This is a genomic window from Chitinivibrionales bacterium (assembly GCA_035516255.1).
Classification (GTDB): domain Bacteria; phylum Fibrobacterota; class Chitinivibrionia; order Chitinivibrionales; family FEN-1185; genus FEN-1185.
This window is the reverse complement of record DATJAL010000031.1, coordinates 1-230,686: the sequence shown is the minus strand read 5'-3', so window position 1 is coordinate 230,686 and position 230,686 is coordinate 1. Positions and strand designations below refer to the sequence as shown.

Here is a 230,686-nt window from a genome sequence, read left to right as displayed (position 1 = left end):
GCGTAAAGCCCCTGTCCTTTGATCTCATGCGGCATCGGCGTCACGGCGGCCTCTGCCACCTTGGCGTGGCTCACCAGCGCGCTCTCGACCTCGGCCGTGCCGATGCGGTGGCCCGACACGTTCACCACGTCATCGATCCTTCCCATGAGCCAGTAATCGCCGTCCTCGTCGATGCGGCAGCCGTCACCGGTGAAATAAAGGTTGTTGTACATGGAGAAATAGGTGTCGATGAAACGGTTGTGGTCGCCCCAGGTGGTGCGCATCATGCCGGGCCACGGCCTCTTCATGCACAATTTGCCGCCTTCATTCACCGAGCATTCGGTGCCGTCGTCGCGGAGCACCACCGGCTCAACGCCGAAGAACGGTCGTGAGGCGCTTCCGGGCTTGAGCGTGTGCGCGCCGGGCAGCGGCGTTATGAGGATGCCGCCGGTCTCGGTCTGCCACCAGGTGTCAACGATCGGGCATTTCTTGTGGCCGATCTGCTCATAATACCATATCCACGCCTCGGGGTTGATGGGCTCACCCACGCTGCCGAGCACTCGCAGCGTGTCCATCTTATATTTGTTGGGCCAGGCGTCGCCTTCGCGCATGAGCGCGCGGATCGCGGTGGGCGCGGTGTAGAACACGGTCACTTTGAATTTGTCAATCACGTGCCAGAACCTTCCCGCGTCGGGATAGGTGGGCACGCCCTCGAACATGAGCGAGGTGGCGCCGTTGGCGAGCGGCCCGTACACAATGTACGAATGGCCGGTGACCCAGCCGATGTCCGCCGTGCACCAGTAGACGTCATCGTCGTGCACGTCGAAAATGAACTTGTGCGAAAGCGCAGTGTGGAGCAGATAGCCGGCCGTGGTGTGCACCACGCCCTTGGGTTTCCCGGTCGATCCCGATGTGTAAAGAATAAACAGCGTGTCTTCGGCGTTCATGGTCTCGGGCTTGCAGTCGCCCGACGCCTTGGCGATCTCTTCGTGGTACCAGGTGTCGCGTCCCGCAACCATGTTGCAGGGCTCGTCCGTCACCTTCACCACTATAACCTTCTCGATGCTCGGCGTGCCCTTGAGCGCCTCGTCGGCGATATCCTTGAGCTTGATGTGCTTTCCGGAACGCAGCGACACGTTCGAAGTCACCAGCAGTTTGCACTGCGAGTCGGCGATCCTGCCCTTGAGCGAATCGGCCGAGAACCCGCCGAACACGATGGAATGGATCGCGCCGATGCGGGCGCACGCGAGCATGGCCACCGGCAGTTCAGGCACCATGGGCATATAAATGGCAACGCGGTCGCCCTTTTTGATTCCCTTTGATTTGAGTACGTTTGCAAACTTGCATACTAATTCATGCAATTCTTTATATGTAATCTTGCGGACATTGTTCTCTTCCTCACCCTGGAAAAGGAGGGCGACTTTGTTCGCGACAGGCGTATTGAGATGCCGGTCGAGGCAGTTGGCTGAAATATTGAGCTGGCCATCGGCAAACCAGGTGTGCTGTATCTTGCGGCCCTTCGTGTCCCAGGTGTATTCCAGCGCCTTGGTCGGCGGCTTGATCCACGTAAGCGATTTGGCCTGCTCGAGCCAGAATGCTTTGGGATCCTTGAGGGATTGATCCCACATTTTCTTGTACTGTTCAAAGCTTTTTATATGCGCCCTCTTTTGAACTTCCTTTGGCGGGGGGAATTTTCTCTTCTCGACCATCAGAGACGACATCGCTTTTGGTTGATCAGCCATTGGCCACTCCCTTCAGTGCATTGGTTTTGATTAAAGTTATATGTAAAGTTCTGTCTACAAGTCTTTGTTTTAAAATGATATTATAACGATTAATCAATTTTAGATTTAGCTTCGAAAAAGTCAAATAATATAAATGAAATTTAGGGGGTAATCAAGGAAAGAATCGAGGGGAATGAGATGATGAATGAGTTCATGATTAATTGAATTTGTAAAGGTATTGAAAGCGAGATGCACATTGAGCTTTTGGAAAAACACGGCCGGACGGCCGTGGCACACGGAGGGAATTTCTTTAATTGTTTGGAAGACACACATGCCACCTGTCGGATCATTATTGAAATTCATAACGGATGATTCTAGAACAGCAGCTGGATTTATTGTGCTCTTTGCCAGTGCTTATATAATAAATACTAACTTGTGTGAAAAGTCAATTCCAGATTGCAAGACGAGAAAAAACAGAAACGGCAAAATTTCTTTTATCCGGCGTTAGGCAGGACCGGAAGGAGCGCTGAAGCACGTTGCCGGCCGACCCTTCGCCGAAAACGACTAGGGCGGTCCGGCAACGAGGCCGAGGGCCGAGCCTGGAAGGAGGGCCGCCGCCGCGCGAGCGGCGGAACGCCCATCATTATTTTATTTATATCTATTAGTCAAGATAAAACTGGTTTACATTATCCACGATCTTCGCCTTGCTCATGTAATACAGGTACCAATCGTAGTAATTTTTTTCCATGTTGTCCTGTATCATTTTTCTATTGATGTTGAGCACGTCAGTCGAGCCCCATGGAACATTATTTCCCGGTTTTTTCTGCCACAGGGGTTTCACCACGAAATAAGACCCTCCGCCCTCGATGACGGAGGAGACCTTGCCGATCGGCAGCGCAAAAGCGGCGGCGACCAATTGGTTGTTGAATCCCACCTGCGGGATGTACTGCGCGCGGCCTACAGTGTCGGTGACGCCCGAAATGATGAGCGAATCGCTCTTGGAATATTGCGCGACCGCGTTTTTATCAGGGACCTTTTTCAAGAATTCCACAAAATAGCCGTGGGCCTTTGCGAGCCGGATGGAATCGGACAACGTTGCGACGATCCGCTCTTTGGCCACCTCGAGCGGGAGGATGCCTTTCTTTACCTTTGTCTTGACCTGGAAGAAGAAATAGCCGTCCTCGTTTTCCAGGAGGTCGGAGAGCTCGTTTTCCACATGGGCAAAGGCAAAGCCGGCGGCGCCCGAAACATACCCCACCTTCGGCATCTGGTCGCCGCGTTTGAAAAGTCCGGTGGAATCCACCCTGACCGAAGGCACTTTCTTGGCGACGTTCAATATGCCGTCCGACACGATGATGCCGCGCACGCTGTCGGCCAGCGCGTTGAGTTTGTCAAGGGTCTCGCCCGAGGGCACGATTTTCCTGAGGATGTGCCTCACCGTTGCCCGTTCTTTTCCGTTGCTGGTCTCGCGTTTCTCAACAAGAACAAGATGGTAACCGAATTGCGTCCTCACGGGCATGGATATTTCGTTGACCTTCAAGGCAAACACCGCGGAATCGAACTGGGGCGCCGTGCTTCCCTTGGTCACCCATCCCAGGTACCCGCCGCGGGACGCCGTGGCCTCGTCGTCGGATTCCAGCTTCGCCTCTTCGGCGAAAGAGGAATCCCCGACCTTCAGCTTTGCGCGAAGGTTAAGCATCTCGTCGTACGTTGCTTTTTCGTCGGCCGGCGTCGCGATCTTGGGGATCTTCACATAGTACAGATCGACCTGCTCCGGCGTGGCGAAAGAATCCTGATGGGCCTGGTAATACGCGGCCACTTCGGCGTCGGTCGGCCGGGGTGGAGCAAACGCGGCCACATTGACTTTTGCGTATTCGAAAACGGCCTTTTCGGTTTCCTCGTTGTACTGGTAGGCGATTTCGGACTTGAAGGGAAATTCCTGCATCGAAAGCAGGAGACGGAGCGTCTGCATGGGAACAAGAAATTCCCGCGTGTGCTTTTCGAGCGCCTGCATCCCCTCGTTTTCATACACCGCCGGGTTGTTGAGGAACGAGACAAACTTGCTCGTGTCAAACACGCTGTCGGTCTGAAACTGCTTCACCGAATACACCTCGGGCGGCGGGTTCTTTTTGATGTACTCGTACACCTCGTCGGTCGAGGCGCCGATGTCCATGTCCGCGAACGCCTGGTCCATCAGGATCCTGCTCACCTCCATCTGCCACACCTGGCGCGGCAGCATTCTGCTCTGCTCCGGGGAGGCCTCAACGCCGTTGTTCCTCTCGCGTTCCTTCTCGCGTTCGGCGGCCACCATACGCTCGAACGTCCGGTAGGTGATCTCCTTGCCGTTCACCTTTCCCACCGTGTCACGCACCCGGTTGCGGCTGGAAAGGTCCATTCCCCAGGCAAAAACGATGGTGGCGATGAACGCGACGATCACGATCCACATGATGATGGCTGCATTGTTCCGTAACGACTGAATCATTGTACAATTCTCCTGCCCGGCTTGTATTGGATGATGTTTTATCCAGAAGTTATTGATGAAAAAAAAAGTTTATTAAACCGTCGTTCGCCCTGAGCGAAGGGCGTCCGCTCATGCTTCAATTTTTCCATTGCACGCCAAATTACATTTAAAAGGCGTCATTGTTGGCAAAGATCATTTTCCCTTTGGCTTGAGCAACCGGGAATAAACATCCCTGTTCGCAATGATCGATAACGCACCCTTGAACTGGTCGTCTTCCATGAGCTTTTGGCGATAGATGACTTCGTTGTCCTGACCCAAGGCGCGCTCCATCAGCGCCTCCCTAATAAACGTACGGACATCGCCCTCGCTTTTGGTGAATTCGCGCTTGTTCTCTTCGGTAAGCACCTTCCCCATCTGCTGCGAGATCTTTCGAAGCAGTTCGATTTCATCTTTTGTCCATTCCGGCTTTTTCTGGAACAAGGGCGCGGCGGAATCGGCCGAGGACTTGCGCGTGGTGTCCTTCGCCGAATCGCTGATGCCGGTGCGGGACTTAAAATCGTCGAATGCCATCTGGGCATAGCTCTGATATTTGAAATTGACCGAGTCGAGGTAATGGTAAAAGTCCTTGAGCAGCGCCTCGTTCACGGTGAATTTCTCGTCAATCTTGACGTGCCTGGCCTGAAGCTTGGGATACTCGGTGTTGGCAAATGAGAAGAACGCGTCCTTGATGAGGAGCGAGCGGATCACATACGCTGGAAATTTGAATTGGATGACGGTGTCGGGAATGATGCCGCCGCCGCCGTACACGATGCGCTGGTTTTTCGTCCGGTAGGTCGCGGTGTCCCTGACCGCTTTCTTGGCATTGCTTTCGGCGGCCGTGTCTTTTTCGCCCTCCTCGCCCTCGTCCTCAAGGGCCTTTTTTCCGCCCCGCAATCCGTTTTCCGGCCTGTTGATGCAGCGTCCCGATGGGGTGTAATAGTATGCGGTGGTGAGCTTAAGGTGGTTAACGTCGTCAATCGGCAAAACGGTCTGCACCGAGCCCTTGCCGAAGGTGGTGTCTCCCACGATGAGCCCCCGGTCCCAGTCCTGGATAGCGCCCGCGACGATTTCGGACGCGCTCGCACTCGCGCCGTTGACCAGCACCACGAGCGGGATATCGGCCGGCACCACCGGGCCGGACTGAGCCGGATATTCGGCGTTCTGCGAGGCCATGCGGCCCCTTGTATAGACCACGAGCGAATTGCGGGCGAGGAATTTCTCCGCCACCTCAACCGCCTGCTGGAGCAGCCCGCCGGGGTTATACCGTAGGTCGAACACGATTCCCTTGATGTTGTGTTTGAGCAGCTCTCTGAGCGCCTTCTCCACCTCAGGGCCTGCGTCCTGCGAAAACGTCTTGAGAACCAGGTAACCGATGCCATCGCCGAATACGCCGTAAAAAGGCACGGGCTTTATCTGTATGATGGCGCGGGTGATTTTATACTCGAGATCCTTGGCCTCGCCTCTCCTGCGGATCGTGATCATGACGTCAGTATCGGGGGCGCCGCGCAGCTTGCTCACCGCCTCGTCGATCGTGATGCCTTCGGTTGATTTCCCGTTTATCTTGAGGATCTGGTCACCCGTCTGGATGCCGGCGCGCTCGGCGGGCGTCCCGGGAATGGGCGTCATCACGGTGAGCACCTTGTCGCGGATTGAGATCTGGATGCCCAGGCCGCCGAATTTTCCCTCGGTCGCGATCATCAGCTCGTCGTACTGCTTCTTCTCGAAATAATTGCTGTGCGGATCGAGGATCCTGAGCATGCCGTCAATGGCGCTGTCGATGAGTTTTTTCGAGTCGATGGCCTCGACATATTTCTGGTGAATGGTGAGGAACACCTGGTCAAACCGCTGGGTGTCCTTGTAAAAATTGTCATTATCGGCCCTGGTCACATCAAAGGCAAGGCCCGCGATAACGACGATGAGTACGATCACGCCGAACACGGGGATCCTGCCCGCAAGCGTTTTCCTGTCTTTTTCGGAATTATTCTTCATCACGGCTCCTTAAACTTCATCGTAAGCGCCTACACGCTTTTTTCCACGATTCAATTACGGCGCAAGGTGGATAAAATACATCATTATCCTTGATTTCCCCACTAATTATTTCCCGAAACGGGTCATTGCTTTCCGGGCAGCCGCTGCATGATGTTCGCGAGCACGCGGGCCGAGAGTTCCTCTGCGGGCGCGGCGCCGTCGAGCACCACGATTCTCCGGGAAAAACGGGAGGCAAGCGCCCGATAGCCCCTGCGGACTTTTTCGTAGAATTCCCTTCCGCTCTGTTCGAGCCGGTCCGGCGTTTTTTTCGCTTTTGCGAGCCGGCCGAAGGCGGTTTCGACATCGACATCGAACACGAAGGTCAGGGCGGGCGCAATGCCGCCGGTGGCAAAATCGTTCATGGTGAAAAGCAGGTCGAGGGGAATTCCGCGGCCGAAGCTCTGGTACGCGAACGTGGCGTCCATGAACCGGTCGCACAGCACCACTGCACCCTTGTCAAGCGCAGGCGCGATCTTCTCATGCACGTGTTGGGCGCGTGCGGCAAGGTACAAAAGCACTTCGCAGGCATTGCACATTTCATGGTGGCCGGGTGAAAGAAGAATCTCGCGCACCTGTTCGCTTATCGCAGCGCCACCCGGCTCGCGCGTCACGGTACACGCGATTCCTTTCTGTTCAAGGCCGCGTCGCGCCGCGTCAACCTGGGTGCTCTTGCCGCACCCGTCAATGCCCTCAAAGGTTACAAACAGGCCCTTCATACCGTTGCTCTCATCAAAGAAAAATCACCGCAAAGGCGCAAAGGACGCAAAGTAGACAGGTGATAATAAAACGTGAGGTTCATGCGAAAGGTTAGCGTGTTCTTGACTAACATTTCAATTTTCTTTGCGCTCTTTGCGCCTTTGCGGTGAATATTAGTTTTATGCCGCGGCACCATGGCATTTCTTGTATTTCTTCCCGCTGCCGCAAGGGCACGGGTCGTTGCGGCCCACCACGGGGCCGGAATGTACCACGGGCGCACGTCGTGCAGGACCTTCGGCCGGGCCGCGGTTGGTGACCATCTGCGGCTGCGGCTGCCATGGTTGCGGCTGTCGCGGCGCTTCCTCGGCGGGCGGCACCTCGCTCGACGAGGAAAAAATATCGAATGCACCGTGGGAAGTCTGGCTGCGGTTGAGGCCCATGCGGTCTTCCTCGGCACTCACCGCCTCAAGGCGGAAAATGAACGAGGTGACGTCGCGCGCGATGCTGGCGCGCAGTTCCTCGAACATCTTCATTCCTTCCTTCTGGTATTCGTAAAGCGGGTTTTTCTGACCGTAGGCGCGGTACTGCACCCCGCCCTTGAGGTGGTCCATTTCGTAAAGGTGATCTTTCCACAGGTTGTCGATCACCATGAGGCACACGCCGCGCTCGAACTGGCGCATGATCTGCGGGGTGAGGCGCTGCTCCTTGTCCTCGTAGCGCGCCTTGACCAGTTTCCAGATCTCGTCGAACAGGGTGTCCTGGCTCGACGGCGGCGGCGCACTTTCGGCTGGCAGAAACGTGACACCCATGGAGGTTTGCAGTTCCTTATCGAGGTCGTGCAGGTTCCAGGACTCGGGGTGCTTGCCGTCGCCCGTGTGCTTGTAGATGATGTCCTCAAGCGTTCCGGCGAGCTGGTCAAGGATTTCCTCCTTAATGTCCTCGCCTTTGAGGATCCGCTGGCGCAGGCCGTAAATCTCCTTGCGCTGGAGGTTCATGACGTCGTCGTATTCCTTGAGGTGCTTGCGGATCTCGAAGTTGCGCGCCTCCACGCGCTTCTGCGCGTTGCCGATGGCACGCGTCACAAACGGATGCGAGATCACTTCGCCTTCCTGTGCGCCGAGCCGGTCCATGATCCTCGCGATGCGCTCAGAGCCGAAAATGCGCATCAGGTCGTCATCGAGGGAAAGATAGAATTTCGATGAGCCCGGGTCGCCCTGCCTGCCCGAGCGGCCGCGCAGCTGGTTGTCGATGCGCCGCGCCTCGTGTCGTTCGGTTCCCACGATATGGAGCCCTCCGGCCTCCACCACTTTGCTGTGCTCCTCCTCGAGTTCCTTGTGGAGCTTGGCAAAACGCCGGCGCTTTTCCTCGAGCGTCAGGTCGTCGATCGCGATGCCTTCCTTGAACAGTTCGTTGTTCGCGAGGGCCTCGAAGTTGCCGCCGAGCACGATGTCGGTGCCGCGGCCCGCCATGTTCGTGGCGATGGTGACCGCCCCTTTTCTTCCGGCCTGGGCCACGATCTGCGCCTCCTTGGCGTGCTGTTTGGCGTTGAGCACCTCATGTTGGATGCCGGCGCGCAGCAGGAGCTTGCTTAACAATTCAGACTTTTCTATCGAGGTCGTCCCCACCAGCACCGGCCGCCCTTTTTCGTGCAACTCGGTGATGTCCTTGACCACCGCCGCGTATTTCTCGCGGTGCGTGCGGTAGATCTCATCCTCGAAATCGTCACGTCGCATGGGACGGTACGTGGGCACCGTGACCACGTCGAGCTTGTAAATCTCGTTGAACTCGCCCGCTTCGGTGATGGCCGTGCCGGTCATGCCGGAGATTTTCGTGTACATTTTGAAAAAATTCTGGAAGGTGATGGTGGCGAGCGTCTGGTTCTCGCCCGCCACCTTCACGCCTTCCTTTGCCTCCACGGCCTGGTGGAGCCCTTCGCTCCAACGCCTGCCGTGCAGGATGCGGCCCGTGAACTCGTCGACGATGAGGATCTGGTCGTCCTGCACCACGTAGTCGACGTCGAGCTCGAACAGCGAGTACGCGCGCAGGAGCTGGCTCACGCAATGGATGCGCTCCGAGCGCTCCGCGTGCATCCGGTGCACCTCGTCGCGCTTTTCCGATTTTTCAAGCGGCGTGAGCGCGGCGTCGGTATCGATCTTGTGAATGAGATCAGAGAGATCAGGAACTATAAAGAAATCAGGGTTGGATTGCGACACGAGCGCCCGTCCCTTTTCGGTCATCTCGGCGCTGTGGCCTGACTCATCGATGGTGTAGAACAGCTCCTCGTCTATTTCGTAAAGTTTCTTTTCACGCAGATAGTCGGTCTCGACCTGCTTCATGTACGCAGAGACGCCCTCCTCTTTGAGCAGCTTGATCAGCTTCTTGTTTTTCGGCGCACCCCGTTTCACCACGAACAGCTTGTACCCGAGCTCGTATTCCTTGCCCTCCTTGCCCACCAGCTGCTCTATTTCGTTGATGGTCTTCTGGATGAGCTGGGCCTGGGCGTTCACGAGCCGCTCCACGCGCGGCTTGAGCTCCTCGTATTCGCGGTTGGATTTCGTCACGGGCCCCGAGATGATAAGCGGTGTGCGCGCCTCGTCGATGAGGATGTTGTCCACCTCGTCGATGATGGCGAAGTTGAGCTCGCGCTGCACGAGCTGCGAGGGGGAGCTTGCCATGTTGTCACGCAGGTAATCGAAGCCGTACTCGTTGTTGGTGCCGTAGGTGATGTCGCATTCGTAGGCCAGCCGCCGCTCAGGCGTTCCCGGCTCGGTCTTGTCAAGGCAACCCACGGTAAGGCCGAGAAACGTGTGGATTTTTCCCATCCATTCGCTGTCGCGCTTTGCAAGGTAGTCGTTGACCGTGACGACATGGACGCCCTTTCCGGACAGTGCATTGAGATACGCAGCCATGGCGGCCACCTGCGTTTTTCCCTCTCCCGTTTTCATTTCCGAGATCTTTCCCTGATGCAGCACGATGGCGCCCATCACCTGCACGTCGAAATGCGCCATGAAAGGGATTTCTTTTTTGAAAACCGGATCGAACACGGTGCGCCCCTCACCGAGCACCCGGTGGGTGGCCTCACGGCACACGGCATAGGCCTCGGGCAGGATGTCGTCGAGCGTTTCTCCTTTGGAAAGCCGTTCTTTGAATTCAACGGTCTTTGCCTTGAGCTGGTCATCGGTCAAGGAAACCATGGCTTCCCGGAAGCTATTGACCTTGGCGACCACGGGCCGCAGCTTTTTCATGTCGCGGTTTTGTTTTGAGCCAAAAACAGTCTCAAGAACTCTTAATATCAGCATTTTTTTACCTATCTATACGCAACTTTATGATATATAATAAGTTAATTTAGTCACTTCAAGAATCTTATCAAGAGCCGCCAGGACAGTTTTACGATCATGTCGGCAAGTTATTTACCGAAAGTTTTTGCAGACGGGAGCTTTTATTAAGAGGTTTTTCTATGACAGCTCCGAACTCATACGGTTTTTCCTTGGCGATGTCACCCTTCAATGGTACAGGAAAGCGGAACTCCGCGGGAAAATTTATCCACCAAATCGTTAAGGGTTTCCTGCTGCTGCGGGGTCACTTCAATGAATTGCATGCCGACCCTAAAGCCGTCGAGACGGTCCTGGCTGTAAATGACCCTCGCCTTGATTGAAAGTTTGTTGATGGTGAGGGAAGCGACGGCCCCCTTGTCCAGTTTCTTCGCGCTGAAGCAACATACACCGGTCTTGCTGAGGTCAAAAAGCGCCGGCACCTGTGACCCGTTCACATTGACAAATTCGATACGTTCACTGGCCCTGTCCTTCATAACTCTCTCCTATTTTGGAAAAATAAAACTTGCCTCAGCGATTTTATTTCAGGTCTGCGCCTCCAAGGCAAACGGAACCACGACTTCCACCGGACCGCCGCCTTGGACCGGCAGGAACGCCCAGCGCTTAATATACCGCACGATCGCGTCGTCAAATTCGGAGTTCTTGGTAGTAGAAGCGATAACGCTTACGTTCGACACGCTGCCGTCGGGCATGATGGTGAACTTAACCTTGAGCGAGCCCGAAAGCGTCGGATCCCTCTTGAGCCAGTTTTCATAGACGCGCTTGATACGCTGCTGTTCAAGGGTGATGACCTTCTGGATTGATGCCTGACTTCTCGCCTCCGCACCGCCCGTTTCTCCCGTGATCTCGGGCGGCGTCGATGTGATGTTGACGCTCCCCGCTGAGGAGAGACGCTGCGCGTTGGCCCGGCCCACGCTTTCGCGCGCGATGTCAACGCCCGACGTCACGGTGCCGCGGCGCGCCTTGAGTTCGGCCACATCAATGTTACCCCGCGTGGCGAACGTCCCTTTTGAGACCTTTATGCTCCCCAGGTCGCCGATGCCGTCGCCCGCCGCGCCGAGCAGGTCGGTGACGCTCCCACCGGATGAATGGCCGCCTTTTCCGCCTCCCGCCGAAGCGGTGATGGCGGCAAAAATTCCCGCGGTCTGGACCGCGGCCGCCACTTTCTCGCGCACGGCCTGGCGCTGCGCCGCGGTCGCCACCTGCCGCTCCTTGCGAGCCACGAAGGTCTCCTTTTCACGGTCGACCTTCGCCTCCTCTTTCGCCGCCTCCGCCGCGGATTTTCCTTTTTCGGCCGTTTTTGCTTTTGTCGCCGCCTTTGTTTCGGGCGGCTTGGCCTTGGGCTGGTTCAGCACGAGTTGCGCATACCGTTCCTGTATTTTTACAATCTCCTTTTCGCTCACCGTTTCGGATACCTTGACAAAAGAGAGAATCAACACCGTGCTGAAGGCAAAAAACAGAAGCGAGCTGAAGATGATCATGAATCGGGGCTCGATCCGGGACAACAGGCCCCTGCGGAGATCCTTCGGAAACCCCGCGAGAGAGATCTCGCCCGAATTTTGTATGTAAAAAAGGCCCGACTTGCCGATGTTCGCCATTATGCCTTCCTGTAAACCACAAGGTTCATGACCGGATAGCCCGCCTGCCCGCAGGTGTACATGATCCTGGTCAGCATGTTATACGGAATCGCGACGTCCCCCTGGATGGATATCTTGCCCGAAAATTCCGTTTTGAACATCTCCGACGACTTTTTCGCCTCGTCGCAGTACTTTTTCAGCACATTGTACAGGGGTTCAATGAGGAAATCCTTTTGCGCCAGCACAGCCTGGTACCCTTTTTCGTCGATGACGATGGTGTTCTCGACCATGATGTTGGTCTGGGACACCTTGACCGAAAGCGCCTCGGCCGCGTTTTTTTCGATGGACGACGAGGGGAGCATGAGATTGTTCGCCGGCGTAACGAGCTGTCCCTGCGCCGAATAATTCTTGAGCAGGAACACCACCATGAGGGTGAACATGTCGATCATCGAGGTGATGTTGAGCTTCACCGTGCCCTCGCTGCGTTTTCTGTGTTTTCTCCGTACGGATTGCTGTGACATTATTGTATGATTCCTCCCGCGATTGACACATTCGGAAACATGGTGACGTTGCCTTCGGGCGTGTGCGTACCCCGCGCGGCATCCATCACCGCCACCACGGTCTTATACTGCACCTTGTCCTCGCCCACAAGCTTGATGTCCTCGTTGTCGGCGAACACCGTGGTTCCCGAAAGGTTTTTCGACACGAATGCCTCGTACAGCTTAAAGAGCGATGCGTCGGGCGGCAGGGTAGGATCATACTGCCGCACGATTTCGTACAGCACTTTGCGCTTCACCTCCGCCAGCTTGTTGTTGAGCTCCGTATAGTTGTATTCACCGTTGACAAGCGGGATATCGGCCGCCTTCTCGCCGAGGGTCTGGTTTGCCGCGGACGCCTTCTCGGCCTGGTTGTAATAGTGGAACAGGTTAAACCCTTTCGCGGTTATCACCACGCCGAGCTCGAGCTTGACGTTCTGCAGGTTTTCTTCGCCCCCGCCGCCGCCCGCTCCGCCCTGTGAAGACTCGGGCAGCTTGAGCTCTATGGTCCCCATCTTGACAAATTCGGAGGAGGTGAGCAGGAACGGAATGAGCATCACCATGAGGTTGAGCATGGGCGTCACGTCGGTGTCGGCCACTTCCTCGTCGCCGGAACGCCGGATGAGCGAATTGAGTTTCTTCTGTGAGTCCGTGGGCGGGTTGAGCTGGTTGAGGATGGCGACCGCGTAACGGTCTATTTCCACGAGCGCGATGTCAACGCGGGCGCGCAGAAACGCAAAAGCAAGAATACAGGGCACGCTGATCGAAAGTCCCACCAGCGTCGAGTTCATGGCGGCCGAAATTCCCGCCGCGAGCAGCGATGATTTCTCAACGGCGGCCACGCCTGGTTTTCCCACGGCGGCAAACGACATGATGAGGCCGAACACGGTGCCCAATAGCCCGAGCAGCGTCGACACGTTGCTGAACATGACGAGCAGCGGGAGGCGTTTTTCCATGGCGGCCGCCATATGGGTTGACTCCTCGCCCATGGCGCCCTCCACAAGATGCGGCTCCACCTCGACCTTCTTGATGCCCGCGCCGAGGATGCGCGGCAGCGCTCGGTGCCCGCCCGAGGTGCAAATGCGGTATGCCTCGGTGAGGTTTTTTTCCTCAATGAGCCTCTTGATTCGCCCGAACAGCGAGGCGGCATCGTAATCGGTGCGGCGGTTGATGTCGAGCCACCGCTCAATGGTGATGACGACGGCCGTCACTCCCAGCGCTAAAAGCATCCACATGAAGAAAAAAGCTTCATGTGCAGGGAGAAAGCATTTCAACAGTTCGGAAAAAATTCCCATGGCATTTCAAAAGAGGAATATGTTGACTGACGGCAAAATGCCCGTGACAATCAGATATTTATTTCCTTTATCAGCTTATTGTCCGTGAAAATCTTGATGTTGTTGTGCGTCACGTGAAGCCCCACCCCTTCCTTGAGCTGTGTCGCGCTGATATGATATTTGTGCGTCTTGAACGATTTCTCGATGAGCGAATTGAGCACGCGCACCGAATATTCGTCAAGCTCGTCGATGATCTTCTGCGTCTTGGACTTGAGGAACGCGTATACCATGATGGAGGCGATGGCGACCGACAGTCCGGTAAAGGTCGAGTTCATGGCGGTGGCGATGCCGGACGCAAGCAGTTCGGACTTCTGGGCGGCGTCGATGCCGGGACGTCCCACCGCGGCAAACGACATGATGAGGCCATACACCGTTCCGAGGAGCCCCATGAGGGTGGCAACGTTGCCGATCACGGCAAGGTATCCGGTCCGTTTTTCCAGCAGCGGAATGATCTTAAGCATTGCCTCGTCAATGGCGTTGCGTATACGCTCCGCCCCGGTGTTGGCCTCCTCTAATCCGGCCTTGATGACTCCGGAAAGCGCCATGCTCTTGTTTTTGTCGCAGGCCTTGAGCGCCGTGGGAATGTCGTCTTTCTGGATGTTGCTCAGGATGTCCTTAATGAACATCACGGGCCGGAATGAAGATTTGGACTGCAAATAGATGAAACGTTCAATGATGACGGAAATGCTGAACACGCCCGTCACTAAAATTGCCCACATGAAGAGGAATGCGTCCGACCGCGGGTTGAAAGCGTTCAACAGTTTCACAATGAATTCCATGTATGATCCTCCGTTCCTTCGTAGTGGCGATGCATAAAGAACTGAATACCTTTATTATCCTATTGGTAACAATGAGAATCCAATAGATTTTTATTTCCCCTAAAAATTAGGATTAAAAATATAATATTGGCTGATTTCAGATACGAATTTAATCCTTTCCACTATAATAACGATCAGACCGATCATCTCGTTTCATTTTTTATCTTCGATCATTATTTATGTCTTTTCCCTTAGCACACGGCAATATTCCTCAAACGGCACCCCGGTGATCTTTTTAAATTCGGCGTCAAACGCATCCGTATCGATGAACCCGGTCTGCTGCGCAGCCGATTCCCGCAGACAAGAAGGGTTGTTTTGGGCCAGCCCCTTTGCCCTGTTGATCCGGACATGGGTGATGAAATCACCAATGCTTATACCGAGGTCGCGCTGCATGAGCGCTTCGAGAAAGGCCTCCCCCGTTACCAGTGCGGCGCAGATGCTCTGCACAGTGAGTTCAGGGTTTGAATAATTTTTTTCTATGTAGCGGCATGCTTTCTGTACTTCCTTGTCCATCACCGACAGGCGCGTGGTGGTGAGGAATCTCCGCTTCTGGCGTTTCTGCGCGACAATATTTGCAATGCCGATGACAATTGCGGCAAAGACAACCACTGCAAGGAAGATGATGAGCGCCGCGGGTTTCGTGATAGAGGTCCATTTTTTATCGGGAATGGACGCGGGTATTTTTTTTTCTCCGGTTTTAATTCCAGACGCCGTAATTTTTGCAGTGGAATCCTGCAAAGTCTCGGCCTGCGCCTTGACAATTGGCACCGTGTCCTTTTTGGCAGACGCCGCCAGTTTTGCCGTGTCGGATATGGACGCTGCGCGCGGCCGCATCACGGTGTCCGCGGCACCCGTTGCGATTTTCGCCGACACCGTGTCAGGTTTTTTTTTTACAGCGGCCTTTGCCGGAATCGTGTCTGGTGCGGTTTTTGCAGCCTTGACCTTGGCACCGGCCGCCTGTCGTGCGGCGGTGTCGCGGCTTGGCGCCGCGAAACACAGGAAACTAAAAAGGAAAAGGATCGCCGCGATTTTGACGGCGGTGATAAAACGGTCAGGCCAGGATTTATTCTTCCGCGGCATACCGGCCCATTTGTTCTTCGAGCATCGCCGCGTATTTCGGCTTGAGGGCCGTCATTTTCACCGCGAACTTTGAGCAATACCGCGTTGCCTCGGCAAAATTGCCAGCCTTGACATTATGCCAAAGATCCTTGAGCGCCTGCTCGTTGAGAATCTCGGCCGTGGAAACCTCGAAATGCATGGTGGTGCTGCCCGATATCCGTTTTACCGCATCGCGGATCATGTGGAGGATGTCGTTTGCGATGGTTTGGTCCGACCTCACGGAAAGCACGCCGAGCGCCGAGTACAGGCGGTCGAGGAAAAACCTGCTGTTCAAAACATAATGCCGCTTATCTTTCGGTAATTGTGGGGTGTAATAGTATTCCCCTATGACGCTGCCGTTCGCGGTCTTTACCAGCGATTTAGGGAACCGCGGCTCGCCGGTCTCTTTCGAAACCTTTGGCTCGCCAGCGCCGCTTCTTGCCTTGGCAAACGTTTCAAGTGAAAATGACGTTGTCTTGTCCTTGTCAACCTCGAATATTTCCTCGTTGACGGGTATGTCGGCAGCCCCCTTTGCCGCGGCACCGGCCGAACGGACCGTTTTATCGTCCTGCTTTTGGGACGGCCCTGCCGAGGGCATTTTCTGAGGGGCTTTTCCCAGTTCATCTGCAGAAACTCCCTCAGGGTTCTTTTCCTTGGCCGCGGTATGGCTCTTGAGTTTTTCCGTGAAATCCTGCACGGGATTGCGCCCTTCCCGCTGCGACATGATGATTTCATACAGGCCGTTGATGATTTCATTTTCATTCACCAGCAGTTCCTTCCGCACCTCCGTGTCGATGGTGGCAAGCTCCTGCTCCTTTTTTTTATATTTTTCAACCTTTTCCTCCAGCTCCTTGATCTCCTTTGAGGAATTGGTTATCTCCTGCCGTACCGTGGCGAGCTCCACGTCCCGCTTCCCCTTTTCTTCAAGGAGATTGCGCGAATCCCTGCTCACCTGCCTGATGTGCTCCTCCTTGTTGCGCACCACGTCCATTTTTTTCTGATAATAGTGGATGAGCTGCTCGATGGTGGCCGCCTCGTCTTTACTTATCATAATTTTCTTGAGCGACCACAGGTGCTCGAGCGCGGCCCTGGCGTTGTCGGTCTCCCCGCGCAGCAGGCGTTCCGCGATGTCGCAGGCGTTTTCGGAGACCGTCGACGCCGTCGCATCAAGCACGATGGAATAGAATTTGTTCGAGTCCTTGGTGCTCTTTGAAAGATCGACGATTTTCTGCGAAAGCTTCTCCATACTGTCCATGACTTTCCCCTTTCAGAGAACTGCATTCGGTCTATTGTTCCGTTTCGATTATAACCAGAACGTATAATATAAGTCAAGATGGAAAAGCCGCAACCGGGATAATTCCCAACGAGTTATCTAAATACGGTATCGGATTTGTCAACTAGCCCCACCTATTGGGGCCTGCCATGGTTCGGGGATTCGCCGGTTTTCCGTTGTCCGGGTCGATTCGGGCATGAAAAAACTCCGGCTCTGATGGACGCAATCATAAAAGAAGCTGACAATCGCAACGTCGAAATGGTATATTGTAAAGAAGAAAAATTTCCGGGGAATCATGAAGGGCATCACCATGGACAAAAAGCAACTCAAACAGCAGGTCGAAACCATCCGGCAGGCGTTCAGCTACATCAAGCGGTTCCGGGGCGAGACGTTCGTCATCAAAATCGAGGGCTCACTCCTGTCGCACCCGTTTTTCCCGGGCCTGATCAAGGACATCGCGCTGCTCCACCACATGGGCATACGGGTGGCGCTCGTTCCCGGTGCAAAGGAACGGATCGATGAGATCCTTAACAAATACAACATCGGGTTCGAAACGGTCAAGGGTATCCGGATCTCCACGCCCGAATCGATACCGTTCATCAAGATGGCGGCGTTCGACGTCTCCAACAAGGTCATGACCATGCTCGCCGAGAACAACACCAACGCGGTGATCGGCAACTGGGTAAAGGCGCGGAGCATCGGCGTGCGGGGCGGTGTTGACTTTCAGAGCACCGGCATCGTTGAGACGCTGCAGACCGGCATCATACAGAACGTGCTTACCGACGGCCTGGTGCCCATATTCCCCAACATCGGATGGAACGCGCAGGGAAAACCATACAACATTTCATCAAACGAGCTCGCCTTCACCATCAGCACCGAGCTTAAGGCTGCCAAGCTCTTTTTTGTCACCGAAACAGGCGGCATTCATACAAAGGGGTTCACGGTCCCCAAGAGTGTGTATGTGTCAAGCGACGGCGTGATTTCACAATTCACGCTTGCCGAGGCGGAGCAGTTCGTTTCCACAAACGAACCGTCGGCAAAACCCGAATACGAACTCGTGTCCCTCGCCTGCCGGGCCTGCAAGAGCGGCGTGGCGCGGGTGCACATCATCGACGGGCACCTCGAGGGCATGCTGCTCAAGGAAATTTTCAGCAACCGGGGCCTCGGCACCATGATCTACGCCAACCAGCACGAAAACATCAGGGCCATGAACCACGCCGACGTGCCCGAAGTGCTCCAGCTCATGGCGCCGTACATTGCCAAGGGAACGCTCATCCAGCGGACCGCGTCCGACCTCGAGGAACGGCTCGCCGACTATGCGGTATACGAAGTGGATGGCACCGTGCACGCGTGCGGCGCGCTGCATGTATATCCCGGCCACCAGGCCGAGATCGCCGGCATCGCCGTTGACGAACTGTACGAAAGCCTCGGCATCGGCATGAAAATGGTCTCCTACCTCGTTGAAAAAGCGCATGGCCTGAAACTGAAGCAGGTCTTCGTGCTCACCACGCAGACGTCGGACTGGTTCTCCCTGCACGGTTTCAAAAAGGCGGATGTCAAGGCGCTGCCGCCCGAGCGGCAGGCCACCTACGACAAGAAGCGGAATTCGCTTGTGTTGATTTACAGGATTTCGCAGGCGAGGAAGGGGCATTTTGTGGAATGAGCGGGTTCTTGTTTGTTTCCCGCCTTCCAAATTGTCATTTTCCTTATTTCTCAAAAATCAAATACAAAAATATTCTAACTTTGGTGCCTGCCGGTCACGGCACCGTGCCTCCTTCCGGGCTCGGCTATTCGCCTCGTTGCCGGACCGCCCGAAATCGCCTTCGGCGATGGGTCGGCCGGCAATTCGCCCTTGCTCACCCTCCAGCCCGCACTGGCGCGAAACATCATCCTGTTTCTTAATCGCCCCGCGTCATTTCGGTTTTCGTGAAGCTGAGCGGTGGAAGCCGCATTCCCGGAATTGCGCGGATGCCCTGTGCGATTAAAAATCCAATCAGCTCTGTTCAACTAATGACTTCTGGTTGCTGTTCGCTTTCTACCGGCCGCCTACCCCGTCTTTGATTTGCTCTTTGTCAAATTAATCAACCCTCCCGCCAGCACAATCTCCTTCTGCCGTGCCGACAATTCGACCTTGAGCTGGATATTTTCGCCGTTGGTCTTATTGACAAGAGCTAGATCCCCTGTTTCAATCCCGGAATACACGTCCGTTATCTCCAGCAAATCGCCTTGCTTGATCTTGTTAAAATCCTGCGGATTGACAAATTGCGCGGGCACGATCCCGAAATTCACCAGGTTCGCCTTGTGGATGCGCTCGATGGACTTTGCGACCACCATCTTGACGCCCAGGAACATGGGGCATATCGCCGCGTGTTCGCGCGAGCTGCCCTGGCCGTAGCTCTCGCCCGCCACGATCACGTTGTGCAGGCCCTTCCTCTTGTTCTCCATGGCGCGCGAGGGAAAGGTCGCGTCCTGGCGCTCGAAAACGAACTCGGCGTACTTGGGAATGTTGGAGCGGTATTTCATGCGGCTGCCGGCCGGCATGATGTCGTCGGTGGTGACCTTGTCTTTCAGGAGAATCGCCACGACACCGTTCAGCACCATGGGCAGCTCGGCGTTTGCGGGCGGCGCGCCGATGTTGGGCCCGCGCACGATCTCAACCTTTGCGTTTTTCTCCTGCGGCGGCATGATCATGCTGTCGTCGATGATGAATTTGTCCGGCATCGCGATGTCGGGATATTTCTGGCCGCTAAAAAATTTAACCGGATCCGTAAGCTCGCCCGCGAGCGCGGCCGCGACGGCCGCCTCCGGCGAAACGAGAAACACCTGCGCGCTCTCGGTGCCGCTGCGGCCGAAAAAATTCCTGTTGGAGGTACGCACGCTCACGGCGCCGGACGCGGGCGCCAGCGAATTGCCGATGCAGAACCCGCAGGCGTTCTCCATGACGCGGCCGCCCGCCGAAATGATGTCGGCGAGCGCGCCGTTGCGGCTTATCATTTCAAGCACTTGGCGCGACCCGCACGCGAGCGCGAGCGAAACATGCGAAGCGATCTTCTTTCCCCTGAGCGCGGAGGCCACCAGCATGAGGTCCTGATACGAGGAGTTCGTGCACGAGCCGATGCACACCTGGTTCACCTTGAGCCCGGCGATCTCGGCGAGCCGCTTGATGTTTCCCGGCGAATGCGGGGTCGCGGCGAGCGGTTCCAGTTTCGCAAGATCGAGGTGGATGACGCGGTCGTAGCTCGCGTCGTCGTCGGCGGCAATGGGCTTGAAGCAGTCCTCGCGGCCCTGCGACCGTAAAAACGCCCTTGTCGCAGCGTCGGACGGGAAAACCGAGAACGTCACGCCGAGCTCCGCGCCCATGTTGGTGATGGTCGCGCGCTCCGGCACCGAAAGGGTTTCCACGCCCTTGCCGCCGTATTCCAGTACCGAGCCGACATTCCCTTTTGTCGAGAGCGTTTCGAGCACTTTTAAAATCGCATCCTTCGCCGACACCCACGAACCGAGCTTTCCCTGCAAATCGATCTTGATGACCTTCGGGTACGTGAGGTAAAAAAGCCCGCCGCCCATTGCCACGGCCACATCGAGCCCGCCGGCGCCGATGGCGATCATTCCCATGCCGCCGCCGGTCGGCGTGTGTGAATCGCTGCCGAGCAGGGTCTTTCCGGGGCACCCGAACCGCTCGAGGTGCACCTGGTGGCAGATGCCGTTGCCGGGCCGGGAAAAATAAATGCCGTATTTCTGCGCAACGGTCTCGAGGTACTTGTGGTCGTCCGCGTTTTCGAAACCGTCCTGGATGGTGTTGTGGTCAACGTACGAAACCGAAAGTTCGGTCTTCACGCGCTCGAACCCGAGCGCCTCGAATTGGAGATAGGCCATGGTGCCGGTGGCGTCCTGCGTGAGCGTCTGGTCTATCCTGATGCCGATCTCGGCGCCGAGGACCGGGTTTCCCGCGACGATGTGCTCGTCGAGGATTTTTTGAACTAGGTTTTTGGGCATTTTGGAAATTCCTTTGTATCAATCTGCAAAAATAGTTACTTCTCCTCCAACCCCTTCAGCACCTTCACCACCGCCCGTTTGCTCAGAATGTCCCTCATGATGATCGGATGATACGGATCGTCGCCGGGAAACACGGCGAAAAACGGCACGCTGCGCGAGCCGAGATGGTGCAGCAGCGACTCGGCCTGCACGTTGGTCCAGGTCAGGTCGGCCTTGAGCGCCAGGACGTTTTTCCTCTTTATCAATTCTGCCACTTCCTTCGACGACAGCACGGTCAGCATGTTGTACTGGCAGTTGAGGCACCAGTTGGCGGTGAAGTCCACGATCACGTGCCGGCCGTTGGCGTGCGCATCAAGGAGCAGCTTGGGCGTGAATTCCTCCCATTGCACCTCGTTGCGCTCGGCGGCAAGCGCCGCCTGGGTGGAGGTGTTGCGGTAGATCACGACAAAGGTGAGATAGTACCCGAAGGCCGCGATGGCGAGCGCCAGAATGCCCGCAACGATATTCCTTTTCAAAGAAGAACCCCACGGCGCGTAGCGGAAAAAGAACACCACGGCAAAGGCGATCGCCACGCTGAACCCCACCGCGCTTACCACCATGTCCTTAGGGAGGCCGAGCAGGAAGTAGACCGCGGCGCCGAGCAGGAGAATGCCCATGAGGTGCTTGAAGTCCTCCATCCATTTGCCCGGTTTCGGGATGAGCCTGACCAGCGTCTTGCTCAAGGAGAAAAGTATGTAGGGAAACGCCATGCCCGCGCCGATGGAGAAAAACACCAGGAAGATGATGACGGTGGACTGGGTGAGCGTCCAGGCGAGCGTCGCGCCGAGAAAAGGGCCGCTGCACGGCGTCGCGAGCAGCGTGGCGAACATGCCCCGGAGATATTCGCCCAGGAAACCCTTTCCGCTTTTCCGCTCAAGGTTGGAAATATTGGAAGGCACCACGAGAACGTACACGTCGAAAAGCCCGAGCGCGAACACCACGGTGAGAACGATGAGCGAGACAAGGAACCAGGGACTCTGGAACTGCTGTCCCCACGAAAGCTGCGCAAACGAGGCAAGCGCCGCCAGGGCCATGAAGACGGTGAGGATGCCGCCGGTAAAAACAAGGCTGTGCGCCAGCACGGTTTTGCGCGAGGCGCCGCCCGCCTTAGCGAGCGACAGTATTTTTATCCCGAGCACCGGCAGCACGCACGGCATCACGTTGAGGATGATCCCCGCGATGAATCCGAAGAGCACCGCGAGGAGAAAATTCATGGATATTTTTTTCTCGACGGGTTCGTATTCCCAGCGGTGCGGCGTTTCGGCGGCGAGCGCGGTCTGGCCCGGCATCGTAATCTGGCCCAGGGCTCCGGGTTCGGTTTTCTGTTTTGCCTCAACCGGCCCGACTTCAAAATCCAGGGGCTCGGCGCTGTTCAGAAGGTACCGTAAAGACGGGCGGTCGTCAAACGAGCCGCCGGCCGACGAGTCTGTAATCCGAATCTCAAAATCGTTTCCCGTGGTGACCGGCACGCAGGAGGTGTAGCAAACAAGCCCGCTTGCATAGGCCGTCGCGCCGGTCACCGAAGCGGCCGAATCGGTGATCACACCCTTGATGAAAAAGGTGGCCTCTTTTTCATATGCCCACACCCACCCCCCGAACTCGGGGTAGAATCGTTTTGGGGGTGACTTGTACGCCGCGATCCAACGGACGCCCGGTCCGCTGAACGCGCGCAGCCGCAACGGCTTTCCTATGCCCGGACCGAGCGGATTACTGTACAAATGGAAATGATCGGGGATCGCCACGTGCATGGCGGCGACAAGCGTGTCGCCGCGGGCGTATGCCGGCTTATTCAAAAAGACTTCGGAAAAAAGATCCTGGGAATGCGCGCGAGCTGAACAAAGAAGAACAAAAAAAACGGCAATCAAGAACCGGATCGTTTGCCGGGACACTTCCCGCGGGTTTATTTTTAAAAAAGGCATCCGGTTCCCGTACCAGGTTAAAATGTTTTGCGGTGCGAATTAAAAAACTTCACGCATCATGCCTTACAAAATATAATTGATAGGGAGCAATTAAAGGGCCGTCCTCATATAGTCCCGCGCCCCGTTTCTTGAAATCCCGTTATTTTTTAATAAAAATCAGATCAGTATTTATATTTAATACGTAATCCTATCAAATTTTCATGACGATGATTTCACCTTACTGCTGTAAAGCAACAGGAATCATTCTTGATCAAGCCTCAACGTCTTTTCATTGTTTTTCTTCTTCTGATTGCAGCTTCATCGCTATCGGCAAAAACAGCAGGCGTGCGCGCAACCGCTTCACGCGTCTTCGAGGGGAAAACCACGATTGCGGCCGTGAAGCAATCCGTTTCCGCATTTGAATCGGCACTGACGCCCTATTTCCAGGCGAGAGCGGTGCACGCAAAGCCCGGAAAAGGTGTTGCGGCGCCAACGGATGCCGACTTCATTGCCCTTGCAAAATGCTGGGAATTACTGTCGCCCTCTTTCAAAGCTCTGTATCTAAAAGCCACACAGATCCCGTCGGACATGACGAAATACGTTTCTCCCAGCGGCCATTTCGAAATTTACTATTACACCTCAGGCATTGAAGCCGTCGATCTTACCGACACCATCGGCTTTTCCAGTACCGACTGGAGGACGCAGACGCACGAACCGAACGGCGTGCCGGATTACGTTGATCAGGTGGCGTACGCGGCCGACAGCGCATGGTCGATGGAAATCGACAGGTTCGGCTTTGTCAAGCCATGGCCCTATATGGACCAAACCCACAACTCTTCTCTCTACAAAATCGCCCTGCGTCTGATGACCGGCGACGATGCAACCACCTATGCCTATACGTTCCCGGAGGACAACGCGCCGGCGGGCAATATAGGGTTTACAAGCTACATAGAAACCCGCAGTGAATGGAATGGGCCCGTCTGGTCAGACTATGGGTATAACATGCATCCCGAAAACGCGGTGCGCGTCACCTGCTGTCATGAGTTCTTTCACGGCGTGCAGTATGCCATGGCGCGATCATATACCGACATCTTTTATGTCGACGATTTTCCGGTCACCTTTCTCGAAGGCAGCGCGGTATTAATGGAAGACCTCGGCTTCGATTATGTCAATGATTATTTCCAATACGTCGGAGATTTTTTCGGCGACCCTTATGGTGCCATCTTCAAATACATTTACGAGGACGGCGACCCCGTTTACAAGAACGCTCTCCCGACGATGTATCTTTACCAATTAGCATACCCGTCCCCGCGCATCGATTTCATCAAAAACCTTCTTTTCAACAATTACCATCAGTTTACCAGGTTCTACAACAACCTTGTCATGGCCTCTGGCCAGGCCGGCCGCACCTGGCCGGATATTCTGGGCGGATTTTTCACGGGAAGCTATTACACCGGGCCGCGCGCCGCGCCGGGCCGGTTCATCGCGGACGCGCCGCTGCTCAAGGACGAGTGGGTCTATCCGCAGGACCAGCCCGACCAGTCTTTTTCAGTTAGCAAGACCGTGCAGCCGTTCGGCATGAACACATTCTCCTTTACCATGCACAACGGCGGCGCGCCGCTCAACATCGTGTTTTCCGGCGATGGGCCGCTCGCGGGCGACGCCGATACGAACGCGGTCTGGAACCTTCGCTGCATCCTTAAAAAAGACGCGTCGCCTGCGCACGATTCAATCATCGTTATACCGAACACGTCGGCGACAAAGGCGGGCGCGGCCATAGCAAACTGGCAGGATTTTATCGAGGCGCTCGTGATCGCCACCAACGCCAGGTACGACAGCACACGCAACGGCAAAGTGACCTTCATGCCGTGCGGGATCACCTACCGCAGCGGCGACAGCGCAACCGTCACTTCAATTCCGTCGGGCGCTCCTTTGACCGCGCCGTATGCGGCCGTATCGGTAAAGGCCCTCACCGATTTGTCCTGCTCGCTTTCCGTCAAGGAAACGAACCTTGCCGGGTCTTCCCTTCTCGACAGCGCGCGGAACGACAGCCTCGCCGCGCTGGGAACGTTTTACGACATTTCCTTTCCGCTCACCTGGCTGCATAACGCTGGGTTGGTACTTTCGATCGTTGAATTAAAACAACAGGTGGACGCCATTGCATCGGCGCATGCCATTCCCGACACGCTTTTCGATATCTGCCGCTGGGACGATTCGTCAAGCTCCTGGAAGCCAATCATGAGCCAGCTGCTGCCCCGGAAAGCGCCGGATTCCCTGACCTACATTCGGCGCTGTCTCGATTCCGTTCCCGGCATCTACGGCCTGTTTGGGCTCCTTCCCAATCCCAATCGAGACCATATCGACAGCGTGTTTACGGCGCTTCCGAACCCGGCACGTCTCAAAAGGGACGGCAGCATCAGGTTCAAGGGAAGAAATATCCTCGAAATTTGGATCTACTCAATCGACGGCCGCCTTGTTTCGCATGCCGTAAAGGGCCAGAACAGCCAGCCGCGCTCGCTGCCTGAGTACGCCTACGGGTTCGAATGGAAATTATGCAACAATTCAGGAACATCGGTTCCGCCGGGGGTGTACTTTGCGCAGGTTGGCTATAAAAATGAAGCCACAAGAGGGATGAATAAAAAATTACAGAAGATATTTGTCCTGCCCTAGCATCTAAAAAAAATAAATCCTAATAATCATGGCGTTCCGCAGCTTCGCCGCGGCGGCCCTCCTTCCGGTCCACCCCTTCGGGTGCTTCTCCCTCGTCAGGGATTTCCAAGGGTCACAAGGGTCGTCGGCCTTCGGCTCGGGCTGCCACGGCCCGATGGCGGAAGACCGCCGGGCCCGGGCAGCACCGCGCTCCAGCGCGGCCTCCAGTCCGGCCTGACGCTTTGCATAAGTCAACTACATTCCTGTTTTTTTCCCGCGGCCGCAAAGCGGCGATTACCTTACCCTGGAAACTTTTAGCAGAAAAAAGTCCTACAAATCTAATGCCGTCTCTCCGCCGTCACCACGGCAAACGCCTGCATACCTTTTCCCCTGCCAAATGCGGTAAGCCCCTCTCCGGTCGTTGCGGTGATGCCGATATCGCGTTCTGTCAACGAACATATCCGCGCAATGGATTTTTTCATGGCGGGAATATGTTTTGCGAGCACCGGGCGTTTTCCCTCAATGCACACCGACACGTGGACAAGGCGCCAGGGGCCGAGCGTCGCGAGCGCCTTTTTGAGGTAGGCGGCGCTGTCGGTTATTCCTTTGTCAAGACACATTCTGTCGGCGACGCGGCCGAGAATGTTCTTTCCCGAAATGCCGGACACGGCGTTGGTGACGGCGTGCAGCACGACATCGGCGTCGCTGTTGCCCGCAAGCCCGGGGCATCCGGGGACGGCGATGCCGCCGAGCATGAGCGGCTTTAACGAGCGCGCGCCCTCGAACCGGTGCGAGTCCTGCCCCAGCGCCGCCTTGAATCCGGGCGCGGCGCCAGTCATCTTGATTCCCCGATACCGGCGCGCGGCCATCGCATTATTCCTCTTTGTTAATTTTTGCCTTGACGCTTCCCGCCGAGAGAATCAGCTCGCGCACGCTCTGGTCGATTTTGTCGAGATGGATGGTCAGGCGGCTGTGCATACGCTTGAGGTAATCGAGCAGGCTCTCGGTCTGGGCCGTGTTGAGATTGAGGTTTTTGAACTTCTTTTTTTCTTCGGCAAGCAGCGCGATGGTCTTGCCGAACGACTGCAGCGCGTCGCTGCCGGCCAGAGTGCCGGACAACTGCTCCACTTTGTCAAGAAGCGACTGGTATTCCTTCTGCAGGTCCGTCCTGACGTCGGCGCGCGCCCTCACCGCGAGGGATTCCTTGAGTTCGGCGATTTTGTCTTGAACGGCGTTTTTGTATTTCTGTTCGATGTTGTTCCGGATCACCTGCGCCGTCTCGGAATATATCTCCGCCTTCACGGTCTCCTTGATGGTCTTCATTTCCTCCTCGCGTATCTGCGCGCGGAGCTGCTCCCGGAGCGCGGGCGACTCGTGGGAGATGATGCGGTTCTTCTCCGCCTCGATGATGTTCTTCCGCTCCTCAGACTCGACGCGCGCGCGCTCCTCACGGGTGACGCGGTCGACCAGCGCGGCGCGGATTTTCTCGGTTTCCGCGGCCGCGATTTCGGCATAGAGTTCTTTCTCCAGTTTTCCGCGCTGCTCTTCACGTATCGCCTCCTGCTCTTTGTCAATGAGGCCGGCGCGGATTTCGTCCTTCACTTCGGCAAGGATGCGCTCCCTGAGCACCGCGCCCTCGTTCTTTTCCACCTTGCCGCGTATCTCCGCCTCAAGCGATTCGAGCGCTTTTGCCGTGAGCCTGGATGTTTCCTCTTCCGCAAGCTTTCGGCGGAGGGATTGCCGGAGCGCCAGCGTCTCCTCTTCCCTGACGCGGTCGCCGTCTTCCTTTTTCACGGCCTCGGCGATTTCATTTTTAAGGGCGGCGCGCGCCTGCTCCCGGAATTCATCGGTGTGCGACGCGGCGACTTCCTCCTTTATTTCGTTCGCCATGAGACGGCGGCGCTCCTCGACAAGGCCGGGCATCTCTTTTTCGACGAGCTGCTGGCGCACGGCGGCGGTAAGGCTTTCGAGTTCTTTTTCGTAAATTTTGCCCTTTTCCTTCTCCTCAAGCTGTTTCCGGACCTCGGCGGCGAGCTCGTTTCGCGCCTGCGCCAGCAGCGCCTCGCGGGATTCCCTTTCGACCGAGGCGTGCAGCTCCCGTTCGACCTCCTGCCTTGCTTTTCGAGAAATCGACTCCTTTTCGCTGTCCAGAACGGTCCGTTTGAACTCGTTCTTGAGCTCCTCCTCGGCCGTTACCCGGAGGCGGCCGGCCTGTTCGTCCCGCACTTTTTTCGTGATGGTTGCCGTAAGCTCCTTCAGCGCTTCCTCGCTGATTTTTGCCGCGAACCGTTCCTCAGCCTTTTTTTTCTCCTCCTCTTTAATCCGCGCTTTGTCCTTTGCGGTCAATACGGCTTTTGCTTCCGTGTTGACATCGGTAACGGCTTCCGCCCGTACCGTGATGACATGGGCGCCCGCTTCTCCAATTTCCTCAATCAACTCTTTTTTATTTTCTGATGCAGGCTTCCTGTCTTCATCAGGCTTTTCATGCATGTCTTCGCTGATGTGAACCAGATTCTCCGATTCCGCTTCCTGCGCGGAAACAGCGGGCGGCTCCTCATGCTTCTCGGGCTGATGGGTGTCTTCAAGCATGATATCATCGGAGGCTTTGCGGCGCCGCAGTCGACCGACGGTCAACACGCCAAAAAGGGCGCCGGCAAGCAGCACGGCGAGCGCGAGGAGCTTTATCCAAAGGTCGCTATGCGAAAGCTTTTTGTTCGGGCTCCCGGTTTCGCCGGACGCGGCGGTATCTTCCGGCGGCACGGCTTCTTCCTTATGTGCGGCCTTATGTTCACCCACATTGCTCGTTTTACCGGCAGACGCCGCAACCGCGCTCTTTGCCTCTTCCTGTTTGGAAAGTGCGACGGCCGCCGGCGCGGATCTGCTCTTTTCATCGGCGTTTTTCGGCCTGCGGACCGTGAATTTAATGTTGCCCGGCATCGAGACCGTACGGTCGGCAAACGGTATGCTGTCGTTCCATGAAAGGTAATAAAAAGTTTGACCGTTAAACAAGATCTCAAACGGCCCTTTTTCCAGCGCGGCGAATTCCTTGAAGCAGGTGGTGACGTCGACTTTCATCGCAACGACGCCGCCGAACCGATCGCCGCCCACCGCGGCACGGCCGGAAAACGGCCTGCTCCACAGCACCACCGAGCGCCTGGTTTCCTTGGTCAATGGTCCGTGCCATGCCGCCATGCCGGATTTCGGCGAGGAAAACCACGCGCTGTCCGATACGTCGACGCCGAATCCCTTGTCGTCTCCTTCCCGGTCAACGTAATTGACCACCACGCCTTTTGCGCCGGTCCGCGCCAGAAGAACGATTTCGGGATATTGCCTGAGCAATTTTCCGAACAGGCCGTTGACGGGGGCGGCGTCTTTCATTCGGATCTCGGGAACCTGCGGCAAGGAGGAAAAGACTGAGTCGAGCGAGTTAAATTTAGCTTGAAGATAGTCCGTACTCGATTGGTTTTGTGCAAAAATGGTGCATGCCGGTACCGCCAATAATACAATACAAATGAAGATTTTTCTTATCTGGGTTTCCATGATAGGAAAATAAATTCGGGAAAATCCCTTTATACATCCGATTAGTAATAAATCCAGAAAAGCAATTATAATTGCCCGTCCTATTCATAGGCCTTTTCAACTACCTTTCGCGGGTGAGCCCTGCGGACATATGAATCGTGCAACAGTCGGTACCCGGCTGCACCCAGGAAGGGGAAACTTCCCTCACCACTTTTTTACCAATGTAGTAAGAAAGATTTCTTTAGCACAAATAAAAAATGCCGCGCCTTTCTTTTCAGCGCGGCATTCAGGGATCTTACTTCTATGAATCAAAAAAAAGAATTCACACGGTTATGCAATAGGCTTCACGTCCTTCGCATTGGGTCCCTTCTGATTCACGACAATTTCGAACTCCACTTTCTCGCCTTCCTTGAGATCCTTTACGCCCTCGCCGACGATCGCGGAAAAATGGACAAACACGTCTTTTGAACCGTCATCGGGCTTGATGAAACCGTAACCCTTTGACCTGTTGAACCACTTGACTACTCCTGTTGCCATAAACAACAACCTTTCTAAAAAATTAATTGATGATGAATAACTCCAGACGCCAACGCGGCGTCCGTTGGCAGTAAATATTATTTCCTCCTAACCTTTGTGTCAAGTTAAAAACGGTTTTGGCTGAAAATGCGGGTCTTTTACCTGTCCCGCAGAAACTTTTATTGGCCGACGCGCGGCAAAGGAATTATCTTTTTTGTGAACCGGCGGCCCACACCATCCGAAAAGGAATCACGTCCGATGTCTTCAAAACTCCGGCGGTATCTCGCCGACTTGTACCTGGGTGAAAAGGATGTCATCACCGGCAACGTCAACAAGGACTACGCCTTCCAGATCGACGACCAGGACGACAACGACGACCTCATGCAGTTCTGCAACATGTTCGTCACCGTTGGAAAGGGCGGAAGTTTCGTGTTTGAACTCCTGGGCCGCATTCCATTGACGCAGGACATCGTTGACCTCGTCGAAATTTACGGCGGCACGGTGGAACGGGAGCCGGGCCGCATCATGATGCGCCTCAACCTCGGCCAGATCGAGGTGCTCATGGATCTTTCCAAAAAGATCCGCAAGACCTCCCGCCTCGGAAGCGCCATCAACAATCCCAACTGGCACCGCATCTCCGCCCGGACGATAAGTTCCATTTACCGGTTCGTGAGGATTATAAGGGAGTATACGAAGGTGAGGGGGCAGATTGCGTAAGCGGAACTTTTCAGCCTTAAATTCGTAAATAAATTGGGCGTTCCCCGGCCTGCGGCCGGGTCGGTTCTCCTTCCGGTCTCGCCTTCGGCTCGGGCCGCCCCTGAGGCAGGAGGACACGTCGCTCGTGCTGTTCGAGCCCGCTAATCTTTATCCCTTCCTGCCGGGTGAGTTCACGAGCGACCCGAGTGCCGAGGGATGAGGCGGCGCTGCAGGCACGGCGCGGGTTCCAAGGGTGCTCGCTGATGAGCACCCCTGGCCGGGGCGTGGGGGTGGAGCCCCCATATAAAACATTTTTCTAATTAGTATTTTTCTTTTCCTCACTTGTCAACAAATCAGTCGGGCAATCAAAATCAGAAAAAACCATGTCCCCGAACGGATGGTCGGCGCCGGACACCTGCAGCTTGTACTCCAGATACACCACGTACATGTTCTGCACGTTCACCTGCCACCGGGCGTTCACCGTGCTCGGGTTCACCTTGCTCACACGGCCCGCCTGCACCAGCTTGAGAAATCCCCAGGGGCCGGGAAAGGAAATGTCCTGCGTGAAATCGGAGCTCACGGATATCTTGAGCGACGCGCCCAGGGGCGCGGTTTCTGAAGGCCAGTTGAAAAGAACGGATTTCCCGCCTGGCGAAAGGTCGGACGCCTGACCGTTCACCTCGAGCTTCGCGCTGTTTTTGTTCGACGCGGCCGGCGTCAGGGTGATGGTCATGGGCCGCACCGTGCCGTCGGGCTTGAAGAACATGTCGCGCACGCGCTCGGCGCTGCTCAATGACTTGGCCAGCTGCGGATTGAACGTGAGCTTGAGGCTTCCCACCGGCCTTACCATCCATCCCGACGTTGTCTTCACGATGTAAGGCGACAGGACCCTGTCGTAAAATCCCCAGAACGTTCCGGTCTGCGGCCTGAAAAAGTCCATGACATCGGCGAACGACGCGTCCTCCCCGCGCGGCGAGAACGGGTACTTGCCCGAGAACCTGCTGGTATAGGGCTTGACAATTTCGGAATGCCATTTCGCGGTGAGCGTCTGGGTGAGCAGGCTCGTGGCGGCGCTTCCGGTGTATTCGACGGGAAGCATGAGAACGCCCTTCATGGCGGCAGCAAGGTTTTCGGGCATGTTGGCGAGTGCGGCCTGCGTGTATTTCCATGCGGCAAGCAGCGCGTCGTCGTCCTTGCCGCTGAACACGGCGAGCGCGAAATCCGGTCCCTGGGTCTCAAGCGCGGCCAGTTTTCCCGCAAGGGTCGTGATCTTGTCGCGGTATCCCTCGTACCCGCTCAAGGCGCCGCCGGTCGACCGCGCGAACACGCGGAGCGGGTCGAACGTGGCGTTCAGGTCGTCGAAGGGCGATTTCTTCTGGCCGAGCGAAAATCCCATCGCCTCCCCCGCCTGGCCAGCCGCGGCCTCGGCCTTATCGACTTTTTTGGCAAGGTCCTTGGTGGCCTTGAATTTTGCCGCGGCGTCAAGCGCTCCGCCCGCCTTGTCGGCCATGCCCTCCTTGCTGATCTCGGAATACTTCGCGACGGTCTCCAGGAGCACCGCAAGCTCCGATTTGTCGGCCACGAGCTTGAGCAAAACGCGCTGGCAGCGCGACAAATCGCCGAACTGCTCCATCTTCACCGAGGCGAGGAAGCCGAGCCATTGCGACGAGAAATCGGCCAGGTAGGCGGCGAGCATGTCGTTGTACAGTTGCTTCTTGTCAAGTGCTTCGGTGGGCACGTCGTCGGGCGACAGCCCGATCACCCAGTCGAGCTTGAACGGGTCCTTGCTCGCCTGGGCGATCGCCTCGGCCACGAACTTGTCCCATCCTTCCTGTGTGTAAAGAACGCTGATCGGCCGGTCGGACTTGAGGATCCCCTCTTGTTGGCGGTTGAGCATCTGGTCAAGCGTGATGGAGGGCGCGTCCTGGCTCAGCCGGTTGATCGCGGACTCGTACAGCGACTGCGCGGAAGGCAGCCGGCGCAGCTTGGTGCGCGCGAGCGTGATGAGCCGCTGGTTGCCCTGGATGGGAGGAATGGCCTGGCGCTTGAGATACAGCAGGTACACCCCCGTGTTTTCAGACAGAATGGCCTCGATCTGCTGCGGCAGCCGGCCCTGCCCGCCCTGGGCCGACACGAGCGACTGCTTGATCGCGTCGAGCAACAGGCCGCGTAAAAACGTTGTGTCGATGTCCTTGGGGCGGCCGCTCATCGCCTCGGACATCGAAAGGTAGGCCTTGAGATTGCCGTACAGGTTGTCGTAGTCCTGTCCCGCAAGTTCGCCGTACCCCTGTACCTTCTCCCACAACTGGTATTCGAGATACTTGACGGCAGGGACAACAAGGAGCCGGTTGATTTTGCTGAAGTAAACATTTTTGAGCTGTTCGAGCGCCGCGCGGCCGCGGTAAAACCCGAACAGGCCGGTGAACAGGGGCGCGCCGCGGTCTTCATAGCCCTGGAGCCGCGCGATGCTCTTGCCCACTGCGTCGAGGCTGGCGTACTGGTTGAGCAGGGTCCCGTTGTCGGCCGGCATCATTGACATATCAGAGCGAAGCGTTTCGAACAGCGCAAGCGACGTCTGCATGCCCGCCAGCATGAGCCCCAGCACGCCGAATGCCGCCAGCGCGATGGCGGCCGTGACCAGGTAATGGCGAACGTACTGCCGCCGCGTGCGCTTCTGCGTGGTCTTGACAAACTCCTTGCCGCGCACCATGAGCTCCCTGAACAGCGGCAGCACGAACAGCGACGTGACGACCGGTATTTTCTCGCCCTTCTGCGCCTGCGGCGCGAGCATCCTGCGCGGGTTGAGCGGATGGCTGGCGACGGTCATCCCGGCCTCCGGCCGGCGCTGCTCCCCTTCCTCGTTCCCGGGAGCGGCCTCGCTGCAGCTCGTAAAGTAAAATCCCCTGAACAACGGCCTGCCCTCGTAGCTGCTCGGTTTGAAAAGCTCGGTCACAAAAGCGCCGAGCTTTTCCTGCATGCCCTCGAAGTGGATCACAAAGCGGCAGATCATCCTCTTGCGCGCCGCGTCTTTTTCCTTGTACAGCTTGTCAAGACGGAGATCGGTGAGCGACCTGCTCAGGAGCCCGAACTCCTGGGCAAAGGCCATGCGCGGCAGCATTTTTTCGTCGTCGACCGAAAGCGTCGCGCCGAAGATCTGGTCCTGCGCTTTCATCAACTGGTCACCGAAATATTCCTGGAACCCCGGGATTTCATCCGAATGGTTGAAGATGAGATACACCGGGAATTCTATTCCCCAGGCCGCGATGAGCTCGTCCACCCTGCGCCGGAGCCGGCCGGCCATGTCCTTGACCGTTGCGTCATCGGCGTCGAGCACCTCCCGGGCGCTCACCACGAGCGCCATGCCGTCAACCGGCTTTTCGGGCCTCACCTCCATGAGCGACGCGATAAACGCCTGCCAGGTGTCTTTTTTCGCCTCGTCCATGACGGCGCCCGGCGTGTCGATCCACACCGCCTCGTTGGCGAAATACCAGGTGATCTGGTCGCTTCCGTCAAGAACCATGCCGTCCTTTTCCGACGGATAGCGCATCGGGAAATTGAGGCCGGCGCCCCGCAGCAGCGACGTTTTCCCGGATTTTTCCGCGCCGCACAGCAAAAACCACGGCCGCTCGTACAGCGCGCTTTTCTGCAAAAGGCCCTTACGCATCACGGCGCCGAGGTACCGCTGCACCGCCTCGTTCGTCTCGCGGAGCACCCGCTGGAACACCGCCTGGTTTCCCCCGATAAAACCGCTTGCCTTTTTCTTTCTTGGTTTACCGAGAAGAAAATGAAGCGAGACCCACACGGCAGCGCCGGCAAACAGCGGTCCCGCGATCAGCCACTCAACAAGCGCGGACAGCTTTACCAGCCCGCCGATGACAAACGAGAGTGTGCCGAGAACGACCAGAACGCACCAGACAACGACGATCCACGCAGGGAGTTTTTTCATAGCCGGTTATTTCGCGATGAAAGATTGGATGGAGGCAAGCAGATTGCCGCATGCCGAATTGTTTATGATGAACATTGCCGTCCAGCCCGCCATAACCATTCCCGCGGCGATCGCGCCGGACAGCCAGAGCGGGAAGAAAAATGTTTTCGGCTTTGCGGCCGAAGAAGGCGCTGCACGCTTTCCATGGGGAGAAAGCTCTGCCGAGACGCGGATCCTGGTACGGCGTATCATCCTGCCCAGGTCTTCCATGATGGTGATGCGCTCCTCAGGGTTGAAGAGCTTGTACTTGCCCTCGAACCCGAGCGACAAGCACAGGAAATAGACCTCAAGCACGTCCTTCTTGTTTTCAGGCTGCAGGAGCATCTTCTGCAGTTTCTCGTAAAATTCCTGTCCCGCAAGGTTGTCGCCGAAATAATCGAGCTGCATGGGCCTGGTGAGCCAGAAGTCCCTGCACGCGCCGGGCACGCTCAGCACGGTCTCGTCCATGAGCGCCACCATGGCGTATTTGGCCTCGAGGATCGACTCTGGAGCCATGCCGATGGCCTTGCAGTTCTTTTCGAAAAGCCCGATGTAATACGTGATGAGCTTGCGCAGCGCAGCCGGGTCGCCGAGGTCCTCCGCCTCGCGCATCCTGATGATGATGAGAAACAGGTCGGTGCACAGCGTGCTCACGTCCCGCGACCCGCCCAAAGTTTTGGATAGGTCAAGGTTCATGGTTTGGGAAGTGACGGTGTTGACAAATGACGACGGCATAATTTCAGCTTCCTAAATAAAATATTCTGGTGGGGGCACCGCTTCGCGTTTCCCCCTGGCCCCACATGCAGGGACGCTGCACGCAACGTCCCTGCATTGCGGGGCACACCCCCTCCTGCAAAGGTGCGCGCGATGTCGCTCGCTTGAGGCTCGCGATGCGTCGCACCTTCGCAACGCAACCGCTGCAGAACATCCCCTTCCGCCTTCGGCGCCTCCCCCTTGATAAGGGGGAGAAGCAAGTGCGGCAATTTTTTTTCTGCCCGCGCGCCAGGCAGGACTGGAGGTCGCTCCGGAGAGCGATGCCGCCCGGACCCTGACGGTCCTCCGCCATCGGGCCGTGGCGGCCCGAGCCGAAGGCGAGACCGGAAGGAGGGCCGCCGCCGCTCCGGCGGGGCGTCCGGATTTAAGACTTTATTATTCTTTCAGCGCCAACATCTCCATCTTCAACTCGGCATAATTATTCGGAAAATAAAACGCGATATTCCCTGCCGCCTTGATCTGGTTCCAGAAATCTCCCGATTGCTCCAAGCTGAAATACACGAAACCCGGCTTGGTGGAAAGCCCCTGAGGCGGCCGCATGACATGCTTGAGCGGCAGGCCGGGCATCGCAGACGAGATGAGCAGGTCGAGCTTGTTGCGCGAGCACATCTTGATGCGCTGCAGTACACCCACCACGAGCTCCTTTTCCGGCGCTTTTGCCGACACGCCGAAATAGAACTTCGCCACCGAGAGCAGCTTTTCGTCCGGCACCTTGCACAGGAACGTGGCCTGGTTTATCTGCTCGATCGGCACGGGCACGCACCCGGCCTGGATATCGGCCTCCAGAATGCTCCTGATGAGCTTGCAGAGTACGCCGAACGTGGCGGACAGGTTCGCGTGGTCGTACCGCGGCAGGTTCTTGATTGACACTTCGGAAGAGAACGTGCACAAGCTGCCCGCGAACTGCGTGAGCAGGCAGAACACCTCGTAGGGATGCACGCTCGGGAACGAGTGGTAGTGCGCGAGCAGCGGCGTGTAGGTGTTGAGCGTCTGGAGAAGGCGGAACGGCGTCTCCTCTGCGCCGGAAAACTCGGCAAACCCGCCCTCCACGTGTTTTCTCCCCTGCGAAAGCGAGTTGATCTTTGCAAACAGGAACTCGAGCAGCGACTTCAACAGGTTGAGCACGTGCGGCGATGCCGCGATGAAGAGCAGGGGCGGCACATACAACGGTGAAAGCTCCACGGTTCCGCTTGCGTTCCTCGCGAGCTTCGCTATCTGGAACGCCGCATGGTTGTCAAGCGATTCGTCCCCGAATAAAATGACAAAATTGAGCGCGCCCACCTCGATCTCCTTGCGCTCTGAGCCCAATACTTCGTCGGCAACAGGCAAAGGCCGCGAACGGTACCGGGCCGCGGCCTGTCCCTCCATTGCGGCCGACACCACGTTTGACTTTCCCTCGACGGCAAGCGGCAAGGCCACATACACGTCGAGCGACTGCTGCTCGTGCGTCAGGTGCTCGCCGAACGCGCGGGCGGGCGGGGCCGGATCTTCCTTGGGAACGGAAAACGAAACGCCGTCGGGCAGCATGCCGCCGCACCGCGTCACCGAAACCAGGCCGTTGGCGATCGCGTCGTTGTCGATCTCGAGTTCGGTGACGCCGTACCAGTGCGGCGAATGCGCCGCAAGCGCGGCATGAAACGCGTTGAAGATATGCCGTTCCTCCTGCTGAAAATGCTGGGGCTGGAGAAACATGCCTTCTTTCCAGACGACCTTGCTGTTTGTTAACACGGGTTTCCTGCCTTTTTTCTAAGGTTGGAAAAAGCAAATTCACCGCGGAGACACGGAGGACTCGGAGAAAAACGAATCAAAGTTGGAAGTTGGAGGTTGAAAGTTGAAAGTAGAAGAACAAATAATTAACCTCAAACTTCCAACTTTAAACCATTTATGGTCTCTGTGCTCTCTATGTCTCTGCGGCTACCTTTTTTTTACCTTTCCTGTTATAGACCAATGCTCTGGCGTTGCCGGAAAACGGATTGTATTTTTAGTAATTACATAAAATAAACCTGTTTTTCCGTTGTGAAAAGCTTTTCCTGAAAAAAACCATGCGGGTCCGCTGGGCCCGATGCGCAAAGGAGTTGCGATGAGGCTGGGAAAATGGTCATATCTTGCGGCCGCCGTTATGTTAATCACCATGCGCGCCTCGGTGTTCGCGGAAAGCGAAGGCACGCTTACCGTCAAGACCGACCCGGACGGCATCGAGGTCTGGCTCGACGACAAGTACATCGGCGATTCCCCCGTCATGGCCAAAAAGCTCAAGGCGGGCAGGTATTCGCTCAAGCTTGTTGATCCTGTGCAAAAAACCAGCACGGTCGAAGATGTACTAATCCAGGCCAACGAGGAGACCTTGATTGAAAAAACGGTCAAGTCGCGCTACGGATCGCTCAAGCTGAACTCAGACCCGGAGGGCGCGGACGTTTACATTCTCACCTCGCTGGGAAAAACGCCGGTTTCCAACGACTTCATCATTCCGGGAAAGTACCGGCTCGAGGTACGGCATCAGAATAAATCGTATGATAAAGTCGTTGAAGATGTTACCGTGGCCAAGGGCGAAACCGTCACGCTCAACAAAACGCTTCCCAAAATAAACGCCCTTGACGGCAAGGCACTGCTGCGGCTCGCGCTGGGCGCGGGCGCGATCGGGGCGCTGGTATTTACCGCCGTGGAAGGCTTCGACAAGAATTCCAAATCTCAAGGCAACGGTTCGCAAAACGGCCAGATCATCGGCATCGTGGCGGGATCGCTTTGCGTGATTGGGTTTGAAATAGTTGCATTTTTCTAGTCGGAAATCGGAAAATTATTAAATGATTTATTTTTTCTTCGGCTAAAGATCATCAAAAAATATTTATGAACACCTCCACCAACGCCGGCAGCCCGCAGGATCCCAATAAAAAACCGGATTTCGACAAGACGTTCGTTGAGGGCCCGGAAACCAAAACCGGCTACCATTCGTTTGACACCAAGTCCCGCGTCGACGCAACGCAGATCGGCGCCACAAACCCGTACGGCCAGAAAACAACGGTGTATGCGCCGGACGACCTCCCGTCGGGCAACGAGCCGCTTCCGCTCGGCTCCGGCACCATCGTTGGGCTGCTGGGCGCGGGCGGCATGGCGCGCGTGTACAAGATCTGGAACGAAAAGCTCGAGGTATTCCGGGCCGTCAAGATCCTCACGCCCACGCAGCAGAGCGACCTCAAGAACCGGTTCGAGACCGAAGCGAAGATAACGGCAAAGCTGCGCCATCCCAACATCGTCGAGATTTACAGTGTGGGAGACTGGAAGGGCCTACCCTTTCTCGAAATGGAGCTCATCGACGGCGCGTCGCTCGATACGATCATCGCAAAGCAGGGCAAGCTGCCGCCGTCCGTGTGCTCGGCCGTCGCCGTTTTCGTGGCGCGCGCGCTCGCCTACGCGCACAACCAGGACTTTTTACTTTACGGAAAAACCTACCACGGCATCATCCACCGCGACCTAAAGCCGGCCAACATCATGATCACAAAGTACGGCGAGCTGCGGCTCATGGACTTCGGCATTGCCCGGCCCACCGAGGCGAGCCTTCACACGGTGGAGGGCAACATCGTGGGCACCATGCAGTACCTGTCGCCCGAGCAGATCGACGGCGTCGACATCGACGGCCGCGCCGACGTGTACGCGTTCGGCGCCATTCTGTACGAAATGCTTACCGGCACCAAGACTTTTCCGCAGGAAACCATCACGAACCTGATGAAGAAAAAGATCACGAACGATTACCGGAAATTCGAGGAGTTCGACTTCTCGGTCCCAAAGGTGCTCGCGGAAATTTCCCAGAAATGCCTGCAACTTGACAAGGAAGACCGGCACGCCGGCGCCACGGAGCTCCTGGCCGCGGTCGAGGAAGCGCACCGTGCGCTCAGCTCCGGCTCCCCCGAAGCGGTGCTCAAGGCATACATTGCAAATCCATCGAGCATTTCGAGCGCGGCAGTAAAACGCGTTCCCCTTTGGCTGAACCTGAAAATAATCATCCCTGCCGCGGCAGTACTGGTGATAGGACTGCTCATTGCCGTCTTTATCATCACCGGGCCCAAACCTGCCGAACCTGTGGCGACGGCAAAACCCGTTACTCCGCCTCCTGTCGCACAGCCATCCGCCCCGGTGCAGGCGCCGGCAACGCCGCAGGCCGCGGGACAGGAGCCGCTGCAACCGCTTTCCCCGCAACAGCCGTCACAGGAACCGTCGCAGCCGTCAACGCACGCCGCCGCGGCTGAAAAAAAACCTCCGCATGGTGCCGCGCATTCCATCGAGGCGGCGCAAAAAAACAGGCAGCCCCAGCACGAGGCCGCCGCCGAAGGCGGCCCGTCGCTTGACAAGCTCAAAAAGAAATACGGCGCATCCGATCCCCTTGAAATCGGACAAAAGGCGATGAGCAAAAACGCGTTCGGGGACGCGGTCGACGCGCTGGAAAAAGTGCCGGCATCCTCCCCGCAGCACGAAAAGGCATTCCTCATGCTCGTTGACGCCTACATCCAGTCCGACAACCTCCGCGTCGCTAAGGAGAAACTCCTCAACCAGCAGATCAACGACGCGGAATATTCCCTGCTCACCGGCGAGATGTACCAGCGCATGGGCCGCGACAAGGACGCCATAGACAATTTCCAGGCCGCGCTTACCAAACCCAGCAATTACCGCAACATCCGCGACGTGCGCAACGACGCGCTCTACTTCACCGCCGTCGCCTACAGCGAGATGTATAAGGACGATCCCTCCGCCGACAATCGCGGCATGGTCATGCAGTCGTGGCGCGTTGTCAAGAACATGTACAACAACGCGCCCAACAGTCCGCGGTTCAAAAAGGCCGTGGACGAGTTGTCGAATATCAAGTAATACAATTCTAAATTGATCTGGTGGGGGCACCGCTTCGCGTTTCCCCCTGGGGTGCGGCTTCCGGCACCGCGCTGTTACAACCACACGCCTATGGCGGTGCCGGCGATCCGCACCCACACCCCCTTCTGCGAAGGTACGCGCCTAAGGCGCTCGACTTCGCTCGCGCGGCGTCGTACCTTCGCAACGCAACCGCTACGGAATCACCTCACCCCGTCCCCTCTCCTCGCAGGAGAGGGGTGACGTTTTTTTGGGATAAATCATCCCGGGGCGCTGCCCCGGGCTACAACCATTTCGCCCCTATGGGGCATAAAAAAAATTACCTACAACAATTCCAGCATGTCAATTAAAATGTTCACCGGATCAATTATATTGAATCAGCTGCCGCAACAAGGGCGCGCCCGGCGGAAGGACCGGGCTTGCATCCGCCGGTACCCGGCCGCACCCGGGGAGGGGGTAGCGGAGGACCGGTCGCGCTTGATTTCGGGTACGAGATACTAAGAAATATTTTGGAGCGCGACCGGGCCGCAGCGAGGGGGAAGCCTCCCCCACACCAAAATATTTTTAATATTGAAATAATCACCTCCGCCAGGCCTTGAAAAATTATCAGTAATCATGTATTTTGTATCTCTTTTTCGCCACATCAAATTCCTTCGAAAGACCACAAAAATACAAACCATATAAAACAGGAGTTACCCATGGCAAACCGGAAAATGGTACCGCATGAAGGCAACACCGCTAGCGCCCATGTCGCGCACGCGGTGAACGAAGTGATCGCCATCTACCCCATCACCCCGTCGTCGGGCTTGGGAGAAATCGCCGACGAAAAATCCGCTAAAGGCGAAAAGAACATCTGGGGAACGGTTCCCACGGTTGCACAGCTTCAGTCCGAAGCGGGCGCGGCGGGCGCAGTGCACGGGTCGCTCTGCACCGGCACGCTCACCACCACCTTCACCGCGTCACAGGGACTGCTCCTGATGATCCCCACCATGTATAAAATCGCGGGCGAGCTCATGCCCACCGCGTTCCACGTGACCGCGCGCGCCCTTGCGTGCCAGGCGCTCAATATTTTCGGCGACCACAGCGACGTGATGGCCACCCGCCAGACCGGGTTCGCGCTCATCTGCTCCAATTCGGTGCAGGAGGCCATGGACTTCGCGCTCATCGCGCAGGCCGCCACGCTCAAGTCGCGCGTGCCGTTCCTTCACTTTTACGACGGGTTCCGCACCTCGCACGAAGTGCAGAAGATCGAGGAGCTCACCCAGGACGACATGCGCGCCATGATTGACGAAGAAGACATACGCGCGTTCAGGGCGCGCGGCATGTCACCCGACCATCCCACGCTCCGCGGCACGTCGCAGAACCCGGACGTTTATTTCACGGGACGCGAAACGGTCAACAAGTTCTACACCGCATGCCCCGGCATCGTGCAGCAGGCCATGGACAAATTCGCCAAGCTCACCGGACGCCAGTACAAACTGTTCGACTACATGGGCGCCAAGGACGCCGACCGCGTGATCATCATCATGGGATCGGGCGGCGAAACCGTGCAGGACACGGTGGAATACCTCAACGCCAAGGGCGCGAAGCTCGGCGTGCTCAAGGTGCACCTGTTCAGGCCGTTTGACGGCAAGGCATTTGTCAATGCACTCCCCGGCACGGTGAAAAAAATCGCGGTGCTCGACCGGACCAAGGAACCCGGCTCGCTCGGCGAACCGTTGTACGAAGACGTGCGCACCGCGATCGGCGAGGCCATGAGCGACGGCACCGCGGCGATCAAGCAGTATCCCGCGATCATCGGCGGGCGCTACGGCCTCGGCAGCGCCGAATTCACGCCCGCAATGGTCAAGGGCATCTTCGACGAACTCGCAAAAGACAAGTCCATGAACCATTTCATGGTGGGCCCGGAGGACGACGTCACCGGCGCGTCCATCGCCTATGACCCCAACTTCAGCGTGGAGGACAAGGAGACCCACCGCGCCCTGTTCTACGGCCTCGGCTCCGACGGCACCGTGGGCGCGAACAAGAACTCCATCAAGATCATCGGCGAGAAGACGCCGAACTTCGCGCAGGGATATTTCGTGTACGATTCCAAGAAGGCCGGCGCGGTCACCGTGTCGCATTTGCGGTTCGGGCCCAAGCCCATCCGGCGGCCCTACCTCATTACAAAAGCGAATTTCATCGCGTGCCACAACTATTCGTTCCTGGAGAAATACGACATGCTGAGCTCGCTCGAGGAGGGCGGCGTGTTTTTGCTCACGAGCGAATACGACGCGAAGACCATCTGGTCGAAGCTGCCGGGCCGCGTGCAGAAGCAGATCATCGACAAGAAGGCGCAGTTCTTCGTGATTGACGCGGTGGGAATCGCGCAGGGCCTCGGGCTCGGCGGCCGCATCAACGTGATCATGCAGACCGCGTTCTTCCGCATTTCAAAAGTAATGGACGACATCAAGGCAATTGAATCAATCAAGTACGCCATCCAGAAGTCGTACGGCAAGAAGGGTGAAAAGGTCTTGCAGATGAACAACGCCGCGGTTGACAAGGCGCAAAGCGAGATCAACAAGGTGGAATACCCCGGCAAGGTGACCAACCCGGTCGAGGAAATCAAGCCCGTGCCCGACAATGCCCCGCCGTTCGTGAAAGAGGTGATCGGCACCCTGCTCAAGCAGATGGGACACACGGTCAAAGTATCGCAGATGCCCGCAGACGGCGTCTGGCCCACCGGCACCACGCAGTACGAAAAGCGCAACATCGCGGTGAACGTGCCGGTGTGGAACCCGGCCGTGTGCATCCAGTGCCACCGGTGCTCGCTGCTGTGTCCACACGGCACGATCCGGCCCAAGGCGTACGACCCGAAACATCTGGCCGGCGCGCCCGCCACGTTCAAGTCGGTTGACGCAAAGGGAAAAGAATACGCGGGCCTCAAGTACACGCTCCAGGTGGCGGTGGAAGACTGCACCGGCTGCGGCGTGTGCGTCGAGAACTGCCCCATGACCGGCAAAGGCGATGCCATCGTGATGCAGCCGCAAACGCCGCTGCGCGAAGCCGAGGCGAAGAACTGGGAGTTCTTCCTTAAACTCCCGGAAACAGACCCGAAACTTTACAAAACAGATACCATGAAGGGCAGCCAGTTCGTCAAGCCGCTGTTCGAGTTCTCGTCCGCGTGCGCGGGCTGCGGCGAAACGCCGTACATCAAGCTCGTGTCGCAGCTGTTCGGCGACCGGGCCATCATCGCCAACGCCACGGGCTGTTCGTCCATCTACGGCGGCAACCTGCCCACCACGCCCTACTGCAAGCGCGCCGACGGCCGCGGCCCGGCCTGGAACAACTCGCTGTTCGAGGACCCGGCCGAGGTCGCGTTCGGCATGCGGCTTGCCGTTGACAAATTCAACGACATCGCCGCGACCGCGGCGAAGAAGATGATGGAGACCGGATCCTGCGGCGCCGAGACCAAGGCGCTCCTCGGCGAGATCCTCGCCGCAGACCAGGCCGACGCCGAGAAAATAGAGACGCAGCGCAACCGCATCGACCGCACAAAGGCCGCGCTCGCAAAAGACAAGTCGGGCGAGGCAAAGTCACTGCTCTCGGTCATCGATTTTCTGGCGAAGAAATCGGTGTGGGCGTTCGGCGGCGACGGCTGGGCCTACGACATCGGCTACGGCGGACTCGACCACGTGCTCGCGGCCAACCGCAACGTGAACCTGCTGGTGCTCGACACCGAGGTGTATTCCAACACCGGCGGCCAATCGTCAAAGGCCACGCCCATGGGCGCGGTGGCGAAATTCGCGGCCGGCGGCAAGCCCACGTTCAAAAAAGACCTGGGCCTCATCTCGATGAGCTACGGCTACATCTTTGTCGCCAAGATCGCGCTGGGCGCCAATCCGCAGCAGGCGGTGAAGGCGATCATGGAAGCGGAGGCCTACAACGGCCCGTCGCTCGTCCTGTGCTATGCCCAGTGCATCAACCAGGGCATCGACATGCTCGAGGGATACACCGAGCAGAAAAACGCGGTGGCCTCGGGCCACTGGCCGCTGTACCGGTACAACCCGGCGCTTTCCGCGCAGGGCAAGAACCCGCTGCAGCTTGACAGCAAAGACCCGACCATGCCGCTCGTCGACTACACCATGCGCGAGAACAGGTACAAGATCCTGCAGCGCACTAACCCGGACGCGAGCGCGAAGTTCATGGACATGGCGCAGAAGCAGATCAACGCGAAGTACCAGATGCTGAAGCGGATGGCGGAGACGCAGATGTAAATTGGTAATTTGTTTTGTTTGATTTGATTTTAAAGTCCCCGGGAAATTTTTGAGTTTGATTTTCCGGGGATTTTTATTTGTTCTATTATTAATTGGATTTTAAAAAGATTCTGGTGGGGCAACCACTTCGTGTCGCTTTGCGCCCTTCCAATTGGGCGCGCGAAATCCCTGGGGTGCGGCTTCCGGCACCGCGTATGCTCCTTGCCTTTTAAAAGCGCGGCGCCGGCGATCCGCACCCGCACCCCTTCCTGCTAAGGTGCGCGCTTCGCGCTGTAAAAATAAAAAGAAGAACCACCACAATTGGACACCACCTATCACCGGGTATAAGCAGTATACCCGATTTTGTTTTTATTCGCGAGCGGCGCAGATGCGGAAAACTTGCTTTTGGGGAAGGCGGGAATGTTGATTTAAACAGAAACCCGTACCCACGTCAGCTAACCGGCAACATGCAGGATACGAAGCCCAATAGCCCATTTAAACCTTAAAAAAGATAAAAACGTATGACATACTTTAGGCGGCTAAAAAGTATGACATGTATGCCGTTTTGGTGCGCATGATATACGTGGTGGTGAATTTTGCTGGTTTTGGGGAAGTAGAGCATGCGACTAGTTGGGACGCAATAAATTTACACGAATGAATCAAGAGCGGCGGCGGTAATTCTAAGACAATTACAAAACGACAACAAGAAAACCAATATGGACGAAACAATTCAAGAGATCAATAGAATTGAAAGTTGGGTTGATGCCTGTTTTAAAAGGTCAGATCTTTGTGATTTTAATACCTTGATGAAATTAGGAATTGAGTCAGGTAATTATATAAGAAATTTGGCAATTCTATGTACTGGCTCGCTTACAAAAGACGAATTTATTACAAACAAGGATTCCTTCGAATTACACGATGCAGTGATAGTGGGACACATGGTTCGTCTTTTCAAATTGTACGACCACCTCCTTTATTCAGTTTCTAGCGACAAAGGTGAAATCGCATCAATTTTTTCTAGATTACTTTTTGAGACTTACACAATAATGAAATATTTGATAATCAACGGGAAATCTTCAATAGACAGTTTTATAAAGTCATCGTTTAAATCAACTATGGAGGACTACAAATATATCAAGGAACGGGAAAAAGAACGTCCTCTTCTCAATATTGAAAAAAGGATGGTTAGGAAAATTGAAAACAGGATTAACAAGGTTAACCTTTCAATTGACGATCTGATGACTAACAAACATTGGAAACTTGATAATAGGTCATTCCGACAGATCCTTGACTTCCTTAACGACCGCGATAAATCTTTTGAGTGGGGCAAAGCATACTCCTTCCTCTTCGGAAGCCAAAGTGCTTATATTCATGGAACATGGTACGACATTCAAATCAACCATCTAGAGGAATCAGGCACCGGCTTTTTACCGAAATACTCTCATGACCGAGTTGATCCCCGCTACATATTGCCTCAAAGCTTAATACCAATAAAAGCATCCATTGATTTCCTAAACTGGAGAAAATCTGACCCTGACCGCTTTACAATTAACGTTCTTGAGAAAATGGCAAAGCTTCTTCTATATTTAAACGAAATGGACGAAATACGAATTGACAAAAAGGCGGCAAAATCCAATGAATTACAAAAGGACGTGGTTAAGTAAACTGAAGAAGAAGCATAAAGATCTTCGGTTAAAGGTTTTTAATCTCTACAAAGACGCTGTAGGTGAAAGAGCCGATTCAATAAAGAATGCTCAAATCCCAGAAAAATTACGAAAAACTATAACTAATGTTCTTCGCACAGAACTTGATAAGAAAATTGCCGACCGTATCTCATTTCATTTGCTTGACTGGACAGACGACGCAGCATTCATTATGGCTCTGATTTTATGGCCAGACAAATTCACTAAGCAAGAAATATCGGATGGGATTTATTGCTTTATGCCCCACGTTCCAGACCATTTAGCAGCTGCAGCGAAGCTTTTTGGAACCCCGGTAACCGACGTTTTTGAGGTAGGTGCTCTCGATGGAGAATGAACCAGGAGGGAAAGAAAGGCGCCGCCGCAGAAAATACGAAACACAGTAACGTACAAATTTAAAGCGCCCAACAGCGCCAGCATGAAAATGCCGATTCAGTAAACCTGACATCACGGATTGATAGGGCGAAGCATTTTCGTTCTATAATTTTCGGGGCGTCACTTCATGCGGATAGCGCGCACGTTGCCAAAGAAACCAAACCCTACACATTGGCGAAAGAGAAACTGGAACGCATCAAAAGATATCGGCACCGGGAATTTTAAATTTCTGTTGATGCGGTGAATAATCAATTTATAACAAGAGCACGATCTTGCCAGGTCGTGCTCTTTCTGTTTTTATTACCGTTATAAATAACAGGCCGGAAAATCTCCGGCATCACATCAGCACTATCATCCTCTTGACATTCACATATTTCCCATCCACCTTGCTCCTGACAAAATACACTCCGTTTCCGCTTTTCTTTCCCGACATCGAACCATTGACAAGCGGTACGGAATGGTACCCTTTGTCCTGCCTGGCTCCGGCGATTTGTCCAATAACGCGCCCGCCCGCATCAATCATTTCGAAGCCGACCACCGAGGGGGTTTCGAGGTAGTAGCGCACAACATTACCCCTTATTTCAAGAAAGCGCATGGCGCTTCCCGAAATTCCACCGGCGGTTCCTGGACTATAAATCGTTGAAACAGTACCCACCGGATATACGGTGTAGGTGGCCGTCCCCTGGCCCAGCCCCGGTGAAGTGGCGGTGACGGTCACTGCCCCGGCTGTGAACGTCGATCGAACGGCGATTTTGCACATGCCGCCCTCGGCGCTCAGTTCATGATCGAGCGGTGCATGATACCCGACCGGTTGTCCGGCTGTGACGAAGGCGTCGGTGCCGCCGCGGTATTCGCACGGCCCGGTAACGGCAAACGTAATCGGATTAACGGCGGTCGGACACCAGTTGTTGCTTTTGTCAACAACGGTGGCGAGGAGAGTCGCGCAATCCGTTCCGTTCGCGGTGATCTGGAAGGTGGTCCCGTCGGGCTTTTGCAGGTTCGGATCCACGGTCAATTTGACATGGTCGGGGTCGCCGGCCGTCACTTTTTGATCGGAGCAGACGACGTTGCCGGTGGAATCGAGCCCGTCAGCCTTGAGCGTACCTGCCGCCCAGGCGACGTCCCAATAGCATTGATAGGAAATAAGCGTCGTAGCCTGGTCTCTCCAGCTCGCAGTGCCCCCGCCTTCGGCCGGGTTGGGCACCTTCTCGCCGAGGCTGGTCCCATTGAGCGATAACCGGACTTTAGGACAGTTGCTGAACACGTTGACACGCACCGTTCCCGTTCTATTCCAATGGTGCGCGATGCAAACGCCGGGTTTAATGCTGTACGGAATCCAGGAGACGCGGTAGATATTGTAAAGCAGTTTGGGAAGACGGTTGGCATCCATGACCGACGAACCGAACGATCGCGCCGTACGGGCGTCGCCCAGAAACGTTCCCACCTCTCCTGGCGGCTCTGCAAGATACCAATGCGCAAGGCCGAACGCATCCGCTTTCCAGGAGGCTGTCCAGTTCTGCATGTAAGGACCTGAGAAGTCAAGCTCATAATCATAGGCAAAGCGTGACATCCGCGCCGGGCCCGCATCCCACGCTTCCGCGCCGTACGCCGGAAATTTTCCGCAGGTTCCCACCCCCCCATTTTTTTGTCCCGCTTCGCATCCCGACGAAGAACACTCGATGACGTCGGAGATACCGGCCTTGCAGCCGTCGCCATACGACCGGTCCGACTGGGCCCGCTTTTCGATAGGGTCCCATTGCAGTGCGAGCGCCTTGAGCGACCGGGCGAGACTGTCGATGATGCCGGCGTTGGTGACTTCCCACATGAGAATACTGGGATGGTTGCGGTCATGGACTATCATGTCGCGATGCAACTGGGTCTTGAAGGCGATCGTTATCGTCCTGAGGTTGCTGGCCTGAAACGCGCCCTCGCCGTCGCCGCTCGGCTGATCGAGCATGACGCCGTACGCGTCGCACGCCTCAACGAACTCGTGCGCGCAGGCGGAGTGGCCGGGCCGCCAGCTCGTGCCGCCGCAATCGGCGGTGAGCTTGGCGTCTTTCCACAACAGCTCGTCGGGCACTGCGGAGCCGAGCGCCGGATAATTATAACGGCCCGCCATGCCCCACATATAATGCATATGCCCGTTGATATAAGGATAGTCGGTGTCCCACGTGATTTTCCGGATCCCGAGCGGGCTGGTGAACACATCGACCGTGGTCCCGCCGACCTTGACAATATGATAAACCTTGTGCATGTTCGGTTTTCCCCAGATGCTATTGGCCGGGTACCACAGCTTCGGATTGGCGATGTCGCCGCTCTGGTCGAACACGTACGCCGTGTTCGCGGCAATGGACTGCGGCGCGCTCGTCAGGGACAAAACGACGTTGTCCTGCGCGTCAACCACCTTGGTGGTCACCGTGACGCTCTGCGCCGCGCCGCTCTCGTTCATGACATTGGTCATCATGCGCACGGTCGCCGACGCATCGCTCGCGCTCACCGTTCCGACGCAGGTCCCCCAGTTGTTCACCACGGAATAGATGTTTGCCGGCACATATGTTTTGTTGGTGATGCGCATCCACACCGGGCGGAACAGGCCGCCGTCGTGTTGTCCGAACCGCGGTTCGCCCCCGAACCCCGGATCGGTATAGATGACGCCTTGATTGCTGACGCGGACGGCGAGCACGTTGTCGGTCCCGTCGAAATGCACATAGGGCGTGGCATCGACGATGAACGGCTCGAAACCGTACGCGTAGGTGGAGAGAGGATCAAGCGTGCTGTTGCTGTTAATGAAAGTCCCGTTGATATATACCGCGGCGGCGACGTTGGCCCCGCCGAATTCAATGAAAACCTTCCGGCTGGCATAGGTCGCGGGAAGCGTGAAATGCTTCCGGTACACGGCCATGCCGCCATAGGTCGCGCCGTCGCCGCTGATGTTGTTGATGTAGGTGTCGTCGTCGTTGAACGTATGCGGCACGCCGACCGTTTTCCACGCTCCGTCGTCAAACGCCACCGCGGTCGCCCCCGAAACATCTCCTTTTGAAAACTTCCACGGCGTGACGCCCATGTTGATATCGACCCTGTCGCTCGGCTCAGGGCTGTAGGTTTCCGCCAGGCAGAGTGCAGCTCCTGCGACCGCAATGAACGCCGCCGCCAGCATCATGTTCCGTTGCATATCCCCCCCTTTATTATGTTGACTGAACGGTTTGAATGAAAAATATAGCTCTTCCAGCAACAAATTGCCAAAATAAACCACTTCGCGTTTTTATTAAGAAGTTACGATTTATCATAGCGCCTGCCGGTCACGGCACCGGTTCTCACTTCGGTCTCGCCTTCGGCTCCGGCTGCCACGGCGCTATGCCGCTGCGCGGCGGCGTCCGGGCAGCACCGCGCTTTGCGACGGCCTCCGGTCGCCCCTGGCGCGGAACATCATCCTGTTTTTCATCGTCTTCACCGCAACGGTTTCCCGCTGGATTGACAACGCAACCGTCATGGAATGCCGCAAGGCGGCGATAAAAAATCATAGGATATTTTTATTTAGGCCGATATGAGGTAAGCGACGTAATAAAATGCGCGAAGCGCAACATCCTTGAATTCGGGAATAAAATTCAATGTACTTCAGCGAACGCTCCCGTCCGGCATATAAAAAGGTGTAATCCCTGCCCAACCTCCACCCGCGCCCCCATGTAAAGTTATACATTAATATATCACCAACCTGAACCGACACATCATTCCTCTTTCTCACCTCCTGCCTCGATTTTGTAGATTATCCTCCATAGATGCTTGCCGGCAAGCAAAGACGAGCTAGAAAGAATTTCATCACCTTTCTTTACGCCTTGTCGGTGAAAGTAAAAAGGAGTTTATTCATGTTTAGAATGAATCGCAAATCAAAAAAACTCCTTCAATGGTTGTTGATCGTTGCCTGCAGTATCCTGTTAGCGCCCGCGTGGATGCCGGTTTATGCCGCCACCCAGGCGTCTTATTATGTGTCGCCGAACGGCAGCGACACCAACCCCGGCACGCTCGCCCGGCCCTTCGCGACAATCACCAAGGCGCGCGACGCGGTCCGCACCGTGAACCGCCCCCTGACCGGCGACATTTACGTCTACCTGCGCTGCGGCACGTACTACACCGGCTCGCCAATCGCGTTTGGCCCGGCCGACGGGGGAACAGACGGCTTTTCGGTGATTTACAAAGCATACAACAGCAACGGCGTTGACGAGAAGCCGGTCATCAGCGGGGGCGTGCCGGTGACGGGCTGGACGCTCGTGAGCGGCAGCATCTACAAGGCGACGCTCAACCGGGACACGAAGCTGCGCTGCCTCTATGTCAATGGAGTGCGGGCAAAAATGACGGAAGTGAAAAACAAACAGGCATCCGGCACCTCGGGGACGTTTACCGTTGCCGGCACCGAGCCCTGGGCGCAGACGAGCGGGTCGGCGTTCGACGCCTTGACGTTCAGTTCATCGGTGCTCCCTGCTTTTGCCAATCCCGGCGACGTCGAGATCGAGTGGAACTGGCAATGGTGCGACAACATAGCGTGCGTCAGGGACATGACGACCTCCGGCACAACGACCACCGTCAGTCTGCAGCAGCCGACGGGCGCCATCGCGGCAAAATTGAGATGGGGAGCGCTCGGCGTCATGGACGGGTCTGGTGCAAAGTACAATTTCACGTTCAGAAACGCCTATGAACTGCTCGCAAGCCCCGGTCAGTTTTATTTCGATAGAGCGGCCCATACCCTCTATTATTACAGCAGGGGCGAGAACATGAACACCGCCATGGTCATCGCGCCCGTCAGCGAAGGACTGCTCCAAATCTACGGAGCGTCAACGACGAACCGAATTCTGAACCTGCAGTTTTACGGCATTACGTTCATGCATGACCATTGCTCGCTTTTCGATGTCGCGGGTTCAAAAGGGTTCGTCGGCTCGCAGAGCTCGGCGGTCTTCTACAAGTTCCGCTCCGACGGCGACCATAACGCGGCCTATTTCACCAACGAGGATCTGCCGCAGTCGACCATTGACGTCAGGAACTGCGACTCACTGCGCATCGAGCGGTGCAAATTCCTGCAATGCAGCAACGCGATCGCAATCAATCTGGAAAACGACGTGATCAACAGCACGATCATCGGAAACGTCTTCAAGGACCTGGCGGGCAATACGGTCAACATCTCAACTCCGCAGGACTATATAATCGGCAACGGACCGTTATTCCCGCCCGGAATCGCAGGCGCACCTCAAGGCAACGTTGTGAAGGACAACTTTGCAAGGAACACCTCCATGGATTTCATCCGGGTCGAGGGCATTTCGGGCTACTTTATCGAAGGGCTGGAAATTTCGCATAATGACATGAGCTACATGCCATACGGCGTGATCGCGCTGGGCTGGTACTGGGGTGCATCGGGATCCATTCCGCCGTCAACGGTGATGAACAACATTACCATCAGCTATAACAAAGTCGGCAACGATCACCTGGTATTGCATGACGGCGGGACGATTTACGTGATGAATTCCTCGCCTAATTCGCAAATAGCAAGAAACTATACGATCAATGGAGCAACGGCGATAATGCCGGACGAAGGATCGGGCCTCTGGGCAATCAACAACAATGTCGTGGATAAGGCAGCGAGCTTCTGGCTGTACCTCTGGAGCAACACCATCCACAATATCGTCACGGACAACAACTATACCAACCAGCCCAGCTTGCAGAACAATGGCACCAATTGCCCTGTCACCAATACGCATAACGAAAGCGGAAACCCCTGGTCGGCCGCGGCCCAGGCCATCATCAACGGCGCCGGCATCGAAGCCGCGTACCAAGACATCATGGCTGATACGCTTGCGCCGCAGGCTTGCGCGACGACCGGCGTGACAAACATGAAGAATAGCAGTGTGATCGGTAATTTTTCAGTCCGGCTCGCGGGACACCAGATCGTATTCCCGCAGGAATTTGCGGGAAAAACCTTTTCCGTAATCATACTGGACCTTCAGGGCCGGCTCATCCAGAAAATGACCTTTGACAAAAATCATCCGGCAGGGCCGGCGCAGCGAATTGATTTAAGCAAAGGGTCCTATGTGGTGGAATGCAGCATGGACGGAAAGGTTGTGACGATGAAAATGGTTAATGTCAGGTAATCTCCCCGTACAGAGAACTTCAAATAAACAGATTTCCCTTCGCGCTTCCTGCACTGGTGCCCCGTTTGGCATTTAAATAAGGGCTTTTGCGCCAATAATTTGGCCTTTCCCTATCCTCAAATATATCTTTAATTCCTTCATCTTTACTAAAGCACATCACCATGCCAGAAAAGAAAATCCTTCCCTCCTATTCCGGCCAATCCGTTGACGATCTTCTCGCAATGGAAGCCGGCTATCGCATCGACTCGCTCGTCTTCGCCTTTGAATCCGCCTTGGATGAAAAAGCGGCACAGATCGGTTACGAAAAGCTTTCCGAACCGGAAAAAGCGGTTTTAGTCATTCAGGCATTGCAGCGCGACGTAAGGGAAAACGGTTATCGGCAATTTTTCATGAACACGCCGGTGTATGCGGCCGAGGTGGTTGGCATGCTGAAATCAACTGGATGCCCAAAGGCGGCGGAGGTATCGGAGGGCGCAATCGGCGCGCTGGGTATCAAAGGCAGGATCACGGGCGAGGCGATTTATGATATTCTGCAGGAGCTGAGCGAGGGGACACTGGAAACATTGAAGGAGTTCGACCGAAAGTTTACCGAATGTGAAGAGGATGTGACGGGTATTTTATTTGAATATATTAAAAAAAATAAAAACAAAATCAAATTTATCAAGTCAAATAATATCGCCGATGAGTAAATAAAGGAGTTCTGAATGACAGAAGCCGGCTCGCCATCACACGGAAACGAGACCTTTAAATCCATTTTCAACCGCCACAGCATCCGTTCGTTCACGGACAAGTCCGTTTCCCAGTCAGACATTACCTCGATATTGGACGCTGCCAACCAGGCGCCTTCAGCGCACAATCAGCAGTCTTGGAGATTCGTGATAATCAGGGGAACCAAGAAAACGGAACTGGTCAATCTTGTTACAGAAAATTCCGCCCGCTTTCCACGGCCGACTTCTGCGCTGCTGCGCATGGCCGCGAGAAGCATTGCGAGCGCGCCGGTTGTCATTGCCGTCATGAACACCGGGGAATTGATCCGGCGCGGGCCGGAACTATTCGAAGTTGACAGCGACCCGGTGCGGGATTTCTTCAGGATCATGGAAATCCAGAGTTCCGCCGCTGCGGTGGAGAACATGCTCATTGCCGCCACTTCGCTCGGGCTCGCGTCGGTCTGGTTGGGAATTCTGATAATGATTCAAAAGGAAGTATTGAGCTTCCTTGAGTTTCCCGCCGGCGAGTTCATGGCGGTGGTGCCGGTGGGATATGCGCAGAAGTCAAGCGCAGGGCCGAAGAAGAAGTCGCTGGACGCTGCGGTAAAGTATTTGCAATAGTCAATCAACCGCTCAGGAACGATCACATGATCGTAATCGCGCTTCTCCGCGGCATCAATGTCGGCGGCAGCAGGGCCTTGAAGATGCAGGATCTTATCGATGGTTTCGAATCGCTCGGCTATAAAAACGCGGCAACCTATCTCCAAAGCGGCAACGTCATTTTTGATTCGCCCGGTTCCGCAGCGGCCTCCCTGGAGAAAATGATCGGGTCGATGATCCTTAAGCGCCGGAAGCTCGAGGTGAACGTTGTTGTCCGGACCGTCAAGCAATGGGACGACATCATCCGCGGCAATCCTTTTCTCGGCAATAAAAACCATGATCCGGCCTTTCTCCACGTCACGTTTCTCAACAAGTCAACCAGGGGAACGAAAATTGAATTAAGCAAGGAAGGCCAAGAGGACTATCGCGTTTCGGACCGGGAAATTTATTTGTATTGCCCCAACGGCTACGGCAGGACTAAAATGAACAATCAACAAATCGAAAAGAAGACAGGGCTCATCGCCACGACGCGGAACTGGAACACCGTCCTGGCAATTAGAGAGTTGGCACAGAGAAAAGATCGATAATCCGGCGATTCACGATCACATTAATTTTATCCTATGCGTCCTCCTGACCTGCTGACCCTTGTTGTCATCCTCTCTTTCACGGCCGCCCATGGCCAATGCCCCCACACCGCCAACCCCATTACCTCCGGCTACGGTTCAGACGGCGCGGTTGCAATCACCGTCGACAGCGTGGCGGGCGGCCTTTTCACCCACGACAAATTCTACCTGTTCCGGCCGCGGCATGTTCCCCGGCCCCTTCCGCTTGTTTATTTCATCCCCGGCATGGGAAAAGGCGGCAACGACCGCGCCACCTACGAACGGCTGCTGCGCCACATGTCAAGCAAAGGGTATTGCGTTGTGCTGCTTACCTACCGCATGGTTTCGTTCCCCTACCAGGGCATGACCTACCGCCGCATGTTCAGGGGCATCGTCGAGGCCCGCAGGCGCTTTGCGGCCTACCTTGACACGACGCGCATCGGAATGATGGGCCATTCGTTCGGCGCGAGCGCGATTCCCTCCCACATGTACCGGGCGCTCACGAAACAGCATTGGGGCGCAAACGGCGCGTTCATGTACATCATGGCGCCGCATTACGTTTTCGAGATAACCCAGAAACAACTGCAGAACTTTCCCCCGCATGTAAAGCTCATGGTCGAGGTGTTCCAGGACGACGACTGCAACGACCACCGCATGGCAAAAGACGTCTTCCAAACAATAAGCATTCCGTATCCGGAGAAAAAATTCATCGTGCTCCTCAGCGATTCTTCGCAGGGAGATTCGTGCAGGCTCATCGCCGACCATTCAACGCCCAACACCTTCAGCAAGGGAAGGAACGTCACGAACATGCTCGATTATTACGGCATTTTTCGTTTCTTCGACGCGCTTGCAGACTACGCGTTCACCGGCAGTGCGGCGGCAAAGGAGGTCGCGCTCAGCAACGGCAGCGCCGTCCAGCGGTTTATGGGTGTCTGGCCTAGCGGCAAACCGGTCAGAGAAGCGATTGTTTCGGACAGCGCGCCGCTTGTAAGACCAGAAAAATTCTATTATTTTCATTGGACTCATCCGTGGAACGTGAGGAGAAAACAATACCACTTGTGGATGCCGGACAGCGCGACATTAAGGCCCTAGGAGTTATCCGGCATGCTGAGCTATTCATAAAACACTTTAAAGGCTGGTCCCTGGCATGAAAAACAAAATTAAAAAAATATTGCCCCCTTTTGCCATCACTTTAATAAGGGCCTTGCGCCAGCGGGCGACGTTGGCGGTCCTCATCTTCCTTCTGTTTGTTGGCATGAACGCGCTTAAAATCTCGCTTTTCTACTGCTTCCTGGTTGATGTGCCGGTCATGTCGTCGTTCGACCTCTTCTTCCAGGTTCTATTTAAAAACATAGTTATTTCCATGTTTATTTTCATTTTCCTTACCTGGCCGCGGCAGTGGTACTGGCTTGCGGGGTTTTATTGCCTTCGCGCATTCTACATGTTCGTCAATCTTTCGTACCATTTCAGCGTCGGCGGCATTCTCCGATTCAGCCAGTACCTGGGCTTGTATACCGAAGCCACGGAGCTGGTGAAAAACACGCCGATTCCCCTGGACCTCAGAATGTGGATCGTGGTCGCCGACTTGCCGTTCTTGCTCCTCCTGCTCATCGTCTATTCGAGATTTTCAAGGGTGAACCGCTCGTTACTGTTCAGGCCGATATTGGTGTGCACCGTCATCACCGTGCTTACCGCAATCATCTTATGGAACCCGCTCAAACCCCTTTCGGAGCAAATGGTGGCTGACCCGGCCGCCAGCGATGTCGCCATGATCAAATCGCAAGGCCTTGTATCATTTACCGTGATGGACATTCTGAGCCATAGAAAAACGCCCGACTTCGCATTGAGCCAGCGGTATGGACGCATGATAACATCGAAAGGGACCGGAAGACCGCATCCCAACATCGTGTGCATCCAGGTGGAGTCGATGGACGCAAACATCGTTGACCGGCAGTTTCACGGCGTCTTTGTTACGCCGTTTCTCCACAAGCTCTCCCAGGAATGCATTTATTTCCCGTACGCCCTCAGCTACCACGAGGCGGGCCTTACCACCGATTGCGAGGTCTCCGTGATCAACAGCCTTGAACCGCTCGCGGATTTCCCCTCGATAAAACTGCATAATTACCGGTACATCAATTCCATGCTCAAGCGGTTCAACATCACCAAATATCAAACCATTGCCTTCCACGGCAACAAGGGCATTTTCGACAACAGGACCGAAGCCTACGATAAAATGGGATTCCAGAAGTTTTACGACATGACGGCCATGGGCCTGCGCGAGATATCCTGGGGCGCGCCGGACGGCGCGGTATTCGATTTTGTCAAGAACAAGCTCCGCGCGCAGCAGGAGCCCTTTCTGTATTACATCATCACCATGAGTAGCCATGAGCCCTTTAACCTAGTCAATCCGTATTATCGGAGCCCCCAGTTCAAAACGGGAACCGACCAGCATACCCTCAACTACTTCAATTCGCTTTCGTATGTTGACAAGGAATTGCGCGGTCTCATCGCGAGCATCAGGAAATTGCGCCCGAACTCCTATATCTTCATGTACGGCGACCATACACCCATCACCGACGTGGGCTCCTACAAAAAGGCATCGTTTCTTTATGACGACCGGCTTTTTGAATTCGTCCCGCTTTTTATCATAACCCCGGATTCCCTCGTGTACCATGAAAACGAATGCGTCCCGTCATTCGTCGATGTCGCCCCGACCGCCCTTTACGCAAGCGGAATACCCTTCCGCATGCGCGCGCGCGGCGTGAACCTTCTTGACCTTCCGCTGCAAGACGGCGTCCTTTCGATGCGCGGCAGCACCTATTCACGCGCTGAGTTGTTTCAGGAGGTCATGAATGAGAAGAAAAATTGGCATTGACCTCCCCGGTATTATTGGGTATACTAAGAAAAGGCGCATATGGAACTACCCCCTTTCCTCATGCCAAAACTCCGCCTCATCGCAGCATTCGCCGCTTCCCTTGCTTTGCTGTTAGGCCAGCACTGCAGCTCACCCGACAGCGCGGACAAACATTCGACCGAGCGTTTCAGGTTCATCTTTTGCAACGACCTGCATATCGGCGAAGGCGGGCGCGTTGCCGACAGCGTTGCGATGGCGCACGTCATCGGCGAATGGAGGACAAAGGTGCCTTCATGGGACTTCGTGGTGCTCGCCGGCGACCTCACCGAGAACGGCGACCTCGCGCACATGCAATGGCTTAAAACCGCGCTTGACAGCCTGCACAAGCCCTATTACACGGTGATCGGCAACCACGACATCACGAACGACACCGACGAGAACGGAAAAAAAAATTACCTTTCGGTGTTCGGAGACAACCGCCTCAACTACCTGATCATGCATAAAAACGTGGGACTGGTGTTTCTCGATCTGTCGAACGGCGCCAAGACCACGGTCACGGTGAAGGTGTCGACCAAGCTCTGGCTCAAGAAAATTCTCGCTAATTTCCCCAGCAAAATGCCGATCATCGTTTTTTCGCACTTTCCCCTTAATCCCGAAACGCCGCGCTTCTCCGTGATGAATTCCGAGGAATTGTTCAGGTATCTTGACAAACGCAATGTCATCGCCTATCTCTCCGGCCATTACCACGGCGTCTGGTTCGGCTTCAGGAATAAAATTCCGTTTTACACCAATGTACGCCTTTTGCCGTTTGCGGACACGAGCCATGTTTATTCCGAATCGGGCTATTACCTGGTCGACGTGTTCGGCTCGTCGGTGGGCGTTACTCCGAAGAGGACCCGCTAGCATTCACACTTTTCTCACGGCCATTGCCTTCTGAAGGCATGGTAATTCGGATTTGCGCCATCCGTTTTTCCCCCAGCCTTTTCCTCGCATGGGCTTTGGATTATCCGTTTTGAGAGCGCTGCATTAAGGGGAAATTTGATGAGGAAAAAAAATCCCCGGCTCGCATTACCATTTAACGCATGCGGGCCGGGGATAAAATTACCGGTTCGAATACTCTTTACGGATGCCACGCCGATCCCTGAACAATCACGGTGTCCGGCGTGTCGTCAACATACGTTACATACACAGAATCTCCGGCGGACAGCACCCCAATCACGCCAGTCGTCGCATTGGACGCCGTCGTGGAAAAGCCGACGTCCGACGAAAACACCCTGCCCGAGCCCGTGCCCGAATATTTGAGCGTGTCGATGAACCCGGTCGGGTCCTTCTTGCTTTTCACCGTGACGACCGCGGTGTTGGCGGCAATGTCATCGTCGTACAGCGTCACGTTCATTTTGCTCGTCGTGCCGTGATAATCGGTTGAATCGAGCAAAATAGATCCGATAACCGGCCGCCATGTGCAGATGCTTCCCAGCCTCGTCTCCATCGGTGTCTTATCCTGATAGATGATTATAATGGCCTCGCCATGAAGGACATCTTTTCCGGTAACCTTGATGGTCCTGTTCGCCGCCGACGAAGGTCCGGTCGTCACCCCGAGCAGACCGGAGAATGTTCCCCACGATCCCGGCACCATCGGCAGTGTCAGGGGAATGCCCACCACCGAGTCCGCGGGCTGGCTCTTTATGGTGACGGTCACGAATGTATCGGCAACATCCGGGTCAGACACGTTGATTGCCATCTTGACGGTCAGACCGCCGTACATTGACGCGCCCGGGTTGACTTCCGCGGCGTTGCCCGACCATTGAACCGTGGCGGTATCTTGCATTGCCGGCGCAGCTTCGTTGTAGAAGGCATAGATGGTGTCGCCCATCGCATCCTTTGCCTGCTGGACCATGATCATGTGTTTGGCCGAATCGGAGCTGTTGATGTTAAACCAGATCGAGTCGAGATACTGCCCGGCCGTGGTCGGGTCCTTCTTGAGAATCAGCGTAAAACCGACGGTGTCCGCTCTGCTTTTGATCCTGACGGGAACGGTTGCGCCGGTGAGATCGGAATCGTTCACGATGACGGCGGCGGGATACTCGGCGCCCGAATACGAGCCCATGTCGAACATGATGGAGCCAACATGGCCGTACCACGGCATCACGAAATTGTTGGTGCCGGTATAGGAGGTGATCCCCTTGCGAATCGTTTTGTAACCGCTGGCGACGATGATAAGGGTATCGTTATCCGCCGCGACCTTAGCGCTTCCACTGCCGCTGATCTTCCTGATGAGCTGTCCGGCGGCCTGGGCTTTTTCGCCCATGAAAGGCATCTTGAGCATAGTGGACTTGCCGCCGATATTCACTTTGACAAAGTATAACTGTCCGGCGAACGCGGGCTCGAACATGTTCACCTGGTAATTGCCGCGGTCGAGCTTGGCATCCACATACGACCTGACGTCCCTTCCCAGCAGGTCAAACACGTCGATCCTCACCTGTTCGCCGTTGTTCGCAACGCCAAGGTAAAGGCTGCTTTGCCTGAAATGCGGCGTGCCGACGAGCTGCGTCGAATATGATCCGTTAAAACGGATCGCGGAGATGTTGCCCGTTAAGGTATATGCACCGTTCGCATCGGTCGTATCGAACAATTTCGCCACCTTCAGTTTGACGATTGCGCCTTTTATTCCGGCCTGCGTAGCGGAATCCGTGACGGTTCCGGTGAGGTTAATGTCCTGCGCAAAAACCGAAAGCGCAAAACACCCCGCAAGCAGAACCGCGACTGCTGCTCTTGAACACGTGGTCATAAAAACTCCCTTTCGTTAAAATGAATAATGATGAGTTCTGAAATTAATCAATGGTAAGAATTCCGGTCTTGTCACAAGAATCAGATTGATTGTTAAAATACCTCATAAAATATAAGTATAAGAAAAATAAAAGGAATTCGAAGGAAATTGTTAATGAATTATTAATATCCTGTTCACATCAGTGAACATGATTCCTTTTCTGAATGTTATCATGGTGAGGCAATCGGCAGGACGCACGTGATGCCCACCCCCACATCCATAAATATATGAAAGAAATCATGAAAAATCTTGTAAATTTTTTATCTACGTGCAATTCGCGATTTCATATTTGTAATCCGGGAATAAAATAGCCGACCTCATGGATTGAAAAGAATATTATTTTGCCAATGGTTTGAAACCCAAAGCTGATCATCAAACGGCTGCAAACGATATGAAACCCCTCAAGAATTCCGGAAACGCGCTCATCACCCTGTTTTTCATTTCGGGCGTGTGCAACCTCGTATACGAAATAGTTTGGGCCCGCATGTTCAATCTTGTTTTCGGGGTCACGGTTTTTGCCGTGAGCGCGGTGCTGGCCGCCTTCATGCTCGGCCTTGCCATTGGGGGAATTTTCTTTGGAAGAATTTCTGAAAAAACAAAAAACACCGGCGCGTTGTTTTCGCTCATTCATGCGGGAATTTTCATGTCCGTCATCGTGATGCTTCTGGCGTTTCCCCTTTTTCAAGCTATTTATCTTGGCGTGTTTAAGCTATTCAACCCCAATTTTATTGTCTTCAGGATCGTGCTTTTCGCCCTGTCGATGCTGTTCATGGTTATCCCCACCACCCTTATGGGCGCCACGTTTCCCGTTGCATGCAAGCTCTACGTGAGGCACGCCGACCGACTGGGAGCAGACATGGGATTGCTATATTCCGTAAACACGCTCGGCAGCGTTCTGGGATGTTTGGCGACGATCTTTCTTCTGCTGGGGGCTTTGGGAATGAAAGGATGCATCGTGCTCGCCGCGCTCACCGACCTTGCCGTGGCGCTTGCAGTTCCTGTGGTGATCAAGCCCGTCCCGGCCGAGGTGAAAAGCACATGAAAAGAAAAGTTGTTGCCGTGCAGGCCGGGTCGCCACACGCCGTGTTTATCCTACTCATCGCCGCGCTTGCAGGGTTCTGCACCATGGCGTATGAAGTGGTATGGTTTAGAATCCTCAAATTTTTCGTGGACAACAGCATCCATTCTTTCGGAATAATGCTTTCGACCTTTCTTTTCGGCATCACTGTTGGCGGCTACTTGTTTCCCCGGTTTGTCGACAGAAAGAAAGACCCTCTCCTTTTTCTGGGCATCATGGAGTTCGGCATAGGCCTTCTCTGCATTCTTTCCATTCCCATCATTTCTCAGCTTAACAATTTGATGCCTGCGCTCGGCAAAATTTTCGGGGAAAACTGGAACGCTGAAATCATCATCAGGTTTGTTTCGTTTGCCTGCGCCATGCTCCTGCCCACAATGCTTATGGGCGGCGCATTTCCCGTCATCGGCAAAATCTATTCGGGCGGGCGGCCACTGGTGGGAAAATCCATCGGCGAAGCGTACGGCGTCAACACCGTCGGCGGCGTGCTCGGGTCTTTTGCCGGCGGATTTGTTCTGATTCCGCTTTTCGGCGTTCAGAACAGCGTCACGGTACTGAGTTTTTTGAATATTTTGACAGGTGCCGCGTGCCTCTTGCGGGGAGCCAGCCTACTGAAGCCGCTGCGGCTTGCCGTCAGTGGAAGCTGCATTGTCCTTGCGTGCCTCCTCACCATCGCCATCCCCCAGAATGCCTTTTTACCCGTGTACGGCGCCAAATATCCGCCCCCGGCGAACACCCTGCTTTACCTTAAGGAAAACGTCAACGGCACCACTGCCGTTTTCCAGGACACGCGGCGGCCGGCGCAAAAATACCTGCTCATCGACAACACCGGCGAGGTGAGCACCGATTATTTCAGCATGCGGGCCTTCCGCTTTCTTGCGCTGCTGCCGGCGTTGTATTGCCCCCAGGCGCAAGATGCCCTTATCGTGACCTTCGGCAGCGGCATCGTCGCCGGTGCCATCGCGGGGCTGCCCGGCATTTCCCACGTGGATTGCGTGGAGATCTGCAAGGAAGCCTTCAACGCGGCGAAAAATTTCTCCGCCGAGAACCACGACGTGCTCAACAGTCCGAAAATAAATTTCATCGTGAATGACGGCCGCAATTACGTGCTCACTACCGGCAGGCGCTACGACATCATCAGCGCGGACGCCACGCACCCCACGAGCAGCGACAGCTGGATCCTTTACACAAAGGAATTCTACGCGCTGTGCAAAAACCGGCTCAACGACCGGGGGATCATGTGCCAGTGGATCCCCCTGCACGGCATTCTGGAGAAGGACTACAAGATCATCCTCAATACGTTCCATACCGTTTTTCCCTATGTCGCTGTGTATTACTCAGGAGGATACAAGACCTTCGGCCACACCGTGCTGCTCGGCTCAAGAAGCCCCATGACCATTGACTTTTTCAAAGCACAGGAACTGTTTCAGAACACGCAGATAAAAGACGACCTGGTCCGGCTGAACATCAATACCATATACGATTTTTTCAACGGATTTCTCATGGATCAGGACGCCATCGCCCAACTTGCCGGCAGCGCGCCGGTGAACACCGACGATAAGCCGCGAATAATCTTCTCTAAATTCGAACTTGAGAAAAAGCCGTTCATGGAGCTTGCATCAATCATTAAAAACAGAAAAAGCGTGTATCCGCAACTCAGCAATCTGAACCCGGACAGCGCGCTTGCGGTCAAGCAAAGGATGGAAAGAAACTTCGAGGCCATGGGGCATGTTTTTGACGGGCTTATGCTTGAATATAAAGAAGCGACTTTACGGATAAAACAGGACTTCGGAAAATCAAAAGCTCAGATCATACGGAACCTTATGGAAAGCAAGGCGATTTTCGAGCAGATGATCTCCAACTACCAAACGGCGTTGCAGCTTGATCCGGAAGATTACAACGCGAAATTTTTATTGATGAGGGTTTCATCGGAACTTGATTACCTCAACTCGTTTTTGGATGCGATGCAAGCGAATGGCGGAAATGTAACTGACGGCCAAAACCAATAGCAAGCCACCGATGTGGGGTATTTTCACTGAAATATTTTATTTCAAGCATTCATCATTTAAAACAATTTTGTACCACCTGTCAGCCAGATGTTACAATTTCGTGCTAGGATACTTTCCTGAATCCGCCATAATCCTCTATAATTTTTCAAATTTCCGTTTTATTTCAACAATATAGGAATGGCATACAAGTTGCAATTTTCAACCCCCTTCGTGCACTGCCGTGTACGTTGTTTCCATACATCCAACCACTTATTCAGAAGGAGTCCGCTTTATGGGCAGTCCAAAAACAGCCAAGGACGTCTTGGCCATGCTCAAGGCCGAGAAGATTGAGGTTGTCGATTTCAGGTTCATTGATTTCCTGGGCACCTGGCAGCATTTCTCCTACCCCACGGTTGAAGTTGATGAAAGCGCATTCGAAAAGGGTCTCGGTTTCGACGCATCAAGCATCCGCGGATGGCAGGCCATCAATGAATCCGACATGCTGATTAAACCCGTGCCCGAGACCGCGTTTATCGACCCGTTCTTCAAGGATAAAACGCTCACGCTCATATGCGACATTTGCGATCCCATCACGGGCCAGGATTATTCGCGTGACCCGCGCAACATTGCGCGCAAGGCGGAAAAGTACCTCAAGGCCTCCGGCGTCGGCGACACCGCCTATTTCGGGCCCGAAGCAGAATTTTTCATCTTCGACGACATCCGCTATGGCCAGGCTTGCAACTACGGTTATTATTACATCGATTCCGAAGAAGGAATCTGGAACAGCGGCCGCGCGGAGAATATTGACGGATGCGGAAATTCGCACAATACCGGGTACAAGATCCGGCACAAGGAAGGGTACTTTCCGGTCCCGCCCGCCGATTCCCTGCAGGACATCCGCAGCGACATGATGCTCACGCTCCTTAAAATGGGCGTTGAGAGCGAGAAACAGCACCACGAAGTGGCCACGGCCGGACAGGCGGAACTCGGTATCAAGTTCGCCCCGCTTGTTCAAATGGCCGACGCGGTAATCAAATACAAGTACGGCATCAAGAATGTCGCCAAGAAATACGGAAAGACCGTCACGTTCATGCCCAAGCCGCTCTTCCAGGACAATGGCAGCGGCATGCACACGCATATTTCCATTTGGAAAGGCGGCAAGAACATGTTTGCGGGCGGCGAATACGCCGGGCTCTCCAAGACCGCGCTCTATGCCATCGGCGGCATCATCAAGCACGCGCCGTCGCTGCTTGCGTTCTGCACGCCGACCACGAACAGCTTCCGGCGCCTGGTGCCGGGTTTCGAGGCGCCGGTGAACCTCGCTTACTCGAGCAGGAACCGCAGCGCCGCCATCCGTATCCCGATGTACTCGGAATCGGCAAAGGCCAAGCGGCTCGAGTTCCGCTGCCCCGACCCGACGTGCAACCCGTATCTGGCCTTCCCGGCGATGCTCATGGCCTGTCTCGACGGCATCCAGAACAAGATCGACCCGGGCAAGCCGCTCGACAAGGACATCTACGAACTGCCGCCCGAGGAACTCGCCAAGGTCCCGCACACGCCCGGCTCGCTCCGCGACGTGCTTTCGGCCCTGGAAAAGGACCACGAGTACCTGCTCAAGGGCGACGTGTTCACGCAGGACGTGATCGACACGTGGATCGAATACAAGACCAAGAACGAGGTCGATCCCATGTCGCTCCGTCCGCACCCGTGGGAATATCACCTCTATTTCGACGCATGATCTTTTGTCAACGTCGAACGAGGACGACCCGATTGCAGCACCCGTGCCGAACGGCGCGGGTGCCGTAAGCAACAGACCTGCTCAGTTATTCTGAGTAGTGGTGTTGTATGGGAAGGGACTTCCGGCCGAAAGGCCGGAGGTCCTTTTTTTTTCATCCGCAGGGTTTTTCTAAAGAACCCCCGCCTCTTATTCCCAGAAGAGTGCGGCGGTAACCGCGATCGCGGACCAGATACCTGCACCGCTCATCGCTGCAGTCACCTGTCGTCCAGTTCATAACGCCGGAATAAAATTTTCCCCTGGCAACTGACTTTTGGACCTATGATCTTCACGGAAGATGCATCCGGCAGAAGCAGCGCCACATGAGCAACTGTTGTTGCGAAACACTTCAACAAAAAGTCAACCACGGAAAGTATTGTCAAGAAATGACGACCAGCAATGGGAAGGACAACGCAAAAAAGCTCCGCTCACGAGCGCCGCAGATGCCTCACCCGGCGTTTAAAAATTTATCAGGCGGAATCAAAAGTGTTCTGCCCATCCGGCGCTGTGATTAAATCCGGAACCTGCTATTTTTTTGAATACACGTAGGTCACGCCCGCCGCGAACGTCTCCTTCAGCCGCGCATCCTTGCTGATGTCCTTGTCGTAATACACATAGGCTGACATGTTGAGCATGAGATATTTAGCAAATGTCAATGTCAGGGTATTTTCCCATTTAACATGCGGATATCGCCAGTCGTTTTCGGCGGGCGTGCCCTTTGCCGCGTTTGCCTTCGAGCTCAGGAGCGCTTCGTACACCCTCAGCGAGCCGAGATACTCCACCCACTTTTCCCTGTTGTTGGCCCTGAGGTCCATGTCGAATTCCGCGCCGCCGTCGTTGGTCACGTCGGTCGCGCGTGTGCCGGTCGCGGTGTCGAGGTGCTGGCGGTCCACCAGCTGGTGCACGGCAGCGCCGAGGCGCGTGGTCCATTCCACATTGTCGTTCTTCTGCAAGGTGCGGCTCGCGCCGACAGCCTCGGTGACGTCCCAGGGGTTGACATAACGCGTAAGAAGCGTGTCGCTGCCGTCAAGAAACTCGCTGATGCCACGCACACTGATGAACGGGTCGACCCATGCGTGAAGGGTGAAGCGGAACAGCTCCTCGAAATCGATGAGGTCGGTCGATTTCTGCGGCGCGCCCCATTGCTTGGTATCCTTGTTCTGCACCGCGGTCTGGCCGAATTGCAGTTTAAGCGTGGACCGGGTGTTGGTGATTGCGGTGATCTGCTTCTCCGCGATCCCGAGGAACTGTGAGCCCCAGTTGAACGATCCCGCCTCGCCGCCCACCCAATTGTCGCTGTAGGAATTCACCCCGGTCGTGAGGTTGAGGTCCAGGTCGATCTTCCACGGGTCGCCCTGTGCAGCCGCTGCCGCCAGCACGACGGCACCGGCAGCGATTGATAGTATTTTGATGGATTTCATATTCCCTCCCCGATTGGTTTTTTGTCGCATCATCAGTTTTTATTCCGCAACAAGTCGCGTATTTCCGACAGCAGCTCCTGGTCTTTTGTCAACGGCGGGGGCGCGAGCGCCTCCTTCTGCTTTGATTTGGTAAGAACCCCCAGGAATTTCACGATGAAGATGAAAAGCACCCCGGCGATGATGAGGAAGTTCACAACCTCGCCGACGAACAGTCCGTACGGCACCACCTTTGCCCCGATGACGAGCTTCCAGTTGAGGTAGTCCTGCTGCGCCGGAAGAAGCAGGCTGATGAGCGGCATGATGATGTGCTTGACAAACGAATCTATGATCTTCCCGAACGCCGCCCCGACGATGATGCCGACGGCCATGTCGATGACGTTGCCCTTGAAGGCAAACGCCTTGAATTCGTCAACCAGCGAAAACGCCCTTTTTGCCGGATCGAGGCCGGCGATATTTTTTATGGGATTCATGAAACTTCCCCTTTCTGTTTAAAGAAGATGCGAAGAATTTATCAAGGCGGTGGCGGTTATCAAGATAAATAATGGATGCGGAGATTTTTATAGTTTTATCGCTCCCTGCCCCGGCAGCGGGCCGTTTCAACGGCATACGTAATGGCATAGTTGCGGACCGGCTTATCGTAATATCTGAAAAAACTTTGTACTATCGCCGCCCATCATGTAAAATTATAGCTGATCCCTGTTTAGAATTTTCTTTTAACAAAAAAAATCGCCCGTGGAATGGACAGGACTGATTGAATACCCGGAAAGGGTGATTATCTTCCTTAAAGGGGAAAACGATCATGGCAAAGCCTGAAAAAAAACCACGTCTGCCCTCCTTGTCAATCAATAAAGCCCTGCTTTCAAGCCAGAAGAAATACGAGCTTTTTTTCAACAATCTGCGGGACGCCTCATCCCTGTTCGAGATGCGTGACGACGGCCTTCCCGGCCGTTATCTTGAGGTGAACGACACGTTGTGCAAATGGCTCGGGTACACCCGCGAGGAACTGCTCGACCTTTCTCCTTTGGACATAAGCGAAAAGAAGGAAGAGGCGATCAACCGCGAGGTCTCCGCGGTCTTTGCCGGAAAAGGAAGCCATTTGATCGAGCGTACCCTGGTTGCCAAAGACGGCAGGAAGATCCCCGTGGAGGTCAATTTCCACTATATCAACTATGATGGAAAAAAGGCCGTCTTGTCGATATCGAGGGACATCTCGGAGCGGAAGAAAGCCGTGGCGTCGCTCTGCGAAAGCGAGGAAAAGTTTGCGCGGGTCTTTCATTCAAGCCCGGTCGCCATGTCCATCACCCGGCAATCGGACGGGATGTTCCTTCATGTCAACAGCAAGCTGTTACAGCTCACCGGTTTCGATCAAAATGAACTGATCGGCAAAACCACCGCCGAACTCGGCCTTTGGGACGACGAACCGCGCAAGGCAATGCTCAAGGACCTCGCGGCCTCCAAGTCTCTGCACACCATCGAGGTTGAAATCGGCAGAAAAAACGGGGGAACCGTACCCGTCTTGTGGTCAGCTGAACTCGTGCAGATCGCCGGCAGCCCCTGCGTCCTCGCCTCCGCCCTTGACATCACCGAATACAAGAAAGCAATGGAAGCCTTGCGTGAAAGCGAGGAGAAGTTCCGTTCCCTCATCGAGCAGAACCTCGAGGGCTTCGCCCTTATTGACGAGAAGGGAATGGTGATCGAATGGAACGCGGCGCTTGAGGACATCACCGGCCTTGCGCGCCATGATGTCCTGGGAAGGCCTCTCTGGGAGGTGCAGTCGCTGATGCGGCCGGATGAAAATACGGCGTCCGACCATTTCAACCGCAGGGAAAAAATGCTCTCCGTTCTCAAAAGCGGCAGGACGCCGGGCGGGAGAAAACCCTACGAGACCAAGATCGTCAAACCAAACGGAACCCGTGCTTTCATACAACAGACCATTTTTCCCATCAAAACGTACAGCGGATTCCGGCTCGGCGCCATCACCCGCGACATAACCCAGCAGCGGCATGCCGAGGAGGCCCTGCGCGAAAGCGAGGAAAAGTTCCGCTCCATGATAGAGCAGAACCTCGAAGGGTTTTCACTCATTGACGAGACCGGAACCGTGACCGAATGGAACACGGCGCTTGAAGAAATGACCGGCCTCAAACGCGGCGACGTTATCGGCAAGGCGATGTGGGACGTGCAGGCCATGATGCGGCCGGCTGAGGTGAAATCCCGCGGTTTCTACGAACGCATCCGGGAGATGATGCGTGCAATGATCAAAAGCGGTGACAATCCCATGCTGGGGAAACCCTTCGAAACGCCGATACAGAAGCCGGACGGGTCGTCGGCCATCATACAGCAGGTCGTGTTCCCGATAAAAACGAAAAACGGTTTCAGGTTCGGTTCCATCAAGCGCGACGTCACCAGCCAGAAACACGCCGAGGACGCGCTGCGGGACAGTGAACAGCGGTTTAAAACGCTCATCGAAAACGCCTTTGAAGGCATCGCCGTTGTTGACAGAAACGGAACAGTGAAATATTCGAGCCCCGGACTTACCCGAATCCTTGGATTCACCCCGGAGGACCGATACGGCGCAAACGTGTTTAAAAACATTCACCCCGACGACTCGGTGCGGGCCCAGGAGGCCTTCGGCAGGGCCTTGGCGCATCCTTTGGAGAGCTTCCCAATATTCCTCCGCTACAGACGCAGCGACGGTTCTTGGCGCTGGCTCGAATGCGTGGGGAAAAACCTCCTTGATGCCAGCGCGATCAACGGTATCGTCATTAACTACCGCGACGTCAGCGAGCGCAAACGGGCCGAGGAGGACCAGCAAAGGTTCGAGCAGCAGATGCAGAAGGTGGAAAAGCTTGAATCGCTCGGCATCCTCGCCGGCGGCATCGCGCACGACTTCAACAACCTGCTTACCGGCATCTTCGGCTACATCGATGTCGCGCGCATGTTCAATTCGTCGGGTGCGGCAGACAAGGTGGCCATGAACCTGTCCAAAGCGCTCGACGTCTTCAACAGGGCGCGCGCGCTCACGCAACAATTGCTTACGTTTTCGAAAGGCGGTGCACCGGTCAAAAAGACGCTCTCGCTCCCCCCCCTTCTCACCAGCACGACAAATTTCGTTCTGAGCGGCTCCAGCGTGAGCGCGCGCTTCGGTTTTCCCGACGGCCTCTGGCCGTGCGAGGTTGACGAAAACCAATTTGGGCAAGTCATCGATAATATTCTCATCAATGCCCGGCAGGCAATGCCCACGGGCGGATCGGTGGTCGTGACCGCGGAAAATTTCCCGAAAGGCCAGCCGGTTCCGGCGCCTCTTGCGCAAGGCGATTATGTGCGCATTTCCATCCGCGATTTCGGCATTGGAATCTCAAAGGACCACCTGCCGCATATTTTTGACCCGTTCTTCACCACCAAGCAGGAAGGAAGCGGGCTCGGGCTTGCAACCGCTTATTCGATCATCAGGAAGCACGAAGGCATCATCGAGGCGGAATCGGAACTCGGCATCGGCTCAACATTTTATATCTATCTGCCGGCGCACCCGTCCGCCGCGGCGGAGCCCCTTTCCACAAGGATAAAAAAGCACCGCGGCCAGGGTGTCGTGCTCGTCATGGACGATGAGGATTTCGTTCGCGACGTGGCGGCCGAGATGCTGAAGACCATGGGCTATACCGCGGATCCCGCAAAAAACGGCGCCGAAGCGGTTGAAAAGTATCAAAAGGCGTTTTCCTCGCCGGTGCCGTACGCCCTTGTCATCCTCGACCTTACCGTGCCGGCCGGCATGGGAGGCAAGGACACCCTGAAGGATTTGCTGAAAATCAACCCCGCGGTCATCGCAATCGCGGCGAGCGGCTTTTCGGAAGACCCGGTGATGACCGACCCGCCGGCGTTTGGTTTCAAGGGTAAGCTGAGGAAGCCATTTACAAAAGAAGAACTTGGCGATGTGCTTGAGCGGGTGGTGGGGCCATTGAAATAGATTAACAAAATAAACATGTGCGTTCCCCTCGCCTTCGTAAAGACTCGGGCTCGGGTCGTCCCTCCTTCCGGGCTCGGCCATTCGGCCTCGTTGCCGGACAGCCAGATGCCTAGCGGCGGGGTCGGCCGTCAATGCGCCCTTGCGCACCACTCCAGTCCGGACTAACGCGGCGGCGGAGGAAGCCGGGAACCAGGGCGAGCCTTCCTTCATCAAATATCCCTTTATTATTGGCATCTGCTATTTTCATCCCTCATTTTACTTCCATCTTCGGGGCATCATTTTGAAAATCGGACTCATCGGCCTGCCCAAATCGGGCAAGACCACCATCTTCAACGCGCTGTCGAAGTCGCGGGCCGAGGTGTCGGCCTATGCCGCGGCGAAAACCGAGCCGAACATCGCGACCGTGAGCGTTGGCGACGAGCGCGTCACCAGCCTGTCGCGGCTGTACCATCCGAAAAAGACCACCTACGCCAGAATGGAGCTCGTCGATTTTGTTGGCGTGGAAAAGGACGAAACGAAAAAAGAGGAGCTGTTCAGCCCCGACCTTATGCGGCTTGTCAAGACCACGGACAGCCTGGCCGTGGTGCTGCGTAACTTTCCCTCAGGCGAGGGAAAGGTGCCTTCGCCGGCTGAGGACCTTGCTGCCATCGAGGAGGAACTTCTGCTTTCGGACCAGATCATCGCGGAGAACCGCCTGGCGCGCATCGCGCAGTCTGCAAAGGGCGGGAAAACCCCAGCGCTTGCGGCTGAAGAAAAGCTGCTGCAGAAAATCCTTGAATGCCTCAACAAGATGCAGTCAATACGGTCGCTTGAATTTACGGCGGATGAAAAGAAAATGCTTCGCGGATTTCAATTTCTCACCCAGAAGCCGCTCTTTCTCATCCTTAATTCCAATGAGGACACTTTTAAAAAGAATCCCGGCATCGTCAATGACCTGTCAAAAAAATACAAAGCCATTGAATGCTCGGGCAATTTTGAAATGGAACTTTCGCGGCTTGCTGACGAATCGGAAATCAAAGCATTCATGGACGACGCCGGAATAAACGAGTCGGCCGCCGACCGCCTCACGCTTGTCGCATACGAAACGCTCGGGTTCATCAGCTTCTTTACCGTTGGGGAAGACGAGGTACGTGCGTGGGAGCTGCTCAAAGGCTCAAACGCGGTTGAGGCGGCAGGCACCATCCACTCGGATCTCGCCCGCGGCTTCATCCGCGCAGAATGCTTTTCCTATGATGATTTGATGGCGACCGGATCTGAAACCGGAGTCAAGGATGCGGGAAAGTTTAGGATGGAGGGAAAAGAATATATTGTCAAGGACGGGGATATTTTGTCGATACGATTTAATGTGTAGATATATATCTGGCGGGTTACTGCATCGCGGTAGCGAAGGACCGGGCGCGCCAATTTTCGGATACGATATCGCAGGAAACAATTTCGCGCGCGGCCGGGCCGCGGCGAGGGGGAGGCCTCCCCCGCAAGAAAATGCAATTGATTAATCAAAACGGACTAACAATGCCCTTTCTCCCCAAACGGCTCAATCGGATAATCGCCGGAAAAACAGGCCACGCAGAAATTTTCTCGGGGCGCTGAAACCACCGACAGCAATCCGTCAATGGAAAGATAGCCGAGCGAATCCACGTCAAGGTACCTTCGGATCTCCTCCACCTTCTTTTCCGACGCAATGAGCTCCTTTTTGGTGGGCATGTCGATGCCGTAAAAACACGGGCAGATGATGGGCGGCGACGAGATGCGCAAATGAATCTCGGCAGGCTCGGCCGTGCGAAGCAGTTTCACAATTTTCCTCATGGTGGTGCCCCGCACGATGGAGTCATCCACAACGGCTATCTTCTTTCCCTTGAGCACTCCCTTGACGGGATTAAACTTGATGCGCACGCCGAGGTCGCGGCCCGACTGAACCGGTTGGATGAACGTGCGGCCCACGTAATGGTTGCGGATGAGGCCGATGTCGAACCGCACGCCCGAACCCTCGGCAAACCCGAGAGCTGCCGTGGTGGCAGAGTCGGGAACGCCCATCACGAGGTCCGCGCCGGCCACCGGGTGCTCCTTGGCGAGCTGCCGGCCGAGACGCCGCCGTATCTTGTCGACGTTTTCGCCGAACACGAACGAATCGGGACGGGAAAAATAGATGTATTCGAAAATACAGTAGGACGGCCGCTTGACGCGTTCGAACAGCGGGATCGAATAGGTCTGGATTCCGTTCTTATCAATCCGCACCATCTCGCCCGGCTTCACCTCCCGCTCGATTGCCGCCCCCACCAGGTCAAAGGCGCAGGTCTCCGACGAAAGGAACGTAACATCCCCCGACTTGCCCAGAAGCAGCGGCCTGAACCCCCGCGGGTCGCGCGCGCCGTAGAGGGCGTCCTTGGTGAGAAACAGGATCGAATACGATCCTTTGACGCGCGAGAGAGCATCGAGGATCATCGCCTCCACGGTTTCCTGTTTGGAACGCGCGATGAGATGCACGACGACCTCGGTGTCGGTGGTGGAGGAGAATATGGAGCCGTCATTTTCCATTTCGCCGCGGAGCTTTACCGTGTTGGTGAGGTTGCCGTTGTGCGCGGCCGCGATCTGTCCGATCCGGCAGTTGATGAGGATGGGCTGGGCATTGCAGAGATCGGAGGAACCGGTGGTGGAATACCGGTTGTGGCCTATCGCGCTCGAACCTTTGAGCCCGTCGAGCGTTTCCTGATGCTTGAACACCTGGTTCACCAGGCCCATCGCCTTGTGCATGGTGACCGCTGTCTGGTTCGACACCGCGATGCCGGAGCTTTCCTGGCCCCGGTGCTGGAGCGCGTAGAGGCCGAGATACGTCAGTTCCGCCGCTTCGTGGCTGTTGAACACACCGAACACGCCGCATTGTTCGTGAAGGTTATCTGACATGCTGTTCCTTCTATAAAATCAACATTCACTACGGAGATTTGGAGCACGGAGAAAATTATAATTCCCTGTGTCTCTGTGGCTATTTTTATTTTTTCCCCTTATTTTTCAAACTCGCGCCCACGAAGTCCCTGAACAGCGGATGCGGTTCAATGGGGCGCGATTTGAACTCCGGATGGAACTGCACGCCCACGAACCACGGATGGTTGTGGAGCTCCACCATCTCGACGAGAATGCCGTCAGGCGATTCGCCGCAGGCGATGAGCCCGGCCTTTTCGAACCGTTCCTTGTAGTCGTTGTTGTATTCGTAGCGGTGACGGTGGCGCTCCGAGATCTGGTCTTTGCCGTAGCACTTCCGGACCAAGGTCCCCTTTTTAAGAACGCAGGGGTAAGCGCCGAGCCGCATGGTGCCGCCCAGGTTGAGAACGCGTTTTTGTTCTTCCATGAGGTGGATGACCGGGTTCTTGGTTTCAGGGCTGTTTTCGGTCGTGTCTGCGTCGGGCAGGTTGAGAACGTGGCGCGCGAACTCAATGACCGCCATGTGCATGCCGTAACAGATGCCGAAATACGGCACGTTTTTCTCCCGTGCGTACTGGACGGCCATGATCTTTCCCTCCACGCCGCGGCCGCCGAAGCCGCCGGGCACCAAAACGCCGTGCGCTTCTTTTAGGATCTTCTCGGCTCCGCTTTTTTCGATGTCCTCCGACGACACGCTCAGGATCTTGACCTTTGCGTTGTGGAACGCGCCCGCGTGGTTGAGCGACTCATGGATCGACTTGTACGCGTCAAGAAGTTCCGAATACTTTCCCACGATCGCGATGTTGACCGTCTTTTCGGCGGAAATAACCTTGTCCACGTATTCGCGCCAGGGCTTGAGGTTCCGGCGGCCGGCGCGCAGGCCGAGCGTGTCGATGATGACCGTGTCAATGTCCTGGGCCGCGAACTCGAGCGGCACTTCGTAAATGGAATGTTCCGCGTCCATGGCCTCGACCACCGCCTCCTCGTCCACGTTGCAGAACAGGGATATCTTGCGGCGCACGTCCTTGTCGAGGTGCATTTCGGTGCGGCACACGAGCATGTCGGGGATGATGCCGATCTCGCGCAGCTTTCCCACTGAATGTTGGGTCGGCTTGGTCTTCACCTCGCACGCCTTGTGAAGGTACGGAACGAGCGTTACATGGATGAAGAAACAGTTGTTCCTCCCTTCCTGGATGCGGAAGATGCGGAGCGCCTCAAGAAACGGCAGACTCTCGATGTCGCCCACGGTGCCGCCGATCTCGCAGATCACGACGTCGACGTCGGGTTTCGCCACCGAGCGCACCGACTCGCAGATTTCGGCTGTCACATGGGGCACCACCTGGACCGTGCCGCCGAGGAAATCGCCCCGGCGTTCCTTTTTAATCAGGGAATCGTAGATGCGGCCCGAGGTGTAGTTGCAGTTCTTGTTGGTTGTCGCGCCCGTGAAGCGTTCGTAATGGCCGAGGTCGAGGTCGGTTTCCGCGCCGTCGTCGGTTACATAGACCTCGCCGTGCTGGTAGGGGTTCATCGTGCCCGGGTCGACGTTGAGATAGGGATCGAATTTCTGGTTGATGACCGACAGCCCGCGGCTCTTGAGTAAAAGACCTATCGACGCCGCCGTGATGCCCTTGCCCAGCGACGACACCACGCCTCCGGTCACAAAGATGAACTTGGACATAATGAACCCCCGCCATTGATAGGATGATAGTTGAATTCAGCGTTGACGTTTTTCAATCCGCATTCCGCAATCCGGAATCCGCAATTCTTCACTCCGTCCACAGCGACTTCTTGAAATCGATGGTATCCTCGGCATCGCGCGCCTTGCCTTTTACCAGCGCGGCGGCGTAATCCTGGATTGACTTTACGGAAAAACCGGTTTTTTCGAGCGAATCCATGGCGCTGATCGCCGCCTGCGCCGCCTCGAGCGTGGTGATATAGGGAATCCCTTGCACTACGGCCGCGCTGCGGATCGGTTTCGAATCCATCTGCGACTTTCTGCCCGCCACCACGTTGACGATCAGGTTGATGTCGCCCGCCTTGATGAGGTCCACGATGTCGGGCTTCCCCTCGCCGATCTTCGGCACTTCCTTGGCGTTCACGCCGTTGCTCCGCAGCACCTTGCAGGTGCCCTCCGACGCGCAGAGCTTGAACCCCATGTCGGCGATTTTCTTCGCCATGAAGATGATGTTGCGCCGCATGCTGTTCTTGACACTCAGGAATACCGTCCCGGACCGCGGCAGCACGTTGCCCGCCGCCTCCTGCGACTTCGCGAACGCCAGGCCGAAGTCCTTGTCGATGCCCATGACCTCGCCGGTCGATTTCATCTCGGGGCCGAGCACGGTGTCGGCGCCCGGGAACTTGTTGAACGGCAGCACCGATTCCTTGACCGCGAAATAGCCGAGCGGCCGCTCCGCGGCTTCCGGGATCTTGGCGAGCTTGACGCCCGCCATCACCTTTGCCGCGATCTTGGCCCAGGGTATGCCGCTTGCCTTGCTCACGAACGGAACGGTGCGCGACGCGCGCGGGTTGACTTCCAGCACGTACACGACCTCGTCCTTGATCGCGTACTGGATGTTGAGCAGGCCCACCACTTTGAGCTCGGCCGCGATGGCGAAGGTCTGGCGCCGTATTTCGTCGATGATGTCGTCGGAAAGGGTGTGCGGCGGCAGCACGCACGCGCTGTCGCCCGAATGGATGCCCGCCTCCTCGATGTGCTCCATGATGCCGCAGATCATGGTTTTCTCGCCGTCGCTCACCGCGTCGACGTCGACTTCGATCGCGTCGGATATGAATTTGTCAATGAGCAGGGGCCGGTTCTCGGCAACCGCCTGCGCCTCGTCGATGCACGAAAGGAGTTCGGCCTCGTCGTATACGATGCTCATGGCGCGTCCGCCCAAGACGAACGAGGGCCGCATGAGCACGGGATACCCGATTTTCGCAGCAACATCGCAGGCTTCCTGCTTCGAGGTCACCATGGCGTTCTGCGCCTGGTGCAGTCCGAGCTTCTTCACCATCGTGAAGAATGCGCCGCGCTCGCCCGCCTGCTCCAGCGAATCGACGGTAGTGCCGATGATGGGCGCGCCCGCGTCGTGCAGCTTGCGCGCGAGGTTGAGCGGCGTCTGTCCGCCGAACTGCACGATCACGCCCGCCGGCTTTTCCTTCTCGACAATGTTCATCACGTCCTCGAACGTGAGCGGCTCGAAATACAGCTTGTCGGACGTATCGTAGTCGGTGGATACGGTCTCGGGGTTTGAGTTTACCATGATGGACTCGATGCCCAGCTCGCGCAGCGCAAAGCTTGCCTGGCAGCAGCAGTAGTCGAACTCGATGCCCTGTCCGATTCTATTAGGACCGCCGCCGAGAATGATGATCTTCTTTTTATTTGACGGAACCCCCTCATCCTCGTCTTCATAGGTCGAGTAATAATACGGCGTGTACGCCTCGAACTCCGCGGCGCAGGTGTCAACGAGCTTGTAGGTGACCGCAATGCCAAGTTCCTTGCGCTTTTTTCTTATTGCCAGGTCGTCAGTTGATAAAAGCTTGCCCAGCTGCATGTCTGAAAAACCGTACTTTTTCGCCTTGACAAGGGCGGTCTTGAGATCGGCCGCAGGCCGGATCAGCAGTTTCGGCGTCAAGGCCGTTTCATACTCCACGATCTCGCGCATATTGTCGAGGAACCATGGATCGATGCCGGTCGCCCTTGCGATGTCCGCAACGGACACGCCTTTGTCAATTGCATGACGGATAAGAAAGATCCGGTCGGCGCGCGGCAAGGCCAGGTTTTTGACAATCTCCTCCTTGGTTTTCTCGGGCCGCGGAACGCTCTGAAACCCCTGCTTCCCGATTTCGAGGCCACGCAGCCCCTTGCCGAGCGCCTCTTTGAACGTGCGGCCGATGGCCATGGTCTCGCCCACCGATTTCATCTGGATGCCCAAAGACGGATCGGCGTCCTGGAACTTCTCGAACGCAAACCGCGGTATCTTGACAACGCAATAATCGATGGCCGGTTCGAAGCTCGCCGGTGTCTCGCGCGTGATGTCGTTGCGTATCTCGTCGAGCGTGTAGCCGCAGGCCAGTTTCGCCGCGAACTTTGCAATGGGGAAACCGGTGGCCTTGCTCGCCAGGGCCGAGCTTCTGCTCACGCGCGGGTTCATCTCGATCACCACCATGCGGCCGCTTGCCGGGTTCACCGCGAACTGGATGTTCGACCCGCCGGTCTCCACGCCGATTTCGCGGATGATCGCGATGGATGCGTCGCGCATGTGCTGGTACTGCTTGTCGGTGAGGGTCTGCGCCGGCGCCACGGTGATGCTGTCGCCCGTGTGGATGCCCATGGGGTCAACGTTTTCTATGGAGCAGATGATCACCACATTGTCGGCCTTGTCGCGCATGATCTCGAGCTCGAATTCCTTCCAGCCGATCACCGATTCCTCGATGAGGATCTCGTTGATTCGCGAGCAGCGCAGGCCGTGGTCGGCCACGCGCTCAAACTCCTCCTCGTTGTTCGCGATGCCGCCGCCCGTGCCGCCAAGCGTAAAGCTCGGCCTGATGATGAGCGGAAACCCGATGTCCCTGGCGATGTTCCAGGCCTCTTCCATATTATAAGCCAGCGCGCTCCTCGGCACCTCGAGCCCGATGCGCTGTATCGCCTTTTTGAACTCGCTCCGGTTTTCTGCCTTCTTGATTGCATTATAATCCGCGCCGATGAGCTGCACGTTGTACCGCGACAGAACGCCGTTTTCCGCGAGCTCCATGGCGGTGTTGAGACCGGTCTGGCCGCCCATGGTGGGCAGCAGCGCGTCGGGGCGTTCCCGGGCGATGATCTTCTCAACGATCTCCGGCGTGATGGGCTCGATATACGTTTTGTCCGCCGTGTTTGGGTCGGTCATGATGGTTGCAGGGTTCGAGTTGACAAGCACGACTTCGAATCCCTCCTCACGCAGCGCCTTGCACGCCTGAGTACCGGAATAATCGAATTCGCACGCCTGGCCGATCACGATGGGGCCGGAGCCGATGATTAAGATTTTATGGATGTCGGAACGCTTTGGCATTTTAATTATTCTCCATCATAGTGATGAACTGCTTGAATAAGTAACCTGAATCATGAGGACCGGGGGAGGCTTCTGGATGATATTGAACGCAGAAGAGCTTGCTTTTCATATCAGACAATCCTTCACAGGTATTATCATTCAGGTTAAGGTGAGTCATCTTGACGCCGCCTGTCTTAAGGCTTTCCATATCCACGCAGAACCCATGATTCTGGGAAGTGATCGCTATTGTCCCGTTTTCCAGGTTCTTGACAGGATGGTTGGACCCGCGGTGCCCGAATTTGAGCTTGTAGGTCTTGGCGCCGAGCGCGAGCGCCGAAAGCTGGTGGCCGAGGCATATCCCGAAAATCGGGAGCCTGCCCTTGAGCTCGCGTATGGTTTCTATGGCATACGTCACCGCAGCCGGATCGCCAGGACCGTTGCTCAGGAAAATGCCGTCGGGCTTGTGTGCAAGCGCCTCTTTTGCCGTGGTTGACGCAGGCACCACCGTGAGCCTGCAGCCCATGGCCTTGAGAATCCTGAGAATGTTGAATTTTATTCCGAAGTCAAACGCCACCACATTGTATTTGCCGCCGTTTTTCGCCCCTTCCCATTCGTAAGGCTTTTTGCAGGTTACGTTCTTGACAATGTCAACGCCCACAAGCCCCTTCCACGCCTTTGCCTTTTCCACCAGCATGGAAGCCGCCGGCGCCTTGTCGCCTGTCCAGATCACGGCCTTCATGGCACCTGCGATGCGGAGCCTGCGGGTGAGTTTGCGAGTATCAATGCCAGACACACCAGGCACACCGGCTTCCTTCAGGTAATCGTGGAGCGTTTTCTGGGAGCGGAAGTTTGACGGGTACGGGCAATATTCCCTCACCACAAATCCCGACACCTGTACCCTGCCCGACTCCACGTCGGCATCGTTGACGCCGTAGTTGCCGATGAGCGGATAGGTCATGGTCACGATCTGGGAACAGTACGATGGGTCGGTAAGCACTTCCTGGTACCCGGAATGACTGGTGTTGAACACAGCCTCGCCGCAAGCCTCTCCGGCAGCACCAAATCCGTCACCCTCGAATATGGTTCCGTCTTCTAATGCCAATATGCCTTTCAAACGCTACCTCTCTCGTTTATGATTCCTTTTCTTTATAACCTTCTTCCGCGCTTAAAATCATGGTAATCAAACGAATCACATAAATCATAGTAAAACAAAAGACACCTACCCTTGTCTGGATAGATGTCTTTTGCTTGGAGCCAGTGATTCTGCCTCAGTAACTCCGGGCGGCCAAATGCCTCCCCGGAGAAAAGAAGGCGGGAATACCTGGCATTTCATGAAAATCCCTCCCAAAATATGCCAGGAATTTTTGAACATTTTCTAAATCCGCGTCCCTTTCCTGGTGCCTGCCGCTATCCCACATTTGGGATAGGTACCGCACCAGACACACCATATTTTGTATTTCTTATGCATTTTTAACAGTTTCAAAATAATGCTTATAACCAATGCAAGTCAACTTAAAAAAGCATCAATCGATTTTGCCGCTTCCCGGCCGTTATACAGGGCCCTTACCACGAGCGAAGCGCCGAGGCTTGAATCGCCGGCGGAAAAAACGCCGCTTACGTTTGTCGCATGGTTGCTGCCCGCCATGATGTTTCCGCGGTTGTCAAAGCCGATGCCGAGTCCCGCAAGCAGCCTGCTGTGCTTGACATGGAGGAACCCCATGGACAGCAGCACGAGGTCGGCGTCGATCGTGAAGTCGGAGCCCGGGATCTCGCTCATTTTCATCTGTCCCGAGGCCGGGTCCGGCTTCCATTCCACACGGGCGCAGGAGGCCTGATGCACGCGGCCATCTTTGCCGGTAAACTGTTTGGTGGTCACCGACCATTGCCGCTCGCAGCCCTCCTCGTGCGACGTTGACGTGCGCAATATTTGCGGCCATGCCGGCCACGAGGGGTTGAAGGTGTTGTCCCATTGCTCGGGCTTGGGCAGTATCTCGAACTGATACACCTTTTTCGCCTTCTGACGTATTGCGGTCCCCACGCAGTCGCTGCCCGTGTCGCCGCCGCCGATGACCAGCACGGTTTTATTCCTGGCGGAAATGAGTTGCTGCTCCGGAATTTCACCCGCCCGAAACGAATTGGAAAGCGTAAGGTATTCCATTGCGTGGTGAATGCCTTCGAGCCCACGGCCCGGCACCTGCAGGTCGCGCGGTTCGCCCGCGCCAAGGGCAAGCAGGATCGCGTCGTAGGTGCGCCGCAGGTACCGCACCGACAGGTCCTCGCCGATCACCACGCCGGTTTCGAACTCGACTCCTTCGGCGCGCAGCTGCTCAAGCCTTCTGTCAAGCACCTGTTTCTCGAGCTTGAAATCCGGGATGCCGTAGCGCATGATGCCGCCGATGTGTTCGGTCTTTTCAAACACCGTGACGCGGTGGCCCAGGCGGCGAAGCTGCTGGGCCGCGGCAAGCCCGGCCGGCCCGGAGCCGATCACGGCCACCTTTTTTCCCGTTTCAAAATCGGGCGGCCGGGGCACCACCCATCCCTCGCTGTAGGCGCGCTCGATGATCGCCAGCTCGATCTGCTTGATGGTCACGGGGGCGTCGTTGATGGAGAGCGTGCACGAGGTCTCGCACGGCGCCGGGCATATCCGCCCGGTGACCTCAGGGAAATTGTTGGTGAGCGACAGCCGCTCGTACGCCTCGCGCCACTTGTTTTTGTAAACGAGGTCGTTCCATTCGGGGATCAGGTTGAACAGCGGGCACCCCATGGCATGACAAAAGGGAATGCCGCAGTCCATGCAGCGCGCGCCCTGGCGCGAAAGTTCTTCCGCCGTAAGGGGCACGACCTGCTCGCGGTAATCGTTCACGCGCTCCGCCACCGGCCGGTAGCCGTAATTCTTCCGTTGATATTCAAGAAATCCCGTGAGCTTTCCCATCAGCGAAAAACCTCCTCGGTCACCGAGACCGTTTCGGTCTCCTTCGATTCTTCACGCCGCAGGCGCTCGAGCGCGCGCCGGTAATCAACAGGCATTACTTTCACGAACTGCGGCAGCATCTCGGTCCAGTCTCGCAGGATGCGCGCCGCGTATTCGCTGCCGGTGTAAGCGACATGCTTTTCAATGAGGGAATGCAGCAATTCACGATCGGCCGGATCCGCGACGGGCTCGATGTCCACGGTTTCTAGATTGCACCGCGTGTCGAACAACTGCGTGTCGTCGAGTACGAAGGCAACCCCCCCGCTCATGCCCGCGGCGAAATTGATGCCGGTTCGCCCGATGATGACCACCACGCCGCCGGTCATGTATTCGCAGCCGTGGTCGCCCACGCCTTCCACCACCGCGGTGGCGCCGCTGTTGCGCACGGCGAAACGTTCGCCCGCCATGCCGTTAATGAAGGCATCGCCGCCGGTCGCTCCGAACAGGTTCACGTTTCCGGTAATGATGTTGTTGTGCGACCTGAACGTCGAACCCTTGGGCGGATACACGATGAGTTTCCCGCCCGAAAGGCCCTTGCCGAAATAATCGTTGGCGTCGCCTTCAAGCTCGAAGGTGATGCCCGGCGCGCAGAACGCGCCGAAGCTCTGGCCCGCGGAGCCCGTGAATTTGCACCGGATGGTGTCGGCGGGGAGGCCGCGCGAGCCGTACCGCTTCGACACTTCGCCGCTGAGCATGGCGCCCACGGCGCGGTTGTAGTTGCGTATGGAGGCGTAAAGGTTGAGTTGTTGCCTTTCGTCAAGCGCTTTCTTCGACTGTTCGATGAGTTCGAGGTCGAGGCAATGGGAGAAATCGTGCCGCTGCGGACCGGTGCAACGCAGCGCGGTTCCCGCCGGGAGCACCGGCACCGCAAACACGGCGGAAAAATCGAGACCTTTGGTTTTGTAATGCCCTATTGCGGCGTCGCTATCGAGCACGTCGGCGCGGCCCACCATTTCGTCAATGGTGCGGAACCCGAGCCGCGCCATGAGCTCCCGCGTGTCGCGCGCCACGAACCGCATGAAGTTCATGACATGCTCGGGCTTTCCCGTAAAACGTTTTCTCAGCTCAGGGTCCTGCGTGGCAACACCCACCGGGCAGGTGTTCTGGTGGCATTTGCGCATCATGACGCACCCAAGCGTCACCAGTGCCACGGTGGCGAAACCGAATTCTTCCGCGCCGAGCAGCGCGCCGATCACCACGTCCCTCCCGGTGCGCAGCTGCCCGTCGACCTGGACGCGTATGCGATCGCGGAGCCGGTTGAGCAGCAGGGTCTGCTGGGTCTCGGCAAGCCCGATTTCCCAGGGGGCCCCCGTGTATTTGATTGACGAAAGCGGAGATGCGCCGGTGCCGCCGTCATGCCCGCTGATGAGCACCATGTCGGCCTTGCCTTTTGCGACTCCCGCCGCGATAGTGCCCACGCCGGCCTCGGCGACGAGCTTCACCGAAATGCGCGCCTGCGGGTTGGCGTTTTTAAGGTCGAAAATAAGCTGGCTCAGGTCCTCTATCGAATAGATGTCATGATGCGGCGGCGGCGAAATCAGCGCGACCCCCGGCGTTGCGTAGCGTACTTTGGCGATCTCGGCGTTCACCTTGTGTCCCGGCAACTGGCCGCCTTCGCCCGGTTTTGCGCCTTGGGCGATCTTGATCTGCAATTCGCGGGAATTCACCAGATAGCTGCTTGTCACCCCGAACCGCGCCGAGGCGACCTGTTTGACCGCGCTGTTGAGCGAATCGCCGTTGTCAAGGGGACGGAAGCGGTCTTCGTCTTCCCCGCCCTCGCCTGAATTGCTCGCTGCTCCCAGGCGGTTCATGGCAACGGCCATGGCCTCATGCGCCTCCTTGCTTATGGAGCCGAACGACATCGCCGAGGTCACGAACCGTTTGATGATTTTTTCCTCCGCCTCCACTTCATCAAGCGGTACCGGCGTCCGTTCTTTAAAGGTAAACAGTCCCCGCAAGGTGCAAAGGTTCGTTGCCGTGTTGTTGATCGCGGCCGCGTAGTGGCGGTACAGCCCGTAGTCATTTTTACGCACCGCCTGCTGTAGAAGCGCGATAGCCTCGGGCGTGAAAAGATGTTTTTCCCCGTCTTTTCTGTAGTGGATATCACCGCCGGACGCGAGCGATTCGCCGCTTTTTGCATTGAAAGCGGCGGCGTGCCGGCTCATGGCCTCGGCCGCGACCACGTCGAGCCCGACACCGCCGATACGCGAGGGCGTATTGGGAAAATAGCGGTCGATGAATTCCCGGTTGAGCCCGACGGCCTCGAACAGCTGCGCGCCCTTGTAGCTGCGGATGGTGGATACGCCCATCTTCGACATGATCTTGAGCAGGCCTTTTTTCACCGCGGTGATGTAATTGTCAATCGCCGTTTCCGGCTTCAATTCCCGCGACAACATGCCGGTCCTTGACAGATCGGCAACGGTCTCGAACGCCAGATACGGGTTAACGGCCGACGCGCCGAACCCGATGAGGGTCGCGAAATGCATGACGTCGCGGGCCTCGCCGGTCTCCACGATCACGCCGGTGAGCTGGCGCTTGCCAGCGGCCACGAGATGGTGGTGCACCGCCGACACCGCAAGCAGGGCCGGCACCGGCACGCGCGAGTCGGTGACGCCGCGGTCGCTCAAGATGAGCAGCGCATTTCCCTTGTCAACAAGCCGCACCGCCTCCCCGCCCATGGCATCAAGGGCTGCGGCGCACTCCCGGGCGCCGGCTCCCCGGGAAAAGAACATCGGGATCGTGGCGGCGGTAAACCCGTCCTGGTCCACGCTGCGCAGCCGGTCCATGTCCTCGTTTGTCAATATCGGGTGCGGCAGTTTGAGCTGGCGGCAGTGGAGGGGCGTCTCGTCGAGAAGGTTTCCTTCCCTTCCCATGAATCCCATGAGCGACATCACCTGGTTTTCCCGGTAGGGATCGATGGCTGGATTGGTCACCTGCGCAAAAAGCTGTTTGAAATAATTGTATAAAAGCTGCGGCCGCTGCGAAAGCACGGCAAGCGCGGCGTCGTTTCCCATGGAAAGCACCGGCTCCTGGCCGTTTTCCGCCATGGGAGCGATGATCATGGCGAGGTCCTCGAGCGTGTACCCCCACACTTTTTGTCTGGTGAGGAGCGACTGCTGTTCGACGGTAACCGGGCCGGGCGCCTGGAACAGGCCCCGCAACTCGATTCGGTTTGCGTCGAGCCAGCGGCGGTAGGGTTTCCGCCGCGATACCGACGCCTTGATTTCATTGTCAAAAACAATGCGGTGCAGCCTCGTGTCAACGACGAACATTTTTCCGGGCCCGAGCCTTCCCTTTTGCTGCACGTCGTCGGGTTCTATGTCGAGCACGCCGACCTCCGATGCCACCACCACTTTTCCGCTCTTGGTGATCACGAAGCGCACGGGGCGCAGACCGTTCCGGTCGAGCGACATGCCCGCCTTTTCGCCGTCGGTAAATGCGATGGCGGCCGGGCCGTCCCACGGTTCCATGATCGCCGCGTGGTATTCGTAGAACGCGCGTTTGTCCTCGCTGATGTGGTAGCGCGGGCCAAACGCCTCGGGCATCATCATCATCATTGCGTGCTCCATGGAGCGGCCGCCGCGCGTGAGAAGCTCGAACACGTTGTCGAAAATCGCCGAGTCGGAGAGCCGCGCATCGATGACGGGCAGCAGTTTCTTTATGTCAAGGTCTCCGACGACCGGCGAGAGCGTGGCCTCGCGCGCCCTCATCTTGTTGATGTTGCCGCGCAGGGTGTTGATTTCGCCGTTGTGCGCGATTGCGCGGAACGGCTGAGCCAGCGGCCACGACGGGAACGTGTTGGTGGAATAGCGCTGGTGGATGAGCGCGATTGCGCTCGCGCATTCCATCCTGCCGAGGTCCGAATAAAAATCCTCGAATTGCGGCCCGACCAGCATCCCCTTGTAGGTCACGGTCCTGCCGGAGAACGACACCACATAAAAGTCCTCGTTTGAGAAATTCTTTTCCCTTGCGGCTTTTTCCATCGAGCGGCGCACGGCATACAGTTTTCTTTCAAGTTCATCTCCGCCGATCCCGCCGAATTCTGCGAATACCTGCCTGATACGCGGCATCGACGACCTGGCGATCTCTCCGAGACTTTCCGGGCGCACCGGAACGTCGCGCCAGCCGATCAACCTCCCGCCTTCAGCCGTGATCGTCAGTTCAACAAGATCTCTTACTGCCCTCAGCGCCTCCGCATCATGCGGCAGAAAGAGCATTCCTATGCCATAGCTTCCTTCTGCCGGGAGTTGTCCGAGGCCCTCTTTTTCCAATTCGGCCTTAAAAAGCTCATGCGGCACTTGAATCAAGAGCCCGGCGCCATCGCCGGTCTTGCCGTCGCCGCCAAGCGCCCCACGGTGAACGAGATTTTTTAACACCGTAATTCCATCGGCCACGATCTGGTGCGAGCGCTTGCCGTCCACATTGGCAACAAATCCGACGCCGCAGCTGCCATGTTCGTTTTGGGGATTATAGAGGCCGAAGTGCCGCATGATAGTCTCTTTTTGCATTTTTATAATTTGATTTCGATTGGATTTCTTTTAATATTTTGTCATTGATACATATTTGTTCTGCAATATGTGTGCCACTATTTCAAGTTCATTTTCGTTAATATATCAAGCATTACATCTTATTTAATGATACAAAAATGAATATTAAATTGATCAATAAAACATTTTTGTTTATTTTAATCAAAAATAACTGATGCCCTTGGTTAAAATATAACCCACTTTGTTTAATAAAGCCGTTTTTTTACGTTTTTAAATCTATGATACATTTATGGCATATTTTTTGATCATTTATTAAAGATCTTCTTACATGATGACAAAAATATTTGGTTCACCATTTCAATATAAAAGGCGGTAAAATGAGCAATAGATATTCCGTTACCCATGAGATCGGCTGCGCGCATGCTGCAAAAAAAACAGAGTTCAACAAGGTGTCTGAATATTTCGGCATCAATACCTTTGGCGAACTTGTCATGAAAAAAATGGTTTCTGAAAAAACCTATAAGGCCTATAAAAAATGGCAGGATGAAGGCGCGGTTATAAGTTCGGAGCAGGCCGACGAAATTGCGAATGCCATGAAGGAATGGGCCATATCGAAGGGCGCAACGGCTTATACGCACTGGTTCCAACCCATGACAGGCCTTACCGCCGAGAAACACGACAGTTTCATTACCATTAACGGCGTGGGCCAGGTGATCGAGAAGTTCAGCGGCTCCAAACTTATCCAGGGCGAACCGGACGCATCATCCTTCCCCTCCGGTGGAATAAGGGCCACCTTTGAGGCGCGAGGATATACGGCGTGGGACCCTTCCTCTCCCGCGTTCATCGCGGAGGTTGACCGAGGAAGGACGCTCTGCATTCCTTCAATTTTCATTTCCTACAACGGCGAGGCGCTCGATAAAAAACTGCCCCTGCTGAAAAGCGATCTTGCCCTGAACAATGCGGCCCTGGCGACCTTGAAACTCTTCGGACACGCCGATGTGAAAAACGTCTATTCAACCTGCGGGCCGGAACAGGAATATTTCCTGATTGACGATGGATACTATAAACTGCGTCCGGATCTCCAGCTCACCGGCCGGACCCTCGTCGGCGCTGCCTCGCCGAAGGGACAGCAGCTTGAGGACCAGTACCTGGGCTCGATAAAAGAGCGCATGCTCAATTATATGAACGACCTTACCGAGGAAGCCTACAAACTGGGCATCCCGGTGTGCACCCGGCACAATGAGGTGGCGCCGCATCAATACGAGCTGGCACCGATTTTTGAAAAATCGAACATCGCCGTGGACCACAATATCCTGCTCATGCATCTCATGAATAAAGTAGCCCGGCGCTACGGACTGGTGTGCCTGCTCCACGAAAAACCGTTCGCGGGCATCAACGGAAGCGGGAAGCACCTCAATTGGTCGCTTGCCGACGACCGCGGTACCAACCTGCTCAACCCGGGCGACACGCCGGAAGAAAATCTCCTCTTTCTCACCGTGCTGGTCTCCGTCATAAGCGCGGTGTACAAACATGCCGACCTGCTGCGGGCGGCGGTCGCGACGGCCGGAAACGAGCACCGTCTGGGCGCCAACGAGGCGCCGCCGGCGATCGTTTCGATTTACTTGGGAAAACAGCTCGCAAAAATCATGGAACAAATCGAAAGCGGCAAATTAAAAAAGGTTACCAAACAGGACATCGTGGACATGGGCGTGCACCTGTTGCCCAAATTCATGAGAGACACCAGCGACCGCAACCGGACCTCCACGTTCGCCTTCACCGGTTCGAAGTTCGAATTTCGCGCCGTGGGAAGCTCCATGAACATCGCGACCTCCGTCACGGTGATCAACACGATCGTGGCCGAATCGCTCACTCAGGTTACGGCGAAAATCAGGTCGGCGGCAAAGGGCAACGATTTCGACAGCGCGGTGATGGCAGTTCTTTCAGAAACAATACGGGAAAGCAGGCCGATCCTGTTTGAGGGCAACAATTACAGCGACGAATGGGTGAAAGAGGCCGCAAAACGGAAACTCCCGAACGTGGCGTCATCGCCGGAGGCGCTTAAAGCGTTCATCAGGCCGGATACGCTCAAGCTGTTTGAAAAGCACGCGGTATTCACTCCCGTCGAGCTTAACGCCCGCTACAACATTTGGCTGGACATATACGAGAAGGTCCTCATCATCGAAGCGAAAGCGCTCGCTGAAATGGTGAACAGCATGATCATCCCCAAGGCGCTGGAATTCGAGCACAAGGTCGGCGAAAGCCTCAAGACGCTTGAAAGTTTCGCCGATTTCAGGAGCGATGAAAAAACCATTTCATTGCCCAGCGGCGTGGTGGACGACCGGAAAGACATGCTGGCGCAGTTGAGCGCGGACATCTTTTTCATCCGGAAAAACATCAAGGAGATGCACGGCATTTTGAAACACGGGCACGACCTTGATCCTGAAAAGAAAACCGAACTGTTTTTCAAGGAGCTCAAGCCGCAGATGGAGCATATCAGAAAGCATGTTGACGAACTGGAAACCATGATGCCCGACGACATGTGGCTGCTGCCGAAATACCGGGAGATGCTGTTCATATCGTAGAGGCAGGGCGCGGGGGATGCCGCCGGCGCCGTCATGCATAATGATCAGAAAGGATCAAATACCGTGCAAATAGGGAAATATTCATGATCATTTCCGAATTAAAAACAAACATCAGCTTCAACGGCCTTTCGGTGCTCTACAACATCGCCAGGGCAATGGCGGCCGGCAGCGACCTGGAGAAAATCCTCTCTGAAATCCTCGAGATACTGGAGATCCACGCCGGCATGAACCGCGGCATGATTTCCATCCTCAACGCCGACGGTTCGGAGCTCAACGTCGACATCGCGCGGGGAATCCCGGAAAACACGAAAAAAGCACGTTACCGGCTCGGCGAGGGCATCACCGGAAAGGTCGTGGCAACCGGAAAGTCGATTCTTGTCCCGAAGCTCCAGGACGAGCCGGAATTCCTCAATAAAACCGGCGCGCGTTCCCATCTGGCGCATTCCAATATCGCGTTCCTCTGCGTGCCGATCAAATCCGGTGATGCCGTGATCGGGGCGCTCTCGGTTGACCGTGTGACCAACGGCGCCGCGCAGAACCTGGAGGAGGACCTGCGGTTCCTTGAGGCGATCGCCGACCTCATTTCGCAGGTTGTCAAGGAGCGGCGTTCGCAGCAGGCGCGCATCACGGCGCTGGAAAAGGAGAACCTCGACCTCCGCAAGACCCTCGAGGAAATGGGAAAGCCCGACGAGATGGTCGGCAACTCGAGCCTGATGCGCGAGGTGTTCCGGCAGATCGGCCAGGTGGCCTCCTCACCCACCACCGTGCTCATCCGCGGGGAGACCGGCACGGGCAAGGAACTCGTGGCGAGGGCCATCCACCAGAAAAGCATGTTCAAGGACGGGCCGTTTGTCGCGGTCAACTGCGCCGCGCTTCCGGAGTCGCTTCTGGAAAGCGAGCTGTACGGCCATGAAAAAGGGTCGTTTACCGGCGCGACCGACCGCCGCATCGGCAAATTTGAATCCGCAAACAACGGCACGTTGTTTCTTGACGAAATAGGAGAAATGTCGCCGTCGGCCCAGGGGCGCCTGCTGCGCGTGATCCAGGAAAAGGAATTCCAGCGCGTGGGCGGCACCGCGCTCATACGGGTGAACGTCAGGCTCATATGCGCCACCAACCGCGATTTGGAAAAGAACGTCGCGGAAGGCAGGTTCCGTGAGGATCTGTATTATCGCATCAACGTCTTCACCGTTGCGCTGCCATCGCTCCATCATCGGGGCGCCGACATCCTCCTGCTCGCCGATTATTTCGTTAAAAAATACGCCAAGCAGCACAACAAGGCCATCGTACGCATTTCCACGCCCGCCATCGACATGCTGTCGGCCTACCACTGGCCGGGCAACGTGCGCGAACTCGAGAACGTGATGGAGCGCGCCGTGCTGGTCGCCACCGGCGACACAATAAACGGCCATGACCTGCCGCCCACCCTGCAGCTCAAGGACCTGTCCGCCGCAAACCGTTCAAACTCCTTTGAAGATCTTGTCTCGGCGTACGAGCGTGAGCTCATCACCGACGCACTCAAGGACTCGCGCGGCAACCAGACGGAAGCCGCAAAGACACTGGGCACCACGAAACGAATCATCCAGTATAAAATCTGCAAATACAAGATTGATTACGGGAGATTTAAGCGATAGAGGCCGCCGCCGCTTGTTTTCCTTCCGTAAAAATTTTCACCATCGCATCGGTACAATTTCGAATTATTACTTTTTGGTTCCTACAAATTTGTGCTGCAGAATCAATCCATCTTCGTTGCAATTCGATTAGTTCCGGCACAATTCCGGCCTGATTGATAGATGGCATGCATGTTGCGTCATTGTAGCGCACAACGGTAACAATTATTTCCAATTCTAACCAATGGAGCTACCATAATGAATACAGCCGTTAATTCAGGCGACACCGCGTTTGTGCTGATAAGCGCGGCGCTTGTCATGCTCATGACGCCCGGCCTTGCCTTTTTCTACGGGGGGCTCGTGCGGAAAAAGAACATCCTCGGCATCCTGATGCAGTGTTTCATCGTTCTCTGCGTTATTTCTTTACAATGGGTATTATTCGGGTACAGCTTCTCGTTCGCGCCCGGCAACGGGTTCTGGGGCGGTTTTGCCTGGGCGGGACTGCACGGCGTGGGGAGCGCTCCGATGCCCGACTATGCCGCGACGATCCCCCATTCGGCGTTCATGATTTTCCAGGCGATGTTCGCGGTGATCACGCCGGCGCTCATCATCGGAGCGTTCGCCGAGCGCATGAAATTCTCCGCGTTCCTGATTTTCGTGCTTCTCTGGGCCACGCTGGTGTACGATCCCATCTGCCACTGGGTCTGGGGAACCGGCGGGTGGCTCAAGAAAATGGGCGTCCTTGATTTCGCCGGCGGCACCGTGGTGCACATCAATGCGGGCATTGCAGCGCTTGTCACCGCGCTCATCATAGGAAAACGGAAAGGATTTGACCACCGGCCGGTGCAGCCGCACAACCTGCCGTTCGCGGTGCTCGGCGCCGGGCTCCTGTGGTTCGGATGGTTCGGGTTCAATGCCGGCAGCGCACTCGCCGCCAACGGTCTCGCGGTAAGCGCGTTCGTCGCGACGCATTGTGCCGCCGCGGCCGGCGGCATCATGTGGGCGCTGCTGGAATGGATTCGCAACGGTAAACCAACGCTTTTCGGCGCCATCACGGGCTCGGTGGCCGGCCTGGCAACGGTCACCCCCGCTTCGGGATTCGTTACGCCGGCTTCGGCCATCATCATCGGCATTGTTGCAGGGGTGCTGTGCTTTATTTTTGTGAGCGAATTCAAGCCGAAACTCCATCTCGACGATTCGCTTGACGCGTTCGGCGTCCACGGCGTGGGAGGAATTATCGGCGTTCTGGCCACAGGGCTTTTTGCAAGCGCCGCGGTCAATCCGGCGGGAGCAAACGGCCTTTTTTACGGGAACCCGAAGCTGTTCCTTGTCCAGAGCCTTGCCGTGGGGGTCACGGCGGGATATTCGATTGTCGGCACCCTTGTCATATATAAAATCATCGATCTGGTGATGAAAGTGCGCGTCACCCAAAAAGACGAGGAGATCGGGCTTGATCTCTCCCAGCACCATGAGGCCGCTTACACGGTGCTCCAGTAACAAACAGGAGAAAAACCATGAAAATGATCGTTGCGATAATCCAGCCGCACCGGCTGGAGCCGGTTCTCGATGAACTTTACAAGAGAGAAGTAAACCTGGTGACGGTGAGCGAATGCATGGGCCACGGCCGCCAGAAGGGCATCACCGAGGTGTACCGCGGCGTGAAGGAGATGGGAAACCTGTTGAGAAAAGTGCGGCTCGACATCGCGGTAAATGAAGATTTCGTGACGCCCACGGTCGAGGCCATCATGAAAGGCGCGCGCACCGGCGATCTTGGCGATGGCAAGATATTCGTGCTTGACCTCGGCGAGGTTCACCGCATCAGGACCGGGGAAACGGGGTCGGTGGCGATAGGGTAAAAAAAGATTGCCACGGAGACACGGAGGACACAGAGAAAGCCATAATCAAAAAGATAAAACGCCCGGAACCGGACAGGAATCAACGGTTGATTTGTAATGAGGACCGGCCTTTTACTTATTGCGATTGTTTGATTCATAGGTCAATCCGGCGTTTTCCGTCATGCATAACCCCTTCAGCGGTGTCTGACAGTTCAATAACTATTTCACTAAAAAAATCACCTAAAAGAAATCAATGAGGCTTCATTATTTCCAACATGCTCCGCAGGAAGGCCCCGGCACCATCGAGGAATGGGCGAGAAAACGCGATTGTCCAATCACGAAAACATCCTTTTTCGACGGCAAAGCACTCCCCAAGCTTGACGAAATAGACTGGCTCGTGATCATGGGCGGCCCCATGAGCGTCAACGATGAAAACGTCTTCCCGTGGCTCAAGGATGAAAAGCGGTTTATCAAATCCGCAATTGATGCCGGGAAGACCGTTCTCGGGTTTTGTCTTGGATCCCAGCTCATGGCAAACGCGCTCGGGGCCAAGGTCAGTAAAAACAGATACAAGGAAATCGGCTGGTACGAATTGAAATTGACAAAAACAGGGCGGTCAATCAAGGCGCTGTCAAGATTCCCTGATCGTCTCATCGCGTATCAATGGCACGGGGAAACCTTTGACATCCCGAAAAACGCGGCGCTCGCCGCGACCGGCGACGTCTGCGCGAACCAGGCGTTCGTGTTCGGCGGGCGGGTGATCGGCATGCAGTTCCACCTCGAGGTCTCCCGGGACGACGTGGCGGCGTGGATAAAAAGCGGACCCGATGATTTGACAAATGACAAATATGTGCAGACGCCGGAGAAAATGCTGGGAAACGAAAAAGGCTTTACCGAAATAAAAAAATATATGACTATGATGCTTGACGATCTTGCGGCGGAATCTGATTGAATAAATTTGTTTCCCTTATTGATAAAATTGCGTTTTCCTGTCACTTCCGCGGAAGCGGCAGTCCACCTTTTTCCCACCGAGAAATTAGGCTTGGATCCCCGCTTCCGCGGGAATGACCATCATATCATCCCTATCTTTTTTGTCAGAACAAATTGATATCCAGCTGCACCGTCCCTGCCGGCGCGTAGGTTTTGCTGTCGTTGAAAAAGTCAACGCCATAAATGACACTCACATTCGGCGAAAAAGACCAGGAGAACCCGAAACTCAACGCACCGTAGCCGCTGTAGGTGCCCTGATATTCCGCACAGAGCCACAGCTTGCCGGTGAGCTCCGATAGCACCCGGTCCCATCCCAGAAGAACGCCGACGTTGTCCCGTTTCGGCGTTCCGCTCGCGTCAAGACTGCTTGCTTTCACGAGAAGCTTTGGGTTTCCGTAAAATCCGCCCACCGTGAACCGGCCCAGCTTCCACAGTGTTTCGCCGAGCTGGCCGAAAATGATGTCGTAATTGGTGGGGCTGTCGTGCTGGTTCCAATTGAACCCCAGATCGTAGACGCCGGCGACGATTGCCGGCTGGTATTTGAAAAACGATCCCTCCGGCGAGCCGAGTTTGGCATTTGCATACCACGGAAAAATATGGTTACCGTTTAAATCCCGGTAGTCAATCCCGACTTCCATTTGGATCCGTTTAAACGGAAGCACGCCCATGGTGATACCGCCGTTCAACGTCGTAACGAACGGCTGTTTGAGGGAGATATAGGAGTCCCACCCGAAATGCGGATTAAGGAACGGCTGGATGTCGACTGCCGGCTGCCAGATAAGGGTGGACAAGGTGGCGCCCGCATCCATCGCGCAGATAAGAAGCGTTGTTCCAAACAGAAGATGCAATGGCCTTTTCATTTGATTTCCTCTCTTTACAACTCGTCATTTCATGCTATTATATGCCGGCCGTTATATCGCCTCTTTGCCGCGTTCGCCGGTCCTGATCCTCATCACATCCTCGAGCGGAAGCACGAATATCTTGCCGTCGCCCACCTGGCCTTTGCCGTTGCGCGCGGAGGAGGCGATCGCCTGGATGGTCGGCTCCAAAAACTCGTCGTTCACCGCGATCTCGAGTTTCACCTTTCCCACAAAGTTTATCTCGTATTCGTGGCCGCGGTAGATTTCGGTGTGCCCCTTCTGGCGGCCCACCCCCTCAACGTTTGAAACGGTAAGTCTGAACACCTCGATGCCGCTCAATGCTTTTTTCACCGCCTCGAGCCTCACGGGCTGGATGATCGCAATGACGTATTTCATGGACTCTCCTTGTGGGATTTTTGTTTTCTTTTTTCAGTACCCAATCGCGCGTTCGCCATGGGCGCTCTGGTCCATGCCGATCACTTCGTCGTCCGCGTTCACGCGCACGCCGGTCACGGCCTTGATGAGCATGAAGATGCCGAAGGTGACGATCGCGTCGTATAGGACCACCACGCCGATGGCGATGAGCTGGACCCTTACCTGGCCCGGGTTGCCGTAGAACAACCCCTTGCCGGCCGCGTTGATCGCCGGATCGGCGAGAAAACCGGTCAACAGCGCGCCGAGGGTGCCGCCGATCCCGTGGATGCCGAAGGCGTCGAGCGAATCGTCGTAACCGAGCCTTGCCTTTACAAACGCAACCATGAAGTAGGGAACTACACCGGCCAGGGTCCCGATGATGATCGAGCCGCCCACGTTGACGAACCCGGCGGCGGGCGTGATCGCAACGAGCCCCGCCACGGCGCCCGACGCGAGCCCGAGCACGGTGGGTTTTTTGTGGAAGATCCACTCGGTGACCATCCAGGCGACCGCAGCGGTCGCCGTCGCAGTATTGGTGTTGAGGAACGCCGCGCAGGCCAGTCCGCTTGCGGTCAGAGCCGACCCCGCGTTGAAACCGAACCATCCGAACCACAGGAGTCCCGCGCCGGTGACGGTCGAGACAAGGTTGCTCGGCATGAGAGACGATTCCCTCCGCCTGCCGAGCACCAGAGCGCCGACCAGCGCCGCGACGCCGGCGTTGATGTGCACGACCGTACCGCCCGCAAAATCGAGCGCGCCGAGTTTGGCCAGAAACCCGTTGCCCCAGACCCAATGCGCCACCGGGCAATACACGAGCGTAAGCCAGAGCACCGAAAACAGTATCCACGCGGAAAATTTCATGCGCTCGATATAGGCGCCGCTCGCGAGCGCGACCGTGATGGCGGCGAAGGTGAGCTGGAACACGACGTAAATGAATTCAGGAATGGTGTTCTGATACGAGGACAGCGTTCCCACCTTGATGCCGCTCATCATGCACCGTTGCAGATTCCCGATGATGCCGCTCACGTCGGTCCCGAAAGCGAGCGAATATCCATAGACGATCCACAGCACGCTCACCATGGCGAACGTGACAAACGACATGGCGATGACGTTGAGCGTGTCCTTTCTTTTTGCGATGCCGCCGTAGAAAAGCGCGAGCCCCGGCAGCGTCATGAGCATGACGAGCGCGGTCGCGACGATCATCCAGGCGGTGTCTCCGGTGTTGATGGCCGGCAATGCGGAATTCATGCGAAGCCTCCTTGACATTATTGAAAAGCCGCTCGCGACATAGCGAGTTTTTTTTCCTGCGTTTGATAAATGCAAGCGTTGTGCCAAATAAGAAATTCGGGAAGTACTATTGGAATAAGGAATCGATTTCATGAAAGTCGGACAAAAATGTGATAAAACCCTGTAACGATACGAAAATGTCGGGAAATGTTACTTAACCAATCGGGCGGGTCCGATTCCGCCTCTATGGCCTGTCCTTGTGTCAATAGGTGGTTTACTTTTTGCTTTTATGCTATCGTGTTCATTTTTAGCTATGACGGTTCCTTGACCCGCACTCTTTAGGAAAAGGAAAATCCATGAACATTTGGAAATGCGACGTATGCGGTCATGAAGCAGACGGAAAGGCGTCCACCTTTAAATGTTTCAAGGGGCCGAAATTGGAACTGTCACAAAGCAATTATGAGCTGTATCCCTATTTTCCGCCCGGGGCAAGAAAAATTGATCTTTGTGAGGCTTGTACGTTACAATTGAGAGGCACACTCAACGAAATGAAGCGCAAAAACATGGGTATTGAAATGCGCATCCAAAGTTCCAAATAGAACCAAAACCCGGGCAAAACCGAAAAAATATCATTCCAGAAAACAAAAATGGCGTATTTCTGTCACCATCCTTCGGCAGCGAAGCTGCTATATGCGCCGGAAATTATACACCGTCCATGACGCCCGCATACCTTTCGTCCCTGTAAACAACGTAATTTATAGATAGTTTGTCCCATAGTGAAAGGTATTTCTTCTCATGCCGAAAATCCTGAAGAAAGAGCAGCTGTCCGATCTCGTGTATCGCTACCGGGTTGACGCGCCGCGCATCGCCAGGATGCGGCGGGCGGGCCAGTTCATCATCCTGCGCGCGACCACCGAGGGAGAGCGCGTGCCGCTCACGATCGCGAACGCAGACGGCCGGGAAGGCTGGATCGAAATCATTTTCCAGGTGGTGGGAAAATCGACAAAGATACTCTCCATTCTCCGCGAAGGCGACGAGATCATCGACCTTGCCGGACCGCTCGGCAGGCCCACGCACATCGAAAATTACGGCAGGTGCCTATGCATCGGCGGCGGCGTCGGCATTGCCCCGCTCTTCCCCATCGTGACCGCGCTCAAGGAGGCGGGCAACGACATCATCGCAATATTGGGCGCGCGCAGCGCGAATCTACTGTTGTTGGAGAGCGAAATGAAGCAGCAGGCGGACACATTGATCATCACCACTGACGACGGGACAAAGGGCATAAGGGGTTTTGCCGCCGACGTGGTCAAAAAGCTGCTCGCCGACGGCGAGAAATTCGATTTCAGCGTGGTGATCGGCCCGGCGATCATGATGAGAGTCACCTCGGCGGTCACGGTGGCCGCGGGCATAAAGACCTATGTGTCGCTCAACCCGATCATGATCGACGGCACGGGCATGTGCGGCGGGTGCCGCGTCACCGTGGGCGGCGTCACCAAGTTCGCCTGCGTTGACGGACCGGAATTCGACGCGTCGAAAATAGACTGGGACGAGATGATGAAGCGCCTCAACGGCTACCGCATGTTCGAGAAAAACGCCATGGAACGGCACAACTGCATCATCACAGGCAGGCCAGCATGACAGCAAAAAACAAATCATTTCCCCGCGCGACGCGCACGGCCATGAAGGAACAGGACCCGAAGGCCCGCGTCAAGAATTTCAACGAAGTGCCGTTCGGCTATACCGAGGCCGAGGCGATGACCGAGGCAAAGCGCTGCCTCCAGTGCAAAAAGCCCCCGTGCGTGGAAGGGTGCCCGGTCAGCGTGAAAATCCCGGAATTCATCAAGCTCGTAGCAGAGGGCAAATTTCTGGAAGCTGCGCGCAAGATCAAGGAAACAAATTCGCTGCCCGCCATCTGCGGCAGGGTATGCCCGCAGGAGACCCAGTGCGAAATCAAATGCACGCTCGGAACGAAAGGCTCGCCCATAGCTGTCGGCAACCTCGAGCGTTTTGTTGCCGACTACGAAATGGCGCAAGGCACGTTCGTCATGCCCGCCCTAAAGCCGAAAAACGGAAAAAAGGTCGGGGTCGTGGGTTCGGGTCCCGCGGGGCTCACCACGGCGGGCGAGCTTGTCAAAGAGGGATTCGACGTCACCATTTTCGAGGCGTTTCACGAGCCCGGCGGCGTGCTCGTGTACGGCATCCCCGAGTTCAGACTGCCCAAGGAGATTGTCAGAAAAGAAATCAGCTATCTTGAAAAAATGGGCGTGAAGCTCGAACGGAACTTCATCGTGGGCAGGACCGCCACCATCGACGGCCTCATGAACGAAGAGGGCTTTAGCGCAATATTCATCGGCTCCGGCGCCGGCCTCCCCTCCTTCATGCACATTCCCGGGGAAAACAGCATCGGCGTATATGCGGCCAACGAATACCTCACGCGGAACAACCTCATGAGGGCGTACAAGGACGACGCGGACACGCCCATCATCCGCGGCAGGCACGTGGTGACCGTGGGCGGCGGCAACGTCGCCATGGACGCGGCGCGCACCGCGCTTCGGCTCGGTGCCGAAACCTCGACCATCGTGTACCGCCGCACCGAAACCGAAATGCCGGCCCGCGCCGCCGAAATCCATCACGCAAAGGAAGAAGGCATCATTTTTCAACTGCTCACGAACCCCGTTGCCGTGCTCGCGGACGAACAGGGATTTGTCAAGGGCATGCGCTGCCTGCGCATGGAACTCGGCGTGCCCGACGAATCGGGACGGCGCAGGCCGATGCCGGTCAGGGGCAGCGAGTTCGATATTGCCTGCGACGTCGCGGTCATCGCGATCGGCAACAGCCCCAACCCGCTCATTCCCGAAACCGCGCCCGACATCAAACGCTCCAAATGGGGCGGCATTGAAGCGAACGAGGCAGACGGCCGCACTTCCAAGAAGTTCGTCTATGCCGGCGGCGACATCGTGACCGGCGCGGCAACGGTTATCTTGGCAATGGGTGCGGGAAAGGCGGCGGCGAGGAGTATCGCGGAAGATTTGATAAATTCTAATAAGTAAATTGGGCGTTCCCCCGGTTGTGGGGCGATGAATTTTTCGCCCCTGCAACCGGGTGTCCGTTTTTCCGATCTCGTGCTTTGCACTCGGGCTGCCACCGCCGTATATGCCTGCGTCTCGATACGCTGTTTAAAAGCGGCTACTCGACGACCACGGCGAGGGCGGGGCAGCACCGCGCTCCGGCGCGGCCTTCAGTCCTGCCAACGCGGCGGCGCACATTTTCGCCTTCTCATATTGCAATGGCGCCAATCGAACGACCGCATCCAATCCTGACAAATATCATTCTCTCTTATCGCTTGACTGAGCGTAATCAACTCTCTTATCAGTCAATTTTCGATCAGGCAACAACTTCCCCAACGTTTTCCTTCGGATCCGGCCCGTAATCATTCTGTCCCTGGTCCCCGTCCCTGCACATCAGGACAAGCAGCCAGATCGCACCGATGATCGGGATCAGCGCGATGAGCATAAACCAGCCGCTCTTGCCCACGTCGTGCAGCCTGCGCACGGTGACGCCGAGGTTCGGCAGGAAGGTCGCCAGCGCGTAGAGGCAATAGAACAAGCCGTACAACTCGCCCTGCAATTTTGTATGAAACACATTGTCGAGTATGGCGGCGGCAACGTAAAAAATGATCTGGAACAAGGCAAACATCCAGTATTCCCTCCGCCTCGCCCTGCCGCTGAACACCGCGTATTTTTTTAAAACGGCAAGATACCAGTTCATACAGCGCTCCCTTCATTCAAATAGTGAAAAGAAAGGTGAAAAACCGTCATTCCGGGATTTAGTGCGGGAACTCTGATTGAAATTATACGGTTTTCCCTTCCTGATGTCAATTCTAATAGGCGGACCCCGTCGCTTGCAGTCAAGAATAAAACATCAAGAAAACCGTGAAGAGATCAACGTTCGGCGGATAGCTGCATCACCTTTGCGAGGACCTGCGACAGTTTGGCGTTGTCAAACGGCTTGTGGATGTAGTCTCGGGCGCCGTCCTTGAGAAACGCCTCGACCTCGGGGTTCAGGCCGTAACCGGTCGAGACCACCGCTTTCACGCTGGGATTGATTTTTTTCATCTCGCGGAAGCATTCGCGTCCGGAAAGCTCCGGCATCATCACGTCGATCACGACGCAGTCGACGGAGGAGCTGTGTTTGCGGTAATATGCAACGGCCTCCCGGTCGCTCGAAACCGCCACCACGCTGTACCCGAGATCCTCGAGCATGTGCTTGAGCACGCCGAGGAACTCGATCTCGTCGTCCACGGCAAGGATCCGGCCCGCCCCCCTGAGAATCCGGCCGTTTGCGGCCGAACCCCGCACGGACTGCGGTTCAACGCCGGCAAGAGGAATGAACAAATCGACCCGCGTGCCTTTCCCCGGGTCGCTCTCGACCTCGATGAACCCCTTGTGCGTCCGCACCATTTTCACGACGCCGTTGAGCCCCATGCCCAGCGAGGAACATTCCGCTTTCGTGGTGAAGAACGGCTCGAACATCCGCGCCTTGGTCTCGCCGTCCATGCCTTCGCCGTTGTCAATAACCGACACCCTTGCGTAGCGGTCGGCCCCCTTCGCGGACGGATGCGCCTGCCTGAAGGCGGCGTCGTTGTCGTGCACTGCGGTCGCCAGGACAAGCGCCCCGCCGTGGCGCATGGCGTCGCAGGCGTTCATCACGATGTTCAGCAGCGCGCTCTGGATCTGTCCCGCGTCGCCGCGCACCACGGGCGGTTCGGCGCAAAGCGACCGCCGGATGGCTATGCGTTTGTCAATGGTGTGCTCCAGCAGCGTCACCATGTCGTCGATGAGCGCGTGGACCCGCACGTCTTCTTCCGCGGTGGGGCCCCTGCGCCCGAACTCGAGCAGCTTGGCCGCAAGGTCGGCCGCGTGCCTGCTTGCCGAGAGGATCGGCTCGATGCAGGCATTGATCTCCGGCGACCGCTGGGCGTAATTCTCCTTGATCATCTCGGCGCACCCGATGATCGTGCCCAGCTTGTTGTTGAAATCGTGGCCGATCCCCTCGGCGAGCCTGCCGACCGCGTCCATTTTCTGCAGCTCGAGCAGGCGGTGATGAACGCCGAGCCGCTCCCGCTGTGCCTTCTTGTATCCGGTGATGTCAACGATCAGCCCCTGGCTGCCGACAAAACCGGCGGCCCGGCCGCTGCCGCCGTGCGCGGGCCCGCGGTCGTACACGCCTTCGACCGCGATGATGCCCGTGACGTCGCCGGTGGCAAGCCTGACGTGGCGCTGCGATTTCGAGATGAGCTGCACTTCGAGGTTCTTGGTTTTGCGCTGGCCCGTGCGGCGCTCGTCGAACAGCTTGGGCGCGTGCGCGCTCCCGGTGCTGGTGCCCGTGATTCTCGGCAGCACCGCGCGCCGCCCCACCCGCAGGTATTCGAGCGGCGGAAGGATCACCGAAAAATGTTTTCCGATAAGCTCGTCGGGATCGTAATGGAGCATCTCCTCGACCGCTTTGTTGACAAACACGAACTTTCCGTCCGGGTCGAGGAGGTAGATGATGCCGGTGGTGATGCCGGCGATGCAGTCGATCTGCGACCGGAGGCCGCCGCTGCCGCGGCCCGATTCCGTTAGAGCGCCGAGAAGCCTGTCTCTGATCGTGTTCTTCGAATCCATGCAGCAGCCGTGAGAACGATGAAAAACGACAATGTAGTACGGTCAGGGGCTGACCCTAGAGTAGGTAATTTAAACAAAATCAGTGCGTTTTGCAGGAATATTAAAAAGGGATGGGCATTTTCTGTATTCAGAATGTATACAGGACGGTTTGTTAAGCGGGGTTCAATGATTTCGCGCCTGATGATGCGGTGGGATATGGGTGGCGAGGGTTTTACGACACTTCAAAAACACTCACAAAAGACCAATAATCATCTTTATAATATCTTGTTTCTTCACCAATAAAAAACACCTTTGAGCAGTAAATTCCCGGACGAAGCCACACTGGAATTTCAAAACGGCATGTTTCCTTCGGTTCCAGCCAAAAATCAACCTCTTTAAAATCAGATTGAGGGTCTTCATGATCGTGCAGGTAATTGATTTGTTCAAAGTCTGCGTTTCCTACCTCGGATGATTCCGTCTTTAACGGTTCTAGATCATACCAATTAAAGGAAACTGGCGTCTTCGGAACAGGCAATTGCCGGATTTTTAATGTTCCGGCATGTAAACACTCGTCATGTTTATCCGAGTAAAAAAGGTCTTTTTCATTTCTTTTCGTTCGGGCCGTAATCCGCTTATTGCCTTTATTCTCCAAAAGAATATTCACCGAGACGAGTTTCACTCCGCCTTTATCGGAAATAATTCTGGTTTCGGATGAAAGAGTTAAAAAGGCATGACTTTCGCGCCGCAAAAAGGACCTCCAGAATGTAAGATATGTACTATGGCAAGAACCGCGGCACTGACACGGAACGCTTGTATTTCAGTCCACGTCCTGCAAACCCATCGCTTATAAAATGAATATACAATCGGAGCAATGCTATTTACGAATATCATCAAGGCGGGTATGCACCGGTAGGTCCCGCGGGAGACGCCTCAACTGCCTTCTTCCATCTCCATCATCTGCGCATACGTAAACACCGGCCCGTCCTTGCATACATACTTGCTCCCGATGTTGCACCTTCCGCACTTCCCTATGCCGCAGCTCATCTTGCGTTCCTGGGAGGTGATGATGGCGTCCGGCGCGAACCCGAGTTCGAGGAGCGGGGGCATGGTGAACTTGAGCATGATGGGCGGGCCGCACACGATGCAGGCGGCGTTTTCGGAGGAGGGTTTCACCTGCGACACCACGGTGGGCACGAACCCCTCGCGGCCTTTCCACGATGCATCGCCCTTGTCCACCGTGATGTGCGTGGCGACGTCGGGGCGTTTCTGCCATTCCGCAAGTTCGTTCTTGTAAAGGAGCTCGCCCGGGCTGCGCGCGCCGTAGATGATGGTGATGTTTGCATAGTTCTTGCGCACCGAATCGTGCAGCAGGTAACGGATGGCGGCGCGCAGCGTGGTGAACGCGAACCCGCCGCCCACGATCAACAGGTTTTTTCCCCTGAGCCCGTCGAGCGGAAAACTGTTGCCGAGCGGTCCGCGAACGCCCATGGTATCGCCTTCCGACAGGTCGTGCAAGACCGTGGTCACCGAGCCGGTCGGATAGCGCTTCACCGTGAACTCGACATACCCTTTGTCAAGCGGCGACGAGGCGATGCCGATGGGGATCTCGCCCGCGCCCGGAACATGCAGCATGGCGAACTGGCCGCACTGGTGGGAAAACGCCGCCTCGTCGGCCTTGTCGACAAAGGAGAAGCGGAAGGTCTTGAGGTCCTTGTCGTCGTTTTCAGCCGTCACCGATTCGATGCGGACCTTGTAGGGAATATAGGGATTTGCTGTCGTGCTCATGCAATCACCCCCGCCAGCGTCTCGCGTATGTCGATGTTGCTCGGGCAGGCGGAAATGCAGCGTCCACACCCCACGCAGAACACGGCGTTGAAGTTCTCGGGCGCGTAGGAGAATTTGTGCATCACGCGCTGGCGCATGCGCTCGCCTTTTTTGTTCCGCGGATTGTGGCCGGAAGCTTCCTTCACGAACGACGCGAACATGCACGCGTCATGCAGCCGCAGCCGCGCCGAGCCGTCTCCCAGCTTTTCGTCGAACAGGTCGAAGCAATGGCACGTGGGACAGAGAAACGTGCACGCGCCGCAGCCGAGGCAGGTCTCCGCGATGTTGTCCCAAAACGATGAATCGGTTTTTTTCGCCAGCGCGGCCCGCGATCCGTCAATTTTTACCGCATGCGTCTTGGATGATGTGACGGAAACCAGCTTTTCCCGTTCCTGCAATTCTTTTTGAGCCGGAGCCCTGAACAGCTTTGCGTTCTTTTTTATAAAGTCTTCGCCCTTTTTGCTGACCGGCTCGAAAAGCAAGGACTGCTTCAGGGAATAAGCAATCACATCCGATCCCGATTTCGACGCCGGGCCGCCGCCGGTCGATTCGCAGAAGCAGGTCGCGGCAGGTTCATTGCAGGCAAGTGAAATAATGAGGGCGTTATTTCTGCGTTTCTGGAAATAAGGATCGGCATATTTATCATCCACAAACACTTTGTCAAGCATTGCAATGGATTGAGCATCACAGGGCCGTATTCCGAAATAGACAACGACATTGTTATCCGAAGATTCTTCTTTAACGGCGGCCCCGTCATACCGGGAGATCACTTCACATTGCGGAAAGAACTCGCGCTTGAACGGAAGCTTGAAATTGGCATAGGTCAAAATGACGGAACTCCTTGGCGTTATGTCTGACAAGATTACGCCGGACGCATCGGCGACCGGGCCGCGCACCCTCGCCTGCTTTGCAATTGCGGCAATAAATTTGTTCAGGTTTTTTGAATCAAGCACCGAAAATGACACCTTACTTCTCCTCCGGGTCCGTGATAAATGCCTCGCTGTCGTCCTGCGAAAAAGTATAGAGCGGCGGCACCTTGTCGTCCGACACGCCGGGCGCGGAGCCGAACAGCGCGAGCGCGTCTGCCGCGAGCTTCTGCGTGAACAGCCGAAGATCGATGCCCATGGGGCATGCGTTGACGCATGCGTCGCACTCCACACAGCGGCCGGCCTGATGGAACATTCTTACCATGTGGTAAGCGATGGTGTCGGAAAGGCCGTTTGCGGGCGAAAGCCATGCCGGCCTGCGCTGGTCGGCGAAGCACACTTTGCAATAGCAGTTGGGGCAGGCCTCGCGGCACGCGTTGCACCGGATGCACTTCGAGATTTCCCGTTCAAATATTTTCCACCGCTCGGCAAACGGTTTCGCCTCGAACTTTTTCACCCGCGCATAATCCGCCTTTGCCGGTTTTTTGGCTGTTCCGGGAACCACCAGGTCTGCTCCCTGCACCACAGGGCACACGCATTCGGCGCAGGCGCGGGCGGTTTCCTCCTTGCCGGTTGACGACAGGGAAACCATGCCTTCGCACGGCATGGCGATGATCACGACGTTTTCACAAGCGACCTGGTGTTCCTTGACAAGGCCGAGTATCGAGCGGCCGTCGCATCCCTTGGCGATCACCGCAATGCGCGGCGGCTTGTACCCTTCCTTGGGCCGCGCCGGTTTTTCAAACAGCGCGGGAAGGAATGCGGCAAGATTGGCTCTGCAATATTTGTCCCACACGAATTTTTCGCAATCGGCCTCGTTGCGCGCGAAATAAGGCCGCGACGAGTTCGGGCGGGATCCCTCGCGGAACCCGACCACCACGTCGGCCGTGCCTTCCGCGAAGAGCTTCTTCGCCGCCGCCTTCATTTTCTTTTCTGCATCACTCATCATCATGTTCTTTCTTGTCGATTAGCGCCGCCCGTTACGCAATCTGCATGGCGGCGCGTTTTTTCATCGCAATCGTCCGCGGCCCGAGTTTCTTGACATCCGCGACTACTCTTTCGATGAGCGCCGCGAACCGCCCGCCCTCCGACGCCGATACCCATGAAAACTGCACGCGCTCGGGTTCTATGCCGAGATACGTCAGAAAGTTCTTGAGCATGGCGAATTTCCTGCGCGCGACGAGGTTCCCCGAAATATAATGGCAGTCGCCCGGATGGCAGCCGGACACGAGCACGCCGTCGGCCCCTTCCTGCAGCGCCTTGATAATGTACAAGGGGTCAACCCGACCCGAACACGGCACGCGTATCACGCGCACGTTGGCCGGATACTGCATCCTGCTCACGCCGGCAAGGTCGGCGCCGGCATAGGAGCACCAGTTGCAGAGGAACGCCACGATCGTGGGTTCATAGGTCTGGGAAGGCTTGGTCAAGGTTGATCTCCTCATGAAAAAACTCGCCGCAAAGACGCAAAGTACGCAAAGGACGTGAGAATGTTCTTGTACATCATTTTTATCTTTGCGCTCTTTGCGCCTTTGCGGTGCATTGTATTCATATCGTTGCCAGCACGCTCAATATCTGTTCATTTTTGAATCCGTTCAAATCCACCGCGCCCGCCCTGCAGGAGGCGGCGCAGGCGCCGCAGCCCTTGCACAGCGCCTCATTGACAACCGCGATGCGCTTTACCGGGTCGAGTTCGATCGCGCTGTACGCGCACACGGCCGCGCACGCACCGCAGCCCGAGCACAGTTCCTGGCGCACGCTCGAAATCTTGCCCTCGGATTCCAAAGAATCCTTTGACAAAACGGTCGCGGCCCTTCCGGCCGCTGCGCGCGCCTGCGCGATGGTCTCGCTGATGTCCTTGGGATAATGCGCCAGGCCCGCCACGAACACGCCGTCGGTGGCGAAATCAACCGGACGCAGCTTCATGTGCGCCTCGAGGAAGAAACCGTCCTGGTCGAGCGGCACCTTGAGGAACTGGGACAAAGCTTTATTGTCCGGATTGGCCGCGATACCCGTGGAAAGCACCAGGAGCCCGGGGCGAATGGCAAGAGTCTTTTTAAGGACCTCATCCTTTACTTTTACGACAAGATGGCCGCCCTTTACCGAGACTTCCGGTTTTTCGTCCTTGTCAAACCTGACAAATATCACGCCCTTTTCCCGCGCGATCCGGTAGTATTTCTCCCGCAACCCGTAGCTGCGGATGTCGCGGAACAGAATGTACACCGGAATCTTCGGGTTTTTTTCCTTGATCGCGATCGCGTTCTTGATCGCGTTCGAACAGCACACCCTGCTGCAGAAGTCGCGCTTGCCTTCGCGTGAGCCGACGCACTGGATCATAACAATTGATTGCTGATTGCTGATGACTGATTGCAGATTGTCGGAATGCAACAGGTCTTCCAACTGGCGCTGTGTAATGATCCGGGAATCTTTTCCATAGGAATATTCAACCGGTTCATATTGATTTGCGCCGGCCGCGACGATAACGGCGCCATGCTCGAAAACATGGCCGTCCTCAAGTTCAGTCTTGAAATTACCAACATATCCCGCGACGTTTTTGATATTTGACCTCAAATGCGTCTTGATATTCGGATGCTTCTTTACTTTGTCAACAAGTCCTTCCAGCATCGTGCCGGTTTTTTCCCCTGAGAGCGTGGAATGCACATGCAGCAAATTGCCGCCCAGCTCCCCGGTCTTCTCGACAAGCGAGACCGCGTATCCCTGGTCAGCGAGGTCGAGCGCGGCCGTGAGGCCGGCAAGCCCGCCGCCGATCACGAGCGCGCCCCGGTTCACGCCCATTGACTTTTTGTAAAGCGGCGAAGCCAGCTTGACTTTTGCGATCGCCGCGCGCACCAGTCCGCACGCTTTTTCGGTTGCCTTTTGCGGCTCCTTCTGGTGCACCCACGAGCAGTGCTCGCGGATGTTCGCGAACTCGAACAGGTACGGGTTGATGCCCGCGCTTTCGAGCGTTTTCTGGAACAGCGGCTCGTGCGTGCGCGGCGTGCACGCCGCCACCACGAGCCGGTTGAGCCTGTGCTGTTCGATGGCCGCGCGGATGGCCTTCTGCGAGTCCTGCGCGCAGGAGAACATGAGCTCGCCCGCGAACTTGACGCCCGGCAATGTTGCGGCGTATTTCACCACAGCGGGAACGTCCACCACCGAGGCGATGTTGATGCCGCAGCGACAGACGTACACGCCGATCCGCGGCGGCTCGCCGCGAAGGTCCTTCTGGGCCGGCATCTCAACCTTTATCTTTTTCACCGGCAGGCAGCCGAGCACCGTCGCCGCCGCGCTCGCGGCGCCGCTGGCCTCCATAACCGATTCCGGGATGTCCTTGGGGCCGCTCATGCTGCCGCACACGAAAACGCCCTGCTTTACCGTGGACACGGGCGTCATGTCGCCGGTGGCCACGAATCCCGATCCGTCAAGCGTCACGTCGAGGCGGCGGGCGGTAGCCATCGAAAGCGGCGACGGCCGTATGCCCACCGACAGCACGAGCAGGTCGAACGTCGCGCTCTTCACCGTGCCGTCCTGGGTGATATAGCCGATTTTCAGGTCGTTGGTGACCGGGTCGCTCTCCACCGACGAAATGCGGCCATTGACAAATGACGTATCGTGCCGGTCCCTTGCCTTGTCGATGAAACGGTCGAACCCCTTGCCGTAGGCGCGGATGTCCATGTAGAAAATGGTGCTTTTCGCGTTCGGTAAATGTTCCTGGGTGATGATCGCGTCCTTGGCCGCCTGCATGCAGCAGATGGCCGAGCAGTGTTCGCCCGCCGCGGAAAGGTCGCGCGACCCGACGCATTGGAGAATGGCGATTTTCTTGGGTTCCTTTTTGTCGGAAGGCCGCACAATATGGCCGGAGGTGGGGCCGGATGCGCTCAGGAGCCGCTCGTATTCGATGCTCGTGACTACGTTGGGGAAAATGCCGTACCCGTATTCGCCCTTGAGCCGCGCATCGAATTCGGCGGTGCCGCAGGCGAGCACAACGGAGCCTACCTCGAGCGTGAGCACCTCTTCTTTCTGCTTGAAATTGATTGCATTGGTGCCGCACGACTTTTCGCACAGCCTGCATGTTCCTTTGTTAAGATACAGGCATTTTGAGGGGTCGATCACCGCGATCGCCGGCACCGCCTGCGGAAACGGGATGCGGATCGCCTTGGTTTGAGACAATCCCTTATTGTACGGATCCGGCATCTTGGCGGGGCATTTCGATGTGCAAATACCGCACCCGGTGCATTTGCTTTCGTCAACATACCGCGGGTGCTTGAGCACCGTGACCTGAAGGTCGGGCGCCTGTCCCGCAATGCCGGTCACCTCCGCGTTGGTGATGATGCGGAGGTACGGATGGCCTCCCGCCTGCACGAGCTTTGGCGACAGGATGCACATGGCGCAGTCGTTGGTGGGGAACGTTTTGTCAAGCTGGGCCATGCGTCCGCCGATGGACGGCCCGCTCTCCACCAGGAACGTCTCCACGCCCATGTCGGCAAGGTCGAGCGCGGCCTGAATGCCTGCCACGCCGCCGCCGACCACCATCGCTTTTTTATGCGTTGTCATTTTTTCTTGGCATGTTTCTTCGCAACCGTCTTCTTCCCCGCCGCCGCACCCTTCACCAGGTCGCGCCGCAGGGCCTGAGCCTTTTTATCGAATTCTTCCTCTTTGGCAAGCATTTCGGCCGGCGCATACCCGTCGCGCACCGCAAGGTGGCGCAGCGCGCGCATGATGTCGGTGAAATTCACCTGCTGCGGGCACCGCGCGTAGCACCGGTAGCACATCATGCACAGCCAGAGCTCGGGCGAGCGCAGCACCTCCTCGCGCATGCCGAACAGCACTTTACGGATAATAGTGCGGCAGTTGTACCCGTCGTCGATGTTGGTGACCGGGCACCCCGCCGCGCACGTGCCGCAGGCGAAGCACCTGGTGATGTTCGCACCGCCCGGCAAAAGTGCCACTTCCTCGCGGAAGGTCGGGTCAAGGTCTTCGACGATAATAGTATCCTCGTTCGTTTTACTCATCGGTACCTCTCGATTATTCCTTTGTTTTATAACAGATTTCACCGCAAAGACGCAAAGGCCGCAAAGATAAATAGAATTAATAAGAAATCAATTTTTTTGTTTGCGAATCATCTTTCCTTTGCGATCTTTGCGCCTTTGCGGTGATTTTTCATGCCTTTGGCCCCATGCCAGCGATGCACTGGTCCTCGCGCACCACCACACGTACGCCGCCGTCGTTGGACGTCGACCAGTCCTGCGGCCCAATGATCGAGGCGAGCATATCGGTTTTACCGAGCGATTTCGCCCGGTCGTAAATCAGCTGCCACGCGCAATCGGTGTTTTCGCTCACTTCGCATTTGCCGTTGCGCGACCCTCCGCACGGGCCGCTCATCTGGCGCTTGGAGCACCGCGTGATGGGGCAGATGCCGAAATACGATCCGAGCCGGCAGTTGCCGCAGCCCGCGCATTTTTCGGCCCACACGCCTTGCGATTCGAGAATTCCCATGAACTGCGTGTTGAGTCCAGGATATACGGCCTTGCCGGGAAAGCGCTCGGCAAGCGCCTGCACGCCCGCGCCGCACCCGAGCGAAAGGATCGCGTCGTATTCGTTCACGCGCTGCGCGAGCACGTCGATGAACGCGTCCTCGCACTGGCGCTCGATGGTCACCTCGTGCACCAGGGTTTTTTCGCGTCCGGAAAGTTTAAGCGCCATGCGCAGCGCGGAGCCGATGATGCCGGTCTCGCGCTCGCCGCCCGCCAAACACACCGTGACGCACGTTCCGCATCCGACAACAAGCACGCGGTCGTGGTTTTTAACCATATCGCGGATCTCGGGGATCTTCTTGCGGTCTGCAACGATCATTTTTTCCCTCCTTCAATGGCCAATTCGGCCTCAAGCGCCATGTCCGAAATGCCCTGTTCCACGGCTTCCCTGCTTTTGCGCAGCGGGCTCGGTCCGAGCGGCGCCACGCGGTTGTACATTTCTTTAGCGATCTCGGCGAACCGCGGTCCCTCGGCCGACGACAGGTTGAACATCTCGAGCCGCTGCGGCTCGATGCCGGCCTCGGCAAGTATCTCCTTGACGCGCGCGACTCTTTTCTTCGCGCGCAGGTTGCCCTCTAAAAAGTGGCACCCGCCCTCGAGGCATCCCGCGACCAACACGCCGTCAACGCCCTTTTCGAACGCGGCGAGCAGGTAGTTCTCCTCGATCTTTCCCGTGCAGGGAAACCGCAGCACCCGCACGTTGGCCGGATACTGCAGCCGCATCGAGCCCGCCATGTCCGCGGCCGCATAGGCGCAGTAATGGCAGCAGAAGGCAAGGATGACGGGTTGATGGTTCATATCCCTTGATCCCATTTAAAAATTCACCGCAAAGACGCAATGGCCGCAAAGTGATATTTACCCTTAGGAATGGCGACCTTGCATAACATGTTTATTTTTCTAGTATCCATCTATCTTCCAATAATTTTCTTTGCGATCTTTGCGCCTTTGCGGTAATGTTTTACTTTTTCCATCGCGGTTGGGCCACGCCCACCTGTTCCAGATAATCTTTCTCCGCCGCCTTTTCTTCAAACGTACCGGCGAGCAGGCTGTTGATCGCGCCGAGGATCTGCGCGTCAAGGTAATGGTGCAGCGAGACCGCCTTTGCCGGGCACGCCGAAGTGCAGCTGCCGCAGCCCATGCAAACGGCCGCGTCCACCTCAGCCTTGTTGTCCTTGCCGATGCGCGGGGCCAGGTACGGGCACACGTGCACGCAGGTCATGCACGCGATGCACTTGTCGGGATCCACCCAGGCGGTCTGCGCACCCACAGGCATTACTTTACGTGAGAGAATGGTGGCCGCGCGGCCCGCCACCGCGTTTGCCTGCGAAATGGTCTCGCCGATGAACTTCGGCGCGTGCGCCGTGCCGCACAAAAACAATCCCTCGCTCGCGAAATCGACAGGGCGCAGCTTGACATGCGCCTCAAGGAAGAACCCGTCCGCGTTGAGCGGCACGCGCAACAGCTCCGAAATCTCCTGCCGGTCTTCCGCGGCAACGATGGGCGCCGCAAGAACGAGCAGGTCCGGTTTCATCTGCAACTGGCGGCCGAGCACCGCGTCGAAGGTCTTCACCAAGAGCGGCTCGTTTTCCGTTACCATTGGCGGCTTGTTTTCGTCGTAGCGCACAAAGAGAATGCCTTTCTCGCGCGCCTCTTTATACGCCGCCTCGCGGAACCCGTAGGTGCGCATCTCGCGGTACAGCACCACGATCGCGGCCTTGGGATACCGTTTGCGCAACAGTAAAGCATTCTTGATCGCCGAGGTGCAGCACACCCTGCTGCAGTACGGACGTTCCTTGTTGCGCTGGTCAACGCATTGTATCATCACGATGGAGGCTTTTTCCGGTATGGAAAGCTCGTTGCGGCCGAGTTTTTCCGACAACTCGAGCTGGGTGACCACTTTCGGGTTTTTTCCATATCCGTACGACTGTGGCTTTCCCTCGGCGGCGCCGGTGGCGACAATCACCACGCCGTGTTCGACCTTTACGGTTGTTTCCGGGGCCACAATCTCAGATGTAAAGTCGCCCACGTGACCGTCAACCTTTTTCACTTTCGACTTGAGGTGCACAATGATTTTCGGGTGCGACGTGACGCGGCCGATGGCCTGCGACAGGTGCGCCTCCACGCTGCCGCCGTCGAGCGTTTGGTACACGCGGGCCGCCATGCCGCCGAGCGTGTTTTCCTTTTCGACAAGATGCACCGGAAATCCCTGGTCCGCGATGGCCAGCGCCGCAGTGAGGCCGGCCAGCCCGCCGCCGATCACGAGCGCCGCGCCCTTCACGGGCACGGTGGATTCCGTAAGCGGGGCAAGGCCCACGGTGCGGCCCACGGTCATGCGCACGAGGTCTTTTGCTTTTGCCGTTGCCTTGTCCGGCTCGGCAGAGTGCACCCACGAGCACTGGTCACGGATGTTTGCCATTTCGAGCAGGTACGGGTTGAGGCCCGCGTCGCGGAGCGTGTCGCGGAAAATCGCCTCGTGCGTACGCGGCGTGCACGACGCCACGATCACGCGGTTGAGCCGGTGCTTGATGATCTTTTCCTTGATCTGGTCCTGCGTGTCGTCGGCGCAGGTGTAGGTGTTGCGTTCCGCAAGCACCACGTAGGGCAGCTTCCGTGCCGACTGCACCACGGCCTCGACGTCGACCACGGACGCGATGTTGCTGCCGCAGTGGCAGATGAACACGCCCACGCGCGGCGGCTCGTCCGTGATGTCGCGCTCCGGCGGATAGATCTTGGTCTTTACGGCAGTGCCGCGGGCCGGGGCAAGCAGCGCCATCGCCTTTGCCGCCACGGCGGACGCTTGCATCACGGTATCGGGAATGTCTTTGGGCTCGGAGAACACGCCGCCGACGAAAACGCCGGGACGTGAAGTTTCCAAAGGAGAAAGCTCGGTCGTGTTTGCAAAGCCCCACTGGTTCAGCATCACGTTGAAGCGCTCTGCCTGTTCCCTGATGCTCGCGCTGGGCTCGAGGCCGAGCGACAGCACCACGAGGTCGTGCTCGCTGGTCACGATGCGGTTGTCATCGTTGACATAGGTGATTTTAAGGTTTTTCGTTTCATTTACTTCCTCAACGGAGGACGGACGGCAGCGTACATACGAAACGCCCATTTCCTTTGCGCGGTCAAGATACCGGTCAAAATCCTTTCCGTAGGCGCGCATGTCCATGTAGTACACCGTTACCAGAGCGTCGGGCTCATGCGTTTTTGTCAATATCGCCTCTTTGGTGGCGGCCATGCAGCACACGGCGGAGCAGAAATCATTGCATACCTTGTTGTCGCGCGAGCCCACGCACTGTATGAACGCGATGCGCCTGGGCGTCGTGTCGTCGGACGGCCGCCGCACATGGCCCTTGGTGGGGCCGGCCGCGGAAAGGATGCGCTCGAATTGCGTGTTGGCGATGACGTTTGAATCGTACCCGGAGCCGTATTCGATGCGGCGCAGCGGGTCGAACGCGGAGAAGCCGGGCGTCAGCAGCACCGCGCCCACGTCGATCTCGCGCGTTGCCTCCTTCTGCTCGTACTCTATGGCGCCCGCGCCGCACACCTCCGAGCACAGGCCGCATTCTCCTGTTGTCAACTTGACGCAGGTCTTGGGGTCTATCGAAGGCACGCGCGGCACCGCCTGCGGGTGCGCGAAGTCGATGTTGGGACGCGCCTCCAAAAACTGGTTGAACGCCGTGGCGTGTTTTTTGGTGCGCCGTGCGGCGACCTCGGTGTGATCGGACGTTCCTGCCGGACACACAAAATCGCAGGCACCGCATACCTGGCACTGCTCGCTCTTCTCGTCGAACGCTGGCTTCACCTCGCGGCCCGCGCCGCGGCCGTAAATGCCTATTGCGCCGCGGCCCATGAGGTCGGCGCAGACTTTCACGCACAGGCCGCACAGAATGCAGTCGCCGCCATCCTTTTTCGCAAACGGCGTTGAGGCCACCCCCAGGCCCGCGGCGAATTCCGCTATCTTTTTTGATTCCGGCGCCTGGGCAAGGAGCAGCTCGAGGACCACCTTCCTGTTGTCAAGCACAAACGGCGTGTCGGTCTTTACCTTCATGCCGCTTTCCACCGGGTAATTGCACGACGAGACGATTTTGGGGCCGCGCGGTGTCTCGAGCTCGACGATGCACACGCGGCAAGCGCCGATCGGTTCCATGCCGCGGTAGTTGCACAGCGTGGGGATCGCGATTCCCATCTGCCGCGCCGCGTTGAGAACGGTGGTGCCCGGCGCGAAGTCGGACGTCCGCCCGTCGATGGTTACCGTGATTTTATCTGGTGCCGCTTTTTCCATTTTTCTCTTTTTCCAAGCCTACAATAACACTCTCAGCCGTTTCTCAAGACCTTCACCGCAGAGACGCGGAGGACGCAGAAAAGATAAATAGTTTAGAGTTTGAAGTTGAAAGTTGGACGTGTCTTATTTGAATCGTTACTTTCAACCTCCAACTTCCAACTCCGTTTTCTCAGCGTTCTCTGTGCCTCTGTGGCAATCTTTTTTTACTTTCATCGAACACACGCCAGCAGGGCATTTTCTTCCCGCGATGTGCATGTCGATCTCGTCCCTGAAATGCGTCAGCGCGTTTGCCACCGGCCCGGAGGCCGTGTTGCCGAGCCCGCACACCGCGGTGGCGTTCATGGCCCTGCTCAACCGCTCGAGGCTTGCAATAGTGTCCGCGTTTGCCCTGCCACTGGCAATGTCGTCGAGCATGCCATACATCTGTTTGGTGCCCTCGCGGCACGGCGTGCACCTGCCGCACGACTCATCCACGAAAAACCCGAGCAGAAAGCGCGTCATGTCGACCACGCAGCTGTCCTGGTCCATCACGATGATGCCGCCCGTGCCCATGTTGGCCGATTTTCCCGGAATGTCAACCGAGTCGATCGCCAGGTCGAGCATCGACGGCGGGATGCACCCGACCGAAGGCCCGCCGATCTGCACGGCCTTGCACGCCTTGCCGTCCCGCACGCCGCCCCCCATTCCGTAAATCATTTCGCGCAGCGTGATGCCGAACGGCACTTCCACGAGCCCGGCGTTGTTCACCGACCCCTCGAGCGAATAAATCGTGGTGCCCGTGGTGTTCTTGGTGCCCATTGACGCATACCACTGCGCGCCGCGGGTGAGGATCGGCGCCACGCTCGCCCAGGTCTTGACGTTGTTCACCACCGTGGGTTTTCCCCACAGCCCTGCGGTCACCGGGAACGGCGGCCTTGCGCGCGGCTCGCCCGCATGCCCTTCGATGGATTCGATGAGGCCGGTCTCCTCGCCGCACACGTACGCGCCGGCGCCGCGGCGCACCGAAAGCGAGAAAGACCATCCGCTGCCGAAAATGTTTTTGCCGAGCAGGCCGAGCTTTTCCGCCTCGTCAATGGCGTGTTCGAGTATCGCTATGGCAAGCGGGTATTCGCTGCGCACGTACACGAAACCCTGGCGCGCGCCGATGGCGTACGAGCCCACGATCATTCCCTCGATGACGGCGTGCGGGTCGCCCTCGATCACGGTGCGGTCCATTGACGAACCGGGAGCGCCCTCGTCCGCATTGCACACTATGTATTTCACGTCGCCCTTTGCGTTGCGCGCGAACTTCCATTTTTGTCCGGTGGGGAAATACGCGCCGCCGCGGCCGCGAAGGCCGGACGCTAGAATTTCCTCGATCACCTGTTCGGGTTTCATCGTGGTGAGCGCCTTAAGCGCACCCCGGTACGCCCCGCGCGCTATTGCCTCTTCGATGGACATCGGATCGATGGATCCGCAGCTGCGCATGATGATTCTCTTCTGTCCGCGCATGAAATCGAGCTGCGACCATTCGGGTATGGTCTGCGCCGCCGGAATTGTTCCGTAAGCATGCGACTCGCCGGTGAGCACATGATCCTCACCGGTAAACCTGCCGAGCGCCGCCTCCGGGCTGACGGCACCGTTTGTAAAGTACGCCGAAAGCACCTCGCGGGTCTTTTCCGGCGTCATGTTGCCGAAGCTGATGCGCGGACCGTTGGGCAGCACCATGTCGAGCAGGGGTTCGCGGCTGCAGAACCCGATGCAACCGGTTTTCTTGACAACCGCGTCGGCCTTGAATTTCTTCACGGTCGCGACCGCCGCGTCTTCCACCTTTTGCGCGCCCATGGCAAGGCCGCACGTTGCGGACCCCACGAGGATCTTAAGCCCCCCGGGATACAGCGTGGCGCTCCCCGCCTTTGCAAGGCGGTCGAGGTCGGCCGATGTCTTTACCGTATCGCTCATTTGAATTGTCCCAATATTTTATCAAGATCGCTTATGTCAACCCTGCCGAAGCTCACGTCGTCGACGCGCATGGACGGCGACAGCGCGCACAGCCCGAGACAGCGCACGGTCTTTAAGGTAAACCGGCCTTGTTTATCGGTGCCGCCTTCGGAAACGCCGAGTCTTTTCTCCAGCGCCGCGAGCAGCTTCTGTGAATGCCGAGAATGGCAGCTCGTACCGTTGCACACCTGTATCACGTGCCTTCCCGGCGCATCAAACCCCATCTTGTCGTAAAAACTCGCCACCGTGAGCACCTGCGCGATCGGAATTTCGAGCCGCGCCGCGGCATGTTCGAGCAGCGGCCGCGGCAGGTAGCCGCGGATCCTGTTGATCGCCTCCAACACCGGCATAAGCGCGCCCGGGTCGCCCTTGTGCTTTTCCACGAGGCCGTCGAGCAGGTCCTGGTCTTTCTTGTCAAGCGCCTCCTCCACGACCACGGCCGACACCTCCTGCGGTACGTTGCGCACCGGGCAGCGCTCCACGCAGTCGCCGCAGCCGGTGCACTTGTCCTCGTTGACGTAGCGCGGCCGCACCGACAGCGTCGCGGTGAAGTTGCCGGCTTCGCCGGAAAGATTCTTCACCTGCGCCATGGTGATCACTTCGATGTTCAGGTCGCGCATGCACGCCACCACCTTGGGAGAGATGATGCACGTGGCGCAGTCGCCCGTGGGGAACGTTTTGTCGAGCCGCGCCATGTTGCCGCCGATGGTGGGGCTCTCCTCCACGAGGTACACGTAGAACCCGGATGACGCGAGGTCGAGCGACGCCTGTATGCCCGCGATCCCGCCGCCGCACACAAGCACGGCGCCGACCGGGGCCTTCTTGACCTGTGCCGCGGGTTGTGTTTCTTTTATGGTATCAACGGTCATTCTTTACTTCCATATTAATTCTTAAAAAAACATGCACCGCAAAGACGCAAAGATCGCAAAGCACTTTTTTAATTTTAAAAGGTTGCCTTTTAAATTTTCTCAAAGGTTAATGCCTTTTTCCTTAGTAAAAATCCACATTCATCTTTGCGCACTTTGCGCCTTTGCGGTGAATTTTATTCCCCGACTTCTTCCGTCTCTTCTTCCGCCGACTTGCCCTTCGGCATCACCTTGCGGTACACCTGCGACGGCTTTTTCAGTACGCCGTCAACCGTAAGCAGGTCGCGTCCGACACGGATATCGAACAGCCGCTCGTTCTCCTCAAGGTACGGCAGGATGAGCTTCCAGTCGGCCTCCGTGAACCGGCCGTACATGCCGCCGTTGAGCTGCTCCGCCACGAGCGTGCGCTTCGGGTCGCGCACGTAAATCGCGCCGCCCGACGCCAGCGACAGCAGGTTGCTGCCCGGATACGGCAGGTCGAGCGGGACGATGTCGCCGTTGTCCTCCACCTTGAGGCCGTTTACAACCGCGAACCCTCCGCCGTTGAGCGCGTCGCCGGCCATGAACGATTCGGCGAGAAAGTCCAGCGCGGTCCCGTTGATCACCACTTTTGGTTTTCCCACCGCGTTGATCATGGGCCTTCCGGCCGCGTTGCCCATCACGAAGATGTCGCCGCCCTTTGCGCCGTAGAGAAACGTCTGGCCCACGTCGCCGTAGATCACCACCTTTCCGCGCTTGGCGATCTGGCACAACTGGTCCTGCGCGTTTCCGTGCACGTACGCCTCGAGGCCGTCCACGCCCGAGGCGAGGTAATCTCCGGGATTGTCGTAACAGTCGACGCGCAGGCCGTCGGTGGCCGGGCCGAACCCAGCGGCGTGGAAGCGCGTGCCGCGCGAGTTGTAATGCACGATGCGGCGCCAGCCGAGCTTGTATGCGTCAACGGCAAGGGACGCGTCGCAGCCGGCGCCCTCGGCCGCGAACCCGCGCGCGTCAATGAGCAGTGTTTTTTCCGGGCCCGTCGGTGAGCGCAGCGCCGCTCTTGTGTCAAGATTGATGCGCCGGCACACGGCCTCGCCCTCCTGCGTGAACAGCGGCTGCGCGGAGAATATCGCGTCGAGCCCCTGGCGCAGCGCCGCGATCACGGAGCTGCGTTTCTTGGCGCCCGTGGGATACCTCCGGTCGATACACAGCGTGAGCGCCTCGATGGCAAGCATCGGCGCTTTTATCGCGGTTTGTGACGCGATCTCGCTCACGCACCAGCGGAGCCGGTTGTAATCCACGGCATGGATGTTTTTCCTCAGATGCTCATAGATCGGCCGCGGGTCGTTTTTGTCAAGCGCCTCTTCGATCGCTCTCTTGTCCTGCGTTGTATCGGAAGGCACCGAGACCGGCGTTGAAAAATCGCAATGTTTCTGGCCCGGCCGTGTGTTCACGGGCTGGCCGAACTTGTTGGTCACCTGCAGCTTGTAATGCGGCGCGCCGCTTCCGGCGCCGTCGGGCGCAACATTAATGAGGAACGCGCCGCCGTCGTTGGCGCTGCCGCCGCGTGCGTTCCAGTACATGTCTGCGATCGGCGAGAACCGCGCGTCCTCGCGCGACAGGCTCGCCAGCGTGGCGTCGATGGCCTGCTTCTCGGAGCAGATGAGGCCGATGGACACCTCGCCCTCCTGCAGCGCGAACACCTGCGGCCGCAGCATGGCGGTGTCGGTGATGCCGAGGAGCTGGAATCCCGCTTTGTCAAGGTTGCGCGCGATGATGAAAAACCACGGGCCGTCGGGCGACGAATGGATCTGCGCCGCCTGGATCTCGCGGTAGATGCGCTGCTTTTCGGCGGGCAGCCGGTCAAAGTCGAGCTCCGTGGTGGGCGCCAGCGATTCGATGATGTATTCCACCGGGTATTTGTAGGCGCGGTTCATGAGGTCGAACAGCATGATCGACGCCTCGGTGTCGGTGAGGAACTGCGGGAAAAGGTTGCGCTGCGCCAGGTATTCGCACACCGATACGTAGTTGGCGAAGTCGCCGTTGTGCACGAGCGCCTCGTTCATGCCGATGAAGGGGTGGCAGCCGCCCGGGTGCCACACGCGGCCGCGCGTGGGATAGCGCTGGTGCGCGATCCACACGTGCGCCCGCGAGTTCTCCATGCAGTAGTACTGCACCACGGCCTCGGCGTATCCCACCACCTTGAGGATGATGAGGTTGCGGGCGTGCGACAGCACGAACGCGCGCTTCTCGCCGAGCGAGGCGTAGAATTTCGCGTTGAGCCTGAAGGAGTTCTGGAACACGAACTCGTCCTCGATTTCGCGCCTGTCAAGATTCAACAGGTCCTTCTCTTTTGCAAACGCGGCGAGGACGTCCTGCTTGGGCCTCACGAAGTACCGCGCCACGTCGGGGGGCTTCACCTCGAGCAGCTGCACGTCGCGGAAGTCCTTGACGGTGGGGATTATGCCGCCCTGGTCGATGGTGAAGAACGGCTCGATGAATTCCTTTTCAACCTCTCCCCGTGCGCCGGGGTCGAGGAGCGCGACCTGCAGGCAGTAGTCCTGCTCAAGCACGCTGCGGGAAACGCCGAAGTCCTCGGGCACCAAGCCGCACGCCGCTATGCCGCCGCCCTTGCCGTTGCCCCTGTTGCGCATCTGGATGCTCGGCTCGTAGATGTGCTTTCCGCGCACCGGCACGGTGCAGGCGAATCCGGTGACCCCGCAGCCGCCTTCGGCTTCCTGCGGCTTACCGAGCCATTCGCCTGGGGGACGGAGTCCGTCCCGGCTTCGAATGAGGGCGATTGCGCGGTCGGATGTCATCTCTTCCCTCGGTCGCTTTCATAATCCAAATGCATAAGTAAATCCGTTCTTCCCCGTAAAGCAGTCACCGAATCAAGGCCAAGCCGGTATAAAATATCAACAAGGCATTCCCGGAATGCATGGTGCATGTTGACGAGGCGCTGGGTTGCCCAGTCAACCGTGAAAAGCTGGTGCAGCTCGGCGTCGGTGGTGCAGATGCCGCGCGCACACCCGCGTCCGCTCTCGCAGCAGCCGCAGCGGATGCAGCCGAGCGCGACAAGCTCTGCGGTGCCGATCACGATGCCGTCGGCGCCCATGGCGATGGCCTTGGCGATGTCCCATGGATTGCGGATGCCGCCCGACACGATGAGCGTGACCTCGTCGCGCACGCCCTCGGCCGTCAGAAACTGGTGCACGTTGCTTATCGCGTATTCGATGGGCATGGCGATGTTCTTCTTGGCGATGTTCGGCGCGGCGCCGGTGCCGCCGTAGCTGCCGTCCATGTGCACGATGTGCGCGCCCGCGCAGTACGAGCCCACGGCCACCATCTCCACGTCGTTGGGCGTGGACACCTTTGCCGAGAGCAGCGCGGTGCGGTTGACATGCGCGATCCAGTCGAGGTGCTTCTTGTGGTCCTCGATGGAATACACGCTGTGGAACGGGAACGGCGAGAACAGGCTCGTGCCCACCACGGCCTCGCGCATGGCGGCCACGGCCGGCGTGTTCTTGTCGCCAAGAAGGTGCCCGCCCAGGCCGGGTTTGGCGCCCTGCGCGTACTTGAATTCCACGATGCGCGCGCGCTGGATGGTCTCCTCGCGCACGCCGAAAAGCCCGGTTGCGACCTGGGTGATCATGTAATCTTTATAGGGAATAAAACGCTCCGGGTAGCCGCCCTCGCCCGTGCAGCTGAAGGTGTTCCACGCCTTTGCGGCGCGCACCTTTCCGAGCTGCGCGCGGATATTGGTGGAGCCGAACGACATGCCGCCGCCGTACCACGGAACGTCGATGGTGATCTTCGGCCGCGGATCGTTCTTCCTTTTGTTAAGAAGAAGCTTTGTCGAAATGTCCTCGCGCCGCAGGTCCTTGGGCGGTTTTTCCGGGAACACGAACCGCAGCCGGTCGAACCCGCCGCCCGAATTCCCTATCTGGCTTTCCAGATGCGAAGGCGGCTGTTTCCCGGTCTCGGCCATGTGCCAGTTGCTCGCCAGGAGATCGGGTGTCCAGCGGTAATCGCCGAGCGTCTTGAACACCGGGTTTTCGTCGAGTGAGAGCGCGCCCTTGGGGCAATTGGTGATGCAGAACCGTCCGGCCTTTTCGCAGTCCGGGCCGATGCACCGGTAATCGAGCGGCCGGATCACCTGGCGGTAGCCCTCGGGCCGCTGGTGCACGCCGTACTGGCAGATCTCGACGCATTTCCCGCAGTTGACGCAGGTTGACGCGCGGTGGATGCTGTATTTCCCCATCTCGTTGCGGTACCGCGGCGGCGCGATGCGCACCTGGCGCGGGATGTCGGCGAATTCCGGCTTGGAGGAGAACTCCTCGGCGCTCTGGGGACGATTGATTTTTTCGGTTGCGACGGCCATAAAAAGCTACTGGTTAATTTCTATTTTTGATATGAAAAATTCACCGCAAAGACACAAAGATCGCAAAGTAAAACAGAATTATATTTCATTTTTTTCTCATCGGTCATTTTCTTCTTTGCGTACTTTGCGCCTTTGCGGTGCGTCTAATTTTCAAACCCAACCGAATCAACAGGCATCCTTCCTTTTACCAAAGATTCTTCCGAACGCCGCCGCCTCCAAATCCTCGAAGAACATACAGCGGCCAGTCTCGCCGCGCAGGCGCCTCGCCTCGCGTATCCCCATGGCGCCCAGCATCTCGAGCAGCTGGCTGTGCCACGAGCCCATGAGGTTCTTGAGCCTGCCCGCGCCGTATTTCACGTCGATGCCAGCCAGGTCAACCTGGCACGGCTCGCCCCTTTCGCATTCGCCGCACAGCCTGCAGTCCATGGCGAGAATGAGCGGGATATCGACCGTCACAAGGTCGGCGCCGCAGATGATCGCCTTTGCCATGTGCTCGGGAAGCGCGATGCCGCCCGAGGCGATGAGCGTGATCTCGTCGCGGATCGCTTCCTTGACAAGCGCCTTGTGCGTCTCGCGCACGGCGTCGCGCACATGACGGGGCTTGGCCGCGCCTGTTTCCCTGCCGTGCTTGTCGAACACGAGGTTCACCGCTTCCACGCCCCGGCGGGCAAGGTCCAGCACGCGCGCCGCGGTGTCCGGTCCGGCATTCATTCTCACCGCAATGATCCGCTTGGGATTTTCCTTTTTAAGGGCCGTGATGAGATCGGAAACCTTTTCGGAGTCCGGGACGATCACCATGGCCGCGCCTGCCGCGGAAGGTTCCTGTTTGTCAATCAGCGGCACGATGTTGTTCATCCTGCCGGCATGTTTCTCGGCCAGATCGAGGGGAAGCACGGCAAGGAGCCCGAGGTCTCCCGCCGCGGAAAGAATCGACTCAATGACTGCATCATGGCGCCACCGCGCCGGAATATCGCCGAACATGAGCGGCAGCGGGCTCTGGATGAGCGGCGGCGCCTCGCCGACAAGGTTCATGCCGTCGAAGGAAAGACGCGGCCGCTTGCGGCCGATATCCACGCCGGTGTTGATGTATTCGCGTCCGTGAATGCCGTCGCGCGTGGGCCGCACGATCTCCGACATGTCGGTCCACATGGAATCGAACCCCTGGCCCGAAAACGGGCCGCCGTAGCCGCAGCCCGACACGGGCACCGCGCCGGTCTCGGCCTGGTACCAGGTGGTAAGCACGATGTCGGGGGTATAGTAGCCGTCGCCGAGCCGCTCGTATTCGGGGTTCACCACGCGCGTGAGGATGTTCTTGGTGCAGTTCTGCACGCAGGTGAGGCAGCCTTTGCATTGGTAAATGTAGTCCAGATAGCCCAGCTCCTGGTGCAGGGCGTCGTATTCCTCGCGGTACAGGTTGTACACGCAGCCTTTTTTCACGCAGTTCTTGCAACTCGAGCAGTCTTCCCGCCAGTCAACAATGCCGAGTTTGCCCTCGGGCCTGATGCGCGGCGGCGTCAGATGCGTATGGACGTGGTATTTCGCGGACATTTACAATTATCCGAGTTTCGATTTCAGGGTGTCGAGCACTTCTATCGCCGCGTCGGCGTCGCCGTCAACTTCGACCTGAAAACCGCGCAGGCCGTTTATCGAAGAAAGTTTTTCAATGGTTTCGAGCGCGATTTTGATCCCTTCCCCCCTGCTTGCGCCTGATTTTAAGCCAAGCCGTGCGAGCATTGCGTCCGGCACCATGGGCAGGGGGCGCTTTTCCGAAAACGCCTTTGCCGCTGCAGCGTCGGTGAAAATTTTTATTCCCGCGATAAAAGCCGCCTTTTCGTGCAGCCCCCGGTTCGTCACCTCTTTCCACCAGGCATTGAACCGTTCCAGGTCGAACACCGGATGGGTGACCACGAACTGCGCGCCCACGAATATCTTCTGGGCCAGGCGCGGAAGCTGCAAATCCATCGGATCCGCATACGGAGAAACAACGGCCCCAAGGCAATACGATACATCGCCGTCGATATTTTTCTCGCCCACGATTTTTGCGTTTTTTTTAAGATCGTGCAGCGTTTGGATCAGCACGGTGGCATCGATGTCAAATACGTTCTTGGCCGCCCGGAACGGCAGCAGGGTCTGGTGCGTGCCGCTGGTGCAGAGCACGTTGCGCACGCCGAGCGCGCACGCGCCGAGGAAATCGGAAACGAGCGCGGCACGGTTGCGGTCGCGCGTGGCCATGTGGAGAATGGGCTCCACGTTTTCCGCTGCCAAAATCGAGGCGGCCGCCACTGCCGACATGGTGATGGAGTCCTTGTTGTCGCTCACGCCTATTGCATGGACCTTTCCGGAAAAACGTTTCGCAACGGCGCGCACTGCCTGCCCGTCGGTCGAGCGCGGAGGCGCGATCTCGGCGGTCACGAGCGTTTTTCCCGATTCGATCCGTTTCTGCAGGTTGGTCTTGTCTTGTTGCATAATTTCAACTTTCTTATGATTGCGCCGCAACGGCGGTTCCCGCAATGGTGCGGACCGCGTCGCCGATGATTCCTTTCAGTCCTTCAATCGTCACGCCGGCCTTGCAGTGCGCGATGCCGGCCCGTTTCGGATCGAGCCCGGCCTCGGCAAGAAGCCGCTGCACGGTTTTCACGCGCATCTCGGCCCGGTAGTTGCCCTGCGAAAGCGTGCATTCGCCCACGGGACAGGTGATCACGAAGATCCCGCCGACATCGCCCTCAAGCGCGTGCATCATGTATTGCGCGTCGACTTTTCCGCTGCAGGGAATCTCCCTGATACGCACATGAACACCTTCCTCATTCCACTGGACCGGCAGCTTGCCCCCGGCCGGAACGCAGTTTTTGCAGAGAAAAATGATGATGCAGGAAGGCTTCTTATCCGTCAATGATTTTTCATTCGCGGCAGTCATGCGTCACTCCATGGAGGCGCTGCGCCGTTCCATGGCCGCAACGTCCTTGAATGCAGCAAAACTTGATATCTCCTCAAGACCGGACAGCGGGCTCAACTCGACCGGAACGCCCGCCTCGTGCAACGCCGCGATCGGGTTGAGCCCGTCGATGGTGATCATGCCGGTCCGCCCGTCACCCACCGGAACGTCAAGAAGGGGCCGGTTCGGCGCGCCCACGGCAAGCACGCCGTGGCAGTTGACATCCTGCAACTTCGCAACGAGCTTCTTTGCCGTGTCGATCGCGGCCGACGGGAACTCGCGGAAACTGACGCAGATGACGCCGCGGCCCGTCTCGGCGCAGCGGTTCACGGTCGTGAAGTTCGCCTTGATAAAAAGCTTGTGCGGATCCACCGAGGTGCCCCGGTATTCGATGATCTCCAGAAAACGCTTCGGCGCGCCGTGTTCCATTTCGACCAGGCCGCCGAACCGTGAGACCACCGGGATGCCGGCCTTGAGAAAAACCCCGTTTATGATGACGCTGCAAATCGTCATGATTCCGGTTTTCCCGCGAGGCACCGCAGGATCATCGGTCCTGAGCGCGATACGGTCGCCCATGCTCAGACCTGAGGTGAATACCGGCTGCATAAGATGAAGGGCGCGGGGTAAATCAATTTCATTGATAAAGGCGGTGTTTGCGGGAACGGTCCCGCTTGCAGCATCGGGATGAAATGACATGCGGAAGCCGAATTCGTCCATCTTCGAGGTCACGAACCCGACCTTGGTCATGACGGTCTGGCAGGCCAGTTCACGCCTGCCGTTTTCGGTGATCAGCCGGCCCGCGCGCTTCGCCACGAACCGGGTGAGCCCGTCGCGGTCCATTTTTCTCAAATGGAAACGGATGGTGCGTTCCTGGAGGTCGATCCCCGTCCCCTGGAGCATGCTCGAAATTTTTGACGCGCCGGCCGATTCGCCGAGCTCTTCAAGCGCCTTGAGAATCGCCAAACGGGCCCGGGAACTGCGCCCCGATGCAGCGTGTTCTCTCTCAACCGTATGAGCCGTCACTCCACCCATATTCCCTTAAACCGATATACTATATAGAAAGGGTCGATTTTCAAGGTATTCAAAATAATTATTGCCGTAATATGGCCGTAAAAATAATGTTTTTTTGCAAACCCGGCTTGTTTAAAACGGCATTGTTGCCGTATGACGTCAAACTTGGAAGGAAACATTGATTTTTTGGATTTTGAAAATTTACAAATTAAAATTCATTTACCGGCGATGTTGACAACCTTTTTTTGACAAAACGGACTCACGGATTGAAGAGCGACCGGGCGGCATTGATCAAGCCTTGGCCGTCGAATTTTATTTCTTTCCATTTAAATTTCTTGTATGGCTGAAAACCCATTGCTCCCTTTTCCTTGCATTTTACGCTTCCTTCCATCTATATTGCCAAAAAGCAAGATTGTGCTGGTTATGACCGGTCCATCAAACCTGAGCCGTTCGCCCACAAGGTGCCCAAGGATCGTGAGGGCAGCTTATGCAATTATTAAAAAGTAAAATACAAAGCCGCTACTGGCGAAACCCCAACAGAACCGCGGTGAAAACCAGGCTCGCTGCGATCCTCGTGGCAGGAACTCTCTTTGTAATGATTCTCATGATTTATCCCGATTCCTGGTGGCCGGTCAAGCAAAAATCCACCGGCAAAATCGTCGAGGTCCGCGAGATGCCGCCGGGAGGGACAGTACCTACCTCGGACAGCACCAACCGCGACCTGGAATATTTTTATTTTTTCCCCGCAATCGCCGGCACCCCCGCCAAATTACCCGTCCTCATCGTCGTTGGCGGACTCAATGCCAAAGGTCATCACTATGTCACCGGGCATTGGCGCGAATTCGCTAAAGAAAACGGGTTTGCCATTGTCTCGCCGTCGTTTTGCTTCAACGAAGCGGATTGGCAAAGGCAAAGGAGCTATCAATTCCCGGCGGTGTGGTCGGGACAGGCCATGAATGACATTCTCGATTCGCTTGCCAAAAAGGGGCCCATTGACAAAAACAGACTTTATCTTTTCGGCCATTCGGCCGGCGCGCAATTTGTCCACCGCTTCGCTCTGCTGTATCCGGAACGGTGCAGGGCGGTTGCGGCGCACGCGCCGGGCGGAGTGACCTTGCCGGAAGCAACAGCGCCCGTCAGATTTTTGATCGCCGTCGGGCTGAACGATACGCCGGAGCGCGTTGCGTGTGCCCGTCGGTTCGCCAAGGCGTGCGGAGAGCACGGCATTCAGATTGATTTAAAGGAATTCCCTGGCATCGGCCACCAACTTACCGGCGAGGCAATTCAGATGTCGTTTGATTTTTTTGCAAGGGTTAAAAAAGAAGAGCAAAAACCATGTTTTTCGGGGAACGGCGGCAGTTGAAACGGCATTATGACCGTATTCTATTAAATCAAGGCAAATGCGTCGATCCTGCAGAAATTAATGTTTTACAAAATGATAATTAACAAATCGGATGAATTCACCGCACGCAGAGTAGAAAAAAAATAGAGTTTGAAAGTAACGGATAAATATTTGTCTTCTTCCACCATGGAAAGCTCGCACTGCCGCAATCGTATCACCATCCATTAACAATATTCTTCTCTTCATATTTTCTCCCTATCCTAATTCAGGAGAAGGCGGATGGGGTCAAAACATACACACATACCTGCGGACTCTTTGCTATTTTTCACCCCTGAATTTACAGATGGATTCCCGATCAGGTCGGGGATAACAATAGTAAACAAAGAAAATTATAATGTTAAAACAAAAAGTCCGTTGACAAAAACTCCGACTTCCTCTCCCGCGTGATCTTTGTAATCAGCTCCCTGTTCGCCGGGTTCAGTTTCGCCGCGACCAGGGAGCGTATCGAAAACACCCTGAGCGCGTCGGAAACCGAGAGCGTGCCTTCGGCCGAGTCCTTTCGACCCGTGAACGGAAAACTGTCCGGCCCGCGCTGGCACTGGGAATTGATGTTGACGCGGCACACCTGGTTCACCATGTGGTCGATAAGGCCCGCCATGACGCCCGGGTCGCGTCCGAAAATGCTTATCTGCTGGCCGTAGGGGGAGTTGAGGATGTAGTTGATCGGCTCCGCCGCTTTCTTAAACGGAACTATGGGAATAACCGGGCCGAACTGTTCCTCTTCGTAAACACGCATTTCCTTTCTGACAGGATAGAGGACCGCGGGCGTGAACATCGACTCAAAGATTTTTCCGCCGTTTTTGTTTCTTACTGTTGCGCCCTTTTCCATTGCGTCTTTTACCAGCGAATCAAGGTATGCCGGCTTGCCGGGATCAGGCAACGGCGTAATGGAAACGTCATTGTCCCACGGCATGCCAAGACCGAGCGCCTCTACCGCCTCTGAAAAACGCCTTACGAATTTTTCCGCGATGCCGGCATGGACAAACAGGATCTTCAGCGCGGTGCACCGCTGTCCGTTGAATGAAAGCGTGCCGGTGGCGCATTCCTTGACCGCAAGCTCGATGTCCGCGTCCCCAAGAATTATCGCGGCGTTTTTCGCGTCAAGCCCGAGCACGCACCGCAAACGGTGCGGACGCGGGTGCCGCTTCTTGAGAATCCCCGCCACCCTGCTCGACCCGATGAACGCCAGCACGTCCACCTTGCCCGATTCCATGAGCGGGCCGATCACCCTCTGCCCTTCGCCGTACACCGTGTTCACCACGCCGGCCGGGAAAGAATCCCGAAACGGCTCGAGCAGCGGCTCGTGGAGCAGCACGCCGAGCTTGGGCGGCTTGAACACCACGGTGTTCCCCATTATCAAGGCAGGAACGAGCGTGGTGAACGTCTCGTTGAGCGGGTAATTGAACGGCCCCATGCACAGCACCACGCCCAGCGGCGCGCGCCTGATCTGCGCCGCGATGCCCTGCTCTATCTCGAACCGCGACGACTTCCGGTCAAGCTCCTTGAGCGCCTCCACCGTGGCCACTATGTATTCAACGGTCCTGTCGAATTCCTTTTCCGAATCCGCAAGGCCCTTGCCTATTTCCCACATGAGCAGCTTCACGATGCCGGCGCGCCTGCTTTTCATCAGACCGATGAACTTTTCAACGTGTTCGATGCGCCTTGCCGTGCTCATGGTCGGCCATTTGCCGCGGCCGTTGCCGTAGGCCTTGACTGCTGCGTCAAGAGCGGCCAGGGCCTCTTTTTCGGTTTGCTGGGGATAGGAGCCGATGATTTCGGGAATTGATTTTCCGTTTTTATTTATATAAATGGGTGACTTGACTTCGCGGAAGGGGCCGGGCCATTTGTGGAGGACGCCGTTTATCAAGTAGGATTTCTGGTTTAGTTTTGATGGTAATAGGTGTTGGGAGGGAATGTCATTGCGAGAAGGGAATTTGAATTCTTTGGATGATGTGGAGGACATTGGGTAACCTTTCTATTAACCTATATTCTGTATTTAAAAATAAAACCTGGGCGCCCCGCGGCTTTGCCGCGGCGACCCTCCTTCCGGGCTCGGCTATTCGCCTCGATGCCGGACCGCCCTATGCCTGCGGCCGGGTCGGCCGGCATTGCGCTCTAGCGCACCCTGCAGTCCGGCCTGGCGCCCGATTAAAGATAATTTTGCGTATTTGTCATCGTCCCGGAGGGACGGAATATTTATAGAAAAATATTTAAATTTTATTCGAAGTCCCGTCGGGACGATATAGAATTTTCTATGGACATTTGCAAAGCTTGCAATAATCTTCTTTAATAGCTTTCCACATCTGATCCATCCCGACAGCTTTAATAAGTTGCGGTCTATATTCATAATATTTCATTTTTTTATTCTCAAAATGACAAATATTATCTCTCAATAAAATGTAGGCATATTTTACCAAGTCCTTTTTTATTTCTTCTTTAACGACATCATATGTACTATTGCATATTCTTTCCATATCCTCTTTTTTTATCTTTTTGCCATTTTTCTCGTGAAGAGTTGAAATCCTTATTGCAGCAGAAGCCAAATGACACCATTTAATAAATTCGGTCTTCTCGCCACTTTGGATGGATTCAAATAGGTCGAGGTATAATTTCGCACTATCGAGCAATTCTTGGGTTTCTCGATCCATAATTCTTATTCTTTCTCCACCACTACCTTCCTCACCCTTTCGCCCTCCTTCACCAGCCACACCCCTCCCGCCGACATATTTCTTACTTTGTCAATTGCAACTCCGTCAAGCGCCGCCACCCTTCTCCCCCTCACATCAAACCACTCGGCCTTTCCGCCCTTGATCGCACCGTTTACCTTTACTGCGGGTATCCCCATCCTCACCGCCACGTCGGAAGTCCCCTTTAGCAATACGGCCGTGACCGAATATGCGGGCAGGTCGAGCGAAAAAGCGTTTCCCGCCGGCGTCACGGTCTTTTTCTTGAGCGCGTTGTTGGTTTCGGAGACGAACGTTTCACTGCCGGTTGGCAGGCTCGACAATTCAAGCACATTGTGGGCGGCCGCATTTGGCGTGAAATGCGCGAGGGTGACGTGCGCGGTTTGCGTTGCCGCATTGTCGCGGTTGATGAGGATCACGGTGCACGAGTCGCCCGTTGCATTGACGGACGAGTATGCCGACACGGTGGTGTCGAGGTCGCTCGTGCTTTCCACGCGGATGGCTTTGGCGTTTTTAGAGAACAGGTGCAGGGTCTCCCATTGGCCGTAGTTCCAGTACCAGGGCGTGAAGATCTCCACGCCGTGGTCCGCGAACGTGCCGAGCTGGGAGCCGTACCACACGGTCGCGAGCGAGCCGTCGATGTTGATGCCGGAGATACCGGTCTCGGTCATGCTGATGGTCACGCCGTGGTTCGCGCCGAGGTACTGCGTAAACCAGTCCTCGCAGCGCTTGAAGATGTACTGTTTTTTCCTCGACTCGTCCCAGCCGCTCGGATATGCCTTTGAGCCGTTCGCCCACGGCCAGTCGTACGTGGTGTCGTACCAGATGCGGTGCAGCTGCGTGACGTTGTGCTCGTCCGCGGCATTGCTGTTTGCGTTCTGGTAAAAGTGAAAATCAAGAACGTCGAGCAGCCGCAGGCCGGACGCGGCCTGTTCCTGGGCCACGCGCATGATGAAATATTCCATCCACGGGATGCCGCCCACGAAATGGTTGTTCCAGTTCCACCACTGCCACTCGTTGGTGAACACCGGCCCAACGATCTTGATTCCCGGGAACCTCTGGCGCGCCAGCTTTGCGACCGCGAAATACTTGGCGAGATAGGTCTCGACGGGAATGGTGTCCTTCACCACGTCGTCGTGCGTGCTGTTCCACACCTCGGGCTCGTTGTCCATGTTCCAGTAGCGGAATCGCGAACTGTCGAGTCCGAGTCCGCCCTGCGCAGCGGGCTTGAACCAGAAGTCGAAAACGGCCGTGGTCGAATCCGGCGGCCAGTCCATGAGGTACAGGTTGGGGTCGCCGTCATGCGGGGTGGGCGTCGGCCCGCCGCCGCCCGCCCAGTTTTGGGAGGCGTTCGAGCCGTCGCCGTTGTCCGGATAATTGTGCTGGGTGTTGCTCGCCGCCTTCCCCAGAAGCTGGAGCGTCCACAGGCCGCAGGTCTGCGGGAGCCGCTGCACTATGCTCTGCGAGGCGAAGTCCCAGTCGTGCGGGTAAACGTTGTTGTACCAGTCCGGGTGCGAGGTGAGCTTGCGGCGCCAGTTGTACTTGGTGGAATTGTTGCCGCCGCCGTCGCGCGTCATCCTGAGGCCCGCGTCGTTGTACAGCGTCACGGTCGCGGCGGACATGGGCGCCGACGGGTCGTCCGACACGTCGTTGTTGCGTCCGTAAATGTACGGCGATATGGCGCGGCGGCCCTTGGAGAGGTCGACCTGGATTTCGACGGCAATGCAGAAAGATGAAAAGAAAATGACGCTCATGACGATTTTTACAATCGCGGCTTTTTTCATGCGGTCTCTCCTATCAATTTGACAATGGAATTATGGTATACTTGATGAATATAATATCCAATTTGGCAATTAACTTTGCTTGAAAAATATTTGCCTAAGGACCGAAGAAAACAGTCAAAGAGAAATCCGTATCATTCCGCTTGCAACATCAACCTTTCAACTCCAACTATTTATTATACATTTTTGTACCATCTATTAATTTTAATGCCCTATGCCCGACGAAATCGCCACCCGGCTCAGCTTCAACGGCCTTGCAACGCTGTACCGTATCGCCCGCCTCCTCAGCACGCCCGGCGACCTCAAGGCCACCATGGAAGGCGTGCTTGACATTCTGGAAACGCACGCGGGCATGAAGCGCGGCATGATCTCCATTTTGCACCCGGAAAGCTCCGAGCTCAGGGTCGACGCGGCCAAGGGCATCCCTGAGAGCGGAAAACTGCGGGGGAAATACAAGCTCGGCGAGGGCATAACGGGAAAGGTCGTGGCCACCGGCCGTCCCATCGCCATTCCTAAATTGCGCAACGAGCCCACCTTCCTTGACAAAACAGGAGCCCGCAAAAACCTCAAGGACACCGACCTCGCCTTCCTGTGCGTGCCGGTCAAGTCGGGCGACGAGGTGGTGGGCGCGCTCTCGGTCGACAAGGTGGCGGTGCAGGACGCGGTGACGCTCGAGGGCGAGCTGCATTTCCTCGAGGCGGTCGCCGACCTCGTCGCGCAGACGGTGAAGGCGCGCCGCAAGCAGCAGGAAAAAGTGGAGGCGCTCGAGCGGGAAAACCTGGAGCTGCGCAAGACGCTCGAGGAAAAAGGAAAACCCGGCCGGATGATCGGCAACAGCGGGTCCATGCGCGAGGTGTACCGCCAGATCGCACAGGTGGCGCCCTCCCCGACTACCGTGCTCATCCGCGGCGAGACCGGCACGGGCAAGGAGCTGGTCGCGCGCGCGATCCACGAAAAAAGCCCGCTCGGCAGCGGGCCGTTCGTGGCGGTCAACTGCGCCGCGCTCCCGGAGTCGCTTTTGGAAAGCGAGCTGTTCGGCCATGAAAAAGGCTCGTTTACCGGCGCGCTTTCCAGGCGCATCGGGCGGTTCGAGCTCGCGAACAACGGAACGCTGTTCCTCGACGAGGTCGGCGAGATGTCGCTGCCGGCGCAGGGCCGGCTCCTGCGCGCCATCCAGGAAAAGGAGATCCAGCGCGTGGGCGGCGGCGAGTCGATCCGCGTGAACGTGCGGCTGATCTGCGCCACCAACCGCGACATCGAGGCAGAAGTGGCCGCGGGCCGTTTCCGCGACGATCTCTACTACCGCATCAACGTGTTCACCATTCTCCTGCCGCCGCTGCGCGAGCGCGGCGCCGACGTGCTCCTGCTCGCCGACTATTTCGCCAAGAAATACGCGACGCTGAACGGCAAGAAGATCGAGCGCATTTCAACGCCGGCCATCGACCTGCTGTCCGCCTACCACTGGCCGGGCAACGTGCGCGAGCTGGAGAACGTGATGGAGCGCGCCGTGCTTGTCGCATCGGAAAACGTGATCAACGGCCGCGACCTGCCCCCCACCCTGCAGATGAAGGAGCCGGGCCAGCAGGGCCCGCGCAAAAACGATTTCGACAGCATGGTGGCGGCGTACGAGCGGGAAATCATCACCGACGCCCTGAAAGACGCGCGGGGAAACCAGAGCAAGGCGGCTGCCATCCTCGGCACCACCAAGCGCATCATCCAGTATAAAATCCAGAAGCTGGGGATCGATTACCGGCGTCTCCGCGGAACGAATTAAAAAAAAATATTCACCGCAGAGACGCAAAGTTCGCAAAGAAATCCATTGCAGAATTTTAGATCACTTTTTTCTTCTTTGCGTTCTTTGCGCCTGTGCGGTGATTTTTTTTACCACGGGGTCGGGCCGCCCGAGGAGCCGCCCGTGTTGCTCGGGGAGGGTTTGGTGCTCGCCGCATCGGGCACGGCCACCACCCGCAGGATCACGCTGCGCGAGATCGGCATTTCCACTCCGTCAACGTTCAGGTGCATGATGGTCGCGTCCACCACGCCGAGCGTGCCCCTGAGCACCGAGCCGTTCTGCAGGTACACCTCCATCATCCTGCCGGAATAGGTGAAGTTCATCAGGTCCTCGTAGCTCACGGAGCCGGGATACGCCTGCGCGGCCGCCGCCGGGGCGCTTTGCGCCGGCGCGGGAGAATATGCCGGAGCGGTGGAATAGGTGGTCGAGGCGGAATAGGGCGCCGAAAGAAGGGTCCGTTCGCGGACAAAGCTCTTTTCGTAAATGTACCTTCCCCCGTTGTCAAGCCGAAAGGTGATGGACGACTCGTCAACGCCCTCGAGCGTGCCGGTGATGAAGTCGCCGGTTGACATCCGCAACTGGTATCGGGCGCCTATAACGTAATCGGACGGCGGGTTGGCCGGCGTGGAAATGACGGTCACCTTGGTGGGCGGCGCGGTGTTTGACGCCGGCGCGGGCGCGCTCGACACCTGGATGCTCGCGTACCACGACCGCCACGCCTCGGGCGTGTTTCCCGGCGAAACGCCGGTGATGCTCGACAGCGCGCACGCGGCCGCGTTGATCCTGAGCACGACGTAAATGTCGGCAAGCGCCGACACGATCCGCTGGCCCGAGGTGCGCTTGTCGTGGATGTCGGTGTAGGCCGAGGCCTCGACGAACTGCTCGCAGCGGCTGAGGGTCTGGTATTCGATGAACGGCGACGAAAGAATGAACTTGTTTTTCGCGCTGAGCGTATAGGTCGACACCCAGTCCTCAAACTTTCCCACGCCCGGGCCGTACTGCGCGTTGGCGATGATAGCAACGTGCTCGGCCCTCGGAAACACCTCGATGAGGGCCGGAACGGCCTCCTTCGCCGCGGGGCCCATGTCGGCCAGGCTTATCGCGGCCCTGATGCTCTGCTTGATCGCCGCGAACGACGCGTCGTCGGTCATTGCCACGCCCGCGCCCTGCGGATTGAACCGCACCTGGGCCGCGGCGGCCTCCTGCGTGCGGTACAGCGACGGTCCCTTGCGGATGACGTCGATGAGCTGGGCCACGCGGTCGGCGTCGGAGGAGAAAGCAGGATTACTTATTGTCAACATCATTGATGAAATGACGGCAATGAACAGCAATGATCGATTGCGAAAATTCATGATGAATCGCTCCTGTTTGATTTTGATATCCGCAAATAAAATAATTTTCTTCCCCGAAGGGGCTGAGGAATCTTATCCAGGATTTCCCATCCTGAGATAAATATAATCAACGAAGAAGAATAATGTTCTGATGCAATGCGATTTTTTATTCCCCTATTCCGGCACCTGCACCCTGTTCTCATTGATAAAATTATACAGCGTTGCCCTGCCCACCCCGAGCATGCGCGCGGCCTTTGCCTTGTTGCCGCCGCTTTTTTCGAGCGCGTGCTCCACCGCCGGCAAGGACAATTTCGGTTTCCGCCCCGCTTTTCCCGCGCCCTCAAGCTGAACACCTTGCTCTGCGAGCGGCATGCTCGCAATGATTTCCGGCGGCAGGTGCGCGGCCTCCACGACGCCGGCGCGGCATTTCACCATTGCGTATTGTATCGCGTTCTGCAATTGGCGCACATTGCCGGGCCAAGGGTAATTGACGAGCACGGCCATGGCATCAGGCGAAAACCGCATGTTTTTTCTATTGAGCTTTTCCGACACCTGCGCTAAAAACGATTCGGCCAGCAGCGCGATGTCGTTTTTCCGCTGCCGCAGCGGCGGCAGGTCGATGGGCACCACCGCCAGCCGGTAATAGAGGTCTTCGCGGAATTTCCCTTTGACAACAAGCTCCTTGAGGTTCTTGTTCGTGGCGCAGATGATCCGCACGTCGACCTTTTTCGGCTTTTCGTCGCCGACCGCCTCGAACGTGCCCTCCTGCAGCACGCGCAGGAGCTTCACCTGCGTGGCCGGCGGCAGTTCCGCCACTTCGTCGAGGAACATGGTGCCGCCGTCGGCGAGCTCGAAGCGGCCCTTCTTGTCGCGTATCGCGCCGGTAAAGGCGCCTTTCACATGGCCGAACAGCTCGCTCTCGAGCGTGCCCTCGGGCAGCGCGCCGCAATTGACAGGAACGAATAATTTCTCGGCGCGCCCGCTTTCGGCGTGAATGGCGCGCGCCACGAGCTCCTTGCCGGTTCCGCTCTCGCCGCTGACCACGACCGAGAAATCGCTTTCGCCCAGATCGCGGATGAGGTCGAAGATGAGCTGCATGGCATAGTCCTGGCCGATGATCCCGCGATATTCGCTGGTCTGCGAAAGCTGCTGTTGGAGGTGGCGCCGCACGCGCGACCTGTCGTTGAGCGACGCGATCACGCCCACGGTTTCCGCGCCGTCGTTTTTAAGGGGCATGCGCGTCACCTCGAGTTCCACCGCAGCGCCGTCGCGTTTCTTAAGCGTTGTTCCATACGGAAGACGTTCGAGGCGCGCCAGGGAGCCGCTCACGCCGTCGAACGCGCACGCGGGTCCGCACAGCGACGGTCCGAACACGTCGTGGCAGTCGCGCCCGAGCACCTCGGCCGGCGAAAAGCCGGTCAGCCGCTGCGCGCCGCGGCTGAAAAAGAAAATCTTTCGCCCAAGGTCGTGCGCGATGACGCCTTCGGTAAGGCTGTCGAGCATGTTTTCGGAATTTTTCTTTTGCCTGATAAAAGCGGAAAAATAGCCGCCTGTAAAGAGGTCGGAAACACGCCGCTCAAGATCCCGCGCGGTCTCAAGAAAGCGGTGTTCCGGCGGCGCATCAGTTCCGTCTGCGTCCTCAGGATCCTTGACGTCCCAATGGATGGTTGCGGGCGCGCCGGGGAAAACGGGGCACCTTCGCCTGGCTTTGTCGCACACCGTCACGACAAGGTCGAAGGCCATCGTGCCGAGATCCGCGACAGATTTTGACTTCTGCGAAGAAATGTCAAAGCCCAGCGACGACATGGTGCTTATTGCGAGCGGATGGAGGGAGGTAGGCTCAATCCCTGCGCTCGCGACCGTTACGCCAGCAGGGGCTCTTCGGCGGGCAAACGCCTCAGCCATCTGGCTCCGGCAGGAATTATGCGCGCAAAGAAAAAGAACGCCTCCCATTATTGCGCCTTTGTCGCGGAAGGTGAATGGAGGAGACGGGTTTTCAGCTTCGTGCCGGCCTGGCCCTTTACAGAACGCGCAGGGCCTTTTTTGGCGGCCTCATGGTATTCCGCCATCTCGTTCCGCACCTGCGGAATCAGCCGGGGGCTCACGCTGAGCGAATGTATTCCTATGTCAAGCAATCGCGCGGCAAAGCCCTCCTTGCCCGCCATCTCTCCGCAGATGGAAAGGTCCCTGCCCGCCTCGCGCGCGGCGGACACCAGATCGGTTAAAAGGTCCCACAGAACGGGATGCTCGGGATTATAGTCGGCCGAGACCTGCTCGTTGTTCCGGTCGACCGCGAACAGGTATTGGATCAGGTCGTTCGAGCCGATGCTGCCGAAGTCGACGAGCTTGAAGATCCGCCGCGCCTGCATGCACGCGCTGGGCACCTCGAACATGGCGCCGAGCTCAACGTTTTCGGCGGCGCCCGGAACCGACGCCAGCACCTCGCGCGTGCCCTCCACCAGCATCCGTATTTGCCGTTCGTCAACGACCATGGGGAACAGGATTCTTATCCTCCCGGTTTTCGCCACGCGGCCGAGCGCGCGTACCTGGTCGCTGAAGATGTCCGGGTTGCCCAGCAAAAACCGCGCGCCGCGCCATCCCAGGTACGGGTTGGACTCCTTCTGGATCCGCAGAAACGGGAGCGGCTTGTCGCCGCCCACGTCGAGCAGCCGGAACGTCACCGGCCGCCCCTTCATCTCGTCCACCACCTTCTGGTACCGGCCGTGCTGCTCGTCCTGGGTGAGCAGGCGGTCCTCCTTGATGAACATTATTTCTGTTCTGTAAAGTCCTATGCCGTCGGCCCTGAGGTGCGCGGCCTGCTGCACGTCCTCGAGGATGCTCGCGTTCGCGAGCACCGCCATGCCGGGCGGGGTCACGAGCGAGATTTTCTCCCGGGCCTTCACATCGACGACGGTGATCACCTTTTTCACCAGGTCGTGCGGCGGGTTGAGGTACACCCGCCCGCTGTCGCCGTCCAGAAGCACGTGATCTCCGCATCTGACAAGTTCCATGATGCCGCGCACGCCGGTGACCGACGGGATGCCGAGCGAACGCGCGATGATCGCGGCGTGCGACGACACGCCGCCGTGCTCGGTGACGAACCCGCGCACGCGCTCGAAATTCATGTGCGACATCATGTCGGCCGTGAATTCCTCGGTGACGATGATCCGGTTCGTGCCGCGCTGGCAGTGTTCCTGACCTTCGCAGAGGAAGCCGCCCTTCTTCATTTTCAGGTTGTCGAGCAGCCGCCGCCGGATTTCGACGATGTCGGAGCCGCGCTCGCGCATGTATTGGTTGTCCATGACCTTGAACTTTTCCTCGTAGGCGCTGAACACCTCGAACACGACGGCCTCGGCGTTTTTCTTCTTATCACGGATCCCCTCGCGTATCTGCCGTACGATGGCGGCATCGTTCATGATGTGCTTCTGCGCCATGAATATCTCGGATTCGACGTTGCCTACCTTGTCCGCCACGTTGATGGAGATGCTCTCCAGCTCCCGGGAACTCTCGGCGAGCGCCGCCTCAAATCGCTGCAGCTCCGCCGAAAGGTCCTTCTCGGCGATGGAATATTCCTCAACCGCCTTATGGAGTTCCGATGCGTAAAGGCAAGCGGGCGCCAGTACTTTTCCCGAGGTGATCGCGAGCCCTTCAAAAACTTTTTTCGCCATACGCATCACGCCGCTTTCCAAAGATTTCTGAAATCAACCATGCCGGCCCTGCACAGCGAAAAGTCGCAGCGCACCGGGTCGTTTGGGTACACGGTTTTCAATGTTGCAGTGATTTCCTCGGCCATGCGCCAGTCAACCGATTTTCTTTTTGTCAGTGCCAGTCTTTTTGCCAGCGCGGCGACATGAGTGTCCACGGGCATCACGAGCTTCGAAGGAGAAATTGATTTCCATGCCCCGCAGTCAATCCCGTCATCCTCCCGTATCATCCACCGCAAAAACATGTTCAGCCGCTTGCAGGTGCTGCCCGCGGCCGGCCTTGGCAAGAAAAAATACATGCCGGAAGGCCTGTTTTTAAGAATTGCGGCGGCAACGGCACGCATGGACAGGACAAATTTGTCCAGGGCTTCTTTTATTGTATTCTCGGACTTTTTCAGGCCTTTTACGAACAACGCCTCAAGCGATCCGTAATGCCCGGTCGCTACAGCGCAGCATTCGAGCAGCAGCGCGATATCCGTTCCGGTATTGAACCTGTGTTTAATGCCGGAAAGGAGTCTCATTTTTTCACGCAGCGGAACAGCAGTGGAGAAATCATAAATTTCGGTCCCCGTGATCCGAAGCACTTTTTCAATGCTGTTTCGAATCTGCTCCACCCTGCCGTAAGAAAGGGACGAACACAGAAGGCCGCCGATTTCGATGTTTTGTTTTCCTACGAACCGATGGACATACTGAACCGGATCAAGATACAAATAATATGGACAATGAAAAACCGTGTAAATGTTGTCCAACTCAGCCTTAAGTTGACCGCTCATCAAGGTTGCATCCTTCAGATAAAAAATACATTCCTTTTCGTCTGTTTCTTATTTTATTAATTACGGCTGAAGCGCTTGATAAATTTGAGCGGCACAAACGGCTAAAAGGCATTTTACTGGTTGTCTTGAACTGAATCATGAAATAGTTTTAATGGTCTTTTGGACATTAACGGCGTGGAAAGCATTAATGAACCCGTCAACTGTTTTATCAATCTCGGTTGATATAAACCGCGGTCGAAAAAAGGTTCAGGTCAACAAGGGATCCTCGCTCCTTGCAGGACTTGCCAGAAACGGCGTTTTTATTCCCTCCGCCTGCGGCGGCAACGCGCGGTGCGGGTATTGCAAAATAAAAGTTATATCTCCCGACACCCCCCCCACGCCGCCGGAATTAGCGCTGCTGTCGGACCTTGAAAAAAAAGACGGCGTCCGCCTTGCCTGCCAGACCAAACCCGAAAAGAACATTGCCATAGAAATTCCCGAAGAACTTTTTTCAGTAAAGCGCTTTTCAGGAAAAGTCCTGCGGAAAAAAATGTACACCTATGATATTCTTGGGCTCAGCATCGGCCTTGTGAACCCTTCAACAATCGACTTTAGATCAGGTCAGTATCTTCAATTAAAATCAATGCCTTATGATGGTAAGGAAGCGGTACTCAGGGATTTCTCAATAGCATCGTCTCCATCACAAAAAAATTCGGTGGAATTGATGATCCGCAGAATTCCAAACGGCATTTTCACGCCGTGGGCGATCGATGTTTTAAAGGAAGGCGACAGCATTTCTTTTTCCGGGCCTTACGGTAAATTCGGTGCAACAAATACCGGCAAACCCATGTTGTGCATTGCCGGGGGAAGCGGCATGGCGCCGATGTGGTCGATCCTTCAGGACATGCGCGAGAAGAAATCCAACCGCCGGATCCACTATTTTTTCGGCGCGCTCACGCAAAAAGACCTTTTTCTTGTTGAGGAACTGAACGGACTGAAAAAGGAACTGGCCGATTTCACATTTACGCCTGCACTTTCCAACGAACCTGCGGACAGCGACTGGGACGGCGAACGCGGGCTCATCACCGAAGTCGTGGCACGTATTATTCCCGATTGTTCAGACTATGAAGCGTATCTCTGCGGCTCGCCCGGGATGATCAACGCCTGTCTCGCGGTATTGAAGAAGGGCGGAATGAAGGATGAAAATATTTTTTATGATAAATTTGCCTAATATTTTTCTATTAAAATGGGTGTCTCCACGGCGCGAGGCCGCTTCGCGGGGCGCCGGGGAGCACCGCGCTACGGCGCGGCCTCCAGTCCTGCCTAACGCGAAAAAAAATCAACAGGTCCGATATCCTACTTGATAACAAGGATCGTTAAAAGGAAATAAAATGAACCTAGAAAATGGAAAAACAGATCTTAAAGCCGCTCTTGGCCCTTCAAAATTTTCTGCGCAGGGATATCTTGGAAATGATGAAAGAGCGCCTGAGGAAATCATTCAGGAAGATTTAATAATACTGGCAAGGCTTGGGATCGGTAAAAACAATCTTGTTGCAGCATTGCGAAAAACATACATCACCGCGGAACGGGCGCTTGGGAATCCCGTTGAAATCAGCCCTGGAGTGATTGCGGTCCACCATGAAGCGCGAGGACGGATCCCCTCGCCTTTTCCGGAGGACGGCACACTTCCCAAGGGCGAGACAGTAGTGACAGACAAGAAAAGTGGCGAATCAATCGTCATTACGCCGTTGTCAATGATGTTAATTGAAAGGCATGATTTTTTTCAGGGGAAAGGCAGCGCGTTTAGGATTGATCCTGAAGTTGCAATCAGATTATTGGGGATTAATAGGATTTAAATCAGACTATCAGAACTTTAAAAAAAATCCGCAATCCGAATTCCACAATCCGCAATCTTTACACTAGTATTCCATTTTTCATCCACAACTTTTCATCCAGCCATATCGTCGGCCTTTTTATTATTCCGTCCAGATGCATCGGCACCTTCACCCAGCCGCCCATGGACGCATTGTCGCCGAACGCGATGTGGCAGGTCCCCCTCACTTTTTCGTCCTCGAGCGTGTTGCCGGAAATGATCGCGGTGTCGAGCGTACCCACGCCGAACTCCGCGATGTTTTTCGCGGGCGAGCCGTATTTTTTGAACAGCTGCTCGAGCTCGGCCTTGCAGAGGTGCTCGCCGACCTCGGCCACCTTCCCCTTTTTCACCCGTATGTCAAGCGGCGTTTTGCACAGTCCGGCGAGCGGAAACGATCCGTCGATGACGATGCGGCCCTCGGCCGTACCTTCGAGCGGCGCAAGGTAGGCCTCGCCCGCGGGCAGGTTTCCAAACGCGCCTTTGAAGATGAGGCGGCCGTCGTCGGCCTTGGCAGCCCTGCCGCCGGTTTTAAACGAAAGATCGGTGCCTGCGTCCGAGGTTATTCTCACCGCCTTTGCGCAAGAAAGCAGCCCGGCCACCTTGCGCGTGATGATGCCGAGTTTTTTCCAGTCGGTACGCATGGTGCGGACGAACATGTCCTTGGTTATGCCGGGCAGCGTGGCGATGCGCGTGCCCTGCTCGCTGGCCTTGCGACGCGCCTGGGTGTGCGAGAGCGATTTTGACGTGGGCATCACGGCGACGTCGAACCTGCCGAACCACTCGCCCACCGGCTGCGGGGGCTCGTTGCCGTTCTGCTTGCGCGGCGAGATCTGCACCAGCACCGCCTCCCGGCACCGCTTGCTGCCCACGCTCCAGAACATCCACCCGATCTCGGCGCAGGGCGGGTCGCATACGACAAGGAGCGTTTCCTGCCGGCCGAGGCCGAGGCATTCCATGAGCGCGATGCGCGCCGATTCCCTGAACTGCTCATTCATCGTCCGCTCCCGTGGCAAGCCGTTCTTCGCCGCCGCTTTCCGTTTTTTGCATTCGCGAAAGCGTTTCCGCTGAAAATGCGGCAAAATCACCCTGGACGATATGGGCGCGCGCCTGCCGCACCAGGTCCATATAGAAATAAACATTGTGCAGGGTGAGGAGCCGCAAGGATAAAATTTCTCCGGCAAGAAATAAATGGCGCAGATACGCCCTGCTGAAATTTTTGCACGCGTAGCAGCCGCATGAGGCGCTCAGGCCGCGGCCGAAGTCCCTCGTGTGGCAGGCATTCCTTATGTTGATTTTTCCGTCCCACGAAAACGCGGTCCCGTTACGCGCGTTGCGCGTGGGCAGCACGCAGTCGAACATGTCAATGCCGCGGGAAATGCATTCAATGATGTTTTCAGGCGTGCCGACGCCCATGAGGTACCGCGGCTTGGCTTCCGGCAGCAGCGAGCAGGTGAAGGCGGCCGCATCATACATCTCCGGGACGGTCTCGCCCACGGCCAGCCCGCCCACGGCATACCCTGGCAGGTCGAGCCCGACCAGCGCTTCGGCGCAGCGCCGCCGCTGTCCTTTGTCAAGGCCGCCCTGGACAACCGCGAACAGCTCCTGCGGATATCCGTGCTTGATTGGCTGGGCCGCGTGCGCGTCGCGGCAGCGCCAGGCCCACTGGATGGTGCGGTCAACGGCCCGCTCAATATCGCGGGCAGCGGCCTTTGCGGGCGGGCATTCGTCGAACACCATGATGACGTCGGCGCCGAGGTTGCGCTGGATCTCGATGGAACGCTCCGGCGAGAAAAAATGTTTCGAGCCGTCGATGTACGACTGGAACCAGACACCCTCGTCCGTGATCTTGGAAATGTCGCGAAGGCTGAACACCTGGAACCCGCCGCTGTCCGTGAGGATCGGCCGCTCCCAGCTCTCGAATGCATGGAGCCCGCCCGCGGCGGCGACAAGCTCGTCGCCCGGCCGCAGGTGCAGATGGTAGGTGTTCGCGAGGATCATGGAGCATCCGCATTCGTCAAGGTCTGCCGGCGAAAGCGACTTGACCGTCGCCTGCGTCCCCACGGGCATGAACACGGGCGTCTCAACGGGTCCATGAGCGGTTCGGATTATCCCGGCGCGCGCCTTTGTGGCATGGTCGGCGTGCACAAGGTTGAAAAACATCGGTTGTATCGTATTATTCATAAGTAAACATTTCCCTGGAGCTTTTAACGATTGCATCTCCATGGCGTCATTCCCGCAAAAGCGGGAATCAATGATAGAAGGCCCAGATAGAACGATGGACTCCCGTTTAAGCGGGGTGGACAAAAAATGCGTAATTTATTAATTATTAAAGGTTCCCTACCGGTAGTTGTTGAAATTTCCGTAATTTTCAGGTATCTTTAATCAATAATTACCACGTCAAAAATACTTTTCATATAATAAAATACGTTTCCACACATGAACCTCATAGAATCCATTAACAGCCCGGCCGACCTGCGGAACCTTCCCCTCGAAAAGCTCCCCGATGTTGCCGATGAGATCCGCGAGTTTATGCTCACCTACGTAAGCCGGAGCGGGGGGCACTTGGCGTCAAGCCTCGGCGCCGTCGAGCTCGCGGTCGCGCTCCACTACTGCTTCAAAACGCCGGTTGACAAAATCGTCTGGGACGTGGGCCACCAGGCATACGCGCATAAAATCCTCACCGGCAGAAGGGAGCAGTTCAAGGAACTCCGCCAGATCGGCGGCATAAGCGGTTTCCCGCGCATTTCGGAAAGCGAGTACGATGCGGTTTCGGTGGGTCATGCGTCAACCTCCATTTCCGCGGCGCTCGGCCTTGCCATCGGCCGGGACATGAAAAAGGAAAACCATGCCGTGATCGCGGTGATCGGCGACGGCTCGCTTTCCGGCGGGCTCGCCTTTGAGGGGCTCAACAACCTGGGCACCCTTTCCACCGACATGATCATCGTGGTCAACGACAACAAGATGTCGATTTCGCAGAACGTGGGCGCTCTGTCGCGGTATCTCAACCGGGTGATCACCGACAAGCGGTACAACAAAATCAAGGACGAGCTGTGGGAGCTCACGGGCCGGCTGCCGAGGGTCGGAAACAGGATCCGCACGCTGATCCACGACATCGACGAGGCCATCAAGCACTTCGTCATCCCGGGCAAGCTGTTCGAAGACATGGGCATCAGGTATTTCGGCCCGTTTGACGGCCACAACATTTCCGAACTGGTCGAAGTTTTTAATTTCATTAAAAGCCACACCAAGGGCCCGGTGCTTGTCCACACGATCACCACAAAGGGAAAAGGGTACCGTTTCGCCGAGGACGATGCCACCAAATATCACGGCATTTCGAAATTCGCCCTTGACACCGGCGACGTGGTGGCCGCACCGAAAACAAACCCCTCGTACAGCGACCTGTTCGGCGCAACGCTGGTCGAAATCGGCCGCGACCGCGGCGACGTTGTCGCGATCACGGCCGCGATGCCCGACGGCACCGGCCTTTCGGTGTTCCGCGACGAGTTCCCCAACCGTTTCTTTGATGTCGGCATCGCCGAGGGCCACGCCGTGACCTTTGCCGCGGGCCTCGCGCTCAAGGGGCTCAAGCCCGTGGTGGCCGTCTATTCAACGTTCCTCCAGCGCGCCTTTGACCAGGTCGTCCACGACGTGGCGCTCGACGGCCTCAACGTCACCTTCTGCATCGACCGCGCCGGCATCGTGGGCGAGGACGGGCCCACGCACCACGGCATGCTCGATCTCTCCTTTGTCAGGAGCGTTCCCGGCGCCGTGATCATGGCGCCGCGCAGCGGCGGCGAGCTTTGCCGCATGCTCCATACCGCAATGGCCTATACCAAGGGACCGGTCTTCATCCGCTACGGCCGCGGCGCAGTTCCGGACGATGTGCTCGACGGCGACCGATCCCCCATTCCGATCCCGCAACCGGAGACCGTCAGGAACGGTTCCGGTTTGGCACTTCTGTGCGCGGGAGACCTTTTTGCCAACGCCACGGCGGCGTGCGGCCTGCTCGAAAAAGAAGGCCTGAACCCGACGCTGGTCAATGCGCGGTTTGTCAAGCCGCTTTCAGGCGAATTTTACCAAAAACTTTTTTCAACCCACCCGCATGTCGTGACCCTTGAAAGCAATACCATCACGGGAGGGTTCGGTTCGGCGGTGCTCGAGCTCGCCGCTGTGTCAAAGGCGGAACACAGGCCCAAGATCCTGTGCCTCGGCTATCCCGACCGGTTTCTGGAACACGGCAACACGGCACGGCTCCTCGAAAATATCGGACTCGATCCCCCGACGGTCGCCGCACGCATCAGGGAATTCCTGAAGGCCAAATAATCCCCCGCGGTTTTATCACTTCGAGGGCGCCCGTTTTGCCGCCGCCAAAATCGCATAAAATCATCCCCTTGCCTTAAAAGAAAGATTAATTTTATGGGTAAAACGATTATGTCCCCTCACCACACGACCAAAACCGCGGCAATAGCGCTTTTTTCCGTGGCGGCGCTTTACGCCCAGACGCCCGGGAGCGCGGCGGATTCCGCCGGCCTCCTTCCGATGGATTCCGCCATGTCAAGGCCATCGGCGCCGGAGTCCGAGCCGCCGAAAGCCGAAGCCCAACCCGTTTATCCAGAGCCGCCGACGCGCCCTTTCTCCCTGTTCGATTACGGCGAAATCATTTCCTTCGGCGTTTCGGTCGATTACCTGTATTACAAGGAGGAAATTGACATAAGCGACGAGATCCAGTCCTTTAAGGATTACTTTGGACGGCCTCCGCAAATCCAGGGCGCTCCCAAGAGCACCGAATACGGTTTTTTGATCGGGCTCCACCTCGGGGGGCAATTTTACTCCCTGGAGAACAAGTTGTGGGCGCGGCCCGAGGTTACGGCGCTCCTCGGGTTCGGCAACACCTACGACGGCTCGCTGCAGAGCCAGCTATTGATAAATGGGAACGGCGACACCGTGGGGCTCGAATACGATCCGTACAAGTTCAATAAAAACAATTTCTTCGTGCACGCGGGATGCGAGGTGGGATATACGTTTTCCAACCCCGTTGCCCCTTTCGCCCTCTACAGCGGCCTCGATTTCAAGCTGTGGTACCGGAACCTGATCGACAATCAGGGATTATTGTATTATTCCACCAACATTGCTAATTCGGAAACCTACTACTGGCTCGGCCTGCCGCTCGGAGTTTTGCTCACCTGTCCCGTATCCCCGAAACTCGTCCTGGGCCTGGACGCCAATGCAACCTTCATGCTCACCGGGAATATGGGCGTCACCATGACTTCCTCGGACGGGACTCCGATCAATTTCCCGAATGTGACCCTTGGCAACCGAACATCATTGAACATCGCCCTTTTCATGGAAAAACTGCTCAACGAACAACTTTCGATAAAATTTTCTCCTTACCTTTCATGGTACGGCTTTGGAAAAAGCAACACCGAAACGGCAAGCGCCGGATCGGCCTCAGAAACCTTTTATGAACCCCCCAGCTCGAGTTATCTCTTCGGCGCCACTCTTATTTGGGAAGTACTAAAAAAAAGATTCTATTAATATTCCCTTTCTCAACATTAGCGTGCCTCAGCCTCGCCGACGATCCTCTCAACCGTCATCCAGTCGATATTATCCATGAGCTCGGCTGAAAACGACCGATCGAGCAAGATGCTTTTATCAAGGGCATTGCTTGCGTCAAGAATGTAGACCGGCGTCGGATTATCGAGGTAAGCCAAAACGTTCACATCGTTAAAGGAAAGGTCCTCCCCGGCCGCTGACTGCCGTACCCGTGACTTGGGTATCCAGCCGATTTCACCCTTCATATCGCTCACCTTGTACGCATCGGCGCTGGATTCGAGCACCATCAGCCATTCGCCGAAGTTGGCAATAAAAACCGGCTGCTCGCTCGTGTCGATCGGATCATGCGCAAAAACCGGTATTTCGCTTTTCGCCGGTGTCACGTATCGCTCCGCGCCTGGAGCGCCCCCCGCATATGCAGCCCCCAAAAATACAACTATCACGCCTGTGAAAAGGATTCTCATAGTTTCCTCCCTCACCCCCGCTTCCTGGAAGGATTATTTTCCATACAACACTTTCAGTTCGTCAACCGTCGGATGACCCGTATATAATTCTCCTTGCGGGCCGACATAACCTTTGTCTGTTTTAACAAGCTTAACGGGTGTAAACCCTCCGTTGTTGTTAGGAACATTTACAGTAATTGTTTCATCCGACTTTTGAGCCAGCGCTGACCCAACCTTTGGTGTGGTTGCCGGTGACGGCACGGCGGCCGCCGGTGCCGGGGCCGGAGCCACAAGCGACTGATCGACCGCCACGAGAACGTCCCCGTCATAAGTGTAATAGCAGCCATTATAGAAATAGTAAGGGACTCCTGCTACTACCACTGTAGGGCCCCAAAACCAATCGGGGCCTATATAAAATCCACCCCAGCGATGCGGGCCGTAAAATCCGTGCGACCATGCATACCCATGAAAACCGCTCCCATGGAATCCACCTCCGTGAAAACCGCCTCCGTGGAATCCACCCCCGCGCGCCAATGCAGACGTACCCGCACCAGCTGCCAGGCATATCATTAATAATTCCACCCATAACCTTGCTCTTATCATTATTCTTGTTTTCATAATCCCTCCTTAAAACTGTTCAATGATATTACACTTTAAAACCAAGGAAATTGTACTGTTTATTGTTTGTAAAGCGGTTAAAACCGCATTTTTCATGACCAATCGAACCTCCGTATGATCCATCAGAAAGAAATGGCGTTCATACTACAAGACATGGGAGCCTCAACGCAAATTTCCCCTTTCTTATCAATTTTTATAAATTTATTTTACCAAGTGCCTTGATATGGCATCGTTTGTGCAATATCAGACGACAACCGGTTAAAACAACAACTTTTTCCCAACGGAGGTTTTATGTCTTTTAAAAAAGTCGGCGTTACGGCCATGCTGGTATTCTTCATCGCAGGGTGCGGCAACCAGTACATGAGAAAACCAGCAGCGTGCCCGGAAATAAAAGCCGACCAATCAAAGGCGACGCTGGTCATCTACCGCACGACGTCGTTCGGATGGGTCAAGGAGATCCACAACTACCTGGACAAGGCCTATATCGGGACCACAAAGGGTAAATGCTTTTTCGCCACAAAGGTCGATCCCGGCTCGCATTATGTGATTGCAGACGCCGAGAACAAGGCGTGCGCGAAAATCAATTTTGAGGCGGGCAAGGTGTATTATTTGTGCCAATCGATTTTCATCGGCGTCTGGTCGGCGCGTACCGGTTTTACGCCCGGCACCCTCAAGGAATTCGAGGAGCAGCAGAAGGAGATGGACTGCCTGATTGTCAACACCGAAGAAAAAGCGCCGGTGCTGGGCGACAAGGATTACAAGGAGACCGTCGCAGATTTCGAGAAAGAAGAAAAAGAGGATCCGAAAAAACATGAGGATACCGACCATCTGCAGGGATTCTAAATAACGGAATTGATACGTTCGTTATTAAAAAAGCCCTGCGTATGCGGGGCTTTTTTAATAAGCAAATGACCTGTTGTTTGAAATGCGGCTTTAAACGATCAAGAATATTCGCGAATGCATCCTGATGTCATTTTGTCAATTACTCTCCAATCCACGATAGCACTTACCTTTCAATCCTCAGCCGGGCGGGTTCGCTCACCTCAATGTTTTTTACCAAACCCTCCTGCTTCGCCGAATGCGCCACGGCATTGTACCACTTGACTTGTCCGCCTTTTCCAACATCATCTTTCCATGTCTGATGTTTTATCCGCATTTTCCCGCAGCCGACTGCGTTAAAAGTATTATCAAGAGAAATGACCAGCAGCGTCCCGGGCTCGTCATGACGCGCCGTTTTCAAAAGGACCTCCGACCACACGTGAATCCCCTCCTGCTTTATTTTGCAGTCGAACCCCAAAATCTGCAGCAGCGCATTGAACGCCATTTCCCTTTCGCTGCACCAGCCGAACGTGAACATTTCCCCGCACAGCGGATGGTAATACGAGGGCGCCGATGATACCGCGTCACCCAGGTAAATGCATGGCAAACGGTCTATGTCCGCAAGCGATTTGTACTTTTCAAATCCCTTGGGAGGTTTCATGGCAACAAGCTTTGCCGAATCCGGCAGGTGAAGCAGAAAATGCCGCGGGTTGGGGTCTGTCCAATGCCATAGATAAACCGTTTTGAGGATGCCGCCGCGGGTGCAGTCGGTCGCGTCCGTGGCGGTGAAAAGCGCGTGCAGGAACAGGAGCGAATTGACCGCGCTTATCGCGGAGGTGTCGCTTTTGTCAATATCCAGCTTTCCGCAGATTTGGGAACATTGCCCGGAAAATTTTTGCAGGATCTGCCGCTGATGTTTTTGAAAAAGTGACTGGAAGAACGCCGGCAGCGGTTCGGCAAGCGTTATTGAGGCGAGGACGCAGACCGCGGGTGCAACAATACGGAATTTCATGCCTGTTCGCCGCCGTTCGCTCCGAATCACCGGCAAGGGCGCCGCAACTCGTTAAGGCTATCTCTTGTCAATCACGACGCGCGCCGCGGCCGTCTTGTTTGTGAAATCCGCCTTGAACATATACACCCCCGGAGGTATTTCACCGGGCATCACGAGGCATCCGTCGGGAACCGGCAAATCCTTTCCGGCAGACCCGACGAAACATTTCACCATCCGTCCGGCCGCGTCAAACAGCGCGGCGCGCTTAAGGCCCGGGGCGACGTTCCCGTCAAACTCGATACGCAGGCCCTGTACGGTGTTCCTGATTGTAAACAAAGCGCCGCCGGTCTTCACCGACGGGACATGTGCAGCCGACGCCTGGCCGGACTCGAGCACCAGCACGAAATCCCCGTCGCCGCCGCTGTTGGTCGCGGGCGGCGTAAAATCGTGCGCACCCGTATTTGCAAACGGCGAGCCCGTGATTGTTGAGGACGTGTTGCTGGAAGGGTCGAACCACTGGGCGTTGACCTGTGGACGGAGCTTCGTCATGTCTATCGTGACCGTCCTGCCTGACGGAAGATATGCTGCGAAAAACGAACTGTCCGCCGTGATTGCCGCGGTCGCGTAATCGTTTGCCGCGAGGTCGAAGCCGGTGGACGCGAACGTGCCGTATCCTTTCGTCAGGATATTGTGGTTCTGGTCGGGCACGAGGTTCCACCACTGCCGCGACGCGAAAAACGCCCTTGCGTAGCCGACCTGGGTGGCGCCCGGGGTGTCGTAATGCGATTTCCATCCCGACTTGAAGGGCCACGTGTAGCCGTTGCCGTACATTTCGCCGGTGGCGCCCGAAAGCATGGCCCAGTATGCCTGTTCACGGAGCACCTTTATAGTGGTCATGATGCCGTTGTTTCCCTCGAACTCGTAGTTCGCCTCCACTAAGAAAACGGGCATTTTGCCGAGCGCGCGGTTGTAGTCCAGAAGCACCTGCGCATAGGTGGGGTAATAGGTGTACGACGCGTCGAGTCCCACGATGGCCGCCCAATTCGGATCGTCGAGCGACCCGCTCACCACATAATCCAGCTCCACGGTGTGCAGATGCCTCGTGTCGTTGTCCTTGATCCCGAGCGCGACCGCCGTGGCAACCGAGTCTGAATAATTATCGCTCCAGCTCTGGAAGTCGTTTCCGCTCATCCAGATGATGTTGTCGAAATTCTTGTACCGGTCGCCCAGGTATCTGCCGTAGGCGCGGCACTTTGCCACGCCGTTCTGCTTCATCACGGAAAGGAAGCTGCCTGTTTCGCACGGGTCAAGTACCACGGTGATCCCGTGCGACGCGGCAGACTGGATCATGTGGTCGCACCGTGTAAAGTACGTTTCGTTGGGCGCGGAAAGGTCCATTGAGGTCGTGAACGGCGCGATGCCGTCGAAGGTGCTGCCGTCCGCGCGGCCGCCCGTGTACGTTGCGCAGAGCAGGTTGACCCACGCGGCGTTGAATCCGAACCGCTGGCGGTCCGCGAAAAACGTATCGGCGTCTGCCTCGGAAAGGTTCACCATGAGCGCCTGTGGCGAATCTCCGTGAATGAGGAACGGAACATTGTTCTGGTCGACAAGGTAGCGCTTGTTTGCGCTCATTTTGACCGGATACGAAGGTGCGGCACTGAGAACGGCAGCAGAAGCAACTATAATCATGATCGCTGATGTCAACGCCCGTGATACCCCCATGGATTTCATAAAGCCCCACCTATCCTTCAAACCCCCGCGCTAAACGGACACTAATTGCTTCTGAGAATATACGGCTTTTATGGTTTTTTGTCAATGGTGACACGGAGCGACACTTTTTAAAAGGTCAAGTCGGATTAAGGACTCAAATTGTCACTCCGCCTTATCAATCACTCCGCCGCCCACTACCATTTCTCCGTCGTAAACCACCGCGGACTGCCCTGGCGCGATTGCGCGCACCGGCTCGGCGAGGGACACCGCAAGACTGTTTCCTGATGATGAAACCAACCCTTTGACAGGCTTTCCGCGATACCTCACCTGAATGTCATATTCTTCTTTTGAATCAATGACATAGCCGCCAGCAATTACCACATCTTCCAAACAAATCTTTCTTGCGAATAACTCGTCTTCCAAACCAACGACCACGGTATTGTCGGCAGGCCTGATTTCTTTTACAAACATTTTTCTTCCCAGCGAGCCGAGCCCCTTGTGCTGGCCGACGGTATAACGGAAAATGCCGTGATGCCGGCCCAGTATTTTTCCGGAGCAATCGACTATCGGACCCGATGAATGCCCCTCTTCCGGCTCAAGCGCCGCGAAATATTTTCCGTTTTCTACAAAGCAGATGTCCTGGCTTTCGGGTTTTTTCGCCGTGACAAGGCCGAGCTTTGAGGCAATTCCCCGGATTTCAGTTTTGGTCCTGCCTCCAAGCGGAAACAGTATCCGCTCGATTGCCGCTTCGTAAATAACGTAGAGGAAATACGACTGGTCTTTTTTCTCATCAGCTCCCTTATAAAGACGGCGCCCTTCCCGTTTCGCGTAATGGCCGGTTGCCAGGAACTCGCAACCGAGTTCGTCCGCTTTTTTCATGAGGAAGTCGAACTTCACAAACCGGTTGCACCGCACGCAGGGGTTCGGCGTTCTGCCGTTGTGGTATTCGGCGAAAAAATCCCTCATCACCGTCTCGCTGAACACCTCAACGGCGTTGACCGTGTAATGCGGGATGCCGATTGCGTCGGCGACCAGTTTGGCGTCGCGCGAGGAATCGAAGCCGCAGCACGAGCGTTGCGACGAGGCGTCTGATGCGCTTTTATCAAGCAGCTTCATGGTGACGCCGGTCACCTCGTGGCCCTGCTTCGCAAGCAGCGCGGCTGCCACCGACGAGTCCACGCCGCCGCTCATGGCGACAAGGATTTTTGCCATAATGACTTTTTAGACCCTAGTGCAATCTTAACCTGAATTATTTTTTAAAAATCATTTTCTTTTCGTTGACGGATAAAATACCTTATGTTCAAAGAAAAAATGACCCTCCTGGAAAACGCGCTGGGGAAAAACTCTTTTCCGCGGATCGACACCTTTCCGTGCCCGTGCAAAAAAGGGGCGGCATCGGGAGTGATCCGCATCATTTTTCCTGAGTTCACCTGCGTGTGCCCAAAAACGGGATATCCAGACTTTGCTTCCATAGATGTGTACTATCTTCCCGCAAAAACTTGCATCGAACTCAAATCGTGGAAATTGTATCTCAACTCGTTCCGCATGATCGGCTCGTTCCACGAGACCGTGACCGCCCATTTATTTACCACGCTCAGGCGCATTCTCTCGCCGAAATGGCTGCTTGTGGCCGGCGATTTTTTTCCGCGGGGAAATGTGAATACGACGGTGATGTTTGAATCAGGCAAAAGACCGGCCGCGGCAAAATTCCTTATAAAAAAGTACAAATCCCGCGCCAGAGGTTTTGGAAAGACGAGTTAATTTTTCCTTCCATTGATTATTTTCACTTCCAGCACATTGTTTGATTGATGGTAATTTCTTATTTAATATCAACCTATTATTTCAACTAACATAATCAATTACATGAAGGATTTTTTCACTCCTCCACTTTGTCGTGCACAGATGATTCGATAGGAGTCACTGATGCGTCGCTCATGGAAATATTGCATCTCGACGCGCCAGGCAGGACTGGAGTGGTGCGCTGGAGCGCATTGTCGGCCGACCCCGCCGCGAAGCGGCACAGGGCGGTCCGGCAACGAGGCCGAAGGGCCGAGCCCGGAAGGAGGGCCGCCGCCGTCTTCGGCGGGGGGCGCCCATGTCTTTCAGCGTATTTCATTTGAATATTCCACTTTTTATTATTTTATTGAAACAAATGCCCCAAACCAGCGACTATACCACTAGAGCCAGAAGTGACGGCACCGAGGGCGCGATGCAGGACACGAGGCTGCTTTTGCAGCAATGCTTGAAGAACGATCGCAGGGCCCAGCGGGAGCTGTTCAACTGCTACAAGCACAAGGTGCATGACTTGGTATATAAGTCGCTCGGGCCGAAATTCGACACCGACGACGTGCTGCAGCAGGTGTTCATTGAGCTGTTCAAGAGCCTTGCATACTTCAAGGGCGACTCGTCGCTTGACACATGGGTGTACCGGATCGGCGCGAAAGTATGCACGACGCAGCTGCGCAAAAAATACCGCAAGCGGCAGCCCCAGGTGGTGTACGATACGGAGCAGATGGAGGCCGAAGCGGACCCCAGCGCAAACGGTCCCTCGGCCGACCTAGAGCAGCGGGAGCTGGAGGCCTCGATCTACGATGCGCTTGACAAGCTGGACGCTGAGAAACGGATGACCGTGGTGATGTACGAAATGGAAGGACGATCGCTGGAGGAGATTGCCGAGATGTCGAACATTCCGCTGGGAACGGTGAAATCGCGGCTGTTCCACGGAAGAAAGACGCTCGAGAAACTCCTTAAGCGGCATGTGGAACATTAAGGAAAGCACTATGTCGAATCCGGGAACAAACAAAGACAACCTTTCTGAAGGCCGGCTTGGCGAGCTTTTGAGAAGGGTGCGGGTGCCTGCCAAAACGGACAACGAGTGGCAGCGGCTCGAAAACGACCTGTTTGTCCGGCTCGATGAAAAACCAGCGGCCCGGCAATACTTCGGCCTTTCTTTCCGGTTGCCTCATTTGAATGTTGCATGGGCCGCGGCTGCCGGCCTTGTTCTTTTGATCGCCGGCGCAGGCGTTACCATTGCCCTGCTCAACGGAAGCTCCGCCACTTCCCTGGCAAGCATCATGAGCGTACGCGGCAGCGCAAGCGTCACCTGGGGCGGCATGGGCACGGCCCAAACCGTGACTTCCGGTGAAACAGGAGCCTTTGCCAGAAAAGCGCCGCTCGGCACCGTGATCGCCGTTCCCGCGGGCAACGGATCGGCCGTCATAAGGCTGGGCCGGGGAAGCGCGTTGGAATTATTCGCGGGTTCGCGGCTCGTGATCAGGAAATCAAACGAATCGCAGCAGATATGTTTTCTCTCAAAGGGCAGCGTGCTTGTTAAGGTGACAAAACGAGAAGGCGGCGAGCGGTTCGAGGTGCAGACCCCGTGCGCGTCATGCAGGGTCGTGGGCACTGTGTTCAAGGTGGAGGCGTTTGACCGGTCGAAAACCGCGCTGTCGGTGTATCAGGGAAAGGTCCTGCTCATGCCGTCGGACGGCGTGGAGGGGTCCGATACCCTGGTCGAGACCGGCCGCCAGCTCACCGTGAGCCGGGACGTGGGGCCCGTGGGACGCAGGCTTTCGGGAATGTCCGCGCCGATCCACGAGATCTCAGTGCTCGGCATGCTTGCGGGCCAGGACGCGGAAACCGGCGTGCTCGACATCACCTCCAACCCCGACGGCGCAATGGTCCTCATCAACGGCACCATGTCGGGGAAAACGCCGTTCATGGTCAAGGTACGCAAGGGCGGCGACTATGCCATCGCAGTCTATGCCGACGGTTATTCGCCGTGGGAAACCAGCGTCAGGGTTGACCGCGACCTCGTCTGCGCGGTGCACGCTCCCCTTTCCGCCGCGGTCTCGGCGTCTCAGCCGCAGCCTGCGCCGGCCAAGAAAGTCGCGGCGCTTCCCGTCTCGCTGCGACAGCAAGGTGAAACCGAGCTCGCGCTCATTCCGGACTACATCGAGGCGCTCGTTGACATTTCGAGCGGCGAATACCAGCGCGCCCTCCACATCTTCGATTCGCTCTGGTCAAGCGGCATCGTCGACCTCAAGGGCAGGATGTGCCTCATGGAAAAGGTGAACGCCTGTTACCAGAAGCTCGGAGACTTCGCCAAGGCCTCGGAGGCGCTCGAGGACAAGTATCAGAAGGCCGAAACGCCGCAGGACAAGGGGCAGCTCCTGTGGCAGATGGCCACCATGCGCGCCAACTGCCTGGGCGATTACCAGGGGGCCGAAATGGCGCTGGTGGAATTCCTTATTGTCCAGCCCAACGCGATCTGGGCGCACAGCGCGTACAGCAAGCTCGCCGAAATCCAGTATTACCTCGGCAAATACGAAAACGCGGCGGAGACCTATAAAAAACACATCACAACGTTTCCGGACGACCCTGACATCGACAGGTCCATGTACAATCTTGCCTGTATCCTGGGTCAGGACTTGAATAGGTGCGAGAAAGCGGCGCTCTGGTATTCGCGGCTCATTGACTCCTTCCATGCCAGCAAGTACCGTGCAGCCGCTTTCTTCCGCCGCGCCGAATGCGAGCTTGCCACGGGCAAGGTGGAGGAAGCACAGAGGGATTTTAAAACATATCTGTCACTGGCGCCGGACGGGATTTGGCGCGAGACATGCATGGCGGATTTGAAAAAATTCAGTGCTATGTGAGATAATGGAGAAACCCAGCTTCGATTAAGAATCTTCGCCTTCAAAGTTTGGTTTCCACGTCCATTTTTTCTTCGCCTTCGCACCGTTTGAAAAAACCACCGTATTTCTTTTATCCGATGACAGCAGCTTGATTCCCATAATCTCCCCCACCTTTTCCATGGACATTTCGCAGAAAAAATTGACATGGGTGACGTCCTTGGCATACCACCATGAGGCGAAGTCCTGCACGCCGTCGTACAACAGCGTGCGGACGAACAGAAAACCGTCCGGTTTCATCAGGCCCGCCACAAGGTCCAATTCCTTTTTAACGCCGCGCAGGTGCTCGAACACCTCGCATGCCACAACGATGTCGTAGCGCTCCCCCGGCGTTATCGTTGATATGCCGTACAGCGGGTCGTAGGACGCGCATCGCGCTCCCCGCTCGTTTAAAATGTCCGAGAGCACCTGATATTCCCCGCAGCCGAAATCAAGAACCGAGGGAGGCTGCTCGGTCAAATCGAGAATTTCATTTGCAATGCCCGATAAATAGGCAACGTAGTTTTCATTGTCTTTTGTATTCCTGTGCCTGGCATAACGGAGTTTTTCCTCGTCAGGGGACACGTGGTATTGGGGAGGGACGAAAATTAGGCTGCAGGAGGGGCAGCGGAGATACAACCGGAAATCATCCTTGCAATAGGATTCAACGGAGGAGGAGCAGAGGGGGCAGAAATAGATGGAATGAAATGACATAAAAATGATGCCATTAAAAACTGTTTGCGGTTTATATTCAGAACGCCATTGGATTCATGGCCCGACGGGACAACGCTTACGGCTGGTTTCATCTCTATAACATTGGCCGTCCCATTGATACGTTTCTTTTTCTCCACTGTCCTTGTTAACTACCACAATCTTTTTTTGTTTGACAAATGACCGAAAATCAATTTCGTAGCAACTCTCTTTGTCATCGCAGGAACCTCCAGGCAGAAGCCTCGCGTCTACCACGTCATGCTCAAATATTTTTCTTATTTTCTTATCAGAACGAACTTGATAAATGTTTAAAACCCTTCGAGTTGTAGCGGTACCATAACGGTGGTCTTCCCAGGAAACGATTTCACGCACATCACTTCCTAACAAATTAATCAGGGTAATTTTTACGACTTTTTGGGATTCTATTTCGGTGATTTTATGAAATCCGCAATCGTAAACAAGGATTTTCCCGGAGGTTGGGGGTGGATTTGCAGTGCCGATGACATAGCCGTCATTTTCCGGAGGATTGATTTTACCGTAGCATGCAAGCAATAAATAATCCTTTCCATCGAGAACTGAATCGAAATTGGCAATTTGAATTTCGTCCGCAGCGTTTTCATTAAAGATTAATTGATAACCGTATCCCTTGCCTGTCTTGTTCTCATTGACTTTCCAAATCGGACAACAGGAATCTGAATCTATTGCATGAGCAAGCTTATTAAAATTATAGCCCCTGTTATTGGTCGCCGCATTTGTACTTAATAATAAGAGAGAACATGTAATTAAAAATATTTTCATTTTATCTGACCTAAAGCCGCGACTTTCCTTTTCTCTCTTATTTCTTGACCCACGCCGTAACCGCGTCGGGTTTCTGCATTTTTCCCTTAAAATATTTTTAAAATTGTTCCTTCGGCCCGACCTAAAGGTGCGGGCCACTCTCTATTTTTACTCCTTTGCGGCCCACGCCGCTGCCGCTTGCCAGCACTTTTTGGCATCATCGCCGCATTTTTTTAATGCCTCTGCGAACGCCGCATCATCCACACCATTGTTGCACACCGCCGCGATGCAGAGCCCCACTCGTGCCGCGTCACGCCTGAGATCTTCCCATGAATAGCCTTTCGTAAACAGGTGTGCCGCGAATTCAGGAAGGCCTTTCACGTTTTCGGCGCAAACGGGCGGCATGTTTTTCTGCGCCTCATGCGCCCCATGGTACTCAACTATCGACCGGCAGAACATCAGCGTGTCTTCCAGCAGCTGTTCGGCGGTGATCGTCTTCTGCTGAAGCCTGTTCTCATGCTTCACGCACGCGAAAAAACTCTCCCGAATCCCTGACAGCTGCGGCCCTGCCCCGAGCAGGAGGCTTACATCGAACACGTGCTTGAGCCGCTGCGCCTCCTTGCCTTTTCCCACCGGAATCCCCAGGGTGCCGGGCCCGAGCGTGAGCAGCTTGTCGCCGATAAGGCTTGACGGGAGCGGCATCTCTGCCCGTATCACGGAGGTGAAAAGCGCGCCGCAGGCAACCGGCATGTCCTTGGTGGCATACGGGCTGCGCGTGAGCTGGGCGTCGAGCATCACAAAGGCCTCGTCTTCCTTTACGTAATGCGACTTGTAAAAAAGATAGTAGCTCGACAGCGCGATCCACGGCTTGGTCTTGTGCTGGCGCTTGGTCCATTTGGAGAACACCCCGCACTCGGCAGTGATCTTGTCGAGCACCTCCTCGATGCGGCTCACGGGCTCGTCGGTCGCGATGTCAACGTCGATGGAAAAACGCCGGGGATCCTGCAGGATGACCAGCAGCGAGTTGCCGCCCTTGAACTGGAACGACAGGTTTGCCCATGCAAGCTCGGCCACGAGCTCGAGGCAGTGGACGGCCTGCTCGGCAAGCGCGAGCGGCGCCGCAAACGCGTGGGATTCAATATGCTCTTTTGTGAACAAAGCCGGCGAGGCTATGGACATCGGCGCGCGCTCCTTTCGGCCTTTGTGGAACGGTATATTTTATCCTTATAATGGTACTATTGGTTATTTACATTAGAAAAGAACTTTTTTAACCGTTCCAATCCTTGGAGAACAACATCCCCATTATAAGATTTTATATTGATAAATAGTAAGTTATTTCGAATCACACCCAGTCCTAAAACAAATTATTTTTTGCCCGATCAGGAACCATATCATGAACAACTTTTCTCCCCTCCAATCCCCCGACTTCTTCGACGCCGCCTATTGTGAAACCCCGCCGCGGGAAGTCCGCGAAGATGAACTGCGCGCCCTTTTTTCTTCCGAACAGGGATGGAAAATTCCGGCACTACGCCGGTCGGAATTCATCACCCGGTCGCAGCGCGGCAAAATCCCGGCCATTGCCGGGTGTTTTGAGCGATCGCGGTGATCTTCGCAGCATCCAAATAATCCTCCAATATATTATTTAATTTGCCTTTTAAATCAAATCATAAAAATAATCAGCAATCTCATTGATTCCGCATTACATTATACCTATATTTTCCAATAATAATAGAGCAGTGACGGCGTATGGTGAGGGGGAAAGTCAAGGGCTTGTTACGCATCGCGTGCGCTTTTCTCAGGGCATTGCTTTGAGGCGGGTACGCGCCAATGAAATTTTATTCCTCTCATCCGATTTTTGTAACCGCGAGCGCTGTTGTAACCGCCGGTATTCTTTGTGCTTCCGCCGGCCAATCCGTCAATCTCACCGGCATTGTCAAAGATTCCTCCACGCAACAGGCCATAAGCGGCGCGACAGTCAGTCTCAAGGGACTTTCCCTGTCCACCACAACGGACGCAAACGGCGGCTATTTACTTGCCGGAAACTCAATTCGTTCCCTGAAAAGTTCGAGTCCGTTTAATTACTCCCCTGTTTTCCAGAACAATGCCCTTTTCTTCGGGGTTGCGAATAACGGAGAGCGCGTCCGGCTCGAGGTGTTTGACCCTTCCGGCCGGCGCATTGCGGCGCTTGTTGATGAAAAGGTAAGCCAGGGATCATACCGGATCAATCCGCTGGCGGCCATGCCCATCGACAAAATCTACCTTGTCAAGCTGCAAACCGGTGATCGCACAGCGATATTCAAGGCACCTCTTGTTCAAGACCACGCTGCTCCCCCGGGGGGGATCTCCAGAAATAGTAGTCTGGCAAAGGTCTCGGCGGTGACCGATACGCTTGTCGTGTCAGCAGCGGGGTATAAAACCGTCCAAAAGGCGATCTCCTCCTACGCCGGCGTCAACGATTTCCTGCTTGCCGCAAATAGCGGCCATCGCGGTATCATCTCGTTTGAAAATGGCTCCTACCAGAGTTGCATTGTCCCCCTTGTCATCACCCTGGTTGATTCCGATCTCGTTGGACCCACCGTTCCGGTGAAGGTGAAAAGCACCACGGACCCTGCGGGCATAACGGTGCCGCTGAAAAAAATACCCGGCCTTGTCGGCGCCTATTCCGACAGCGTCTTTTTCTCTATTGTCAAATCCGATTCCGCGAAAAAACTCATCGAGGTGCGGGACCAGGACGTCGTCGCCGCGTATTACGCCGACGCGTCGCCGCCGCAGACCGATTCCGTTTCGACAACATGGGCCGGCCAGCCCGCAACGGTCCAGCCCGGCGGCTCCCCCTTTCTCGGCGTGATCACGCCCATGCCGATCCACGTGTGGGACCCGGACGTCACCGACTCCTCGCTCACGGTGTGGGTGAAAAGCAAGAAAGACACGGTGGGGTTCGCCGTGAAACTGCTGGCGGCCGGCGGCGCCGGCGACTTTTTCGGCCAGGTCTGGTTCTCCCTGAAGGGTTCGTCGGGCGACAGCGTGCTTGCGGTGATGGGCGCGGTTGCCGACACCATCTCGATCGTATATCACGATCTGACCCCGCGCCAGGACATCGTGGCCGGTTACACCATCTGGCTGCCGGTCCTGGGCATAATGTTCCTTGATTCGGCCGCATACCATGGCATTGCCGGCAGCATGACGATCAACCTGAGCGATAATGACATCGCGGATAGCACGGCCGTGGTCTCCGTGACAAGCAAGAAAGACCCTGCGGGCATCAAGGACACCCTGCGGGTGACGGGAACGACAATCAGGAATTTCATCGGCACGGTCGGGTTCACGACCGGCGCGTCGCGGCCCGGGTTCATCTCGGTCGCCGACGGCGATACGGTGAAGGTCACGTACATGGACGATTCGCCGGTACAGCCGGTGACCCAGACGGCGGTGTGGCATTCACAATAACGAGAACTCATGTTGACAGAAGGGAATAATATATTTCTTGTCAACGGTTAGCATTCAACTGTCAACCTGTCAAATAAATTTCATAAATGCGCGACAAAACAAGGAGGCTGCCATGTCCGTAAAATCCTGCCTTTCAACTATCGTTATGATATTCATTCTGGCGGCAACGTGTTTCGCCGAAACCTACACGCCCGAGCCGTCCAACCGCGTGACGATCAACCTCGGCGAGACGCCGTGGAAATTCACCAAGGGCGACGTGGCGAACGCCCAGAGCCCGACCTTCAACGACGCCACCTGGAAGGACGTAGGCATTCCACACTGCTGGAACGACACCGACACCTTCATCAACCAGGGCAGCGGCGGCGGCGACGGGTCAATGCTCGGCGGCACGTGCTGGTACCGGAAGCACTTCACCCTTGACAACCAGTACTCCGGCAGGAAGATATTCATCGAGGTCGAGGGAGCGCACGTGGGCGCCGCGGCGTACATCAACGGGACGTTCATTCCCGGCAACAGCGCGCTCAATCCGAACGCCACGCACGTGGTCGGGTTCATCGGGTTCGTCGTGGACATCACCTCGAGCGTACAGTTCGGCGGCGCCGACAACGTTTTCGCCGTCCGCGTCGGCAAGAGCGGCGGCTTCTATACGGACCCCGGCTTCTCCGAGGTGTTCAGGTTCGGCCAGGAGGACGGCGGGCTTTTCCGGCCCGTGTGGATGCACATCACCGACAAGGTGCACGTCCCCCAGAACGTGTACTCGGTGCTCAACCAGTGGGGAACCTACGTGGTGACGAAGTCGGTTGCGGGCGACGGGTCGTCGGCGACGGTGGAGATACAGACGAACGTCCTCAACGAAAGCGCGGCTTCCCAGAACGTGACGCTCACCACGAAGGTGGTTGACATACGCAACGGCAACAACGTGGTGCTCAGCCTCGATGCGACGCAGTCAATCGCCGCGGGCCAGAGCTACGTGTTCGACCAGACCGGCGACGTCGCCAATCCCACCCTCTGGTATCCGAACAACAGCACCTTCGGCACGCCGTATCTGTACAAGGTTTATCACATTGTAAAGGTCGGTTCGGCCACGCTGGACCTGTTCGCAGACCCGCTCGGGATCAGGGTGATAACATGGGACAAGAATTTCCCCTATATCAACGGCCACAAGCACCTGCTCGACGGCGGCGCCTCTCGGTACGATTATCCGGCGCTGGGCTCCGCCGTGCCCAACGAGCAGGAATTCCGCGACGCGAAGCTCATGGCGCAGTGCGGGGGCAGCCTGTGGCGTCCGGGACATTCATCGTGCAGCAAGGGGTTCGTGGCCGCGTGCGACAATTACGGCATCATGCTCGTGCAGCCCAGCGGCGACGGCGAGAACGGGTTCGCAAACACGGTGTTGACCGACAACAAATACATCCTGAAGTCGGAGCTCCACAGGGACATGATCGTCCGCGACAGGAACAATCCATCCATACTCGCCTGGGAGGCGGACAACGGCGTCACGGCAACGGTCGTGGCACAGGCGCTCAAGGCGATCTCGGTGCAGTGGGACCCCATCAACACCCGGGCGCAGGCCGACCGGACCCCCAATCCGGCCAACGGCGACATCCTTTCCTGCACGCTTTCCGGATGCGAGATAGGGGTGAAGAACCAGTACCCCAACAACCCGGCGTGGTGCGCCGAGGCCTGGAACAGGAGCTCGGCGAGGTTCGCCTACGACTTCGAAATCGCGTTCGCGGCGCAGTACTTCCAGAACTGGAGGGCGAGCGTGGCCGCAAACTGCTTCGGTGTCTGTCAATGGTACATGGCCGACACTCCCGGCGAGCAGGCCGATTATCTGGAAGGTGTGACGGCCGCGAACGTGCGGTCGACCGGGACCTCGATGATGGACTTCAACCGCTTCCCCAAGATGCTGTACAAGATTTACCAGGCGGCCTGGGTTCCCTATTCGATCAGGCCGGTGGTGTCGCTTGCGCATCACTGGAACCGTTCGGGAACCGTACGCGTCAACGCCTTCAGCAACTGCCCGAGCGTCAGGCTTTCACTTAACGGAACAGTCATCGGCACCAAGACGCCGAACCCGGCAACGGGCAGCGGCAGCAACAATGACCTCACCGAGAACACCACGCAGCTTCCGTTCCAGGCCTACTGGGACAACGTGACCTGGGCGGCGGGCACGCTTCTGGCCGAAGGCCTTGACGCAAGCGGCAACGTGGTGTGCACCGACCGGAAGGTGACTGCCGGCAACGCCGACCACATCGTGCTCGCGGTTGATTCTCCCATTGTCAAGCAGACCGGCGAGGTGTTCCAGATCAGGGCCAACGGCAGCGACGCGGCGTTCATCGTTGCGAAGGTCGTTGACGCGCAGGGGAACCTGTGCCCCACCGACAGCCATTTCATCACCTGGAGCGTTTCGGGCCCGGGCAATTACCGCGGCGGCGCCAATGCGTACGTCACCTCCGGAAAACCCGTGGGCTACCACTCCCCGCTCGACCCGGAACTCGAGGCCGAGGGCGGCCTGAGCAAGGTGGCGGTCCGCTCCACCTTCATGCCGGGGACCGTGAACGTTACTGCGGCGTCACCAGGATTGACATCCGGCACTGCGTCATTCGCCACCGTCCCCATCGGCATGACGCCGGTGTACCGGCCCGCGGCGTCTTTTTCAGCGGCCGCTTCCCTGCCGGCGTTCAAGCTGGAAAATGCAAAAGGCGTGGTCCGGTATTTCATAGACCAACCGGCGCATGTCGCCGTTGATATCCTCAACGCGAGCGGCAAAGTGGTGCAGCGGATCGCAGGCGCTCAGCAGGACCGGGGCTGGCATTTGGTGCAGTTGACGGGAGCATCAACCGGGAGCGGCTCGGTGAGCGGGATTTATTTGATCCGGGCAAATGTGGACGGGAATGTATTTGTAAAGAGAGTGTTTGCACTGCGATAAATCGTTCCTACGACAAATCTGGGCGTTCCCCGGCAGCATCATACTGCTTTACTTTAGAAAGAAAGCATTTGCTCTTTGCCGCTGAATCCTGATATATTTCAAACGTAAGGTTTTATCCATGAACGCAGCAAAGTTCATCCGCTGTCTTTTCATCCTCAATATTTTTATCTGGCTCGCAAGACTTGAGTCAGGCTTATGCGTCACATCGGATAATTCTGAGATCAAAGCCAAATCTTCAATCGAACTCGTCATTCATGACCATCCATCAATTAATATCACCTTTTGCAATACATTTTTCTCCCCTATCCGGCAGCCGGATTGTTCCCGTGAAAACCCGTGCATCAATCAATTTGTCCAGACCGAATATAATGCCTTCGCCCTTCAAGTCTTAAAATTGCACAGCGTCAACAACGGTTTTTTTCACCCCTTGATCTCGATCACCCAGAAACACTCCATCTGGCATCAATCCGCCGACGACATTCACTCCAGCCGCATCTGACAGTTTTTTTGCATCTTGAATTTGCGTTTTCCTGACTGCATAAACCATTTCATTTACAAGGGATATTATCATGCCGCATATAAACACGCTCGCCAAACTCGACCGTTATATAAAACGCCTTAACGGCTGCTCCATTGAATACGATCTTTCCCCTTATCATGCAGTGCTTGACAAAATCAAGTCCCTTGCTCCTTATTTTAAAATCAAAACCATTGCCGCTGAATGCACCTCGCTCGCGCTGTTCCATCATGACAAGCACTGGTCGCGGTACCTTGCCGAAATGACCGAAATACGCGAAGGCATCCACCTGCGGAAAATGGGCGGGCTGGACCCGCTGTATGAATTCCAGAAATTGAGCATCCATATTTTCGAGGTCATGCGGCAGCACATCGAAGATGACATGGCAAAGGCGTTCGGATAATTGACAGAAAAGAAGGCAAGTGACGGCGCTCTTGAAACAAAGGCGCCGTCGGCCACATGGGCATACCTCATCAACGACAATCTCAGCGACCCAATGCTGGAGGTGCAATTGAAAGGTAATCTGGGACTCTCGATGTGGGCGGGGTTACTATGGCCCCTGACGGGATTATATTTTCTGGTAAGAAGGCTGGCGAAAAAGAAGGAAGGCGCCTGAAATTGAAATAATCCTGCCGCCGAAAAACACGCCGGAAAATGGGATCGGCAGGGTGCAGATCCGGGACATCGGGTCTGCAATGGAAAACAATCTTGACCGGAAGACCGGCAGAGGCAATTTTTTGAGAACCGGGGGTTTTCAGGAAAATAAAAATCAAATTCAGGGTGGACTTGTTTTGTGAAACATGATAGGATTATATGTTGATCCATAAACAAATATTCTGTTTTATCCGCATGAAAATAATTTTAAAACATTTTCACCTACACTATTAACCCAAGGAGTTTTTATGAAGAGGATTGCACTCCTCGCCATTCTCGGGCTCGTTTTCATGAGCTTTACCGTGTTCGCCCAGACCGATTCTACCGCGTCAACCGATTCGGCCTCCTCCGCGCCCAAGGTTTGCAAGCTCGACAGCATCGCGTTTGGCACCGGCGTCGAATCGCGGGCGCTCGTGGGTGTCACCAACGTGTTCGAACCGACGTCGCGAAAGGTGTTCTGCTGGACCAAAATTTCAATCGACCGGGCGCCGGTCACGGTGAAACACGTGTGGTACAACGGCAGCGAAAAGGTGTTCGAACTGCCCCTGCGGCTCAAGTATGCCTCAGGCCGTCTCTGGAGCTATAAGACCGTGACGCCGGGCGACTGGAAAGTGGATGTCGTCAACGAGCAGGGCGAGGTGATCGGGTCGGGGACGTTTACGGCGAAGTAATAGTATAAATATTTTTCGGATATTTTATATTCAGACCGGCGCAGGTGAAAATATTGTGCCGGTTTTTTGTCCAGGTAAATAAATAAAAAAATCCGGGCGCCCCGCCGAAGGCGAGGGGAACGCCCCTATCTTCCAATAATAGCACAAAAGTCTATTTCGCCGCCTTCTTCTTTTTCCCGCCGGCCGCCTTTTTCGTTGAATCCGCAGCCTCGTCCTCTTTGGCCATCGCGCAGTCGGCAACGGCAAGGATGCTGCCCCGGTCAACGAACATCCTTATGGAAACGTCCCAGCCCAAGCCTTGCTTAAAGTCCTCTTTTTTCGTGACGTCCTTTTCGGCCCGCTTGATGCAGTCGCCCAGCAGCTTCTGGTCGATTTTCAGTTTCGCCAGCGCGTTCCGCATCTTCGTGGTGACCTGCGAAAGCGCCTGTTTCTGCGCCTCGGCGTTTGCCGCCATGACGTCCTTGTTCACCGAATGGCCGTTGCCGACGATCGAATCGGCCCTCACCTGGTCCTCCTGGTGGACAAGCTCCTTCTCCACAAAGCCCCAGGTTCCGTCCATCGCGATGAGCACGTACTTGCCCCCGTTCACCGGCACCGTGAAATCCCTTTCGAAGCTCGGCGCCTTTCCGCTCTGCAGCACCCAGGTGTTGTCCTCCTTGAGCACGATCTTGACGCCGTCGAGCGTGGTGAGTACCATCTCTTTCGCAAATAGCAAGCTGCAGAAAATGCAAACGGCGATGATTGATTTCATCATGATGCGGGGATGCAAAGGGAACCTCCTTTAAACGGTTAATCGACTATATGATACTGTGCCAAATACATGGTTTTTCTGAGAAGAAAAAATATATGAGACATGCGAGGATGAAAAGCATTTTCTTGCAGGATAACTATGGCTAAACATTGAAAATAATATCCTTGGTTGTCAATTTTAAAAAACTTGGCGTTCCCCTGGCAATTTTTTTCTTACTTGATTTACAAAAGGGCGGGAATTGATTTATATAGGGAAAAATCAGTTAAAACATCTTCAACAAATAAATCTTTTCAAATAAAGGAAGCATAATCCTGGTGGACACCTTCACCTCCCTCCTCACCCGCCGCAGCATCCGTAAATACGATGGCCGGCCGGTTCCAAAAGAAATAATCCGGAAACTTCTCTCCGCCGCCATGAACGCGCCGTCGGCGGGCAACCAGCAGCCGTGGCGGTTCGTGGTTGTCAATGAGCGAAAAACGCTGGACGCCGTTGCGGACATCCACCCGCACGGCAAAATGCTCAAACACGCGCCGCTCGCAATAATCGTATGCGGAGAATTGTCGGTTGAAAAGCACAAGGGTTACTGGGTGCAGGACTGCGCCGCCGCGACGCAGAACGTGCTCCTCGCCGCGCACGACCTTGGCCTCGGCGCGGTATGGCTGGGCGTTTACCCGCGCGAAGAACGGATGAAAAATATTGGTGATCTCCTGAACATGCCTGATGGTGTGCTTCCTTTCTGCGTGGTTTCTGTGGGGTGGCCTGCGGAAACAAAGGAACCTGAATCACGGTATGATGAGAAAAAGGTGCATTGGAACGGATGGTAAAATGTTATTGCAATCTTCATTTATATTTCAGCCAAATAGTTTTAAGAAAGGACGGTCGCGTTGGATTCCCTTAAAATCCTGTTCAGCATTGCGTGTATCACGGCACTAAGCATCGTCGGCCTTTCCGGGTGTTTTTCGTCTGCGCGGCAGCAATCGGGCGACAAATCCGTCACCTATTACATCCCGGATTCATCGGCGGACAATGAAATCTATTTCAACAATGTTGCCAAACATTTTCAGGAAATAGGAAAGCCGAGGGAAAAGAGTGAAGCCATGCAATTGACGGCCGCTGTTTTCATCGCGAGCCTGCCTCCGGTTGCCGAGGTGTACGAAAACAGCGAGTACGTGGGGAAAACGAACGTCAGCCTGCTGTATTTCAAGCCGGGAACCCACACGCTCGTTTTCAAATATGGGAGCGACGAATGGAAAGATGAGGTAACCCTCGCCAGCGGACGCAACAGATCGATTTTCACACAGAAAAACAAGAGGTAACGATTTAACAAACCCAGTTCCGGGAAATCGCATGAAAAAATCAACATGGTTTCCAATTATCATTGTTGCAGTCCTCCTCTGCACATCCGGTTGCAGCGACAGCTGGCGCATTCTGCGCACCGCAAACGGCGCCAAACCGAGTGTTTCGTTGAAAATCGGGATTATGCAGAGTTCGCAGGCGCCCGTTGCGGATTCCCTGCTAAAACGGCTGAGCAATAATATTCAATCCGAGGCAAACTGCAATAAAAGATTCACCACGACACCCGACACCGGAAAAGCCGACCTATTGTTTGAAATAACCATAGCCAATTATTCCCTTGCAACAGCGGAATCGCAAACCAAATTCTTCAACGTACGCGACAGCATCAATAGGCAGAACGCAAGGATAAACGATTCTATCGAGAACGAATTCGGCGATCCCACCCCCAAGCTCATCGCGGCCAACGTCATTGCGAACGCGATCTCCCTGCCGCTCGGGTTTGTTACCATAGTTTATGATGTCGGGCCGGAATACCAGCGCCTCTCCTCGAAAGACTCGAGCACTCTTCAATCCACACAGGCAAGCGCGAGAATCACCCTGTACGTAAAGCTTAAGTCGCAGAAAAAATCCATCCTATGGGAGGACGTCTTCAAGGTCCGCTTTGACCTGTACAAGCCGTTTACCGACGAACTGCAGCAGCAGAACCTGCTCATGAATGTGGTATACACCTTGATGCAGCATGTGCCGATTTACAAAGGCGCAAGCAGCAAAAAATAATGCAGGAAGTAAATAAAAAAGACATGGTAGGGGCTCGCCGCCCCTAAAACCCGGCAAGGAAAATGCTTTTTATAACAACCACCGAACCCCCTTGGAAAGGGGGTATTTTTCAATTTTTTTTTATATGCAGTAATAGAACAGTAAAGTAAATGAAAGGAGGAATAGTTGAAACCCTTTAGGTTTGCGCGGCTCTTAACTAATTTGCCAAAACCTCCTGCTGGTGTACCGCCGGATACCGCTATTATCCAAGCGCTTCATGATGGGTTACACCAGAAATATGAGCTTGGCGATATAGAACATTCAGAATACGACCACGAGTTTCCCTGCAGGATTGGAAATTTCAGGTATATTGTTTCAGCTGGCTTTGATTATGCGGGTGAACAATGGTGGGAAGTTAATTTTCGGGAAGCTCCTACCTTCCTAACCAGAATATTTTCACAATATAAAGAACCGGAAGCTACCCAACTCGCACTCGCTATCGATGACATACTCCAAAAGCAGAAATGGGCTCAAGAAATTCGCTGGTATAAGGAATTTGGCAGTTCGCCAGATAAGGATTATTCTCGACGACCAGTTTTGTCAGCATAATCCATTTAAACAGAGTCTGCTAGGTACTTGGCTGGATATAAGACCTCTTAACGTGTGCCACTGTCGTCCTCGACAGTGCCATTGATAGAAAAGAATACAACACCATGGACATTCGCGTTGTCAATCTCGAAGAAAAAGCCCGCAAGATCACCGAGCTTCACAAATACAAACTTGTTGCCGAGCTCAACGATTACCAATTCAAGATGGTAAAGGCAAAGCGCGATTTTGTCTGGCACAGCCATCTAGAGACCGACGAGCTCTTCTTCGTGGTTGATGGCCGCATGAAGCTCGCGCTGCGCGACGCTGTTTTTCCCCTGAACAAGGGCGAACTGATCGTGGTGCCCAAGGGCGTTGAGCACAAACCGGTTTGCGAAACGGAATGCACCGTTATGCTGATAGAGCCAAAGGGCACGCTCAACACCGGAAACGCGGGCGGCAGTTTGACGGATACGGAATTGGAATGGATATAATAAAGTCCTTCAACAAAATATTGGAATAACCTACGTTCGCGGAGAGGATATTTCATTTATTCTCCCCTCTCCGATTCGGAGAGGGGCTGGGGCGAGGTTTCAAGGAAAAAGCAAAAAAGATTTTTTTATCGAGAAGTCTTTAGGATAACCGTAACCTTATCAGCAATTGCTTTCACCGCGGCGTATCCTGATATAGTCAGTGCACCCTTTGCACGGAGCGAATCAAGAAACGACGGCACATATCGTGATGGGATGGTGATTGAATAAATCCTTAAGTCACCGGAATCCCTTGACTGGACACCGGCATTAAACTTCGAAGCAACCGCGTTGATGAATCCTTCCTGATCCTCTTTGGCCATTAAACGGTCCGCCTTCATTTCCGGAGCCGGCGCGGCGGCAGGGGCCGCGTAATTACCGGAGATGGACTTTTTCGCTTCCGCCATTCTCATTTTTTCGTATTGGGCAGGCTGCGGCGCTTCACCGGCGCTGTTAAAGGCGTATTGAGCGACGATTTCCCGAACTTGCCGCGGATTACTTTCTGCAATAGCGGCGCCAGCCCCGGACGGCCTGGCACTCAATTCCTCCCTTTTGCTTTTTTCCGCCTCAAGACCCGCCGTCCTGGACGGCATGGCCGACCTCGCTTCGCCTTCCGCCGCTTCGGGAGCGGCCTTTCTCGCTTCGTCCTTTTCCGACAAAGCAAGTTCTTTCGGCGCGCCCGCAGGCGCCGGCGGCGCCGCGGATCCCCTTGATGATTTGTCCGCCATGGAGCCGCCAAACCCGGCGGACTGCTTCCCGGCGACGGCAACGGAAGGCGCCTGTTCCGGCATTGCCTCGGCAAAATCCTGCGCATGCGTTTCCGGTTTCGTGCTCCGTTTCGCCTTTGCAGCGGCGAATTGTTCTGAAGGGGCTTTGGCAGGCGAAACACGCGTCTTTTCCTCTTGTTGCGCCATTGCCGCAGGCGGTGGCGTTTCCGCAGGCGCGGACGCAGCGGGCTTGGGCACGTCTTCTTCGGTCGCCTGCTGGCGCATGGTTTCCTGTTGCTGCTTCTGGGTCAAATAGGGAACATATAAAAACACCACCACCAAAACGGTCGCGGCGACGCCCAGCAGCTCGAGAGGAACTTTCACATAAAGCGGAAAGAATATTTTTTCTACAAGGCCGGCCGCGCCGGTACGATGCTGCAGTTTCTCATGCACTTTTTCCAGGAAATCCCTGGATGCGCGCACAGGCTCCATTTCGTCAAGAGCGCCGTAGTACGCCCGCACCCGCTCCAGCTCCTTTTTAAGGGATGCTGACGCGGCGAGAGCCCGCTCGACCTCCCTTCTCTCCTTTTCGCCGAGGAGTCCGCGCGCGTAATCGTGGAGTGATTCCCTTATTTCCCTGTCGTTCATGCCAAAAGCCCCTTCAGATCGTTCTGCAGCGCGGCGCGCGCCCGCGCAAGGCGCGACTTCACCGTTCCGGCCGGAACACCCGTGATGCCCTCGATTTCCTCATAGCTCTTCCCCTCGATGTCGCGCAGCACGATGAGCTGGCGGTGGATGAGAGGGAGCTTTTTTATCGCCGCCCGGATCGCCTCGCCCGTTCTCTTCCGGTCCAGTTCCGCCGAGGCGGGCGGGTCGTCGCCGGCCAGCTCGGTCTGCATCTCATTTCCCTCCCCGTCAACAGCCGGTTTGTCAAGATGCAGCGCGGTGCGCCACGCCCGGTTCCACCACGACTGGCCCTGGTTGCGGCAGGTGTTCACCGCGATCCGGTAGAGCCAGGTCGAGAAGCTCGCCCTTCCCCTGAACCCGCCGATGCTCCGGTAGGCCTTGACAAACGTCTCCTGCGCCGCGTCCTCCCCTTCCTGAAAATCGCCGAGCGTCCGCACACAGAGCATCACGATCCGGTCGCGGTACTTGAGCACGAGCCGGTCAAAGGAGATCCTGTCCCCCTGCCGGACGTTCTCGACCAGCCTGAGGTCCTCTTCGTCCTGCGCGGGATGCAAGCCCGGCTGTTCACCTGCTGCTCTGTTCATTTAGACAAGGCATAGGGGGTTGAGGTTCCATGGATGTCTATAAATTAAATGATGAATATCGAAAAAATAGAATCTGATGGATATGGACGGTAAAAATCATGAATCAGGCTGATTTTGAATTGCGGGATGGTATAATTATATTTTGGACGGACAAAGAGGTGAAAGATAAATGGATGTGATGTTTTTTCAGAATCCCTAACCGGAGCTGCTATGAATAGTATCCTTCGCCTTATTTTCCTCCACCTCGCTATTATCGCGTCATTTTCATTGCCGTTCATCTTAGTCCGCTGTTCCACTCCGTCAACCCACTACACCCCAGCCACGCCGACGGACACCGCCGACCCCTACGCCGCGGTCCGCCAGCAGTGCGTTGACAAAATAAATTCCCTGCGCGCCACCATCGGCCTCGGGCCGCTTACCTACTGGTCCGACAAGGACTCCTGCTCCGACACCGAGGCGCGGGACGACAGCCAGAGCGGCGTCGCGCACGGCGCCTTTGGACGGTGCGGCGAAAGCGCGCAGAACGAATGCCCCGGCTATGGTTCCACCGGGTCGATCGTCGGCGGATGTCTGCAGGCAATGTGGGACGAGGGGCCGGGCCAGCCGTATTCCCAGCACGGACATTACATCAACATGACCAACACGGCATACTCAAAAGTTTCGGTGGGATTTTACACGACGCCGTCGGGCAGCGTATGGACCGTGTTTAATTTCTACCAATAGAAAGATCTTTTTATGAAAAAATCCTTCACGGTGAGCGCGGTCTTTCCCGTTTCCCCTGCCGCTTTGTTCAAGGCGTGGCTCTCATCCAGGGAACATTCCGCATTCACCGGCTCTCTCGCAAGGATTTCCGCCAAAGTCAACGGCACATTTTCGGCATGGGACGGCTATATAAGCGGCAGGACCATCAAGCTGGCAAAGGACAGGAAAATCGTGCAGCGCTGGCGGACAACGGAATTCGCCGGTGATGACCCTGATTCGCTGGTCGAAATCACCCTTAAAAAAGCGAAAAACGGCACGAAGCTGACGCTCGGCCACAGCGGGATTCCCGAAGGTCAATCCTCCGATTACCGGCAGGGATGGCAGGATTTTTATTTCAAGCCGATGAGGGAATATTTTTCCAAATGACACCACGAAGGGATGCAGCATGCGATTGATCAAAATTTGTTTTATTGCCGTTTCGGTCACGCTGATTGCCGGGTGCCTTGAAGAGGTCTCCAACGTTCCGCGCGAGAAGGAGGAGGCGCTTTTCATTATAGTGAGAAACGAGGGCAATTCCGACGAAGCGGTGGACTTTTACGTTGACTCCCTGCTGGTCGGAAAGACGTTCAAGGACAAAATAACGGAAGCGGTGGTGCCGGCCGGCGAGCACACCCTCTTTTTCGAATACGACCACGATCATTACGGCACAACCATCGACATCGCGCCGAATTCGGTGATCGCGGTCCGGCAATACGTGCTGAACGCCTACATGTTTCACCGCGTCGCGTTCGATTCGCTGAACGACGACAGCCTCAATTTCTTTTTAAAGCAGAACCTGCCGGTTGTCAAATACAACTATTACGAGGCGACGCAAAAAGTGAACACGTGGAGATTCAGCCACATTCTTGCGGATTTTGAGAAGTGTCCTATTGACATCAGGACAGTGCACCCGAGGAACTGACGGAAGTGCAGTGCGGTAAATGAGTTAAAATCTGTTCCCCAAAAAAAGCCTCCCGGGGGAGGTTGGAGGGCGATATAATAAGCATTTTGTCATTTCATTCCGCAAGGGTAAGGTAATGGTGCTTCGCACCTTCCATTATGTCATTTGCCCTTTCCCTACGGGGTTTTGGGGGCAGAGCCCCTACCATGTCTTGAATTTTCTTTCTTCTATTTTATCAATCTAACATTTATAACACATACTGCTCTACATCCGCAAACTGGATCACGCCCGGCGGCCTCCCCTGCTGGATCACGGTATAGGTCCCGCTTACGGGCGCGCCGTTGCTGACATTGATGTTGTACACCACCGCGCCCGGGTAAATGCCGGTGACATACACAGTGTCGGTGACGATGCCGCTCTGGTTCAACACGTTGGTGATGGCCGTGGCCTGCCTGCCGTTGAGGGTCAGGTAAAAGTCGCGGTAGTCAACATAGTCGATGGTGACGTTCACCAGGGAAAGCCCTTTCATCATCGCGTTGTAGGTGAGCGTGCCGGTCGTGTCGCCCTGCACCTGTTCGGAGCCGAGCGACCCGAGTTTGGTCAGCTTCGCCTCGGAATGCTTGACGGTCTTGTTCATCTCGATGAAAAACTCCTTGTCCGTGACCAGCCGGTAGCCGTTGTCATAATAGTATAGGGTGCCGGCGGCGGAATCGCTTATCACCGCGAGCCGGTAGCGGTGCGGGCCCGGCGTGACGAGGGAATCGCTGCATCCGGTGGCGGTTGACGTGGTGCATATCGGCGTCCAGACGGTGCCGGTGGAATCCGAGCTTGCGGCAATGACCGTGGTGTGCGCAAAAGGCCTTCTCCACGAAAGCGCGACGCGGTCGGCATAGGCGCCGTCGGACGCGGAAAAAGCGGGAATGTATGTCGTTGTGTCAAGACGGGCCTCTCCCATGTCCGGAGCGCTGGGCAGGCTGGTATCTCCGCTGCTCAACACCGAGCAGACCCGGTAAAAGTACGCGGTATCCGGCACGGCGGTGGAATCGAGATAAAGCCGGCCCGCCACTTCCGGAGAAATAGGAAGAAAGGAATCGGACATGCCCTTTGCGCGGAACACAAGATAGCCCCGCGCGCCCGCGACGCTGTCCCAGGTGATCTGCACCACGCCGCTCGTGAGCGTGTCCGAGGCGACGACGTTCGCGGGGATGTCCTGGGAACGGTGCTTGCCCTCTGTCGGGCTGATGGTCTTGCCGCAATTGCTTAACAAACAGGAAATAAGACAGAGGATGCAAAACAAGATGACGGGCTTTTTCATAAAAACGGTCTTTAAGAAATTTGTTTCTCGGGCGATGAAGAACTTCTATTACCATAAGAAAATATTTTTTCCTCGGGTTCCACGCCATTGTTGTGTTATTATTCCAGGACCTTATACAGCTCCGTTGCCTTGCCCCTCTCCCAGTTTATATAGATTTTTTCCGATTCTTCGGTCCCGAGCGGCAGCACGCCGGTTTCACCGGCCACTTCCCTAATTTTTGCCGAATAGGCCTCGCAGAGCCAGGTTTGGCCGGGTTTTTCAAAACAGGCGCGCATGCGCTTGTAAATTGAAGAAAAATCCTCCCGGGTGACGTTGCCGAAGGAAATGTTAAGGAACTCGCACGGCTGCACGTCGCCTTTTGCGTTGAGGTAAAACCGGTCGGTCCCCCCGGCGGTGCAGCCGAACACCTCCGGCGCCTCCTCGAGAATCTGCGCGGAAATTGACGGGTATGATCGGTACGCGGCGTCGTGGTTGTAACGGTGGATTTTCCGCCTGATTGCCTCCCTATCGTCCGGCAGGATGGTTTCCACGCCCTGTTCCATGCGCGCGCCTGCCGGCTTCGGTTTTATCAATTGGATCAGGCCGGAGTTCCACTCCCTTGCCTTCTCCATTATCTTCTCGAACTCGCCGTTAAAAAAGTCCTCCCTGGGGATGCAGGCGTTGAACGTCACCGGAACGCCGGCCTCGTGGCACAGGGATACCCCGCGTTCAAGATTTTCCCACGCGCTTGCCGACCCCATGAACCGGTTGAGCTTTTCCGGCTGCGCGGTGTGCAGGGAAAACATGATGGCGGTCAGGTTGAGGCCCTTCAACTCCTTCAACCGGTCAAGGGTCATGCCGTCGCCCGTGGAATTCACCCATACCTCCGAGCGCGCGTCAATTGCGGCGCAAACGCTTTTCAGGCGGTCGTACACAAGAAACGGCTCGCCGCCCTCGACGTTGAAAAAGGCGACGCCCATGTCCTGGAGCCGCCGCACGACGCCCACCAGCGCCGGGAGAGGCATGTCCGCTCCCTTGTCGCGGCGCTGGTAGCAATGCGGACACGCATACCGGCATGCCGAGGTGACCGAGACAAGCACGGTGGCGCAGGGCAGTTTTGTCCCGAACACCGAAAACTTCTCGCATGCCGTGTAAAAGGCGCGCGAAGGAAATCCCGGCACATACAGGTCTATTCTCGCGGCATTGCCGATGCGCGCGAACTTGTTGTGCCGCAGCCTGGAGAGAAAAAACAGCAGCCGTTTTAAAAAAGCCGCGAACCGGGGCAACGAGATGCGGCCGGTGACAAGAGAAGGCAGAAAATGGAAAAATACCGCGAGCTCGAGCCGCAGCAGAAAAACCGAACGGCCAAGGCCGGTGACGTTTTGTATTCTTTTCATGCGTCCTCCGATTTATAAGTATCCTTTTTTGCGGTACCATTGCACGGCGTTGCGGATGCCCTGGCCGAGCGTGTAGTCGCAGGTAAAGCCGAGAAGCGCGCGGGCCTTTTCCGTGGAATAGCCAATCGAATCGTAAAACATGTTTACCCTGCCCCGGGAAAGAAGCGGCGGTTTTTTGCTCCGGAAAAGCGTGCATGCCGCCTCCAGCGCAAAAGCCGGCGGATACGCCACCCACTTCGGCAGCAGGCGGGGCGGTTTGAGCCCGGCCTCGGCGCAGAAAAGCCCGAATAGCTCATGCATGGGCTGGGGCCGGGGATTGCCGATGATGATCCGCTCCACGCCTTTCGGTTTTTTCCGCAGCGCGAGCGCGTACGCTTTCGCGCAGTCGCGCGCGTAAACGGCATGAAAGGTGTTCCGTTTTGATCCGGGCAGGAAGCCGAGGCCCTGCTGGACGGATTTGACATAACTGAAAAAGCCCGAATTGAATTCGCGCTCCCCGTATACCCACGCGGGTTCCAGGATCGTGCAGTTGATGCCGTGGCGCGCCGAAAACGCCATGGCCTGCCGTGTGGTTTCGGCCTTCGAGTCACGGTACCAGTTTAATTTACAGGGGAACAGCCGGTCGAGGAAATAACGGTAATGCGGATTAAAGGGGGATGTTTCATCCTTGACAAACGCGCAGTCCTCCTCGCCGTAGGACGAAATCGATCCAGTGACAATGACGTGGGCGCAGCCGTTTGTGCGGGCGGCCTCGAGCGCGTTGAGGGTGCCCCGCACATTGATGTTGAGAAAATCGGCCTTGTCGCCCCAGTCGGCGGCCATTCCCGCGGCATGGACGATCGAGGAACAGCCTCGGGCCGCGGCGGTGAACGCGTCAAGGTCGCGGATGTCCCCAATTCTGGTCTCCACGCGCCCGCCAAGTTCCTCGGGCAGCCGCGAAGGCGCGCGGACGAACGCGATGCAGGAATACCCGCAGTCGCACAACGCTTCGGCGACATGGCTGCCGATAAGACCGGTAGCACCGGTGATCAGGACTTTTTCCATGTCAAGGCACCTTTCCCAGGAGCAGCGCCGCATTATGGCCGCCGAATCCGTAGGAAACGGTCAGCGCCGTCCGTATCGGGCGGGTGACCGGTTCAAGCGGCAGATTCAGGCCTTCCACGGGGTCGTCGGTGAGGTTGCCGTGCACAACGCCCTGCGTCAGGGAAAGCGCGGTCACCGCGGCTTCCAGGGCGCCGCTCGCGCCCAGCGTGTGGCCGAGAATGCCCTTGGTCGAATTGACAAGCGGCTGTTCAGCGCGGGCGCCGAACACGGACGCAACGGCCCGCGCCTCCACGTCGTCGTTGGGCTCGGTGCCGGTGCCGTGGGCGTTAAGGTAGTCGATGTGCCTGCCCCTGGAAATTTCCGCGAGCATCCGCGCTATCTGCCGCCCCTCCTTTTCTATCTGGACGATGTTCGCCGCGTCGCTGCACGCGCGGTAATCGAGCACCTCGGCATAGACGCGCGCCTTGCGCGACCGCGCGCGCTCGAGCGCCTCCATCACCAGCAGGCAGGCGGCGCCCTCGGCAAAAAGAAAGCCGCTCCTGTTTTTTGAAAACGGGCGCGGCGGGCCGTCTTTACTTTTTGTCAATGTGCCGAGTATGTCGAACCCGCGCATGATCGCGCCGCTTTCGTCCCTCAGGTTCTCAACGCCGCCGCACAGGACCGTGTCGTCGTACCCGTCGCGTATCCGGCGGAACGCCTCGCCCACGGCGCAGGTTCCCGACGCGCACGAGGCGTTGATGGTCGCGCTCTGGCCGTGCACGCCGAAGCAGATGGAGACCCATGCCGCGGGCGAATTGGGCATGGTTGCCGGGATGACCATCCGGTTGAACTTTATCCTTTTCTGCACCGCGAGCCGGTCGAGCAGTTCCTGCGGCAGGCGGTGCGCGAGGTACGATTCGAACGCGCTCTGAAGGCCGCTCAGCCCGGTGCCGATGAGCACGCTGCAGGAACCGAGGTCCTTCACCGCAAGCCCGGCGCCGGTGCGCTCAAGGGGAAATCCCGCGTCGTCAAGCGCCAGCTTTGCGCCCGCGACCGCCATCCGGTCCTCGGGCTGCATGGCGCTTGCGAAATGAAAATCCATGCCGTAATCCCCGAGGGAGACGGCAGGCAGGGGCGCGTACCAGCGCGAGTGAAGTTGACAGGTGCGCTCAAACGCTTCGGGCACCGGCGAAACAACGATCCCCTTGCGCAACAGCGAGCGCCAGAACGCGTCCTTGCCGATGCCGATGCTCGTGACCGGCCCCATGCCGGTGATGACGACCCTACGCGGCATGATGCGCTCCCCCGCTTAAGGACTCCGTTTCCCGCGAGCGTTGCCGTTTGATCCAGCCGGTCAAGGCCGTAAGATATTCCCGGGTCGATTCGAAGCCGCGGGCCTCGATGTGCAGATCGCCCACCTCGAGCGTGTTCTTTCCATCGGCGATTGTCCTGAGGTTTTCGGTGACGGTTCCGATACGGAAAAAGCGCAGGCCCTTTTCCCCCGCTTCCCTGAGAAAATCACGCTCGGACTTTTCCGGAATGGTGCAGAGTAGTTCATACTCCCCGCATTCGGCGAAAAAAAGCATTATTGCCGGCATGGCCACTGCCTTGGCGAGCAGGACGCCGGCGCGGTGGTACGGCAGCGAATCCACGGCGTAACCGCACCGGTTGAGGTCGGCGATAATGGTGAGCGACTTCCAGACGCCGTCGCTTGTGTCAATGCAGGAGGATGCATTCCGCTTCACCAGCGCCGATTCCCTGGCGCGGAGCCTGAACCTGATGCCGGGCAATCCGGGAACGCCCCTTTTTCCAAACGGCGACATGCCAAGCGCGGCCTGCACATTTCCCGCGCCGACACGCCCGCTCAAATAAATACGGTCGCCAGGCCGCGCGCCCATGCGGGTGATCGGCTCGCCGTCGCACGACCCGATGATGGAGACGCAGCACCGCCATTCCTGCGCCTGCCCGCAATCCCCCCCCATGAACCGCGCGCCCGATTCACCGAGCGCATCGGCCACCCCCCTGCCGAACTCCTCGATGAACTTCCCGTCCCATGTTTTCGCAACTGTCAACGAATGGGCATAGTAGTGCGGCGTGCCGCCGCACGCATACACGTCGCTCAGGGCGCCGGCGGCGATGTTCCAGCCGAGCAGCCGGGGATCCTGTTCGCAAAACCTGTCCTCCTCGGAAAATTCGTCCGTGGTGAAAAGAAACTTCTGCCCGCACAGCGATATGATTTCGCAGTCGGATTCATTGCACCGGTTCAAGCGCCCCTGTGGAAGAACAGCATCCAGTATGTTGATGATCTCTTTTTCACCGGGCATGGCCGTCTCCAATGATCAGTTCAAGAGGGTCGGTTGACGCCGAAATGACGCATGGGCAAACGCCCGCCGGGTCGCCGTCAAACTCGACCTCAAGGCCTGAGCCTCCGGAAATCCAGATGCGCGCGCCGTACTCCAGCGAAATATAATCGCGGCCCGCGGGAATTTCCTTGCCCCCGTAAATCAGTCCGAGCACCGCGGCAATGTTCAGGGGCGACAGCTTTTTTACCGTGAGAACATAGAACGTTGCGTCGAGCGGCGCGGGCGCGTTCCGCACCTGGATCCCCGAAGCGATGTAGCGCGTTCTGCCCACCGCGATGTCATACACGCCGGTGAGGGTGCGACGGTTTCCGTCGATATTGAGAGAAACCGTGCCGGGCCGGTACCTGCGCAACAGGTTCATCAGGGAAAGAAAGGTTCCGGCGAAATCACCGGCATACCGCCGTATGCCGCTGTTCGCGGCGCGGGCGAGGGCGGCTCCGAGCCCTATGTTCGCGCAGCAACCGAAGAACTGCGGCGGTGTGGCCGTGCTTTCCGTCTGCGAACCCTGCGGCGCAGTGCAAGCGATCCTGCCCACCCGCACCGGAATGGTTGTCCCGGCCGCAACGGCGTGAAGGGCGCCCTCAAGCGACCGTGGAATGCCGTAGCTCTTGCAGAAATCGGGGCTGGTGCCCGTGTGAATCACTCCCATCCTGGCGCAGGAAATCCTCTGTCCATCGGCGTTGAAAAAACCGTTCAGCACCCGGTTGATTGTTCCGTCGCCGCCCACGGCCACGACGACATCGTACCGTTCTTCGTTGGCGCGTTTCGAGAGCGCAAAGGCATGTTCGAGCGAGGTTGTCATCTCGTAGTCAAGGGAAATGCCTTCCTGTTTGGCAAGAGACAGCAGCTTGCCGGTCAACGCGCCGCTGCGGCCGTTGCGGGACATGGGATTGATCACGAAAAAGTGTTTCATCGTTTGGCCTCGCATCCTATCGCGGCGACGCGCCGCTCTAATTCGCGCGCGTCAGCCTCATCCACCTTTGCGCCGATGATGAGCCTCAGCACGCCTTGCTCCGGGGGCACGGAAGGCGGAATGAAGGGCGTTGAGAATATCCCGTTCTCGAAAAACAGCTTGGCCAGCAAAATGGTGCGTTCGGAGGAACCGCACATAACCGCTGCTATGGGCGCTTCGCCGCCGGCCAACGCAAATCCCGCATCTGTCAACTGCGCTTTTAGAAGAGCGTGATTGTCCCACATTTTCTTCCCGCGGACCGCGAACTCATCCGAAATGATCTTCATTGATGCGAGCACGCTGGCCGCGGCCGACGGCACCAATGCTGTTGAATAAATGAGTCCTGAACAGTTATAGCGGAGATATCCGGTGAGCGCCTCCCTGCCCGCAATCACGCCCCCGGTGCCGGCGAGAGCCTTGCCGAGCGACGCGGTATAGATTCCCTCGAAACCGCTGATGCCCGCGTGCTCGAGGATGCCGCGGCCGTTCTTTCCGATGACGCCGATACCGTGGGAATCATCGATGACTGCCGTCGCATCATAGCGTCCGCACAGGTCGTTGATGACATCAAACGGCGCGATGCTCCCTTCGGTGGAAAACACCGACTCGGTCGCAACAAAAACCCTTCTGAAGCTCCGGGAGGCGGCAAGTTGCTTTTCAAGGTGATCCGTGTTGTTGTGCAAAAATGGCTTGACACATGCGCCGCTTGCCCGTATGCCCTGGATCAGCGACGCGTGCGCGTAGTGGTCGACGATGACCGCGTCTCCCGCGCCGGCGATGGAACTGAACAGCGAGTTGTTCGCCTGATAGCAGGAGGGAAAGGCCACCGCCGACTCGAGGCCCGTAATGGCCGCGATGCCCGCCTCAAGCTCCGCCAGAATTCCGGCATAGCCCGCCGCGATCGGCGTGCCGCAGAACGATGCTCCGCAGCGGTTCACCGCCTCCGCCATCGCGGCCTTGACGCGCGGGTCGGCCGCCAGACCGAGATAGTCGTTCGACGCCAGATCGAAAAGCGGCGCGCGGTCCGCCTTCAGCCTTCCCGCACCTCCCCGTTCCAATTTCTGGTAGTAAGGATTAAAACCGGCGCGGACGGCAAGGGACAGGTCCGTTTTCAGTGATTGATAAAGGGTCGAAGGTTTCATGGCTGTTTCCCCGAAACATGGTACTTTTTCGAAAGCAGTTCCACGATGTCGGAAACCTTTTCCATGCTTTTGATATCGGTCTCTTCCACCGTGATGCCGAACGCGTCCTCGACTGCGTTGACGATCATGATGGTGCCGAACGAGTCCACCTCAAGGTCCTTGCGCAGGTCGCTCTGCAGGGTGACCGCGCCTTTTTTCTCAATGTTTGAACGGACGAGATCTAAAACTTTCACCTCGATGTCCATTGTCGTCTCCTTGGTTCAGTGTTCATTGCGCATAACAGCGCGTCGGCTGCCCCGAATCGCACATGACCGCGCAGCGATTGCAGTTTATGCAGCCCGATCGATAGTCCCTGTTCTGCCGCCACTTTAAAACGAGGGACGGTTCCCGTAAAAAGGGCCGGCACAGGCTCACGAAATCGATATCGTCGTTTTCAACAGCTCCGGTTGCTTCCGTACCCGACCTGAAACCGCCTACACAGATCAGGGGAACTTTCGTGTGTTCCCTGGCAAGCCGTGCAAAGGGTAGGTTGTAGGTAGGCGTGAACGGTTTCAAAGATTTCTTGAGAACCGGTAGTGCAACGATTTTCCATGCCATACGCAGGAGTCCGTTATGCTGGTGGTATACCGGATTGTAATCAAGTATGGCCTGAACCGGGACCGTAGCGCCCCTGAAAATATTCAGCGGCCGATCCATGGTGCCCCAGCTTATTTCGACGGCGTCCACTTTTTGCGCATCAAGGAACCGGATCAGGTTGACGAATTCAGGCCTCTTCATTCCGCGGTGGTATTCGTCGCCTGCGCTTATTTTAACAAGAACGGGATAGTCGCTGCCGCATGAGGCGCGAATGCATTGCAGGACACGGCCAAGGAACTCCGTGCCGATGCCGCTGTGCGGGTCAATGCCGTATGCGTCGCTGCGGTCATTGACCGCCGGATTAAGGAATTGATGGATGAGATAACCGTGCGCGGCATGCACCTGAACGCCGTCAAACCCCGCCTCACGTCCCCTTTGAGCGGCGCGGCCGAAATCATTGATAATTGATTCCGCCTGCAAAAGGGAAAGCCGCGACGGTTTAACAGTAAAATATCCTGACTTCTTTGCACTCGGGCCATACACCTTCCCGCCGGTCGCAGATGGAACCGTCTGCCTGCCAGCGTGAGCGATCTGCAAAAAAACGATGCCGCCATGCCGGTGGACGTTTTTCGTCAACTCGGCGAACCGGGGGATCTTGTCGTTGCCGTCGATTCCGGCCTGGCCCGGCTGCATTGCCCTGCCGTCTTTGTTGACAAAGGCAAATCCGGTGACGATTCCTCCGATGTGATGCTTCGCAAGAGACGCGTAAAAATTTACATACCGGTCCGTGGGCGCCCCCTGCGCATCGCACATTCCCTCAAAGGTCGCCGAGCGGATGATCCGGTTTTCAAGCGTTACCGCGCCGATACCTGCATTTTCGAAAAGCCTCACGGGGATTCTCCCTCTGTCACTGCTGATGGTCGCGGTGGAAATCAAAAAGAAACCCGACAAAAACATAGGAAAAAATAAAAAGCCACAGGGCGAGGTCGGGATTGAATATGCCGATGAGCGCGGCCTGGCCGCAGGTACAGGCCCGAAAATTCGTGATCAAAGAATTATATGCTCCGGGCCCGCTTGGAAAACGGTAATAGAGCACGCCGGTCCAAATCTGAAGAAAAACAGTCAGAAGACCAAGCGAAATGAACGTAGTGTTCAGCGGTGTGCGGTAAATCCCCGAAATCCTGAGCGCTGCAAAAATCAACGTTGGCAGAAACGCGGAAAAAATCGAAATCCAGCGCGATTTCCGGAGACCGAATGAGACCACGAGCGTCAACTTGCCCGCTGCCATGTCGCCTTTGTAATCCTTGAAATACGTGTAATAGGTCATGAGGGCGTTCATCACCCATACCATAATGAGCACCGACACCCGATGGGGCATCAGAACCGTTGATGCCGTCGGACCCGAAGCATAACCGCCAAAAAGCGGGGCCATGGTGATCATGAACCCGAAAACGATGTTCCCGAGAATACCCTTGCCTTTTGCGAATTCATAAAGGATGTTGAGCAATACGCCAGCGAAAAGAAATACTATTGCAAACGGCTCGAGATAGAACCAGGTGACCGCTGCGGAAACGAGGATGAGTGCGATGGAGAGGAGAAGTGCGCCATAGGGATTCAATTCGCCGGTCACCATGGGCCGGTGAGGTGCATTGATGCGGTCCTCTTTTAATCCAAGAAAATCATTTATGATCTGGTTGACGCCCCAACTGAGAAACAGAAGGACGAGAATGATTATTTTCTTTTCAGGTGCAGGAGCCGTTTCGATCGTCCGTTCAATGGGATTTGTGGAAAGGTATTCATAATATGAAACACCCAGCCATCCGGCCATGCCGGTCACGAACGAGTAATACAATCTCATGGATTTTATATATGCTCTTATAAAGGTAATCATACTGTAGAAGCCAGTTATCAAAATCCATACCGATTTATTGGATATACGCTAAGACCTTGATATCGCGTATGATGGCAAAACAGCAAGAATCCACGAAAGTTGCGATTTTACGCAAGATATTTCACCAATATCATTTTTGCGCCTGTTCTAGTGGAGGCCGGATCTGACTGAGAATATACGGCTTGTTTATCTTTTAGTCAACTTTGCGGCAGATAAACATTTCGACCTTGGGGCACGTGGAGAACGCGGCTGAAAAAGATGGACGCGAACACATTCCGCAGACTATCTTCCTATCAAACATCATTTCGAAAGAAAGAAAATATGTCATGGATACCAAGCCTGTTTCCGGATCATTCCCCTATGCCAAGCTCTCAATCCCTTGCCCTTCCCGGTCGGGCCGCTTGACCGCCTTTTTCAGGATATTTTTGCGCCATCCCCATCATTATCATTCTGTCTCTCATGTCGGGCATTCATACAGAGAAGGTGATATGGGCGGCTCCGGGCATACTGTTTCTGCCGACCCTGCTCATGATTCTGTTCAGGAAAAAATACCCGCGCTGGTGGTTCGACTGGAATTATGCCTTGACAAAATTTTCGATGAGGGTCGGCGCTTACATTTTGCTCCTGCGCGATGAATATCCGGCTATTGAAGAGGACCAATCAGTCATGGTAGAACTCCGCCATCCCGATGCCTCAAAAGAATTGTCCCAGGGCATGCCGTTGGTGAAATGGTTTCTCGCTCTCCCGCACCTTTTCATCCTGATATTTTTAGGAATTGCCGTGGTTTTCCTGACAATAATTACCTGGTTCGCGATACTATTTACAGGCAAGTATCCGGCAGGTATTCATAAATTCGTGGTGGGTGTGGTGCGATGGGGGTTACGGGTGAACGCGTACACGTTTCTGCTGATAACGGATGAATATCCGCCGTTTAGCCTGTCGGAATAACAATTTTTCGTTGAAATAAAGTTTGGCGTTCCCCCACCTCGCTCTTTCATACGAGGTGGGGTCGGTCTCCCTAGGGGCTCGGCTATTCGCCTCGTTGCCGGACCGCCCGATACCGCTTCGCGGCGGGGTCGGCCGGCAATTCGCTCTCGCTCACCCTTCGGTCCACCTAACGCCGGGCATGAGGATTAACCCCGATTCTGATTTCTTCGCCGTTAATATTTGTTGCTAATCACCAGTGTCTGAATCCCCAACGGAAGTCGCTTGTTGAGTTTGTAAAGTAAAAGGGGATGCTCCGCGCCAGGGGCGACCGGAGGCCGTCGCCAGAGCGCGATGCTGCCCGGCCCTCGCCGTCAGGCACATAAGGGCCGTGGCGGTCCGAGCCGAAGGCGAGACCGAAGGGACGACCCTTGTGACCCTTGGAAATCCCTGACGAGGGAGAAGTACCCGAAGGGGTAGAACCGGTGCCGTGACCGGCAGGCGCCATGACTATGTAAGTAATTATGAGACGGGCTAAGCTTCCCCCACCCAAATAAATAAAAGACTATACTTCGGCCAGGTAATACACATGCTCTTTGTCAACGAAGTGGTCGAATATCTCCTCGTTGTGGGAGATCATGAGCATGGCCGTGCCTTCGCTCCGTTTTTTGTCGAGGATCGAGAGCACCTTCTTGACACTGAGGAAATCGAGACCGTTGAGCGGCTCGTCGAGGATGAGCAGGTCGGTGGCCAGCACGATGGTGCGCAGAAGGTTCAGCCGCTGCTTCTGGCCGCCACTGAGCATGGCCACCTTTTTGGCAAGAAACGCCTGGGTGATTTTCCCGTCGAACAGCTCGGAAAGCACCTGCGAAAGCCGCCCAAGGGTAAGTTTTTCGGAAAGCGGCAGACCATCAAAGGTCTCTTTCACGGACGCGGCCAGGTTGAGCGATTCGTCGGCATGCTGGAACACCATGCCCGCCTTTTTGCCCCAAATCTTAGCTGACCATATTTTTTTCGGCGTTTTTTCGGTAAGACGCAAGCCGCAGAGCGTCATGCCGAATTTCTGTGCAGGATAAAGCCCCATGATCACCTTTGCGAGCGTGGTCTTGCCCACGCCGCTCGGCGCCTTGACATACACCATTTCACCCTTGTTGATTTCGAGATCGGCTTCCTTCGTGTGCGCCGGATCCTTGTACAGGCACAGGTTTCTGCCGAACACGGTAAAGCGCGCGCCGAAATTGAGCACGGGCGTTTCCGAAACACCGAACGACGAGCCTGCCGGCGCCTCGCCGAGCCAGCTCAGGTAATCCTGCGCGGAAAAATCGACCACCTCGACCTCGGCGCCCTCCTTGCGGCGCAGTTCCTGCAGATGGATCCGCGGAAGAAGCGGCCGGTAGTTCGCGTACAGCTCGCTGATGATGGAATAATCGTGCGTGATGATCATGACCGTGAACGGGCGCTTTGCGTATTTCTCAAAAAGCAATCCAAGGAACAGGTTCCGGTAACGGTTGTCAAGGCTCCCGGTGGGCTCGTCGAACACGAAGAAGCTCCTGCCGCCGGCGCCGGTAGTGCGCATGAGCACGTCGATTTTCTTGAACGCCATCGCCAAAAGCACACGCTGCTTTTCGCCGCCGCTGGGCCGGTACGGCTTGGGAAACACGTCGAGAATGCGGCGGATTGCGGCGACGTCCGCGTCCTGCCACAGTCTTTCCATGATCGCGGCCTCGTCCTTCGAAAGCCGCAGGCTGCCTTCGTTGAGCTGGTCCGAGATTTTTAAAAGGGAATTGAGGTGCGACGACGGCTCCTGGAACACGAAAAAGCTGTTCTTCTTTATCTCCTTCACCTCCGCATCGTCAAGGTACACCGTGTAGGGCTTGTCGTTGACCGTCGCCGAAAGTTCGTCGGGATCGAGCAGGCCGTACACGGCCTTCGACACCATGGACTTGCCGATGCCCGACTCGCCGAACAGGAAGGTTACCTCGTCCTGGAACACGCCGTAGTTCGCGGCGGACACGACGGTGCGCTGCCCCGCCTTCACCCGCACCGAAAAGCGCTCGAGCGTCATAGGCGGTGCCTTTCCGCGTAGCCGTTGGCGATATGGTATATTGACATAAGAGAAAAAACGATGAGGAACGCCACGGTGATGCCGAACAGGTGTTCGAAAAACAGCGAGCCGATGTATTCCGGGTGCGTGAGCGCGTACCCGATGGAGAGGATGTCCTGCTTGCTGTCTATTTTCGCAAGCAGGCTTCCCATGGTGGCGGGCAGCGTCACCGCGTTGACGTCGGTTGAAAGCCCGACGGAAATGATGAAGTCGACGCTGCACTGCAAAAATATAGCGGCGCCGAATACCGAGATGAGCTTGTTGAGGATATGAATGCGGCTGTTTTTCCAGAGGATGTCGAAATTGATCACGCGTCCCTCGGAAATGCCGCATACGCGCATCGCGTTGTAAAAATCGAGCTTCTGGTAATGCGCGATGCGCTCGCGCATGAGATCAACGAATTCAATGAAAACAAACAGGCTCACGCAAAAGGCAAGCAGCGGGAAAATAACGGCATGGCTCCGCACGGCGCCGGTCTGGATCAGCACGCCCACCGCCACGTAACCGAACAGGATGCCCACGATCTGGGGGATCGAGCGGATCAGGTTGAGGAGAAACGTGAGCAGCAGATACGGCGCTTTGTTTTTACTCATTTCAAAGGAGTGAAGCGCCAGCGTCACGCACCACGCCAGCAGCAAGGTGAACACCACCACGAGCAGAGCGATGGCAAAGGTGTCGATAAAGCCGGCCGTCACCTGGCGCAGGGCGGGTTTGTTCAGAAACAAAATGTTCCAGACTGCGGCGACAATGATGCCGAGGAGCCAGATGAGGATCCACCGGAGGTCTTTCTTTAGCAATAACTGCTTAATCATAATTGTTTGACTGTTGGCAGTTGACGGTTTCCGGTTAAAAAAGCCTTAAAATAATTACAAGCTCCTTTTTGAGAATCAATGACAAGTGGCGTGTCGTTGCGAGCGAAGCGAAGCAATCTATTTATGGACATTCATTGATCCTTTTTTTCATCCAACAACTTTTAATTCCTTAAACTCCGGATTAGTAGCCCGTATCAATTCAATTTACTTTTTCCTTGATCCACCTTTTATCTGTTTTTCCCTTTTTATAGCGTCATCGATAAAAGAATATTCCTCGGAATAAACAAGTTTTATGACATTGCATTTCTTAGTGAAACTATCTAAAAGTTTATTCTTATGGACAAACACCCTTTTGGATATATCTCCTGTTACACCTGTGTATAGAACTGTATTTGATGGATTGGTCGTTATGTAAACATGATACTTATTCATACTTTGTCATCTATGCAGTCTTATCTGAGCTTGCTTCGTCGCCAAGCTCCTCGCAATGACATTTCCACGCCCAATAACAAGTCAACCATCAACTGTCAACATGCTTCATTTGTTCTCGATCCTCTTCTCCGCCCTGTTCTCCACGAGGTCCACCACAATCTCCGTTCCCTTGACGGTGAAGAATATCCCCAGAATTATGACTATCACGATATCATAATTCTTATACAGCATCTGCCTTAACATTTCGTAGCTCAAATGACCGTGGATGTTGAGCGCCATTTCAATGATGATGAGCCCGGTGATGAGAAATGACGCCTGTTCCTTGATGGTGGGCAGGTACTGGTGCCGCGCGTTGGAGAAAATATGCCCGAAAACATGGCCGTCGAACCGCTTTATTGGCCTGAGGACCGCGCTGGTTCGGATTCCGCCGGGTCCATGCGGGGCATAGGAGGAGCTCAGGTTCTTGACAAGCGCGGTTTCCACGTATCCCTTGCGGCTTTCGGCAACCAGGAACGCGTAGAACTTGTTGGCATAGGTGACGAGCAGGCCGTTGGAAAGCACGCCCAGAATCGCCATGAAAATGATAGTATCGGTGTTGAATTCGGTGCGGATGGAATAGGCGATCACATAGGCCGGCGAAAAGAGCACGAAATACGCCGCGGTCTTTCCGATGGCCGCGAGAACATGCAGGGCGATGGCGCCGAATGTTTTCCCCTGTGCAAACGCATGCTGTTTCTTTCTGCAGAAACGCCATACGGCCAGGGTCTGCACGCCGTAATACGTGAGGAGCATCACCACAACGTACACGGCGATGAATTTCAGATACATGATGAAAAGCTGGCCAAGCTTCCTCCACGACAGCGTCTCTTCCACATACGATTTCTGCAGCTTCTTGCTGAACTCGCTTTCCCGCAGCGCAAGGATTTTCTCCACCGTCGCATTGTTATTTTCATATTGACCGGGATAAAAAATGTTCACCGCGTCCTTGAGAAGTGCCTTATGGAACCCGTCGTTAAAATCGACAAACGAAAGATCGCCGTATTCCTGCGCCCTGCTCGTTTCCTGCTCATGCCTCGCCTGAACGCCCGCGCGGGCCGCGAACAGCGCGGCAAGCAGCACCACGCTCACAAATGCCACACTCAGAATATGTTCAAAAAGTTTCTGCCTCATGGCTTGTCCCGGCCCTGGCTTCTCGGCTTTATAAAGATTCCGCCCTTGTCAAACAGTACCTCGTACTGTTTCCCGATGAGCATGTTTTCAAGATCGCGTACCAGATACTGGGTGCTTTCGTCGAGCTGTGACGTTCCGTCATACGGCGCATTTAAGGAGCAATGCACCTCATCCCCCTTTGCTTCACAACGCCAACGGGGAATTGTCTTTTCCTGGCCGGTGAGTTTGTCAAAATGTGAGAAATATTCTTCATAGGTTTTGTTGGCGGCCTTGAAACGGTCCATGATCTGCTCCGTGAGCAAGGTGGTAAGCCCTTGCGGTTTTTCAAGGCCCTGTTCTACACGCCTCCACCCGGTCTTGGCGCCGAACCTGCTCCATCCATACGGCGGCGTTACGGCAGGCCGCTTCACGCAATAGAACCCGCCGTAGGAAAAAAGCCTTTCCACCGTCTCCCCTTTTTTCAGCCAGCCGTTTGCCCCGGGCGGGAATTTTTCGGAGAACGGCACCGCACCATCGGCGGTGATTTGCACCGTGTCGCCGACGATAAGGCATCTTCTTAAGACCTGCCTGAATTGCTTGCCCTTATCGCCCGCGAAATTACCGGACTCATCTTTTTCGATGAACCATGTCCTGCCTTCGAATACAAACCTGAGCGCATGGGTGATCTGATCGCCCATGATTTCGTTTTCCTTCACGATCTGCAGGGGAGCATTTGGAACAAACAGGTTTTTTTCATGATCGGAGAGCGGCTGCTGGTACTCGTTGAATATGGTGTAGTCCTGCGGCCGGGAAAGGATGAGGACGTCGGAGGTAGTTTGGGAAAATGAAAATACGTTTAATATAAGAATCAAAAAAAGGAATTTCTCACATGATCTTTTCATGGCGTTGGCAATCTGACCTTTAAATAAGTTCATTACTGCATGCACAATAAAAATAATTATTTATTGGAATATATGCGGATTATCTCTGTAAAAATGATCAGAAATCATTTTCCAATGAAACACGCCTGAAACATTTTGCCAAAATATCCACCCAATATATCATTAATAAAATTGGCTTTTATTTAATTCAAGAATCATTTAATTTTGTGTAATCTATTAAATATCAATTCACTAAAACAATATATAACGATTATAATCATGTAGTCCAAATAACTATTGACTTTTCTTCATTTTACCTGTATCTTTTATACCATGAAGCCAATTTTTGAATACACCGATTTCCGGAAATATCTTTCAGACTATTACCATTATAAAAAGGAAACCAGCCCCGGCTTCTCTCACCGGCTGTTCCTCGGAAAAGCAGGAATGAGCGGCCCGAATTTCCTCAAGAACGTGATTGATGGCAAAAAGAACCTCTCGCCCAGCTCGATAAAAAAATTCAGTACCGCGCTTGGTCTTGCCAAAAAGGAAACAAAGTTTTTTTCGCTTCTCGTGCAATATAATCAGGCAAAGACATCGGAAAAAAAACAGCGCTTCTTCACCGGGCTCTCCCAGTTTTCCCACCGTTCTGAAATCCAGAAAATCAGAAAAGACCAATACAATTACCTCTCGGACTGGCGCAACATCGCGGTCCGTGAATACATTCACGCCCACAAATTCCTTGATGATTACTCATTTCTCGCAAAAGCGATTACGCCGAAAATTTCTCCCCGGCAGGCAAAAAAATCCGTTGAGCTTCTTCTCAGCCTTGGCCTCATCCGGACTGGAGCCGACGGGCATTACGAGGTAAGCGACAGGATCATATCAACAGGAACGGACATAAATTCACTCGCTGCGAGGGAACTCCACAAGGCGATGATGGAAATAAGCTGCGGTGCACTCGATTCCATCCCCGCCGACAGGCAGTATTTCAGGACCATCATCGGAAGTTTTTCCGATAATGCGTTCGGTATGATAAAACTTGAACTCGACGCCACCCGCAAGAAAATGCTTGACCTCATAGCGGCTGACAATGGAAGCCCGAAAAAGGTTCACGCATTTGGAATGCAGCTTTTCCCCATGGAGCGCGGACCCAAGAGAAGGGGGAGGCAGAAATGAAACGAATTCTTCTTGCCCTTGTCACCGTCTTTCTTGCATCATGCGGTACCAATCCGATTGTCACCGATGGAGGTTCCGCCACCGACGTGGGCTGCCTAAAAGGCAATATTGTCAAATCAGACAATACGCCCGCCGGCCGCACCCTTGTGCTGCTGGTTCCCTCGGCGTTCAATCCGGTGACCGGCATCAAAGACAGCGCTATCGCATCCGACACGACCGACACCGCAGGCTCATACTTTTTTAATGGCGTGAAAACGGGACGGTATTCTGTTCAGGCCCTCCAGTTGGACGATCACTCCCGGCTGCTCGTCACCGGTCAACAGGTGTTGAAAAACGACACCGCAACCGTAAAGACAGCCGCACTGAGCGCCCCGGGCGCGGCTATTGTCTTTATCGCCGACACCCTTCGTGCGGGCCCGGGACACGTCTACATACCGGGAACCACATTCTCCATTGTCGCTGACAGCAGCATCGTGATCATCGACTCGCTCCCCGCCGCGCTTATGCCTCTGTTCGTGTACGCCAGCGACGCTGCTCCCGGCGCGCCGAGGAACATCGCCGGCAATGTATTGGTGACATCCGGGGACACCGCAATTTCCGCAACCTACCGTGTCTTGTATGTCAATAAGGCCGACACCCTCAACAACCGGGATTCGCTCTTCCTGCGCCGGTTGGCAGGCAGGGGGATCGCCATGATCTCAAGGTTTGCGGGCACCGTTTCCGCGGTCGACACCGCGGGAATCGCACTGGTTTTTTTCGGTTCGTCAATCGATTCCGGCGTGACGGCCGGCATGCTCCGCGTCTGGGCCAAGCCGGTTCTTGCCGGAGAAAGCTCCCTGTTCGGTGTCATGACGCTCACCGGTCCGAAAAACGGGATCGATTATGGTGTGACGTCCGCAAGCTACGACAGCGTTGCCATCGTTTCCCCGGCCCACCCCCTTGCCGCGGGCCTCAGCGGCACGGTGGCGGTGCTCGGGCAGCCGCTGCAACTGCGCTGGGGCATGCCGGCGACAGCCGCCACGATCATAGCATCAGTTCCCGGCATGACGGATGAGGCGATGGATTTCTGTTTTGACAAGGGAACACCTCTCTACGACACCACTCCCGCTCCGGCGCGCCGCGTGGGCCTGTTTCTTGAATTGGACGCCTCCCTTAACCTGAATGCCAATGGGTGGAGGCTGTTTGACGCAGCGGTGAATTGGTGCCTAGAAGGCAAATGATTTTTTTGTATTCTTTTTTTAATCAATAAAAGAATTTGTCAATACTTCTCGGCCTTGGAACTTATCCTCTCGAAAAAAGGCCGCATTTCTCCAATCATAAAAGGCTTTCTTTTAATCAATACCTAATACCGTTAAAGACGGGAAATTATCCAGGATTCTACGGGAGAATTCTGCCTCCACATACGCCTATTGAAGGTTTATTATAAAAAGCATCCCCTTAATATCACTCTATTTTGTGTGATATTACAGTTTAAATTAGATTTTTAAAAGGATTATATTATATATTTAACATATTGATATTAAAGTAATTATAATTTATTTGCATTGTAGTCTATTTATTTATTGACATTTTACTTTTTTGGCCTTATATTATCAAATCAAGGAATCACTATTAACCCTCGATAACAAAAAATGACAAGCAAAACCGTTATCCATCCTCTCTCTCCCAAAGGGGGTTTTATGAAGTTCCAAAATCCATCAGCTCTTTTCATCACATTATTCCTTATTATCTGGTCCGCATGTGCGACTAATTATAATGTCTCCGTATCCGGTTCAAAGATCCTGCTGAACAACACCGAAATAAAAGTGATCGGCCTCCGTTGCTCAAACGCGCTTGTTTCGGATTCCACAGCACAAATGCTCATAACCTATCTGGACACATTTAAAAACTACGGAGTAAACCTCGTTACGGTGTATTTCATGGGATCACGGTTTGGCGATGTCGGAGGTTATTTGAAGGACCAGAGTCTCAATCCTACCGTTGCAGCAAGAATGGGAGAAATCATCGAAGCGGCCGACAACCGTGGCATGATGGTCCTTATCGGCTGTCTGTACTGGGGAACGTCCACCGCAAAAGACAGCTTCCCGAACCCGACAACGGCAGACCAGACAAGCGCAAACAAAGCGGTTGCAAATGTTGTTCAATGGCTTAAATACCATAGCTACCGGAATTTTATTATTGACCCGGACAATGAGAATATGACAGGGCTTTCTGTGGAACTGATGGTGCAGGCCGGTCATGCCGTGGATAATGCAGCTGTAATCGCCTGCAACGGGAGTGCAGGCGCGCCAACCGCGAATCTGAACATACACTTTGGGCCAAAGACCGCCGGAAAACCTTATTTCGACTCCGAATATTCCCCCGACTTCGGCAATTACTGGAGCGGTTACAGCAAGCAGGCCAATTATTACAACTACATCCGTATCGGCAGATATACCAGCGCGTATAAAACACTGTCCCTCAACGATACGAAAACGCAAATGGCAGGTAATAATGGAATCGGATTCGCCTCGACCTGGCTCCAATGCGGTCCCCTTCAGGGAATCGGAGGTCCGTTCATGACGCCTGGCGGCATGTCGAATTTTACCGATTCTCAAGTGAATGCAAACGTCACCGCCGTGCTTCCGGATGCCGGCGTCCGCTGGTGGCTCGAATACATTAAAACCAACTATGGAGCATGGGTCCCGCCTGCGCCGACCTCGGTGGTGTCACACGTACTTCCGTCGCGCGTTACCATTACCGGTTACGATAATTTGAAGGTGTTCGACCTAAGCGGCAAGCTACTTGCACGCGCAACTCATGGGGATGCGGCCGCGCTCGAAAAGTCGCTGTCGTTGCGTCAGGGAATTCCATATCTGGTTGTCTATGGCAAATGCAACATCATCACCAACGTACAAAAGATTTGCAGGCCATAATTGAACGACCAAAGCGCCATCATGGACGCCGGCGGTTTTAAAAAAAGCAAAGTTTATCCATTTTAACCCTTTAAAGGAGAGGTTATGAAAATGTCCTGTGTTAATCTCAGCCGCTTCGCGTTAAGCGCAACGCTGGCGCTCATATTTTTAACAGTCCCGGCTTCAGCGACCGGGTATGTTTTTGGGGTACGCGGCGATTCTACGACAATCAACGGCAAGGGGTTCGTCGCCAAGGGCCTGCGTTGTTCCCAATCGCTCGTATGTCAGTGGGCGACCGATTCGCTTATCTTTTATCTGGACACCTTCAAATATTACGGGTGCAATACCATAAGTGTCTTTATCATGGGGTCGCGATATGGGAACATTCCGGGATTCAACTGCGACGGTACCCTTAACCCTGTCTATTCAACAAGGCTCGGCCAGATTATTGAAGCAGCGGATTCCAAGGGCATGATAATACAGGTCGGATGCCTATACTGGGGAGGCACCAATGCAAAATGTTCCAATTGGGGTCAAGCGCAAGTAGACACCGCCATTGCAAACACGGCGAGATGGCTCAGTGCTCATAATTACCGCAATACCTTTATGGATCCCGACAATGAAGCCATGGCTGGCGGTATCATACCTAACAAGGTTGAGGTAATATCAACAGTAAGGGCTGTCGATCCGGCCATTATTGTTGCGAATCCTTGGAACGATCAAGCGGCGTTTGCAGCAGCGGATCTTGCGGTCCATGTCGGATACCACAACAATACCAAACCCTATATCGAAAGCGAAGGCTGCGGAAGTTGGAGTTATGGTAGCGACAACTACACTGCATCGGCCATAGGTACACAGCATGGCGGATGCAGCTCGTCAAGTATGGCGGCTCAAGGACCCAATGGATTTTTGTTAGCCGACATGTGGCTGCAGGCCGATACGGCGGGGGGATTGGGTCCAAATATGAATCCCGGTACCGCCAGTGTCGGTATCCGCACACAACTCGAAGCGCTGAAAACCGCATGGGGCTCATGGAACCCGCCGCAGCCCCTGACATCCATGGCGCTTGTTCCGCGATTGTCAATCAAGGGAAACACGGGCCTTGATGAAGTTAGGGTCTTCGACGTGCGCGGTAAGCTTATGGACCGCTTTAAATTTTCTGCCGCCACGCCTGCTGGACTCATTCCACGGAGCATAAATACCGGCATATATATACTGGTCCATGAAAGAAACGGCCAAATTATTGACGCCGTGCGAATGTGCAAATTTGACAGGTGAAATAACGGCACGGTTGAGCAGGGTGTCTCCCCCCTTGCGAACGGACGTTCGCACTGCCTCTCTGCCGTGCTTTGCATTTTGAGAAGGAAAAAATGCTTGCGGAGAACAATGCGGCATGAAAAGCATCAGTCAAGAATCAAATGGCATCAGAGGCTTGGCGACCATGCGAGCCCTCACAATCTGTCATCCGTCCCCGGTATCGCCACGCGGTTCGTCTTCGGGTCCATGACGATCTTCACCTTGCCGCCGGGCCGGACCGAACCGGCGTCGGCCAGGGAGACATAGAGGTCCTTTTCTGCATTGAACGGCGCGCCGGCCGGCGGCGTCACTTCGATGATGACCCTGAACATCACGCCCGGCGATCCGCTCACCACGGTCCCCTCATTGAGCACCTTCACGATCGTCGCCTCGAGCGGAACGCCCGTTTTAATCAATACACGTGCGCGCCGCGTGGAACGGACAAGCAGCCAGATGATCAGGCCTGACGCGATGCCGACCACGATCCAACCGACGATGATGCCTGTCATGACGCTCATAAGATATTAAACAACTTGATTTTTGTCGGCTTTTTCACCCGATGGGAATATACGGCTTTCATATAAATTTGTCAACCGCAATAAAATGCAAAACAGAAGGGAACCGAAAGCGGTTCCCTTCTTTATTCCGCACGACAGAATTTTTCCCTTCGATGGTTCTTGCTACTTCTCCATTGCTGACACAGCCGCATATTTCCTTTGATCTTAAAAAAGTTTATTCTTCTTCGGCGCTTCCTGCCATTTCTTCGCGGTTGACAGCTGCGAAGCCACGCCGTACAGGTCGATGGTCGAGGCGTCGAACTGCGTGGAGAAATACGCCAGCGACGGCAGCGAGAACAGCCACGAGCCGAGCGCCAGCTTCTGCTCGAGCTTGTCGAGGCTTTGCGAATAGTGCTGCTTGTCGCCGATCTCGCGCGTCGCCATGAACCCGTAGATGTAGTCGAGCAGCTGCTTGAAATCGGCCTGCTCGGCCGACGATGCGCCCAGGTCGAGCCGGAAGAAGTTCTTGTTCGCCGTGAAGCACGACGGGTCGGCGGCCTCTTTTCCCTTAGCGTCAACCATGGTCCTGAAGTTGATCTTGTACGACTCGAAATCAGGCTCGCGCAGGAAGATCGGGAACAGGTCGAACAGGAAGTTGCTCCGGTACCCGCTGATGGCCACGAGCACGGCGTCGTAGTTCTGCTTCTTGATGTCCTCGTTGCCCACGGCCGCCACCTTGATCTTGCCGTGGAACAGGGCAGGGTCGTTCATGATCTCAACGAGATCCGAGAGTTCTTCCTTGAAATCATAATTCAGGCAGGTCTGGATGCGCACCGTGTCGGGCAGCACCGACACGTCCGGACCTTCCCGCACCGAGTCCGGGGTCACGATCTGCTCCTCCACGTAGTACGAGGTGGTGGGAAACACGCTGTTGTTGAGATATTCCGAATAGTTGTCGCCCTCGCCCTTGTAATTGGCGATATGGCGCTGCTGCTGGGTGCCTATCTTGAAGAAGCGGTTCATGATGATCTGGTTGTTGATGAGCTTGCGCAGGGCGAGCCGCTGCTGGAGGTTGAGCCGCTCCACGTTGAACAGCACGGCGAAGAAACACGTGGCGATGCTTGACTTATGGAAAAACTTGGCGCTGTCGCCCAGGATGGACGACACGGCGCCGAACGGCGTGGACAGCAGCGTGTTGATGTTGCGGTTGCGCAATTCGGTGGTGTAGGTGCTGTTGTCGATGAACGGCTTGAGGATGAAATTGGGGATGCGCGCGATGCCGTCGGGCATTTTCTGGAAGTAAATCACGTCTTCGTACTCCCCGGTCAGAAGGTACGGACCCGTGCCGATCGTGTAGGCGGGCGCGTCCATCTCAGAATTCGCCGGGATGATTTTAAACGAAAGCACTTCCTTGATGTCGGGCTCTTTCCAGTCGCGGTCGCCCTTGAACTGGAACTTTATCTCGTTGTTGTCGTCCGGCCCGGAAAAGTCGAAATTCGGGATGGCCTGCGACACCAGAATGTAATCGGGTGAAAGGCTTCCCAGTTTCTGGATGCGGTGCAGGGTGAATTTGAGGTCCTGCGCCGAGAAGAAATTGTCCTGCTTGGGCGCAATGGTGGCCTTGTTCTTTTCCATGGTCACGTTCCAGCTCGAATGCCATTTCTTGCCCTGCTTGAGCCTCACCGTCACCACGCTGGTCTTCGGGTCGACGTTGATCAGCTCCCCCAGCCCGTCCTCGTACGTGATGCCGCTCGGATTGGCCGAAACATTGAAGAGGCCGTCGAAAACCACCTCGTCGAGCTTGTCGGCGATGGGGATGGCGCTCGGCACATGCGGGTCGATGCGCGGCTTCTGGTGCGCGATGTACGGTATGACGATCTTGCCGCTCAGGTCCTTGTGGAACACGAACCAGTATACTGCCCCGCCGCCGGCGAGGACGAGAATTGCGAGGATGACGATGAGAACTGCTTTCATGGGACACCCTTTCTAGGTTATTGCCGATTTATCCATTAATAATTTTTCAGTCCACCTGACGACTTTTTCCGCCGGCGAAAGGTTGCTTTTCGACCGCAGCAGCCAATCTTCGGGTGTACCCGGGACCGGGCCGTCACGCCGCTGCACGGTATAACTCCTTGCCTTCTGCTATGGCGTAAAAATATACAAGTGAGCGGTTGTTCTTTTGCTGTTCGATGATCGCCGGCGTTGCAACAACTATGTCCGCCGCATACCCTAATCCGGATAAATTTCGGTAAATTTCCCGCGCGGTTCTTCGGCACGCAGTCCCGTCGGGCATCACTACCAATGCGTCAAGGTCGCTGTTGGCATGCCGCTCCCCTCTTGCCCAGGAGCCGAAAAGAATAATCCGAAGCGGATGGGCTGCGGCGACAATCTCCTTTACAAAATCATCAAGCAGTTTTTTTTCATCAATCATAAGGCGCCTTAGATTAATTCTTCTTTATGATCGGCTTCTGCACCATCACGCTCACCGTGAACGGCTTGAACGCCGGATACGTGAAGTTGACTTCCAGGATATTGTTCTTGTCCTTGTTCATCTGCACCGGCGTGATCTGGCATTCAAAATCGTTGGCCGCGGTCGGCGCGCCGATGGAGAAGCGGCCCTCGTTCTTGAGCACGGTCTTGTTGCAGAGGATCTGGTCATACCACTGGCTCGCCGCCGCGTTCTGAGCGATTTCTTTCGGCAGCTTGATGTTCACGTCGTACACCGGAAACTCGGCGTCGGTCGGAATGTTCACGTTGAGCCTGATGTAATACTTGTTCTTCGCCCCCCTGCTGCGGTTGTCGGTCACGGGCAGCACGAACACGCGGCGGTAATCCTTGGGCTTGGAAATCCACTTTGCCGACAGCGGGTCGCATTCCGCAATCTTGATCTTGAGCTCCTTGTCGTCGCCCTTGTAATGCTTGCCGTGCGTCACCACGGCGCGCGCCTTGAGAACGCCGTTCTCATCCGGGTTCTTGATGAACTGTTCGTAGCACAGCTTGATCGCCTTGGCCGGGAAATCATAGTCCTTCAACTTGGCCAGGTCGGCGATGAGCGCCTCCTTTTTCTTGAGAAGATGGTTCTGCGACCCGGACGAGAAGGTGATGTCGTACACCGGCAGGAAGACCGAGTCGGAGTACAGCGAATCCACGTTCTCGAGCACCGTCACTTTTTCCTCACAGAACTTATTTACCCGTGCGCGCGTGACGCGCTCGACCGTGGAGTACAGCGAATCTTCCATGTCGCGCACCGCGGCCTGCTTGAAGGGAAGGGCCGCCTGTGGATTGATGAACGTCTGGTCGACGTGCAGGTTGCGCAGGCCGGTTTCCGCCTGCTGCCAAGCCGCGGACGTCAGCGACGTCCTCACGGCCTTCATCTGCTGCTCAACCGACAGCCTGTCAAGGTCACGATACCTGTCAAGCAGAAACCCGAGCTGCTTGGCCTGCGAAAGCAGGCCTTCCATTCCGTGGAAATCGCCCTGCAGTTTAAGGATGTTAACCTGCTGCACGAGCACCTCGGCCTGCTGGCTTTCCGCCAGGCGCTGGGAAACAAAGGACGCGAGCTTTGCAATCTCTGCGTTGAGCGCCTCGGCGCTTTTGCTCGCCGCGTACTTGCCGTACGACTCGTCTATTTTGGAAGGCATTGCGTTTTGCACCGCGGTCATGCGCGCCACAACGCCCTTGAAAAACTCGTCATTCGGGAACTGCGGGCCGTCCTTCACGTATTTGCCGATGCGGTCTACCGAATCCTTGAGCGCGGCAAGCGTTTTCGCCTTGGAATCGAAATCCGTGACGTATTTGGTCATGGCCGTGAGTTCCTGCGGAACGGCAATGCCCGCTTTTTCGAGCAGTGTGCCGAGCGGCGCAAGCGAAGCCGTATTGTACAGCTTCTGGTCAAACAGCGCGGCGTCTTCCTTTCCCGACAGTTTCATGGTGAGATAGGGCATCACTTCGTCGAACCTGTTTTTAAGAACGCGCTGGCTTTCGGTGGTCACGTTGGGCGCCAGCATGCTTTTCTGGTTGAAATACGAGGTGAAATCAGCGATCTTGCCCAGGAAATCCTCGGGGCTGCCGCGCGACGCCTTTTCTTTGCTGAAGAAATCGAGCGACGCCAGCCACGCCTTCTGGAAATTCATCTCGTCCTCGAGGTTGGCGCGCAGTTTTTTATAGTTCTGGTACGCCGGGTCAGTGGAGTTCACGATGCGCGCCGGGAAAATACTCTCGATCGCGAGCAGTTCCTTGTATACCCCTTCCAGCGCCGCCTCGTGGCGCTTGATGGTGTCGATTGCCGCGGCAAAATTGATGGCGTCGATCTGCGTGGTGGTGCCGATGCCCTTGTAAGCGCTTCTGTCAACCACGTTCCTGGCAAGGGTGGCGTTGTATTCCGCCGCCTTGGTCTCGAACTTGAAACGCCATTGGGGCGCATACCGGTATCTCATGGAAAGGACAAAGTCCTCCCCCCCCACTTCCATGAACCAGTAGTAAGAAGGCGACTTTGTGTTCACCGCATAAACGCTTATGGAATCGGGCCACAGTGTTTCGTCCTTTATTTTTTCACCCGGCGTTTTGTTTTCGGCATAGGTGGCCGAAAAAAAGCTGTTCATCTTTTTCTTTGACGGCGCATTAAGCACGAGGTAGAAATTGTCCTCTGCCGGCGCCGGGAACATGATCACATATTTTTTCTCTTTTTTCAACTCGAAATCCTTTTTATCGTTTTTAAGCTGGATGTATCCCTGCTCCGCGGAGGACAGCTCAGGTTTTGGCTTGAGTTGCGCATACGGCGCGCACGAAAGCATCACAAGCCCGGCCGTTGCAAGCACCGCGATAAATACAAACAATGCCTTTGATTTCATCCACTGCTCCTTTTAGAAGGTGGGGGGTTATGGAATCCGAATTTTTAATGGATTTATAATATAACAATCGGCTTGCGGAAATGGCATTTTTTTGAGAATTTATCAATGTAAAACAAATAAATTGGGCGCCTGCCCGTGCAGGACTTATTCCATATTTTTTTATGCTCGGACACCGGCCCTCCCTCCGGGCTCGGCTATTCGCCTCGTTGCCGGACCGTCCTATGCGTGACGGCGGGGTCGGCCGGCACAATGCAAAAGGTATAATTAACTGCGCAGAGCGCAACTACCTTACATTAGGGAAAGAAGTGACACAAGGCAAGAGATATAATAATGAAGCACGAAGTGCCATTTCTATACCCTTGGGGAATGAAATGACAATTCGCTCTGGCTCACCCTCCGGTCCTGCCTGGCGCTCGGATTTGGTAATTTCTCCGCGAATCTTACTGGAGGCATGTGTGATTGCTCCTAATCATCAAGTGTTATTCGATAATTCTCCTATGTCACCCTGAGCTTGTCGAAGGGTCTTTCAATTGTATTTCTCGCAACTTGAAAATCACTCGGAGAAAAACCATCTCTTATCTTTACATAATTCCTAAAAAAGTCTTATATTGTTGATATAATTCAGAGTAGGGGGAAATTGTCATGAAATCCATCACATTGTTTTTTGTGGTCATTTCTTTTCCTATTATTATAGCGCCCGCTAAAGCCTACCCCGACGAATTCGCCCCGGACAGCATCATCGGCATCACCAAGCGCGTGGCCTATTACCATATGAAAAGCGGGCCGATCTACCCCAACAGCTGGGACGGCGGGGCATACATGACCGGCGTCATGGCAATGCACCGTCTCACCAAAGACAGCACCTATCTCAATTTCGCGCGGCAGTGGGCGATCAAATTCAAATGGATGCCGTGCGTCACGCTTCTCACCACCAGCGCCGACGATATCTGCTGCTGCCAGACCTATTGCGAGATTTACCTGCTCGACCCGAGGCCGGCCAACGACTCGATGATAGCGAATGTCAAAACGAACCTTGAAAATCTTTTTTATACGGTCAAGCAACAAGGTATTTGGAGCTGGGACGATGCCCTGTACATGGCGCCGCCAGCGGTGTCCCGATATTGCCGGGCGATCAATAACAATGAATTCATAGATTCGATGGCCCAGTACTGGTGGACGACCAGCGCAAATCTTTACGACACGAACTACCACCTCTGGTACCGCGACGGCGGATTTAAAACCCAGAAAGCGGCCAACGGCCAGCCCGTGTTCTGGTCGTGCGGCGTGGCATGGGTTTTGGGAGGGATGACGCGCGTATTGCGGGACATGCCGCTTGATCATCCCCAACGGCCCAAATGGGAAAAGCAATTCAGGGAAATGGCGGCCGCGATCATGGCCGAACAGGGCTTCAATTCCCTTTACAGCGGGCTGTGGACCACGAGCATGCGCGATCACACTCAATTTCCCGATCCGGAAACAAGCGCGTCGGCTTTCTTCTGTTTCGGCATGGCATGGGGAATCAACAATCACCTTCTGGATTCGGCGCAGTACATCGACTGCGTAAAAAAAGCCTGGCGCGACCTCGTGGCAAACGTGGGCACCGACGGCAGGCTCCAACGGTGCGAGAACGTAAGCGATCAGCCAGCCAGCATCGACGTGAACAATTCGTCGGTGGAAGGCGAAGGCGCGTTCATGCAAGCGGGGGAACAGATGTGGATGATGGCGACAGGGGCAACGGCGGCAGCGGCTGTTTCTCCTGCCAACAATAAAGCTCTTTATAATACTGTAGGTTCCAGAATTATAATTTCCGCACATGATGGAGCAATCACCATTCCCAAGGACGCGAGCGGTGCCGCACTCTTTGACCTTTCGGGAAAATTGGTGCTTGATTATACGGAATTATCAGGCAAAACGCTCCGTGTCCCGAAAAATCTATCGAAGAACAAGGCGTATGTTCTAAAATGTATAAAGTAGCTTTCTCGATTTTCCATGAAATTGACATTTGATAATATTGCAATTCCCGTCTTCATTATCCGCGCCTCGTAAACTTTAGCCCCGAGGTACTCATGGGTAAATCCTTTTGGAAAAAATTCATTCTGGCGCTCATTGTCCTTATTGGACCTGAAGCAGTTCTTGCAAACCATCCGTCCATTTTCTTCTCCTCCACCGACATCCCTTCAATCAGAACCAAGGCAACCACCACCCACGCCGCCATCATGGCGCCCATCATATCCTGCGCAAACTCCCTGTTGCCGCTGCCACTGCCGACAGCCCCTACCGGTGCGGCGTCTTCCGATCTGAGCCTTGACGCGCGCGACGTCACGGTGCTCGCGTTCGCGTTTGTCGCCACCGGCGATGTTCAGTACCTGACGCTCGGCCGGAGCTATCTCACCGCGTTTGCCACGTGGCCGTACTGGGGCGCGGACGCGACGCTCGGCGACCGTGACCTGTCGCTCGGCTCAATGATCCGGGCATGCGCCATGGCATATGACTGGCTCTATGACAGCCTTTCGGCGGGCGACCGCGCCGCGGTGCGCGCCGCATTGGTCAAGCACAGCCAGGAAATGTACGAAGCGGCCGCGGGCCCGTACACCGCCGCGTGGGCGAACTGGTGGCCGGAATCGTACGGCCAGAACCACTGGGACAACAACAACACCGCGCTCGGCATTGCCGCGCTCGCGCTCGACGGCGAATGCGACAGTGCTGCACAATGGCTCTCCCACGTGATCGCCCAGATGCGCAGGGACAGCTTCGACCTCGCGAACATCGGCGACGGCACATGGCACGAGGGCTGCCTGTATCAGAACTCCAAGCTCACCGCGTCAATGCCGTTCTATTTCAACCTCAAGCGGCTCAAGAACATCGACCTGTACCCGCGCAATTACCTCTCGAACTACGCACTCTTCGCCCTGTACAATTATCTGCCGTCGGACCGCCAGATGGCGCTCGACTTTTCGAGTTACATCGATGACTGGGGCGGATGGCTGAGCGCCGCGGGATATTCCCTGCTCGCGCTTGCGGGATCGGAATGCGGCTCGGGCATCGGCCAGTGGCTCTGGGCAAGAATGGGCACCGACCTTGGGCGCAGTTCGTACCAGGCGGGCAATCACGTGTGCGAGTTCTTTTATTATTCACCGTCCGCCGCCTCCACCCCGCCTGCAAACCTCCCTTTGTACCGCACTTTGTGGGACCTTCAGGGCGTGATCTGGCGCACGGGCTGGGGCGACTCGGACCTGACCTTCGGATTAAAAACCGGCGCCTACGGCGGCATGTTTCTTTACAATCAGTATTTGTCGAAGAACTACCCCTTCGACACATCGGGCGCGAACCTCAACGTGGGTCACGACCACGCCGACGCCAACACCATCTGGCTGTACCGGGGCAGCGCCACCCTAATCGGCGAGAACGAGGGCCGCAGTCTGTATGACGACCTCGGCACCGCGTACCAGTCGTCGTCGCACAACACCCTGCTCGTGGACGGCAGGGGCCAGTACTTCCCCACCGACCAGACAGGCGTGTACGCGGGCAACGACGGGCTCCTCACCACGGTCAGCGACATTGACGGATACGACTTCGTCTCCTCCGACGCGTCGCGGCGGTGCCGGTCCACGAACGCCGACGGGTCCATGGGGCCGTTCATGGTTTCGCTTTTCGCAAGGAACGTCCTGTTCGTGCGCCCCGCGTATTTCATCATCGTGGACAATGTCGCCGACAGCGCGGCGCACTCGTACGAGATCCGGTTCCACTGCGCCGATTCGGCCGTCATCGACACCGCCGGCGGATGGGCGCGGGCATCGAGCGGACAGGGCAATCTGCTCGGCATCAAAACGCTCTCGCCCGCTCCGTTCGTGTTCGACACCGTTGATTCCGCCAAGCCCAGCATTGTCATCAGGCCGCCGCAGGCCGTGAAAAAGGTTGACTTTGTCAACGTGATTTTCCCGTCGACCGTCTCAACCTGGGCCGCACGGCCGGCATTCACCCTGACCAATCAGACCTCATCCGCATCCGTGGTGCATGTGAGCGGAAATCTCGCATTTGACCATATCATCCGCCGCGCGGGCGCCGGCGACACGGCAGCGGCCGGCGGCTATGTGACGGACGCGAACGCGGCGAGCATCGGCTTTGCATCCGACGGCATCATAAAAGATGTTTTCCTGGGCGCAGGCACCGTGGTCGCGGACAGCAGCGGCCGGCGCGTTATTTTGCAAAGTGCTGCCAAGGTGAACGCCGTGCATGCGTCAATTTCAGACACCGCCGTGGCCGTGTATCTTGACGATAAAAGCCCGCTTAATCTCAAGCTGTACGCTCCGAATGCAACGCCCGCAATGGTGCGGGTGCCGGGTCGCAATCCGCAGGCCGTAAAGCAAGGCAGCTATCTCATCATCACGGAATCGATGCAGGTTGACAGGATGGTACCGGGCCAGCAAAAGTACGCCGCATTCTCATTTACTTTTGATAAAAGGCGTCCGGCATTCAGGATAACGTCCCCCGGCTCGGGGACGGCAGTGGTGAGCCTGTACCGCCTTGACGGGAAATGCGTGTGGAAGAGCAGGCCGACCTCTTTGATTCGCGGTATTCCGGCATTTGTTCCGAATGATGGATTCGTTCCGCGGCATTCGACGTATGCGGTCAGGATGGAAATAAAAGGCGCGGTAAGTGCCCAGACGCTGCTTCACTTAGCGGAATAAGCGATGCATTGACTTTTGCGACATCGTACCCGGAGCAAGTCCTTCGGCTTGTCATTGATGTCACGGCCCCACCTTCACTTCCCCCGGCCATGTCTCCCATCCCCAGGCGTGGCCGATGCTCCAGTTTCCTATCGTGTCTAGGGCAGCATGGACGGTAATGACGTCCGGATGGGTCGGCATGGACGTATGGATCAGGTACGCTGCGGCGCCGATGCTGTCGAACCGGGCGCGGAAAGCATATACCGGCCCGATTTCTAAATTGTGCAAAAGGACATATTCGTTGGTAGTGAGCGAGTCCACCGGCAGAATGTTCGATCCCCAATTAATCGAATCATTTTCCTGGTTCAAATAGAATCCGGTAACGGAGAGCGGACCAGTATTGATGAATTTAAGCGTGAACGTCGAACTAGGTTTACTGCACTGCGGGCCGACAATAGAGCACGCAAATAAGAAGGCGAAGAGAAGCAGCATGTTGATTTTCCGCATGGTTTTCCTTTCCATTATTAAAATTTAATCAGGACATCTTATCATAAATGAAAAAAAGTTCAATTAACATCATATAAAATGATAATGATGCAAGTTTGGTGCCACGAAATAATGTAAAATAAAAAACGGCACCCGTTCTCGCAGGCACCGTTTGAAATTGAAGAACCCCGCCCCAAGTGGCGGGGATTCTTCCTTGGCTATGGAAATAGAATATTTTATAGTCGTCCGCTAACCCCGCGCCAAGTCGCGGGGAATGCGCGGGCTGCGCCATTCAAATACACGCTCAACAAAGTTGCTTCACGGTCAACCGAAAAACCATTGATTCCAACAAAGGAATTGAGTATTTCTTGTGCAGTTGGCATCTCGTCTTCTCTTTCTCCGCCGCAAGTGAAAGAAGAAGATCGGTCTCGAACTTGTATCCTGAACGAGATTCTTCTATTTTCTTCTTCCTTAAATGGTCATTTATCATACACGACAATACATCTTAATAAAGTGTAGAGGCGCCAATTTGCGTACGATTCCGATTCTGATATTTATTTTCTTTTTTTCTTATTCGGTTTCAGCAACTTCATCGGCAAGCAGATTCGCCGGGGGAATGACCGCCTACGCGCAGTATGCGGACATAGCTGGCGATTACGGCCATATGCGCGGAATGGCCTGGGGTCTTGGCGGGTTGCTTCAATTCAATCTCACCAGCCATTTCCGCATTGGATGCATTGGGAGCACCTACAGCCTTGACTATCAATCACCCGGCCTTTCGGGAAGCTACCTTGACATGGGTTATGGAGGCCTGACTTTCGAATTCTGTCTCCCAACCGCATTCGGCCGTTTTTCATTGGGCGCCATGGCCGGCGGAGGCGGGATCACCAACCTTCATGTTCTGTCACGCACGCCGGACGACACGGTTTCGGCACATTACGAATCGCATGCGGCCATGCTCGCCTCCCCCATTCTTACCTACGAATTTTGGCTGACAAAAGCGATATCTTTTTTGGGCAGGCTTGAATACCTTGTTGCAATGCATGAAGGGAAGGTGTCCACGCTCGGCGGCCCGGGCTTTCGGATAGGAATCATGTTTAACAAGTAACGCCGGCCTGCTAAAGATTTATCCATCGCTTCAAGCAAATCCGTTTATACAATGGTATATTTATCTATTATGAAACCTTCAAAGAATAACATGATTGCCAGGCGCAGCTTCTTAAAAACCTCCACTTTAGCCGCCGCCGGCCTTGCGGCCGCTTCCGTCGGGTTAAGAACGGCATTCTCCCGTTCCTCCGGCTTTGTCACCGGCATGCAGATCAATCCGGACATCGACAATCTCCGCGTAGTGGCGTGCTGCGATCCGTCAATGGAAAACAGCGTCCCGCTTAAATGGGACACGGCGTCCCAGAACAGCGTGGTAAACGCCGCTAAAGTTTCGGACGTCATGGACGCCATGGCACGGGCGCTTGCGCAGAAGGCCGATACGCAGGCGGCGTGGGCCACCATCCTAAAAAAACCGGACGCCAAGGCGTGGCCGGACGTCCGGATCGCGATAAAAGTCAACTGCTCGGGCCTCGACGCCACCACGGGACTGCACCCGCGCGCTGCGTTTATCAATAAAATCTGCAGCGTGCTTAACGGATTCGGCGTCCCCTTTGCCAGCATGGTCATTTACGACACCATGGACGACGCCGTGTCGAATTTCAGCGGATTCAAGGGCACCCTCCTCCCCGCCGATGTCGTGGTGAGCAACGGAGGTGACACGTTTCCGGTCACCGTGATGGGTGAGGCGCTCAAGTGCACCACGCTCATCCAGAACGCGGACGTGCTTGTCAACATAGGAGTCAACAAACCCCACATCGCCACTTGGGTCGGGCTCACCATGACCTGCAAGAACCACGTGGGCACCATCACCCGAGGCGCGCACGGATCGAACTGCCCGCAGGACCTCACGCAGCTGTTCGAGCTCAACAAGAACGAAGCCATCATCGGCACCCCTTCGGCCGGCGTGCCGTGCCGGCAGCAGCTCTGCATCGTCGATTCGCTGTGGTCTTCGAAGGCCGGCGACTGGAGCTGCATCCCGGACACGCCGCTGTATTACGCGGTGATGGGCACGTTCGGCCCCGCGGTCGATTACTTGACAACACGGAAGATCCGCATCGACATCATGAATTGCACCACGCACCCGGACGCGGACCTCAACCGGTTCATCACCGATTTCGGGTACGCCGACGCCGACCGGCAGAGCCTCACGACGCTCACGCCGGACCAGAACTTCGGCCGCGGCTGGGTCGAGGTACCGGCGTCGGGAATAATTTACGGCCATTCGTCAACCGCGCCCGGCGCGCAGACCGTTGAGCTTTTGATAAGCGGGAGAAACAAAAGGGCGTCCCTGCTTCACGTATCGTTTCCTTCCACCGAACCCGTTGCAGGCGCATCGGTGTTTTCACCGGATGGGAGACTGGTCTGCTTGCTCGAATCGCCGCTGGCAGGGCGTTTTACCTGGGACGGCACCGCAGGCGGCGGTCATCACGCTGGTCCGGGACAGTATTATTTACAGATACACGGTCCGCATATGGCACGGTCGTATCATTTCAGCTATTATTGATGCCTTCCCCGTCCGTCCAGTTATTTTTCAGATTCCCGAATCATGCCGAGCTTGCAATCGATGATGGAGTGTCATAATTTTTAGGATCATTGGAGCTGAACCATGGATGATATAAAGACCCTGACGGCCGGGATTCTTGAAAAATCGGAATTCCTGAACGCCGTCCGCCCGCTCAAACAGGGAAAAACCAAAAGCCGGCTGTTCGGCGACGCGGTGCGCCATTTGTCGGAGGACGAAATATCACGGCTCAAGGCGCAGGGCAACCGGGCCGCCGACTGGCATCTCATCCTGGTGGCCGAGGCCTTCAGGCCCGGCGGGGTTACCGACTCCGCGTTTTTCGGCGTCTGCGTGCTGGGCGCTTTCGACGGGCGGCCGGTCGCCGCCGATGCGTCGCTTGCCATTCCATGCGGGATTTACAAAAGCGTCATTGTCGAATCGGAAATCGGCAACAACTGCCTCGTGTACGACGTTTCCATGGCACGCTATCTTGTCCTCGACCAGGCGGTGGTTCATCGCGTGGGCGCGCTGGTGTGCACGGGAACCTGCACGTTCGGCAACGGCCTCGACATTCCGGTGGGAATAGAGACCGGCGGCCGCGAAGTGCAATCCTTCGCCGACATGACGATGACGGCAGCGCAGGCGATCGCGGCGCGGCGCTCCGACAGGCAGCTTCAGTCCGGTTACAGGGATTTTGTAAAGGCCTATGCCGAGGCCGCGGCTTCGGCGTTCGGCATTGCCGGGCCGGGCTGCGTCATCAGGAACACCCCCCGTGTCGCCGACACTTTTGCCGGACCGGGCTGCTTCATCGACGGCGCAACGCTCGTGGAAAACGCCACGATCATGTGCACACCCCAGGAAAAAGCGCTCATCGGCGGCGGCGCGTTCGTGCGCAACTCGTGCGTGCAATGGGGCTGCGAGATAACTTCGATGGCCATCGTGGACGACTCGGTGCTCACCGAGCATTCCCGCGTGGAACGCCATGCAAAGGTGACAAAGAGCATCATAGGCCCGAACACGGAAATCGCCGAGGGAGAGGTGACCGCGTGCCTGGTCGGACCGTTTGTGGGCTTGCATCACCAGGCGCTGCTCATCGCGGCATTGTGGCCCGAGGGCAAGGGAAACGTCGCCGCCGGCGCCAATGTGGGCTCCAACCACACCGCGCGGGCGCCCGACCAGGAACTCTGGTGCGGCGAGGGCACGTTTATCGGGCTGGGCGCGAATATCAAATTTCCCTCCGACTTTTCCCGCGCGCCCTACGGGATCATCGCCACCGGCGTCACCACCCTTCCCCAGCGGATGGAATTCCCTTTCTCTCTTATCAATAAGCCATCGGCGGCGCCCGCCGGCGCGCCGCAGTCCCTCAACGAGCTTATCCCCGGCTGGGTGCTTTCAGACAACCTCTATGCGGTGAAGAGAAACGAGAGCAAATTCCTCAAGCGCAATAAGGCGAAGCGCGGTGCATTCGCTTGCGACACGCTGCGGCCCGACACCATTGACCTTATCGTTTCGGCCAGGGACCGCCTCAAAAACGCCGCGCCCGCGCGGGAGTGGTACGGGCCGGCCGACATCAACGGGCTCGGCGAAAACTTCATGACCGAGGAAAGCAGGAAAAAAGGTGTTGCGACCTACGATTTTTACATTGAATATTATTGTCTCTGCGGTCTCGCGGGACGTCTGGCAGGCGGAGCCGCGGCCGTCTCGGTCTTCCGCGACGCAACGAAAGACCCCGTTTGGGAGCACCAGCGCGGTCTTTGCGGCAAGGAAGGGCTTGCCAAACGCGGCGTCAAGGAGAACCTGACCCGGCTTTTTCAGATGCACGAGAAAGTCGCGGCCGATACGAAAAAGGCCAAACAGAAGGACGACGAGCGCGGCAGACGCGTCATCGCCGATTACGATGCGGCGCATACGCAGGCAAAAGATGATTTATTTGTCAAGGAAACTACGGATAAAATAAAGAAAATGAAGGCCGAACTGGAGCAGATCATCGCGAAGCTCTGAGGTTTGCCGGAACGGATTATTTTTCTCTTTACGGTCATTATTTACCTCCATGCATCGGCGGTTACGAATTCTGTGAACCTCATGCCCCAGCCTTCCTCTCGCCCGCTCGGCATTTTCCTCATAGCCCTGTTCAAACTGATAAAAGGGGCGCTGTTTGTCAGCCTCGCCGTGATTGTGCTCAAGCTGCTCGACAAGGACATTGCCGACCTCTTCATGGTGCTGATCACCAAGCTGCATATCGACGCAGAAAACCGATTTGTCCAGGACATTTTCATGCGGCTCGACCTGATAGACAACCGCCTGCTTAAGGAGATAAGCGCGAGCGCGTTTTTCATGGCCGGGATGTTCTTTACCGAAGGCGCGGGGCTGTTGTTTCAGCGACGGTGGGCCGAATACATGGCGGTGTTTGAAACGGGGCTGTTCATTCCGTTTGAACTGTACGAGATGGTCTGGCATGGCACGGTCACGAAGGTCATTCTGCTGGGCATCAATATCGCCGTCGTGGTGTATCTGGTCGTTTTGCTGGTCCGGAAATCTTCGGAGAAACCCGCCGCCCGGTCCGGACAAGAAAAGCGCCCGTCTGCCGAAAAGACGGGCGCGTGATTCCTGCCCTGTAAACCTGCACCGGGGTTCATTTCACGAGCGTGACATTTTTCCTCGCATCAAAATAGGAAGTGATGAACGACCCTTTCTTGGTCGTGCCGCGCGAAACGACGCCGTCGATATAATTGGTATCGACCTTGGTCTCGACGGTAAACGAGTACAGGGGTATGGAAAGTTCTGTATTCACATACATGCTGGCCTGGCTTTGGGTGATGCTGGACGCGATCGTGTCGCCTTGGTTGATGGTGAGGGTCAGGATCGAAATCGAGGTGTCGCACGTGAGAACCGTGCTCCAGGTCGTGGCGTTCGCGACTTGAAAACATGGACGATCTGCGCCGCTGAACTGGTAGGGCGTTACACCCGGTATTTGCGCGGTTCCTTCTATGGAAATCAGGTACTTCACCTTTACATTGATGATGCCAAACGGCGCATGGAAGGTTGTATCGCCGGCGGCGTTGACGTACTGCCACGATTTGTTTACGGCCAGGGGCAGATCGTATGCCTTCACCCTGATGCTGTCGTCAAACCATCCCGAAGGAGGATACACATAGGAAACCCCGGTAGCGGAATGATGGAGCAGAAGAAAGCTTGTGGTGGTGCTCTCCGCCGCTCCCGCGACGGTAGAGACGGTGTCGCTGGTCTGTACCACATACACCATTTCCGAACCGGAAGGAGTGGCGTAGATAACCTTGCTGTATTTATGGTGCTCCGCCGTGTCCCTGGTGATAAACGAAGTGTTTGAAGAGTCACGCGTGGTGATCGTCGTATCGGCGCCGGTTTCGAGCCACCACATTCCGGTGATGAGCTTCCGCACGCCGCCCAGCCTCGCGGTGTCAATCACCATGATCGTGTAGGTCAACGACAGTGAATCGACCGCGGCTCCGCCCCTGCCGATGATGTGCACGGTATATAACGAATCGTACTGGAGACTGTCGCCGACAAGATTAAGGTTGACCAGGGCGGTGTCGCCTTTCATCGAAAGGTTGTAGCACGTCGAGGGTAATCCCGCAAGCGAAACGGTGGCCGCATCGCCGTCGCTGTCGCCCACCGCGATCTGAACACTCACCGATTGTCCATAGCGCAGCGTGTCAGGCACGCCGCTCGGCGAGAGCACCTTGGACCACATCGTGTTGACCGTGTCAACCGGTTTTGAGGGATTGGAGCATGAAAGCGACAGGCATGCTGCAATCACGAAAAAAAGAACGGCCCCCAATATTTTTATCATCACGGTCCTCCTTTTGGCTTTTATGACAAAATTAAAATCATAAGTAAATGGTACCATTAATTTGAGACTCATGTCAGTAATAATCAGCCGCACGGCCACGAATTTCAGAGTTGGAATGATGATTTCCGTTTTTTAAATACACAGATGAATTTTTTTAGTGTATAATTAATCAGCTTGCAATGTGTCACAATCCAGGGGACATTTATGGATGAGGCAGTTCGGGAAATCGTAAAAGTAGACAAACAATACCGGAAAAAACTCTTTACCGCCTATTTGCTGGGCATCGCGGTCATTTCGCTCACGGTCGGCCTCGGATGGGGGCCGCTCATGCACTTCATGAAAACCGCCTATTTCGCGCCGCTGATGAATGTGTCCGAGGCTCTTGTGATGTTTGTGCTCTTTTGCGTCATCGGCCCCTCCATTTTTCTCATCTTCATAGGACGCAGGATAATGACTTCCCGTCGCATGCCGTATCCCGGGCAGAAAGTGATCCATGACACCGTGGTCATCACGGGGAAAAAGGCCGTGATGCGCGGCAGGATGCTTTTTATTCTCGGGATTTCCGCGATCATCATCTCGATCGCCGGAGCAGCCCGCTCGCATTACATTTTTGAAAAAATGAGGCATTTCAACCCCATTGCGGAGTGGAACAAGAGCAAGGTCTGAATCTCCGGTGCGCCTGTGGAGCATCCATCCCGGTTATCTTGACGCCCAGGGCCTCGTGGCGCTGTGGCGAGAAGCGCTTCTTGCGCGTAAAGTTCTGCGCGGGAAAACCACCGCATACCGCAACCATCCCCAGCTCAGGCGTTTTTTGCTGAGTAACAATCCCCGCGCATCCATTCACCGATACTTGCATTTCGTGTTTGAGGAGGCGAAACAGCGGGGATACCATTTTGACAGAAGAAAAATATCCGGACCAGTCCAAAATGTAAAGCTGCGGGTGACCGCTGGTCAACTGCGCTACGAACTTGCGCACCTCAAGCAGAAGCTCCGCGACCGCGATAAAAAAAAGCGGAAAGAGATCTCAGGAATAAAAGCGCCGCTGCCGCACCCAATCTTTCTTATCGTTCGTGGCGGAATTGAGGATTGGGAGAAAAGAACCTGACCGCTTCCCTACTGCGACCACGTGGTCGGCTTTCTGTCCCACCGGTGTTTTTTCAGCTCGCCCAGCATTTTTTCATCAAGCGGCCCCTTGTTGCCCGCGGCAATGTTCGATTCCACGTGTTTCGTTTTACGCATGCCCGGTATGGTGGTTGACACGACTGGATTGCTCAGGATGAACCGCAGCGCCGTTTCGGGCAAGGTCATTTGTGCGGGAATGATCTTTTTAAGCCGCTCCGCGTGCTCGACGCTGGCCTTGAGGTTTTCAGGCACGAAGTAGGTTCCGCGCCAGTCGTTCGCGGGGAACTTTGTATCGAGCGTGATCACGCCGGCGAGCGTGCCTTCGTCGAACGGCACGCGGGCGATCACCGCAATCTCCTGCTCTTTGCAAAGCGGAAACAGGAGGTCTTCGGGGGACTGGTCGAAAATATTGTAGATCACCTGCACCGACTCGATGAGGCCAGTTCTTATCGTGTCAAGGCCGTTGTCCGGCTCCCACCGGTTGATGCTGATGCCAGCCGCTTTAATTTTTCCCTGCTTCTTAAGCGAGGCGACCGCCTCCTGCCATCGGGTGTCGTCCGCCCAGCCGTCTTCCCAGACATGGAACTGGATCAAATCAACCGGCGCATCGAGATTTCTGAGGCTTTTTTCAACATATTCCCTGATATGGTCCGGCGGGAAGCATTCGTCAAGGGAATATTCCCGCTTGGAAGGCCATTTGAAATTCTTGGGCGGGATTTTCGTCGCAACGTAAAGCTTTTTGCCGGGATGCCGCTTGATCAGCCTGCCGAGGATCTGCTCGCTCTTGCCGCCGCCGTAGGCCCAAGCGGTGTCGAAGAAATTGCACCCGAGATCGACCGCCCGGTCAAGCGCTTCCTCCGATTCCTTGTCGCTGCCACCGGTCCAGTCGGCGAGGCCCCACATGCCGCAGCCGATTTCGCTGATCTGCCAGTTTGTTTTGCCGAAGGTACGGAAGTTCATTTGAGTGTTCCCCCAGGGGTAAATGTGAAGAAGACGATCCAATTTATAACAAAAGCGGATTAAAGCCGGCTTCCTTGAAGTGCGCATCTTTTGTCAGCGCATCTAGTATTCCAGCACTTCTCATGACAATAAAGCTGAAACAATCGGTAAACGACCATTCGTGATCATGGTGTTTTAGAAAAAAAGCTTTTGTACTGTCGAAATGTTCTGGATCCATCCAGTCAATTCGACAAGTCCTAGAGGACATTACGCCGTCAAAAAGATTTGAAATAGCTTGTGCATGCTCCCATGCCTTCAGAAGCGTCGCGGTTTCATTAATGATATAATCCGTGGCAACAAGCCTATTTCCGTTTTTTATAACGCGGCGGACAATGTCGCTTGCCGTTTCATGTTTATCGTCGTCATTGACCACAATAGAAAACAAACCGCTCGTATCGAAGAATATTTCATTTGCCATAAATGATTTCATCCATTTCCCTGTTGCTTAACCTCGCCTTTTTCCCAGAGACAATTCCGTCAAGCTGGAGAATGGGATCATCAATATCAACCTTGTTATTGATAAACCGGTTCAAGCCGGATCACCGGCCGCCCGCGGTATGTCATAAGCATTCTTTTACCCTGTCAGCGAATGATTTTTTCTGCGTTCTTTCTGAACTCCAGGACGGTGACCGTTTTCACACTGCACTCCCTTGGTAAAATATAGATAAACATCAACTTAAAGTTAAATATAGAAATTGGTAAGAATGTCAAGGGCCAAGGCAACCCCAGAGGTTCCACGCGCCGCAGTTCCTCATTTCCCCGGGACATCCCAACCTGAGTGCCATGCCACAATATATAACTACCCTTCCCCGATAACAAATCAAGCCTATTTTTAAAATTCTTCCACTTTTTTTCCCCTCATCTTCATGATCTTCGTGGTTAATATTATTTTCTTTTTCTTTTTAACGAGCTTTTCGTTCCCCCGCTTTCGCGAGGACAAGCCTGGCGAGAACATCGTTTTTATTTGCGCCTATGGAAAAACGTTTAAATATCCGCGTGAAATCTTCCCGGCTGCGGCCGCTTATCCTGACAATTCCCGTTCTTTTTTTACAGCTCCAGGCATCCGACGAAACCGACAGTCTCCTTTTCCAGCTCGTGGTCTCCGGCCCCCTCACCGAGCTCAACCGGTGTATTGACAAATGCTCCTCCCTCAACTGCCGGCGGCCCGACGGCACCACGCCCCTGCTTGCCGCGGTGCAGGCAAACAATAACGCCGCAGTAGGCATCCTGCTCGAGCACGGCGCTGACGCGTCGCTCGCCGACACCATGCATTTCGACGCCCTGTACTGGGCGCTGCGTAAAGGGCACTATCAGATCGCCGACGCATTGCTTGCGCACGGCGTCAACGTCGACCGCCCCAATGCTCAGGGCAATTCGCCCCTGATGTCGGCGGTCATGCGCGGTGACCTCGCCACCGCGCATTATTTACTTTCGCGCGGAGCAGACCGCAAACGCAAGTCCGCCTCCGGGCAAACGCCGAAAGCGGTCGCGCAGCGCAACCGCGACACGGCCATGGTCGGCATGCTCACATCGTTTACCGCCGCACAACCGGCACAAACGGCCGCCGATACCAGCGCCGACCGCAACGGCAATACCTTTATGGACGCAAACGAATTTTTTGCCGCAATCCAGTCGGGACGGCGCAGCTTCTGTGCATGCGTGTTCATGGGAATGGATTTAAAGGGAATGAAGCTTTCGGGCCTTAATTTTCAGCAGGCGAACTTCTCCGGGTGCGACCTGCGCGGCGCGGACATGCGCTCGTGCGACCTGTGCGCCGCCGTGCTGCGGAGCGCGTACCTGCACGGCGCCGATCTCAGAAGCGCGCAGGTTGACAGCGCGGACTTCGGCGGCGCCATGCTCACCGCCGCCGACCTGCGCGACGCAAAGGGGCTCACGTTCGACCAACTGCGGAGCGCGCAGAATTTGTTTAAAACAAAAATGGACGACGAGACACTCGATGTCATGAAACGGGAATACCCGAAACATTTCAAGGACCCGGGAGGGGCGTGGCATGTGGAGGCGGTGAAAGCAAAGTGAATTATCCGATTGATTTGCAGCACTTGTCATGACGCTGACGCCATCCTTCCACCAATACGGTATTGTTTTTCTCATTTCTATTGCAATTATCCTCGATAAGAATAATTTTCCTTGAATCAAACTTTCCATCGGGAATATCCCTATGACCGATATTCAGTTCACCGAAGGCGACGCCAAACTTCTTCCCCTTGTCGCTCCCCTCTGGAAAAAACTCACCCGGCACCACGCGGGGATTTCCGTTTTTTTCAGCGGACAGTTCAGGTCCATGCAATGGCCGGAGCGCAGGGCCGACCTGCTCGAAAAGTCCCGGACCGGAAAACTGCATATTGCCTTGGCCGATACACCCAAAGGCGCCTGCGTCGGATACTGCGTGGGCGCCATCAACCCCAAAGGCCATGCTGAAATAGAATCCCTGTTCGTTGAGGAAAAATTCCGCAAGCAGCGCATCGGCAGCACGCTGGTCCGGATGGTGATCGACTGGTTCGAGGCAAAGCGTGTGAAATCCATGATGGTGAACGTTGCGGTGGGAAACGAAAACGCGTTTAAATTTTACGAACAGTGGGGATTTTATCCGAGGGTCACGGCGCTGGTGAGAAAGAATAAAAAAAAGAAGATAGCCACAGAGACGCTGAGGACACAAAGAAGAAAATGATTGTCATTATTAAAAAGAGGCAAAATAGATGATTGCTGTCACTCCCGCGCACGCGGGAGTCCAGTCAACAAATCAAGCATGGATTCCCGCTTTCGCGGGAATGACAAATACATCGAAGGTCAAATTTTTTTTCCAATTGAATTAATACCCCTAAAATCTCTTCTCTGAGTCTCGACGGTGATATTTATTTTTTTCCCCAGGGCCACAACCGAAATTTTGGTCTCTCGCAGCGCGGCAGTTGGTTTTTTCTTGAATGATATTCTCGGCAGGGGAGGCAATCGCCGTGGCGGACGCATTTTTTCTTTGGACAGGTGCAGTTCATAATTGCAGATTGTAGAATTAAGGCTGTTGGATTAAAACCTTTATAAGGAACATTTCCTCTTCACTCTTTTTCTTTTCCGTGCTCCAGTGTCTCCGTGGTGATTTTTTTTTAAAACCTCACATCAGCCGTAAGCCTGAAACCAATTGACTGCCCGGGAAACGTGTATTCAGTCCCCTCCTTGCCGAGGTACCCGATAATCATCGCGCCGATGGTGAGGTTGCCGAGCGTGGTGTAGCCGATCGAGCCGGTCACGATGCCGCAGACCTGGGAAATGTTCATGATGCCGTTGATGTTGAACGTGAGGTCACTCAGAAGGAACCTGCTGATGCCCACGAACAGCGCCGCATACAGCGGCGAATGATAGTTCGCGTCGTACAGGCCGCTCGCCAGCAGGTATTCCGATTTGGTAAGGCGGGGCTGCGAGGGCGCGAAACCGCTCGGCGCCGATTGCAAGAAAGAACTGCCGATGCCGTATCTGCCGGTGTCTGCGAAAAGGTTTTCGGTGTATCCGCCGCCGTTGTAAAATCCCTCCACCTCCACCTGCAACGCGTCGTGGAAGTCCATGAAATCGAAGAACCGGCTTATGCCCAGGCTGACGCGGGGCGTTACGCCGTTTTTCACCGTGTCGATCCATAAGAGCGAATCATGCATGGCAATACGGGGCTTCACGTCGCCGTTTGAGATACTCATTTCGCCCGCGACGTCGAGCCCGAGCACATGCGTGGAAATATCGTATCCCAGCACCACCGGCTTCCCGCGCTTGCCCCAGGCGCTCAAGGCCATTTCCGTGCCGCCGAAAAGGTACTCGCCTTTCAGGCTCAGCGCCAGGCTGTCGGGCCGCGTGGCGCTGTGAAGGTCAAGGAACCCGTAGAGATTGGCCACGGTGCCGAACGGCACATGCGCCTTGGCGCCCAGCACGCCCTCCCGGAAACCGATCTTCTCGATGAACGGCCTGCGCTCCACGTTGATGAGGTCGGTGGGGTTCCAGAAATAGCACCTTCCCCACTGGAGCACCTGCTTGCCGACGCGGAAATACGCGCGCCGGTTCGCATTGACATCAAGGAAAAGTTCGCGCAGGGAAAGCGCATACCTGTCAAGCGAATCGAGCGCCGGCATGTAATCCACTTCGAGGTTGCCGAACACCTTGGTCTCGTTGGGGAGGCGGGAGTCGAGCTCCACCGAGCCCACAAGCAGGTTCATCATCGACGTGTTGGCAAGGCGGTAATGGGTCAGAAAGTCGCTGTTTGCCGACAGCAGCGAAGCCGCGATGATGTCCCCGCCCACCGAGGTGCCTTTTTTTTCCGAAGGGTCTTTTACCCGTTGCGTATCGGCAAGGGATGAAGGTGCCACGAGCGTTGTGGTGTCGGAGAACAGGGCGCTTTCGTCCACGGCTGGGTCGGCGGCAAATAGTGTAAAAATATACAGCGATATTATGAGGATGATGTTATGAAGATAGGACATGGGCTCTTCCTTTTTCCGTTCACCTCACCCCTTCTCCCCACCCCCTCGCAAGGCTCAGGGGCCGGGGGAGATAGGGTGAGGCGTCAACCAGTATTCTCTTACTTGCTCAAATTCTCCAGATACGCCTTTGTAAAGATCTTGTCGTCCAGCTTTTCCATGACGATGCCCGAGATCTTCACCTGGGTCTTGTTCCCCTTTTCGAATTCGTCGACGAACATCTGGTCAACGGGCACGTACCTGCCGCTCACCGTGGTGTATTTGAGGAAATACGACGTCTGCATGAGCGTGCCGGACGAGGAGTAGTCCTCTTCCTTTAACATGAGCGAATTGTCGATGCGGAGCCAGATCTTTTTCCTCGGATAATCCACGTCGTTTACTTTTGCCTTCACCTCAAACTTGTACACCGGGATCTGGCCGAGCTTTTCCTCGGTCACGTGCTCTTTTCCGAGGGAGTCCCTGACGCCCTCGTAAAGCTCGGTCACGGGCCTGCGCTCGAAGTCCTCGCCCTTGGCGTTGGAGCCCGCGATGCTCTCGTCGCGGTTGATGTGCTGAAAGGTGCGCGTGTTCTTGCGGTACATCCAGAAGTTGTCGGCCACGCGCAGGTAGCCGTTGCCTTTTTCCGACTCCGGCCCGGTCATCACGATGAGGTACGAATCGTCGGCGTCGCGGCGGTAATACAGCACGTCGAACTGCTTGATGCCCTGGCCCGCCTTCTGCTGCGTGAGCGTGACGTCCGCCTTGATGTCGGAGGTCAGCTTGTGGTTGGCCTCGATCTTCACCAGGAGCTCCTGGATCGGGGGCTGGGAAAAAATGGGCAGGCAGAGAACAGCAATGAAAAGAAGCCCTTTCTTCATTCAATCTCCTCCAAATTTGTCGGGAAAGCCGCGTGGTTATTATCAATGTATTGAATCATTAAAATAATGGATGAACCGGCGGCAGCTTGCAATCATGTGAGGTCCAAAAAGGTCCCCGGTAAATCCTTCAGCTGCCATTTCAGCATATCCACGGCACCAGCCTTTTTGTTTTCTCCATATAATGGCCATATCCTGGAAATTCCCTTGCCATAAACCGTTCTTCTTTCCGGATGCGAAGCAGGATGCCGGCGACGCTGAAGGGGAACAATATGAACGCCAATGCCGAATGGAGCATCACACCCGAGCCGATCACCTGGAGCAGCGTGGCCGCATAAAGCGGATGGCGGATGACGCCGTAAATTCCCCTGGTGTAAAGCGCCTGGCCCTCCGAGCGTTCAACCTTGGTTGAAAAGCCGCGGCCGAGTTGAAGCAGCGCCGTGATGCGCAAGGCAATTCCGCCCGCGAGAATAACGGTGCCGCTGCCGAACCACAGCGCGGGAAGGGAATGGCTTTTCAGCATCGCCTCGAAAAACGCGCCGTACATGGCGGCCATAGCGGGAACGGTCACCAGGTAGAACGTGGCGTCGCGTACCCTTTTGCGCCGTGAACCGGCGCGCGCGCGAAGGCCGATAGCGACCTCCAGAAAGCCGTAGGCCGCAATCATAACGATCCAGGTGAGAACCGGGGGTGAATGCATTTTGTCAAGGTCAAAGATCATTCCTGTTCCTTATGTTTTTGTTAATTGCACGATCCTGCAAAACAGCAATTCCTTCGATTGCGTCATCTCCCAGCCCGTCCATGAAACAAGTTCCTTCATTTGATCAAGGTTTCTGCCGCGCTGAGTCCGCCCAGTCCACCTCCAATGACGATACCATTATATTTCATAGAACGCTATCCGCTTTTTCGATTGCGAATATTACGCCGTCAGCACCCCAGACCTGCTCATGAAAACCTTTGGCCCCTCCATGATATTAAATCCGGCCTTCCCCGCCTTCACCATTGATTCCTTGAACTCGTCCCTTGACACATGAAAATTAGGCTCGACGATCAGGGCCTTCCCGTTCTCCTTAAGCAACGATTTGATTTCCCTGAAAAAACCGCCTTTATCAAGCACTTCATGGAGCATGTAGAACACGAGGATGAAATCCGCCCGTTCTTTCACTCCGATTGTATCCGCGCCGGTCTTGTGCGGCGTGATCCTGCCTTCCAGTTCGGAACCCCGTATCTTCGCCTTCAGCCTGTCAAGCATGCCGTCCTGCAGGTCGCAGGCGTAAACCCGGCCGGAGGGACCGACCATGGCCGCCATGGGAACGGTGAAGAATCCCGGCCCGCACCCGATGTCGATGACGGTCATTCCTTCATGCACATAGGGACCCACTATTTTTTTCGGGTTCTGCAGCCAGCGCCGGATGGTATTGTCCAATCCGCCCGCCAGCTCGACGGGGCACACACGGTTTTTGTCTTTTGGCGTTATCCCGGCCATGGCTGCCTCCTTTTATTTCCAGCATATATGGACCATATATTGGATCTTCAGCGCATCCGATATCATTGCCGCAAACCAGTACTTGGGCGCCAGATGTCTTTTCCGGCCTTTGAAATACTTCATGACCGTTGTTACCCGTATTCTCTCGTCCCATGCCGTGATGTCCCGCACATTCTTGACTCCCCAGGTGAGAAACGACTGCTCGCCGAGGCCGCCAGCCCGTATCACAAGCTTGTTTGCGATTCTCACGCCGAACGGCGAAGCCAGGTCGGCGACCAGTTCGCATCCGGGGAATTGGTCCGCAATTGTCAAGAACAATTTTCTGACTTCGTCCTCCTTTAAATAATACAACACCCCCGAGGCCACCAGCAGCACACCGTCATCCGTCCCGATCTTATTCATCCACGACATGTCAAGAAGCGACTGCGAAAGAAAAACCTTGCGCTCCGACGGCGCGATGAATTTTTTCCGCAGTTCCATCACGTCCGGCATATCAAGGTCATACCACGTGCATGTGCCGTTGTCCACCCGGTCGAACGTGGTGTCCATGCCGCAACCGAGGTTGACCACGGTCCCGGCAGGATGTTTCGCGAGGAACCCCTTTACCATCGCGTCAACGAGCATGCTCCGCACGATCCATGCGAGACGAGAGAGTTCGTTCATATTTTTTACGATTGCGGAAAAGTCGTAGTCGATCATTTCCATTATTTCGACGGCCTTTTTGTCAACCAATAGCGGGTTTGTTTTTCCGCTCTCACGCGCGCCCCCAGAGCGGAAGTAAAAGGGTCTTTTGGACCGGGCCCAAATCGATGAGGATTTTGTCAGGCATGGTTGAGCCAATCATGAAGGAGTTTCGTCCGCGCACATCACTCGTAATGCCTTAGCGCCGCGGCCGCGGACAGGTTGGCCGCGCGCCGCGCCGGAAACCATGCCGTGGCCACCGCGATGAACAGGATCAGCGCGGTGTAGGCAATGGTCCCGGCCACCGTGGGCGCGAAATGGAGATGGCTGTTCACCAGCAGCATGCCGATAGGATTGTCCTGTGTATTGATGGTGATGATCGACAGGCCGGCCATCGCGATGAACGCCGCAATGGTCCCGCCGGCAATCGCGAACAGGGCCAGGAAAAAAGTCTCGAGCACAAACGTGTTGCGGACGTCCTTCTTCTGCATGCCGATGGCGCGCACCGTGCCGATCTCGCGCGTGCGCTCGCGGATGGTCATGCGAAGCGTATTCACCACGCCGATGAGGATGATGAAGAACAGCACCATGACCGCGCCGAGCGTGATGAAATTGAGCGCGATCTCGAGGTTCACCACCATGCTCGCGCTTTCGTACATCGACTGCACGTTCACCGTGAACGCCCTGGTGCGCATCCGCGCGACTTCCTTGGACTGCTTCTGTGCCTCCGTGGTGGTTTTGGTGCGCTTGAGCAGCAGCCATTCGGGCGCGAGCGCGGCATAGACGGGATTTGTTGTTTTCGGTAGAAGCGCGGCAGTTGCGGAATCCGCGGGCTTGGGCCAGTGGTCGTAATAGAATTTGTAAAATTTATTTTCGTTGATGAGCACGGCATTGTCGGGCACCAGCTTCGACGGAGCGAACACGCCGGTCACCGCAAGCTTTTCGGCCCAATCCTTTTCCTCGTATTTGGGACGGAACGAAAAAACGCAGGTGTCGCCGGGCTTTACATTGAGGACGGAGGCGATTGCCGAGGCGAGCACGACTCCTTCTTTCGCAAACGGCCCGGCGCCGACGCCTGCGCTTTTCAGTGAATCGCCGAGCATCTGACGGACAAGCGAATCGTTTTTAAATCCCAGCGCCACCGCCTGAGCCGATTTTCCCTTGAACGCAATGGTGCCGCAGGCGGCGGCCAAAGACGGTTCCAGCGCGGCGTGGAGCGAGTCGGCCCAGCGTTTCGCGTTGAGCTTCGGGTCGGTCTTTATCATGATGTAAAGCTGGCCGATGTCGTGCGGCCCGTAGTTGCCCAGCTTCTTGAGGTTCTTGATATAGAGGAAAATCGGCGCCGCCATGAACACGTTGGCGGGCTTGAAGATGCCGACCACGGTGAGCCGCGCCGCCTGGTTCTGGCCGTGGATGTCCTGATACCGCACGTGGAGCATGTCGTTGTATTGCACGTTGAGCGCCTTGGCCTTCGATTCGGCGAGCACCACCGGGTTCTCGACGTCGGTGCGCATCACGTCAAGAAACGAGCCCTTGATCATCCTGAAATTCGCTGCCGCTTCCTTCTCGTCCTCCTTGGTGCCGCTCTTGGGGTCGAGGCCCACCATGATCACGTTGTCGTTCGCGCCGTTGCCGATGGCACGCGCCATGATGCCGATGGCCTCCTGGACGCTCGCGATGTCGGGGATCGCTTTTTTCGCGATGGTCATCATGCGGTCGCCGTCCGCGAACAGCATGCGGTACAGGTTGCCGTTCTGCGAAAAGCTCACGCTGATGTGGCCCGAGGTGTACTTGATGATCTTGTTGAAGATCACGTCGCTCAGGCCGTGCGAGAATGCGTTGGCGAGCACGAGGATCATCATGCCGAACGCAATGGCGGTGCCGAGCAGAACATTGCGCCGTTTCTGGCGGACAAGGTTGCGGAGGGCGATCTGGGCTATGACGTTCATTTTTTCTCCAAGAAAAGATTCACCGCAGAGACGCAGAAAAAACAGCGCTTCCGTCGCTGATATTTTCAAACCCAATCATTGCTATCCTCTATTTCTCGGCGTCTCTGCGGTGAATCTTCTTCAATCCCTTTGAACCGCATCAAGGGGAGTAATTCCCTGAGCGACACGCGTCGGATATATCACGGCAATGAGAGTCACTATCGTAAGTTGAATTATCGATAGAACAATGTCCATCGCCTTAAGCATCGGCCTGAACGTGTCGCCGCCGAACAGCAGCTGCACCATGTCGTTCGTGGTGGTGAAATGCCCCAGCGCCAGCAGGTTGACGCTGATGACGCCCGTCACGATGCCGATGCCGCCGAACACGAACGACAGCATGGCGGTCTCGGCGAGGAACATGGTGGTGATGAACCCCTTTTTCGCGCCCACGGCGCGCATCATGCCGATCTCGGCGGTGCGCTCGAGGGCCGCCATGCTCAGCGTGTTCACGATGATGATGATGGCGACGAAGAAGAGAAACATGACAAACACGAACAGCGCCGCCTTGATGAGCGTTGCCATGCTGCCCACGGGCCCGAGCGCCTTTTTCCACGACACGGCGCGCACGCCGAGCTTTTTTTCCTTGAACACCGCGTTGAGCTTCGCGATCGACTTCGCCGGGTCGGCGCCCTTTTTCAGCAGCACGAACACGAGGTTGTAGGCGCCGGCGTCCACATCGACGGTTTGGGGAGTTTCGGCGCGGCTGGCGGCCGCCGCGGTTTTTTTCGCGGGAGCGGCGGTGTTCGCCGTCATCACGGCGTCGTTCGTGAACAGAGCGTCCATGTTGTCGCTGTTCATTGAAAACAGCTTCTGCTGCTCGGCGGACAGTTCCACTTTGTCGGCGGCGGCGAAATAGCCCAGGCATCGGCGGTACGACTCGATGTCCACGATCACAAACCTTCCCCACAGCGAATTGAGCGCCTTGTATTCGATGATGCCCTTGACCGGGAGCCTGATGTCGGTGGTCGAGTTGTCCTCGTTGAACCCCATGAGCACGGCGTTGGTTTTCGGGATGAGCGTCGCCGCGTCGGGCTTCACCTCCTTGGGCAGCTTTGCCGTGTCGAGCGTCTGTCCCTCGGCCATGAACCAGATGTTCGTGTAGGCCGCGAACTCCTTTCTCGCCCACGCCGGCACCAGCGCGCCCTGTTCGTTCTTGTCAAGGAGCCTTCCCTCGACGACCCTGACGTTCCCGGGAAACATTGTCCGGTATTTCTCAAAGTCAACGCCCACCAGGAACGCGTTGCCGGGCATCCCGTTCTCCTCCTCGTTCAGGATCATCGCGAGGTTCTTGCCGGCGGGCAGGCACCGTTCGACGAACGGCTGTTCCCCGAGCGCCCTGCCGATGGCGGGATAATCGTAGAGGGGCGGCACCGCCTTGCCCATGAATTCCATGAACACGTTGTCGCTCTCCTGCTTGTCAGACACGAGCACGATGTCGCCGGTGAAGCTGTTGACGATGGTCTGCTTGAGGCCCTCGTTCATGCCCGAGATGACGCCGTTGCCCATGGTCATGACGAGCGCGCCGAAAAACAGGATGGACCCGATCACCAGGCTTTTTCCCCGGTGGCGCATGATGTTGCGCCATGCGATTTTTATAATGAGGTTCATCGGTCAATCCCTGCTGATGAGGCCGTCTTTGATCTTGATCACGTGGCTCGCATACTTGAGTACATTGGCGTCGTGCGTGGAGAAAATGAACGTGGTGCGCTGGCGGTGGTTCATCTCCCGCATTGCGTCGAGCACCGACGCGCCCGTCACCGAGTCGAGGTTTGCCGTGGGCTCGTCGGCGAGCACGATGTCCGGGTTGGTGACGAGCGCGCGCGCGATCGCGACGCGCTGGCGTTGCCCGCCCGAGAGCTCGGCGGGCTTGTGCTTCATGTACTCTCTGAGTCCTACCGCGTCAAGGAGCTCCTCGGATTTTCTTTTCACCTCGGGCTTCGATTTGTTTTTCATGAGTAGGAGCGGGAACTCAACGTTTTCGAGCGCGTTGAGCACGGGAATGAGGTTGAACGTCTGGAAAATGAATCCGATTTTGTGAAGCCGTATGTCGGTGATCTGTCGGTCGTTGAGCCGCGTGATCTCCTGTTCGCCCACCCGCACGCTTCCTTCGGTGGCGAAGTCGATGCACCCGATGATGTTGAGCAGCGTCGTTTTACCGCTGCCCGACGGCCCCACGATGCTGAGGAAGTCGCCCTTCTCAATGGCGAGGTCTATTCCCCGCAGCGCGTGCACGGTAGTCGTCCCGAGCGCGTAGTTTTTTTTGAGCGCCTTGGTCTCGATGATATTTATCACGCGGCCTCCATTATTAATATTTTGTTTTCGAAGTTGGATTTTGAAAATACTATATGCCTTATAAAATAAAATACGATGGCGGGGGAAGTCTCCCCCTGGCCCCCGGCTTCCGCCGCATCCCAAATGTCAAGCAAAAAGCATCGCCGGGATACGGCGGCGATCCGGGGGCACACCCCCTCTTTGGCGCCGGTACCATCGTGGCTTGCGGTCATTCGAGTGGCTGTCGTTGCGGCAGTGGTAATAGAGAGTTTACGTACTATGGAATGAAGAAACATTATAACGGCATAAGGCAAATAATTTGGGTTACTTTACAACTGCACTCAGCGGAAGCTGCACCCCAGGGGGATACTTCCCCCACCAGAGAAATAATGGAATGAAGAATGTGGATAGCTAAAAATAAAAGCGGGTATGTCCAGGAGGGGGATCTAGGAGGATACCCGCTTGGTCATGTTGAAGGTTTTGCAACCGTTCAACAGATTTATTTTATTAAACGAGGGAGGAAAAAGTCAGTAATAATGTAATTGACCATAAGCGGTCATGGGTGGATATTTTTCTTACCTTTGGTAACACGGATTATTCTTTTCCTTTGACCAAGGCGGGGAATTAAAAATGTTCCGGGGACTTTTTATTTCAGGAAAAATATTTTCTGAAATACCTGCCCGCCGTTATACGCTGCTTTCATTAAAAATATTCCTGATAGGGAAATTTCATGACTGATGACGTTTCTTCCCGCCGTGATTCCGATATTTTTCAACGCAAGCAATTGCCTTCCTGACAAATCGTAAAAATAAAGATCAAGGGATGAGCTTTTATTTGCGTCAACAATAAGAATTCTCTTGCCTGATATGTTCTGGATGATTTTTAAATTAAAATTATGATCAAACCCCTCTCCCGTCCCTATTTCTTTTCCCTTTGCTCCGGCGCTGGAAAATTCAAAGGCGCCGATATCCGGCTTCGTATCTCTCGGGTTTCCCAGAATATCATCAACCGGCATGTTCGCGGCGTCGGCCGCGCCGATGGCCGGGCTTCCTGAAGGGATGCTGCCGTACGTGTTCACCAGGCGCTCGAATTCCTGGCGTATGGTCGTGCTGCCGCTTGTAAACATACCGTTTGTTTCGTCCCAGACCGGCAGCACGATTCCCGACTGGTTTGTGTCGAGCAGCGGGTCGGCCACGATTATTCTCGCGTCCGCGGCCGGCAGCGGCGAACCGGTTGACGGCAGCGGATCGCCCTTGTTCCAGAATAGGTTGTTCGAGAGTGTGATCGAGGACGTGTCCACGTCGCCGTAGGTGTTGACAAATCGGTTGGTCATGGTGCCGGTCGGGTCGCACCAGATGTTGTTGTAAATGTAAAACCCGGACGCCCTCGGGTTGGTGCCTTCGGTGCCGATGCGGAAACCGAACGATCCCCCGGGCAAATCACCGACAATCGTATTCGCCCTCACGGTTATATTTTTGCACCCCTTGAGCTGGATCGGCGCGGCAAGCGGGTTCGCGGAATTGCCGATCATCAGGTTGTTTTCGATGAGCGAGTTGGTGATCATGTATTCCGGCAAATCGTCCTCGCCGAACTGCACGAACGCCTGGTCCGCCGCGCCGTCCCAGTTGAGGAACACGTTTTTGTATACGTGGATCCGCGGGTTGCGCGCCGGCTTGTAGGCGGCGGGCATGGAGTCCTCCTGCACCTCGCGCTTGATGGTCATGAACGACTGCGCGAGCGGCGCGCTGCGCTCGAAGAATATGTTTTCGTATATGTCAAGCTCACCCGGCCGCGTCGCGTCGATGAGGTCGGTGCCGCCCGCGCTCGGCCGGTCGTAGAACACGTTCCCCCTGATCTGGATGTCGCGCGGGTAGTAGAGTGTGTCGCCGCGGTTGATTTTAAGGAGCTCGTTGCACGCGCCCGGCGCGTTGTTGCCGAACAGGATGTTGTTTTGGAAAACAATGTCGCAGGCGTCCTGGAAATGCACGAGGTAGTTCGCCTCCCTGCCGTCGGGACAGGTGTAGCCGGGATACACGTTTGAAAAGACAAACCCCTCGATGCGGATTTTCGCAGATCCCTGCGTGTAAATCGACAGCGCCTCGCCGCCCAGATTGTTCTGGATGTTCGTGAGCTTCGCCTTGTACTGGTACTCGGCGCGCACGGTCAGCCAGTCGGAAAACGAGCGGCCAATGTACTTTGAGCCGTTGTAGGTACCGTCGGCGACGAGAATGGTGTCCCCGCCCTGGACCATTGATTTTCCCGCGGCGCCGCTGATGGTGGCCCAGGGTTTGGCAGAGGAACCGTCGCCCGCGGCGTCGGAGCCTGAGGGAGAGACGTGATAGGTAAGGCAAAAGGCGGAGGTTGATAAAAGGTAAAGGCATGATAAATATTTATTAATGCTTTGAATCATGCATGATTTTAGCGGTAAATTTATTTTTGAGGATCTTTCCATATCGTAATTTTACTTTCGGTCAAATCATTTCACCTTTCAATTTTTCAACCATATCATATTTTTCCCTGACTTTTCAAATAGACATCCTGCTGCAATTCTATTTTGATTTAACAGATACTTATTTCCCGCCACCATCCTCCCCCTCGCATCAACCACTCCCTTCCCCACTGTAAACGTCTTGTAATCAGGTTTAAACGTCCTTACCGAATTTCTCACCCCATTCGGCCCGTTCTTCCACTCATAAGCACCTATGTCGGGGTTTCCCACAAATATTCTGTTGAAAAACCCGAGCGGCACCTGAAACGCCACGGGCTGCCTTCCGGCCAGCGACTGCGGCAGCGTGATTGACGCATAGTCAAGCCCCGCGTCGACAATGCCCGCCTCGCTGTCGGCAAGGCTGTAATCCCCTACCGCTGCATTGGTGAATTTTGGGACAATGCCTGCTGCCCCAATGGAGATATGATCAAACGTCCCGCCGGCAGGCGCTGAAAAACCGCTCGACATCCACATATACCGTCCCGCGGCATTTGTCATTACCGCTCCGTTACGCGCGTTCACCAGCACCTGTCCGCTCTGCGTGCCGGACGGCACCGTGACGATGGTGTTGGTGAAGCTCACGCCCGCGCTCGGCGCGCTCAGATCGACCACCGGCGAAATGTAGGGCGTGACGATGGTGCAGTGCACCACGTACAGGGTGCCGTCGTGGTCATAGCCGCCGTCCTGGCCGAAGTGGATCACGGTCTTGTTGCCGCTCGCGTTCTGCGCCTTGACAATCACGCATCCGGACAGCAGCGCATGGCTGCCGGCCACCGTGGTCACGCCATTGTCGTCAACGAGGTCGAACTCGCGGTTCTGGCAGTCGTGCACGCGGCACCCTTCCACGATGGTGAGGTGCGCGCGGCTCTTGATGTCGTGGCCCGTGGTCGCGCCGTACACGTTGCACCCGCGTATAGTCACGCTCATGCCGCCCATGTAGAAATTGTGGTTGTACCCGGGATCGGCCGTGTTTCCGTTTTCATGCACGATGCAGTTTTCCACGAGCTGGTCGGCCGCGGAATTGTCGGTCACGGTGCCGTTCGACATCAGGCCCATGTCGTTATTGTGGATGTCGCAGTTGCGAATGGTAATGTCGTTCACCTGGTTGATGCGGAAGGCCGCGCCATTGTACGAGCTGTTCTGGCAGCCAAAGATTTCGAAGTTCTCCACCACACAGCTGTCCGCGCCCTGGTTAAACTGGAACATGGCGCGCGGCACCGAGCCCACGCCAGAATAATCGTAGCCGGTGCCGTCAAGCACAACGCGGCCGCCCGGCAGCACCCCGCGGATGAGGAGTTTTCTTTTTGTCAAATACACCGCCACGCTGTCGTAGGCGGCGTTCGCGGCCTTGGGATACACCAGGATGGTGTCGCCGCTGTTTGCCGAGGCATAGGCGCTTTCGATGCGGGAATAGGTTTTTCCCGGGCCGACCTCGAGGGCGGCGGAAAAAGCAAGGGTAAAGAAAGAAAGGACGAACAGGACAGGAAAAATAGGAAGGATGGACATGGCAGTCTCCTTTTTCCGTTTTTGCACTCTTTGAAAGAGACCTTTTATTTATCGACAACAAAAGTAGCTTTTGCTGATGCTCGGCCAATATTGACAACCGCAACATACGTCCCCGGCGCGCAAGGCCGCCATGTCATCATCCGTACGCCTGCTGTGGAATTATTCACCAGGCATTTTCCCGCAACGGAATATATTGCTACTGCCGATATGTTTTCCCCATCCATTCCCGCGAATGTCACCAAATGCCTTTTCGTGTCAAATCGCACCACCGGCTTTTCATTCAACCGGACGCCATTGCCGGAATAAAGTACCCCCGCCCCGTTCCCCGCCTCGTACGCGCCTATGTCAAACCCCTTTCCCTGCGGCCTTGCCGTGCCTTCGATGTCCCTGCTGGGCGCGAACTGCGAAGTGCCCTTGTCGACCGCGACGCACGTGTCAAGCAGGTGATAGTTCCCGCTGTCGGGGTTCACGAACAGCTGCGCCGGCGCCGCCACGATCGAGTGCATGTCCTGTCCGGTCTGCGAGCGCCACTGGGCCAGCGTCAGGACCGTGTTGTCGTCGGGCGTGAGACGGTCCATCACGATGTTGTAATCGCTCGTGAGCCCGACGGTGCTCCCCCCGCCCACGTCGATGCTGCCGTGCCAGGAGTGGTAATTGTAAAGTATGTTGTTATACAGGATGATGCCGGTGGGCGTGTTCTGGATGTTGACGCACCAGCGCGCGTCCGCAGCCTCGATGATGGTGTTGTTCACCACCGTGTCGAAGGTGGAGCCTTCGCTCGCGTCGGTCTGGTACAGCGAGATCCCGCTGGCGTGGTTGTTGTATAACAGGTTGTTCTGGAAGCGCGAGTTCTTCACGCCGTCGCAGTTGATGCCCGACCCGCCGGCCCTGCCGTTGTCGTAGATGATGTTGTTCTCCACGAGCGCGTTAGAGATGACGCCATCGCCGCCCTGCGACACGTCGCCGTTCATGTGGATGCCGTTCGCGTTGTTCGAGAACACCCGGTTTCCCCGAATGACCGGATGGTCGGCGCTGTTGCTGAAGTAAATCCCGTGCTGCACCACGGCGCGCGAACACACATTGTTCTCGATGAGCACGTTTTCGGCAAACCCGGTGAGAATGCCCCACGTGCCGCAGCTGTCGATGCTGTTGTCGCGGATCACCGCGCCCGTGTCGGTCACCGCGCGTATGCCCGCGCGCGTGATGGTGCCGGCGTTCTTGACAATAAACCCGTCGAGCACGATGTAACTGGCGCCCTCAAGGTCGATGCCGTCGGCCGTCTTGTTGTTGCGGCTGTTGATGATTGCGCCCGTCTGCGCGAGAAACACGATGGGCGCCGAAGCCGTACCGTTCTCCGGGTTGTCCCATCCCATCACGAAACCCGCGTAGGTGCCGGGTTTGACGATGACGGTATCACCGGGGCCGACGTTGTCCGCGGCGTGCTGCAGGGTTTTCCACGGCGCTGCCGACGTGCCGGCGTAGGTGTCGGAGCCGGTTGAGGAGCCGTCGACGAAATGGGTGTTGGCGAGAGTGAGGGAAAAGAATGATAGGACGAAGAGGACGGGAAAAATAGGACGGATGAGCATAGGGCTCCTTTATTGCAAAGAAGATTTTCTCGCAAAGAGCACAAAGGTCTTAAAGAATTTACAATCTAAGAACGACTCACGGAAGATTGCTTCGTCGCAAGGCTCCTCGCAATGACACTTACTTTTTCAATTTTCATTCCCGTTTTATTCTTGGTAATTATAAAACATCTTGCACAGGAATTATCTTGTGCATATGGGCTTTAGTCAATTAGAAACCTTTGAATTCATAGGGAAAACTGAAAACAGGGCAAAACTGTTCCTCAGAAAATTCTGTTGGAAAAAAGGCCATGT

177 protein-coding genes and 1 pseudogene (1 of these 178 cut by a window edge) are annotated in these 230,686 nt (G+C 55.9%); 68 read left to right on the top strand and 110 right to left on the bottom strand.

Going from position 1 to position 230,686, the window contains the following annotated elements:
* From acs to VLX68_10090, 12 genes are all read right to left on the bottom strand, one after another.
* Positions 1 to 1,721, bottom strand: partial view of an acetate--CoA ligase gene (gene acs / locus VLX68_10145; GenBank protein ID HUI92595.1) — the 5' portion only. It extends 259 nt beyond the left edge of the window; 1,721 of the gene's 1,980 nt are visible here — the first part of the coding sequence; the start codon lies at positions 1,719 to 1,721; the stop codon falls past the left edge of the window.
* 640 nt (positions 1,722 to 2,361) lie between these two features.
* Positions 2,362 to 4,182, bottom strand: a complete 1,821-nt coding sequence (locus VLX68_10140; protein HUI92594.1) for a SurA N-terminal domain-containing protein — start codon at positions 4,180 to 4,182, stop codon at positions 2,362 to 2,364.
* Between the two features lie 171 nt (positions 4,183 to 4,353).
* The gene (locus tag VLX68_10135; GenBank protein HUI92593.1) at positions 4,354 to 6,189 is read right to left on the bottom strand and encodes a S41 family peptidase; all 1,836 of its coding nucleotides are present in this window, start codon (positions 6,187 to 6,189) and stop codon (positions 4,354 to 4,356) included.
* Between the two features lie 122 nt (positions 6,190 to 6,311).
* Positions 6,312 to 6,944: a dTMP kinase gene (gene tmk / locus VLX68_10130; GenBank protein ID HUI92592.1), complete on the bottom strand. Its 633-nt coding sequence runs from the start codon at positions 6,942 to 6,944 to the stop codon at positions 6,312 to 6,314.
* A 159-nt stretch (positions 6,945 to 7,103) separates the two neighbouring features.
* Positions 7,104 to 10,223 (bottom strand): preprotein translocase subunit SecA, encoded by a 3,120-nt coding sequence (secA, locus tag VLX68_10125; GenBank protein ID HUI92591.1) that lies wholly within the window; start codon positions 10,221 to 10,223, stop codon positions 7,104 to 7,106.
* Positions 10,224 to 10,420: 197 nt separating this feature from the next.
* A complete protein-coding gene (locus tag VLX68_10120; GenBank protein HUI92590.1) occupies positions 10,421 to 10,732 on the bottom strand; it encodes a PilZ domain-containing protein in 312 nt (103 codons plus the stop codon).
* Between the two features lie 48 nt (positions 10,733 to 10,780).
* Positions 10,781 to 11,854, bottom strand: a complete 1,074-nt coding sequence (locus VLX68_10115; protein HUI92589.1) for an AgmX/PglI C-terminal domain-containing protein — start codon at positions 11,852 to 11,854, stop codon at positions 10,781 to 10,783.
* A complete protein-coding gene (locus VLX68_10110) occupies positions 11,854 to 12,354 on the bottom strand; it encodes a biopolymer transporter ExbD (GenBank protein HUI92588.1) in 501 nt (166 codons plus the stop codon). Before VLX68_10110 ends, VLX68_10115 begins: the two co-directional genes overlap by 1 nt.
* Positions 12,354 to 13,604: a MotA/TolQ/ExbB proton channel family protein gene (locus VLX68_10105; protein ID HUI92587.1), complete on the bottom strand. Its 1,251-nt coding sequence runs from the start codon at positions 13,602 to 13,604 to the stop codon at positions 12,354 to 12,356. The genes VLX68_10110 and VLX68_10105 overlap by 1 nt, the downstream gene beginning before the upstream one ends.
* A 110-nt stretch (positions 13,605 to 13,714) precedes the next feature.
* On the bottom strand, positions 13,715 to 14,482 hold the full coding sequence (locus VLX68_10100) for a MotA/TolQ/ExbB proton channel family protein (GenBank protein ID HUI92586.1): 768 nt from the start codon (positions 14,480 to 14,482) through the stop codon (positions 13,715 to 13,717).
* A gap of 216 nt (positions 14,483 to 14,698) precedes the next feature.
* Positions 14,699 to 15,601 (bottom strand): helix-turn-helix domain-containing protein, encoded by a 903-nt coding sequence (locus VLX68_10095; GenBank protein HUI92585.1) that lies wholly within the window; start codon positions 15,599 to 15,601, stop codon positions 14,699 to 14,701.
* Positions 15,585 to 16,874, bottom strand: a complete 1,290-nt coding sequence (locus tag VLX68_10090; GenBank protein HUI92584.1) for a hypothetical protein — start codon at positions 16,872 to 16,874, stop codon at positions 15,585 to 15,587. Before VLX68_10090 ends, VLX68_10095 begins: the two co-directional genes overlap by 17 nt.
* Positions 16,875 to 17,202: 328 nt before the next feature.
* Between VLX68_10090 and argA the strand changes: the two genes are divergently transcribed.
* Positions 17,203 to 18,555, top strand: coding sequence for an amino-acid N-acetyltransferase (gene argA / locus VLX68_10085; protein HUI92583.1), 1,353 nt, complete (start codon positions 17,203 to 17,205; stop codon positions 18,553 to 18,555).
* Between the two features lie 383 nt (positions 18,556 to 18,938).
* Here the strand turns inward: argA and VLX68_10080 are convergent, their stop codons facing one another.
* A complete protein-coding gene (locus tag VLX68_10080) occupies positions 18,939 to 20,888 on the bottom strand; it encodes an aconitate hydratase (protein HUI92582.1) in 1,950 nt (649 codons plus the stop codon).
* A 35-nt stretch (positions 20,889 to 20,923) separates the two neighbouring features.
* The gene (locus VLX68_10075; protein ID HUI92581.1) at positions 20,924 to 22,720 is read right to left on the bottom strand and encodes a cytochrome c biogenesis protein CcdA; all 1,797 of its coding nucleotides are present in this window, start codon (positions 22,718 to 22,720) and stop codon (positions 20,924 to 20,926) included.
* A 372-nt stretch (positions 22,721 to 23,092) separates the two neighbouring features.
* On the opposite strand from VLX68_10075, the gene VLX68_10070 reads away from it, so the two are divergent.
* On the top strand, positions 23,093 to 25,495 hold the full coding sequence (locus VLX68_10070; protein ID HUI92580.1) for a hypothetical protein: 2,403 nt from the start codon (positions 23,093 to 23,095) through the stop codon (positions 25,493 to 25,495).
* 3 nt (positions 25,496 to 25,498) lie between these two features.
* On the opposite strand, the gene VLX68_10065 is transcribed toward VLX68_10070, so the two are convergent.
* From VLX68_10065 to VLX68_10050, 4 genes are all read right to left on the bottom strand, one after another.
* Positions 25,499 to 25,729: a hypothetical protein gene (locus VLX68_10065; GenBank protein HUI92579.1), complete on the bottom strand. Its 231-nt coding sequence runs from the start codon at positions 25,727 to 25,729 to the stop codon at positions 25,499 to 25,501.
* 83 nt (positions 25,730 to 25,812) lie between these two features.
* Positions 25,813 to 26,343 carry a 2-C-methyl-D-erythritol 2,4-cyclodiphosphate synthase gene (gene ispF, locus VLX68_10060; GenBank protein HUI92578.1) on the bottom strand — a complete coding sequence of 177 codons (531 nt, stop codon included), beginning with the start codon at positions 26,341 to 26,343 and terminating at the stop codon, positions 25,813 to 25,815.
* Positions 26,344 to 26,347: 4 nt separating this feature from the next.
* Positions 26,348 to 28,852, bottom strand: coding sequence for a hypothetical protein (locus VLX68_10055; protein HUI92577.1), 2,505 nt, complete (start codon positions 28,850 to 28,852; stop codon positions 26,348 to 26,350).
* A 471-nt stretch (positions 28,853 to 29,323) separates the two neighbouring features.
* Positions 29,324 to 29,530 carry a cold-shock protein gene (locus tag VLX68_10050; GenBank protein ID HUI92576.1) on the bottom strand — a complete coding sequence of 69 codons (207 nt, stop codon included), beginning with the start codon at positions 29,528 to 29,530 and terminating at the stop codon, positions 29,324 to 29,326.
* 237 nt (positions 29,531 to 29,767) lie between these two features.
* Here VLX68_10050 and VLX68_10045 point away from each other — a divergent pair, with 237 nt between their 5' ends.
* A complete protein-coding gene (locus VLX68_10045; protein HUI92575.1) occupies positions 29,768 to 30,226 on the top strand; it encodes a hypothetical protein in 459 nt (152 codons plus the stop codon).
* Between the two features lie 295 nt (positions 30,227 to 30,521).
* Here VLX68_10045 and tssM read toward each other — a convergent pair whose 3' ends face one another.
* The 3 genes from tssM to tssK all read right to left on the bottom strand — a co-directional run bounded on the left by tssM (position 30,522) and on the right by tssK (position 36,671).
* Positions 30,522 to 34,151 (bottom strand): type VI secretion system membrane subunit TssM, encoded by a 3,630-nt coding sequence (tssM, locus tag VLX68_10040; protein ID HUI92574.1) that lies wholly within the window; start codon positions 34,149 to 34,151, stop codon positions 30,522 to 30,524.
* Positions 34,152 to 34,157: 6 nt separating this feature from the next.
* A complete protein-coding gene (icmH, locus tag VLX68_10035) occupies positions 34,158 to 34,904 on the bottom strand; it encodes a type IVB secretion system protein IcmH/DotU (protein HUI92573.1) in 747 nt (248 codons plus the stop codon).
* A gap of 414 nt (positions 34,905 to 35,318) precedes the next feature.
* On the bottom strand, positions 35,319 to 36,671 hold the full coding sequence (gene tssK / locus VLX68_10030) for a type VI secretion system baseplate subunit TssK (protein ID HUI92572.1): 1,353 nt from the start codon (positions 36,669 to 36,671) through the stop codon (positions 35,319 to 35,321).
* 352 nt (positions 36,672 to 37,023) lie between these two features.
* Here tssK and VLX68_10025 point away from each other — a divergent pair, with 352 nt between their 5' ends.
* The 5 genes from VLX68_10025 to VLX68_10005 all read left to right on the top strand — a co-directional run bounded on the left by VLX68_10025 (position 37,024) and on the right by VLX68_10005 (position 46,069).
* Entirely contained in the window at positions 37,024 to 37,722 is a 699-nt protein-coding gene (locus VLX68_10025) for a PEGA domain-containing protein (protein HUI92571.1), read from the top strand.
* Between the two features lie 65 nt (positions 37,723 to 37,787).
* On the top strand, positions 37,788 to 39,800 hold the full coding sequence (locus tag VLX68_10020) for a protein kinase (GenBank protein HUI92570.1): 2,013 nt from the start codon (positions 37,788 to 37,790) through the stop codon (positions 39,798 to 39,800).
* Positions 39,801 to 40,495: 695 nt separating this feature from the next.
* Positions 40,496 to 44,053 carry a pyruvate:ferredoxin (flavodoxin) oxidoreductase gene (nifJ, locus tag VLX68_10015; GenBank protein ID HUI92569.1) on the top strand — a complete coding sequence of 1,186 codons (3,558 nt, stop codon included), beginning with the start codon at positions 40,496 to 40,498 and terminating at the stop codon, positions 44,051 to 44,053.
* 695 nt (positions 44,054 to 44,748) lie between these two features.
* Positions 44,749 to 45,696, top strand: a complete 948-nt coding sequence (locus tag VLX68_10010) for a DUF5677 domain-containing protein (GenBank protein ID HUI92568.1) — start codon at positions 44,749 to 44,751, stop codon at positions 45,694 to 45,696.
* The gene (locus VLX68_10005; protein ID HUI92567.1) at positions 45,668 to 46,069 is read left to right on the top strand and encodes a hypothetical protein; all 402 of its coding nucleotides are present in this window, start codon (positions 45,668 to 45,670) and stop codon (positions 46,067 to 46,069) included. The genes VLX68_10010 and VLX68_10005 overlap by 29 nt, the downstream gene beginning before the upstream one ends.
* Before the next feature lie 375 nt (positions 46,070 to 46,444).
* Here the strand turns inward: VLX68_10005 and VLX68_10000 are convergent, their stop codons facing one another.
* Both VLX68_10000 and VLX68_09995 read right to left on the bottom strand, forming a co-directional pair.
* Positions 46,445 to 49,279 (bottom strand): DUF4982 domain-containing protein, encoded by a 2,835-nt coding sequence (locus VLX68_10000; GenBank protein ID HUI92566.1) that lies wholly within the window; start codon positions 49,277 to 49,279, stop codon positions 46,445 to 46,447.
* Between the two features lie 180 nt (positions 49,280 to 49,459).
* Positions 49,460 to 49,597 (bottom strand): hypothetical protein, encoded by a 138-nt coding sequence (locus VLX68_09995; GenBank protein ID HUI92565.1) that lies wholly within the window; start codon positions 49,595 to 49,597, stop codon positions 49,460 to 49,462.
* Between the two features lie 373 nt (positions 49,598 to 49,970).
* On the opposite strand from VLX68_09995, the gene VLX68_09990 reads away from it, so the two are divergent.
* The 7 genes from VLX68_09990 (at position 49,971) to VLX68_09960 (ending at position 57,907) form a co-directional block, all read left to right on the top strand.
* Positions 49,971 to 52,241, top strand: a complete 2,271-nt coding sequence (locus VLX68_09990; protein HUI92564.1) for a T9SS type A sorting domain-containing protein — start codon at positions 49,971 to 49,973, stop codon at positions 52,239 to 52,241.
* 161 nt (positions 52,242 to 52,402) lie between these two features.
* Positions 52,403 to 52,930: a DUF4375 domain-containing protein gene (locus VLX68_09985; GenBank protein ID HUI92563.1), complete on the top strand. Its 528-nt coding sequence runs from the start codon at positions 52,403 to 52,405 to the stop codon at positions 52,928 to 52,930.
* Positions 52,931 to 52,945: 15 nt separating this feature from the next.
* The gene (locus tag VLX68_09980) at positions 52,946 to 53,569 is read left to right on the top strand and encodes a nitroreductase family protein (protein HUI92562.1); all 624 of its coding nucleotides are present in this window, start codon (positions 52,946 to 52,948) and stop codon (positions 53,567 to 53,569) included.
* Between the two features lie 26 nt (positions 53,570 to 53,595).
* On the top strand, positions 53,596 to 54,135 hold the full coding sequence (locus VLX68_09975; protein ID HUI92561.1) for a DUF1697 domain-containing protein: 540 nt from the start codon (positions 53,596 to 53,598) through the stop codon (positions 54,133 to 54,135).
* Between the two features lie 33 nt (positions 54,136 to 54,168).
* Positions 54,169 to 55,242: a hypothetical protein gene (locus VLX68_09970; GenBank protein HUI92560.1), complete on the top strand. Its 1,074-nt coding sequence runs from the start codon at positions 54,169 to 54,171 to the stop codon at positions 55,240 to 55,242.
* 55 nt (positions 55,243 to 55,297) lie between these two features.
* The gene (locus VLX68_09965; protein ID HUI92559.1) at positions 55,298 to 57,025 is read left to right on the top strand and encodes an LTA synthase family protein; all 1,728 of its coding nucleotides are present in this window, start codon (positions 55,298 to 55,300) and stop codon (positions 57,023 to 57,025) included.
* 39 nt (positions 57,026 to 57,064) lie between these two features.
* Positions 57,065 to 57,907, top strand: a complete 843-nt coding sequence (locus tag VLX68_09960; GenBank protein ID HUI92558.1) for a metallophosphoesterase — start codon at positions 57,065 to 57,067, stop codon at positions 57,905 to 57,907.
* Between the two features lie 217 nt (positions 57,908 to 58,124).
* On the opposite strand, the gene VLX68_09955 is transcribed toward VLX68_09960, so the two are convergent.
* Positions 58,125 to 59,792 carry a hypothetical protein gene (locus VLX68_09955; protein HUI92557.1) on the bottom strand — a complete coding sequence of 556 codons (1,668 nt, stop codon included), beginning with the start codon at positions 59,790 to 59,792 and terminating at the stop codon, positions 58,125 to 58,127.
* Positions 59,793 to 60,222: 430 nt separating this feature from the next.
* Between VLX68_09955 and VLX68_09950 the strand changes: the two genes are divergently transcribed.
* From VLX68_09950 to glnA, 3 genes are all read left to right on the top strand, one after another.
* Complete coding sequence (locus tag VLX68_09950; protein HUI92556.1) at positions 60,223 to 60,873, top strand: fused MFS/spermidine synthase; 651 nt, start codon at positions 60,223 to 60,225, stop codon at positions 60,871 to 60,873.
* The gene (locus tag VLX68_09945; protein HUI92555.1) at positions 60,870 to 62,915 is read left to right on the top strand and encodes a fused MFS/spermidine synthase; all 2,046 of its coding nucleotides are present in this window, start codon (positions 60,870 to 60,872) and stop codon (positions 62,913 to 62,915) included. Before VLX68_09950 ends, VLX68_09945 begins: the two co-directional genes overlap by 4 nt.
* 271 nt (positions 62,916 to 63,186) lie before the next feature.
* Positions 63,187 to 64,632, top strand: coding sequence for a type I glutamate--ammonia ligase (glnA, locus tag VLX68_09940; GenBank protein HUI92554.1), 1,446 nt, complete (start codon positions 63,187 to 63,189; stop codon positions 64,630 to 64,632).
* Between the two features lie 563 nt (positions 64,633 to 65,195).
* Here the strand turns inward: glnA and VLX68_09935 are convergent.
* The gene (locus tag VLX68_09935; GenBank protein ID HUI92553.1) at positions 65,196 to 66,089 is read right to left on the bottom strand and encodes a hypothetical protein; all 894 of its coding nucleotides are present in this window, start codon (positions 66,087 to 66,089) and stop codon (positions 65,196 to 65,198) included.
* 32 nt (positions 66,090 to 66,121) lie between these two features.
* Positions 66,122 to 66,559 (bottom strand): large conductance mechanosensitive channel protein MscL, encoded by a 438-nt coding sequence (gene mscL / locus VLX68_09930; GenBank protein HUI92552.1) that lies wholly within the window; start codon positions 66,557 to 66,559, stop codon positions 66,122 to 66,124.
* A 329-nt stretch (positions 66,560 to 66,888) separates the two neighbouring features.
* Here mscL and VLX68_09925 point away from each other — a divergent pair, with 329 nt between their 5' ends.
* Both VLX68_09925 and VLX68_09920 read left to right on the top strand, forming a co-directional pair.
* Positions 66,889 to 70,050: a PAS domain S-box protein gene (locus tag VLX68_09925; GenBank protein ID HUI92551.1), complete on the top strand. Its 3,162-nt coding sequence runs from the start codon at positions 66,889 to 66,891 to the stop codon at positions 70,048 to 70,050.
* Between the two features lie 280 nt (positions 70,051 to 70,330).
* The gene (locus VLX68_09920; protein ID HUI92550.1) at positions 70,331 to 71,401 is read left to right on the top strand and encodes a DUF933 domain-containing protein; all 1,071 of its coding nucleotides are present in this window, start codon (positions 70,331 to 70,333) and stop codon (positions 71,399 to 71,401) included.
* A gap of 155 nt (positions 71,402 to 71,556) precedes the next feature.
* Here the strand turns inward: VLX68_09920 and purF are convergent, their stop codons facing one another.
* From purF to gltB, 6 genes are all read right to left on the bottom strand, one after another.
* Complete coding sequence (gene purF, locus VLX68_09915; GenBank protein HUI92549.1) at positions 71,557 to 72,951, bottom strand: amidophosphoribosyltransferase; 1,395 nt, start codon at positions 72,949 to 72,951, stop codon at positions 71,557 to 71,559.
* Between the two features lie 85 nt (positions 72,952 to 73,036).
* Entirely contained in the window at positions 73,037 to 74,644 is a 1,608-nt protein-coding gene (locus VLX68_09910; GenBank protein ID HUI92548.1) for a CTP synthase, read from the bottom strand.
* A gap of 88 nt (positions 74,645 to 74,732) precedes the next feature.
* Positions 74,733 to 78,017: a carbamoyl-phosphate synthase large subunit gene (gene carB / locus VLX68_09905; GenBank protein ID HUI92547.1), complete on the bottom strand. Its 3,285-nt coding sequence runs from the start codon at positions 78,015 to 78,017 to the stop codon at positions 74,733 to 74,735.
* Between the two features lies 1 nt (position 78,018).
* Complete coding sequence (gene carA, locus VLX68_09900) at positions 78,019 to 79,110, bottom strand: glutamine-hydrolyzing carbamoyl-phosphate synthase small subunit (protein HUI92546.1); 1,092 nt, start codon at positions 79,108 to 79,110, stop codon at positions 78,019 to 78,021.
* A 393-nt stretch (positions 79,111 to 79,503) separates the two neighbouring features.
* On the bottom strand, positions 79,504 to 80,928 hold the full coding sequence (locus VLX68_09895; GenBank protein HUI92545.1) for a glutamate synthase subunit beta: 1,425 nt from the start codon (positions 80,926 to 80,928) through the stop codon (positions 79,504 to 79,506).
* Positions 80,928 to 85,457 carry a glutamate synthase large subunit gene (gene gltB / locus VLX68_09890; protein ID HUI92544.1) on the bottom strand — a complete coding sequence of 1,510 codons (4,530 nt, stop codon included), beginning with the start codon at positions 85,455 to 85,457 and terminating at the stop codon, positions 80,928 to 80,930. The genes VLX68_09895 and gltB overlap by 1 nt, the downstream gene beginning before the upstream one ends.
* Positions 85,458 to 85,831: 374 nt before the next feature.
* Between gltB and VLX68_09885 the strand changes: the two genes are divergently transcribed.
* Both VLX68_09885 and VLX68_09880 read left to right on the top strand, forming a co-directional pair.
* The gene (locus VLX68_09885; GenBank protein HUI92543.1) at positions 85,832 to 88,036 is read left to right on the top strand and encodes a glutamine synthetase III; all 2,205 of its coding nucleotides are present in this window, start codon (positions 85,832 to 85,834) and stop codon (positions 88,034 to 88,036) included.
* Positions 88,037 to 88,119: 83 nt separating this feature from the next.
* Positions 88,120 to 89,670, top strand: a complete 1,551-nt coding sequence (locus VLX68_09880; GenBank protein HUI92542.1) for a sigma 54-interacting transcriptional regulator — start codon at positions 88,120 to 88,122, stop codon at positions 89,668 to 89,670.
* Here the strand turns inward: VLX68_09880 and VLX68_09875 are convergent.
* Complete coding sequence (locus tag VLX68_09875) at positions 89,660 to 89,836, bottom strand: hypothetical protein (GenBank protein HUI92541.1); 177 nt, start codon at positions 89,834 to 89,836, stop codon at positions 89,660 to 89,662. The two genes, VLX68_09880 and VLX68_09875, sit on opposite strands and share 11 nt — an antisense overlap.
* Before the next feature lie 68 nt (positions 89,837 to 89,904).
* On the opposite strand from VLX68_09875, the gene VLX68_09870 reads away from it, so the two are divergent.
* The 3 genes from VLX68_09870 (at position 89,905) to VLX68_09860 (ending at position 92,433) form a co-directional block, all read left to right on the top strand.
* The gene (locus VLX68_09870; protein ID HUI92540.1) at positions 89,905 to 91,143 is read left to right on the top strand and encodes an ammonium transporter; all 1,239 of its coding nucleotides are present in this window, start codon (positions 89,905 to 89,907) and stop codon (positions 91,141 to 91,143) included.
* A gap of 17 nt (positions 91,144 to 91,160) precedes the next feature.
* The gene (locus tag VLX68_09865) at positions 91,161 to 91,502 is read left to right on the top strand and encodes a P-II family nitrogen regulator (GenBank protein HUI92539.1); all 342 of its coding nucleotides are present in this window, start codon (positions 91,161 to 91,163) and stop codon (positions 91,500 to 91,502) included.
* Between the two features lie 232 nt (positions 91,503 to 91,734).
* The gene (locus VLX68_09860; protein HUI92538.1) at positions 91,735 to 92,433 is read left to right on the top strand and encodes a type 1 glutamine amidotransferase; all 699 of its coding nucleotides are present in this window, start codon (positions 91,735 to 91,737) and stop codon (positions 92,431 to 92,433) included.
* A gap of 142 nt (positions 92,434 to 92,575) precedes the next feature.
* On the opposite strand, the gene VLX68_09855 is transcribed toward VLX68_09860, so the two are convergent.
* Genes VLX68_09855 through VLX68_09845 form a run of 3 tightly spaced genes read right to left on the bottom strand, consistent with a single transcriptional unit; the run spans position 92,576 to position 94,993 of the window.
* Positions 92,576 to 93,331 carry a hypothetical protein gene (locus VLX68_09855; protein ID HUI92537.1) on the bottom strand — a complete coding sequence of 252 codons (756 nt, stop codon included), beginning with the start codon at positions 93,329 to 93,331 and terminating at the stop codon, positions 92,576 to 92,578.
* 51 nt (positions 93,332 to 93,382) lie between these two features.
* Positions 93,383 to 93,727, bottom strand: coding sequence for a P-II family nitrogen regulator (locus VLX68_09850; protein HUI92536.1), 345 nt, complete (start codon positions 93,725 to 93,727; stop codon positions 93,383 to 93,385).
* A 33-nt stretch (positions 93,728 to 93,760) separates the two neighbouring features.
* On the bottom strand, positions 93,761 to 94,993 hold the full coding sequence (locus tag VLX68_09845; GenBank protein ID HUI92535.1) for an ammonium transporter: 1,233 nt from the start codon (positions 94,991 to 94,993) through the stop codon (positions 93,761 to 93,763).
* A 335-nt stretch (positions 94,994 to 95,328) separates the two neighbouring features.
* On the opposite strand from VLX68_09845, the gene VLX68_09840 reads away from it, so the two are divergent.
* From VLX68_09840 to gltA, 3 genes are all read left to right on the top strand, one after another.
* A complete protein-coding gene (locus VLX68_09840) occupies positions 95,329 to 95,571 on the top strand; it encodes a Cas8a1 family CRISPR/Cas system-associated protein (protein ID HUI92534.1) in 243 nt (80 codons plus the stop codon).
* Positions 95,572 to 95,767: 196 nt separating this feature from the next.
* Positions 95,768 to 96,610, top strand: a complete 843-nt coding sequence (locus VLX68_09835; GenBank protein ID HUI92533.1) for a sulfide/dihydroorotate dehydrogenase-like FAD/NAD-binding protein — start codon at positions 95,768 to 95,770, stop codon at positions 96,608 to 96,610.
* A complete protein-coding gene (gene gltA, locus VLX68_09830; protein ID HUI92532.1) occupies positions 96,607 to 98,022 on the top strand; it encodes an NADPH-dependent glutamate synthase in 1,416 nt (471 codons plus the stop codon). The genes VLX68_09835 and gltA overlap by 4 nt, the downstream gene beginning before the upstream one ends.
* A gap of 334 nt (positions 98,023 to 98,356) precedes the next feature.
* Here gltA and VLX68_09825 read toward each other — a convergent pair whose 3' ends face one another.
* The 21 genes and pseudogenes from VLX68_09825 to VLX68_09725 form a co-directional block, all read right to left on the bottom strand.
* Entirely contained in the window at positions 98,357 to 98,740 is a 384-nt protein-coding gene (locus tag VLX68_09825; GenBank protein ID HUI92531.1) for a DUF805 domain-containing protein, read from the bottom strand.
* A gap of 173 nt (positions 98,741 to 98,913) precedes the next feature.
* Complete coding sequence (locus VLX68_09820; GenBank protein ID HUI92530.1) at positions 98,914 to 100,638, bottom strand: response regulator; 1,725 nt, start codon at positions 100,636 to 100,638, stop codon at positions 98,914 to 98,916.
* A gap of 211 nt (positions 100,639 to 100,849) precedes the next feature.
* A complete protein-coding gene (locus VLX68_09815; GenBank protein ID HUI92529.1) occupies positions 100,850 to 101,296 on the bottom strand; it encodes a hypothetical protein in 447 nt (148 codons plus the stop codon).
* A 251-nt stretch (positions 101,297 to 101,547) separates the two neighbouring features.
* On the bottom strand, positions 101,548 to 102,402 hold the full coding sequence (locus VLX68_09810; protein ID HUI92528.1) for an FAD/NAD(P)-binding protein: 855 nt from the start codon (positions 102,400 to 102,402) through the stop codon (positions 101,548 to 101,550).
* A complete protein-coding gene (locus VLX68_09805) occupies positions 102,399 to 103,394 on the bottom strand; it encodes a 4Fe-4S dicluster domain-containing protein (GenBank protein ID HUI92527.1) in 996 nt (331 codons plus the stop codon). The genes VLX68_09810 and VLX68_09805 overlap by 4 nt, the downstream gene beginning before the upstream one ends.
* A gap of 13 nt (positions 103,395 to 103,407) precedes the next feature.
* Positions 103,408 to 104,319, bottom strand: a complete 912-nt coding sequence (locus VLX68_09800) for a hypothetical protein (protein HUI92526.1) — start codon at positions 104,317 to 104,319, stop codon at positions 103,408 to 103,410.
* Positions 104,320 to 104,347: 28 nt separating this feature from the next.
* Positions 104,348 to 104,797: a hydrogenase iron-sulfur subunit gene (locus VLX68_09795; protein ID HUI92525.1), complete on the bottom strand. Its 450-nt coding sequence runs from the start codon at positions 104,795 to 104,797 to the stop codon at positions 104,348 to 104,350.
* Between the two features lie 118 nt (positions 104,798 to 104,915).
* Positions 104,916 to 107,921 (bottom strand): CoB--CoM heterodisulfide reductase iron-sulfur subunit A family protein, encoded by a 3,006-nt coding sequence (locus VLX68_09790; protein ID HUI92524.1) that lies wholly within the window; start codon positions 107,919 to 107,921, stop codon positions 104,916 to 104,918.
* Positions 107,918 to 108,379 (bottom strand): 4Fe-4S dicluster domain-containing protein, encoded by a 462-nt coding sequence (locus VLX68_09785; GenBank protein ID HUI92523.1) that lies wholly within the window; start codon positions 108,377 to 108,379, stop codon positions 107,918 to 107,920. Before VLX68_09785 ends, VLX68_09790 begins: the two co-directional genes overlap by 4 nt.
* A 148-nt stretch (positions 108,380 to 108,527) precedes the next feature.
* Positions 108,528 to 109,220, bottom strand: a complete 693-nt coding sequence (locus tag VLX68_09780; GenBank protein HUI92522.1) for a methylenetetrahydrofolate reductase C-terminal domain-containing protein — start codon at positions 109,218 to 109,220, stop codon at positions 108,528 to 108,530.
* Positions 109,217 to 109,699 carry a hydrogenase iron-sulfur subunit gene (locus tag VLX68_09775; protein ID HUI92521.1) on the bottom strand — a complete coding sequence of 161 codons (483 nt, stop codon included), beginning with the start codon at positions 109,697 to 109,699 and terminating at the stop codon, positions 109,217 to 109,219. Before VLX68_09775 ends, VLX68_09780 begins: the two co-directional genes overlap by 4 nt.
* A 160-nt stretch (positions 109,700 to 109,859) precedes the next feature.
* On the bottom strand, positions 109,860 to 113,180 hold the full coding sequence (locus VLX68_09770) for a 2Fe-2S iron-sulfur cluster-binding protein (GenBank protein ID HUI92520.1): 3,321 nt from the start codon (positions 113,178 to 113,180) through the stop codon (positions 109,860 to 109,862).
* A 141-nt stretch (positions 113,181 to 113,321) separates the two neighbouring features.
* Positions 113,322 to 115,121, bottom strand: a complete 1,800-nt coding sequence (gene nuoF / locus VLX68_09765) for an NADH-quinone oxidoreductase subunit NuoF (protein HUI92519.1) — start codon at positions 115,119 to 115,121, stop codon at positions 113,322 to 113,324.
* A complete protein-coding gene (locus VLX68_09760; protein HUI92518.1) occupies positions 115,118 to 115,543 on the bottom strand; it encodes an NAD(P)H-dependent oxidoreductase subunit E in 426 nt (141 codons plus the stop codon). Before VLX68_09760 ends, nuoF begins: the two co-directional genes overlap by 4 nt.
* Positions 115,544 to 115,621: 78 nt before the next feature.
* Positions 115,622 to 116,029: pseudogene (locus VLX68_09755) on the bottom strand (FAD-dependent oxidoreductase).
* A 173-nt stretch (positions 116,030 to 116,202) separates the two neighbouring features.
* Positions 116,203 to 118,824, bottom strand: a complete 2,622-nt coding sequence (locus tag VLX68_09750) for a hypothetical protein (GenBank protein ID HUI92517.1) — start codon at positions 118,822 to 118,824, stop codon at positions 116,203 to 116,205.
* Positions 118,821 to 120,386, bottom strand: a complete 1,566-nt coding sequence (locus VLX68_09745; GenBank protein HUI92516.1) for a glutamate synthase-related protein — start codon at positions 120,384 to 120,386, stop codon at positions 118,821 to 118,823. Before VLX68_09745 ends, VLX68_09750 begins: the two co-directional genes overlap by 4 nt.
* 165 nt (positions 120,387 to 120,551) lie before the next feature.
* A complete protein-coding gene (locus VLX68_09740) occupies positions 120,552 to 121,934 on the bottom strand; it encodes a glutamate synthase-related protein (GenBank protein HUI92515.1) in 1,383 nt (460 codons plus the stop codon).
* A 6-nt stretch (positions 121,935 to 121,940) separates the two neighbouring features.
* The gene (locus VLX68_09735; GenBank protein ID HUI92514.1) at positions 121,941 to 122,852 is read right to left on the bottom strand and encodes a methylenetetrahydrofolate reductase; all 912 of its coding nucleotides are present in this window, start codon (positions 122,850 to 122,852) and stop codon (positions 121,941 to 121,943) included.
* Between the two features lie 13 nt (positions 122,853 to 122,865).
* Positions 122,866 to 123,300 (bottom strand): hydrogenase iron-sulfur subunit, encoded by a 435-nt coding sequence (locus VLX68_09730; GenBank protein HUI92513.1) that lies wholly within the window; start codon positions 123,298 to 123,300, stop codon positions 122,866 to 122,868.
* 3 nt (positions 123,301 to 123,303) lie between these two features.
* Positions 123,304 to 124,281 (bottom strand): NrpR regulatory domain-containing protein, encoded by a 978-nt coding sequence (locus tag VLX68_09725; GenBank protein HUI92512.1) that lies wholly within the window; start codon positions 124,279 to 124,281, stop codon positions 123,304 to 123,306.
* A gap of 535 nt (positions 124,282 to 124,816) precedes the next feature.
* On the opposite strand from VLX68_09725, the gene VLX68_09720 reads away from it, so the two are divergent.
* Positions 124,817 to 125,692 (top strand): PHB depolymerase family esterase, encoded by an 876-nt coding sequence (locus VLX68_09720; protein ID HUI92511.1) that lies wholly within the window; start codon positions 124,817 to 124,819, stop codon positions 125,690 to 125,692.
* Between the two features lie 376 nt (positions 125,693 to 126,068).
* On the opposite strand, the gene VLX68_09715 is transcribed toward VLX68_09720, so the two are convergent.
* The 3 genes from VLX68_09715 to VLX68_09705 form a co-directional block, all read right to left on the bottom strand.
* The gene (locus tag VLX68_09715; GenBank protein ID HUI92510.1) at positions 126,069 to 127,598 is read right to left on the bottom strand and encodes an NADP-dependent glyceraldehyde-3-phosphate dehydrogenase; all 1,530 of its coding nucleotides are present in this window, start codon (positions 127,596 to 127,598) and stop codon (positions 126,069 to 126,071) included.
* A gap of 385 nt (positions 127,599 to 127,983) precedes the next feature.
* Positions 127,984 to 128,439 carry a hypothetical protein gene (locus tag VLX68_09710; GenBank protein ID HUI92509.1) on the bottom strand — a complete coding sequence of 152 codons (456 nt, stop codon included), beginning with the start codon at positions 128,437 to 128,439 and terminating at the stop codon, positions 127,984 to 127,986.
* On the bottom strand, positions 128,385 to 130,199 hold the full coding sequence (locus VLX68_09705) for a glycoside hydrolase family 44 protein (protein ID HUI92508.1): 1,815 nt from the start codon (positions 130,197 to 130,199) through the stop codon (positions 128,385 to 128,387). The genes VLX68_09710 and VLX68_09705 overlap by 55 nt, the downstream gene beginning before the upstream one ends.
* A 211-nt stretch (positions 130,200 to 130,410) precedes the next feature.
* Here VLX68_09705 and VLX68_09700 point away from each other — a divergent pair, with 211 nt between their 5' ends.
* Positions 130,411 to 131,970 carry a sigma 54-interacting transcriptional regulator gene (locus VLX68_09700; GenBank protein HUI92507.1) on the top strand — a complete coding sequence of 520 codons (1,560 nt, stop codon included), beginning with the start codon at positions 130,411 to 130,413 and terminating at the stop codon, positions 131,968 to 131,970.
* Positions 131,971 to 132,077: 107 nt separating this feature from the next.
* On the opposite strand, the gene VLX68_09695 is transcribed toward VLX68_09700, so the two are convergent.
* From VLX68_09695 to VLX68_09680, 4 genes are all read right to left on the bottom strand, one after another.
* Positions 132,078 to 133,340, bottom strand: a complete 1,263-nt coding sequence (locus VLX68_09695) for a hypothetical protein (protein HUI92506.1) — start codon at positions 133,338 to 133,340, stop codon at positions 132,078 to 132,080.
* A gap of 153 nt (positions 133,341 to 133,493) precedes the next feature.
* Complete coding sequence (locus VLX68_09690; protein HUI92505.1) at positions 133,494 to 135,272, bottom strand: sigma 54-interacting transcriptional regulator; 1,779 nt, start codon at positions 135,270 to 135,272, stop codon at positions 133,494 to 133,496.
* Entirely contained in the window at positions 135,272 to 136,987 is a 1,716-nt protein-coding gene (ptsP, locus tag VLX68_09685; protein ID HUI92504.1) for a phosphoenolpyruvate--protein phosphotransferase, read from the bottom strand. Before ptsP ends, VLX68_09690 begins: the two co-directional genes overlap by 1 nt.
* Positions 136,988 to 136,992: 5 nt before the next feature.
* Complete coding sequence (locus VLX68_09680; GenBank protein HUI92503.1) at positions 136,993 to 137,796, bottom strand: TIGR02757 family protein; 804 nt, start codon at positions 137,794 to 137,796, stop codon at positions 136,993 to 136,995.
* A 187-nt stretch (positions 137,797 to 137,983) separates the two neighbouring features.
* On the opposite strand from VLX68_09680, the gene VLX68_09675 reads away from it, so the two are divergent.
* Positions 137,984 to 139,006 carry an FAD-binding oxidoreductase gene (locus VLX68_09675; protein ID HUI92502.1) on the top strand — a complete coding sequence of 341 codons (1,023 nt, stop codon included), beginning with the start codon at positions 137,984 to 137,986 and terminating at the stop codon, positions 139,004 to 139,006.
* Between the two features lie 160 nt (positions 139,007 to 139,166).
* Entirely contained in the window at positions 139,167 to 139,631 is a 465-nt protein-coding gene (locus VLX68_09670; GenBank protein ID HUI92501.1) for a hypothetical protein, read from the top strand.
* A gap of 58 nt (positions 139,632 to 139,689) precedes the next feature.
* Here the strand turns inward: VLX68_09670 and VLX68_09665 are convergent, their stop codons facing one another.
* Positions 139,690 to 140,643, bottom strand: a complete 954-nt coding sequence (locus tag VLX68_09665; protein ID HUI92500.1) for an aminopeptidase — start codon at positions 140,641 to 140,643, stop codon at positions 139,690 to 139,692.
* Positions 140,636 to 141,829: a tRNA guanosine(34) transglycosylase Tgt gene (gene tgt, locus VLX68_09660; GenBank protein HUI92499.1), complete on the bottom strand. Its 1,194-nt coding sequence runs from the start codon at positions 141,827 to 141,829 to the stop codon at positions 140,636 to 140,638. The genes VLX68_09665 and tgt overlap by 8 nt, the downstream gene beginning before the upstream one ends.
* A gap of 255 nt (positions 141,830 to 142,084) precedes the next feature.
* Between tgt and dxs the strand changes: the two genes are divergently transcribed.
* Both dxs and VLX68_09650 read left to right on the top strand, forming a co-directional pair.
* Positions 142,085 to 143,971 (top strand): 1-deoxy-D-xylulose-5-phosphate synthase, encoded by a 1,887-nt coding sequence (dxs, locus tag VLX68_09655; GenBank protein ID HUI92498.1) that lies wholly within the window; start codon positions 142,085 to 142,087, stop codon positions 143,969 to 143,971.
* Positions 143,972 to 144,064: 93 nt separating this feature from the next.
* The gene (locus tag VLX68_09650) at positions 144,065 to 145,183 is read left to right on the top strand and encodes a hypothetical protein (protein ID HUI92497.1); all 1,119 of its coding nucleotides are present in this window, start codon (positions 144,065 to 144,067) and stop codon (positions 145,181 to 145,183) included.
* 17 nt (positions 145,184 to 145,200) lie between these two features.
* Here the strand turns inward: VLX68_09650 and VLX68_09645 are convergent, their stop codons facing one another.
* Both VLX68_09645 and VLX68_09640 read right to left on the bottom strand, forming a co-directional pair.
* The gene (locus VLX68_09645) at positions 145,201 to 145,665 is read right to left on the bottom strand and encodes a hypothetical protein (GenBank protein HUI92496.1); all 465 of its coding nucleotides are present in this window, start codon (positions 145,663 to 145,665) and stop codon (positions 145,201 to 145,203) included.
* 33 nt (positions 145,666 to 145,698) lie between these two features.
* Entirely contained in the window at positions 145,699 to 146,262 is a 564-nt protein-coding gene (locus VLX68_09640) for a hypothetical protein (GenBank protein ID HUI92495.1), read from the bottom strand.
* A 291-nt stretch (positions 146,263 to 146,553) separates the two neighbouring features.
* Here VLX68_09640 and VLX68_09635 point away from each other — a divergent pair, with 291 nt between their 5' ends.
* A complete protein-coding gene (locus VLX68_09635) occupies positions 146,554 to 147,105 on the top strand; it encodes a hypothetical protein (GenBank protein ID HUI92494.1) in 552 nt (183 codons plus the stop codon).
* A 163-nt stretch (positions 147,106 to 147,268) separates the two neighbouring features.
* On the opposite strand, the gene VLX68_09630 is transcribed toward VLX68_09635, so the two are convergent.
* The 3 genes from VLX68_09630 to mnmA all read right to left on the bottom strand — a co-directional run bounded on the left by VLX68_09630 (position 147,269) and on the right by mnmA (position 150,994).
* Positions 147,269 to 148,093, bottom strand: coding sequence for a hypothetical protein (locus tag VLX68_09630; GenBank protein ID HUI92493.1), 825 nt, complete (start codon positions 148,091 to 148,093; stop codon positions 147,269 to 147,271).
* 57 nt (positions 148,094 to 148,150) lie between these two features.
* Positions 148,151 to 149,803 (bottom strand): DUF4038 domain-containing protein, encoded by a 1,653-nt coding sequence (locus VLX68_09625; GenBank protein HUI92492.1) that lies wholly within the window; start codon positions 149,801 to 149,803, stop codon positions 148,151 to 148,153.
* 141 nt (positions 149,804 to 149,944) lie between these two features.
* Positions 149,945 to 150,994 carry a tRNA 2-thiouridine(34) synthase MnmA gene (gene mnmA, locus VLX68_09620; GenBank protein HUI92491.1) on the bottom strand — a complete coding sequence of 350 codons (1,050 nt, stop codon included), beginning with the start codon at positions 150,992 to 150,994 and terminating at the stop codon, positions 149,945 to 149,947.
* 99 nt (positions 150,995 to 151,093) lie between these two features.
* Here mnmA and queF point away from each other — a divergent pair, with 99 nt between their 5' ends.
* From queF to VLX68_09605, 3 genes are all read left to right on the top strand, one after another.
* Positions 151,094 to 151,543: a preQ(1) synthase gene (gene queF, locus VLX68_09615; GenBank protein ID HUI92490.1), complete on the top strand. Its 450-nt coding sequence runs from the start codon at positions 151,094 to 151,096 to the stop codon at positions 151,541 to 151,543.
* Positions 151,544 to 151,934: 391 nt separating this feature from the next.
* A complete protein-coding gene (locus tag VLX68_09610) occupies positions 151,935 to 152,552 on the top strand; it encodes an RNA polymerase sigma factor (protein ID HUI92489.1) in 618 nt (205 codons plus the stop codon).
* Positions 152,553 to 152,562: 10 nt separating this feature from the next.
* Positions 152,563 to 154,437 carry a PEGA domain-containing protein gene (locus VLX68_09605; protein ID HUI92488.1) on the top strand — a complete coding sequence of 625 codons (1,875 nt, stop codon included), beginning with the start codon at positions 152,563 to 152,565 and terminating at the stop codon, positions 154,435 to 154,437.
* A gap of 24 nt (positions 154,438 to 154,461) precedes the next feature.
* On the opposite strand, the gene VLX68_09600 is transcribed toward VLX68_09605, so the two are convergent.
* From VLX68_09600 to VLX68_09590, 3 genes are read right to left on the bottom strand one after another with little or no spacing between them, the layout of a single operon-like run.
* Complete coding sequence (locus tag VLX68_09600) at positions 154,462 to 155,166, bottom strand: class I SAM-dependent methyltransferase (GenBank protein ID HUI92487.1); 705 nt, start codon at positions 155,164 to 155,166, stop codon at positions 154,462 to 154,464.
* 54 nt (positions 155,167 to 155,220) lie between these two features.
* Positions 155,221 to 156,099, bottom strand: coding sequence for a hypothetical protein (locus tag VLX68_09595; GenBank protein HUI92486.1), 879 nt, complete (start codon positions 156,097 to 156,099; stop codon positions 155,221 to 155,223).
* 9 nt (positions 156,100 to 156,108) lie between these two features.
* Positions 156,109 to 157,119 carry a nucleotidyl transferase AbiEii/AbiGii toxin family protein gene (locus tag VLX68_09590; protein HUI92485.1) on the bottom strand — a complete coding sequence of 337 codons (1,011 nt, stop codon included), beginning with the start codon at positions 157,117 to 157,119 and terminating at the stop codon, positions 156,109 to 156,111.
* 214 nt (positions 157,120 to 157,333) lie between these two features.
* Here VLX68_09590 and VLX68_09585 point away from each other — a divergent pair, with 214 nt between their 5' ends.
* From VLX68_09585 to VLX68_09555, 7 genes are all read left to right on the top strand, one after another.
* A complete protein-coding gene (locus VLX68_09585) occupies positions 157,334 to 157,546 on the top strand; it encodes a hypothetical protein (protein ID HUI92484.1) in 213 nt (70 codons plus the stop codon).
* A 221-nt stretch (positions 157,547 to 157,767) separates the two neighbouring features.
* Complete coding sequence (locus VLX68_09580) at positions 157,768 to 159,387, top strand: hypothetical protein (protein ID HUI92483.1); 1,620 nt, start codon at positions 157,768 to 157,770, stop codon at positions 159,385 to 159,387.
* Between the two features lie 112 nt (positions 159,388 to 159,499).
* Entirely contained in the window at positions 159,500 to 162,319 is a 2,820-nt protein-coding gene (locus tag VLX68_09575; GenBank protein HUI92482.1) for a DUF4982 domain-containing protein, read from the top strand.
* 118 nt (positions 162,320 to 162,437) lie between these two features.
* A complete protein-coding gene (locus tag VLX68_09570) occupies positions 162,438 to 162,818 on the top strand; it encodes a hypothetical protein (GenBank protein HUI92481.1) in 381 nt (126 codons plus the stop codon).
* Positions 162,819 to 162,888: 70 nt separating this feature from the next.
* Positions 162,889 to 163,239 carry a hypothetical protein gene (locus VLX68_09565; protein ID HUI92480.1) on the top strand — a complete coding sequence of 117 codons (351 nt, stop codon included), beginning with the start codon at positions 162,889 to 162,891 and terminating at the stop codon, positions 163,237 to 163,239.
* Positions 163,240 to 163,452, top strand: coding sequence for a hypothetical protein (locus VLX68_09560; protein HUI92479.1), 213 nt, complete (start codon positions 163,240 to 163,242; stop codon positions 163,450 to 163,452).
* A gap of 286 nt (positions 163,453 to 163,738) precedes the next feature.
* A complete protein-coding gene (locus VLX68_09555; GenBank protein ID HUI92478.1) occupies positions 163,739 to 164,161 on the top strand; it encodes a DUF2914 domain-containing protein in 423 nt (140 codons plus the stop codon).
* A gap of 151 nt (positions 164,162 to 164,312) precedes the next feature.
* On the opposite strand, the gene VLX68_09550 is transcribed toward VLX68_09555, so the two are convergent.
* The gene (locus VLX68_09550; GenBank protein ID HUI92477.1) at positions 164,313 to 164,930 is read right to left on the bottom strand and encodes a hypothetical protein; all 618 of its coding nucleotides are present in this window, start codon (positions 164,928 to 164,930) and stop codon (positions 164,313 to 164,315) included.
* 296 nt (positions 164,931 to 165,226) lie between these two features.
* Here VLX68_09550 and VLX68_09545 point away from each other — a divergent pair, with 296 nt between their 5' ends.
* The 5 genes from VLX68_09545 to VLX68_09525 all read left to right on the top strand — a co-directional run bounded on the left by VLX68_09545 (position 165,227) and on the right by VLX68_09525 (position 168,043).
* Positions 165,227 to 165,736, top strand: a complete 510-nt coding sequence (locus tag VLX68_09545; protein ID HUI92476.1) for a nitroreductase family protein — start codon at positions 165,227 to 165,229, stop codon at positions 165,734 to 165,736.
* A gap of 60 nt (positions 165,737 to 165,796) precedes the next feature.
* Positions 165,797 to 166,228 (top strand): PEGA domain-containing protein, encoded by a 432-nt coding sequence (locus VLX68_09540; GenBank protein HUI92475.1) that lies wholly within the window; start codon positions 165,797 to 165,799, stop codon positions 166,226 to 166,228.
* Positions 166,229 to 166,259: 31 nt separating this feature from the next.
* Positions 166,260 to 166,985, top strand: coding sequence for a hypothetical protein (locus VLX68_09535; protein HUI92474.1), 726 nt, complete (start codon positions 166,260 to 166,262; stop codon positions 166,983 to 166,985).
* A 165-nt stretch (positions 166,986 to 167,150) separates the two neighbouring features.
* Positions 167,151 to 167,573 carry a hypothetical protein gene (locus tag VLX68_09530; protein ID HUI92473.1) on the top strand — a complete coding sequence of 141 codons (423 nt, stop codon included), beginning with the start codon at positions 167,151 to 167,153 and terminating at the stop codon, positions 167,571 to 167,573.
* Between the two features lie 104 nt (positions 167,574 to 167,677).
* Positions 167,678 to 168,043, top strand: coding sequence for a cupin domain-containing protein (locus tag VLX68_09525; GenBank protein ID HUI92472.1), 366 nt, complete (start codon positions 167,678 to 167,680; stop codon positions 168,041 to 168,043).
* 125 nt (positions 168,044 to 168,168) lie between these two features.
* Here the strand turns inward: VLX68_09525 and VLX68_09520 are convergent, their stop codons facing one another.
* Complete coding sequence (locus tag VLX68_09520) at positions 168,169 to 169,434, bottom strand: hypothetical protein (GenBank protein HUI92471.1); 1,266 nt, start codon at positions 169,432 to 169,434, stop codon at positions 168,169 to 168,171.
* Entirely contained in the window at positions 169,431 to 170,057 is a 627-nt protein-coding gene (locus VLX68_09515) for a sigma-70 family RNA polymerase sigma factor (GenBank protein ID HUI92470.1), read from the bottom strand. The genes VLX68_09520 and VLX68_09515 overlap by 4 nt, the downstream gene beginning before the upstream one ends.
* Positions 170,058 to 170,267: 210 nt before the next feature.
* Here VLX68_09515 and VLX68_09510 point away from each other — a divergent pair, with 210 nt between their 5' ends.
* From VLX68_09510 to VLX68_09500, 3 genes are read left to right on the top strand one after another with little or no spacing between them, the layout of a single operon-like run.
* Positions 170,268 to 170,780, top strand: coding sequence for a CAP domain-containing protein (locus VLX68_09510; GenBank protein ID HUI92469.1), 513 nt, complete (start codon positions 170,268 to 170,270; stop codon positions 170,778 to 170,780).
* 12 nt (positions 170,781 to 170,792) lie between these two features.
* A complete protein-coding gene (locus VLX68_09505; GenBank protein HUI92468.1) occupies positions 170,793 to 171,185 on the top strand; it encodes an SRPBCC domain-containing protein in 393 nt (130 codons plus the stop codon).
* A 19-nt stretch (positions 171,186 to 171,204) separates the two neighbouring features.
* Positions 171,205 to 171,720 (top strand): hypothetical protein, encoded by a 516-nt coding sequence (locus VLX68_09500; GenBank protein HUI92467.1) that lies wholly within the window; start codon positions 171,205 to 171,207, stop codon positions 171,718 to 171,720.
* Between the two features lie 226 nt (positions 171,721 to 171,946).
* Here VLX68_09500 and VLX68_09495 read toward each other — a convergent pair whose 3' ends face one another.
* From VLX68_09495 to VLX68_09450, 10 genes are all read right to left on the bottom strand, one after another.
* The gene (locus tag VLX68_09495; protein ID HUI92466.1) at positions 171,947 to 173,014 is read right to left on the bottom strand and encodes a hypothetical protein; all 1,068 of its coding nucleotides are present in this window, start codon (positions 173,012 to 173,014) and stop codon (positions 171,947 to 171,949) included.
* Positions 173,015 to 173,112: 98 nt separating this feature from the next.
* A complete protein-coding gene (locus VLX68_09490) occupies positions 173,113 to 174,390 on the bottom strand; it encodes a radical SAM protein (GenBank protein ID HUI92465.1) in 1,278 nt (425 codons plus the stop codon).
* A gap of 12 nt (positions 174,391 to 174,402) precedes the next feature.
* Positions 174,403 to 175,434, bottom strand: a complete 1,032-nt coding sequence (locus VLX68_09485) for an NAD-dependent epimerase/dehydratase family protein (GenBank protein HUI92464.1) — start codon at positions 175,432 to 175,434, stop codon at positions 174,403 to 174,405.
* 1 nt (position 175,435) lies between these two features.
* The gene (locus VLX68_09480) at positions 175,436 to 176,707 is read right to left on the bottom strand and encodes a beta-ketoacyl-[acyl-carrier-protein] synthase family protein (protein HUI92463.1); all 1,272 of its coding nucleotides are present in this window, start codon (positions 176,705 to 176,707) and stop codon (positions 175,436 to 175,438) included.
* A complete protein-coding gene (locus VLX68_09475; GenBank protein HUI92462.1) occupies positions 176,697 to 177,737 on the bottom strand; it encodes a thiamine-phosphate kinase in 1,041 nt (346 codons plus the stop codon). The genes VLX68_09480 and VLX68_09475 overlap by 11 nt, the downstream gene beginning before the upstream one ends.
* Complete coding sequence (locus VLX68_09470) at positions 177,727 to 178,689, bottom strand: diacylglycerol kinase family protein (protein HUI92461.1); 963 nt, start codon at positions 178,687 to 178,689, stop codon at positions 177,727 to 177,729. Before VLX68_09470 ends, VLX68_09475 begins: the two co-directional genes overlap by 11 nt.
* A complete protein-coding gene (locus VLX68_09465; protein ID HUI92460.1) occupies positions 178,686 to 179,870 on the bottom strand; it encodes a pyridoxal phosphate-dependent aminotransferase family protein in 1,185 nt (394 codons plus the stop codon). The genes VLX68_09470 and VLX68_09465 overlap by 4 nt, the downstream gene beginning before the upstream one ends.
* Positions 179,867 to 180,115 carry an acyl carrier protein gene (locus VLX68_09460; protein HUI92459.1) on the bottom strand — a complete coding sequence of 83 codons (249 nt, stop codon included), beginning with the start codon at positions 180,113 to 180,115 and terminating at the stop codon, positions 179,867 to 179,869. The genes VLX68_09465 and VLX68_09460 overlap by 4 nt, the downstream gene beginning before the upstream one ends.
* 22 nt (positions 180,116 to 180,137) lie before the next feature.
* On the bottom strand, positions 180,138 to 181,337 hold the full coding sequence (locus VLX68_09455) for an NADH:flavin oxidoreductase (protein HUI92458.1): 1,200 nt from the start codon (positions 181,335 to 181,337) through the stop codon (positions 180,138 to 180,140).
* A 16-nt stretch (positions 181,338 to 181,353) separates the two neighbouring features.
* On the bottom strand, positions 181,354 to 182,304 hold the full coding sequence (locus tag VLX68_09450; GenBank protein ID HUI92457.1) for a UbiA family prenyltransferase: 951 nt from the start codon (positions 182,302 to 182,304) through the stop codon (positions 181,354 to 181,356).
* A gap of 492 nt (positions 182,305 to 182,796) precedes the next feature.
* Here VLX68_09450 and VLX68_09445 point away from each other — a divergent pair, with 492 nt between their 5' ends.
* On the top strand, positions 182,797 to 183,285 hold the full coding sequence (locus VLX68_09445) for a DUF4389 domain-containing protein (protein ID HUI92456.1): 489 nt from the start codon (positions 182,797 to 182,799) through the stop codon (positions 183,283 to 183,285).
* 541 nt (positions 183,286 to 183,826) lie between these two features.
* Here the strand turns inward: VLX68_09445 and VLX68_09440 are convergent.
* The 4 genes from VLX68_09440 to VLX68_09425 all read right to left on the bottom strand — a co-directional run bounded on the left by VLX68_09440 (position 183,827) and on the right by VLX68_09425 (position 188,630).
* Positions 183,827 to 185,326 (bottom strand): ATP-binding cassette domain-containing protein, encoded by a 1,500-nt coding sequence (locus VLX68_09440; GenBank protein ID HUI92455.1) that lies wholly within the window; start codon positions 185,324 to 185,326, stop codon positions 183,827 to 183,829.
* A complete protein-coding gene (locus tag VLX68_09435) occupies positions 185,323 to 186,177 on the bottom strand; it encodes a hypothetical protein (GenBank protein HUI92454.1) in 855 nt (284 codons plus the stop codon). Before VLX68_09435 ends, VLX68_09440 begins: the two co-directional genes overlap by 4 nt.
* A 537-nt stretch (positions 186,178 to 186,714) precedes the next feature.
* Complete coding sequence (locus VLX68_09430) at positions 186,715 to 187,779, bottom strand: hypothetical protein (protein HUI92453.1); 1,065 nt, start codon at positions 187,777 to 187,779, stop codon at positions 186,715 to 186,717.
* Positions 187,776 to 188,630, bottom strand: a complete 855-nt coding sequence (locus VLX68_09425) for a hypothetical protein (GenBank protein ID HUI92452.1) — start codon at positions 188,628 to 188,630, stop codon at positions 187,776 to 187,778. The genes VLX68_09430 and VLX68_09425 overlap by 4 nt, the downstream gene beginning before the upstream one ends.
* A 342-nt stretch (positions 188,631 to 188,972) precedes the next feature.
* Between VLX68_09425 and VLX68_09420 the strand changes: the two genes are divergently transcribed.
* The 4 genes from VLX68_09420 to VLX68_09405 all read left to right on the top strand — a co-directional run bounded on the left by VLX68_09420 (position 188,973) and on the right by VLX68_09405 (position 193,990).
* Complete coding sequence (locus VLX68_09420) at positions 188,973 to 189,818, top strand: TIGR02147 family protein (GenBank protein HUI92451.1); 846 nt, start codon at positions 188,973 to 188,975, stop codon at positions 189,816 to 189,818.
* On the top strand, positions 189,815 to 191,038 hold the full coding sequence (locus VLX68_09415; protein HUI92450.1) for a hypothetical protein: 1,224 nt from the start codon (positions 189,815 to 189,817) through the stop codon (positions 191,036 to 191,038). The genes VLX68_09420 and VLX68_09415 overlap by 4 nt, the downstream gene beginning before the upstream one ends.
* Before the next feature lie 459 nt (positions 191,039 to 191,497).
* Positions 191,498 to 192,733: a hypothetical protein gene (locus VLX68_09410; protein HUI92449.1), complete on the top strand. Its 1,236-nt coding sequence runs from the start codon at positions 191,498 to 191,500 to the stop codon at positions 192,731 to 192,733.
* A gap of 84 nt (positions 192,734 to 192,817) precedes the next feature.
* The gene (locus tag VLX68_09405; GenBank protein ID HUI92448.1) at positions 192,818 to 193,990 is read left to right on the top strand and encodes a hypothetical protein; all 1,173 of its coding nucleotides are present in this window, start codon (positions 192,818 to 192,820) and stop codon (positions 193,988 to 193,990) included.
* Between the two features lie 173 nt (positions 193,991 to 194,163).
* Here the strand turns inward: VLX68_09405 and VLX68_09400 are convergent, their stop codons facing one another.
* From VLX68_09400 to VLX68_09385, 4 genes are all read right to left on the bottom strand, one after another.
* Positions 194,164 to 194,517 carry a hypothetical protein gene (locus tag VLX68_09400; GenBank protein ID HUI92447.1) on the bottom strand — a complete coding sequence of 118 codons (354 nt, stop codon included), beginning with the start codon at positions 194,515 to 194,517 and terminating at the stop codon, positions 194,164 to 194,166.
* A 213-nt stretch (positions 194,518 to 194,730) separates the two neighbouring features.
* Positions 194,731 to 196,479, bottom strand: a complete 1,749-nt coding sequence (locus tag VLX68_09395) for a hypothetical protein (GenBank protein HUI92446.1) — start codon at positions 196,477 to 196,479, stop codon at positions 194,731 to 194,733.
* Between the two features lie 133 nt (positions 196,480 to 196,612).
* Complete coding sequence (locus VLX68_09390; GenBank protein ID HUI92445.1) at positions 196,613 to 196,936, bottom strand: nucleotidyltransferase domain-containing protein; 324 nt, start codon at positions 196,934 to 196,936, stop codon at positions 196,613 to 196,615.
* 13 nt (positions 196,937 to 196,949) lie between these two features.
* Positions 196,950 to 199,355 (bottom strand): hypothetical protein, encoded by a 2,406-nt coding sequence (locus VLX68_09385; GenBank protein HUI92444.1) that lies wholly within the window; start codon positions 199,353 to 199,355, stop codon positions 196,950 to 196,952.
* Positions 199,356 to 199,997: 642 nt separating this feature from the next.
* Here VLX68_09385 and VLX68_09380 point away from each other — a divergent pair.
* Together VLX68_09380 and VLX68_09375 are read left to right on the top strand one after the other, a co-directional pair.
* A complete protein-coding gene (locus VLX68_09380; GenBank protein HUI92443.1) occupies positions 199,998 to 201,329 on the top strand; it encodes a glycoside hydrolase family 88 protein in 1,332 nt (443 codons plus the stop codon).
* Positions 201,330 to 201,421: 92 nt separating this feature from the next.
* Entirely contained in the window at positions 201,422 to 204,043 is a 2,622-nt protein-coding gene (locus VLX68_09375; GenBank protein ID HUI92442.1) for a DUF4962 domain-containing protein, read from the top strand.
* 60 nt (positions 204,044 to 204,103) lie between these two features.
* Here VLX68_09375 and VLX68_09370 read toward each other — a convergent pair whose 3' ends face one another.
* Entirely contained in the window at positions 204,104 to 204,529 is a 426-nt protein-coding gene (locus tag VLX68_09370) for a hypothetical protein (protein ID HUI92441.1), read from the bottom strand.
* 595 nt (positions 204,530 to 205,124) lie between these two features.
* Here VLX68_09370 and VLX68_09365 point away from each other — a divergent pair.
* From VLX68_09365 to VLX68_09350, 4 genes are all read left to right on the top strand, one after another.
* Positions 205,125 to 205,616 (top strand): hypothetical protein, encoded by a 492-nt coding sequence (locus tag VLX68_09365; protein ID HUI92440.1) that lies wholly within the window; start codon positions 205,125 to 205,127, stop codon positions 205,614 to 205,616.
* 90 nt (positions 205,617 to 205,706) lie between these two features.
* Positions 205,707 to 207,119, top strand: coding sequence for a DUF362 domain-containing protein (locus VLX68_09360; protein HUI92439.1), 1,413 nt, complete (start codon positions 205,707 to 205,709; stop codon positions 207,117 to 207,119).
* Between the two features lie 102 nt (positions 207,120 to 207,221).
* Entirely contained in the window at positions 207,222 to 209,117 is a 1,896-nt protein-coding gene (locus VLX68_09355) for a DUF4954 family protein (protein HUI92438.1), read from the top strand.
* An 81-nt stretch (positions 209,118 to 209,198) separates the two neighbouring features.
* The gene (locus VLX68_09350; protein ID HUI92437.1) at positions 209,199 to 209,720 is read left to right on the top strand and encodes a DUF2127 domain-containing protein; all 522 of its coding nucleotides are present in this window, start codon (positions 209,199 to 209,201) and stop codon (positions 209,718 to 209,720) included.
* Between the two features lie 28 nt (positions 209,721 to 209,748).
* Here the strand turns inward: VLX68_09350 and VLX68_09345 are convergent, their stop codons facing one another.
* Positions 209,749 to 210,945, bottom strand: a complete 1,197-nt coding sequence (locus VLX68_09345; GenBank protein ID HUI92436.1) for a hypothetical protein — start codon at positions 210,943 to 210,945, stop codon at positions 209,749 to 209,751.
* A gap of 204 nt (positions 210,946 to 211,149) precedes the next feature.
* On the opposite strand from VLX68_09345, the gene VLX68_09340 reads away from it, so the two are divergent.
* Together VLX68_09340 and VLX68_09335 are read left to right on the top strand one after the other, a co-directional pair.
* Positions 211,150 to 211,611: a hypothetical protein gene (locus VLX68_09340; GenBank protein HUI92435.1), complete on the top strand. Its 462-nt coding sequence runs from the start codon at positions 211,150 to 211,152 to the stop codon at positions 211,609 to 211,611.
* A 7-nt stretch (positions 211,612 to 211,618) separates the two neighbouring features.
* Positions 211,619 to 212,050: a pyrimidine dimer DNA glycosylase/endonuclease V gene (locus VLX68_09335; protein ID HUI92434.1), complete on the top strand. Its 432-nt coding sequence runs from the start codon at positions 211,619 to 211,621 to the stop codon at positions 212,048 to 212,050.
* Positions 212,051 to 212,058: 8 nt separating this feature from the next.
* On the opposite strand, the gene VLX68_09330 is transcribed toward VLX68_09335, so the two are convergent.
* Positions 212,059 to 213,027 carry an aldo/keto reductase gene (locus tag VLX68_09330; protein HUI92433.1) on the bottom strand — a complete coding sequence of 323 codons (969 nt, stop codon included), beginning with the start codon at positions 213,025 to 213,027 and terminating at the stop codon, positions 212,059 to 212,061.
* 43 nt (positions 213,028 to 213,070) lie between these two features.
* Positions 213,071 to 213,496, bottom strand: coding sequence for a PIN domain-containing protein (locus VLX68_09325; protein ID HUI92432.1), 426 nt, complete (start codon positions 213,494 to 213,496; stop codon positions 213,071 to 213,073).
* A 566-nt stretch (positions 213,497 to 214,062) separates the two neighbouring features.
* On the opposite strand from VLX68_09325, the gene VLX68_09320 reads away from it, so the two are divergent.
* Together VLX68_09320 and VLX68_09315 are read left to right on the top strand one after the other, a co-directional pair.
* The gene (locus tag VLX68_09320; GenBank protein ID HUI92431.1) at positions 214,063 to 215,103 is read left to right on the top strand and encodes an ankyrin repeat domain-containing protein; all 1,041 of its coding nucleotides are present in this window, start codon (positions 214,063 to 214,065) and stop codon (positions 215,101 to 215,103) included.
* A gap of 142 nt (positions 215,104 to 215,245) precedes the next feature.
* Entirely contained in the window at positions 215,246 to 215,755 is a 510-nt protein-coding gene (locus VLX68_09315) for a GNAT family N-acetyltransferase (GenBank protein ID HUI92430.1), read from the top strand.
* 430 nt (positions 215,756 to 216,185) lie between these two features.
* Here the strand turns inward: VLX68_09315 and VLX68_09310 are convergent, their stop codons facing one another.
* From VLX68_09310 to VLX68_09260, 11 genes are all read right to left on the bottom strand, one after another.
* A complete protein-coding gene (locus tag VLX68_09310) occupies positions 216,186 to 217,538 on the bottom strand; it encodes a hypothetical protein (protein HUI92429.1) in 1,353 nt (450 codons plus the stop codon).
* A 98-nt stretch (positions 217,539 to 217,636) separates the two neighbouring features.
* A complete protein-coding gene (locus tag VLX68_09305) occupies positions 217,637 to 218,392 on the bottom strand; it encodes an outer membrane lipoprotein-sorting protein (protein HUI92428.1) in 756 nt (251 codons plus the stop codon).
* A 139-nt stretch (positions 218,393 to 218,531) separates the two neighbouring features.
* Positions 218,532 to 219,110 carry an isoprenylcysteine carboxylmethyltransferase family protein gene (locus VLX68_09300; GenBank protein HUI92427.1) on the bottom strand — a complete coding sequence of 193 codons (579 nt, stop codon included), beginning with the start codon at positions 219,108 to 219,110 and terminating at the stop codon, positions 218,532 to 218,534.
* Between the two features lie 198 nt (positions 219,111 to 219,308).
* Positions 219,309 to 219,875 carry a class I SAM-dependent methyltransferase gene (locus VLX68_09295; GenBank protein ID HUI92426.1) on the bottom strand — a complete coding sequence of 189 codons (567 nt, stop codon included), beginning with the start codon at positions 219,873 to 219,875 and terminating at the stop codon, positions 219,309 to 219,311.
* 12 nt (positions 219,876 to 219,887) lie between these two features.
* Entirely contained in the window at positions 219,888 to 220,607 is a 720-nt protein-coding gene (locus VLX68_09290) for a class I SAM-dependent methyltransferase (protein ID HUI92425.1), read from the bottom strand.
* 134 nt (positions 220,608 to 220,741) lie between these two features.
* The gene (locus VLX68_09285; GenBank protein HUI92424.1) at positions 220,742 to 222,505 is read right to left on the bottom strand and encodes an FtsX-like permease family protein; all 1,764 of its coding nucleotides are present in this window, start codon (positions 222,503 to 222,505) and stop codon (positions 220,742 to 220,744) included.
* A gap of 120 nt (positions 222,506 to 222,625) precedes the next feature.
* Positions 222,626 to 224,152, bottom strand: a complete 1,527-nt coding sequence (locus tag VLX68_09280; protein ID HUI92423.1) for an FtsX-like permease family protein — start codon at positions 224,150 to 224,152, stop codon at positions 222,626 to 222,628.
* Positions 224,153 to 224,155: 3 nt separating this feature from the next.
* Positions 224,156 to 224,836, bottom strand: a complete 681-nt coding sequence (locus tag VLX68_09275; GenBank protein HUI92422.1) for an ABC transporter ATP-binding protein — start codon at positions 224,834 to 224,836, stop codon at positions 224,156 to 224,158.
* A 625-nt stretch (positions 224,837 to 225,461) separates the two neighbouring features.
* Positions 225,462 to 227,225, bottom strand: coding sequence for a choice-of-anchor Q domain-containing protein (locus VLX68_09270; protein HUI92421.1), 1,764 nt, complete (start codon positions 227,223 to 227,225; stop codon positions 225,462 to 225,464).
* 78 nt (positions 227,226 to 227,303) lie between these two features.
* Positions 227,304 to 228,809 (bottom strand): right-handed parallel beta-helix repeat-containing protein, encoded by a 1,506-nt coding sequence (locus tag VLX68_09265; protein HUI92420.1) that lies wholly within the window; start codon positions 228,807 to 228,809, stop codon positions 227,304 to 227,306.
* 44 nt (positions 228,810 to 228,853) lie between these two features.
* Positions 228,854 to 230,395: a right-handed parallel beta-helix repeat-containing protein gene (locus VLX68_09260; protein ID HUI92419.1), complete on the bottom strand. Its 1,542-nt coding sequence runs from the start codon at positions 230,393 to 230,395 to the stop codon at positions 228,854 to 228,856.
* Between the last annotated feature and the right edge of the window lie 291 nt (positions 230,396 to 230,686).

Coding starts and splice junctions, on each gene's coding strand:
- VLX68_10140 (HUI92594.1), bottom strand. CDS start 4,182: ATGATTCAGTCGTTACGGAACAATGCAGCCATCATCATGTGGATCGTG.
- VLX68_10135 (HUI92593.1), bottom strand. CDS start 6,189: ATGAAGAATAATTCCGAAAAAGACAGGAAAACGCTTGCGGGCAGGATC.
- tmk (HUI92592.1), bottom strand. CDS start 6,944: ATGAAGGGCCTGTTTGTAACCTTTGAGGGCATTGACGGGTGCGGCAAG.
- secA (HUI92591.1), bottom strand. CDS start 10,223: ATGCTGATATTAAGAGTTCTTGAGACTGTTTTTGGCTCAAAACAAAAC.
- VLX68_10120 (HUI92590.1), bottom strand. CDS start 10,732: ATGAAGGACAGGGCCAGTGAACGTATCGAATTTGTCAATGTGAACGGG.
- VLX68_10115 (HUI92589.1), bottom strand. CDS start 11,854: ATGGCGAACATCGGCAAGTCGGGCCTTTTTTACATACAAAATTCGGGC.
- VLX68_10110 (HUI92588.1), bottom strand. CDS start 12,354: ATGTCACAGCAATCCGTACGGAGAAAACACAGAAAACGCAGCGAGGGC.
- VLX68_10105 (HUI92587.1), bottom strand. CDS start 13,604: ATGTGGATGCTTTTAGCGCTGGGAGTGACGGCCGTCGTCATCACCATT.
- VLX68_10100 (HUI92586.1), bottom strand. CDS start 14,482: ATGGAATTCATTGTGAAACTGTTGAACGCTTTCAACCCGCGGTCGGAC.
- VLX68_10095 (HUI92585.1), bottom strand. CDS start 15,601: ATGCCGCGGAAGAATAAATCCTGGCCTGACCGTTTTATCACCGCCGTC.
- VLX68_10090 (HUI92584.1), bottom strand. CDS start 16,874: ATGGACAGTATGGAGAAGCTTTCGCAGAAAATCGTCGATCTTTCAAAG.
- argA (HUI92583.1), top strand. CDS start 17,203: ATGGACAAAAAGCAACTCAAACAGCAGGTCGAAACCATCCGGCAGGCG.
- VLX68_10080 (HUI92582.1), bottom strand. CDS start 20,888: ATGCCCAAAAACCTAGTTCAAAAAATCCTCGACGAGCACATCGTCGCG.
- ispF (HUI92578.1), bottom strand. CDS start 26,343: ATGGCCGCGCGCCGGTATCGGGGAATCAAGATGACTGGCGCCGCGCCC.
- VLX68_10055 (HUI92577.1), bottom strand. CDS start 28,852: ATGAAAGACGCCGCCCCCGTCAACGGCCTGTTCGGAAAATTGCTCAGG.
- VLX68_10050 (HUI92576.1), bottom strand. CDS start 29,530: ATGGCAACAGGAGTAGTCAAGTGGTTCAACAGGTCAAAGGGTTACGGT.
- VLX68_10045 (HUI92575.1), top strand. CDS start 29,768: ATGTCTTCAAAACTCCGGCGGTATCTCGCCGACTTGTACCTGGGTGAA.
- tssM (HUI92574.1), bottom strand. CDS start 34,151: ATGAAAAAACTCCCTGCGTGGATCGTCGTTGTCTGGTGCGTTCTGGTC.
- icmH (HUI92573.1), bottom strand. CDS start 34,904: ATGCCGTCGTCATTTGTCAACACCGTCACTTCCCAAACCATGAACCTT.
- VLX68_10025 (HUI92571.1), top strand. CDS start 37,024: ATGAGGCTGGGAAAATGGTCATATCTTGCGGCCGCCGTTATGTTAATC.
- VLX68_10020 (HUI92570.1), top strand. CDS start 37,788: ATGAACACCTCCACCAACGCCGGCAGCCCGCAGGATCCCAATAAAAAA.
- nifJ (HUI92569.1), top strand. CDS start 40,496: ATGGCAAACCGGAAAATGGTACCGCATGAAGGCAACACCGCTAGCGCC.
- VLX68_10010 (HUI92568.1), top strand. CDS start 44,749: ATGGACGAAACAATTCAAGAGATCAATAGAATTGAAAGTTGGGTTGAT.
- VLX68_10005 (HUI92567.1), top strand. CDS start 45,668: ATGAATTACAAAAGGACGTGGTTAAGTAAACTGAAGAAGAAGCATAAA.
- VLX68_10000 (HUI92566.1), bottom strand. CDS start 49,279: ATGCAACGGAACATGATGCTGGCGGCGGCGTTCATTGCGGTCGCAGGA.
- VLX68_09995 (HUI92565.1), bottom strand. CDS start 49,597: ATGACGGTTGCGTTGTCAATCCAGCGGGAAACCGTTGCGGTGAAGACG.
- VLX68_09990 (HUI92564.1), top strand. CDS start 49,971: ATGTTTAGAATGAATCGCAAATCAAAAAAACTCCTTCAATGGTTGTTG.
- VLX68_09985 (HUI92563.1), top strand. CDS start 52,403: ATGCCAGAAAAGAAAATCCTTCCCTCCTATTCCGGCCAATCCGTTGAC.
- VLX68_09980 (HUI92562.1), top strand. CDS start 52,946: ATGACAGAAGCCGGCTCGCCATCACACGGAAACGAGACCTTTAAATCC.
- VLX68_09975 (HUI92561.1), top strand. CDS start 53,596: ATGATCGTAATCGCGCTTCTCCGCGGCATCAATGTCGGCGGCAGCAGG.
- VLX68_09970 (HUI92560.1), top strand. CDS start 54,169: ATGCGTCCTCCTGACCTGCTGACCCTTGTTGTCATCCTCTCTTTCACG.
- VLX68_09965 (HUI92559.1), top strand. CDS start 55,298: ATGAAAAACAAAATTAAAAAAATATTGCCCCCTTTTGCCATCACTTTA.
- VLX68_09960 (HUI92558.1), top strand. CDS start 57,065: ATGGAACTACCCCCTTTCCTCATGCCAAAACTCCGCCTCATCGCAGCA.
- VLX68_09955 (HUI92557.1), bottom strand. CDS start 59,792: ATGACCACGTGTTCAAGAGCAGCAGTCGCGGTTCTGCTTGCGGGGTGT.
- VLX68_09950 (HUI92556.1), top strand. CDS start 60,223: ATGAAACCCCTCAAGAATTCCGGAAACGCGCTCATCACCCTGTTTTTC.
- VLX68_09945 (HUI92555.1), top strand. CDS start 60,870: ATGAAAAGAAAAGTTGTTGCCGTGCAGGCCGGGTCGCCACACGCCGTG.
- glnA (HUI92554.1), top strand. CDS start 63,187: ATGGGCAGTCCAAAAACAGCCAAGGACGTCTTGGCCATGCTCAAGGCC.
- VLX68_09935 (HUI92553.1), bottom strand. CDS start 66,089: ATGAAATCCATCAAAATACTATCAATCGCTGCCGGTGCCGTCGTGCTG.
- mscL (HUI92552.1), bottom strand. CDS start 66,559: ATGAATCCCATAAAAAATATCGCCGGCCTCGATCCGGCAAAAAGGGCG.
- VLX68_09925 (HUI92551.1), top strand. CDS start 66,889: ATGGCAAAGCCTGAAAAAAAACCACGTCTGCCCTCCTTGTCAATCAAT.
- purF (HUI92549.1), bottom strand. CDS start 72,951: ATGTCAGATAACCTTCACGAACAATGCGGCGTGTTCGGTGTGTTCAAC.
- VLX68_09910 (HUI92548.1), bottom strand. CDS start 74,644: ATGTCCAAGTTCATCTTTGTGACCGGAGGCGTGGTGTCGTCGCTGGGC.
- carB (HUI92547.1), bottom strand. CDS start 78,017: ATGCCAAAGCGTTCCGACATCCATAAAATCTTAATCATCGGCTCCGGC.
- VLX68_09895 (HUI92545.1), bottom strand. CDS start 80,928: ATGGGAAAGCTCACGGGATTTCTTGAATATCAACGGAAGAATTACGGC.
- gltB (HUI92544.1), bottom strand. CDS start 85,457: ATGCGGCACTTCGGCCTCTATAATCCCCAAAACGAACATGGCAGCTGC.
- VLX68_09885 (HUI92543.1), top strand. CDS start 85,832: ATGAGCAATAGATATTCCGTTACCCATGAGATCGGCTGCGCGCATGCT.
- VLX68_09880 (HUI92542.1), top strand. CDS start 88,120: ATGATCATTTCCGAATTAAAAACAAACATCAGCTTCAACGGCCTTTCG.
- VLX68_09875 (HUI92541.1), bottom strand. CDS start 89,836: ATGCCATCTATCAATCAGGCCGGAATTGTGCCGGAACTAATCGAATTG.
- VLX68_09870 (HUI92540.1), top strand. CDS start 89,905: ATGAATACAGCCGTTAATTCAGGCGACACCGCGTTTGTGCTGATAAGC.
- VLX68_09865 (HUI92539.1), top strand. CDS start 91,161: ATGAAAATGATCGTTGCGATAATCCAGCCGCACCGGCTGGAGCCGGTT.
- VLX68_09860 (HUI92538.1), top strand. CDS start 91,735: ATGAGGCTTCATTATTTCCAACATGCTCCGCAGGAAGGCCCCGGCACC.
- VLX68_09855 (HUI92537.1), bottom strand. CDS start 93,331: ATGAAAAGGCCATTGCATCTTCTGTTTGGAACAACGCTTCTTATCTGC.
- VLX68_09850 (HUI92536.1), bottom strand. CDS start 93,727: ATGAAATACGTCATTGCGATCATCCAGCCCGTGAGGCTCGAGGCGGTG.
- VLX68_09845 (HUI92535.1), bottom strand. CDS start 94,993: ATGAATTCCGCATTGCCGGCCATCAACACCGGAGACACCGCCTGGATG.
- VLX68_09840 (HUI92534.1), top strand. CDS start 95,329: ATGAACATTTGGAAATGCGACGTATGCGGTCATGAAGCAGACGGAAAG.
- VLX68_09835 (HUI92533.1), top strand. CDS start 95,768: ATGCCGAAAATCCTGAAGAAAGAGCAGCTGTCCGATCTCGTGTATCGC.
- gltA (HUI92532.1), top strand. CDS start 96,607: ATGACAGCAAAAAACAAATCATTTCCCCGCGCGACGCGCACGGCCATG.
- VLX68_09825 (HUI92531.1), bottom strand. CDS start 98,740: ATGAACTGGTATCTTGCCGTTTTAAAAAAATACGCGGTGTTCAGCGGC.
- VLX68_09820 (HUI92530.1), bottom strand. CDS start 100,638: ATGGATTCGAAGAACACGATCAGAGACAGGCTTCTCGGCGCTCTAACG.
- VLX68_09810 (HUI92528.1), bottom strand. CDS start 102,402: ATGAGCACGACAGCAAATCCCTATATTCCCTACAAGGTCCGCATCGAA.
- VLX68_09800 (HUI92526.1), bottom strand. CDS start 104,319: ATGATGATGAGTGATGCAGAAAAGAAAATGAAGGCGGCGGCGAAGAAG.
- VLX68_09790 (HUI92524.1), bottom strand. CDS start 107,921: ATGACAACGCATAAAAAAGCGATGGTGGTCGGCGGCGGCGTGGCAGGC.
- VLX68_09785 (HUI92523.1), bottom strand. CDS start 108,379: ATGAGTAAAACGAACGAGGATACTATTATCGTCGAAGACCTTGACCCG.
- VLX68_09780 (HUI92522.1), bottom strand. CDS start 109,220: ATGATCGTTGCAGACCGCAAGAAGATCCCCGAGATCCGCGATATGGTT.
- VLX68_09775 (HUI92521.1), bottom strand. CDS start 109,699: ATGAACCATCAACCCGTCATCCTTGCCTTCTGCTGCCATTACTGCGCC.
- VLX68_09770 (HUI92520.1), bottom strand. CDS start 113,180: ATGGAAAAAGCGGCACCAGATAAAATCACGGTAACCATCGACGGGCGG.
- nuoF (HUI92519.1), bottom strand. CDS start 115,121: ATGAGCGATACGGTAAAGACATCGGCCGACCTCGACCGCCTTGCAAAG.
- VLX68_09750 (HUI92517.1), bottom strand. CDS start 118,824: ATGACATCCGACCGCGCAATCGCCCTCATTCGAAGCCGGGACGGACTC.
- VLX68_09745 (HUI92516.1), bottom strand. CDS start 120,386: ATGGCCGTCGCAACCGAAAAAATCAATCGTCCCCAGAGCGCCGAGGAG.
- VLX68_09740 (HUI92515.1), bottom strand. CDS start 121,934: ATGTCCGCGAAATACCACGTCCATACGCATCTGACGCCGCCGCGCATC.
- VLX68_09735 (HUI92514.1), bottom strand. CDS start 122,852: ATGCAACAAGACAAGACCAACCTGCAGAAACGGATCGAATCGGGAAAA.
- VLX68_09730 (HUI92513.1), bottom strand. CDS start 123,300: ATGACTGCCGCGAATGAAAAATCATTGACGGATAAGAAGCCTTCCTGC.
- VLX68_09720 (HUI92511.1), top strand. CDS start 124,817: ATGCAATTATTAAAAAGTAAAATACAAAGCCGCTACTGGCGAAACCCC.
- VLX68_09705 (HUI92508.1), bottom strand. CDS start 130,199: ATGAAAAAAGCCGCGATTGTAAAAATCGTCATGAGCGTCATTTTCTTT.
- VLX68_09700 (HUI92507.1), top strand. CDS start 130,411: ATGCCCGACGAAATCGCCACCCGGCTCAGCTTCAACGGCCTTGCAACG.
- VLX68_09695 (HUI92506.1), bottom strand. CDS start 133,340: ATGAATTTTCGCAATCGATCATTGCTGTTCATTGCCGTCATTTCATCA.
- VLX68_09690 (HUI92505.1), bottom strand. CDS start 135,272: ATGGGAGGCGTTCTTTTTCTTTGCGCGCATAATTCCTGCCGGAGCCAG.
- ptsP (HUI92504.1), bottom strand. CDS start 136,987: ATGGCGAAAAAAGTTTTTGAAGGGCTCGCGATCACCTCGGGAAAAGTA.
- VLX68_09680 (HUI92503.1), bottom strand. CDS start 137,796: ATGAGCGGTCAACTTAAGGCTGAGTTGGACAACATTTACACGGTTTTT.
- VLX68_09675 (HUI92502.1), top strand. CDS start 137,984: ATGAACCCGTCAACTGTTTTATCAATCTCGGTTGATATAAACCGCGGT.
- VLX68_09670 (HUI92501.1), top strand. CDS start 139,167: ATGAACCTAGAAAATGGAAAAACAGATCTTAAAGCCGCTCTTGGCCCT.
- VLX68_09665 (HUI92500.1), bottom strand. CDS start 140,643: ATGAATGAGCAGTTCAGGGAATCGGCGCGCATCGCGCTCATGGAATGC.
- tgt (HUI92499.1), bottom strand. CDS start 141,829: ATGAATAATACGATACAACCGATGTTTTTCAACCTTGTGCACGCCGAC.
- dxs (HUI92498.1), top strand. CDS start 142,085: ATGAACCTCATAGAATCCATTAACAGCCCGGCCGACCTGCGGAACCTT.
- VLX68_09650 (HUI92497.1), top strand. CDS start 144,065: ATGGGTAAAACGATTATGTCCCCTCACCACACGACCAAAACCGCGGCA.
- VLX68_09645 (HUI92496.1), bottom strand. CDS start 145,665: ATGAGAATCCTTTTCACAGGCGTGATAGTTGTATTTTTGGGGGCTGCA.
- VLX68_09640 (HUI92495.1), bottom strand. CDS start 146,262: ATGAAAACAAGAATAATGATAAGAGCAAGGTTATGGGTGGAATTATTA.
- VLX68_09635 (HUI92494.1), top strand. CDS start 146,554: ATGTCTTTTAAAAAAGTCGGCGTTACGGCCATGCTGGTATTCTTCATC.
- VLX68_09630 (HUI92493.1), bottom strand. CDS start 148,093: ATGAAATTCCGTATTGTTGCACCCGCGGTCTGCGTCCTCGCCTCAATA.
- VLX68_09625 (HUI92492.1), bottom strand. CDS start 149,803: ATGAAATCCATGGGGGTATCACGGGCGTTGACATCAGCGATCATGATT.
- mnmA (HUI92491.1), bottom strand. CDS start 150,994: ATGGCAAAAATCCTTGTCGCCATGAGCGGCGGCGTGGACTCGTCGGTG.
- queF (HUI92490.1), top strand. CDS start 151,094: ATGACCCTCCTGGAAAACGCGCTGGGGAAAAACTCTTTTCCGCGGATC.
- VLX68_09610 (HUI92489.1), top strand. CDS start 151,935: ATGCCCCAAACCAGCGACTATACCACTAGAGCCAGAAGTGACGGCACC.
- VLX68_09605 (HUI92488.1), top strand. CDS start 152,563: ATGTCGAATCCGGGAACAAACAAAGACAACCTTTCTGAAGGCCGGCTT.
- VLX68_09600 (HUI92487.1), bottom strand. CDS start 155,166: ATGTCATTTCATTCCATCTATTTCTGCCCCCTCTGCTCCTCCTCCGTT.
- VLX68_09590 (HUI92485.1), bottom strand. CDS start 157,119: ATGTCCATAGCCTCGCCGGCTTTGTTCACAAAAGAGCATATTGAATCC.
- VLX68_09585 (HUI92484.1), top strand. CDS start 157,334: ATGAACAACTTTTCTCCCCTCCAATCCCCCGACTTCTTCGACGCCGCC.
- VLX68_09580 (HUI92483.1), top strand. CDS start 157,768: ATGAAATTTTATTCCTCTCATCCGATTTTTGTAACCGCGAGCGCTGTT.
- VLX68_09575 (HUI92482.1), top strand. CDS start 159,500: ATGTCCGTAAAATCCTGCCTTTCAACTATCGTTATGATATTCATTCTG.
- VLX68_09570 (HUI92481.1), top strand. CDS start 162,438: ATGAACGCAGCAAAGTTCATCCGCTGTCTTTTCATCCTCAATATTTTT.
- VLX68_09565 (HUI92480.1), top strand. CDS start 162,889: ATGCCGCATATAAACACGCTCGCCAAACTCGACCGTTATATAAAACGC.
- VLX68_09555 (HUI92478.1), top strand. CDS start 163,739: ATGAAGAGGATTGCACTCCTCGCCATTCTCGGGCTCGTTTTCATGAGC.
- VLX68_09535 (HUI92474.1), top strand. CDS start 166,260: ATGAAAAAATCAACATGGTTTCCAATTATCATTGTTGCAGTCCTCCTC.
- VLX68_09525 (HUI92472.1), top strand. CDS start 167,678: ATGGACATTCGCGTTGTCAATCTCGAAGAAAAAGCCCGCAAGATCACC.
- VLX68_09520 (HUI92471.1), bottom strand. CDS start 169,434: ATGAACGACAGGGAAATAAGGGAATCACTCCACGATTACGCGCGCGGA.
- VLX68_09515 (HUI92470.1), bottom strand. CDS start 170,057: ATGAACAGAGCAGCAGGTGAACAGCCGGGCTTGCATCCCGCGCAGGAC.
- VLX68_09510 (HUI92469.1), top strand. CDS start 170,268: ATGAATAGTATCCTTCGCCTTATTTTCCTCCACCTCGCTATTATCGCG.
- VLX68_09505 (HUI92468.1), top strand. CDS start 170,793: ATGAAAAAATCCTTCACGGTGAGCGCGGTCTTTCCCGTTTCCCCTGCC.
- VLX68_09500 (HUI92467.1), top strand. CDS start 171,205: ATGCGATTGATCAAAATTTGTTTTATTGCCGTTTCGGTCACGCTGATT.
- VLX68_09495 (HUI92466.1), bottom strand. CDS start 173,014: ATGAAAAAGCCCGTCATCTTGTTTTGCATCCTCTGTCTTATTTCCTGT.
- VLX68_09490 (HUI92465.1), bottom strand. CDS start 174,390: ATGAAAAGAATACAAAACGTCACCGGCCTTGGCCGTTCGGTTTTTCTG.
- VLX68_09485 (HUI92464.1), bottom strand. CDS start 175,434: ATGGAAAAAGTCCTGATCACCGGTGCTACCGGTCTTATCGGCAGCCAT.
- VLX68_09480 (HUI92463.1), bottom strand. CDS start 176,707: ATGCCGCGTAGGGTCGTCATCACCGGCATGGGGCCGGTCACGAGCATC.
- VLX68_09475 (HUI92462.1), bottom strand. CDS start 177,737: ATGCCCGGTGAAAAAGAGATCATCAACATACTGGATGCTGTTCTTCCA.
- VLX68_09470 (HUI92461.1), bottom strand. CDS start 178,689: ATGAAACACTTTTTCGTGATCAATCCCATGTCCCGCAACGGCCGCAGC.
- VLX68_09465 (HUI92460.1), bottom strand. CDS start 179,870: ATGAAACCTTCGACCCTTTATCAATCACTGAAAACGGACCTGTCCCTT.
- VLX68_09460 (HUI92459.1), bottom strand. CDS start 180,115: ATGGACATCGAGGTGAAAGTTTTAGATCTCGTCCGTTCAAACATTGAG.
- VLX68_09450 (HUI92457.1), bottom strand. CDS start 182,304: ATGAGATTGTATTACTCGTTCGTGACCGGCATGGCCGGATGGCTGGGT.
- VLX68_09445 (HUI92456.1), top strand. CDS start 182,797: ATGTCGGGCATTCATACAGAGAAGGTGATATGGGCGGCTCCGGGCATA.
- VLX68_09440 (HUI92455.1), bottom strand. CDS start 185,326: ATGACGCTCGAGCGCTTTTCGGTGCGGGTGAAGGCGGGGCAGCGCACC.
- VLX68_09435 (HUI92454.1), bottom strand. CDS start 186,177: ATGATTAAGCAGTTATTGCTAAAGAAAGACCTCCGGTGGATCCTCATC.
- VLX68_09430 (HUI92453.1), bottom strand. CDS start 187,779: ATGAGGCAGAAACTTTTTGAACATATTCTGAGTGTGGCATTTGTGAGC.
- VLX68_09420 (HUI92451.1), top strand. CDS start 188,973: ATGAAGCCAATTTTTGAATACACCGATTTCCGGAAATATCTTTCAGAC.
- VLX68_09415 (HUI92450.1), top strand. CDS start 189,815: ATGAAACGAATTCTTCTTGCCCTTGTCACCGTCTTTCTTGCATCATGC.
- VLX68_09410 (HUI92449.1), top strand. CDS start 191,498: ATGAAGTTCCAAAATCCATCAGCTCTTTTCATCACATTATTCCTTATT.
- VLX68_09405 (HUI92448.1), top strand. CDS start 192,818: ATGAAAATGTCCTGTGTTAATCTCAGCCGCTTCGCGTTAAGCGCAACG.
- VLX68_09400 (HUI92447.1), bottom strand. CDS start 194,517: ATGACAGGCATCATCGTCGGTTGGATCGTGGTCGGCATCGCGTCAGGC.
- VLX68_09395 (HUI92446.1), bottom strand. CDS start 196,479: ATGAAAGCAGTTCTCATCGTCATCCTCGCAATTCTCGTCCTCGCCGGC.
- VLX68_09390 (HUI92445.1), bottom strand. CDS start 196,936: ATGATTGATGAAAAAAAACTGCTTGATGATTTTGTAAAGGAGATTGTC.
- VLX68_09385 (HUI92444.1), bottom strand. CDS start 199,355: ATGAAATCAAAGGCATTGTTTGTATTTATCGCGGTGCTTGCAACGGCC.
- VLX68_09380 (HUI92443.1), top strand. CDS start 199,998: ATGAAATCCATCACATTGTTTTTTGTGGTCATTTCTTTTCCTATTATT.
- VLX68_09375 (HUI92442.1), top strand. CDS start 201,422: ATGGGTAAATCCTTTTGGAAAAAATTCATTCTGGCGCTCATTGTCCTT.
- VLX68_09370 (HUI92441.1), bottom strand. CDS start 204,529: ATGCGGAAAATCAACATGCTGCTTCTCTTCGCCTTCTTATTTGCGTGC.
- VLX68_09365 (HUI92440.1), top strand. CDS start 205,125: ATGACCGCCTACGCGCAGTATGCGGACATAGCTGGCGATTACGGCCAT.
- VLX68_09360 (HUI92439.1), top strand. CDS start 205,707: ATGATTGCCAGGCGCAGCTTCTTAAAAACCTCCACTTTAGCCGCCGCC.
- VLX68_09355 (HUI92438.1), top strand. CDS start 207,222: ATGGATGATATAAAGACCCTGACGGCCGGGATTCTTGAAAAATCGGAA.
- VLX68_09350 (HUI92437.1), top strand. CDS start 209,199: ATGCCCCAGCCTTCCTCTCGCCCGCTCGGCATTTTCCTCATAGCCCTG.
- VLX68_09345 (HUI92436.1), bottom strand. CDS start 210,945: ATGATAAAAATATTGGGGGCCGTTCTTTTTTTCGTGATTGCAGCATGC.
- VLX68_09340 (HUI92435.1), top strand. CDS start 211,150: ATGGATGAGGCAGTTCGGGAAATCGTAAAAGTAGACAAACAATACCGG.
- VLX68_09330 (HUI92433.1), bottom strand. CDS start 213,027: ATGAACTTCCGTACCTTCGGCAAAACAAACTGGCAGATCAGCGAAATC.
- VLX68_09325 (HUI92432.1), bottom strand. CDS start 213,496: ATGAAATCATTTATGGCAAATGAAATATTCTTCGATACGAGCGGTTTG.
- VLX68_09315 (HUI92430.1), top strand. CDS start 215,246: ATGACCGATATTCAGTTCACCGAAGGCGACGCCAAACTTCTTCCCCTT.
- VLX68_09310 (HUI92429.1), bottom strand. CDS start 217,538: ATGTCCTATCTTCATAACATCATCCTCATAATATCGCTGTATATTTTT.
- VLX68_09305 (HUI92428.1), bottom strand. CDS start 218,392: ATGAAGAAAGGGCTTCTTTTCATTGCTGTTCTCTGCCTGCCCATTTTT.
- VLX68_09300 (HUI92427.1), bottom strand. CDS start 219,110: ATGATCTTTGACCTTGACAAAATGCATTCACCCCCGGTTCTCACCTGG.
- VLX68_09295 (HUI92426.1), bottom strand. CDS start 219,875: ATGGCCGGGATAACGCCAAAAGACAAAAACCGTGTGTGCCCCGTCGAG.
- VLX68_09285 (HUI92424.1), bottom strand. CDS start 222,505: ATGAACGTCATAGCCCAGATCGCCCTCCGCAACCTTGTCCGCCAGAAA.
- VLX68_09280 (HUI92423.1), bottom strand. CDS start 224,152: ATGAACCTCATTATAAAAATCGCATGGCGCAACATCATGCGCCACCGG.
- VLX68_09270 (HUI92421.1), bottom strand. CDS start 227,225: ATGATTCAAAGCATTAATAAATATTTATCATGCCTTTACCTTTTATCA.
- VLX68_09265 (HUI92420.1), bottom strand. CDS start 228,809: ATGTCCATCCTTCCTATTTTTCCTGTCCTGTTCGTCCTTTCTTTCTTT.
- VLX68_09260 (HUI92419.1), bottom strand. CDS start 230,395: ATGCTCATCCGTCCTATTTTTCCCGTCCTCTTCGTCCTATCATTCTTT.